Raw genomic sequence first — 230,686 nt, forward strand, 5'->3', positions numbered from 1 at the left:
CACTTATGATTTTTAGAATCTTCGGTCAAACGTAACTCTCTAAATATCAGGAATGACGGAGTGTGAATCATGAAAATCTTTGTAGGGTTAGGAAACCCGGGTAAGCAATATGAAAAAACACGGCATAATGTCGGGTTTGAAGTGATAGATGAGTTAGCTAAAAATTGGTCCATTTCACTTGACCAAGCCAAGCATAAAGGCATTTATGGTGTGGGAATGGTGCGGGGCGAGAAGGTCTTACTACTTAAGCCTTTAACCTACATGAATTTGTCGGGAGAATCCATATCGGCCGTCATGCAATTTTTCAAAGTGGACGTATCGGATGTTATCATCATTTATGATGATCTTGACTTACCGCCCGGAAAAGTACGGCTTCGTCAAAAAGGAAGTGCAGGCGGACATAATGGGATTAAATCAACCATTGCCCATTTAGGTACCCAGGACTTCAATCGAATTAGAATAGGGATTGGCCGTCCAGTCGGTCGTATTCCAGTGCCTGATTATGTCTTGGGCCGGTTTTCTAAAGAAGATTGGGATCATGTCGGGGCTACAATCGAAAAAAGTGCAGCCGCCTGTGAAACATGGCTAGAAAAACCATTTACTCAGGTCATGAACGAATATAACCAATAAGGTTAGAGTAGATATAAGATAAGGAGAAATTTCTTTCTGTTTCGCTGAATAAATCTCCCCTATTTTAGTACATACTAACGGTATTATTAAATAGGGGGTTATCGAATATGGCTCTCCATTATCGTTGCCGGCATTGCGGAACTAAATTAGGTTCACTTGAGCATGACGCATTGACCGCGGAGCAGTTGGGGTTTAATCAACTTACTGATGAAGACCGTCAAGAGATGATCGTTTATGATTCCGAAGGGGATATGCATGTGAAGGCAATATGTGAAGAATGTTATAATTCACTGCAAAATAACCCAGAATATTATGAAAGCGATTATATTATTCATTAGCGGGAGAGGGCTTTGGACAAAAATCCAAAGCATTTTTCCGTTCATTTTAGTATATATGGATTGAAAAATAGAGAATAGGTTTGATTCGGTTATAGAGAGAGTAAATACAATCAAAAGGATTTACGCATGATCAAGAGAGGAGGGACAGACTGTGGATGGATTACAACACTTGTTCTCTAAACAAGATGATGTTCATTCGTTAATAGCAGGCATAGACGAAGGATTAAAAGAACAAATGGTATCTGGCTTGACTGGTTCTTCAAGATCACTTCTGCTGGCATCTGTATATGAGAAGACGAACAGACCAATCTTAGTAGTGACCCATAACCTACTACAAGCTCAAAAGTTCCAGGAGGATTTATCGAGTTTTATCCCGGAAGATGAGCTATTTATATATCCAGCCAATGAATTAATTGCTGCAGACATGAGTGTGGCCAGTCCTGAATTACGGGCACAACGCGTAGAAGCATTGAATTTCTGGGCAAAAGGTAAGAAAGGAATTGTCATTGCACCGATTCCTGGTGTCCGCAGAATACTTCCTCCGAAAGATGTTTGGAAGAAGCATCAGCTTTCCTTTAAATTAGGTGAAGAAATCAATCTGGAATCCACATTGGGTAAATTCATCGCTATGGGGTACAATCGGGCTGAAATGGTGTCTACCCCTGGGGAATTCAGCATCCGGGGCGGTATCATCGATATCTATCCGATAACGGATCCGGACCCTATTCGGATTGAGTTATTCGATACGGAGATTGATTCTATTAGAACGTTCTCATCAGAAGATCAGCGCTCCATTAAAAAGCTTCAGACCGTAACAATCGGCCCGGTTAGCGAAGCTCTATTGGAAACAATTCATATTGAATCCATTATTTCGAAACTTGAAAGCGGATTAAGTAAGAGCTTGAAAAAGGTAAAAGATGAAAAAACGAAAGAACAATTGGTCCAAACCATCAGCTATGAACTTGAGCAGCTTAAGGACGGTAATAAGCCTGATCAAATCTACAAATACCTAAGTTTAGCATATGATAAACCAGCTAGTTTAATAGATTATCTTCCCGTAAATGGATTGGTGTTCCTGGATGAAATCAGTAGAATCCAAGAACTTAATGATTCTTTGGAAAAGGAAGAGGCAACATGGTATACAGACCTTATAAGTCGGGGGCAGATTATCCATGATATACAAATGGCCCATCCAATGCATGAATTAATTGCAAAATCAAATCGGCCGTTTGTGTACCTTTCTTTGTTTTTACGTCATGTGCCGCATACGAACCCTCAAAACATCCTTAATTTTTCCAGTAAGCAAATGCAGAATTTCCATGGACAGATGAATGTATTCAAGGCAGAACTGGAACGTTGGAAAAAAGGGAATTTTACGGTGATCATTCTTGGGCAAGATGAGGAACGAGTAAAAAAGCTCCATTCCATATTAGCAGATTATGATATCGAAGCGGCAGAACTCCTGGATGCAAACAGCATCCTTCCTGGAAAGGTGCAGATATTACGCGGCAGCCTTAATAGCGGTTTTGAATTGCCAATGCAGAAATTCAGCATTATTACGGAAACTGAATTGTTTAATAAGAAGACAAAAAAGTCGATTCGCAGGCAAAAACTATCAAATGCGGAACGGATCAAAAGTTATTCCGAGTTGAAAATCGGTGATTACGTCGTTCATGTCAATCACGGGATTGGTAAATACTTAGGAATTGAAACGCTAACGATAAACGGGGTACATAAGGACTATCTGCATATCAAGTACCAAGCGGATGACAAATTATATGTTCCTGTTGATCAAATTAACCTTGTTCAAAAGTATGTTGGTTCAGAAGGTAAAGAACCGAAGCTTTATAAGTTAGGCGGAACAGAATGGAAACGTGTAAAAAGTAAGGTTCAGTCTTCTGTGGAGAACATTGCAGATGATCTAATTAAACTCTATGCAGAACGAGAAGCAGCAAAAGGTTATGCCTTTTCCCCTGACGGCGATATGCAGCGGCAATTCGAAACTTCATTCGCCTATAATGAAACGGAAGATCAACTGCGATCCATTACCGAGATTAAAAAGGATATGGAACGTGAAAGGCCGATGGACCGTTTGCTATGTGGTGATGTGGGTTATGGAAAGACGGAGGTGGCCATTCGTGCCGCTTTTAAAGCAATCATGGATGGTAAGCAGGTCGCTTTCCTTGTTCCGACCACGATTCTTGCTCAACAGCACTATGAAACATTGAGGGAGAGATTCCAGGAGTATCCAATATTCATAGGGCTAATGAGTCGCTTCCGTACAAAAAAACAGCAAACGGAAACGATAAAGGGAATAAAAGCTGGCACAGTGGACATCGTTGTCGGCACACACAGAATTCTATCTAAGGATTTGGTATATCGTGATTTAGGCTTGCTGGTGATTGATGAGGAACAACGCTTCGGTGTAACTCACAAAGAAAAAATAAAACGATTGAAAACCAATGTCGATGTATTGACTTTGACTGCTACGCCTATTCCAAGGACTCTTCATATGTCGATGCTGGGTGTTCGTGATTTATCCGTCATAGAGACACCTCCGGAAAATCGTTTTCCAATCCAGACCTATGTAATGGAGTATAACGGGGGCTTGGTCAAAGAAGCAATCGAACGTGAGTTAGCGAGAGATGGACAGGTTTATTTTTTATATAATAGGGTAGATGATATAGCAAGAAAAGCAGAAGAAATTTCCATGTTAGTACCGGACGCCCGCGTTACCTTTGCTCACGGACAAATGTCCGAGCAGGAGCTAGAAGCCGTCATGTTTGGTTTTCTAGAGGGAGAATATGATGTTTTAGTAAGCACAACCATCATAGAGACCGGTGTGGATATTCCCAATGTTAATACGCTCATCGTTAATGAAGCAGATAGAATGGGCCTTTCCCAGCTTTATCAGCTACGGGGACGAGTTGGACGTTCAAATCGTGTGGCCTATGCATTCTTTACTTATAGAAAAGATAAAGTGTTGACTGAAGTTGCCGAAAAACGTCTCCAATCTATTAAGGAATTCACCGAACTAGGATCAGGATTCAAAATTGCCATGCGGGATCTATCCATCAGGGGAGCAGGAAATATATTAGGTGCTCAACAGCATGGATTCATCGATTCAGTTGGTTTTGATTTATATTCTCAAATGTTACAAGAGGCTGTTGAGGCAAAACGTTCGGATAAACCAATCGAAGAAAAGTCTACACTTGAAATTGATGTTGAAATTGATGCATACATCCCAGATGCCTACATAATAGACGGACATCAGAAAATAGAAATGTATAAACGATTCAGAGGCGTTGCTTCTCTAGAAGAAGTTGAGGAATTAAAAGAGGAGATGCTCGATCGATTTGGCGAGTACCCGGAAGAGGTTGCTTATCTATTTTTAATCGCTGAAATGAAGGTGTTTGCTAATACGGCTGGTATTGAGAGCATCAAACAGCTTAAACAGGAAATCACCATCCTCCTTAGGGAAGAAGTAAGCAGCATCGTGGACGGTCAAAAGGTCTTTGAGCTTGGCTCGAAATACGGCCGTATGGTTGGCTTCGGTATGGACGGTAATCGAATGAAACTTGTTCTGCACATAAAAGGTGTAGAACAAACCAAGTGGTTACCTATACTTTTCGAGATGACCAAAGGCCTCCAGTTCGTCAAAAAAGAAATACAAGCGACAAAAAATTAATGAGAAGATGGTTCTCTTGAAGAAGCCTTCTGGCACACTTATAAAAAATACATCAAAAAGAAATATTTTTTCAAAGTGTATAGAACTTACCATTAGAAAAATACTAAGTTCAATAGCTGGTGATGTTTTTGCTTTACAAAAGAGGATATATCAAATCAATTAGATGAAAGTGAGGCAACATTAGATGAAAGCAACTGGTATCGTTCGGCGAATTGATGATTTAGGTAGAGTTGTCATCCCAAAAGAAATTCGAAGGACTCTCCGCATCCGTGAAGGTGACCCATTAGAAATCTTCGTGGACAGAGATGGAGAAGTCATTCTAAAGAAATACTCCCCTATTAGTGAACTAGGTGATTTTGCAAGAGAATATGCAGAAGCAATATATGATAGCCTAGGAAATCCAGTTATGATATGTGATCGTGATACTTACATTGCTGTAGCGGGCGGGTCTAAAAAAGACTATTTAAATAAAAGCATCAGTGACTTGGTAGAAAAAATCATGGAGGAAAGAAATCCTGTCCTTGAATCACCGAATGGACAAATTTCCTTCGTGGATTCAAATGATGAAGAAGTTCAATCTTATGCAGCAGCTCCGATCATAGCCAGTGGTGACCCGATAGGTGCGGTTCTGATTTTCTCTAAAGATGGCGCATTAGGTGAAGTTGAACAGAAGTCGGTTGAAACAGCAGCTAGTTTCCTTGCAAGGCAAATGGAACAGTAAGTCAGGAAATGCAATTATATATATGGATGTGTAAAGGGCAGCGATCGCTGTCCTTTTTGTTCTTTTAAAAAAAGATCATAACAGGGAGTCCCATGAATAAATGGAGTCGTGCTTTTGCTGGAGGATCGTGTTAAGAGGAGGGGACCCTGTAAGTAAAATAACTTCTACAAATTGTGCTATAATAACAACCACATATAAGTGAAAAGGGGAAAAAGAATGGCTGAAAAGCCTTATAAAACTTCAAGGGACATCTTTCGAGGAGCCTTGATTTTAAGTGCTGCGGCCATTATCGTGAAAATTTTGAGTGCAGCCTATCGCATTCCATATCAAAATGTCGCCGGGGATATCGGGTTCTATATTTATCAACAGGTATATCCTTTTTACGGAGTGGCTTTGACACTCTCTACGCTTGGTTTTCCCGTTGTTATATCAAAACTCATTGCAGAACGGGGCTCTTCCGAAAATGACTACACGATAAAAGACATTCTGTCGACTGCTTTGGTTGTTTTAGGTTCCATCGGTTTATTGTTATTCGTGGCTCTATTTCTCGGAGCAGATTGGATTGCGGGGATCATGAGAGACCCAGAGTTATCAGGGCTTTTGAAAATCATCGCATTTTCCTATTTACTCATGCCGTTTTCATCCGTTTTAAGAGGATTCTTTCAAGGGAAAAATGATATGATTCCCACGGCTGGCTCCCAGGTCGCTGAACAAAGTATCCGGGTTGTAACCATCCTTGTATTATCGACACTGTTTGTGCATATGGGCTATTCTCTGTATGATGTCGGTAAGGGCGCGGTCTTCGGTTCGATTACGGGAGGGATATCGGGGCTTGTTCTGTTGTTTGCCTTCGTGCTTTTGAGACGGGAGTGGAAGCTGTTTAAGCCAATGGGTGTTAAGAGGCCCCACTTCATTCGTATTTCCAGGAGCTTAATCTTTCAAGGTTTCGCCTTTTGTGTGACCGGGCTTATACTCATCCTGTTTCAATTTGTGGATTCCTTGCACCTCTACTCGCTATTGAGAGGGTCCGGGATGGGTGAAGGAGAAGCCAAAGGGTGGAAAGGGGTCTATGACCGGGGACAACCTTTGCTTCAGTTGGGGACCGTCGTGGCGAACTCTTTTGCATTGGCGCTTGTCCCTGTTATCTCCGGGTTTGTCCGGGACCGTAATGATCAAGAAATTCTAGGAAAGGTTAGATTGGTGTTGCGTGTGAGTGCAACGATTGGATTGGCTGCCGCCGTGGGTTTGATGGCAACGATGAGACCGGTCAATTACATGTTGTTCACAGACTCAAAAGGTACAGTCACCTTAGCCATCTATTCCATATCGATATTATTTACGTCACTAATCATGGCAAAAGCTGCGGTGATACAATGTCTGGGTCATTCGGTAGCCCCGGTAATCATCACGCTAATCGGGGTAGGGAGCAAGTGGCTATTAGATCTTGCCCTTATCCCTCGCTATCACATTGCAGGGGCGGCATGTGCTACCGTTCTGGCTTTCTTTATCATGACGATTTTGTTTTATATAGTAGTAAAGGTACATATCAAAAAGCCTTTATTTGAAAAGAGGCACCTGCATATTATTTTAGGAAGTACGGCTTGCATGGGATTGGCAGTCCTGCTATTCAATGAAGCATTCCGCTGGGTGATGCCACCTGAAGAAAGTAGGATGCTTGCTACATTCCAAGCATTAGGCGGAGTGGGCATGGGAGCGGTGATCTTTTTATTCATGATCATCCGTACTGGGTTGTTCACGGAAGAGGAGCTTGCCTTGATACCAGCAGGGTTAAAAGTTAAACGGCTTATTAAAAAGAAGAATCGAGGTACTGAAAATGTTGACGAATGAGATAACGATTATAGGTCTTGGTGCGGGCGATTTAGACCAGCTCCCATATGGAATCTATAAGAAACTGACTCAAACAAAGGAATGCTTCGTCCGGACAATGGACCACCCGGTCATCACGGATTTGACGGCGCTAGGAACTAAGTTCCTTTCTTTTGATTCAATATATGAAAAACATGACCAGTTCGAAGCTGTATACGAGGAAATATCAGAGACGTTATTAAGCGAAGCCATGAATGGTCCTGTTCTATACGCTGTACCAGGCCACCCGATGGTTGCCGAGAAGACGGTCCAGCTCTTACTGGAGAAAGGACCGGACCGTGGAGTTGCCATCAAGCTTGAAGGTGGTCAAAGCTTCCTTGATCCTCTATTCCAGGCCGTGAAGATTGATCCGATTGAAGGATTTCAACTTCTGGATGGAACGGATCTTTCCCCGGACGACTTACATATCCGGCAACACATGATCATCGGGCAGGTATACGATGCCTTCAGTGCTTCTAACGTGAAATTGACGCTGATGGAGAAGCTTCCTGATGACTATACAGTGTATATCGTAACAGCGGCAGGAAGTAGCGAGGAAAAGGTTACCCAATGTGCGCTTTATGAGTTAGATCGGCAAATGGAACTGAGCAACCTAACGAGTGTTTATGTACCGCCCGTTAAAGAAGAGGCCTTGCAGTACCGGGAATTTTCCAAGCTTCGTCAAATCATTGCGCAGCTTAGAGGACCTGATGGATGTCCGTGGGATAAGAAACAAACACATGATAGCCTAAAAAAATATTTAATAGAAGAGGCTTATGAACTGATAGACTCAATCGATGAAGAAGATGATGAAGGAATGATTGGGGAATTGGGGGACGTGCTGCTACAAGTGATGCTTCACGCGCAAATTGGTGAAGATGAAGGCATGTTCACTATAGATGATATAATTGGCGGGATTTCGGCTAAAATGGTCCGGCGCCATCCTCATGTGTTCGGAGATGTAGAAGTGAGTGGCGAGGAAGACGTTTTAGTGAACTGGCAGAAAATCAAAGAAGAAGAAAACGGACAAGACGCAGACAGGGATGTCTCCCTTTTAGATGGTGTGGAGAAATCACTGCCAAACTTGCTTCGTGCCGAGGATTATCAGAAAAGGGCAGCGAAGGTCGGGTTCGACTGGGGAGAGGTTTCCGAAGCATGGAAAAAGGTTATAGAAGAAGTGCAAGAATTTGAAGACGAAATGAAGGATCCTAACCCAAATAAAGATCGGATAAAGTCCGAATTGGGCGACCTCTTTTTTGCGCTTGTCAATGTTTCACGCTATTATGACATACAAGCAGAAGAAGCTGTCCATAAGGCAAATCTTAAGTTTTATAAACGGTTTACATATATAGAAGAATGTATCAAAAAGGAGGAAAAGAATTTCTCTGATTATACACTGGAGGAATTGGATTCCTATTGGAATGAAGCCAAAGCAAAAGGACTTTAAATTATAAGGGGATGTAAACATGCCAATGAGATTAGATAAATTCCTTAAGGTATCAAGATTAATCAAGCGAAGGACCCTTGCGAAAGAAGTTGCGGATAAAGGTCGTATCACCATCAATGGGCAACAGGCAAAGGCGAGTTCAAATGTAAAAGAGGGTGACGAATTAACGGTGCGTTTTGGTCAAAAGTTGGTTACCGTCCGCGTAGAGAAAATCCAGGAAACGACGAAGAAAGAAGCAGCCGCCGAGATGTTTTCAATCATTAAGGAAGAAAAGCTGGCAGAAGAGTAGGGACAGGCTTGTTCTAATTCATCCCATCTGCACATACACTTGTACAAAATCAATGGTATTGTGAGGGATGGAAATGAGCCAATATATTGATCCAAATGCTGGTTATACAAAAGGAACGATTCAGGAACATGATGTCACGATGAAGGGCCGTCGTTTATTGGATATTACCGGGGTGAAACAAGTGGAAAGTTTCGATAACGAAGAGTTTCTGCTTGAAACATCCATGGGCTTCTTATCTATTCGTGGACAAAATTTACAAATGAAGAATCTAGATGTGGATAAAGGGATTGTTTCAATCAAGGGGAAGGTATTTGACCTCGTATACTTAGATGAACAATCTGGGGAGAAAGCTAAAGGCTTCTTTGGCAAATTGTTCAAATGACCCTGACGATTCAATTTTATACGTTGCTTGCGATGATTGGAATGGGCAGTTTGTTTGGCGCTGCCCTAGATACGTATAACCATTTCTTGAAGCGTTCAGAGAGGAATAATTGGATTGTTTTCCTCCATGACTTTCTTTTCTGGATCATTCAAGGCCTAGTCATTTTTTATGTCCTGTTTTTAGTGAATGAGGGTGAGCTACGCCTCTATTTATTTTTGGCCTTATTATGCGGATTTTCTGCCTACCAAGCTCTTTTTAAAGATTTGTATCTTCGATTATTGTCATTTGTCATTTCTTTGGTGGTCAAGCTGTTTAGATTTCTAACAGAACTGGTCCGCCTGGTACTATTTGAGCCAATTAAATGGATAATCATGACCATGTTTGTATTCATCATGGGGATAGGCAAGGGTGTCGGAACGCTTTTAAAAGGGATAGGTAAAGTGATTCTCTTTGTATTAAATATATTCTGGAAGCCTCTAAAATGGATATTTTTAAAAATGTGGAATTTATTTCCGGTTTTTGTTACAAAAAATGGCGAGAAGTTTTATAATAAAGGCAAAGGGATTTTATTGAAAATGAAGAATTCTATTAGTGAGACAATCCATAAATGGAGAAAAAGAAGAAAATGAGGAGTGATAGGACCATGAGCAGCCTCAAGAAAAGGAATGTAGCAAAAATCGAAAATCCTTATGTCGCTCAACAAGAGAAAAAGGTACAAACAGTCAAAAAAAAGAAACGTGGTTTAGTCCGCCGACTAACGCTATATTCCGTTTTCGCTGCTATCTTTTTGATTGTGGCTGTGTCCACTCTCGTTACGCAGAATATTGCCTTAGATGAAAAAGTACAGCAAAAGGAAGAACTAGAAGGAAAGTTAGCGAAAATGGAAAAGAAAGAGACACTTCTTAAAGAAGAGATCGTAAAACTGAATGATGAGGAGTACATCGCAAAGATCGCGAGAAGGGATTACTTCCTATCAGATAAGGGAGAAGTCATCTTCAACCTTCCAAAGGCGAAGGAAGATAGCGACTAATATTGACACTATTTTTTTACTTTAGCTATAATATAAGTGAAGAGATTTTTTAACATTTCTAAGGAGGAACATTTTTTTTATGTCAATCGAAGTAGGCAGCAAGTTACAAGGAAAAGTAACGGGCATTACTAATTTTGGTGCATTTGTAGAGTTAGCCGAGGGTTCTACGGGTCTTGTCCATATCAGTGAAGTAGCGGATAATTATGTCAAAGATATTAATGACCATTTGAAGGTTGGGGACATAGTTGAAGTGAAAGTCATCAATGTGGAAAAGGACGGTAAAATTGGCTTATCCATAAAAAAAGCAATAGACCGACCTGAAGGAGAGAGAAAACCTGCGTATACACCACGTCCGCGCCAGGGAAGAGGGAATGATAATCGTTCGAAAGACTCTCGTTCTAAAGGGAATGGTTTTCAACCTAAGGAAAACTTTGAGCAAAAAATGGCTAAATTCTTAAAAGATAGCGAAGACCGCTTAACGACACTCAAGCGAAGCACCGAAACAAAGCGTGGAGGGCGCGGAGGAAGACGCGGATAAACTTGCTGCTGAAATGGATTAGCAACTTTTCTGTTAATAATTCATAGTATGAATACAAATATAGATCATGGATAAAGGCAAGCCTACTAGGCTTGCCTTCTTTTAATATAGTGATAGGTTCAAAAAACTGATCTTAGCTATGGCAAAAAGACTTATGCCAACTAAAAAGCGCCTCGGTTTACTCTCCTAATGAAGAGGGAACCGAGGCGCTTTTTTTTATGGGATGACCCGTACGGGAATCGAACCCGTGTTACCGCCGTGAAAGGGCGGTGTCTTAACCGCTTGACCAACGGGCCAGAATTAGTAAAAAGATAGCGGCAGAGGGGATCGAACCCCCGACCTCACGGGTATGAACCGTACGCTCTAGCCAGCTGAGCTACGCCGCCATAATGATAAGTGCTACTGAAGCACAAGTTATATCTTACAGTCGTGCTAGAGGATTGTCAACAGAAAAAAGAAAAAATGTCACTTTCCAAATTTAACTTAAATATTCAGGGCATTTTCCACAAAAATAACCTAAAAACTTTGCTTTTCTTCAGAAATAAAAGAACGCCTGTTCCTCTATTTAAGAAAAGCGTTTAAAAACCTGTATACAAATGAACGTTCAAGAAGAATTTCGTCGAACGTTTTTTAGTACGACTTATAAAATTCTGACAAAAAAATAGAGATGTCCTCTATATAATAAAAATCAATAATACGAATGGGGTGTTGAAATGGAGAAAATCGAAAGACCTATGATGGAACCGCTTGGAGATGTTCAGTTAAAGGAAGCGAAGGATGGTGCGATCAATTGGATTCAGACGCTTCAGGCAAAAACGGATGACATATTTATAAAGAAGGGAATTTCATTAGCCATTATCGGTTTTTTATTAGGACGAGCCTTGATTCTTTCACAATTATCACCATTTGCCCTTCCGTTTTTCGCTGCTGTGTTTCTCATGCGTCGTGATCGAGCGCCACTTGCACTATTCGGTTTAATTGCAGGGGGGCTGACCATTCATTACTCCAATAGTTTAGTGATCTTTGCATCCGCGTTCCTGCTCCTTCTTTTTAATAAGATTAAGAGACCGGGAGTTGAAGGACAGTTCAAGACGATGTCGATGTATGTGTTCGCTTCACTCTTCCTGGTCAACCTGGCCCAGCAATATCTGGTCTTCCGAACGATTCAGCTATACGACATGATGATGATCGGGGTGGAGGCGGGACTCGCAATGATTCTTACCCTAATATTCATACAGTCCATCCCGCTGCTATCCATACGTAAAAAATCGCAATCATTAAGGACGGAGGAAATCGTCAGTATAATCATCCTGCTTGCATCAGTGATGACCGGGACAATAGGCTGGATGATTTATGATTTATCTCTCGACCATATATTTTCACGATATCTGGTCCTCCTATTCGGGCTGGCAGGAGGGGCCGCCATAGGCTCCACTGTCGGCGTCGTCACCGGTTTAATATTTAGCCTGGCAAGCATCGCGAGTCTCTATCAAATGAGCCTCCTTGCCTTTTCGGGCTTGCTTGGGGGATTACTGAAGGAGGGAAGAAAGGTCGGCGTTGCCGCAGGCCTATTAATTGCAACGCTATTAATAGGCCTGTACGGAGAAGGAACCAACAATATTATGGTCACATTATATGAATCGCTTATTGCCGTCTTATTATTCGTATTAACACCGTCATCCATCATAAATAAAATTGCCAAGCATATACCCGGAACCGCTGAAAATTCAGATGAACAGCAGCAGTATGCCCGGAAAGTGAGGGACGTGACCGCCCAAAGGGTAGAACAGTTCTCACATGTATTCGAGGCGCTTTCCAATAGTTTCTCACAAGTCGATGAAAGAGGAAGAGTGGAGGAGGATGAAAAAGAGTTTGATTACTTTTTAAGCAATGTTACTGAAAAGACCTGTCAGATCTGTTTTAAGAAGGATCAATGCTGGGCCAAGAACTTTAATACAACCTATGATGGAATGCAGGAAATTATGATTCAATTGAGTGAAAATGATGGACAGCTTCCCCAAAAAACGTCAAAGGAGTGGGATAAGTACTGTACGAGAGGTCCGCAGGTCGTAGGGGCGATAGCCCAGGAACTTAATTATTACGAAGCCAATCAAAAACTGAAAAGGCAGGTGAAAGAGAGTAGGAGACTAGTAGCTGATCAGTTACGGGGTGTATCAGCCGTAATGGAGGACTTCGCCAAGGAAATTCAAAGGGAAAGGAAAAATCATCATCTACATGAGGAATCTATAATGGAGGCCATTCAGGATTTTGGTCTAAATATTGGGTATGTGGAGATTTACAGCCTTGAACAGGGAGGTGTCGATATAGAAATGAGCGTCCCTTACTGTCAAGGAAGGGGGGAATGCGAGAAATTGATTGCTCCTATGCTTTCCGATATTTTAGGGGAAACGATTGTTGTTCATTCTGAGGAATGTGCCAAGTATCCACAAGGGCAATGTGAGGTGATATTCAGGTCGGCAAAAAAATTCACGGTTGAAACGGGTGTAGCACATGCTGCAAAGGGAGGAGGGCTTGTATCAGGGGATAGTTATACGACAATGGAAATTGGCGCCGGGAAATATGCGATTGCCATAAGCGACGGGATGGGCAATGGGGAGAGGGCTCATTATGAAAGCACGGAAACATTGAAGTTACTTCAGAAATTTTTACAATCCGGAATAGAAGAAAAGATAGCCATAAAATCTGTAAACTCCGTATTATCTCTGCGAACGACTGATGAAATATTTTCTACTCTTGACCTAGTAATGATTGACCTTCAAGATGCAAAGGCTAGATTTTTAAAAATCTGTTCCATACCAAGCTTTATTAAGAGGGGGGATAAAATCATTAAAATAGAATCCAGTAACCTGCCAATGGGCATTATTCAAGAAGTTGATGTAGATGTCGTATCCGAGGAACTGAGGGATGGCGATATATTGATCATGATGAGTGATGGAGTGTTCGATGGCCCATCTCATGTGGAAAACATTGAGTTTTGGCTTAAACGGAAAATCAAGGAAATGGAAACGGACGACCCACAGGAAATATCTGATCTAATCCTAGAAGAAGTCATACGGACAAAAGGAGTCATAGATGACGACATGACAGTGGTCACTTCGAAAATCAAGCATAATACACCGAAATGGGCATCGATTCCCGTTTCGGCCAAACGAAAAAAAGCCCAATAGAGGAGGAGTGCCTATAAAAACCATAAGGAGGAATCAATGTGCCAAGTTGGTACCTTTTCACCCGATATAACAAGTTCGCAGGAACTAAGATTTACATAGGCAACCAGTCATAGAATGTTGACTGGTTGCCTATGTATTTTATTGTATAAATTCCTCCCTTTTAGTCAAGTATGGTAACAGATTGAAAGGAAGGGAGAGCCAAACATGAAAGCAGGTACATTAAGACAGGTTTTGCTTATAACGGACGGCTGCTCGAATCACGGTGAGGAGCCTGCTTCAGTAGCTGCACTAGCAAGGGAGCAGGGCGTCACCATCAATGTCATAGGAGTATTGGAAAACGATGTAATAGATGAAAAGGGTCTGAAAGAGATCGAGAAAATTGCGGGTGCCGGGGGCGGTGTCAGCCAAATCGTTTATGCTCAACAATTATCACAAACCGTTCAAATGGTGACTCAAAAAGCCATGACGCAAACTATACAAGGAGTTATTAATCGTGAACTTCAACAAATATTAGGTGACTCTAGAACGATGGAAGATCTCCCGCCAGATAAAAGAGGAGAAGTGATGGAGGTGGTCGACGAGCTAGGAGAAACGAGCGAGCTTGAGGTGCTAATCCTTGTCGATACAAGTGCGAGTATGAAACATAAGCTTCCGACCGTGAAGGATTCCTTGTTAGACCTTTCCCTCAGTATGAATGCAAGAATGGGTGATAGCCGGTTTTCCGTCTTTGCATTTCCCGGGAAAAGGAATGATGTGGAAAAACTGCTTGATTGGACGCCGAACTTGGAAGCGTTGACGAAAATATTCTCCAAGCTTAGTACGGGAGGGCTCACACCAACAGGACCAGCAATACGGGAAGCACTTTCTTATTTCAATAAAAAACGTTCGTTGAGGGGATTGTTATCGAATGATGATGAACAATACTTTGAGGAATCTATGTAAGCTCCCCCCTGGAAGTATCATTACTGGAAAGTGGAATAAGAACCATTACACAATTATCAAGGAGTTGGGCTGCGGTGCTAACGGATTTGTTTATCTAGTAGAGAGCAAAAACCGTCATTATGCTCTGAAGCTCAGTGATAATGGGACATCGATCATTTCAGAGATGAATATTCTAAAATCCTTTTCCAAGGTCCAGGGGTCTACCCTTGGACCTTCATTTTTGGAAGCGGATGATTTTATGACCAAAGGAAAGCAACTCCCGTTTTATGTAATGGAGTATATTCACGGTCATGATTTCTTGTATTTCATTGAGAAGAAAGGGTTCTCGTGGATTGGGGTCTTGGCCCTTCAATTATTGACTAGTTTATCTGCCTTGCATGCAAATGGGTGGGTCTTTGGCGATCTAAAGCCAGAGAATTTGATCGTGACTTCCCAGGACTATAAAGTGCGATGTGTAGATGTCGGCGGAACGACCTTGATTGGGAGATCGGTGAAGGAATTCACCGAATTCTTCGATAGGGGATACTGGGGGTTGGGATCAAGAAAGGCTGACCTACAATATGATTTGTTCGCTGTTGCCATGATTATCATCAATTCGGCCTATCCAGCGCGTTTTCAGAAAAAAGGGGAAGGGTATAGTCAACTAACAGACGTGATTAAACAGAAAAAGGAATTGCAACCATATAGAAAGATGCTGGATAAAGCGCTTCTCGGGAAGTATGACTCCGCCTTACGGATGCGTGAGGACCTAGTTGTCTTACTTAGTGACCAGAAGCATTCAAAGAAAAAGACGTCGAGTCAAGGTACTACGAGACAAGCAAGAAGAAGCCAGAGGCAGCCAAAGAAAAAGAAGGGGGGATTTGTAGAGACTTTTTTAGTGGTGGCCGTCATCTCGATAATCTATGTTCTTTACATATATGAACAGTTGTTATGATATAGTTAATAAAGTGTAGAGGTGGAATCTTTGAAACCCATTACACTTTTTAAACGTAGAAACTAATACCTGTACATAAAGAAGGAAGATCCCATGTTAAAGGAAAAAGTTCTAAAGACCATTCATAGGAACCACTTGATTCAGGAAGGTTCGAAATTGCTCGTAGGTGTATCTGGAGGGCCTGACTCATTGGCACTTTTACATTTCCTTAAGGAAGCCCAACCTATTTTTCATTATGAGCTCATTGTTGCGAGTGTTGACCATATGTTTCGGGGCGACCAATCCCTTGCCGATTATCAGTATGTCAAACAAATGTGCGAACAGTGGGATATTGTTTTTGAAGGCAAAAGGATTGACGTGCCAGCATATATTGAAAAAACCGGTCAGAGTTCTCAATTGTCATCAAGAATGCTGCGTTTTGCTTTTTTTGAAGAAATGATGGATAAACATCAGGCAGATACGCTCGTTTTGGGACACCATGGCGATGATCAAGTCGAAACGATTCTCATGCGTTTGACCCGAGGGGCGACAGGTCAAGCGAGAGCAGGAATCTCCCTGAAAAGACCTTTCCATGGCGGTCAGCTAATCAGGCCTTTTCTGGAAGTTACCAAGGATGAAATCATCGAATACGTAACCATTCATCATCTTGAGCCTAGATACGACCCAAGTAATGAAAAGAATGATTACCTGAGAAATCGTTTCAGGCACGAAGTCCTTCCGTTCCTAAAGAAAGAAAATAGGCTTGTTCATGAACACTTCCAGCGCTTTAGTGAAGAGGTAATGGAAGATGAGAAGTTCTTACAGGATCTGGTCAGGAAAGAAATGTCCGAGATATGGCTTCAACAGGATAGGAAACATTCTGTAATTCGGATAGATAAGGTACTTGCGATGCCTAAACCTTTACAAAGAAGATCTATTCAACTAATATTAAACTATCTTTATTTGAAGAGACCTTCATCGCTTTCGGCATTACATATCGATCAACTTTTAGCTTTGTTTTTAAATCCTCAACCTTCAGCAGAACTGCATCTCCCGGAAGGCCTTATTGTAGAAAAATCCTATCAAACATGCATCTTTAGTTTTTTTCGCCAAGAAAGCCAAGAATATTCTATTATAGTACAAATTCCCGGTGAGACTATTCTTCCGAATGGATATAAAATTAAAGCACACTATATAAAAGATGAAATTCCCTATAGTAAAGGAAATGATTCTTTTATCCTCCCTGAATCGGCTGTTCGACTCCCATTGATTGCCCGCACAAGGCAGGAAGGCGATAGAATGGATGTTAAGGGATTGGGTGGAACGAAAAAGTTGAAGGGGATTTTTATCAATGAGAAAGTCCCGATGCTAGAAAGAAATGCATGGCCGATTATCATCGATCAAGCAGGGATGGTCATTTGGCTTCCCGGTTTAAAGAAATCGGATGTTGAGGCGGACCAGGTTTCTGATGAATCATCTTTAATCTACTTAGAATATAATAAAGCTTAATCTTCTTGGGGGGCAATTAATTACAATGACCATGCAAAATGACATTGAAAAAGTGTTAATATCTGAGGAAGAACTTCAACAGAAAATCAGAGAAGTGGGAGCACAGCTTGAGGCTGATTACAAAGATAAGTTCCCACTGGCTATCGGTGTTTTAAAAGGCGCTATGCCATTTATGTCAGATTTATTGAAACGTGTTGATACACACCTTGAAATGGACTTCATGGATGTTTCGAGCTATGGAAACTCCACTGTATCATCTGGTGAAGTGAAAATCATCAAAGACCTTGATACATCAGTAGAAGGCCGTGACGTACTAATCATTGAGGATATCATCGACAGTGGTTTAACTCTAAGCTATCTTGCAGAGCTCTTCCGCTACCGCAAAGCAAAATCCATTAAAATTGTTACATTGTTAGACAAACCAACAGGCAGGAAGGCTGACATTACTCCGGATTACGTTGGATTTATCGTCCCTGATGCATTTGTTGTAGGATATGGCCTGGATTATGCGGAAAGATATCGTAATCTCCCATACATCGGCATATTGAAACCTGAGATTTACACGAAATAATAGTATTCAGTTAAAAGAGATGGCCAGATAAAAACAGCGGTGTTAAATTATTGTAATTCATTAATTTTGTATGATAATATTTACTATAGTTTGTTTACCCGTGGGAGGAGGTAAGGGATGAATCGGATCTTCCGTAATACCATATTTTATTTACTGATATTTTTAGTCATCATTGGGATTGTGAGCATCTTTAACAATAACAATGAACCTCAGGAAAAATTGACCCAAGATCAATTCTATAAGCATTTGGAGAGTGGGGACGTCAAGTCATTAACGATGCAACCCGAAGGCAGTGTTTTTGAAATTACAGGGAAGCTGAAGGAATATGATGAAAACAAGTATTTTGTTGCATACGTTCCATTTAGTGAGTATGCACAGAGTCGCATTGGCGAAGCTGTAGAAAAACAAGGTACTGAAGTTGTTGATGTTTTACCTCCAAAACAAACAAGTGGCTGGGTTACATTCTTTACTTCGATCATTCCATTTGTAATCATTTTCATACTATTCTTCTTTTTACTTAACCAAGCACAAGGCGGCGGTGGCGGCCGAGTGATGAACTTCGGGAAAAGTAAGGCGAAGCTGTATAACGATGATAAGAAGAAAGTTCGTTTCAATGATGTTGCCGGGGCAGACGAAGAAAAGCAAGAGCTTGTAGAGGTCGTGGAATTCTTAAAAGACCCTCGCAAATTTGCTGAGCTTGGTGCCCGTATTCCTAAAGGGGTCCTATTGGTGGGTCCTCCAGGTACAGGTAAAACCTTACTTGCACGAGCGGTAGCTGGTGAAGCAGGCACGCCTTTCTTCTCAATCAGTGGATCTGATTTCGTAGAAATGTTCGTTGGTGTCGGTGCATCTCGTGTTCGTGACTTATTTGAAAATGCAAAGAAAAACGCACCATGTATCATCTTCATTGATGAAATCGATGCAGTAGGTCGTCAAAGGGGCGCAGGCCTTGGCGGCGGTCATGATGAACGTGAACAAACGTTGAACCAATTGCTTGTTGAAATGGACGGTTTCGGTGGAAATGAAGGCATTATCATCATCGCCGCAACAAACCGTGCAGATGTATTGGATCCAGCATTGCTACGACCTGGCCGCTTCGACCGTCAAATTACAGTTGGGCGCCCAGATGTAAAAGGCCGTGAAGAAGTATTGAAAGTTCATGCTCGTAACAAGCCTTTGGCAGAAAGCGTGGATTTAAAAGCAATCGCTCAACGTACACCTGGATTCTCGGGTGCCGATCTTGAAAACTTACTGAATGAGGCGGCTCTTGTTGCAGCCCGTCAAGATAAGAAAAAAATCGATATGTCCGATTTGGATGAAGCGTCGGATCGGGTAATTGCAGGTCCTGCAAAGAAAAATCGCGTGATATCGAAAAAAGAACGGAATATTGTTGCCTGGCATGAAGCGGGTCATACAATTATCGGTCTGGTCCTCGATGATGCAGAAGTGGTTCATAAAGTTACGATTGTCCCTCGTGGTCAAGCTGGTGGATATGCCGTCATGCTTCCGAAAGAAGACCGTTTCTTCATGACCGAGCCTGAACTAAAAGATAAGATCGTTGGTCTTTTAGGTGGTAGGGTAGCCGAAGAAGTTACTTTTGGTGAAGTGAGTACGGGTGCTCATAATGACTTCCAACGTGCGACAGGCATTGCCCGTAGTATGGTTATGGAATATGGAATGAGTAAACTTGGACCTCTTCAGTTTGGAAATTCACAAGGACAGGTGTTCTTGGGCCGCGACTTCAATAATGACCAAAACTATTCCGATGCAATCGCTTATGAGATTGATTTGGAAATACAACGCATCATTAGAGAAGCTTACGAAAGATGTAAGAAAATCCTTACTGAAAATCGTGAAAAACTTGATTTGGTTGCCAAGACCCTGCTAGAAGTGGAAACGCTGGATGCAGAACAAATCAAAGGGCTTTTCCAAGATGGTAAATTACCAGAACGGGATTATACAGCTCTTAATGGGAATTTGACTACTGATGAAAACGTAAAAGTTAACATCAATACGAAAAAGGAAAAAGAGGCTCTTTTAGATCCATTGGATAAAAGAGAACCTGAGGACCTTGAGATAACGGAGGAAGGATTGAATACACCTCCGATTGAAGAAGGTACACCTCAAGATAAGCCACTTTCTTTCCCAAAAGAAGATGACAATAAAAAGTTGTAAGTTGACTTGAAATCAAAAGGGTATTTCCTCCTCGGAAATACCCTTTTCTTTACACTATAAATATGAGAAAGCCTACAAAATTTTCAGCTGGCATATTTTTACCTTTTGAGAAGCGCGACTAATAGCATCGAAAATAACAGTATGGTATGATGTGGGAGAATAATTTAGCGGAGTGGTGAAAACAATGATTTTTGTACTAGATGTTGGGAATACGAATACTGTATTAGGCGTATACGATGAAGAAATACTGAAATATCATTGGCGAATTGAAACAAGCCGCAATAAAACAGAAGATGAGTATGGAATGGTCATAAAGTCTTTACTGCAACATGAAGGTCTCTCATTCGACCAATTTGACGGCATCATTATATCATCGGTTGTACCGCCTATAATGTTTGCGCTTGAACGCATGTGCAAAAAATACTTTGGAATCAAACCACTTATCGTTGGACCTGGTATTAAAACGGGATTGAATATAAAGTATGAAAACCCTCGCGAAGTGGGAGCGGACAGAATTGTGAATGCTGTAGCAGGCATACAGGAATTTGGAAGCCCTCTCATCATCGTCGATTTTGGAACCGCAACGACATATTGTTATATAAATGAGGAAAAGCAGTACATGGGGGGAGCAATCGCCCCAGGGATCGGAATTTCTACAGAAGCGCTTTACTCGAAAGCATCCAAGCTACCGAGAATTGAAATTAGCCGTCCAGACGGAATAATAGGTAAAAATACGGTTTCGGCCATGCAGTCAGGTATTTTATACGGGTATGTAGGCCAAGTCGAAGGAATCGTAAACCGCATGAAAGCACAAAGTAATTTAGAGCCGACAGTCATTGCCACTGGTGGATTGGCCACGTTGATTGCCAATGAATCCACAGTTATCGATGTTGTGGAGCCCTTCTTAACATTAAAAGGCCTACAGCTAATTTACAAAAGGAACCGAGAGCAAGTAAAGAAGTAAACCTAAAAAAACAGCATGGGAGGACATATAAATGAAAGATTATTTAATAAAGGCGTTAGGATATGAAGGTCAAGTGCGAGCGTATGCGGTCTCCACAACAGAAACTGTAGGGGAAGCGCAACGGAGGCATTATACCTGGCCGACAGCATCGGCTGCACTTGGGCGCGCTATGACTGCCGGAGTAATGATGGGTGCCATGTTGAAAGGTGAAGAAAAGCTTACGATTAAAATCGAGGGCGGAGGACCTATAGGCTCCATTCTTGTTGATAGTAATGCAAAGGGGGAAGTGCGTGGATATGTAACGAACCCACAAACTCACTTTGATTTAAATGAACAAGGAAAATTGGATGTCAGAAGAGCGGTTGGAACCGAGGGGTTATTAACCGTCGTGAAAGACATTGGTTTACGTGATAATTTTTCTGGGCAGGTTCCTCTAGTTTCGGGAGAATTAGGTGAAGACTTCACGTATTATTTTGCAACATCAGAGCAGGTACCTTCCTCGGTGGGAGTGGGCGTATTAGTGAATCCTGATAACTCGATTCTAGCCGCGGGTGGTTTCATCATCCAACTAATGCCCGGTACTTCTGACGAAACGATTACGAAAATCGAACAACGTCTAAGCACCATCGTTCCTGTTTCTAAAATGATTCAAAATGGTTTAACTCCGGAAGAAATCCTAACAGAACTATTAGGGGAAGGAAATGTACAGGTTCTAGAAAAAATAGATGTAGAATTCTCATGCCCATGTTCAAGGGAAAGGATTTCTAATGCCTTAATAAGCCTCGGGCAAGAGGAAATCAGGGATATCATCGAGACGGAAGGACAGGCAGAGGCCCAATGCCATTTCTGTAATGAGACATACCAATTTTCCAAAGAGGACCTTGAAGAACTAGAAAAGGAAACACAAAAATAAAAAAAGACGGGAGAAAAGGGTTTTGTCTAAACAAAAGCTTAGGGCAATCATTGCTGGTCTTGCCTTGTTGAACCTATTGACAATCCTAATCTTTGTCATCTGGCCATTCATCGCTTCCAAAATCACTTTAGGAGAGGAAACGGCAGCGAAGATTGGCTCTAAAGATATTTCCCGGGAAGCATGGATCAATGAACTTGAAAAACGATATGGTAAAGACGTGCTTGAGGAAATGGTTGATAAAGAAGTAGTGGGACAAGCAGCGAAAAAATACAAAGTGACCATATCCGAAGATGAAGTGGATCGGGAACTGAAGATGATGAAAACGATGTATGGAACTGCTGGTCAGAATCTAAGTAAAAGCAAAGCCCAATGGAAGCAGGAAATTCAATCGAATCTCCTGCTCGAGAAGCTGCTTACAAAGGATGTCACAGTTTCCGAAGCGACCATGGAGGACTATTATGAGAATAATAAGGACATCTATCGAATACCCACTACCTATCATATTTCTCAAATAACTACATCGACTAAGGCTCAAGCAGAGCAAATAATAAAAGAACTGAATAAAGGCGTTTCATTTCCTGTGTTAGCCATGGAGAAATCTCTTGATGAATTCACAGCAAATCAAGGGGGAGACATGGGGTATATATCGCAGGATAATGAACAAATCTCGAAAGCATATATTTCCGCTGCCGAAAAGTTAAAGGTGGGAAATTGGAGCCAACCGGTTGAGACGGATGAAGGATGGGCTGTTCTCTATTTACATGAGAAAATTGACGGTAGGCAATACTCGTATAAGGAAGTAAAAGAGCAAATACGCCGCCAAAAAGCCTTGGAACAAATCCAGGCGCCGGTATCCGGTAAGATTTTCTGGGATGAGTTTGATGTAGATTGGGTATATGGATCAGAAGATCAAAAGTAGGTAAAAGGATATAAAAGAAAATTTAGAAAATTGCAGATAAACATTGACAACGAACTAGTGAAACTGGTAACTTTAAATTAATAAAACCAATAAACATACTCGGTATTAATAAAAGGAGTGGAGAACATGGCACGTATAGTTAATTCAGTAACGGAATTAATCGGGCAAACGCCTATAGTAAAATTAAACAAGCTTCAAAACGAAAATAGTGCAGATATTTATTTGAAACTTGAATATTTTAACCCAGGGAGCAGCGTTAAAGACAGAATCGCTCTTGCTATGATCGAAGCCGCAGAAAAAAGTGGAGATCTTAAACAAGGCGATACGATCATTGAGCCTACAAGTGGTAACACTGGGATTGGCCTTGCGATGGTAGCTGCAGCAAAAGGGTATAAATCAATCCTTGTAATGCCTGAAACGATGAGCTTGGAACGTCGCAACTTGCTTCGTGCTTATGGAGCTGATTTAGTTCTAACGCCTGGACCTGAAGGAATGAAGGGTGCCATTGCTAAAGCGACTGAGTTATCTAAAGAACACGGATACTTCATTCCACAACAATTCGAAAATAAAGCGAACCCTGAAGTTCACCGTAATACTACCGGTCCAGAAATCATTGAAGCGTTTGGTGAAGATGGCCTGGATGCATTTATCGCAGGAATTGGAACGGGTGGTACGATTACTGGTGCAGGTGAAGTACTTCGTGAAAAATATCCTGATATTAAGATCTACGCTGTAGAGCCTGCCGATTCACCTGTATTGTCAGGAGGAAACCCTGGCCCACATAAAATTCAAGGGATCGGTGCAGGATTCGTTCCTAGCATTTTAAACACAGATCTTTATGATGAAGTTATTCAAGTAAACACGGATGAATCTTTTGAATACGCCCGTCGTGCTGCAAAAGAAGAAGGTATCCTAGGTGGTATTTCATCCGGTGGGGCTATCGCTGCCGCTGTTAAAGTTGCTGAGAAACTAGGAAAAGGCAAGAAAGTCCTTGTAATCATTCCAAGTAATGGTGAGCGTTACCTAAGTACACCTTTGTATAACTTTGAATAAGAGTAAAAGTTAACCGAGAAGCAAAGCACCTCTAGGGTGCTTTGCTTCTCTTTTTTGTGTAGTAATGAGGTTCTGGATTTTAAGGTGCTTGCGCTTTGCCTGGGTATATAGGTAAACTCATATATATACGTAGATTTTTTAATGAAGGAGAACGTCCTATGTCATTAGCTAGTACATCGAAGATCAAATGCGGTTCATTAGAATTGGATTACGGCAAAAAGACTTTAATTATGGGGATTTTAAATGTTACGCCTGATTCATTTTCCGATGGAGGAAAATATAATCGGGTAGATGCTGCATTAAGACATGCTGAGCAGATGGTTGAAGATGGTGCGGATATCTTGGACATCGGTGGTGAGTCGACCCGGCCTAATTATGAACGGATAACGGATGAGGAAGAGATAGAACGTGTCGTACCTATCATTGAAGCGATTTCCCGTACTTTTGAAATTCCTATCTCCGTTGATACGTACAAGTCCAAAGTTGCAGAAGCGGCATTGAAAGCAGGAGCGCACATCCTGAACGATATTTGGGGAGCAAAAGCAGATACACATATGGCAAAGGTAGCGGCTATGTACCAAGTTCCGATTATTTTAATGCACAACCGAGACAATATGGAGTACCAACAATTTATCCGTGATTCTTTGCAAGATCTATTCGAAAGCATTAGGATTGTGAAGAAAGAGGGAGTCTTGGATGAGAATATCATTCTAGATCCAGGTATCGGGTTTGCAAAAGATTTGACACTGAATTTGGAAATGATGAGGAATCTTGATAAGCTGGTATCATTAGGGTATCCAGTACTGCTCGCTACATCGAAAAAATCCATGATCGGACAAGTTCTTAATCTACCGGCACATGAACGTTTGGAAGGGACGGCAGCAACGATATGTCATGGGATTCTTCAGGGCTGCCAAATGGTCCGGGTGCATGATGTAAAGGAAATGGGACGTACAGCTAAAATGATGGATGCTCTTATAGGAAAAGGTGAGTTTAATGGATAAGATATTTGTGAATAAGATGGAATTCTACGGATACCATGGTGTATTTCCGGAAGAAACAAAGCTTGGCCAGCGATTTAGGGTGGATCTGACTGTAGAAGCGAATTTGGCCAATGCGGGCATGAGCGATAATCTCGAAGACTCCATTAATTATGGTGAATTATATGAAGTCTGTAAAGGTATCGTTGAAGGGGAACCGTACAAGCTGGTGGAAGCTGTTGCAGAAAGGATTGCATCGGAGTTACTCACCAAGTTTCCGAAGATCATGGTGTGTACAGTGAAGATATATAAACCAGACCCTCCTATAGCAGGACACTATGAATCGGTTGCCATAGAGATTGTAAGGGGACGCTAAAATGAAAAATATATCGTATCTATCAATTGGTTCGAACATGGGGGAGAGCTTCGATACATTTCAAAGGGCTTTCCAATTATTGAGTGAAGATCCACATATTAAACTTGTCTCTTGTTCATCATTATATGAAACGGACCCTGTCGGATATACTGACCAGGATTGTTTTTTGAATGCTGTCATTAAGGTGGAAACCGATTTAACACCAGAGGACTTATTGCGAGCATGCATGCAAGTTGAACAAGAATTAGGAAGAAAAAGGAATGTTAGATGGGGTCCTCGTACGTTAGACCTTGACATTTTGTTATATAATCATGAAAATGTTGAGACGGAGATTCTTTCAATCCCTCATCCTCGGATGCATGAAAGAGCATTTGTGATTATTCCTTTAATGGAATTGGAATCAGATATAATTCTTCCGAAAATGAATACATCCTTGAGCGACCTGCTTGAAAAGATTCCGGATAAAGAAGGAGTTCGATTATGGAAGCTGAAAAATGGGGAAGGCGTATTCGCGCTTTTCGAAAGTTAAAAGGTTTTACCCAAGAGGAGTTCGCAAAAGAGATGGGTGTTTCTGTTTCTTTGTTGGGTGAAGTTGAAAGAGGGAACCGAAATCCCACAGAGGAATTTTTACTAGAAGTGGTGGATGTTCTTAAAGTTTCAATTGAGGATCTGCAACCACTTGAGGATAAATGAAAGAGTGGTATAGGGGGTCACGATGTGTTAAAAATAGACGATATTGAAATGAAGAACCGGGTAGTTCTGGCTCCGATGGCGGGGGTATGTAATTCGGCTTTTCGTTTGACTGTCAAAGAGTTCGGTGCAGGATTGGTATGCGCAGAGATGGTAAGTGACAAGGGAATCGTTCTTCAAAATGCCAAAACGCTGAATATGCTTTATATAGATGAAAGAGAAAAACCGCTAAGCTTGCAAATCTTTGGTGGTGAAAAGAAAAATCTAGTTGAGGCAGCGAAGTTTGTAGATAAAAATACAACGGCAGACATCATTGATATCAACATGGGATGCCCTGTCCCGAAAATCACGAAATGTGATGCCGGTGCAAGATGGTTACTTGACCCAAATAAGATATATGAGATGGTTTCGGCAGTTGTGGATGCCGTAGATAAACCTGTTACTGTTAAAATGCGCATTGGCTGGGATGATGAACATGTATTTGCTGTTGAGAATGCCAAAGCGGTAGAACGTGCAGGGGGCAAGGCAATTTCCCTTCATGGCAGAACCCGGGTTCAATTGTATGAAGGGAAAGCTAATTGGGACATTATTCGAGAAGTGAAAAATTCCATTAACATTCCCTTGATTGGAAACGGTGATGTGGAAACCCCGCAAGATGCTGAAAGAATGCTAAAGGAAACTGGCGTTGATGGAGTCATGATTGGTCGGGCGGCCTTAGGGAACCCGTGGATGATATACAGGACAGTGAAGTATTTGGAAACTGGACAATTGATGGATGAGCCGACAGTCCGTGAAAAGATGGATGTATGCATTCTTCATATGGATCGTCTGATAGCGTTGAAAAATGAGCATGTTGCTGTCCGTGAAATGCGCAAGCATGCTGCCTGGTACCTTAAAGGTGTCAAAGGCAATGCAAAAGCACGTAAAGGTATTAATGAATGTGAGACTAGAGAAGATGTTACGCGACTTCTGTATGGACTCGTTGATGAATGTGAAGCGAGGGAACAAAACATCCAAATGGTTTGATGTTTGACATTACCTTCCTGTTTTTCTATAATACGTTTATCGAAAACTGCCAGTGAACCTGGCAGTTTTTATCTGTCCATATATTAGAATTTAAGATAAAAAGCTGTTGAAATCCTTTACTTTATGTAAGAATAAATAGGTATGCAATTAGAAAGTTCAAATAGTTATATGAGGCTTTGATTAATAGAGATGGAGATGATTTTCGTGAGTCATGAAGAATTGAATGACCAACTGCAGGTAAGACGCGACAAAATGCAGGCTATGATTGACAATGGACAAGACCCGTTCGGCAGTAGGTTCGAGCGTTCCCATACTTCGCAGGAGATTGTTGATGCATATGGTGCATTGGAAAAAGAAGAGTTAGAGGAGAAAGAAATAGAAGTTACCATTGCAGGTCGTGTCATGACCAAACGTGGTAAAGGGAAAGCTGGTTTTGCCAATATACAAGATATAAGTGGCCAAATCCAAATATACGTCCGCTTAGATAAGGTTGGAGAAGAGTCATACCAAATTTTCAATCAAACGGATCTTGGTGATATCGTGGGAATCACGGGTGTCATCTTTAAAACGAAAGTCGGCGAACTTTCCATTAAAGCTAAAGAATATGTGTTCCTTTCTAAAGCATTGCGCCCACTTCCCGATAAGTTCCACGGTTTGAAGGATGTAGAGGAGCGTTACCGGAAACGCTATGTTGACTTAATTACAAATGAAGAAAGTAAAAACACTTTAATCATGCGCAGTCGTATTGTGCAGGCTATGAGACGTTACTTAGACGATCAAGGATATTTGGAAGTGGAAACACCGCTATTGCACTCTGTAGCAGGTGGAGCGGCTGCACGCCCATTCCTGACTCACCATAATGCATTGGATATGCCCTTAAACTTAAGGATTGCCATTGAACTTCACTTGAAACGCCTGATTGTCGGCGGCTTAGAGAAAGTCTATGAAATCGGTAGAGTATTTAGGAATGAAGGGGTCTCCACTAGACATAACCCGGAATTCACACTTATTGAATTATACGAGGCGTACGCGGATTATAAGGATATCATGAGCTTGACAGAGAACTTGGTTGCCCATATTGCACAAGAGGTTCTTGGAACCACAACTATCCAGTACGGAGAATATGAGATCGATTTAAAACCAGAGTGGAAAAGACTCCATATGGTTGATGCTGTAAAAGAATATACTGGTGTAGACTTTTGGACTACTATGAGCAAAGAAGAAGCGCAACAACTTGCGAAGGAAAATGGGATTGAAGTGAAAGAGTCCATGGAATTTGGTCATATCGTTAACGAATTCTTCGAACAAAAAGTAGAAGATAAGTTAATCCAACCTACATTCATCTATGGACACCCAGTAGAAATTTCACCTTTAGCGAAGAAAAACCCAGAGGATGATCGATTTACTGATCGATTTGAATTGTTCATAGTGGGAAGAGAGCATGCGAATGCATTCACGGAATTAAACGATCCAATTGATCAACGCCAACGCTTTGAGGCACAATTGAAAGAGCGTGAGCAAGGAAATGACGAAGCTCATGAAATGGATGAGGACTTCTTGGAGGCTTTAGAATATGGTATGCCGCCAACCGGAGGATTGGGAATTGGGGTCGACCGTCTGGTTATGTTGCTGACGAATTCGCCTTCGATTCGTGATGTCCTGTTATTCCCGTTAATGAGACATCGTTAAGCCATAAGGAAAACCGGTGAATCAGAACCGATTTAGGAAGTGTGTATATGAGCAGCGACTCATGGCACACTGTTCTAAATCGGTTTTTTGTTTTTTGATTATAATTTTGTTAGGTTGTTAGGGTTTGATTTTTAGCTTTTAAATAAAAACTTTTGCTATTTCAAAAAAACTTTAAAAAAGGTATTGCGCAGTTTGCGTAATGATGTTATATTTATATCTGTTGTTACGAACGAGTTTCACACGGATTACAAACTTCGAAAAAGTTTTAAAAAGTTCTTGACTCTGAGTTAACAGGATGTTATAATAAATAAGCTGTCGTAAGGCGTTGCTCTTTGAAAACTGAACAAAACAAAGCGCCAACGTAAATTTTGAGTGAGCACACACTATAAAAAAGCAAAATGAGCAAGTCAAACATTTCTTCGGAGAGTTTGATCCTGGCTCAGGACGAACGCTGGCGGCGTGCCTAATACATGCAAGTCGAGCGAATCGATGGGAGCTTGCTCCCTGAGATTAGCGGCGGACGGGTGAGTAACACGTGGGCAACCTGCCTATAAGACTGGGATAACTTCGGGAAACCGGAGCTAATACCGGATATGTTCTTTTCTCGCATGAGAGAAGATGGAAAGACGGTTTCGGCTGTCACTTATAGATGGGCCCGCGGCGCATTAGCTAGTTGGTGAGGTAATGGCTCACCAAGGCGACGATGCGTAGCCGACCTGAGAGGGTGATCGGCCACACTGGGACTGAGACACGGCCCAGACTCCTACGGGAGGCAGCAGTAGGGAATCTTCCGCAATGGACGAAAGTCTGACGGAGCAACGCCGCGTGAACGAAGAAGGCCTTCGGGTCGTAAAGTTCTGTTGTTAGGGAAGAACAAGTACCAGAGTAACTGCTGGTACCTTGACGGTACCTAACCAGAAAGCCACGGCTAACTACGTGCCAGCAGCCGCGGTAATACGTAGGTGGCAAGCGTTGTCCGGAATTATTGGGCGTAAAGCGCGCGCAGGTGGTTCTTTAAGTCTGATGTGAAAGCCCACGGCTCAACCGTGGAGGGTCATTGGAAACTGGGGAACTTGAGTGCAGAAGAGGAAAGTGGAATTCCAAGTGTAGCGGTGAAATGCGTAGAGATTTGGAGGAACACCAGTGGCGAAGGCGACTTTCTGGTCTGTAACTGACACTGAGGCGCGAAAGCGTGGGGAGCAAACAGGATTAGATACCCTGGTAGTCCACGCCGTAAACGATGAGTGCTAAGTGTTAGAGGGTTTCCGCCCTTTAGTGCTGCAGCTAACGCATTAAGCACTCCGCCTGGGGAGTACGACCGCAAGGTTGAAACTCAAAGGAATTGACGGGGGCCCGCACAAGCGGTGGAGCATGTGGTTTAATTCGAAGCAACGCGAAGAACCTTACCAGGTCTTGACATCCTCTGACACTCCTAGAGATAGGACGTTCCCCTTCGGGGGACAGAGTGACAGGTGGTGCATGGTTGTCGTCAGCTCGTGTCGTGAGATGTTGGGTTAAGTCCCGCAACGAGCGCAACCCTTGATCTTAGTTGCCAGCATTCAGTTGGGCACTCTAAGGTGACTGCCGGTGACAAACCGGAGGAAGGTGGGGATGACGTCAAATCATCATGCCCCTTATGACCTGGGCTACACACGTGCTACAATGGATGGTACAAAGGGCTGCAAACCTGCGAAGGTAAGCGAATCCCATAAAGCCATTCTCAGTTCGGATTGTAGGCTGCAACTCGCCTGCATGAAGCCGGAATCGCTAGTAATCGCGGATCAGCATGCCGCGGTGAATACGTTCCCGGGCCTTGTACACACCGCCCGTCACACCACGAGAGTTTGTAACACCCGAAGTCGGTGAGGTAACCTTTATGGAGCCAGCCGCCTAAGGTGGGACAGATGATTGGGGTGAAGTCGTAACAAGGTAGCCGTATCGGAAGGTGCGGCTGGATCACCTCCTTTCTAAGGATAATACGAGAGCGCTTTTGTTTTGTTCAGTTTTGAATGAGTAATTCATTCAACTACGAAGGACTCATCACATCGTGATGACGATCTTTCTACATTGTTCCTTGAAAACTAGATAATAGATAGAAGGCAATTAATTTTTTTCAAAGCATCAGTAAGATCTTTTTAACGGTTAAGTTAGAAAGGGCGCACGGTGGATGCCTTGGCACTAGGAGCCGATGAAGGACGGGACTAACACCGATATGCTTCGGGGAGCTGTAAGTAAGCTTTGATCCGGAGATTTCCGAATGGGGAAACCCACTGTTCGTAATGGAACAGTATCTCTACCTGAATACATAGGGTATTGAAGGCAGACCCGGGGAACTGAAACATCTAAGTACCCGGAGGAAGAGAAAGCAATAGCGATTTCCTGAGTAGCGGCGAGCGAAACGGAATGTAGCCCAAACCAAGAGGCTTGCCTCTTGGGGTTGTAGGACACTCAATATGGAGTTACAAAGGAACGGGGTAAATGAAGTGACCTGGAAAGGTCCGTCAAAGAAGGTAAAAACCCTGTAGTTGAAACTTCGTTCCCTCCTGAGTGGATCCTGAGTACGGCGGGACACGAGAAATCCCGTCGGAAGCAGGGAGGACCATCTCCCAAGGCTAAATACTACCTAGTGACCGATAGTGAACCAGTACCGTGAGGGAAAGGTGAAAAGCACCCCGGAAGGGGAGTGAAATAGATCCTGAAACCGTGTGCCTACAAGTAGTCAAAGCCCGTTAATGGGTAATGGCGTGCCTTTTGTAGAATGAACCGGCGAGTTACGATTTCATGCGAGGTTAAGTTGATAAGACGGAGCCGCAGCGAAAGCGAGTCTGAATAGGGCGAATGAGTATGAGGTCGTAGACCCGAAACCAGGTGATCTACCCATGTCCAGGGTGAAGTTCAGGTAACACTGAATGGAGGCCCGAACCCACGCACGTTGAAAAGTGCGGGGATGAGGTGTGGGTAGCGGAGAAATTCCAATCGAACCTGGAGATAGCTGGTTCTCTCCGAAATAGCTTTAGGGCTAGCCTCAAGATGAGAGTATTGGAGGTAGAGCACTGATTGGACTAGGGGCCCCCAACGGGTTACCGAATTCAGTCAAACTCCGAATGCCAAATACTTATTCTTGGGAGTCAGACTGCGAGTGATAAGATCCGTAGTCGAAAGGGAAACAGCCCAGACCACCAGCTAAGGTCCCAAAGTATACGTTAAGTGGAAAAGGATGTGGAGTTGCTTAGACAACCAGGATGTTGGCTCAGAAGCAGCCACCATTTAAAGAGTGCGTAATAGCTCACTGGTCGAGTGACTCCGCGCCGAAAATGTACCGGGGCTAAACGTATCACCGAAGCTGTGGATTGACACCGTATGGTGTCGATGGTAGGAGAGCGTTCTAAGGGCGTTGAAGTCAGACCGTAAGGACTGGTGGAGCGCTTAGAAGTGAGAATGCCGGTATGAGTAGCGAAAGAAGGGTGAGAATCCCTTCCACCGAATGCCTAAGGTTTCCTGAGGAAGGCTCGTCCGCTCAGGGTTAGTCGGGACCTAAGCCGAGGCCGAAAGGCGTAGGCGATGGACAACAGGTTGATATTCCTGTACCACCTATACATCGTTTGAACGATGGGGGGACGCAGAAGGATAGGGTAAGCGCGCTGTTGGATATGCGCGTCCAAGCAGTTAGGCCGGAAACGAGGCAAATCCCGTTTCCATTAAGGCGGAGCTGTGATGGCGAGGGAAATATAGTACCGAAGTTCCTGATTCCACACTGCCAAGAAAAGCCTCTAGTGAGATGTAAGGTGCCCGTACCGCAAACCGACACAGGTAGGCGAGGAGAGAATCCTAAGGTGTGCGAGAGAACTCTCGTTAAGGAACTCGGCAAAATGACCCCGTAACTTCGGGAGAAGGGGTGCTTTTTAGGGTGAATAGCCCAGAAAAGCCGCAGTGAATAGGCCCAGGCGACTGTTTAGCAAAAACACAGGTCTCTGCGAAGCCGCAAGGCGAAGTATAGGGGCTGACACCTGCCCGGTGCTGGAAGGTTAAGGGGAGAGGTTAGCGCAAGCGAAGCTTTGAACCGAAGCCCCAGTAAACGGCGGCCGTAACTATAACGGTCCTAAGGTAGCGAAATTCCTTGTCGGGTAAGTTCCGACCCGCACGAAAGGTGTAACGATCTGGGCACTGTCTCAACGAGAGACTCGGTGAAATTATAGTACCTGTGAAGATGCAGGTTACCCGCGACAGGACGGAAAGACCCCGTGGAGCTTTACTGCAGCCTGATATTGAATTTTGTTACAGCTTGTACAGGATAGGTAGGAGCCTGAGAAGCCGGAGCGCTAGCTTCGGTGGAGGCGTTGGTGGGATACTACCCTGGCTGTATTGAAATTCTAACCCGCGCCCCTTATCGGGGTGGGAGACAGTGTCAGGTGGGCAGTTTGACTGGGGCGGTCGCCTCCTAAAGAGTAACGGAGGCGCCCAAAGGTTCCCTCAGAATGGTTGGAAATCATTCGCAGAGTGTAAAGGCACAAGGGAGCTTGACTGCGAGACCTACAAGTCGAGCAGGGACGAAAGTCGGGCTTAGTGATCCGGTGGTTCCGCATGGAAGGGCCATCGCTCAACGGATAAAAGCTACCCCGGGGATAACAGGCTTATCTCCCCCAAGAGTCCACATCGACGGGGAGGTTTGGCACCTCGATGTCGGCTCATCGCATCCTGGGGCTGTAGTCGGTCCCAAGGGTTGGGCTGTTCGCCCATTAAAGCGGTACGCGAGCTGGGTTCAGAACGTCGTGAGACAGTTCGGTCCCTATCCGTCGCGGGCGCAGGAAATTTGAGAGGAGCTGTCCTTAGTACGAGAGGACCGGGATGGACGCACCGCTGGTGTACCAGTTGTCTTGCCAAAGGCATAGCTGGGTAGCTACGTGCGGAAGGGATAAGTGCTGAAAGCATCTAAGCATGAAGCCCCCCTCAAGATGAGATTTCCCATGGCGCAAGCTAGTAAGATCCCTGAAAGATGATCAGGTTGATAGGTCAGAGGTGGAAGCGTGGCGACATGTGGAGCTGACTGATACTAATAGATCGAGGACTTAACCAACGCTTTAAAAAGATGAACACCTTCTGATATTATCTAGTTTTGAAGGAACAACGTTCCTGATATGTTTGGTGGCGATAGCGAAGAGGTCACACCCGTTCCCATTCCGAACACGGCAGTTAAGCTCTTCAGCGCCGATGGTAGTTGGGGGTTTCCCCCTGTGAGAGTAGGACGCCGCCAAGCATATACAATATGGAGGATTAGCTCAGCTGGGAGAGCATCTGCCTTACAAGCAGAGGGTCGGCGGTTCGATCCCGTCATCCTCCACCATTTTATATTACACCTGCCGGTGTAGCTCAACTGGTAGAGCAACTGACTTGTAATCAGTAGGTTGGGGGTTCAAGTCCTCTTGCCGGCACCATTTTCATCCAGGTTTTTCATATGTAAAGCATTTATAAATAGTATGAGCCATTAGCTCAGTTGGTAGAGCATCTGACTTTTAATCAGAGGGTCGAAGGTTCGAATCCTTCATGGCTCACCATTATATTATGCGGGTGTGGCGGAATTGGCAGACGCACCAGACTTAGGATCTGGCGCCGCAAGGCGTGGGGGTTCAAGTCCCTTCACCCGCATGTTTGCGAAAGTAGTTCAGTGGTAGAATACAACCTTGCCAAGGTTGGGGTCGCGGGTTCGAATCCCGTCTTTCGCTCCACTATTTATTTATGCCGGGGTGGCGGAACTGGCAGACGCACAGGACTTAAAATCCTGCGGTAGGTGACTACCGTACCGGTTCGATTCCGGTCCTCGGCACCATCTTAATATGCGCCCGTAGCTCAATTGGATAGAGCATCTGACTACGAATCAGAAGGTTGTAGGTTCGACTCCCGCCGGGCGCACCATTTTTCGGGAAGTAGCTCAGCTTGGTAGAGCACTTGGTTTGGGACCAAGGGGTCGCAGGTTCGAATCCTGTCTTCCCGACCATTGATTTTTTTTGGGGCCTTAGCTCAGCTGGGAGAGCGCCTGCCTTGCACGCAGGAGGTCAGCGGTTCGATCCCGCTAGGCTCCACCAAAAAAAGTATTGACAAGCTAATCACGATTTGTTATGATTATAAAGTTGTTACTTTAACTGCTATTATATTGCTCTTTGAAAACTGAACAAAACAAAGCGCCAACGTAAATTTTGAGTGAGCACACACTATAAAAAAGCAAAATGAGCAAGTCAAACATTTCTTCGGAGAGTTTGATCCTGGCTCAGGACGAACGCTGGCGGCGTGCCTAATACATGCAAGTCGAGCGAATCGATGGGAGCTTGCTCCCTGAGATTAGCGGCGGACGGGTGAGTAACACGTGGGCAACCTGCCTATAAGACTGGGATAACTTCGGGAAACCGGAGCTAATACCGGATATGTTCTTTTCTCGCATGAGAGAAGATGGAAAGACGGTTTCGGCTGTCACTTATAGATGGGCCCGCGGCGCATTAGCTAGTTGGTGAGGTAATGGCTCACCAAGGCGACGATGCGTAGCCGACCTGAGAGGGTGATCGGCCACACTGGGACTGAGACACGGCCCAGACTCCTACGGGAGGCAGCAGTAGGGAATCTTCCGCAATGGACGAAAGTCTGACGGAGCAACGCCGCGTGAACGAAGAAGGCCTTCGGGTCGTAAAGTTCTGTTGTTAGGGAAGAACAAGTACCAGAGTAACTGCTGGTACCTTGACGGTACCTAACCAGAAAGCCACGGCTAACTACGTGCCAGCAGCCGCGGTAATACGTAGGTGGCAAGCGTTGTCCGGAATTATTGGGCGTAAAGCGCGCGCAGGTGGTTCTTTAAGTCTGATGTGAAAGCCCACGGCTCAACCGTGGAGGGTCATTGGAAACTGGGGAACTTGAGTGCAGAAGAGGAAAGTGGAATTCCAAGTGTAGCGGTGAAATGCGTAGAGATTTGGAGGAACACCAGTGGCGAAGGCGACTTTCTGGTCTGTAACTGACACTGAGGCGCGAAAGCGTGGGGAGCAAACAGGATTAGATACCCTGGTAGTCCACGCCGTAAACGATGAGTGCTAAGTGTTAGAGGGTTTCCGCCCTTTAGTGCTGCAGCTAACGCATTAAGCACTCCGCCTGGGGAGTACGACCGCAAGGTTGAAACTCAAAGGAATTGACGGGGGCCCGCACAAGCGGTGGAGCATGTGGTTTAATTCGAAGCAACGCGAAGAACCTTACCAGGTCTTGACATCCTCTGACACTCCTAGAGATAGGACGTTCCCCTTCGGGGGACAGAGTGACAGGTGGTGCATGGTTGTCGTCAGCTCGTGTCGTGAGATGTTGGGTTAAGTCCCGCAACGAGCGCAACCCTTGATCTTAGTTGCCAGCATTCAGTTGGGCACTCTAAGGTGACTGCCGGTGACAAACCGGAGGAAGGTGGGGATGACGTCAAATCATCATGCCCCTTATGACCTGGGCTACACACGTGCTACAATGGATGGTACAAAGGGCTGCAAACCTGCGAAGGTAAGCGAATCCCATAAAGCCATTCTCAGTTCGGATTGTAGGCTGCAACTCGCCTGCATGAAGCCGGAATCGCTAGTAATCGCGGATCAGCATGCCGCGGTGAATACGTTCCCGGGCCTTGTACACACCGCCCGTCACACCACGAGAGTTTGTAACACCCGAAGTCGGTGAGGTAACCTTTATGGAGCCAGCCGCCTAAGGTGGGACAGATGATTGGGGTGAAGTCGTAACAAGGTAGCCGTATCGGAAGGTGCGGCTGGATCACCTCCTTTCTAAGGATAATACGAGAGCGCTTTTGTTTTGTTCAGTTTTGAATGAGTAATTCATTCAACTACGAAGGACTCATCACATCGTGATGACGATCTTTCTACATTGTTCCTTGAAAACTAGATAATAGATAGAAGGCAATTAATTTTTTTCAAAGCATCAGTAAGATCTTTTTAACGGTTAAGTTAGAAAGGGCGCACGGTGGATGCCTTGGCACTAGGAGCCGATGAAGGACGGGACTAACACCGATATGCTTCGGGGAGCTGTAAGTAAGCTTTGATCCGGAGATTTCCGAATGGGGAAACCCACTGTTCGTAATGGAACAGTATCTCTACCTGAATACATAGGGTATTGAAGGCAGACCCGGGGAACTGAAACATCTAAGTACCCGGAGGAAGAGAAAGCAATAGCGATTTCCTGAGTAGCGGCGAGCGAAACGGAATGTAGCCCAAACCAAGAGGCTTGCCTCTTGGGGTTGTAGGACACTCAATATGGAGTTACAAAGGAACGGGGTAAATGAAGTGACCTGGAAAGGTCCGTCAAAGAAGGTAAAAACCCTGTAGTTGAAACTTCGTTCCCTCCTGAGTGGATCCTGAGTACGGCGGGACACGAGAAATCCCGTCGGAAGCAGGGAGGACCATCTCCCAAGGCTAAATACTACCTAGTGACCGATAGTGAACCAGTACCGTGAGGGAAAGGTGAAAAGCACCCCGGAAGGGGAGTGAAATAGATCCTGAAACCGTGTGCCTACAAGTAGTCAAAGCCCGTTAATGGGTAATGGCGTGCCTTTTGTAGAATGAACCGGCGAGTTACGATTTCATGCGAGGTTAAGTTGATAAGACGGAGCCGCAGCGAAAGCGAGTCTGAATAGGGCGAATGAGTATGAGGTCGTAGACCCGAAACCAGGTGATCTACCCATGTCCAGGGTGAAGTTCAGGTAACACTGAATGGAGGCCCGAACCCACGCACGTTGAAAAGTGCGGGGATGAGGTGTGGGTAGCGGAGAAATTCCAATCGAACCTGGAGATAGCTGGTTCTCTCCGAAATAGCTTTAGGGCTAGCCTCAAGATGAGAGTATTGGAGGTAGAGCACTGATTGGACTAGGGGCCCCCAACGGGTTACCGAATTCAGTCAAACTCCGAATGCCAAATACTTATTCTTGGGAGTCAGACTGCGAGTGATAAGATCCGTAGTCGAAAGGGAAACAGCCCAGACCACCAGCTAAGGTCCCAAAGTATACGTTAAGTGGAAAAGGATGTGGAGTTGCTTAGACAACCAGGATGTTGGCTCAGAAGCAGCCACCATTTAAAGAGTGCGTAATAGCTCACTGGTCGAGTGACTCCGCGCCGAAAATGTACCGGGGCTAAACGTATCACCGAAGCTGTGGATTGACACCGTATGGTGTCGATGGTAGGAGAGCGTTCTAAGGGCGTTGAAGTCAGACCGTAAGGACTGGTGGAGCGCTTAGAAGTGAGAATGCCGGTATGAGTAGCGAAAGAAGGGTGAGAATCCCTTCCACCGAATGCCTAAGGTTTCCTGAGGAAGGCTCGTCCGCTCAGGGTTAGTCGGGACCTAAGCCGAGGCCGAAAGGCGTAGGCGATGGACAACAGGTTGATATTCCTGTACCACCTATACATCGTTTGAACGATGGGGGGACGCAGAAGGATAGGGTAAGCGCGCTGTTGGATATGCGCGTCCAAGCAGTTAGGCCGGAAACGAGGCAAATCCCGTTTCCATTAAGGCGGAGCTGTGATGGCGAGGGAAATATAGTACCGAAGTTCCTGATTCCACACTGCCAAGAAAAGCCTCTAGTGAGATGTAAGGTGCCCGTACCGCAAACCGACACAGGTAGGCGAGGAGAGAATCCTAAGGTGTGCGAGAGAACTCTCGTTAAGGAACTCGGCAAAATGACCCCGTAACTTCGGGAGAAGGGGTGCTTTTTAGGGTGAATAGCCCAGAAAAGCCGCAGTGAATAGGCCCAGGCGACTGTTTAGCAAAAACACAGGTCTCTGCGAAGCCGCAAGGCGAAGTATAGGGGCTGACACCTGCCCGGTGCTGGAAGGTTAAGGGGAGAGGTTAGCGCAAGCGAAGCTTTGAACCGAAGCCCCAGTAAACGGCGGCCGTAACTATAACGGTCCTAAGGTAGCGAAATTCCTTGTCGGGTAAGTTCCGACCCGCACGAAAGGTGTAACGATCTGGGCACTGTCTCAACGAGAGACTCGGTGAAATTATAGTACCTGTGAAGATGCAGGTTACCCGCGACAGGACGGAAAGACCCCGTGGAGCTTTACTGCAGCCTGATATTGAATTTTGTTACAGCTTGTACAGGATAGGTAGGAGCCTGAGAAGCCGGAGCGCTAGCTTCGGTGGAGGCGTTGGTGGGATACTACCCTGGCTGTATTGAAATTCTAACCCGCGCCCCTTATCGGGGTGGGAGACAGTGTCAGGTGGGCAGTTTGACTGGGGCGGTCGCCTCCTAAAGAGTAACGGAGGCGCCCAAAGGTTCCCTCAGAATGGTTGGAAATCATTCGCAGAGTGTAAAGGCACAAGGGAGCTTGACTGCGAGACCTACAAGTCGAGCAGGGACGAAAGTCGGGCTTAGTGATCCGGTGGTTCCGCATGGAAGGGCCATCGCTCAACGGATAAAAGCTACCCCGGGGATAACAGGCTTATCTCCCCCAAGAGTCCACATCGACGGGGAGGTTTGGCACCTCGATGTCGGCTCATCGCATCCTGGGGCTGTAGTCGGTCCCAAGGGTTGGGCTGTTCGCCCATTAAAGCGGTACGCGAGCTGGGTTCAGAACGTCGTGAGACAGTTCGGTCCCTATCCGTCGCGGGCGCAGGAAATTTGAGAGGAGCTGTCCTTAGTACGAGAGGACCGGGATGGACGCACCGCTGGTGTACCAGTTGTCTTGCCAAAGGCATAGCTGGGTAGCTACGTGCGGAAGGGATAAGTGCTGAAAGCATCTAAGCATGAAGCCCCCCTCAAGATGAGATTTCCCATGGCGCAAGCTAGTAAGATCCCTGAAAGATGATCAGGTTGATAGGTCAGAGGTGGAAGCGTGGCGACATGTGGAGCTGACTGATACTAATAGATCGAGGACTTAACCAACGCTTTAAAAAGATGAACACCTTCTGATATTATCTAGTTTTGAAGGAACAACGTTCCTGATATGTTTGGTGGCGATAGCGAAGAGGTCACACCCGTTCCCATTCCGAACACGGCAGTTAAGCTCTTCAGCGCCGATGGTAGTTGGGGGTTTCCCCCTGTGAGAGTAGGACGCCGCCAAGCCATTTTAAAGGTCAGCCATTAGGCTGGGCTTTTTTTGCGTTCTAAAAGTACGATTAAAGGATTAAGGGTGGTTTTGAATATATCCATTAGGGGTAATTATAAAGATATTTTAATTTTACCGTGTGCAATAGGTATGTAACTACATATAATTTGGAGAAAATAGGTAATGCAAAAAGAAGTTAGTGCGTTTTAATTTGCAATATGCATTTTTCCTTGTATAATAATAGTCAAATATAGTCAAAGTCAGATTGGAGGAGGTTGAGTGAGAAACATATCTGATATTATCGAAACTTATTTGAAGCAAGTGCTAGAAATAAGTCAGAAAGATATCCTAGAAATTAAAAGAAGTGAAATAGCAGATAAATTTCAGTGTGTTCCTTCTCAAATCAATTACGTAATTAATACCAGGTTTACAATCGAAAGAGGCTATGTTGTTGAGAGTAAGCGTGGCGGTGGCGGGTATATTCGGATTATGAAGGTGAAATCGCAGGATTACGTGCAACTCATCAACCAGTTATTATCCCTTATTGGTTCCAGAGTGCCTCAATCTATGGCGGAAGGGGTCATCGCTCGGCTGATGAGCGAGGAAGTCATTAATGAAAGGGAAGCTAAAATCATGATGAGTGTCATTGATAGATCCGTCATCTATATAGACCTACCTGATCGTGATGAATTAAGGGCGCGAATTTTATCAGCCATGCTTACAACTTTAAAATATAAATAAACTGGCAGAGGTGATGAATGAATGATTTGTCAAGAATGCCATCAAAGACCTGCGACTCTTCACTTTACCAAAATCATTAATGGAAAAAAGGCTGAAGTCATGATTTGTGAGAAATGTGCTCAGGAAAAAGGTGAGATGTTCATGGATGCGGGTGGGCATGGATTTTCAATAAATAATTTGTTAGCAGGATTGTTAAATATCGAGTCGAATATTCAACAGACAAAGGCTAATTCATTTCCTATGACAGAAGAAAAACGCTGTCCTCATTGTCATCGTTCATATAAGGAATTCGTCCATATTGGAAAGTTTGGATGTGCCGAGTGTTATAAAACGTTCAATGATCAGTTAAATCCGATTCTAAAGAGGGTTCATAGCGGAAATACTGCACACATTGGGAAAATCCCAAAAAGAATTGGTGGCGGTATTTACCTTCGAAAACAAATTTCTGACTTAAAAGAGAATTTAAAGGTACACATCGAACAGGAAGAGTTCGAGAAGGCGGCCGAAGTAAGAGATAAGGTTCGTTCCCTTGAAAAAAGGTATGAGGCACAGGAGGGGGGCGATGAATCATGAGTTTGGAGAAATTTATGGAGAACGCTTTGAGTTCCTGGATGAATCATGAAGGTCCAGAAATGGATATTGTATTAAGTTCACGAATTCGTTTAGCCAGAAATTTTAAAGACTTTACCTTTCCTACCGCCTTTTCCAATGAAGAGGCAAAAGAAATCATTGAATTAGTGAAGAAAAGAATTGAAGAGGAAGTTACCCAAGAGATTGGCAAGCTGGAACTTCTGGAAATTGATCAAATGCAGTCACTGGAAAAGAGAGTGCTTGTTGAAAAACATTTGATCAGCCCACATTTAGTGGAAGAATCGGCAAAAGGGGCATGCCTTCTTTCCGAGAATGAAGAAATAAGCATCATGGTTAACGAAGAGGACCATCTCCGAATCCAGTGCTTGATGTCAGGATTGCAACTTAAGGAAACCTTAAGACTCGCAAATGTTCTTGACGATTGGATTGAAGAATCCATAGACTATGCATATGATGAAGAAAGAGGATACTTAACTAGCTGTCCGACTAATGTGGGAACAGGATTGAGGGCCTCAGTCATGATGCATCTCCCGGGTCTTGTACTAACTCAGCAAATGAATCATATTATACCGGCCATTAATCAATTGGGACTGGTGGTTCGCGGGATTTATGGAGAGGGCAGTCAAGCTCTAGGAAACATCTTTCAAATCTCCAACCAGATCACTCTCGGAAAATCCGAGAAGGATATCGTGGAGGATCTAACGAGTGTAGTTCAGCAGATCATTGCCCAGGAAAGGTCAGCCAGAGATGCATTAGTGAAGACCTCTCACATACAATTAGAGGATAGGGTTTTCCGATCCTATGGTATATTATCAAATGCCCGAATCATTGGGACCAAGGAAGCAGCTACCTGTATCTCCGATGTTAGGTTAGGGATAGATATAGGATATATAAAAAACATTTCAAAAAGCATCCTAAATGAGTTAATGATTCTGACTCAGCCAGGCTTTTTACAAAAATACGCAGGTGGACCTTTAAGGACACATGAAAGGGATATCCGTCGAGCAGCTCTTATACGAGAACACTTGGATTTCACAGAATCCTCCTTCTCATAGAAAAGTCAATCGATCATCTGCTATACATGTTAAAGCGAAGCATCTGCAAGATTTTATGCAGAGTCAAAAGCTTTATTCAAAACGAAAATTCTAAAGGAGGAATTCCCTATGATGTTTGGTCGTTTTACTGAAAGAGCCCAGAAAGTATTAGCATTAGCCCAAGAAGAAGCTATCCGGTTAGGTCATAATAATATTGGTACGGAGCACATCCTTTTAGGTTTAGTTCGCGAGGGAGACGGTATTGCAGCCAAAGCATTATACGCTCTCGGATTAGGTGCGGAAAAGATCCAGAAAGAAGTGGAAAACTTAATCGGCCGTGGCCAGGACAAAGCCCAAACGATTCATTATACGCCAAGAGCGAAGAAAGTCATTGAACTATCCATGGATGAAGCAAGGAAATTAGGTCATTCATATGTAGGCACAGAACATGTACTCCTTGGACTTATTCGAGAAGGAGAAGGTGTAGCAGCCCGTGTGTTAAATAACCTTGGCGTCAGTTTAAATAAAGCAAGACAGCAAGTATTACAACTATTAGGTAGCAATGAGTCAGGTGGACATCAAGGTTCAACCGCCTCTAATGCAAGCACTCCAACCCTTGATAGTCTTGCTCGTGATTTAACGGCCATCGCTCGTGAAGACAGCTTGGACCCTGTCATTGGTAGAGGCAAGGAAATTCAGCGTGTCATCGAAGTGTTGAGCAGACGCACAAAGAATAACCCTGTATTAATTGGTGAGCCAGGGGTGGGTAAAACTGCTATTGCTGAAGGCCTAGCACAGCAAATCATCAATAATGAGGTTCCTGAAATCCTACGTGATAAACGTGTCATGACACTTGATATGGGGACGGTCGTAGCGGGGACGAAATACCGTGGTGAATTCGAGGATCGATTAAAGAAAGTGATGGACGAAATCCGTCAAGCAGGAAATATCATCTTGTTTATTGATGAATTGCATACATTGATTGGTGCTGGTGGGGCGGAAGGTGCCATCGATGCATCTAATATCCTTAAGCCATCATTGGCCCGTGGTGAACTGCAATGTATCGGTGCAACCACATTGGATGAGTACCGTAAATATATCGAAAAGGATGCTGCACTCGAACGCCGCTTCCAACCCATCCAAGTGGATGAACCAACAACAGAAGAGTCCATTCAAATTCTTAAAGGGTTACGTGACCGGTATGAAGCCCATCACCGTGTATCAATCACTGATGAGGCTATCGATGCGGCTGTTAAGTTATCTGATCGATATATTTCCGACCGTTTCCTTCCGGATAAAGCAATCGATTTAATTGATGAAGCAGGTTCGAAAGTCCGGTTGCGTTCATATACTACACCTCCAAACTTAAAAGAACTTGAAGTGAAATTAGATGAAGTCCGGAAAGAAAAGGACGCTTCCGTTCAAAGCCAGGAGTTTGAAAAAGCTGCATCGCTTCGTGATACGGAGCAACGCTTAAGAGAACAATTGGAAGAAACAAAGAAAACGTGGAAAGAGAAACAAGGGCAAGAAAATAGTGAAGTGACGGTGGAAGACATCGCACATGTCGTATCCAGCTGGACTGGAGTCCCGGTTACTAAATTGGCACAAACGGAGTCAGATAAACTTCTAAATATGGAATCTATTCTCCATGATCGTGTAATTGGTCAGGAAGAGGCTGTTATAGCCGTTTCCAAAGCAGTACGACGTGCAAGAGCGGGGCTGAAGGATCCTAAACGTCCAATCGGCTCATTCATCTTCCTAGGGCCAACAGGAGTCGGTAAAACGGAACTTGGTCGTGCATTGGCTGAATCCATGTTCGGTGATGAAGATGCCATGATCCGTATCGACATGTCGGAATATATGGAGAAACATTCAACTTCACGCCTAGTTGGTTCTCCTCCAGGCTATGTGGGATATGAGGAGGGCGGACAACTGACTGAAAAAGTACGTAGAAAGCCATACTCCGTCGTTCTACTTGATGAAATTGAAAAGGCACATCCAGATGTATTCAACATTCTTCTACAGGTCCTTGAAGACGGAAGATTGACGGATTCAAAAGGCCGTACTGTGGATTTCAGGAACACGATTCTGATTATGACATCGAATGTCGGAGCTTCTGCATTGAAGACTGATAAGTATGTAGGCTTCAATATTCAGGACACTGGTCAAGACTACAAAAATATGAAAGGGAAAGTGATGGAAGAATTAAAACGTGCCTTCCGTCCAGAATTCCTGAATCGTATTGATGAGACGATCGTCTTCCATTCATTAGAAAAGGATCATTTGAAACAAATCGTTACGTTGATGTCCAATCAGCTCATCTCCCGTTTGAAGGAACAGGAAATTTTCTTAGAGCTTACAGATGCAGCTAGAGAAAAAGTAGCATCTGAAGGATACGATCCGGAATATGGGGCACGTCCAATTCGCAGGGCACTACAAAAACATGTCGAAGATTACCTATCTGAAGAACTGCTCAAAGGAAATGTGCAAAAAGGGCAAACGGTCGTGATGGATGTCGTGGACAATAAATTTGCGATCAGAAATGGCGATCCCGTCAACATAAGTGAATAAAGTCATTCTTTAACTTCGAGGTACACTCAGATTTCTCAGCAGTGTACCTCTGTTTTTATTCATGACGAAATTGTACCTAGAGGAACTACTCTATAAGATGAATCGAATAGAGAGTAAAAATAAATTTCTTAATAACTTTAAATAAGAAGGATTAAATAAAACCAATATATAATATCTTTTACATGAGTATTATGAGAAAGAGGAGTTACTATGGCAGCAAAAAAGAAAACGAAATTCATGTGTCAATCTTGTGGGTATGAGTCAGCAAAATGGATGGGAAAATGCCCTGGATGCGGGGAATGGAACAAGATGGTTGAAGAGACGGAGATTGTTAAGCCAGCTCGAAAGGGAGCATTTACCCATTCAGAAGTGAGGGGATCTGCAGAGCGTGAGAAGGCGACACCCATCACAACCATTCAGTCGGACAAAGAACCACGCATTACGACGGATTTGGCAGAATTGAATCGTGCACTTGGCGGTGGTATTGTCCAAGGATCACTTGTATTGATCGGCGGAGACCCGGGGATAGGCAAATCAACACTCCTTTTGCAAGTGTCTGCACAATTAGCTCATAAACAGAAGAAAGTATTATATATTTCTGGGGAAGAATCCATCAAACAAACGAAGTTAAGAGCGGATCGGTTAGGAGCGATGTCGGAGAACTTATTGGTGTATGCCGAGACCGATATGGACTATATCCAGCAGGCCATCCAAGAGGTAAAGCCAGACCTGGTCATCATTGATTCCATTCAAACCGTGTACCATTCGGAAGTGACTTCAGCCCCGGGAAGCGTTTCCCAAGTGAGGGAATGTACATCTTCTTTAATGCGCATTGCCAAGACCAATGGAATTGCCATTTTTATCGTGGGACATGTTACAAAAGAAGGGGCGATTGCCGGACCTCGTCTGCTTGAACATATGGTGGATACCGTTTTATATTTTGAGGGAGAAAGACACCATACATATCGGATAATCCGTGCAGTCAAGAATCGATTCGGTTCGACAAATGAAATGGGCATTTTTGAGATGAAGGAACATGGTTTGGAAGAAGTGGCGAATCCATCGGAAATCTTCCTTGAGGAGCGTTCCCAAGGTGCTTCAGGATCGACCGTTGTCGCCTCGATGGAGGGGACAAGACCAGTACTTGTCGAAATACAAGCCCTGATATCACCGACTAGTTTCGGAAACCCAAGGAGAATGGCCACTGGAATTGACCATAACCGAGTTTCACTTTTAATGGCAGTTTTAGAAAAGAGAGTCGGTTTGCTCCTGCAAAACCAAGATGCGTACCTAAAAGTCGCGGGGGGCGTTAAATTGGATGAACCAGCCATAGATCTGGCAGTTGCCATTAGTATTGCATCAAGTTTCCGTGACAAGTCCACGAATCCAGCTGATTGCATTATTGGTGAAGTGGGGTTGACGGGGGAAGTTAGAAGGGTCTCCCGGATTGAACAACGAGTTCAGGAGGCAGCGAAGCTCGGATTTGAACGGGTCATCATCCCAGCCAATAATATAGGTGGCTGGACTGCTCCAAAAGGCATCAAAATCATTGGGGTTTCATCAGTTTCTGAGGCGCTTCACCATACGCTAGGGGGTTAAGGATGACAGAGAAAAAAGGGTATGAGAAAACAAAGTTGGAGATTTTGCAAATTGTGGCCCCAGGCACACCTCTTCGAGAAGGAATTGAAAATGTATTAAGGGCGAATACGGGTGGATTGATTGTTGTGGGGTACAACGAAAAGGTACGAGCGATTGTGGATGGTGGTTTCCAAATTAACTGTGCCTGTACCCCAAGTACATTATATGAGTTGGCAAAAATGGATGGAGCCATCATTTTGAACGAGAAGGCCGACAAAATCATTTTTGCCAATGCACAATTGGTCCCGGATAATAGTGCGCCATCTACAGAGACCGGCATGAGGCATCGAACAGCGGAAAGGGTAGCGAGGGAGACGAAATCATTAGTGATTGCCATTTCTCAGCGGAGGACTGTTATCACCCTATACCAGGGGAATTTTCGATATGCCCTTAAAGATATAGGAGTCATCCTCGCGAAAGCCAATCTGGCCATCCAGACCCTGGAAAAGTATAAGGTCGTGCTACAGCAGAGCATTTCGGTATTGGGAGCCCTCGAATTCGAGGAAATAGTAACGTACGAGGATCTTTTGCAAGTGTTCCACCGGTACGTGATGGTTCTTCGAATCAAAGCGGAGTTACTGACATACCTCAATGAACTGGGTACAGAAGGTAGGCTGATTCGCCTGCAGATGAATGAGATATTAGCAGATATCGAAACAGAAGGAAAATGGCTTATCAAAGATTACTCGTCCAATAAGGAAGATAATCCGGAGGAAACCATTCTTCGCCTTCAGGAACTTGCCATGCAGGAAAAGCTAGATGAGAGCATCCTGCTGAAGATACTGGGGTACCAGGGTCATATTCATGTAGATGCCCCTGTCCATGCCAGGGGGTACCGAATCCTTCATAAAATCCCCCGATTACCAGGTCTGATCATCGATAATCTAGTGAAACAATTTGATTGCTTTAAAGAAATCAATAAGGCGACGGTTGAGCAACTTGATGAAGTGGAAGGAATTGGGGAAGTTCGTGCGAATAAAATTAGAGAGGGTCTTCGGATATTAAAAAATCAACTTGTCACTAATCGAAGGATGTAAAGCGATCCACCACTTTCTAAATTTTCCTATTTTAGCTTGAAATTGAATAGTGTTTATTTTTGACACCCAAAACCCAGGATGCTAGGCTAAAATTACGATAAAGAGAAGGGACAATATGGATACATCACAGGAGTCCTTCAGGGAATTTCTTGATATATAGTGAAAACGAATTTTCAATGGTTTCATTTTTTTTGGATTGGTCAATAATGAGAAGAGGGAGGTGAAAGGGAATGTTAAAACGCATTATACAGGCATGTTTCTTAATAATTGGTGGGACACTTGGTATGCTACTTATTCCTGAATTATTAAGTGTTGTCCATGCAGATGATATTGCTTTATTAAACAATCCTTATGTTAGTGTACTGTTGGGTGCTATTATCTTTTATCTTATTACTTTTTGGGCAGTAGATCATGTGGTCTATTTTATGAAGTGGTCAGAAGAACAACTGGTTAAGTTTCCAATTACCGATATAATTTTTGGAAGTGTGGGCCTTTTAGTTGGCCTGCTTGCGGCGTTTTTAGTAGGGTCAGCCTTCAGTGCGATTCGAGTCCCCATTTTAAATACAGTCGTGCCTATTATTCTTACGCTTTTATTTGGATACCTTGGATTTCAGGTCGGTTTTAAAAAGCGTGATGAACTGCTGAATCTTTTCTCCAAAAACAATAAGAAAAAAGCCTCTGACGGGGAAATGGCCGAAGAGGATGAGGAAGGCTACAGCAAACGGTTGAAGATCCTCGATACAAGCGTTATCATTGATGGGAGAATTGCGGATATTTGTCAGACCGGCTTCCTCGAAGGAACCATTGTGATACCTCAGTTTGTATTAAATGAGCTTCAACACATTGCGGATTCCTCTGATGCCTTGAAAAGAAACCGGGGTCGAAGGGGCTTGGATATCCTGAATAGGATTCAAAGAGACCTTCCGATTAAAGTGGAGATGTACGAAGGGGATTTCGAAGACATCCAGGAAGTCGATAGTAAATTAGTGAAGCTTGCCAAGATTTCAGGTGGCATGGTGGTCACTAATGATTTCAATTTAAATAAAGTATGCGAGTTCCAAAATGTAGCGGTCCTCAATATAAATGACTTAGCGAACGCCGTAAAACCCGTCGTACTACCCGGGGAAGAAATGAATGTACAGGTGATTAAGGATGGGAAAGAGCAAAATCAAGGTGTTGCCTATTTGGATGATGGGACGATGATCGTTGTCGAAGGCGGACGCGATTATATTGGAAAACGTATTGATGTCCTTGTGACAAGCGTTCTTCAAACATCAGCGGGTCGGATGATCTTTGCTAAACCTAAACTATTAGAAAAAGCATTATAAAGAAGAGTAGGAGAAACCGTTATGTTTTATGAAGTAGTGATACCTGCAGCCGGACAAGGAAAGAGAATGAAGGCCGGCAAGAACAAGCTTTTTATTGAACTATCGGGTACCCCGATCATTGTCTACACCCTTCGTGTCTTTGAAGAGGATCCAAACTGCCGGGGTATTTTCCTTTCGATAAACCCAACAGAAGAGGATTACTTCAAGGAAATGGTGGCTTCCTTCGGATTTAAGAAGGTCAAGAAACTCGTTGAAGGTGGTAAGGAACGTCAACAGAGCGTCCATAATGCATTGAAGTATGTGAGGGAAGAGATAATTCTAGTCCATGACGGGGCACGTCCTTTTATCGACCAAGAGCAAATTAGTGAATTAACGTCCGCAGCCAGTCTCCATGGTGGAGCCATCATTGCAGTCCCCGTAAAGGATACGATTAAAAAAGCAAATGACAGGTCAGTCACGGAAACAGTGGAACGATCAAGCTTGTGGGCGGTACAGACACCACAAGCTTTTCGTGCATCCATATTAATTAACGCCCATGAAAAAGCGGAAGCGGAGTCGTATTTAGGTACGGATGATTCAAGCTTGCTAGAACGGATCGATGAACAGGTAGTCATTATTGAAGGCAATTATGATAATATTAAGATTACGACTCAGGAAGATTTATATTTTGCGGACGCGATTTTACATAAACAACAACTTGAAAAGTGAAGATAGGGGAGAATGAGATGTTTCGAATTGGCCAGGGATATGACGTACATCAGCTAGTTGAAGGTAGGCCTTTAATAATTGGAGGGATAACAATCCCGCATGAGAAAGGGTTACTTGGGCATTCAGATGCTGATGTATTGCTACATACGGTTGCAGATGCTTGTTTGGGTGCAATTGGTGCAGGTGATATCGGCAAGCATTTTCCGGATACCGATCCGGAATTTAAGGATGCTGATTCCGCTAAGTTATTGCAGTATATTTGGGCAATCGTCAAAAAAGAAGGTTATGAGTTGGGTAATGCAGACTGTACAATTATTGCCCAAAGCCCTAAAATGGCGCCGTATATTGAAGAAATGCGTGTAAGGATAGCAGAGCTTTTAGATGCTTCAGTGGATCAAATCAATGTGAAGGCGACTACGACCGAGAAACTTGGATTCACGGGCAGAAGCGAGGGAATCGCAGCACAGGCTGTTGTCTTGTTGGTTAAAACTAACTGATTGTCGTTTAGGTGGAAACCTTTATTCCCTTGAGGTTAAATGGTAAAATAGAACGAAGAAAAGAGAGACTGGGAGGTCTATATATATCATGAACAGCGATATTCGAGTTCGCTATGCACCAAGTCCGACTGGACATTTACATATAGGAAATGCGAGGACTGCTTTATTTAATTATCTGTATGCACGTCATAATGGTGGAAAATTCATTATCCGCATTGAAGATACTGACAAAAAAAGAAATATAGAGGGCGGCGAAGAAAGCCAACTGAAGTATTTAAAATGGCTTGGAATGGATTGGGATGAAGGCGTTGATATTGGCGGGGAGTTCGCACCGTATCGTCAATCAGAGCGGAACGACATTTATCAAGGGTTGTACCAAGAGCTTCTTGACAAAGGGTTGGCTTATAAATGCTATTGTACGGAAGAAGAGCTTGAAGCAGAACGTGAAGGACAGGTTGAAAGGAACGAAACACCCAAGTATTCCGGTAAGTGTCGTCATTTAACAGCGGAAGATCAAGCAAAACTAGAGGCTGAAGGCAGAAAACCGAGTATTCGATTCGCCGTTCCTTCGGGCAGAGTCCTTACTTTCAAAGATATGGTTAAGGATGATGTTTCATTTGAGACGGATGGCTTTGGCGATTTTGTCATTATCAAAAAAGATGGAATCCCGACGTATAACTTTGCGGTAGCGGTCGATGACCACCTAATGAAGATTTCGCATGTACTTCGCGGTGATGACCATATTTCTAATACACCTAAGCAATTAATGATTTATGAAGCATTCGGGTGGGAGCCTCCTGTGTTCGGACACATGACGTTGATCGTCAATGAAAGCCGGAAAAAATTAAGTAAGCGTGATGAATCAATTATCCAATTCATCGAACAATATGAAGAGTTGGGTTACTTGCCTGAAGCTTTATTCAACTTCATTGCTTTACTTGGATGGTCACCAGGCGGCGAGGAAGAGATCTTCCCTAAGGAAGAGTTCATTAAACTTTTCGAAGCGGACCGTCTATCTAAATCACCGGCCCTATTCGATAAGCAAAAACTCACTTGGATGAATAATCAGTATGTGAAGCAATTGGATGAGGAACGTGCAGTGCAATTGTCCATCCCTCACCTAGTGAAGGCCGGCAAGATTTCTGAAACACGTTCTCCGGAAGAAGAAGAGTGGGTGCGTGGTCTAGTTTCTCTTTATCAAGAACAGATGAGTTATGGGGCGGAAATCGTTGAACTTTCCGAACTATTCTTCAAAGATGATCTTGAATATGAGCCTGAAGCGAAAGAAGTCCTAGCGGAGGAACAAGTACCTGAAGTCATGGAAGCCTTCCTTAAAGAAATAGAAGGGCTTGAGGAATTTAAAGCTGACGAAATCAAGAAATCGATCAAAGCGGTACAAAAAAGCACAGGACATAAGGGTAAAAAGTTATTCATGCCAATCCGTGCGGCGGTGACTGGTCAAACTCATGGTCCTGACCTACCAAAAGCGATTTCCCTACTGGGCAAAGAAAAAATTAAACAACGCATTCTAAGTATTTAATATTAACAATTAGACAAAAATGTAATATAGTAATTAATAATCTTACAAAAGAACGCGTAGATAGGGAGAAGTAAGTAAACGAAGCTTATTAGAGAGAACCATAACCTGCTGAAAATGGTTCAAGCCTCTCGTTTTCCGAAATGCACCCTTGAGTCCTTTGCTGAACTAACCTCTAGTAGGCATAGGCGGAATGTCCTCCGTTACAGGATAAAAGTTGGGAATGGAACAAGTTGGCCTTTGGTCCTGCTATTCATTCCAAACAGAGTGGAACCGCGCTTCAAAGCGTCTCTGTCTATTTGGACAGAGGCGCTTTTTTATATGCTTTAAAATAAGGGATGACTAAAAGGATATAGCATAGGGGGGAATCATCATGTTAAAGATGTTTAAAGAGGATATTGAAGTGGTTTTTGAACAGGATCCTGCAGCGCGTAGCTATTTAGAAGTTATTTTAACGTATGCAGGGTTGCATGCAATATGGAGTCATCGGATGGCTCATGTACTATACAAGAAAAAGTTCTTTTTCCTGGCCAGAAGTGTATCACAAATCAGTCGGTTTTTTACCGGGGTTGAGATTCACCCCGGGGCTACAATAGGTCGTCGTTTCTTCATCGATCATGGGATGGGGATTGTCATTGGCGAGACATGCGAGATTGGTGACAATGTCTCTGTCTTTCAAGGAGTGACACTTGGAGGGACGGGAAAGGAAAAAGGCAAACGTCATCCTACGATAAAAGATAACGTATTGATTGCCACGGGAGCCAAAGTGCTTGGCTCGATTACCGTCGGTGAAAATTCCAAAATTGGTGCAGGCTCGGTCGTTTTAAAGGAAGTGCCCGCTAATTCAACCGTTGTCGGCATTCCTGGGAAAGTCGTCATTCAAGATGGCATAAAAATCAAGAAAGATTTTAATCATTCAGATCTTCCTGATCCAATTGCTGACCGTCTAAAGGAAATGGATAGGGAAATTCATGCTTTGAAAACAGAGTTAGCAAAATGGAAGCAGGAAGAAAGGAGTTTATAAAAATGGCAATAAAAATATATAACACAGCGACTAGACAGAAGGAAACCTTCGTACCGATGGAAGAAGGAAAAGTGAAAATGTATGTATGCGGGCCTACAGTCTATAACTACATTCATATTGGGAATGCTAGGCCAGCAATCGTATTCGATACCGTGAGAAGATACTTGGAGTATAGAGGATACGATGTGCATTTCGTTTCGAATTTCACGGATGTTGATGATAAGCTAATTCGAGCTGCCAAAGAACTAGGGGAGGATGTCCCAACCATCTCAGAGCGTTTTATTCAAGCGTATTTTGAAGATGTTTCTGCTCTAGGTTGCAAAAAAGCGGATGAACATCCAACCGTAATGGAAAACATGGATACAATCATTGAATTCATTTCGACGTTGATTGAAAAAGGTTATGCGTATGAATCTGAAGGGGATGTGTATTTTCGCACTCGTAAATTCGATGGGTATGGGAAGTTGTCTCATCAGTCCATTGATGAACTGCGGGTCGGAGCTCGTATTGAAGTCGGCGAGAAGAAGCAGGATGCGCTTGACTTTGCCCTCTGGAAAGCGGCGAAGGCTGGCGAAATTTCTTGGGAAAGCCCATGGGGGATGGGGCGCCCCGGCTGGCATATAGAATGCTCAGCGATGGTTAAGAAGTACCTTGGTGATACGATTGATATCCATGCAGGCGGTCAGGATTTAGCTTTTCCCCATCATGAAAATGAAATTGCACAATCCGAGGCGTTAACGGGAAAATCCTTTGCGAATTATTGGATGCACAATGGATACATCAATATTGATAATGAAAAAATGTCGAAGTCATTAGGCAATTTTATTCTTGTTCATGACATCATACAGAAGTATGACCCACAAGTATTGCGTTTCTTCATGTTATCCGTACATTATCGTCATCCAATCAATTATAGTGAAGAAGTGCTTGAAAATGTAACGGCTGCTCTCGATCGCTTGAAAACATCCTATCAAAACCTGAAACATCGCCTTCAAGTAAGCGATGGGTTAACAGAAAATAATGATGTATGGTTGCAGAAAATCGATGAACTACACGAACAATTCATTAAGGAAATGGACGATGATTTCAATACGGCGAACGCGATATCCATTCTTTTTGAACTGTCTAAGCAAGCGAATTATTACTTGATGGAGAAGAATACTAACCAGGAAGTCATTAAAGCTTTTCTTGGTAAATTCCAAAATCTACTCTCCGTCCTGGGCTTTTCCCTTGAAGAGGAAGAGGGATTATTGGACGAGGAAATCGAGAGTTTAATTCAACAAAGGATTCAAGCTAGGAAAGACCGTAACTTTGGGTTGTCTGATGAGATTCGTGATCGTCTAAAGAACATGAACATTATATTAGAGGATACCCCTCAAGGTACAAGATGGAAAAGAGGGTAACAGATGCTTCAATATGATAATAAGGTAGACGAAAAAATGTTAAATAGTCTTGCTCTAGCCTATATGGGAGATGCCGTATACGAAACCTACATACGGCATCACCTTATTCAAAACGGGGCAGTTAAGCCTAATCTGCTTCATAAAAAAGCGACATCTTTTGTATCGGCTAAAGCGCAGAGCAAAATCATTCACTTTTTTCTAGAGTCAGGTTGGTTATCAGAAGAAGAGACCGCTGTCGTCCGTAGAGGTCGTAATGCGAAGTCCGGGTCGGTTCCGAAGAATACAGATGTGCAAACGTATCGGTATAGCACTGCCTTTGAGGCGCTTATGGGCTTTCTGTATTTATCCGGCCGAATAGAAAGAATGGAAGACCTTGTTGAAAAATCAATTCAATTCATTGAAGAAGAAAAGGGGAAATAACCCATGAGTGAAGAATTTATCATTGGAAGAAACCCCGTCTTGGAAGCACTTCGCTCCGAACGGGATATTAATAAAATTTGGATATCAGAGGGCTCACAGAAAGGGTCCATGCTTCCGCTAATCGGACTTGCAAAAGAAAAAAAGGTATTCGTACAAATCGTACCTAAGAAAAAAATAGACCAAATGGTAGAAGGTATCCATCAAGGAGTCGTAGCGCAAGTCGCAGCTTACGATTATGTAGAGTTGGACGATTTATTTGCCAAAGCGGCTGAACGGGATGAGGCTCCCTTCTTCATGATTCTGGATGAAGTAGAAGATCCACATAATCTAGGGTCAATCATGAGAACAGCGGATGCGGTCGGAGCTCACGGAATCATCATTCCAAAGCGTAGAGCAGTTGGTTTAACGGCAACGGTTGCGAAAGCATCGACAGGGGCCATTGAGTATATTCCGGTTGCACGGGTCACGAATTTGGCAAGAGCAGTCGAAGAGTTAAAAGAACGCGGTGTCTGGATTGTGGGTACCGATGCGAAAGGTAGCGATGATTACCGGAACATGGACGGGAATATGCCTATTGGCCTTGTTATTGGAAGTGAAGGCAAGGGAATGGCACGGTTAATGAAAGAAAAATGTGATTTTCTAATTCGTCTTCCTATGGCCGGGAAAGTAACATCATTAAATGCATCGGTGGCAGCAGGTTTATTGATGTATGAGGTCTACAGAAAAAGAAACCCTCTAGGGCAATAATGAGATGAATATTCTGTTAGTGGACGGTTACAACATTATTGGAGCCTGGCCGGAACTGAGAGAATTGAAAGAAAGAGACCTTGCTGCAGCAAGAGACAGACTGATAGAAATGATGGCGGAATATCAGGCGTTTACTGGGTCCCGGGTCATTGTCGTATTCGATGCCCAATATGTCCAGGGAATAGCCCGTATTTTCAAGAATCATAAAGTCGACGTAATTTTCACGAAAGAAAATGAAACAGCCGATGAGAGAATAGAAAAGATGGCAATTGAACTGAATAATATCAAAACGCAGATTCAAGTGGCTACTTCAGATTTTACGGAGCAATGGGTCATCTTTGGCCAAGGGGCCCTAAGGAAATCTGCCCGTGAACTGCTAATGGATATGGAGGAAATTCAGGGAGAAATTAAAAAAGATGTCCAAAAAACAGCGGCGATAAAACCTACGGCTAAAATCCCTTTAAGTGAAGAAGTAGCTGAAATATTCGAAAAATGGCGTCGGGGGAAAATTTGAACCATTGACGGGTATTTTTTACCTGCTGTATAATATTTCTATCTGAGTCAGGTCAGGGGGATATAATTTGGGTCTCAATTTCGGTATGAAACTGAACGAAAAGTATCTGCAGTTCGATGATGAAGAATTAATTGAGTTAGTACACACTGGAGACAGTGAAGCACTGGATTATCTGATTCAAAAGTATCGTAATTTTGTAAGAGCGAAGGCAAGGACATATTTTTTAATAGGTGCAGATAAGGAAGACATCGTTCAAGAAGGCATGATTGGTTTGTATAAGGCTGTCCGTGATTTTAAAGGCGATAAGCTTTCTTCTTTTAAAGCATTTGCCGAATTATGTATTACGAGACAGATCATTACCGCTATTAAAACAGCAACACGTCAAAAGCATATTCCGCTCAATTCCTATGTTTCCCTGGACAAGCCCATTTATGATGAGGAGTCCGACCGTACTCTCATGGATATTATATCGGGTACGAAGGTATTAGACCCAGAAGAACTGATTATCAATAAAGAAGAGTTTGACGATATCGAATTGAAAATGGCCGAGCTGCTGAGCGATTTGGAAAGAAAGGTATTAGCCCTTTATTTAGATGGGCAAACCTATCAGGAAATCTCAGAAGAGTTGAATCGTCATGTGAAGTCGATCGATAATGCCCTCCAGAGGGTGAAAAGAAAGCTCGAGCGTTATCTGGAAGTAAGGGAGATCAGTTTATAGTCCCTCCGCCTTTTCCGCTTTATTTCATCTGACACTAACTCCACTTGGATGATGCATTCACTTATGGTAGACATAGGCTGATAGAGTTGACATGGACTTAGGTGGCCTCACCTTGTTATTGACAATAAAAGCCAGCCGTGATAAGGTTTTATGGAAATAGTAGATAGGATAGGTGTATCAATTGCAAAAGAAAATCACACTAGCTTGCACCGATTGTGGTTCAAGAAATTATAATTATGAAAGCAATAAGTCAAACAACGCTGAACGACTAGAATTAAAGAAATTTTGCAGTACCTGTAATTCACATACGAATCATAGGGAAACAAAATAACCGTTTTATAAATAGATTGACAGAAGCAGTCTAATGCTTGGAGGATACATTCATGAAACGCTTAACCGAATTTTTCAGCGGAGTCACTCGTGAAATGCGTAAAGTAAGCTGGCCAAAACGTAAAGAATTAACCAAATATACAATCGTTGTAGTGACGACTGTGTTGTTTATGGCTTTATTCTTTTTAGTGGTCGATATGGGCATTTCCGAATTAATTCGCTTAGTTATTGAATAAGAGATTCGAAAATAAGGTATAATAGTGATAGAATAATATGTGTCAGCAGAAAAGCCCGGAAACGGGTTTTTTAATTTGTCTTTTTTAAGAAAAAGTTCAAACTCTAGCATTGCTGTTATTCTTTAGACAAGTCGGGATAGTGCAGGATGTTAATTTTGGCTAGATCGTTAGAAAATAAAGTTTCATAAAGAAAATGATTGATTGCAGGGAGGGAAGGACGTCACAGTCCTAAAACATGGAAAAGAATTGGTATGTAGTTCACACCTATTCAGGTTATGAAAACAAGGTAAAGGCCAATCTGGAGAAGCGTGTTGAAACAATGGGGATGGAAGATAGAATCTTCCGCGTAGTAGTTCCTGAGGAAGAAGAAACCGAAGTCAAAGATGGCAAAACGAAAGTAACGAAGAAAAAGGTTTTCCCAGGATATGTACTGGTAGAAATTATCATGACCGATGATTCTTGGTATGTAGTCCGCAATACACCTGGTGTAACAGGTTTCGTAGGTTCATCAGGAGCGGGATCTAAACCGACAGCACTGCTTGATGAAGAAATAGAAGTTGTCCTTAAACGCATGGGTGTTGACGAAAGTAAATTTGACATCGACTTTGAAGTCGGCGACACTGTTCAAGTGAAAGAAGGACCATTTGCAACATTTGCTGGGCCTATCGAAGAACTTGATACAGATAAAGGAAAAGTCCGAGTTCTTGTTAATATGTTCGGCCGCGATACGCCGGTAGAACTAGACTTTAATCAAGTGGAAAAATTATAAACGGAAAAAAACTTGAAAAAGCCTTTTGGAAGTGGTAAAATTTCAAAGGTCAGTATGTTTCAAATTTTTAGGCCTCAACGATACAAGTATTCTTTATTAACATATAAAGAATTCAAGATGAGTGGGAGGGTATATCCCTATTACCACATCACGGACTTATAAGGAGGTGTGTCTCGTGGCTAAAAAAGTAATTAAAATGGTTAAATTGCAAATTCCTGCTGGTAAAGCGAATCCTGCACCGCCGGTTGGTCCTGCATTAGGTCAAGCTGGTGTAAACATCATGGGATTCTGTAAGGAGTTCAACGCTCGTACAGCAGACCAAGCTGGTCTAATTATTCCTGTTGAAATCACGGTATTTGAAGACCGTTCATTTACATTCATTACAAAAACTCCACCCGCTGCAGTACTACTTAAGAAAGCAGCAGGTATCGAGTCTGGTTCTGGTGAACCTAACCGTAAAAAAGTTGCTACAGTCAAGCGTGATCAAGTGCGCGAGATTGCTGAAACTAAAATGCCTGACCTAAACGCTGCAAACGTTGAAGCTGCAATGCGTATGGTTGAAGGTACTGCTCGCAGCATGGGTATTGTCATCGAAGACTAATCCATGTAATTGTTATTTGTTTCTACGGGGTTGCGATTGATACTCGCAACCTTTATTCGTGGGAGGTAATTCCGTTAAAACCACAATTTAGGAGGATTTATATCATGGCTAAAAAAGGTAAAAAGTATCTTGAAGCAGCTAAGCTTGTTGAAGTTTCAAAAGCATACGCTGTAACTGAAGCGATTGAAGTTGTTAAAAAAGCAAACTTCACAAAATTCGATGCGACTGTTGAAGTTGCTTTCCGTTTGGGTGTAGACCCTAAGAAAGCTGACCAACAAATTCGTGGAGCAGTTGTGCTTCCGAACGGAACTGGTAAAACTCAACGCGTATTAGTATTCGCAAAAGGCGAAAAAGCAAAAGAAGCTGAAGCTGCTGGTGCTGACTTCGTTGGCGAATCTGACTACATCAACAAAATCCAACAAGGATGGTTCGAATTCGACGTAATCGTTGCGACTCCTGACATGATGGGTGAAGTTGGTAAACTTGGTCGCGTATTAGGACCTAAAGGCTTAATGCCAAACCCTAAAACTGGAACAGTTACATTTGATGTAACGAAAGCTGTTAATGAGATCAAAGCAGGTAAAGTTGAATACCGCGTAGATAAAGCTGGTAACGTCCATGCTCCAATCGGTAAAGTATCTTTCGAAGATGCTAAACTAGTGGAAAACTTCACTACTATCTTTGATACATTAATGAAAGTTAAACCTGCGGCTGCTAAAGGAACTTACATGAAGAATATTTCTGTAACGACTACAATGGGCCCTGGTGTGAAAGTTGATTCTTCTTCTTTCAATAAATAATTTGACATTCCAAAACTATTGTTGTTATAATATGTTTTGTTGTGATAAATGAATATCATTTGTACCGAAGACAGTAGGTGCTCCACAAGAGCTTAATTCCCTGCCGAGGTAATTCGATAAAAATAGTCGTTGACTATGACCTTTGAAATTACTGCCTTCATGTCTGTATTAGAGATGAAGGCTTTTTCTTTGAAACGGTATAAATGTTTTCAAGCAAATCTACAGGAGGTGTAAGGATGAACGCAATTATTGAACAAAAGCAAACTATCGTTGCTGAGATTACTGGTAAATTAACAGCTAGCAAATCCACAGTTGTTGTTGACTACCGTGGATTGACTGTTGCTGAATTAACAGAACTTCGTAAGCAACTTCGTGATGCTGGCGTTGAGTTCAAGGTTTACAAAAACTCTTTAACTCGTCGTGCTGCTGAAAGTGCTGAACTTAGCTCTTTAAACGAATCTTTAACAGGACCAAACGCAATTGCATTCTCAAATGAAGATGTTATTGCGCCAGCTAAAATCCTTAACGATTTTGCGAAAAAACATGAAGCGTTAGAAATCAAAGCTGGAGTTATCGAAGGAAACGTAGCATCTGCTGAAGACATTAAAGCTCTTGCAGAACTACCTTCACGCGAAGGCCTACTTTCAATGTTGCTAAGTGTGCTACAAGCACCTATGCGCGGTCTTGCTCTTGCTACAAAAGCAGTTGCAGAACAAAAAGAAGAACAAGGCGCGTAAGCTAACCGCTTATCTTGCCTATTGATTCAAAAAAAAACCAACCATTTCGAGGAGGAAATAACAATGACTAAAGATCAAATCATTGAAGCAGTTAAAAACATGACTGTTTTAGAATTAAACGACCTTGTAAAAGCAATCGAAGAAGAATTTGGCGTAACTGCTGCTGCACCTGTAGCTGTAGCTGCTGCTGGTGGCGCTGCTGCTGAAGAAAAAACTGAGTTTGATGTAGTTCTTACATCTGCTGGAGATTCAAAAATCAAAGTTATCAAAGCTGTTCGTGAAGCAACTGGTCTTGGACTTAAAGAAGCGAAAGAAGTTGTTGATAACACTCCAAAAGCAATCAAAGAAGGCGTTTCTAAAGAGGAAGCTGAAGAACTTAAAGCTAAACTTGAAGAAGTTGGAGCTGGCGTTGAAGTTAAGTAATCTTGCATAAACAAAAAGCTCGCTATCACTGGCGAGCTTTTTTCTCTTCATTTTTAAAGAAAAATGGTAGACGATTTAGTAAAGATGTACAAACTTTATGACAGGTAAGTATCCATTCTTCATATCTCTTCTCTCGTTAAATCTTCAATATTCCTTTCTGATAGGGGGAGATGACTCTGACAGAGCATTACTACTCACAAAAACCGGATGTCGAAAGCAATCCTAAATTTTGGGATTTTGTATTAAAAGGACGCACATTCCACTTTAAAAGTGATAATGGTGTTTTTTCAAAAAAAGAAGTTGATTTTGGTTCTCGTCTTTTGATAGAATCCTTCAATCTTAATAAAGCTGTAAAAGGGAATATTCTTGATGTTGGTTGCGGTTATGGCCCCATTGGAATATCAATTGCTGCGGCTTATCCCGAAAGAACGGTAGAAATGATAGATATAAATAGCCGGGCAGTTGAATTATCGAAGGAAAATGCCGCTACAAACGGAATCGCTAATGTTAAAGTGTACGAAAGCGACCGTTTTGAAAAGGTAGGATCTAAACAATTCGCTGCAATTCTTACGAACCCTCCCATTCGCGCAGGTAAAAGTGTAGTCCACGAAATTCTAGAAGAAAGTTATCGAAGTTTGGTGACTGGTGGAGAACTATGGGTTGTCATTCAAAAAAAGCAAGGCGCTCCTTCCGCCATGGATAAACTAGAGCTGTTATTTGGTAATGTCGAAGTGGCTGTAAAGAAAAAAGGCTACTACATACTATTATCCAAAAAAGTTTGACTCTAAATTTTCGCTATGTTAGTATTATAAAATGCATATATATAATTCCGTTACTATGCAATTTTTATACCATTGGTGTATAACCAATGGATAATATGGGAAAAATATATAAATAATAGTTCGTTTTATGAGAAATAGTGGTTTTTAAAATAAAAACCATTTTCTTTTTGTCTATGGATTAGATTGCTTTTTTCCGTGGCAAATAGATCCTTATAACGCTTGATTTAAGGGGTGAATCAGTTGACAGGTCAACTTGTTCAGTATGGACGACACCGCCAACGTAGAAGTTATGCAAGAATCAGTGAGGTTTTGGATCTTCCGAATCTGATTGAAATTCAAACGGCTTCTTATCAATGGTTTTTAGATGTAGGTTTAAAAGAAATGTTCCAGGACATTTCTCCTATTGAGGATTTTACAGGTAATTTGTCATTAGAATTCATCGATTACAGCCTTGCTGAACCGAAGTATTCTGTTGAAGAAACAAAAGAACGCGATGTTACGTATTCTGCACCACTTCGTGTGAAAGTGCGCCTTGTTAACAAAGAAACAGGGGAAGTAAAAGACCAGGATGTATTCATGGGTGACTTCCCACTTATGACTGAAACGGGCACGTTTGTCATCAATGGTGCTGAACGTGTAATCGTATCCCAATTAGTACGCTCACCGAGTGTTTACTATAATGGGAAAATGGATAAGAACGGTAAGCTAGGTTTCTCTGCGACCGTTATTCCTAACCGTGGTGCATGGCTTGAATATGAGACAGATGCCAAGGATGTAGTTTATGTTCGAATCGACCGCACTAGGAAATTACCTATCACGGTATTGATGCGTGCATTGGGCTTTGGAACTGATCAAGAGATCATTGATTTAATCGGTGATAATGAGTATCTTCGCAACACTCTTGAAAAAGACAACACGGAGAGTGTAGAAAAAGCATTGCTAGAAATCTATGAACGTCTTCGCCCGGGTGAACCACCTACAGTCGATAACGCGAAAAGTCTACTAGTATCCCGCTTTTTCGATCCAAAACGTTATGATCTAGCTAACGTAGGTCGCTATAAAATCAACAAAAAACTGCATATCAAGAATCGTCTATTCGGACAAAAGATCGCCGAGACTTTAATCGATCCTGAAACAGGGGAAATCATTGTTGAAAAGGGTACTTTGCTTGATAGAAGGACACTTGATAAAATTCTGCCTCATCTTGAAGCAGGAATCGGTTTTAAAACGTTCCACCCGTCTGGTGGCGTAGTAGAAGAAGAAACCCTTCTTCAACCAATCAAAGTCTTTGCTCCAAATGACGCTGAAGGCGAAAAAGTGATCAATATCATTGGTAATGCGTATGTAACCGATCAGGTTAAAAACATTACTCCAGCTGATATCATCTCTTCTATTAGCTATTTCTTTAACTTGCTTCATGGCGTGGGAATTACAGATGATATTGACCATCTAGGAAATCGTCGTCTGCGTTCCGTTGGTGAATTGCTGCAAAACCAATTCAGAATTGGTTTATCTCGTATGGAGCGTGTCGTGCGTGAAAGAATGTCTATTCAAGACACGAATACGATCACTCCACAGCAATTGATTAACATTCGTCCTGTTATAGCATCCATTAAAGAATTCTTTGGTAGCTCACAGCTTTCACAATTTATGGACCAAACGAACCCATTGGCCGAATTGACGCATAAACGTCGTCTATCTGCATTGGGACCTGGTGGTTTGACTCGTGAGCGTGCTGGTTTCGAAGTACGTGACGTTCATTACTCCCACTATGGCCGTATGTGTCCGATTGAAACGCCTGAGGGACCAAATATTGGATTGATTAACTCCCTATCAAGTTTTGCAAAGGTTAACCCTTATGGATTCATTGAAACACCATACCGACGTGTTGACCATGAGACAGGGAAAATTACGAGCAAAATCGATTACTTAACGGCTGATGAAGAAGATAACTACGTAGTTGCCCAAGCGAATGTTCGTCTATCCGATGATGGAACATTCCTTGATGATATGGTTGTTGCACGTTTCCGCGGTGAAAATACCGTTGTTCCGCGTGACCGCGTAGATTATATGGACGTATCGCCTAAACAAGTCGTATCTGCAGCGACAGCATGTATTCCTTTCTTGGAAAATGATGACTCCAACCGTGCCCTAATGGGAGCGAACATGCAACGTCAAGCAGTACCTTTATTACAACCAGAGGCACCAAGAGTTGGAACAGGTATGGAATATGTTTCAGCGAAAGACTCTGGGGCAGCTGTCATCTGTAAACACCCTGGTATCGTCGAACACGTGGAATCACGTGAAGTATGGGTACGCCGGGTAAGTGAGGTTGACGGTCAACAAGTAAAAGGAAACCTTGATAAATACCGTTTATTAAAATTCATTCGTTCTAACCAAGGAACGTGTTATAACCAACGTCCTATCGTTAGTGTTGGTGACAATGTTGTCAAAGGTGAAATTCTTGCCGATGGTCCTTCAATGGAAAAAGGTGAATTAGCACTTGGACGAAATGTATTAGTTGCCTTCATGACTTGGGATGGATACAACTATGAAGATGCCATCATCATGAGTGAACGTCTAGTTAAAGATGATGTGTACACTTCCATCCATATTGAAGAATATGAATCTGAGTCTCGCGATACGAAATTGGGACCTGAAGAAATCACTCGTGATATTCCGAACGTCGGAGAAGATGCGCTTCGCAACCTTGATGAGCGTGGAATAATCCGTGTCGGTGCTGAAGTAAAAGACGGTGACCTTCTAGTAGGTAAAGTAACTCCTAAAGGGGTAACGGAACTAACGGCGGAAGAACGTCTCTTACATGCAATCTTTGGTGAAAAAGCGCGCGAAGTACGGGATACATCATTGCGTGTTCCCCACGGCGGCGGCGGAATCGTCCTCGATGTTAAAGTGTTTAACAGAGAAGATGGCGACGAGCTACCACCTGGTGTAAATCAACTTGCACGTGTATATATCGTTCAAAAACGTAAAATACATGAAGGCGATAAAATGGCCGGACGTCATGGTAACAAAGGTGTAATCTCAAGGATCCTTCCTGAAGAAGATATGCCTTACATGCCTGATGGAACACCGGTTGACATCATGTTAAACCCACTGGGTGTACCTTCCCGTATGAATATCGGTCAGGTACTTGAGCTTCACTTAGGTATGGCAGCCCGTGCACTAGGCATTCACGTAGCATCACCGGTATTTGATGGAGCTACTGAGGAAGACGTTTGGAGTACGATTGAAGAAGCTGGTATGTCACGTGATGCAAAAACGGTACTTTACGATGGCCGTTCAGGTGAAGCGTTCGATAACCGTGTGTCTGTTGGTGTCATGTACATGATTAAACTTGCACATATGGTTGATGATAAACTTCATGCTCGTTCAACTGGACCTTACTCCCTTGTTACGCAACAACCACTTGGTGGTAAAGCGCAATTCGGTGGACAACGTTTTGGTGAGATGGAAGTATGGGCACTTGAAGCATATGGAGCTGCTTATACATTACAAGAAATCCTTACCGTTAAATCAGATGATGTCGTGGGCCGTGTGAAAACATACGAAGCGATTGTCAAAGGCGAAAATGTCCCTGAGCCTGGTGTCCCTGAGTCATTCAAAGTATTGATTAAGGAACTTCAAAGCTTAGGATTAGATGTTAAAATCATGAATGCTGAAGACCGCGAAATTGAAATGCGTGATTTAGAAGATGAAGAAGACCCTAATCAGTCAGACAAATTAAGCCTAGATGCAGAAACAAAAGATATGGTTGCTACTGAAGCAGGAGCACCATCAAAAGAGTAAATAATTTAAATAAATCAATCTATATATTATCAGCTCTGACTGGCAGCAAGGTTTTTCTTTAAAGATCCTGCTGCCTTGTCGGAGTCTTATTGATTCAATCACCCATCATCCGGTTTAGATTGCCCGAATGAATGAAGGCAATCAGGGTAAAACCTGGAGATTAAAAGGGAGGTAGGCCCCTTGTTAGATGTTAATAATTTTGAGTATATGAAAATTGGTCTTGCTTCACCAGACAAGATTCGTTCTTGGTCTCATGGGGAAGTTAAAAAACCAGAAACAATCAACTATCGTACGTTAAAACCAGAAAAAGACGGTTTATTCTGTGAGAGAATTTTCGGACCTCAAAAGGACTGGGAATGTCACTGTGGTAAATATAAACGTGTTCGTTATAAAGGCGTAGTTTGTGACCGTTGTGGGGTTGAAGTCACGCGTGCTAAAGTCCGTCGTGAACGAATGGGTCATATTGAGCTGGCAGCACCAGTTTCACATATTTGGTATTTCAAAGGAATTCCGAGTCGTATGGGTCTTGTCCTGGATATGTCTCCACGGGCATTAGAAGAAGTTATTTACTTCGCATCTTATGTGGTAACTGAAACTGGCGATACAACTTTAGAAAAGAAACAACTTCTTTCTGAAAAAGAATATCGTACATACCGTGAAAAATACGGTAAGAAGTTCCAAGCTGCAATGGGTGCGGAAGCTATTAAAAAACTTTTACAAGACATTGATACGGAAAAAGAAGTAGAAACGTTGAAAGAAGAGCTTAAGACAGCTCAAGGACAACGTAGAACTCGTGCAATCAAACGCTTGGAAGTATTAGAAGCCTTCCGTAATTCTGGTAACGAGCCTTCATGGATGATTCTTGATGTGCTTCCAGTTATACCACCAGAACTTCGTCCAATGGTTCAATTAGATGGCGGTCGTTTTGCGACATCTGACTTAAATGATCTATATCGTCGTGTTATTAACCGTAACAATCGTTTGAAAAGATTGCTTGATCTTGGCGCTCCAAGCATTATCGTCCAAAATGAAAAGCGTATGCTTCAAGAAGCCGTTGACGCTTTAATCGATAATGGACGTCGTGGTCGCCCAGTAACTGGTCCGGGTAACCGCCCATTGAAATCTTTATCACACATGTTAAAAGGTAAACAAGGTCGTTTCCGTCAGAACCTTCTTGGTAAACGTGTCGATTACTCTGGTCGTTCTGTAATCGTAGTTGGTCCTAACCTGAAAATGTACCAATGTGGTCTGCCGAAAGAGATGGCGATTGAATTATTCAAACCATTCGTTATGAAGGAACTCGTTCAAAGAGGATTAGCTCATAACATCAAATCTGCAAAACGAAAAATTGAACGACTATCTCCTGAGATTTGGGATGTACTTGAAGAAGTCATTAGGGAGCATCCAGTATTACTTAACCGTGCACCAACTCTTCATAGACTTGGTATTCAAGCGTTTGAGCCAACATTGGTTGAAGGCCGTGCAATTCGTTTGCATCCGTTAGTATGTACAGCATATAACGCTGACTTTGATGGTGACCAAATGGCCGTCCACGTTCCTTTATCTTCTGAAGCTCAAGCTGAAGCACGTATGCTAATGCTTGCTGCCCAGAACATCTTGAATCCTAAAGATGGAAAACCAGTCGTTACTCCTTCTCAAGATATGGTATTAGGTAACTACTACCTAACATTAGAAAGAGAAGGCGCTATCGGTGAAGGTATGATCTTTAAAGATACTAGTGAAGCGTTGCTTGCATACCAAAATGGTTATGTTCACTTACATTCTCGTTGCGCAGTGCATGCATCATCACTGAATAATGAAACGTTCACGGAAGAACAAAACAGCCAGCTTCTAATCACTACCGTTGGTAAATTGGTCTTTAATGAAATTTTGCCAAAATCATTCCCATATATTAACGAACCTACACGTTATAACTTGGAAACTAAAACTCCAGAGAAATATTTCGTGGAAAAAGGCGCTAATATCCCTGAATTGATTAAAGCACAACCAGCTATTGATCCATTCAAGAAGAAAATTCTTGGTAATATCATTGCGGAAGTGTTTAAACGTTTCAAAATCACCGAAACATCTAAAATGCTTGACCGGATGAAAAATCTTGGATTCAAATATTCGACAAAAGCAGGTATCACTGTTGGTGTAGCTGATATTGTTGTATTAAAAGAAAAACAAGAAATCATTACGGAAGCTCAAACAAAAGTGGATAACGTCCTAAAACAATTTAGACGTGGTCTAATTACCGAAGATGAGCGTTATGATCGCGTCATTTCGATCTGGAGCGCAGCAAAAGATACTATTCAGTCTAAACTGATGAAATCTCTTGACCGACGCAATCCGATCTTCATGATGAGTGACTCCGGTGCCCGTGGTAATGCTTCCAACTTCACGCAGCTTGCGGGTATGCGTGGACTGATGGCCAACCCGGCTGGACGTATCATCGAATTACCGATCAAATCAAGTTTCCGTGAAGGTTTAACAGTGTTAGAGTACTTTATCTCTACACATGGTGCTCGTAAAGGTCTTGCCGATACAGCCCTTAAAACTGCCGATTCTGGTTACCTTACACGTCGTCTAGTAGACGTAGCCCAAGATGTTATCATCCGTGATGATGACTGTGGAACAGACCGCGGCTTGAAAATTTCTGCCTTGAGAGAGGGAACAGAAATAATCGAGCATCTTGAAGAACGTTTAATTGGCCGATATGCAAGAAAAGCCATTAGACATCCAGAAACAGATGAAGTAATTGTGGCTGAAAATGACCTTATCACTGAGGATCTAGCAGCTTATATTGCATCACTAGGTATTGAAACTGCATGGATTCGCTCTGCCTTTACATGTAACACCAGTCATGGTGTATGTAAGAAATGTTACGGACGTAACTTGGCTACCGGTCAGGAAGTTGAAGTGGGAGAAGCAGTTGGTATCATTGCTGCCCAATCAATCGGTGAACCTGGTACTCAGTTAACAATGCGTACATTCCATACAGGTGGGGTTGCCGGAGACGATATTACTCAAGGTTTACCTCGTATCCAAGAAATATTTGAAGCGAGAAACCCTAAAGGTCAAGCAGTTATTTCTGAAATTGAGGGAACTATCGTTTCAATCAATGAAATCCGCGATAAACAACAAGAAATCGTGGTCCAAGGTGCGGTTGAATCACGTACTTATACAGCGCCATACACAGCGCGTTTAAGAGTGTCTGTTGATACTTTCGTTCGTCGAGGCGAGGAGTTAACAGAGGGTTCTATCGATCCTAAAGAATTGTTGAAAGTTACGGATGTTCTTACTGTTCAGGAATACCTACTTCATGAAGTACAGAAAGTATACCGGATGCAAGGGGTAGAAATCGGCGATAAACATATCGAGGTTATGGTTAGACAAATGATGCGTAAAGTTCGTGTTCTTGACGCAGGGGAAACTGAAGTTCTTCCAGGTACGCTATTGGATGTTAACCAGTTCACCGTGGCAAACACAAACGCATTGCTAACCAGCAAGCTACCTGCTACAGGTCGTCCTGTATTACTAGGAATTACAAAAGCATCACTTGAAACGGATTCCTTCTTGTCTGCAGCATCATTCCAAGAAACAACTAGAGTATTGACTGATGCAGCAATTAAAGGAAAACGCGACGAATTGCTTGGACTGAAAGAAAATGTTATCATCGGTAAACTTGTTCCAGCTGGAACAGGTATGCCTCGCTACAGAAAAGCTAACCCTGTTGTCGTAGAGAATCCTGAGACAGTATCGGTTGACTAAAGGATAATTAGACCCAGCTCATATAAATACTGAAGAACTTGATCCCCCTAACGATATTGGGGGATTGAGGTTCGGATTAAATGAGCTGGTTTCTTTTTATTAATAAAGAGTAATCAGTAAAAAATTAGTTATGATAGAACCAATTTGGTAGACTTAAAAACCTATAGAATGATTTAACTGGAAAACCTTTTGCTTAAATAATTTTTTGAAACAAGTTGACAGCATCTGACTAAAAATGATACTATAGCAAAGGTGCTCCTATGTTACCCTGTAACTTTGGAGGATATGGACCATGTCTTATGAAAAAGTAATACAGGCAAAGTCAGTGGTTATAGGAACGAAACAAACAGTTAGAGCTTTGAAGAACAATTTAATTCAAGAAGTTATCATCGCTGATGATGCAGATATATACTTGACTGGGCGTGTTGTTGAGACCGCTAAACTAGTGGATGTTCCTATCACATATGTTGATTCGATGAAAATGCTTGGAAAAGCATGTGGTATTGATGTCGGAGCAGCAACTGTTGCCATTAAAAAGTAAAAATGTTTTTGCAATACTATTTGCAAGGACTTTGTTTTTACCCATTTATGAACCACCTGGATGTGTGGTACTAGACATGAAATTGCGAAGGGAGGAAAAATGTAATGCCTACTATTAATCAATTAGTGCGTAAAGGACGCGAGTCTAAAGAGGTTAAATCTAACTCTCCAGCACTTAACAAAGGCTACAACAGCTTTAAGAAAGCACAAACTAACGTATCATCTCCGCAAAAACGTGGTGTTTGTACTCGTGTGGGAACTATGACACCGAAAAAACCAAACTCCGCTTTACGTAAATATGCGCGTGTACGTTTAACTAACGGTATCGAGGTAACAGCTTATATCCCAGGTATCGGTCACAACTTACAAGAACACAGCGTGGTACTAATCCGCGGTGGACGTGTAAAGGATTTACCAGGGGTACGTTACCATATCGTACGTGGTGCTCTTGATACAGCAGGAGTTAACAATCGTATGCAAAGCCGTTCTAAATACGGTACTAAGCGTCCGAAAGCAGCAAAAAAATAATCCGAGAAAGGAGGAAATATAATGCCTCGTAAAGGACCCGTAACAAAAAGAGATGTATTACCAGATCCAATTTATAAATCTAAACTTGTGACTCGCTTAATCAACAAATTAATGGTTGATGGACAAAGAGGAAAATCACAAAAAATACTTTACTCTGCATTTGAGTTAATTAAAGAACGTACTGGCAATGAGCCAATCGAAGTGTTTGATCAAGCACTTAAAAACATCATGCCTGTATTAGAAGTAAAAGCACGCCGTGTGGGTGGAGCTAACTACCAAGTACCAGTTGAGGTACGTCCAGACCGTAAATCAACTCTAGGTCTTCGTTGGTTAGTAAACTACTCTCGCCTTCGTGGAGAAAAAACGATGGAAGAGCGTTTAGCTTTCGAAATCATGGATGCTGCAAACAACACTGGAGCAGCTGTTAAGAAACGTGAAGATACGCACAAAATGGCAGAAGCTAACAAAGCATTTGCTCACTATCGCTGGTAAGATCAATAACAATAAAATCCTTATAATAGGAAGGAGAAAGACAAATGGCAAGAGAGTTCTCCTTAGCAAATACTCGTAATATCGGTATCATGGCACATATTGATGCTGGTAAAACGACTACAACAGAACGCGTTCTTTACTATACTGGTAAAATCCACAAAATTGGTGAAACACACGAAGGTGCTTCACAAATGGACTGGATGGAGCAAGAACAAGAACGTGGAATCACGATCACATCCGCTGCAACAACTGCACAGTGGAAAGGTCACCGCGTAAACATCATTGATACACCGGGACACGTAGACTTCACAGTTGAAGTTGAACGTTCTTTACGTGTACTTGATGGAGCTGTAGCTGTACTTGATGCCCAATCAGGTGTTGAGCCTCAAACTGAAACAGTTTGGCGCCAAGCTACAACATACGGTGTACCACGTGTCGTATTCGTTAACAAAATGGACAAAATCGGTGCGGATTTCCTTTATTCAGTAGGAACTATCCACGATCGTTTGCAAGCAAACGCTCATCCGGTCCAATTACCAATTGGTGCTGAAGATAATTTTTCCGCTATCATTGACTTAATTGAAATGAAAGCTCATTTCTATTCAAATGATTTAGGAACTGATATCACTGTTGGTGAAATTCCTGCAGAACACCTTGAATTAGCTGAAGAGTACCGTGAGAAATTAATCGAAGCGGTCGCTGAAGTTAATGAAGACTTAATGGAAAAATACCTTGGTGGCGAAGAAATCAGCATTGCTGAATTAAAAGCTGCTATCCGTACTGCAACCGTTAATGTTGAATTCTTCCCAGTTATCTGTGGTTCAGCGTTCAAAAATAAAGGTGTTCAATTAATGCTTGATAACGTTATTGACTTCCTTCCATCTCCATTAGACGTACCTGCAATCAAAGGTACTCTTCCGGATACTGAAGAAGAAGTAGAACGTCACTCAGATGATTCTGAACCGTTCTCTGCTTTAGCGTTTAAAGTTATGACAGACCCTTATGTTGGTAAACTTACATTCTTCCGTGTGTACTCTGGTACATTAGAATCTGGATCATATGTAATCAACTCAACAAAAGGTAAACGTGAACGTATTGGACGTATCCTTCAAATGCATGCAAACAGCCGTGAAGAGATTTCTACAGTATATGCTGGGGATATCGCTGCAGCTGTTGGTTTGAAAGATACGACTACTGGTGATACACTATGTGATGATAAGGATCAAGTTATCCTTGAATCAATGGTATTCCCAGAACCAGTTATCTCACTTTCTGTTGAACCAAAATCGAAAGCAGACCAAGACAAAATGTCTCAAGCTTTACAAAAGCTTCAAGACGAAGATCCAACATTCCGTGCGCATACTGACCAAGAAACTGGTCAAACAATTATCGCTGGTATGGGTGAACTTCACTTGGACATCCTTGTTGACCGTATGCGTCGTGAATTCAGAGTGGAAGCTAACGTAGGTGCTCCTCAAGTTGCTTACCGTGAAACTTTCCGTGGTTCAGCTAAAGTTGAAGGTAAATTCGTTCGTCAATCTGGTGGACGTGGACAATTCGGACACGTTTGGATTGAATTTGGACCAAACGAAGAAGGTAAAGGATTCGAATTTGAAAATGCTATCGTCGGTGGTGTAGTACCTCGTGAGTATATTCCTGCAGTACAAGCTGGATTAGTTGATTCACTTGACCGTGGAGTACTTGCTGGTTACCCATTAGTTGATATTAAAGCAAAATTATTCGACGGATCTTACCATGACGTTGACTCCAATGAAATGGCATTTAAAATCGCTGCATCAATGGCGCTTAAAAATGCTGCTTCAAAATGTAAGCCGGTTATCCTTGAACCTATCATGAAAGTGGAAGTTGTAATCCCTGAAGATTACCTAGGCGATATCATGGGAGATATTACATCTCGTCGTGGACGCGTAGAAGGTTTGGAAGCTCGCGGAAACACTCAAATGGTTAAAGCGATGGTTCCACTATCCGAAATGTTCGGTTATGCAACTTCATTACGTTCAAACACTCAAGGACGCGGAACATTCTCTATGCACTTCGATCACTATGAAGAAGTACCTAAGAGCATTTCTGAAGAAATCATCAAAAAAAATAAAGGTGAATAATTGATTTTCATCTCTTATTAAAGTATAACTACTTATGTAAGCTGTGTTGGAAGAATTTATCTTCTTTCACAGCCCTTATATACTTAAACTATTTTTATATTTTTAAGGAGGAATTCCTAATGGGAAAAGCTAAATATGATCGTTCAAAACCGCATGTTAACGTTGGAACAATTGGACACGTTGACCATGGTAAAACAACTCTAACTGCTGCAATCACTACTGTACTTGCTAAAGCTGGTGGAGCAGAAGCACGCGCGTATGACCAAATTGATGGTGCGCCAGAAGAAAGAGAACGTGGTATCACAATCTCTACTGCACACGTTGAGTACGAAACAGCTACTCGTCACTATGCACACGTTGACTGCCCAGGACATGCTGACTATGTTAAAAACATGATCACTGGTGCTGCACAAATGGATGGTGGTATCTTAGTAGTTTCTGCTGCTGATGGCCCAATGCCTCAAACTCGTGAGCACATCCTTCTTTCTAAACAAGTTGGTGTTCCTTTCCTAGTTGTATTCATGAACAAATGCGACATGGTTGATGACGAAGAACTTCTTGAATTAGTAGAAATGGAAATTCGTGATCTTCTTTCTGAATACGATTTCCCTGGCGATGACGTTCCAGTTATCAAAGGTTCTGCTCTTAAAGCTCTTGAAGGAGATGCTGCTTGGGAAGAAAAAATTCATGAATTAATGGCTGCTGTTGACGAGTACATTCCAGAACCAACTCGTGACACTGACAAACCATTCATGATGCCAGTTGAGGATGTATTCTCAATCACTGGTCGTGGAACAGTTGCTACAGGACGTGTTGAACGTGGACAAGTTAAAGTCGGTGACGTTGTAGACATCATCGGTTTCAACGACGAAGCAAAACCAACAACTGTAACTGGTGTTGAAATGTTCCGTAAACTTCTTGATTATGCTGAAGCTGGTGACAACATCGGAGCTCTACTTCGTGGTGTTGCTCGTGAAGATATCCAACGTGGACAAGTACTTGCTAAGCCAAATACAATCACTCCACACAGCAAATTCAAAGCTGAAGTTTATGTTCTTTCTAAAGAAGAAGGTGGACGTCATACTCCATTCTTCACAAACTACCGTCCGCAGTTCTACTTCCGTACAACTGACGTAACTGGTATTTGTAACCTTCCTGAAGGCGTAGAAATGGTTATGCCTGGAGATAACATTGAAATGTCAGTAGAACTTATCGCTCCTATCGCTATCGAAGAAGGTACTAAATTCTCTATCCGTGAGGGTGGACGTACTGTAGGCGCTGGTGTAGTTGCTACAATCCAAGAATAATCGATTCTAAATCGAATATTGGAAGGGACGCCTTCCGGAAGAAGCAGATGGGACGCCGTCTGCTTCTTTTTTTTGCCTTTAGGATTATAATAGAAGAAACTGGTTAGAAATAGAGATATAGAATCTACTTGTAAATCCTAAAGATTGTATGTATAATAATAAAAGTGTGTTGCACAAGAAAGATTTAAGTTTAACTTGCATTTAACTTGTGTGTTATGTATAATAGACAATGTTGGTCTTTGACTGCGATGATATGGAAGGTTGCTGACACACCCGGCCGCTTTGCCATGGCGAGTGTGTGGGAAATTTCCATTGAGAAGGTCTATTTTATAAAATAGGCGAAAAGGAGGGAAAATTATGGCAAAACAAAAAATTCGTATTCGTTTGAAAGCATATGATCACAGAATCCTTGATCAATCTGCTGAGAAAATTGTTGAAACTGCAAAACGTTCTGGTGCGACTGTTGCTGGTCCAATTCCATTGCCAACTGAAAGATCTATCTATACGGTCCTTCGTGCGGTTCATAAATACAAAGACTCTCGCGAACAATTCGAAATGCGTACGCATAAACGTCTAATCGATATCGTTAATCCAACTCCGCAAACAGTTGATTCATTGATGCGTTTAGATTTACCGTCAGGCGTTGACATCGAAATTAAATTATAATTTATATAATATGAACAATTACTCTAGGAGGTGTGACTTATGACCAAAGGAATCTTAGGAAGAAAAATCGGTATGACTCAAGTTTTTGCTGAAAATGGCGAACTTATCCCGGTAACAGTAATCGAAGCTGCTAACAATGTAGTACTTCAAAAGAAAACTGTTGAAACTGACGGTTATGAAGCAATTCAAGTTGGTTTTGAAAACAAACGCGAAAAGCTTTCTAACAAACCTGAAAAGGGACACGTTGAAAAAGCAAATACTACTCCTAAGCGCTTCATTCGCGAATTCCGCGGAACGGATCTTGCTTCATACGAGATCGGTCAAGAAGTCAATGTTAGTATTTTCGCTGAAGGCGATTTAGTAGATGTAATAGGAATTTCAAAAGGTAAAGGTTTCCAAGGTGCTATTAAACGCCACGGACAATCTCGCGGACCGATGACTCATGGTTCTCGTTACCACCGTCGCCCAGGTTCAATGGGTCCTGTTGCTCCAAACCGCGTATTCAAAGGTAAACTATTACCAGGACGTATGGGTGGGGAACAAGTTACTGTTCAAAACTTAGCTATCGTTAAAGTTGATGTTGAACGTAATCTACTATTGGTCAAAGGTAATGTACCTGGTGCTAGAAAAGCGCTGATCAAAGTTAAAACTGCTGTTAAAGCAAAGTAATTTCTGAGAAAGGAGGAGCAATAGAATGCCAAAAGTTACATTGTTCAACCAAACAGGTTCACAAGTTGGCGACATCGAGCTAAACGAATCCATCTTTGGTATCGAACCTAATAATCATGTATTATTTGAAGCAATCATCATGCAACGAGCTTCCTTACGTCAAGGAACTCATAAAGTTAAAAACCGTTCTGAAGTTGCAGGCGGTGGACGTAAACCTTGGAAACAAAAAGGAACTGGACGTGCGCGTCAAGGTTCTATCCGTTCTCCACAATGGCGTGGCGGTGGTATCGTTTTTGGACCAACTCCAAGATCATACTCTTACAAGTTGCCTAAAAAGGTACGTCGCTTAGCTATTAAATCTGCATTGTCTGCAAAGGCATTGGAAGAAAACATCTTAGTACTTGAAAGCTTGTCTTTCGAAGCTCCAAAAACGAAAGAATTTGTAGCTGTACTAAAAAATCTTTCTGTAGATACTAAAACGTTGATCGTTACTGACGGTTTAGATGAGAAGGTTGCTCTTTCTGCACGTAACATCCCAGGTGTTACTGTGGTTGAAGCTGTTGGTCTTAATGTTCTTGATGTTGTTTCACACAACAAATTGATCTTGACTAAATCAGCTGTCGAAAAAGTAGAGGAGGTGCTTGCATAATGGATGCACGCGATATCATTAAGCGCCCCGTAATCACAGAAGCTTCTTCAGACGCTATGGCTGAAAAGAAGTATACTTTTGAAGTTGATGTTAGAGCTAACAAAACTCAAGTTAAAGATGCGGTTCAAGAAGTTTTCGGCGTAAAAGTTGAAAAGGTAAATATCATGAACTACAAAGGTAAATTCAAACGCATGGGCAAACATGCAGGCTATACTAACAAGCGCCGTAAAGCTATTGTTAAATTAACTGCTGACAGCAAAGAAATCGAGCTATTCGAAGCTTAATTCATTAGAGAAGGAGGGAAATACAAATGGCGATTAAGAAGTATAAACCTACCTCTAACGGTCGACGTAATATGACAACTTCGGATTTTGCTGAGATTACTACAGACAAACCCGAAAAATCATTACTTGCTCCTTTACACAATAAAGGCGGCCGTAATAACCAAGGTAAGTTAACAGTTCGTCATCAAGGTGGCGGCCACAAGCGTCAATACCGTATCATCGATTTCAAACGGAATAAAGATGGTATACCAGGACGCGTTGCTACTATTGAGTACGATCCAAATCGTTCTGCAAACATTGCATTAATTAATTACGTTGATGGAGAAAAACGTTATATCCTAGCTCCTAAAAACCTAGAAGTAGGTTTGGAAGTTATGTCTGGCCCAGAAGCCGATATTAAAGTGGGTAACGCACTTCCTCTAATTAACATCCCAGTTGGTACAGTAATTCATAACATCGAATTAAAACCAGGAAAAGGTGGACAATTAGTCCGTTCTGCAGGTACATCTGCACAAGTACTTGGTAAAGAAGGTCGTTATGTTCTTGTACGTTTAAATTCTGGTGAGGTTCGTATGATTCTTGCTACTTGCCGTGCTACAATCGGTCAAGTTGGTAACGAACAACATGAACTTATCAACATTGGTAAAGCTGGTCGTAATCGTTGGTTAGGTAAACGCCCAACTGTACGTGGATCAGTAATGAACCCGAATGATCACCCACACGGTGGTGGTGAAGGTAAAGCACCAATCGGACGTAAATCACCAATGTCTCCTTGGGGTAAACCAACTCTTGGATTCAAAACACGTAAGAAGAAAAATAAATCCGATAAATTTATCGTTCGTCGTCGTAAAAAATAACGGGGTTGAGCTACGGTTCATTAATCGGACCGTAGAACGATCACGAAGGGAGGTACTCGCATGGGTCGTAGCTTAAAAAAAGGGCCTTTTGTTGATGATCATTTATTGGTAAAAGTTGAAAAATTAAATGAAGCAGACAAGAAACAGGTAGTAAAAACTTGGTCTCGTCGCTCAACAATCTTCCCGCAATTCATCGGACATACAATCGCTGTTTATGACGGTCGTAAGCATGTGCCGGTTTATGTAACAGAAGACATGGTAGGTCACAAACTAGGCGAATTCGCGCCTACACGCACTTATAAAGGTCACGCAAGTGATGACAAGAAAACAAGACGTTAATGAGAGGAGGGCATCTCATGCAAGCAAAAGCTGTCGCTAGAACAGTTCGTATTGCTCCTCGTAAAGTGCGTTTAGTCGCAGACTTAATTCGAGGAAAACAAGTAGGTGAAGCAGTAGCGATTCTTCGCTTAACACCAAAATCTGCTTCTCCAGTCGTAGAAAAAATTCTGAAATCTGCTATCGCAAATGCAGAACATAACTACGAAATGGATATCAATAACCTAGTCGTTTCAGAGGCATACGTTAACGAAGGACCAACATTAAAACGTTTCCGTCCTCGCGCTCAAGGTCGTGCGAGTGCAATTAACAAACGTACTAGTCATATTACAATCGTTGTATCAGAAAAGAAGGAGGGGTAATCTGTGGGTCAAAAGGTAAATCCAGTCGGTATGCGTATCGGGATCATCCGTGATTGGGAATCCAAATGGTACGCTGATAAAGACTACGCAGTTCTTTTGCATGAAGACCTTAGAGTTCGTGAGTATATCGCGAAACGTCTAAGTGATGCTTCTGTATCCAAGGTTGAAATCGAACGTGCAGCTAACCGCATCAATGTATCAGTTCATACTGCTAAACCAGGTATGGTTATCGGTAAGGGCGGCACTGAAGTTGAAGCACTTCGTAAAGCATTAAACCAATTAACTGGCAAAAGAGTTCACATCAATATCATCGAAATCAAAAGAGCAGATCTTGATGCGAAATTGGTTGCTGAGAACATCGCTCGTCAATTAGAAAATCGTGTTTCATTCCGTCGTGCTCAAAAACAAGCTATTCAACGTACAATGCGTTCAGGCGCTAAAGGAATCAAAACTCAAGTTTCTGGTCGTCTTGGCGGTGCAGATATTGCTCGTGCTGAACACTACAGCGAGGGAACAGTTCCACTTCACACACTTCGTGCTGACATAGATTATGCTCATGCTGAAGCAGATACTACTTACGGGAAGCTAGGCGTGAAAGTTTGGATCTACCGTGGAGAAGTTCTTCCTACTAAGAAGAAATCTGAGGAAGGAGGAAAATAATATGTTATTGCCAAAACGCGTAAAATACCGTCGTGAACATCGCGGTAAGATGAGAGGGATGGCTAAAGGCGGACGTGAAGTTCATTTCGGAGAATTTGGACTTCAAGCTCAAGAAGCTTCCTGGATCACTAACCGTCAAATCGAAGCAGCTCGTGTAGCGATGACTCGTTACATGAAGCGTGGAGGTAAAGTTTGGATCAAGATCTTCCCAAGCAAACCTTACACTGCTAAGCCGCTTGAAGTACGGATGGGTTCCGGTAAAGGTGCTCCTGAAGGTTGGGTAGCAGTCGTTAAACCGGGCAAAGTATTGTTTGAAATCTCTGGTGTATCTGAAGAGGTGGCAAGAGAAGCATTGCGCCTTGCAGCACACAAACTTCCAATCAAATGTAAGTTTGTAAAAAGAGAGGAAATTGGTGGTGAAACAAATGAAAGCTAATGAAATCAAAGATCTAACCACTGCTGAAATTGAACAAAAACTAAAATCTCTTAAAGAAGAACTATTTAATCTTCGTTTCCAGTTAGCTACTGGACAACTTGAAAATACAGCTCGCATCCGTGAAGTTCGCAAATCGATCGCTCGTATGAAAACAGTTGTTCGTCAAAGAGAGATCGGTGTCACTAATCGATAATGAATGGAGGTTTGCATAATGAGCGAACGCAACCAACGCAAAGTCTACACTGGCCGCGTAGTATCCGACAAAATGGATAAAACCGTAACAGTCGTTGTAGAAACCTATAAAAAGCATTCTTTATACGGTAAACGCGTAAAATACTCTAAAAAGTTAAAAGCTCATGACGAGCTGAATGAAGCTAAAGCAGGCGATGTAGTACGTATCATGGAAACTCGTCCACTTTCAGCTACAAAACGTTTCCGTCTTCTAGAAGTAGTAGAAAAATCAGTAATCATTTAATTTTGTTCGGATTAAGTTAATTCCGAAGGGAGGTACCGTACATGATTCAACAAGAATCTCGTTTAAAAGTCGCTGACAATTCAGGTGCACGTGAAGTTCTAGCTATTAAAGTACTAGGTGGTTCTGGACGTAAATATGCTAATATCGGCGATGTTATAGTTTGTACCGTTAAACAAGCAACACCTGGAGGCGTTGTTAAAAAAGGTGAAGTCGTTAAGGCTGTTGTTGTTCGTACAAAACGTGGTATGCGTCGTCCTGACGGTTCTTACATTCGTTTCGATGAGAACGCATGTGTAATTATCCGTGACGATAAGAGCCCACGTGGAACTCGTATTTTTGGACCTGTTGCTCGTGAATTACGTGATAACAGTTTCATGAAGATCGTTTCTCTAGCTCCAGAAGTTTTATAATAGTTAAATTTCGTAAAGCCTTTCAAGGAGGTGCCAAGCTAATGCATGTTAAAAAAGGTGACAAAGTCGTAGTCATCTCTGGTAAGGACAAAGGCAAACAAGGAACAATTCTTGAAGCATATCCGAAACAAAATCGTGTGCTTGTTGAAGGAATTAATATTGTGAAAAAGCACTCTAAGCCATCTCAAGTTAATCCACAAGGTGGAATTATCAGCCGAGAAGCTGCTATTCACGCATCCAATGTAATGCCTCTTGATCCGAAAACAGGTAAACCGACTCGTGTTGGATATAAGATTGAAAACGGCAAGAAAGTACGCGTAGCTAAAATATCAGGTGAATCTTTAGATAAATAAGTCATAAATGAAGGGAGGTACACGAAGCAATGAGCCGCCTTAAAGAAAAATATAACAGCGAAATTACACCATCATTAATGGGTAAATTCAACTATCAATCAGTAATGCAAGTACCAACTATTGAAAAGATCGTTATTAACATGGGTGTTGGTGACGCAGTATCTAACTCAAAAGCTTTAGATACAGCAGTTGAAGAATTAACACTTATCGCTGGTCAAAAACCAGTAATAACTAAAGCTAAAAAATCAATCGCAGGATTCCGTTTGCGTGAAGGTATGCCTATCGGAGCGAAGGTTACACTACGTGGAGAACGTATGTATCAATTCCTTGATAAGCTAGTATCTGTATCTTTACCACGTGTACGTGATTTCCGCGGCGTTTCAAAGAAATCTTTTGACGGACGTGGGAACTATACATTAGGTATTAAAGAACAACTTATCTTCCCTGAGATTGATTACGATAAAGTGAGCAAAGTTCGTGGTATGGATATCGTTATCGTAACGACTGCCAACACTGACGAAGAAGCTCGTGAACTACTTACTCAAGTTGGAATGCCGTTCCAAAAGTAATCTCTAAATAAAGGGAGGCGAAATCGTGGCTAAAAAGTCTATGATCGTAAAGCAAAAACGCGAACAAAAGTTTAAAGTACAAGAATATACACGTTGCGAACGTTGCGGCCGTCCACATTCTGTAATACGTAAATTTAAACTATGTCGTATTTGTTTCCGCGAACTTGCACATAAAGGACAAATTCCTGGCGTTAAAAAAGCTAGCTGGTAAAACCCGAGTTTGGGAAGGAGGTAAAATAAAATGGTCATGACAGATCCTATTGCAGATATGCTTACTCGCATCCGTAATGCGAATATGGTTCGTCACGAAAAGCTAGAAGTTCCTGCTTCAAAGATCAAAAAGGAAATTGCTGAGATCTTAAAGCGTGAGGGCTTCGTACGTGACTTTGAATTAATCGAAGACAACAAACAAGGTATCATCCGTATCTTCTTAAAATACGGTGCAAACAACGAACGTGTTATCACTGGTCTTAAACGTATCAGCAAACCTGGTTTGCGTGTATATGCAAAAACTGGAGAGGTACCACGCGTTCTAAACGGTTTAGGTATCGCAATTGTTTCTACTTCTCACGGAGTTTTAACAGACAAGGAAGCTCGCTCTAAACAAGTTGGCGGAGAAGTTTTAGCATACGTTTGGTAATACATTTTCACAAGAATGGAGGTGCACAATATGTCTCGTATAGGTAAAAAACCTGTTGAAATCCCTGCAGGCGTAACAGTTACTGTAAACGGAAGTGAAGTAACTGTTAAAGGCCCTAAAGGTGAATTAACTAGATCATTTAATCCTGATCTTACAATCGTTGTTGAAGAGAACGTGGTAACTGTTACACGCCCGTCTGACGAGAAAGCTCACCGTTCTTTACACGGTACTACTCGCGCTCTTATCGCTAACATGATTGAAGGAGTTTCAAAAGGATTCGAAAAGTCACTAGAACTTATTGGGGTTGGGTACCGTGCTCAAAAGCAAGGTACTAAGCTTATCCTTAACGTAGGATATTCTCACCCTGTAGAAATAGAACCAGAAGCAGGCGTTGAAGTCGAAGTTCCTTCTAATACAAAAGTAATCGTTAAAGGTGCTAGTAAAGAACGTGTAGGTGCTCTTGCAGCTAACATTCGTGATACTCGCCCACCTGAACCGTATAAAGGTAAAGGTATCCGTTACGTTGGCGAATTCGTTCGTCGTAAAGAAGGTAAAACTGGTAAGTAATGCTGCTTAAGTAAACGAAAGGAGTGACGTAAATGATTACGAAGCTTGATAAAAATGCTACTCGTCAGAAACGCCATGCACGTGTACGTGCAAAGATTTCTGGAACGGAAGCTCGTCCTCGTTTAAATGTGTTCCGTTCAAACAAACACATTTACGCACAATTGATTGACGATGCAAAAGGCGTAACATTAGCAAGTGCTTCAACTCTTGATAAAGAGATTAGCATTGAAGCTGGTAGCAACGCTGAAGCAGCTCAAAAAGTTGGCGAACTTATTGCGAAACGTGCTATTGAAAAGGGTTTAAAAGCTGTGGTATTTGACCGCGGTGGTTACCTCTTCCATGGTCGTGTTAAAGCATTAGCTGACGCTGCTCGTGAAAACGGCTTAGAATTTTAATGGATAAGGAGGGACATATACAGATGCGTAGCATTGATCCTAATAAATTAGAACTTGAAGAACGCGTAGTTACCGTAAACCGTGTAGCTAAAGTTGTTAAAGGCGGACGTCGTTTCCGTTTCACTGCACTAGTTGTTGTAGGTGATAAAAACGGTCATGTTGGATTTGGTACTGGTAAAGCTCAAGAAGTTCCGGATGCAATCCGTAAAGCTATTGAGGATGCTAAGAAAAATCTAATTACTGTACCAATGGTAGGAACTACAATTCCTCACCTTGTGAATGGTCACTTTGGCGCTGGTCACATTCTTTTGAAACCAGCTTCTGAAGGTACAGGAGTTATTGCTGGTGGTCCTGTTCGTGCGGTCCTTGAATTAGGCGGAATTAGTGATATCTTGTCTAAATCATTAGGTACTAACACACCTATTAATATGGTTCGTGCAACAATCGAAGGATTGAAGCAATTAAAACGTGCTGAGGACGTAGCTAAGTTACGTGGTAAATCAGTACAAGAACTGTTAGGATAAGGAGGGAAATCGTATAATGGCTAATAAATTAGAAATTACCCTCACTCGCAGCTTGATCGGTCGTCCTGAAGATCAACGTGTTACAGTTAACACTTTGGGTTTACACAAAATGCATCAAACGGTTGTTCAAGATGACAACCCTGCGATTCGTGGTATGATTACCAAAGTATCTCATCTTGTTACTGTAAAAGAACAATAAAATAATTTTTAACTTAACAAGGAGGTGCCAACATGAAACTTCATGAGTTAAAATCTGCAGAAGGTTCTCGTAAAGAACGTAAACGTAAAGGTCGCGGTATTGGATCTGGTAACGGTAAAACAGCAGGTAAAGGACACAAAGGACAAAACGCTCGCTCTGGCGGCGGTGTACGCCTTGGATTTGAAGGGGGTCAAACTCCTCTATTCAGACGTTTGCCTAAACGTGGATTTACCAACGTTAACCGTAAAGACTATGCTATCGTAAATCTTGATACGTTAAATCTTTTCGAAGACGGTACTGAAGTAACTCCAGCTCTTTTACTTGAGACTGGTATCGTAAGTAAAGAAAAAGCAGGAATCAAGATTCTTGCTAAAGGAAACATTGAGAAAAAGCTTACTGTTAAAGCTCACAAATTCTCTTCTACTGCAAAAGAAGCTATCGAAGCTGCTGGCGGTAACACAGAGGTGATCTAATGTTTCGCACGATCTCCAATTTTATGCGCGTGGGTGAAATAAGAAATAAGATAATTTTTACCCTTCTCATGTTAATCGTCTATCGCATCGGTACATTTATTCCTGTACCGCATGTGAATGCCGGTTTTCTTGCTGAACAGGACCAAATGAGCGTCATCGGTCTTTTAAATACCTTTGGCGGCGGAGCACTGCAAAACTTCTCTATTTTGGCGATGGGGATCATGCCGTATATCACGGCATCAATCATCGTACAGCTATTACAGATGGACGTTGTTCCAAAGTTCACTGAATGGTCGAAACAAGGGGAGGCAGGGCGCCGTAAATTGGCTCAATTTACACGTTACTTCACTATTGTCCTTGGATTTATCCAAGCTTTGGGTATGTCTTATGGATTTAACAATATGTCGGGTGGCTCGTTAATTGAATCTCCTGGGGTTGCAACATACTTGCTTATTGCGACTGTCTTAACGGCAGGAACAGCTTTTCTTTTGTGGTTAGGAGAGTTGATTACTGCTAAAGGTGTCGGTAATGGGATTTCCATTATTATCTTTGCTGGTATTGTATCTAGTTTGCCTAATACGGCCAACCAAATCTATGCACAGCAGTTTGAAAATGCTGGGGACCAACTATTCTTACGAATTGTAACCATTATCCTTATCATAGTAGCAGTATTAGCAATCGTGGTTGCTGTAATCTTCATTCAGCAAGCATTACGTAAGATTCCAATCCAATATGCCAAACGTGCTGCGGTGGGTCGTACGCAAATGGGTGGTCAATCTACCCATTTACCATTGAAAGTAAATGCTGCGGGTGTTATCCCGGTAATCTTCGCAACTGCATTTATTATCACTCCAACAACGATCGCCTCTTTCTTCGGGAAGAATAGCGTGACTACTTGGATTTCAACAAACCTTGATTATACTAAGCCAATTGGCATGATCATATATGTTGCTCTTATTATTGCCTTCTCATATTTTTATGCGTTCATTCAGGTTAATCCTGAGCAAATGTCTGAAAATCTGAAAAAGCAAGGTGGCTATGTGCCAGGGATTCGTCCAGGTAAGAGTACACAAGAATATTTAACTAGTGTTTTATATCGCTTAACGTTCGTTGGCTCTTTATTCTTAGCAGCCATTGCCGTTTTACCGGTATTCTTCATAAAGCTTGCTGATCTTCCACAATCTGCTCAGATTGGCGGAACTAGTTTGCTAATCGTAGTCGGGGTTGCCCTTGATACGATGAAACAGCTAGAAGCACAACTAGTGAAGAGACACTATAAAGGCTTTATAAAGTAATGAGTTCTGGGAACGATATGTTCCCTTTACCCATTATAGAGTTTGAGGGGGAAGAACATTGAATCTAGTTTTAATGGGGCTACCGGGTGCTGGTAAAGGTACTCAAGCCGAAAAAATCGTAGAAAAATATAACATCCCTCATATTTCTACTGGAGATATGTTCCGAACAGCTATCAAAGATGGAACAGAATTAGGTCTAAAGGCTAAATCATTCATGGATAAGGGCGAATTGGTTCCTGATGAAGTAACCATCGGCATTGTTCGTGAGCGTTTAAGCAAGGAAGATTGCTTAAAAGGATTTCTACTTGATGGTTTCCCACGTACTGTGGCACAAGCAGAAGCTCTTGAAAACATTCTTGCTGATTTAGATCGAAAAATTAATTTTGTAATTAATATCAATGTTGATAAAAGCATCTTAATGGAAAGATTGACAGGTCGTCGCATTTGCAAATCTTGCGGTTCGACATATCACCTTGTTTTCAATCCTCCAACAAAAGAAGATGTATGTGACCGTTGCGGCGGAGACTTATATCAACGTGCTGACGATAATGAAGAAACGGTTCAAAATCGCTTAGATGTGAATTTGAAACAAACTAAGCCACTTCTTGATTTCTACGGAGAAAAAGGGTACTTGGTCGACATTAATGGACAGCAAGATATTAATAAGGTATTTGAAAACATTGATGTGCTACTTGATCCATTGCAAAAATAATCATTCTTGATAATTTATGAAATCCTGCCATTTTAAAACTTCCTGTTTAAATATGGTGCATTCCTTTCATACAAAGGGTATAATGGATTTCGCAACGGCATTTACACATTTATCGATCAGGTTCTTGCACTTGGTATTCCCTGAATTGGGCGATTACGTTTTAAGTAATCTTCATGGACATATCCGGTCGGCAAAATTGTTGAAGAAATGCAACGACTCTAGTAGATTTCCTAAAGAGTCGTGATAAAGAGGGTAGAAAGTAGCTATGCCAGGCGTGCGCCTTTCAAACATCTCCCATGCTATTCAAGCCTATGTCGAGACTAATTGCTTCTCTTTTTTTGAGAGTATGTCGGTCACGGAATCGGTCAAGACTTACATGAGGACCCATAAAATCCTCATTTCGGTCCAGCTGATAAGGTCCTCAGTTAAAGCCTGGTTCTACAAAAATGGTGAATACTTGATGCAGAATTGTAAGACTTTTGAGGATAATTGGACTGGAGTAAAGTTGACGGAAAGATGTGTACCTGTAATAGGTTCACGCATAGAGAAGGGAGAATCACTTTAATGGCGAAAGACGATGTAATTGAAGTAGAAGGCACAGTACAAGAGACTTTGCCAAATGCAATGTTTAAGGTAGAATTAGAAAATGGTCATACTGTTTTAGCTCATGTATCCGGTAAAATTCGTATGCACTTTATTCGCATTTTGCCTGGAGATAAAGTTACGGTTGAGCTTTCCCCGTATGATCTAACTCGCGGCAGAATCACATACCGGTTTAAATAATTCCGGTTACGCTCCGATCTGTATAAGGAGGTTAGATAGCAATGAAAGTCAGACCATCAGTCAAACCAATCTGCGAAAAGTGTAAAGTTATCCGCAGAAAAGGTAAAGTTATGGTTATTTGCGAAAACCCTAAACATAAACAAAAACAAGGCTAAATAGAAGGAGGTGCACTCAAGCATGGCACGTATTGCTGGAGTAGATATTCCCCGTGACAAACGAATTGTTATCTCATTAACATATATATATGGTATTGGAAAACAAACAGCGATTAAAATTCTTGCAGAAGCTGGTATCTCTGAAGAAACTCGCGTTCGTGATTTAACGGAAGACGAATTAAACAAAATTCGTGATATCATTGACAAGTTAAAAGTAGAAGGCGATCTACGTCGTGAAATTTCCCTTAACATCAAACGTTTAATGGAAATCGGTTCATACCGTGGTTTACGTCACCGTCGTGGTCTTCCTGTTCGTGGACAAAACACAAAAAACAATGCACGTACGCGTAAAGGACCTCGTCGTACAGTAGCTAACAAGAAAAAATAATTAGTAAAGGAGGTTACTTTTCATGGCACGCAAAACTAATACACGTAAACGTCGTGTGAAAAAGAATATAGAAACTGGTATTGCACATATTCGTTCAACATTCAACAACACTATCGTTACTATCACTGATGCACATGGTAATGCTATTTCTTGGTCAAGTGCTGGAGCATTAGGATTCCGTGGATCTCGTAAATCTACTCCTTTCGCTGCACAAATGGCTGCAGAAACTGCTGCTAAAACATCTATTGAACATGGTATGAAAACTCTTGAAGTTACAGTTAAAGGACCAGGTGCAGGACGTGAAGCTGCTATTCGTGCACTTCAAGCTGCTGGACTAGAAGTAACTGCAATTAAAGATGTAACTCCAGTACCACATAACGGATGTCGTCCGCCAAAACGTCGCCGTGTTTAATTTTTCTGTATAGATTTTGTATTCCTGTCAATAATGGGATATAATACTGAGTTTGCGTTCTTACAGAAGATTAATTTTTCAGTTGTTGCGCACAGCGGGAACGTATACATGGGGAATTTCGGTTAAGTGACAAGCTTACTTACCGGGGTTTTGACGTTTTGAAGGAGGGTTTGTTGATGATCGAAATAGAAAAACCAAAAATCGAAACGGTTGAAATCAACGACGATGCCAAATTCGGTAAATTCGTCGTAGAGCCACTAGAGCGTGGGTATGGTACAACATTGGGTAACTCCTTACGTCGTATCCTATTATCCTCACTCCCAGGTGCTGCTGTCACAGCTATACAAATTGATGGAGTGCTACATGAGTTCTCAACTATTGAAGGCGTCGTAGAAGATGTAACTTCAATCATCCTTAATGTGAAAAAGCTAGCTCTAAAGATTTATTCCGATGAGGAAAAGACGCTAGAAATTGACGTTTCGGGTGAAGGAGTCATTACGGCTGCTGATATCACTCATGATAGTGATGTAGAAATTCTTAACCCGGATTTATATATTGCTACAATCGGTAAAAACGGTCATATGCGTATGCGCTTATCTGCACGTCGCGGCCGCGGCTACACTCCTGCTGTTCAAAACAAGAGAGAAGATCAACCTATTGGTGTAATTCCAATTGATGCTCTTTACACTCCAGTTTCACGCGTAGCTTTCCAAGTGGAAAATACACGTGTAGGACAGTTGTCTAACTTTGACAAGTTAACGTTCGATGTTTGGACTGATGGCAGTACGGGTCCGCAAGAAGCGGTAGCACTTGGAGCTAAGATTTTAACAGAGCATTTAAATATCTTTGTTGGGTTAACTGATGAAGCTCAAAATGCAGAAATCATGGTTGAAAAAGAAGAAGACCAAAAAGAGAAAGTTCTTGAGATGACTATCGAAGAATTGGATCTTTCTGTTCGCTCTTATAATTGCTTGAAACGTGCTGGAATCAATACCGTTCAAGAGCTTGCTCATAAAACGGAAGAAGATATGATGAAAGTTCGTAATCTAGGTCGTAAATCACTTGAAGAAGTGAAAGCGAAACTAGAAGAATTAGGCTTAGGTCTTCGTAAAGACGACTGATAACATGGCGGAATCATCCATTATGTTGTGAGCCTTGTACTAGACACACAATATAGAACTTCAACAAAGGAGGGAATCTCTAATGGGTTACAGAAAGTTAGGACGCACTAGCGCACAACGTAAAGCATTACTTCGTGATTTAGCTACGGATCTTATTATCCATGAGCGCATCGAAACTACTGAAGCACGTGCTAAAGAATTACGTTCTGTAGTAGATAAAATGATCACTCTTGGTAAACGTGGTGACTTGCATGCACGCCGTCAAGCTGCATCTTTCATCCGTAACGAAATCGCTGACGCTGAGAAAGGCACTGATGCCCTTCAAAAGCTATTCAGTGACGTTGCTCCACGTTATGAAGAACGTCAAGGCGGATACACTCGTATCATGAAAGTTGGTCCACGCCGCGGTGACGGTGCACCAGTCGTGGTTATTGAATTAGTTTAATAACAACGATGAAAAAGGGCAGGACAAAGGAATATACTCACTTGTTCTTTGCCCTTTTTCTTTTTTTATTTTTAATTCTGTATGTTAGAAATTCGCATTGAGTGTTACGATGGCTGGCGAAACCTTATATATAAGGGAGCCTTCACGTCTAGCTCAAGCATCCCTTCCCGCTTTTGATAAGCGATTCAATAAGATAACCTGTTTTTCGTAACAGGACTGCTCTAAGCTGCTCTTAATTTACCGAAAATTCTTTCGGTGGAAGGGGTGCAGCGTTTTTTTATATGTTCAGAAATAAATATAGCTAGTTCATTGATGTTTTTATTATTGAGCCGAGTTAGTAAGATGAGTGCAGTCGAGGATGAGGAGGGCCACATGAGTAAGAAGCTGGTTTCTTTAAATAATATTATATTCAAATATGAGGGGCAGTCTCGAAACGCCTTAGATGATGTTTCTTTTGATATTTATCAAGGGGAGTGGCTTGCAATTGTTGGTCATAACGGTTCCGGCAAGTCGACTTTAGCGAAATTGTTGAATGGACTTCAGTTCGCCCACTCAGGTGCAATTTTGATTAATGATCAAACATTGACAGAAGAAACAGTTTGGGACGTACGAAAAAAGATTGGTATGGTTTTTCAAAATCCCGATAATCAGTTTGTAGGCACTACAGTTCAGGATGATGTGGCTTTTGGTTTAGAAAACGCCGGTGTTTCTCAGCAGGTTATGGTGGAGCGTGTTCATGGTGCACTAAATAAGGTTAAAATGAATGCCTTTCTTAATCAAGAGCCGCACCATCTATCCGGCGGTCAAAAGCAGAGAGTGGCTATAGCCGGTGTTATTGCCTTGCAACCAGATATAATCATTTTAGATGAGGCAACTTCCATGCTTGACCCAAGAGGCCGTGAAGAAGTGCTTGAAACGGTTAGACAATTAAAGCAGGAAAATGAGATTACCGTCATATCCATTACCCATGACCTTGAGGAAGCTGCGAAAGCTGACAGGATGATAGTCATGAATCAAGGCCGGTTATTCCGTGAAGGGACTCCAGAGGACATCTTTAAACTAGAGGATGAATTGATTGCGCTTGGACTGGATATACCTTTTTCGGTGAAACTAAGCAAAGAACTGCAGAAAAATGGCATCCGTGTCGTGAATGGGCATTTGACAGAGGAAGAGTTGGTGAAGGATTTATGCGAATTACACTCGATGATGTAGAGTACCGCTACCAGGTGAATACTCCATTTGAACATTTGGCCCTTCATGATGTCAATATATCGATGGAATCGGGGACGTATACAGCAATCATCGGTCATACGGGTTCAGGTAAATCCACGCTACTGCAGCATCTAAATGCTCTCCTGAAACCGACTAAGGGGCAGGTCATCATTGGCGACCGTACGATAGAAGCTGGAAGAAAAGAAAAGCTTTTGAGACCAATTAGAAAAAAAGTAGGGATAGTCTTTCAGTTTCCCGAACATCAACTTTTTGATGAAACGGTCGAGAAGGATATATGTTTTGGGCCGATGAATTTTGGAGTCTCTGAAGCAGAGGCTAAAGAACTGGCCAAAAAGGCCATCGTTCAGGTAGGCCTTAGTGAAGATATCCTTGATAAGTCTCCTTTCGATTTATCCGGTGGACAAATGCGTCGAGTGGCGATTGCTGGTGTCTTAGCGATGGAACCTGAAGTATTAGTATTAGATGAGCCGACGGCTGGGCTTGACCCGCGTGGTAGGAAAGAAATCATGGATATGTTCTATCAATTGCATAAAGTGAGAGGCTTATCGACTATATTGGTGACCCATAGTATGGAAGATGCCGCTAAGTACGCGGACGATATCATCATTATGCATCAGGGGACCGTTTTTCGGAAAGGAACGCCTCAAGAGATCTTTTCTCAACCGGAACAATTGATTGAGTTGGGATTAGATGTGCCGGACACGGTTCGCTTTCAACTTAAACTTCAGAAAGAGTTGGGTGTTCGCTTTGATCATCCCTGTCTCAACATCGAGGATTTGGCGATAGAAATCGATAAAGCCATGAAACGGGGGAACCGCTGATGCTTGATAAAATGATTATCGGGCGATATGTCCCTGCTGACTCTGTGGTGCATAAAATGGATCCGAGGGCAAAGCTATTGCTGGTGTTCCTTTTTGTCTGCGTGATTTTTTTGGCGAATAATGTAGTTTCTTACGCCCTTCTTGCAGCATTCACAGTATTGCTGATTGCCTTATCAAAGATTCCGCTTCGTTATCTTTATAATGGTTTAAAACCTATTCTATTCTTAATCATCTTCACCTTCCTTCTCCATATCTTTTTTACGAAGGAAGGGGAATTACTCTACGAATTTGGGTGGATAGAGATATACGAAGGCGGTTTAATTCAGGGCTTATTCATATCTGTAAGATTCACGTTATTGATATTGGTTACGTCGCTCCTAACTTTGACAACTACCCCTATCTCCATAACGGATGGAATGGAGGAACTTTTAGGACCTCTTAAGAAGTGGAAAATGCCCGTTCATGAGTTGGCATTGATGATGTCGATTGCCCTTCGGTTTATCCCGACACTTATGGAAGAAACGGACAAGATCATGAAGGCACAAACAGCAAGAGGGGTGGATTTCTCTTCAGGTCCCATTAAGGATCGAGTTAAATCCATTGTGCCATTACTGGTCCCTTTGTTTGTCAGTTCCTTCAAACGGGCGGAAGAGTTAGCAACTGCCATGGAATCCAGGGGATACCGTGGCGGGGAGGGCCGTACGAAATACCGGCAATTAAATTGGAAAATCAGTGATAGCCTGTTAATGGTATCAATGGCTGTACTTACAGTCATGTTATTCATATTACGTTCATAAGAGGTAAGAGTAAATGCCAAAGTATAAATGTGTAATCGCCTATGATGGTACGGAATTTGCTGGTTATCAGGTACAGCCAGAGAAAAGAACGATACAACGTGAATTCGAGGCGGTATTAGCCCAAATCCACAAGGGGACAGTTGTCAAAGTGACTGCTTCGGGAAGGACAGATTCAGGGGTTCATGCCAAGGGGCAGGTTCTTCACTTCGATTCGCCTCTTGTCTTTCCTACGGATAATTGGGTGAAGGCATTCAGTGCCCTTCTTCCAGATGATATCATTGTGTTGGAAGTTGAGGTCGTTCCTGATGATTTCCATGCACGATTCCACACAACAGGCAAGGAATACCGGTATATCATTGACCGCTCTACCCTAAGAAATCCATTTCAGCGCAATTACGCCTATCATTACCCTTATCCAATAGATGAGGGTGCAATGACCGAAGCCATTTCGTATTTAGTGGGAACCCATGATTTTACAAGTTTTTGTTCGGCGAAGACGGAAGTGGTGGATAAAGTAAGGACCATTCAGGAGATTGATTTCCAAGAGACTGATGGATTTTTAGTTTTTCGCTTCGTTGGAGAAGGATTCTTGTATAATATGGTTCGTATCTTGGTCGGAACGCTGCTTGAAGTCGGCAGCGGGAAAATAGCACCTCGGGAAATGATAGATATTTTGAACAAAAAGGATCGCAGCTTCGCAGGTAAAACAGCACCCGGACATGGATTGTATTTATGGAAAGTATTTTACAAATAATTTTTTTCGTGCCAAACCAAGTTTTTTACAAGTAATGAAAAGACTTGAATCCGTGAATGGCGCTATGGTTATGGCCTAACGTCATGTAGAATCTTTTCGTGGAGTGATCGATTCTTTTTTTAAGACAACTTATCCTAGTGTAACATTCGCTTGACAATGAAACTGGGAGAAGTTAATATAATATGGTATGTATTTTAATCCCACGATAAGCCCCGGAAGTTTATTGTGATTGAAAATAAATATAAAAAATTAAAAGTTTTTTAGGAGGTTAACCATGCGTACGACATTTATGGCGAAAGCTAATGAAGTAGAACGTAAATGGTATGTGATTGACGCTGAAGGCAAAACTTTAGGTCGCCTTTCTACTGAAGTAGCATCCATCTTACGTGGTAAACATAAACCAACTTTTACACCGAACATCGACACTGGTGATCATGTAATCTTAATCAATGTAGAAAAAATCCACTTGACTGGTAAAAAATTGACTGACAAAATTTATTACCGTCACACTATGCACCCAGGCGGTCTTAAAACTAGAACTGCTCTTGAGATGCGTACAAACTACCCTGAGAGAATGCTTGAACTTGCTATCAAAGGTATGCTTCCAAAGAATTCTCTTGGTCGTCAAATCTACAAAAAATTACACGTATACGCTGGAGCTGAGCACCCACACGCTGCTCAACAACCAGAAGTTTACGAATTACGCGGATAATTACTAAGGAGGTTACTATCTTGGCACAAGTTCAATATTATGGTACTGGTCGCCGTAAGAGCTCAGTAGCTCGTGTACGTTTAGTACCAGGCGAAGGTCGCATCGTTATCAACGGTCGTGACATTAATGAATATATTCCTTTCGCAGCATTACGTGAAGTTGTAAACCAACCACTAGTTGCTACAGAAACTACTGGAAATTACGACGTTCTTGTAAACGTTAGCGGTGGTGGATACACTGGACAAGCTGGAGCAATCCGTCACGGTATCGCTCGTGCATTGCTTCATGTAGACCCAGAATTCCGTCCAGCTCTTAAAACTGCTGGATTACTAACACGTGACCCACGTATGAAAGAACGTAAAAAATACGGTCTTAAAGGCGCACGTCGTGCACCTCAGTTCTCAAAACGTTAATCGTTTGGAACTTCAAAAAGCTCCAGCCACTCTTATGTGGCTGGAGCTTTTTTTGTTATCTTGCCGACTAAGGATTACTCTCATTAAATATTTCCAAAGGAATCAATGAATCGTTCAGGGTGTTACGTCAAAAACTAATGGCATCATGGGAAATAATTTGGGAAATGGGGTCTGACCCCGGAGGTGAATGGATGAGTGTGGTTATAGGTTTGCAGGAGATGCAACGAGAACGGCAGTTGAAGTTTGAACGTAGGTTACTTAGGGAGCTATCAATCGAGGATATGAGGGGGAGGATAAAACGTTACTTTGGAGAGGAATACCAGGACGTTCTGGAAGAGGGGTATTTTGATGTGGCTATAGAGGCGTATTTATTAGGGGCAAACTATAGCAAGTTTGGGTATTATGGAGAGTCGGAAGATGATGTGAGGGCTCGGTGCAGAAGGGAAGAAAAGTTTTTGATCGATACTCTCTTCAATTTTATACTATATTGGCGTGAAGTAACGGTAAGCAATGCTATTGATGAAGGGGTATTTTATTGCTGTGAAGGGTTTGTAGGAGAATGGTGGAAGGATGGGTTTAAGACGGGTGAAAAGCGTTATAAGATGAAGCTTCATTAAGCTGAAGGAGATCCCTGAAAAGTATCAGTTCTTTTTCCGTGGGTTGTCCCATATTTTATAGATAAAGGGACTTGTGGGAGGAGAACGGTGATGCGTAGAAAACTGAAATATACAGGGATCTCTATCGGATTGTTTGTCCTTTTTTTGATTGTGACTTTCAAATTCGTTGAAGATGATTCTTGGGAGTCTTGGAACCTTCCGTTGACGGGTAAGGTCATCATTCTGGATGCGGGTCATGGGGGGATGGACGGAGGGGCGAATGTTCAGGATGTAATGGAAAAAGAAATTGCGCTTTCGGTTACGCTAAAGGTAAGGGACTATTTGCAGGAACAAGGTGCCCTTGTTATGTTGACACGGGAAAAAGATGTGGATTTGGCAACGGAAGATACAAAAGGGATCCGTAAACGAAAACAGGAAGATCTCAGGAACCGGGTTGAAATGATCAATGATTCGGAAGCGGACTTATTTTTAACCATCCACCTGAACGCATTTCCATCTGCCTCCTCAAAAGGGGCTCAAACTTTTTATACAAACCGGTTCGAGGAAAATAAACAGGTGGCCAAGTTTATCCAGACCGAAATTATAAGAAACTTAGAAAATACAACACGGGATGCAAAAACGATCAACCATGTATATTTGATGAATTATGCCAAGAAACCTGGGGCGTTGGTGGAGATTGGGTTCCTCTCTAATACCGAGGAGCGCGAAAGGTTAATGAGTGATAAATACCAAGAGAAGATTGCAAGTTCGATATATATGGGTATTCTGCGGTATTTCACTGAGGAGAAGCTATCGGAACCGGATTGACACCTTGTAAGGTCTTGGTGGGTGTACAAGGCCTTTTTGTTATGGTGAAAAAGGGGTTAACCCCCTGGTGCAGATAATAAGCTTTATTTCCGGATTATGTTATACTACAATTGGGAAAAGAAAACGAATACAAAGGGGTGCTCGACTTGTTAACTGAAGAGAAAGTACTAAATTTATTAAAGGATCTTAAGGACCCTTTTCTACATAAAAGCCTTGAAGAAACAAATGGAATTTTAGAAATAAAAATAAAGCCTGAGAAAAGTCATGTGAGCGTTAAGCTTGCTATCGCAAAGACAGGAACTGCCGAGCAAATGGAAATGCAAACAGAAGTTGTCGGTCTCTTGAAAGGGAACGGGGCGGATTCGGTAGGAATACGTTTCGCAGAACTATCGGAAGAAGAATTGGCTAAACATCGTGACAGTATGCCTGAGGAAGAGAAAGACTTAGGGTTGCTTGGACCAAATAACAAAACACAATTCATCGCCATCGCAAGTGGTAAAGGTGGAGTGGGTAAATCCACGATTTCGGTTAACTTAGCCACATCCCTTGCTCGTCTTGGTAAAAAGGTTGGACTGGTTGATGCTGATATATATGGGTTCAGTGTACCGGATATGATGGGGATCACAAAAAGACCCGTCGTACGCGGGGAGAGAATCATCCCTGTCGAGCGTTTTGGCGTTCAGGTTATTTCGATGGGCTTCTTTGTGGAAGATAACGCGCCTATTATATGGAGAGGGCCAATGCTCGGGAAAATGTTAAACAGTTTCTTTAATGAAGTGGAATGGGGCGAATTGGATTATTTGGTACTGGATTTACCACCTGGTACAGGAGATGTCGCATTAGATGTTCATACGATGCTTCCTTCATGTAAAGAAATCATCGTCACAACTCCACATCCGACTGCGGCTTTTGTGGCAGCAAGGGCAGGAGCCATGGCCATTAAAACCGAACATGAGGTTATCGGTGTAATCGAAAATATGTCTTATTTCGAAAGCAAGACCACTGGTGAGAAGGAATTCGTATTTGGTAAAGGTGGAGGGGCGAAGCTTGCAGAAGAACTTCGTACAGAGGTCTTAGGACAACTACCTCTTCAACAACCAGATTGGAATGAAGAAGATTTCGCACCTTCTATATATGCGGCTGACCATAGATTAGGTAAGATTTATGAAGATATTGCGAATAAAGTCATTGAAAAATTGAAATAAAAATAAAGGCTACTTCCCATCGTATTTGGAAGTAGCCTTTATTTTTTTATTCCTTTGACTTATCCTCGGTTTTGGATTTCTCCGCCTTTTCTGTAGCCTTAGTAGCGGCCTTGTCTAAGCTTTCTTGCATTTTAGCTTGAACGAGAGGGCCTTCCATCGTCTCGATGATCGTCTTCTTATATACGGCTCTCATTTCTTTCGTTTTCAGTAACTTGTTCATTTCTTTTTCTAAATCGGGTTCTTGTAAGACCTCTATTAGCATTCCTCGATACTGTGGGTCTTTCATCAAGTCTTTTAATAGCCTTTTGTGTTCTTCTTTTAGAGCTTTGGCGTAGGCTGCGGTGAATTCAGGATCTTTAAAGGCCTTTTTCCAGAACTCCTTTCCTTTATCAGAGGTAACAGTCTCTTCAATGGATTTTTTTATGATATCCGAGTTCATAATAAGTTCAGTTTTTGTTTTATCATCAGCAATGGTATCCTGGATGGCTTTTTTTCCCTCATCTGTTTTCAAGATATCGACGACCATCTTCTTTGTTTCTTCATAATCCATTTTTCCTTCACTCGTTCCATTCTGCGAACAGCCCGTACAAAAGAACAAGAATGAAGCAAGGAACAAAGTAAACCCCATTTTCATACGTAGAGCCCCCCTCTTTAATCTTCCATACTGTTAATATGGTTTCTTTGCAGGATATTATCCATTGGTATAATAAGTGGATTTTTCCAAATATGGTTGGTACAATTAATGAAAGAAATAGAAATGTATGGAGGAAAAGGATGAACAGCCGTAATTTAGTTCGATTGTTTATGACAACATTACTTATAGGTGGAGTAACGGGCGGAGTTGTGGGATTTATAGCCCGGTGGAGTGAGTTTGAATCGTATTTCACATCGTTAGAAATTACATCCATACTTTCAACGTTTGTTTGGTTGTTTGGAGTGGGATTGATTTTCAGTGTAATAAGCCAAGCTGGCTTTTTTGCTTATTTAACGATACATCGTTTCGGTCTGGGAATTTTTAAAAGTGTGTACTTGTGGAATGCGGTGCAAATTGTACTGATTATCTTTGTTTTATTTGATTTAGTCTATTTACGGTATATTAAGTTTGAATCCGGTGAGGGGCTTGGCTCATATATCTCATCAGCTGTGGTAGTACTGTTGATCGGGTTGGTGACGGCCTATTTTAAAATGAAGCAAACGAATAGACAAGCTTTTATTCCTGCATTGTTCTTCATGGTGGTGGCGACAGTATTGGAGTGGGTGCCAGTCTTAAGGACCAATGATGACGGATGGCTCTATTTTATGTTGTTTCCCCTGCTTGTCTGTAATGCCTATCAATTAATGATTTTAAACAAATTGATCAATCAATCCCAAAAGGAGTTGGCAGGCAAAAAAGCGAGGATGCAAGTCCCTAAGAAGAATTTTAATACTGATGGAATAGGAGGTAAGTAAAATCGCTGAAAGCGGAGATGCTTGCCGACATAAAAAAACCTGACTATCCTATGGTCAGGTTTTTTATGTTCTTAAATTGTGCTTAGTCGATTACTTAATTTCCTCACTTCTTGCTGAAGAATTAGAAATCATCTCTGAAACATTAACAAAGTTCAGGTCTTTTGCACGAAGTTCCTTTATTAAATCAGGCAATGCCTTATTCGTTTGTTTTGCAGAATCCGAGGCATGCAATAAGATGATATCCCCTTTATGGGCTTTGTTAACATTTTGGACGATCTGTTCAACGCCTGGATTGGTCCAATCTTTTGAATCTATGCTCCAATGGACCACGGTATAACCGAAATTCTCACTGATTTTAAGAAGTCGCTTATCGAAGTGACCGGTGGGCGCACGTAAAAGCTCGATATTTTTAACATTTAGCTTTTTGAATACTTCCTGCGCTTTGGAAATATCCCGGATGATTTCCTGATCTTTGAGATCGGAGTAATCTTTATAGTCATAACCTAGGATTCCTATTTCATATCCTTCTTTTTCAATGGTGGCTACCATGTCTGGGTGGCGCTCAGCCCAAGAACCTGAAAGAAAAAAGGTGGCCGATTTAATTTTTTCCCTCTTTAACGTTTCTAATATAGGAGCGGCTTTCTCATCCCCCCAGCCAATATTGAATGTGATAGCAATATTCTTATCCCCTTTATAAACGGCTTTTGGCCCATCCTCTGTAGAGAAAACAGGGGCATGTATGATATTTTGCACGAAAAGAAACCAAGCGGTGAATAAAGCCGTAAGTATAATTAACGAATACTGTTTAATGTTTTTTGCCTGAAGCACCATGAAGAATTTCATTCACCCATCCCCTTGTCCAAATGCTCTTGTCACATATTTATGCGCGCATTGTAGAGATATGCAAAAAAATATAATATGAAACTTTATATAAACGGGGAGAGTGGGGAAAGATGGTTTGTGGAGGTGTTAGATATATGCTGGGTCTTCTAATCAATGAAAAGGAAAAGGAGGAATTGATGTATCTCCTTAAAAGAGAGATGGATGAAATTTTATTCGATTTACAGGATGGGAGGATTGACCATGTAGTGAAAAGGGCTATCAATGAGAAGTATAAGATCCTATTCAATCTGTTTAAAAGAATGGGGACGGAAAGAGAATGTCTAGCGTATGTGAGAGAAAAACAAAACACAGAAAAAAATCAAGAATAATATTTTGAAAATCTATTGACTATTAATTTATTCGCTGGTATATTATAAAAGTTGCTGCAAGACATTAGCTTTTAAAAAGAGTTTAAAAAACTTTTTAATAAAAGTTATTGACGAAACAGTAACAACATGATAAGATATTAAAGTCGCTGAAACAGAGTGACACAAATTGCTCTTTGAAAACTGAACAAAACAAAGCGCCAACGTAAATTTTGAGTGAGCACACACTATAAAAAAGCAAAATGAGCAAGTCAAACATTTCTTCGGAGAGTTTGATCCTGGCTCAGGACGAACGCTGGCGGCGTGCCTAATACATGCAAGTCGAGCGAATCGATGGGAGCTTGCTCCCTGAGATTAGCGGCGGACGGGTGAGTAACACGTGGGCAACCTGCCTATAAGACTGGGATAACTTCGGGAAACCGGAGCTAATACCGGATATGTTCTTTTCTCGCATGAGAGAAGATGGAAAGACGGTTTCGGCTGTCACTTATAGATGGGCCCGCGGCGCATTAGCTAGTTGGTGAGGTAATGGCTCACCAAGGCGACGATGCGTAGCCGACCTGAGAGGGTGATCGGCCACACTGGGACTGAGACACGGCCCAGACTCCTACGGGAGGCAGCAGTAGGGAATCTTCCGCAATGGACGAAAGTCTGACGGAGCAACGCCGCGTGAACGAAGAAGGCCTTCGGGTCGTAAAGTTCTGTTGTTAGGGAAGAACAAGTACCAGAGTAACTGCTGGTACCTTGACGGTACCTAACCAGAAAGCCACGGCTAACTACGTGCCAGCAGCCGCGGTAATACGTAGGTGGCAAGCGTTGTCCGGAATTATTGGGCGTAAAGCGCGCGCAGGTGGTTCTTTAAGTCTGATGTGAAAGCCCACGGCTCAACCGTGGAGGGTCATTGGAAACTGGGGAACTTGAGTGCAGAAGAGGAAAGTGGAATTCCAAGTGTAGCGGTGAAATGCGTAGAGATTTGGAGGAACACCAGTGGCGAAGGCGACTTTCTGGTCTGTAACTGACACTGAGGCGCGAAAGCGTGGGGAGCAAACAGGATTAGATACCCTGGTAGTCCACGCCGTAAACGATGAGTGCTAAGTGTTAGAGGGTTTCCGCCCTTTAGTGCTGCAGCTAACGCATTAAGCACTCCGCCTGGGGAGTACGACCGCAAGGTTGAAACTCAAAGGAATTGACGGGGGCCCGCACAAGCGGTGGAGCATGTGGTTTAATTCGAAGCAACGCGAAGAACCTTACCAGGTCTTGACATCCTCTGACACTCCTAGAGATAGGACGTTCCCCTTCGGGGGACAGAGTGACAGGTGGTGCATGGTTGTCGTCAGCTCGTGTCGTGAGATGTTGGGTTAAGTCCCGCAACGAGCGCAACCCTTGATCTTAGTTGCCAGCATTCAGTTGGGCACTCTAAGGTGACTGCCGGTGACAAACCGGAGGAAGGTGGGGATGACGTCAAATCATCATGCCCCTTATGACCTGGGCTACACACGTGCTACAATGGATGGTACAAAGGGCTGCAAACCTGCGAAGGTAAGCGAATCCCATAAAGCCATTCTCAGTTCGGATTGTAGGCTGCAACTCGCCTGCATGAAGCCGGAATCGCTAGTAATCGCGGATCAGCATGCCGCGGTGAATACGTTCCCGGGCCTTGTACACACCGCCCGTCACACCACGAGAGTTTGTAACACCCGAAGTCGGTGAGGTAACCTTTATGGAGCCAGCCGCCTAAGGTGGGACAGATGATTGGGGTGAAGTCGTAACAAGGTAGCCGTATCGGAAGGTGCGGCTGGATCACCTCCTTTCTAAGGATAATACGAGAGCGCTTTTGTTTTGTTCAGTTTTGAATGAGTAATTCATTCAACCACGAAGGACTCATCACATCGTGATGACGATCTTTCTACATTGTTCCTTGAAAACTAGATAATAGATAGAAGGCAATTAATTTTTTTCAAAGCATCAGTAAGATCTTTTTAACGGTTAAGTTAGAAAGGGCGCACGGTGGATGCCTTGGCACTAGGAGCCGATGAAGGACGGGACTAACACCGATATGCTTCGGGGAGCTGTAAGTAAGCTTTGATCCGGAGATTTCCGAATGGGGAAACCCACTGTTCGTAATGGAACAGTATCTCTACCTGAATACATAGGGTATTGAAGGCAGACCCGGGGAACTGAAACATCTAAGTACCCGGAGGAAGAGAAAGCAATAGCGATTTCCTGAGTAGCGGCGAGCGAAACGGAATGTAGCCCAAACCAAGAGGCTTGCCTCTTGGGGTTGTAGGACACTCAATATGGAGTTACAAAGGAACGGGGTAAATGAAGTGACCTGGAAAGGTCCGTCAAAGAAGGTAAAAACCCTGTAGTTGAAACTTCGTTCCCTCCTGAGTGGATCCTGAGTACGGCGGGACACGAGAAATCCCGTCGGAAGCAGGGAGGACCATCTCCCAAGGCTAAATACTACCTAGTGACCGATAGTGAACCAGTACCGTGAGGGAAAGGTGAAAAGCACCCCGGAAGGGGAGTGAAATAGATCCTGAAACCGTGTGCCTACAAGTAGTCAAAGCCCGTTAATGGGTAATGGCGTGCCTTTTGTAGAATGAACCGGCGAGTTACGATTTCATGCGAGGTTAAGTTGATAAGACGGAGCCGCAGCGAAAGCGAGTCTGAATAGGGCGAATGAGTATGAGGTCGTAGACCCGAAACCAGGTGATCTACCCATGTCCAGGGTGAAGTTCAGGTAACACTGAATGGAGGCCCGAACCCACGCACGTTGAAAAGTGCGGGGATGAGGTGTGGGTAGCGGAGAAATTCCAATCGAACCTGGAGATAGCTGGTTCTCTCCGAAATAGCTTTAGGGCTAGCCTCAAGATGAGAGTATTGGAGGTAGAGCACTGATTGGACTAGGGGCCCCCAACGGGTTACCGAATTCAGTCAAACTCCGAATGCCAAATACTTATTCTTGGGAGTCAGACTGCGAGTGATAAGATCCGTAGTCGAAAGGGAAACAGCCCAGACCACCAGCTAAGGTCCCAAAGTATACGTTAAGTGGAAAAGGATGTGGAGTTGCTTAGACAACCAGGATGTTGGCTCAGAAGCAGCCACCATTTAAAGAGTGCGTAATAGCTCACTGGTCGAGTGACTCCGCGCCGAAAATGTACCGGGGCTAAACGTATCACCGAAGCTGTGGATTGACACCGTATGGTGTCGATGGTAGGAGAGCGTTCTAAGGGCGTTGAAGTCAGACCGTAAGGACTGGTGGAGCGCTTAGAAGTGAGAATGCCGGTATGAGTAGCGAAAGAAGGGTGAGAATCCCTTCCACCGAATGCCTAAGGTTTCCTGAGGAAGGCTCGTCCGCTCAGGGTTAGTCGGGACCTAAGCCGAGGCCGAAAGGCGTAGGCGATGGACAACAGGTTGATATTCCTGTACCACCTATACATCGTTTGAACGATGGGGGGACGCAGAAGGATAGGGTAAGCGCGCTGTTGGATATGCGCGTCCAAGCAGTTAGGCCGGAAACGAGGCAAATCCCGTTTCCATTAAGGCGGAGCTGTGATGGCGAGGGAAATATAGTACCGAAGTTCCTGATTCCACACTGCCAAGAAAAGCCTCTAGTGAGATGTAAGGTGCCCGTACCGCAAACCGACACAGGTAGGCGAGGAGAGAATCCTAAGGTGTGCGAGAGAACTCTCGTTAAGGAACTCGGCAAAATGACCCCGTAACTTCGGGAGAAGGGGTGCTTTTTAGGGTGAATAGCCCAGAAAAGCCGCAGTGAATAGGCCCAGGCGACTGTTTAGCAAAAACACAGGTCTCTGCGAAGCCGCAAGGCGAAGTATAGGGGCTGACACCTGCCCGGTGCTGGAAGGTTAAGGGGAGAGGTTAGCGCAAGCGAAGCTTTGAACCGAAGCCCCAGTAAACGGCGGCCGTAACTATAACGGTCCTAAGGTAGCGAAATTCCTTGTCGGGTAAGTTCCGACCCGCACGAAAGGTGTAACGATCTGGGCACTGTCTCAACGAGAGACTCGGTGAAATTATAGTACCTGTGAAGATGCAGGTTACCCGCGACAGGACGGAAAGACCCCGTGGAGCTTTACTGCAGCCTGATATTGAATTTTGTTACAGCTTGTACAGGATAGGTAGGAGCCTGAGAAGCCGGAGCGCTAGCTTCGGTGGAGGCGTTGGTGGGATACTACCCTGGCTGTATTGAAATTCTAACCCGCGCCCCTTATCGGGGTGGGAGACAGTGTCAGGTGGGCAGTTTGACTGGGGCGGTCGCCTCCTAAAGAGTAACGGAGGCGCCCAAAGGTTCCCTCAGAATGGTTGGAAATCATTCGCAGAGTGTAAAGGCACAAGGGAGCTTGACTGCGAGACCTACAAGTCGAGCAGGGACGAAAGTCGGGCTTAGTGATCCGGTGGTTCCGCATGGAAGGGCCATCGCTCAACGGATAAAAGCTACCCCGGGGATAACAGGCTTATCTCCCCCAAGAGTCCACATCGACGGGGAGGTTTGGCACCTCGATGTCGGCTCATCGCATCCTGGGGCTGTAGTCGGTCCCAAGGGTTGGGCTGTTCGCCCATTAAAGCGGTACGCGAGCTGGGTTCAGAACGTCGTGAGACAGTTCGGTCCCTATCCGTCGCGGGCGCAGGAAATTTGAGAGGAGCTGTCCTTAGTACGAGAGGACCGGGATGGACGCACCGCTGGTGTACCAGTTGTCTTGCCAAAGGCATAGCTGGGTAGCTACGTGCGGAAGGGATAAGTGCTGAAAGCATCTAAGCATGAAGCCCCCCTCAAGATGAGATTTCCCATGGCGCAAGCTAGTAAGATCCCTGAAAGATGATCAGGTTGATAGGTCAGAGGTGGAAGCGTGGCGACATGTGGAGCTGACTGATACTAATAGATCGAGGACTTAACCAACGCTTTAAAAAGATGAACACCTTCTGATATTATCTAGTTTTGAAGGAACAACGTTCCTGATATGTTTGGTGGCGATAGCGAAGAGGTCACACCCGTTCCCATTCCGAACACGGCAGTTAAGCTCTTCAGCGCCGATGGTAGTTGGGGGTTTCCCCCTGTGAGAGTAGGACGCCGCCAAGCAGATGATTTATATCTTCTAAGAGTTTTAGGAAACATTATATTATTCCGCAGTAGCTCAGTGGTAGAGCATTCGGCTGTTAACCGAACGGTCGTAGGTTCGAGTCCTACCTGCGGAGCCATATGCTTCCATAGCTCAGTAGGTAGAGCACTTCCATGGTAAGGAAGAGGTCAGCGGTTCGAATCCGCTTGGGAGCTTCCCAAACTACCTTTTAAAATTTTTTTACGGCCCGTTGGTCAAGCGGTTAAGACACCGCCCTTTCACGGCGGTAACACGGGTTCGATTCCCGTACGGGTCACCATTTTTAATTCACTTTTTGGAGGATTAGCTCAGCTGGGAGAGCATCTGCCTTACAAGCAGAGGGTCGGCGGTTCGATCCCGTCATCCTCCACCATTTTTAATATTGATTTGCCGGTGTAGCTCAACTGGTAGAGCAACTGACTTGTAATCAGTAGGTTGGGGGTTCAAGTCCTCTTGCCGGCACCATGTTTCACTTATATGTGGAGGGGTAGCGAAGTGGCTAAACGCGGCGGACTGTAAATCCGCTCCTTCGGGTTCGGCAGTTCGAATCTGCCCCCCTCCACCATCTTTTTTCAAAAAAATGTGGTTCAGTTATATACTTTCTTCTTTAGGGGAATATATAATTACCGCTTTTTATTTTGTTAACTATTAATTTACATATATTGGGCTATAGCCAAGCGGTAAGGCAACGGATTTTGATTCCGTCATGCGAAGGTTCGATCCCTTCTAGCCCAGCCATATGCGAAAGTAGTTCAGTGGTAGAATACAACCTTGCCAAGGTTGGGGTCGCGGGTTCGAATCCCGTCTTTCGCTTTATTTTAATTAGATTTTATACTTAGGGGCCTTAGCTCAGCTGGGAGAGCGCCTGCCTTGCACGCAGGAGGTCAGCGGTTCGATCCCGCTAGGCTCCACCATCTAACTACATACACCAACACTTACGCCTTAAACCTCTTCGGTTTAAGGCTTTTTTTTTTGAAAAACAACTTTCTATGGCTGTATCTTTATACATAAAAATGTCCGGTTGAACCATTCTCCTTAACAGTTATAAAATAACAGAAAGGGGGAATAGTATGTCTATTCAAAAAATTTCAGTTATCGGTCTTCCCATGGATCTTGGTCAAACAAGACGTGGGGTTGATATGGGGCCAAGTGCACTCCGTTGTGCAGGTGTTGTCGAACGAATCCAACAATTGCAGTTAGAAGTGGAAGATTTAGGAGACATCATAGTGGGGAGGCCCGGGACGTCTGAAGAGGCTGGCTCAAACTTGAAGAATCTATCACTTGTTTCTAAGGGGAATGCACAATTAGCAGCAAGGGTAGATGAAATTATTTGTAGTGGATCATTCCCTCTAGTTCTTGGGGGAGATCATTCGATAGCAATAGGAACACTTGCTGGGATTTCGAAGCATTATGAGAGTTTAGGGGTAATTTGGTATGATGCCCATGGAGATTTGAACACGGAGGAGACTTCTCCGTCAGGAAACATACATGGCATGCCACTCGCTGTCAGCATTGGACTCGGTCACCCTGATTTAGTTAATCTGCATGGGTATGCACAAAAGGTGAAACCAGAGAATATCGTCATTATTGGAGCCCGTTCCTTGGACGAAGGAGAAAAGGTACTAATACGTGATAAAGGCATCAAGGTCTATACGATGCATGAAATTGATAGGCTTGGTATGACGAAAGTGATGGAAGAATGCATTGAATACTTACGTGATAAAACGGATGGGGTTCATCTATCCCTAGATCTTGATGGGGTAGACCCTGCAGAGGCACCTGGAGTAGGAACACCAGTGCTTGGGGGGATAAGCTATCGGGAAAGTCATTTGGCCATGGAAATGCTTGCGGAGTCAGAGTTGATTACTTCAGCTGAGTTTGTAGAAGTAAACCCAGTACTAGACGAGCGTAATAAAACGGCGATCGTGGCGGTAGCCCTGATGGGTTCTCTATTTGGAGAAAAGCTATTATAACTTAACGCAATATATAAAAGAAACAGTAACCGGTTTTTTTATGGGTTACTGTTTTTCTATATGCTAGAATACAAAAGTATATGATTTAGATAATGTTGAACGAAGGTAACGTTATATGATTCCAAGGCAATCTCCCTCTTCACTTTACTGTTTGCTTTTTCGTTCCGCTTTGGGTCAATTGAAAATATTGATTCATCAGGGTATCAAGTTTGCTACTCACTTCGACCACTTCGTTATCTATCATAGAGGAACGGGAAGCTAAGATAATCATTTTCTGTCTATATCGCTCAATGTTATCTAGTATTTGTTCTGCAGTCATTATCAAGGTTCACTTCCTTTATTTTTACAATTTCTTACTATATATATCCTTGTTTTTTTCGTTTTAAACATAAAATGTAAAAGTTTGCTAAAATAAAAGTAATAAATTATGAAACCTTTTAGCTTGCGATTCGTAATAATCGTATAGCCGCATGAAGCGGGGGTAAAAAACAAAAATGGATGGACTTGTTAAAGAGAGAATAAACCAAGTGTTAAAGGGAGACCACAATGCATTTGGGGAAATAGTCGAAATTTATAAGGATAAAGTTTTTCAAATCTGTTTTAGAATGCTTGGAAACCGGCAGGAGGCTGAAGACCTGTCCCAAGAAGCTTTTGTAAGGGCCTTTGTGAACATTCGCAGTTTCAATATCAATATGAAGTTTTCAACATGGTTATATCGCATAGCGACGAACCTCTGTATCGACCGACTTCGTAAGAAAAAGCCGGATTACTATTTAGATGCGGAAGTCACTGGTACAGAGGGATTGAATATGTATTCTCAAATTGCATCGGACATGGCGATGCCAGAGGAAGAAGTAGAGTCGTTAGAGCTTCAGGAAACCATCCAGGTCGAAATTATGAAGTTGCCGGAAAAGTATCGTTCGGTCATCGTATTAAAATACATTGAGGAATTATCGTTAAAGGAAATCAGTGAGATTCTTGATTTGCCGGTAGGCACTGTCAAAACGAGAATACATCGTGGGCGAGAAGCTTTGCGTAAACAACTGCGCCATTTATAAAAAGAAGGTGAGAAAAATGAACTGCCACGAGGAAATCATTAATTATATGCATGATTATTTAGATGAGGACATTAAACCCGAGCATAAAGAAATTTTAAGGGACCATCTGCTTACATGTCCTGCATGCCGAGATTTTTTCAATGAAATGAAAAAAGCAGTTGCCCTTGTACAAAGCACTTCCCATATCAAGGCCCCGGATGATTTTACGGCAAGGGTAATGGCCCAATTGCCTAAGGAAAAGAAGGCTACGGGGGCAAAGAGATGGTTTAAGGCTCATCCGTTTATGACAGCCGCGGCGATGTTCGTTGTATTAATGACAGGATCGATCTTTTCCACTTATAATCAGGAGGAACATTTTTCCGTCTCCAAGCAACCTAACTTATTGGTAGAAGGGGAAACGGTCATTGTCCCTAGTGGGGAAACCATTGAAGGGAACGTTGTGGTTCAAAATGGGGACATACGCATAGAGGGCGAAGTAAAGGGGAATGTAACAGTCATTAATGGTCAGGAGTATATGGCCAAGGCAGGAAATGTAACCGGTGATATAGAAGTCATTGACCAAGCCTTTGAGTGGATGTGGTACAAAATAAAGGATATTGGAACATCTCTACTTCCTTCTACAAAAGAGGAAAGAGGTGGGGAATAATGAAGCTGAGCATAAGCATGGTTCTAATCAGAACGGTGCTTTTGTTCAGCTTTATATTGTATCCAGACAAAAATAGTGGTTACTAGCACTACTTCCCATATAAATTTCTGTACTAGTTTTAGAAGTATGATTTAAAAAATGGTATACTATTAAGGTTATTACATAACGATGGTTATTGTGTTTTTGGAGTATTACGGACTGGAGGAAACAACATGTCTATATCCAATTTGAATGTTTGGGACTATGTAGTAAATTTCATTGATATTTTCCTTGTTTGGTTTGTGATATATAAATTGTTAACTATAATTCGAGGCACGAAAGCCATACAACTGCTAAAGGGAATTTTTGTAATTGTCATTGTGAAAAGCTTGAGCAATCTGTTTGGTTTCAATACACTCGGATGGTTAATGGAACAAGTCATGAACTGGGGTGTTCTGGCAATTCTCGTCATTTTCCAGCCTGAATTGAGAAGAGCACTTGAACAATTAGGACGAGGAAAGATCTTTTCAAGGGGCAGTGCTCCGGAAGAGAATCAACAAGAGCGTTTAGTAGAAGAAATTCTAAAGGCCTCTACGTATATGGCAAAAAGGCGTATTGGAGCCTTGATTACCATTGAAAAAGGAACGGCACTGGGTGATTACGTTGAAACGGGAATTCCTTTAAGGTCCTATATTTCTTCTGAACTGCTCATTAATATTTTCATTCCGAATACACCCCTCCATGATGGGGCTGTTATTTTACAGGATAATCAAGTCGCAGCAGCAGCTTGCTATCTGCCCTTATCGGAAAGTCCGTTCATTTCAAAAGAGCTGGGCACAAGGCATAGGGCTGCCATTGGAATGAGTGAAGTAACAGATAGTGTAACAATTGTTGTTTCTGAAGAAACGGGAGGTATCTCTGTCACCAAAAATGGGGAGCTATACCGCGATTTAAATCAGGAATCATTTAGAGCCATGCTAACAAGTGAACTGGTATTGCAGAATGTCAAAACAACTTCCTCGGGTATCTGGAATTGGAGGGGGAAGAAAAATGGATAAATTCACGAATAGCGCTTGGTTTATGAGAATTGTCGCTTTCGCCTTGGCTGCTCTATTATTTATATCCGTTAATTTCGAGATGGAGTCCGATAAAAAGTCCCTTGGATTGTCCACTGCGCCTGAGAATGGTACGGAAACCATTGAAAATGTTCCGGTTGAAGTGTACTATGATCGTGAAAATTTAGTGGTCAGCGGCGTACCTGAAACGGTGGATGTCACATTGAAGGGGGCAAAAAGCCTTCTGATCAACGCAAAAAGCCAACGGGATTTTAAAGTATATGTAGATCTTTCCGATCCCGAAATCTCGATGGGGGACCGAACTGTCACATTTAAAATAAGCGATTTAAATGAAAAGCTCGTGGCAACGATAGATCCGGAATATGCGGAAGTAAATGTTCAGGAACGGATGACGAAAGAGTTTAAGGTCGATGCAGAATATAACAGTTCATTACTGGAGGAAGGGTATACCGCTGGGCAGCCAACAGTAAATCCTGAAACCGTAAAAATTACGGGTGCCAAAGATGTAATTGAAAAAATATCCTATGTAAAGGCCAACCTTGAAATAAGGAAAGGGCTAAACGAATCGGTGAACGGGCAGGCAACGGTAAAAGCGCTAGACCGGGATTTGAATAAATTAGATGTCGCGATTGAGCCAGCTTCCGTGGCAGTTTCGTTAAAGGTCAGTATTCCTTCCAAAAAGGTATCAATCGTGCCAGAGCAAACTGGGAAGGCCAAGGCCGGAGTTCGTATCAAGAGTATTAGTGTCGACCCTACAGAGGTAACTCTATATGGACAAGAAGCATCATTGGATAAAATAAATGCATTAAATCTTCCAGTCAATATCTCGAAAGTAGATGGAGATACCGAATTGGAACTTAATCTTTCAAAACCTGAAAGTGTGCAGAAAATGTCCTTAAGTAAAGCTACGGTGAAGATTCGTACCGAAAAAGTGGATGTGGAAGATAAGGATACTGAAGAAGAGGCAGAAGAAGTAGTTGTCGAAGAAGAAAAAACGGTAGATAAGGTTGAACCGGAAACCACGGAATCCAAAACTTTCACCAACTTGAAAATAATCCCGGTAGGTAAACAGGATGATCAAGAAGTGGAATTGGATACGGATGTGATGAGCATTACATTGAATGGGAAAGCGGAAGATCTAAAAAAAATATCTAAAGACGACATTTCGCTCACGGTCGATGTAAGTAATTTAGATGAAGGTAAGCATGATGTTGAACTGGCAGTTAAAGTCCCCGCGGGAGTATCTTGGGAATTAGATTCTAAAAGAGTTGCAGTGTCAGTTTCCATGGCCCAAGAAGAGGAAGAAACGTAACCTGGCCTTAACATCATTTAATTTAGTAATGATTTGAAGAAGGAGCGATACAGATGGGTAAATATTTTGGAACAGATGGAGTTAGGGGAATAGCAAATACGGAGTTAACGCCGGAGTTGGCATTTAAACTAGGCCGTTTTGGCGGCTATGTCCTTACTAAGAATTCAGAAAAACCAAAGGTATTAATAGGGCGCGATACTCGTATTTCAGGGGAAATGTTAGAAGGTGCTCTTGTTGCCGGATTATTATCCATCGGCGCTGAAGTCATGCGACTGGGCATCATTTCGACACCGGGAGTGGCCTATCTGACAAAAGCCTTAAGTGCTGAAGCGGGTGTTATGATTTCAGCTTCTCATAATCCTGTAGCGGACAATGGAATTAAATTCTTTGGACCGGATGGCTTCAAGCTCTCAGATGAACAGGAAGCGGAAGTGGAAGCATTGCTTGATCTGGAGAATGATGAGTTACCGCGTCCTACGGGCGGAGACTTAGGCCATTTAAATGACTACTTCGAAGGCGGCCAAAAATATCTGCAATACTTAAAACAGTCGGTTGACGAAGACTTTACGGGCATACATGTTGCTCTTGATTGTGCTCACGGTGCGACATCTTCCTTGGCTATGCATCTATTTGCTGATTTAGATGCAGATATTTCGACAATGGGGGCATCACCGAATGGCTTGAACATCAATGATGGGGTCGGTTCTACCCACCCTGAGGCTCTGGCTGAATTCTTGAAGGAAAAAGGGGCAGATGTTGGACTTGCTTTCGATGGCGACGGCGACCGCATAATAGCTATTGATGAAAAAGGAAATATCGTAGATGGCGATCAAATCATGTATATCTGTGCGAAATACTTAAAAGAGAATAATCGATTGAAAAAAGGAACCGTGGTTTCTACGATCATGAGTAACCTTGGCTTTTACAAAGGGCTTGAGGAACATGGTATACATAGTGCTCAAACAGCAGTTGGCGATCGCTATGTAGTGGAAGAAATGCGTAAAGGTGGCTATAATCTTGGTGGAGAGCAATCCGGGCATATCATCTTCTTGGATTACAATACAACTGGGGACGGCTTATTAACGGGTTTACAGCTTGTGAACATCATGAGTGAGACGCAAAAACCTCTATCTGAGCTTGCGAGTGAGATGCAAAAATATCCGCAGACACTCATTAATGTTAAAGTAACTGACAAGCATGGGGTAACGGGGAATGAAAAAGTACAGGAAGTCATAAAAGAAGTGGAAGCGGAGATGGGTGGTAACGGCCGGATTCTGGTACGGCCATCTGGAACTGAACCGCTTGTCCGTGTTATGGCTGAAGCGCCTACTATTGAAGAATGTACGCGTTATGTAGACCGCATCGTAGCAACGGTAAGAGCAGAAATGGGACTAAACGAATAAACAACCTATGCATAAAGGGGAACGAAAATTTCCTTTTATGCATATTTTTATTAAGAATCATATTTTGTTTTAATGGTAGTAAAGAATTGACCTAGGTCCCATGTATAGGGTATGATTATCCTGATTTACAACTACTTTTACCATAAAATGGTTATAAGGGAAAAGGAGGCCAGGCAAGATAATAGGAAAACTAAAGCGCCTGAACTAAACTGGGTCGAGACGGGTTTAGTTGACGAGGAGGAGGAGTATCGAATGTTCGGCGGATACCTCCCGGCTGAAGTACACAGCCGTAATAATTCCAATTTTAAAACAGTGGGGCAACCGACTGCACAAAGAGTTGGAAATGTACAATGGGAAAAAGCCTTCGGGTATTTCCTTTATAAAAATATCAGAGATGAGGGGGCAGGGATGCCCTCGTGCATTCCTGTCCCTCTAATCAGTTGGAGGAACAGAAATTATGTGTGGAATTGTTGGATATATTGGTCTAAATGACGCGAAAGAAATCCTGTTAAAAGGTCTTGAAAAGTTAGAGTACCGTGGGTATGATTCTGCTGGTATAGCTGTGCAAAATAAGGAAGGCATCAAGGTCTTCAAGGAAAAGGGACGGATTGCAGACTTACGCGGTGTTGTGGATGAAGGGACTTCGGCGAATACAGGGATTGGACACACTCGCTGGGCCACTCATGGTGTACCTAGTCGTGATAATGCTCATCCTCACCAAAGTAACTCAGGTCGCCTGACATTAGTTCATAATGGGGTCATCGAAAACTATGCGATTTTAAAACGGGAATATTTGAAGGATGTTGCTTTTAAAAGCGACACTGATACGGAAGTCATCGTTCAGCTTATTGAGAAGTTCGTGAATGACGGCATGGAAGTGGAAGAGGCATTCCGTCACACGCTTACCCTTTTAGAAGGTTCGTATGCCCTTGCCCTATTGGATGCTGAAAACGAAGAAACGATTTTTGTTGCTAAAAATAAAAGCCCACTCCTAATCGGTGTTGGAAAAGACTTTAACGTTATCGCTTCTGATGCAATGGCTATGCTGCAAGTTACCGATCAATTCCTTGAATTAATGGATAAAGAAATGGTTATTGTCACAAAAGAAAAAGTGACAATTAAAAACCTTTCCAACGAAGAAGTATTTCGTGCTCCATTCACGGCGGAACTCGATGCCAGTGATATTGAAAAAGGTACGTATCCACATTATATGCTTAAAGAAATTGATGAGCAGCCTACTGTTATCCGTAAAATCATTCAATCTTACCAAAACGAAGAAGGTAAACTGGCGATTGATTACAATATTACAGAAGCAGTGAGCGAGGCAGACCGTATTTATATCGTGGCTTGTGGAACAAGCTACCATGCAGGCCTAATCGGTAAACAATTCATTGAAAAAATGGCTAAAATTCCGGTTGAAGTGCATGTAGCATCAGAGTTCACATACAATATGCCGATATTATCCGAAAAACCACTGTTCATCTTCATTTCGCAAAGTGGGGAAACGGCAGATAGCCGTGCAGTTTTAGTGGCCATCAAAGAGCTTGGCCATAAAGCATTGACCATCACAAATGTACCGGGCTCTACGCTGTCACGAGAAGCAGATTATACGCTCTTATTACATGCAGGTCCTGAAATTGCCGTGGCTTCTACGAAGGCCTATACGGCTCAAGTAGCGGTATTGGCGATATTAGCGAACGTAACTGGCCAGTTCCGTAACCTTGCATTCGATTTCGATCTTGTCAAAGAGCTTGGAATAGCTGCGACAGGCATGGAAGCTCTTTGCGATTCGAAAGAAGAGATGGAAGAGATTGCTCGTGAATACCTGTCTGTTACGCGTAATTGTTTCTTCATCGGTCGTTCCCTTGATTATTACGTGGGTCTTGAAGGTTCGCTTAAGCTGAAAGAAATCTCATACATCCAGGCAGAAGGGTTTGCCGGCGGTGAGCTTAAGCATGGAACGATTGCCCTAATCGAAGAAGGCACACCTGTTATCGCTCTTGCTACGCAAGCAGGAGTCAATCTAAGCATCCGTGGGAATGTCAAAGAAGTCGTCGCCCGTGGCGCTAATCCTTGCATCATTTCAATGAAAGGGTTGGAAGAAGAAGATGATCGTTTTGTCATCCCGGAAGTGAACGAACTATTAACACCTCTTATCTCTGTCATCCCGCTTCAACTCATTGCGTACTATGCTGCCCTACACCGGGAGTGTGACGTGGATAAACCACGTAATCTTGCGAAAAGTGTAACGGTTGAATAAGTAGAAATGATTTGTGCGTCATATCTATAAATGTTTATAAAAATTTATTTACCCATTTAGATACCATTATCTAAATGGGTTTTTTTTATGTCCGAAAGAAAGAGAATATCTAAATGGAAAAATAAAAACAGGGACATATATCAATTTTCCTTCCCACCACAATAGTGTGTGATACATAATATATGTCAAGTACCCTATAACATATAATGGTAAATCAATCGTTAGATAAGCAATATAAAAAACTTTTTGGCCTATTGAAGGGGGAGGAAGATGTTGGGTTTGATTGAGGTTTATATACAAGAGGTCACACGCAGGTTGCCTGAAAAAAAACGCAGGGATATTGCACTCGAGTTGCGGTCAACCATTGAAGAGATGCTTCCTGATGATTATAGTGAACTGGATGTGGAGGAGGTTCTGGGCGAATTGGGGAACCCAGCGACAGTGGCTAGTGGGTATCGGGCTCAGCCGATGCACCTGATCGGACCGCGTTATTATGATTTATATATTTCACTATTGAAAGTGGTTTTTCCCATAGCAGCGGGCATTGCACTCATTTCGCTGATTATCGATTCTTTTATGGGGTTTAGCCAAGATGAAGCGGTTATTCCTAAAGTGATTACCCTTATAGTCGAAGGCATATTGAGGGTCCTTGAAGTCGGCTTTCAAGTCTTCTTCTGGGTGACGATGGTCTTCGCGGTTCTGGAGCGAACGGATAAAGGAAAGGACCAAAGTCCACTATCGGCAAGCCTACAGAAATGGACCCCAAATGATTTGAGAAGTATCCCTTACATTCACAAGAAGAAAGAGATTACGAGGTTCAATGTATTCAGTGGACTGATGTGGACAGCGATTTGGACGACGGTATACTTTTATGCAAATCAATTTGTCGGGGTGTATGAAGGTGGAGATAGGATCGAACTCGTGATTCCGGTCTTCCAACAGGATATCCTACTTAACTATTGGCCGTTCATTCTTCTGGTGATCGCCATGGAAATCTGGTTAGCTTTTTATAAGAGTATCAAAAGGCAATGGACAAAAAAACTGGCAAATTTCAATTTGGTTCTTGAAATGATCACAACCATCGGATTCATTGTCATTGTAAGTAATCCGGATGTAATGAACCCTGAATTCCTTACATATATGGGGAGTTTATCCGATACAACGGCCATGCAGTTTCGAAATGCGATTGTAGGAGGCTCAATTACCATCTTCATTTTTGCCGCAGCATTAAATGTATTTGATGGATACCGCAAGTCTAGAATCCATTGATGACATGTATTCGATAATGGTTCCTACCAGCTGTTATCCAACCAGTTGCTCCAAACGGTTTAAACGGATAGCTACTTTTTAATCAGAATGGAATAGGAAGAACAAAAGCCACCCGACATAAGCAAAGTATCAATGTTGGATGGCCCTTGTCTTGTAAGATTATTGTTGGAGTTTTATTTTTGCGTCTTCATGCGATGAATATTCGCGATTGTACCACCATCCACACGTAAATCTATGCCAGTGATATAGGAAGCTGCATCGCTAAGCAAGAATTCCACAGCTGTTGCGATCTCGGATGCTTTTCCTTCACGGCGGAGTGGCGTGTGTTCGAGCATTGTTTTCATTTGCTCTTGTTGGGATGCTTCCTGACGCCCCATCGGCGTGTTAATGGTACCCGGAGAGATAGATGAGATACGTGCACCTTTTTCACCCCAAGCCCACGCTTGGTCTTCCACATATAAGACAACCCCCAATTTAGATAGGCTGTAAGCCGCACCTGAGTCGCCTTGTGTAAATTGCTCCATGGTCTCAATATAGTTTTCGGCTAAAGGCTGTTTTAAAATTTCCGTATAAGGACCTTGACGGGGCGCCATATAGGCACTCATCGAAGAGATACATACCGCAGCAGTACCTACTGTAGCAAGTGGAAGAAACGCATCTAGGACAATTCCGGTGCCAACAGAATTCACTTCTGTAATGCGTTTCGAATTGGCCATCGTCGGTGACAGCCCGGCTGTGTGAACCAATCCTTTTAATATCCCAAGTTCGGCAGATTTTTTAGCTAAAGTAGCAACATTTTCCTTTGATGTAATATCGACAGTTTGATAATGGACATCAGTTATACCTTTAGTCGCTAATTCCTCTTTTGTTTGGATTAAACGTTCTTCAGAAACATCTGCCAACAATATGGTTCCTTTTTTGCCAACCAGTTCTGCAGTGGCTTTACCCATACCACCGGAACCGCCTGTAATTACATAAACATGCTTATCCATTTCAATTCCCCCTAAACTTGATATAAACTTAGTGTAAACGGTTTTATAATAAAATAAGCAAGACATTTCCACTAAAAATGTCCAGAGGAGTGTCAAAAATGGAAACGGCAAAAGAATCGATAGTTGCCGCTTATTTACAGCTTTTATTTGAGAAAAGCTTTGAAGAGTTAGCTGTGAAAGAAATTGTTCAAAAGGCGGGCATTTCCCGATCCACATTTTATTTGCATTTTGCAGACAAATACGAACTGATGGATGAGGTGAGACGGAAGTTAAACGACCGGTTCTTGTCATTTTATGAGATGGATTACCAATGGGGTAAGCCAATCACCCTCCATTTATGTGAACATATTTTCAAATATCGCTCATTTTATGAACTCGAATTTGCAGAGGCGGGCGCTATTCAAAAATTATCAGATAAGCTTGCAGCACATTTACAAGAAGTGTTCCAGGATCCAGACTATGCCCTATTTGCGAGCTATGGCACCATCGGTTATTTGGGTAAGGAACGGGTACGCCATGAGTCCGGCTGTGGCAGCGGAAAAACTATTGAAAATCGGCCTGACAAACTGGACAAAAGTATTGGATGCAAAATTAGATGGAATAGAGCGGTAGCGGGAAGCTGTAGACCTGAAAAAGAGGGTAGGAACTGATGAAATCGATGGAAGGAACTAAACGCCCGAGGAGCAAAGATAAGAGACGAATCTTGTTTTAAAAGTGTGCAAGTACTTTTGTTTTGAAAAAGATTGCTTAAAGTATTTGCAATCCCTACCATTTGATGGTATGCTTAGGTTAATTATTCATGTTCGGTACTAAGGATACTAAAAGTACTACTTTTCGTTTCGATGATGACTTAGAGCAAGGATAGTAATACAATGTGCTTTGGCACTAGGAGGCAACAACAATGGAACAAGGTAAAGTGAAATGGTTTAACGCAGAAAAAGGATTTGGCTTCATCGAACGCGAAAACGGAGACGATGTATTCGTACATTTCTCAGCTATCCAAAGCGAAGGATTCAAATCTTTAGACGAAGGTCAAGAAGTTACTTTTGAAGTAGAACAAGGTCAACGCGGACCTCAAGCTTCTAACGTTCAAAAAGCATAATTTCTAAAAACAAAAAAGGCAGACCCTATTACTAGGGTCTGCCTTTTTTGTTTTATTCAATAATAAAAAACCCTGCTCAATGTTGAGTAGGGTAAATGGAATGAGTAAAGTAAATCGCTTAAAAAGGTCTACCTAGTATAACATAGTTTTTTCAGAAAAAAGAATTTGTAAATGAAGAGGTTGGACTGCGGGAACTTCTTTTTTTGAGTCAGGGACCATTATTCATACACATTCAAACACAGGTTTGAGTATAATGTGAAATGTGGTATATTATAATCAAACGTAGGTTTGAATGAATGGATGTGAGAAGATGGATGAGATGAAGGATATGTGTGAAGTTCATCTGCATGATCAAGAAAAGGTGAACCGTATCCAAAAGGAAATCGGTCAGGTAGATATCTCAAGTATGTCAAAGTTGTTTAAAGTAATCGGTGATGAAAACAGGGTGAAAATCTCGTATGCACTTTGTGAGGATGAAGAGTTATGTGTATGTGATTTGGCAAATATCATTGGGGCGTCAATGGCAACAACTTCTCATCATCTCCGTACTCTATATAAACATGCAATTGTGAAATACAGAAAAGAGGGAAAGTTAGCCTTTTACTCTTTAGACGATGATCATATAAAACAATTAATCCTTATAGCGATAGCACATCAGCGGGAGGTGAGGGTCAATGGCTGATTCCCAATTAAAGACTTATCGGATTCAAGGGCTGTCCTGTACGAACTGTGCAGCCAAATTTGAAAACAATGTCCGGGAACTTGAAGGTGTGAAGGAGGCAAAAATCAACTTCGGGGCTTCGAAGATTTCTATTTCAGGAAGTGCTTCGATTGAAGAAATTGAGAAGGCTGGAGCCTTTGATAACCTGAAAATTCGTACTGAACAAGAGCAGGTGACAATAAAAGAACCAATTTGGAAGCAAAAAGAAAACATTAAGGTTTTTCTTTCGGCTATCCTCCTTTTTATCAGTTGGATTTTGGAACATCAATATGGCGAGGGTAGTCTTTTGCCGGTTCTGGGTTATGCCACTTCCATTTTAGTTGGTGGATACTCCTTATTCATCAATGGGTTGAAAAATCTCGTAAGACTTCGTTTTGATATGCATACGCTAATGACGGTCGCAATTATTGGAGCGGCTATACTTGGCGAATGGGGCGAGGCAGCCACTGTCGTCATTCTATTTGCTATAAGTGAAGCGCTTGAAAAGTATTCGATGGATAAAGCTCGAAATTCCATTGAGTCCCTTATGAATATTGCCCCTAAAGAGGCACTGATCAGGAGGGGCCATCATGAAATGATGTTGGCTGTCGATGCAATCGAGGTGGGAGACACCATGATTGTCAAACCGGGCCAGAAGCTTGCGATGGACGGAAGGATCATAAAAGGTGCATCCACACTGAATCAGGCGGCCATTACTGGTGAATCGGTGCCACTATTTAAAACGGTCGAAGGAGAAGTGTTTGCTGGTACGTTGAACGGCGAAGGTCTTTTGGAAGTGGAAGTCACGAAAAGGGTTGAGGATACGACGATTGCAAAGATTATTCATCTTGTAGAAGAGGCACAAGCGGAAAAAGCCCCTTCCCAAGCGTTCGTTGATAAATTTGCAAAATTCTATACACCGGCAATCATGCTGATTGCTTTGGCACTTGCAACCATTCCACCAATGATGCTGGGCGGAGAATGGAGTGAATGGATTTATCGCGGATTGACTGTGTTAGTTGTCGGCTGTCCATGTGCCTTGGTCATATCCACACCCATTGCCATTGTTACAGCTATCGGAAATGCAGCGAAAAACGGTGTTCTGATTAAAGGTGGAATCCATCTGGAGGAAGCTGGAGCTTTGAAGGCGATTGCATTTGATAAAACGGGAACATTAACAAAGGGAATACCTGAAGTGACTATCTTTTCCGTAATAGTGGATGAAATGAGCGAACGGGATGCTTTGAAAATAGCGGCTGCTTTAGAAAGCCGCTCGCAACATCCATTGTCCACGGCCATTCTTCAGAAAGCGGATCTGCAGGATATAGACTATCGTTCTCTGATGGTAGATGATTTTTCTGCATTGACAGGCAAAGGGTTAAAAGGAACAATCAATCAGGCAGTCTATTATATTGGAAAACCACAACTCTTTGATGAAGTGGGGTTAACCATTTCTGAAAAGGCTCAACATCTGATCAATAACTATCAGAATGAAGGAAAGACAGTTATAGTTCTCGGTAATCAAACTAATATTCTAGCCCTAGTTGCCGTTGCGGATGAAATAAGAGAAAGCAGTAAGGAAGCTATCAGTAAATTACATGCTTTAGGGATTGAAAAAACAATCATGCTGACCGGTGATAATATCGGGACAGCGAATGTGATTGGAACAGCGGCGGGCGTTCATGAAATTCAAGCAGAATTATTACCGCAGGATAAGCTATTCTTCATCAAACAATGGAAACAGAAGTATAACCGAGTGGCCATGGTTGGCGATGGTGTTAATGATGCCCCTGCTTTAGCCGCTTCCACTGTAGGAATTGCAATGGGGGGAGCGGGTACGGATACGGCCCTTGAAACAGCCGATATCGCTCTAATGGGTGATGATTTATCGAAATTGCCCTACACCATCTCATTAAGCAGGAAGACATTACAAATCATTAAGCAGAACATTACGTTTTCATTAGCGATTAAATTATTGGCCTTATTGTTGATTGCACCGGGCTGGCTGACACTTTGGATGGCGATTTTTGCGGATATGGGTGCGACGTTACTCGTGACCTTGAATAGTCTGAGGTTGCTCAGAATAAAAGAATAATAGATAAAGGGCTTCTGGATTTCTTGAAGGGAATCCAGAAGCCCTTTGCTATATCTAAACGTTTCATGTGAAACTCTGGAAAAGTGCCTCCATTATTCTTTGGAATTGTTAGGCCACAATCCATCATTAAGAATTAGAACCACCAACGGATGTTAGTTCCCGGACTTTGTTATTTTAAGGGACATTAGGATATATTGAATGCATAGCCAGGTTAAAACTATGAACAGGATAGGTAGTATGCTACAATTTGGCTGACTTTTAAAGGAATGCATGCCATCGTTAGGTACGGTTGTTGAATAGATCAAAGGTATTAAAGGAAGGGATTTGAAAGATGGAATTACATCAAAAGGCAATATTAGTTGGAGTCAATCTGAACGGTCAAAAGGATTTTGAATATTCGATGGAGGAGCTCGCCAATTTAACCGAAGCCTGTGAGGTAGAAGTGGTTGGAACGATCACACAGAATCTACATCGTGTCACTTCCTCACATTTCATCGGTACAGGTAAAATTGAGGAAGTAAAGGCGCTAGTTGAATATAAAGAGGCAAATGTCGTTATCTTCAATGATCAATTATCCCCCTCACAACTTCGTAATTTGGAGCGGGATATGGATTGCAAGGTGATCGACCGTTCCATCTTGATCCTGGACATCTTCGCACAACGGGCGAAAACGAAGGAAGCACAGCTCCAGGTAGAAGTGGCAAAACTTCAATATATGCTTCCACGCCTTATCGGCTTAAGAGAATCGTTAGGTCGACAAAGTGGAGGAGTGGGAACGAACAAGGGTGCTGGGGAAAAGCAGCTTGAACTTGACCGTAGGCGGATTGAGGAAAACATCAGTGTTTTGAATAAGGAATTGGAGGAACTTGTAGCACACCGTCAAACACAGAGGAAACAACGGAAAAAGAATGCCATCCCTGTTGTGTCATTAGTCGGGTATACGAATGCCGGGAAATCATCCATCATGAACGCATTGATGGAGATGTTCCAACCGACATCCGAGAAGCAGGTACTCGAGAAGGATATGCTCTTCGCTACACTTGAGACGTCCGTTAGAAACATTCCCTTGCCAGATAACAAGGAGTTTTTACTCACAGATACAGTCGGGTTCGTGTCTAAACTACCACACCATCTGGTAAAGGCATTCCGGTCTACCCTTGAAGAAGTAGTGGAAGCAGATTTATTAATCCATGTTGTGGACTATTCCAATCCTAATTATGAACAACAGATAGAGATTACCGAAAAGACTTTACAAGATATTGGCATCAAAGAGATACCGACCATATTTGCTTATAATAAAGCGGATTTGACCGATATGGACATTCCAAAGGTTAACCGTGATTCCGTTTATATGGCGGCCAGAGAGAAGGTAGGCCTTAAGGAATTGATTGATCAGATCCGTAGCCATGTATTCATGGACTATATTCATTGTGAAATGCTGATTCCATATGACCAGGGAAAACTAGTATCTTACTTCAATGATAATGGCCATATAACGGAAACGGAATATGAGGAAAATGGGACCAAGCTAAAGCTTGAATGCAAGAAGACCGATTATGAAAAATATCATAACTACGTGATTGAAAAATCCTGATGTTTTTTCCAGGCACTGAACTGAATTTAAATAGAATGTTTTGAAAGATTTCCGTAACCATGAATCCACAAGTTATACATATATCGTTTAGTTGTGTATAACTTGTGGATAACTTTCAAAAAGCCTTGAAAAAGTTTTCAAGGTTTTTTTTTGTGGACAACCTGTTGATAAGTAGATTGTTTGATATTCCCTTACTAAGAACTTAGGAATGATGTCGAGAATGTAGCGAGAAGTGTAGGACGTTGACTTTTTTTATCAGTTTTTGTAAAGAAACATGACATAGTGCACATTAAGTTGTCCGCATTATTTTACACTTTGTATAATGTAACTCCCTATCTATCATTATAAAATAAAGAATATTCATTTAATTTTGAGATTCATGAATAAGTAGGGGGCTAATGGTGATTTTTTAAATGTAACCTGTAAGATAAAAATGACAGTGCTACAGCCATAAATCATCAAAAGTAGGGATAGGATATTGCTAGTTCATTGACTATAGGCAATTCCTCCTTTTTTATTTTCCACAATAATTTTTTGGAAGGAGAATAGTAGATGGATATGACAAGCTCGTTAAAAGACGATTTGAAGAGAAACTTTCAGGAGGCAGAGAGGGGCTTAACCCCAAGAGAGGCACTGGAAGAATCTAATCGATGTTTATACTGTTATGATGCTCCTTGTATCCAGGCCTGCCCCACAGGGATAGACATCCCGACCTTTATAAAAAAAATCGCATCAGGAAATCTAAAAGGGTCGGCCAAAACGATCATGACGGCTAATCCAGTCGGTGCCAGTTGTGCGCGGGTATGTCCGACAGAAGAGTTATGTGAAGGGGCATGTGTTCTAAATCATTCTACAAAGCCAATTCCTATTGGCGATCTCCAGCGTTATTCCACAGATTGGGCCATTCAAAATAAACAAGCTCTATTCAAGGCTGGCAAGAAGAATGGCAAAACGGTTGCCATTGTCGGCAGTGGTCCTGCGGGCTTGTCTGCAGCAAGGGAATTGGCCTTGCTTGGCTACAGCGTAACCATCTTCGAAGCAGAAAAGAACCCTGGCGGATTAAACACTTACGGAATAGTGTCTTTCCGATTACCTCAGCACATCTCCTATTGGGAAGTCGATCAAGTAAAGAACCTTGATGTCGAGATCCGAACGAATTCAAGGGTTGGGGTGGATATCTCTGCTAACCAACTGATTAAGGACTATGATGCCGTTGTTTTGGCAATTGGTATGTCAGATGTACCAAAGCTTGGGATTGAAGGGGAGGACTTGGCTGAAGTCTACGATGCAATCGATTTCGTAAAAGCAACGAAAACGGAGGATATCACCGATAAGTTCGTTGGGAAGAAGCTGATGGTCATTGGAGCTGGAAATACAGCAATCGATGCTGCAACCTGCTCGGTCCGTCTTGGTGCTGAAGAGGCTGGTATCATTTATCGTCGGACCCAGGCGGAAATGACGGCGTATGATTTTGAATATGAGTTTGCCAAACAGGAAGGTGTCCGATTCCATTGGCTGACGAATCCTTCAAGAATCGTTGCCGATGAAAAGGGCCAGGTAACAGGCATTGAATGTGTGAAGATGGAACTGAGTGAGGCAGGGGAAGATGGTCGCAGACGACCGGTTCCAATTGCAGGCTCTGAGTTCATCCTTCCGGCCGATGGTGTGATTCGTGCGATTGGTCAATCACGTTATGTTGGTCTACTTGAACAATTTAACATCGATCACGATGGAGGTGTCGTTACCTTAACTGGAGACTCCTATAAGACGTCGAATGAAAAAGTGTTCGCCTGTGGCGATGTCATATTTGGGAAGGGCCAAGGAGAGGCTATGGTCGTTTCCGCTGCCCAGCAAGGGAAAATGACAGCCTATGAAATTGACGGAGTGTTAATGAGCAAGACAGAAGATATAGCTTAATAAAACAATAACTAGGAGGCGTATCAATGGCTGATTTATCAATTAATCTTGCAGGTATCAAATCTCCTAACCCCTTTTGGCTTGCTTCGGCACCACCAACTAATTCGGGTTATCAAGTGCAGAGGGCTTTTGAAGCCGGATGGGGAGGAGCTGTTTGGAAGACGCTTGGGGATCCAATCCTAAATGTTTCTTCCCGCTTTGCAGCCGTTGGGTTTAACGGCCAAAGAGTTGCTGGATTCAATAATATTGAACTAATTACGGATCGACCTCTTGAAGTGAATCTTAAAGAGATATATGAAACGAAAAAGAAGTTTCCCAATCACGCAATCATAGCGTCCGTAATGGTCGAGCCACAACAGGAAAAGTGGCATGAAATTATCAAACGGATAGAGGATGTAGGCGTTGATGGTTACGAGCTGAATTTTGGATGTCCGCATGGCATGGCCGAAAGAGGGATGGGGGCTGCTTCAGGGCAGGTACCTGAACTGGTGGAAAAGCAAACATATTGGGCGAAGGAAGCGGCCTCGAAACCTGTCATCGTCAAGCTGACCCCAAATATTACGGACATCACGGTTACGGCAGAAGCAGCCGTAAGAGGCGGTGCGGATGCAATTAGTATGATCAATACGATCAATAGCCTTGCAGGGGTGGATATTCACTCCTGGAATACAATCCCCCATGTTGGCGGAAAAGGGGCCCATGGCGGGTACTGTGGTCCTGCAGTGAAGCCCATAGCCTTGAATATGGTGGCTGAATGCGCAAGGAACCCAGGGATTAATGTCCCGATATCCGGTATTGGGGGGATTTCTAACTGGCAGGATACGGTCGAGTTTTTATTGATGGGGTCGACTGGCGTACAGATTTGTACAGCCGCTATGCATCATGGTTTCCGGATCGTCGAAGACATGATTGATGGATTATCCAATTACCTTGATGAAAAAGGGATTGCTTCTGTAATGGACATTGTCGGTAAGTCCGTATCGCGCTACTCTGACTGGGGAAATCTGGATTTGAATTATAAAGTCGTGGCCCGCATCAATAATGATGTGTGCATCAACTGCAATAAATGCCATATAGCCTGTGAAGATACTTCCCACCAATGTATTGATATGTTAAAGGACACTTCAGGCAACTCATTTTTACGGGTGCGTGAAGAAGATTGCGTCGGCTGTAACCTTTGTTCAATCGTGTGTCCGGTCGATGGAGCGATTGACATGATTGAAATGGCCAGCGATCTAGCCCCTATGACTTGGAATGAGCGTCAAGGTTTGCTAGGCAACATCGGTAATGAACGTGTGGATTTCGTAAAATAATGGAGGGGTAAATTATGAAAAAAATTATTAAGAACGGCACTATAGCAACGGCTGCAGATACGTACCAAGCAGATATTTTGATTGAAAATGAAGTCATTACAATGATTGGTAAAGACCTATCAGCCGAGGGAGCTGAAATCATTGATGCCAAGGGCGCACTAATATTCCCAGGGGGTATAGACCCACATACCCATCTAGATATGCCGTTTGGTGGGACGACCACGAAGGACGATTATGAAACGGGAACGATTGCAGCCGCATATGGGGGCACGACGACTGTCATCGATTTCTGCTTAACGGAAAAGGGGGAGCCTTTAAAGAATGCCATTGAAACATGGCACAAGAAAGCGGACGGCAAAGCCGCCATCGATTATAGCTTTCATCTCATGATCAGTGAAATCAATGATGAAGTTCTGGCTGAACTGCCAAGCATCATTGATGAAGAAGGGATTTCTTCCTTTAAAGTGTTCATGGCATACAAAAATGTTTTTCAAGCAGATGATGCAACGCTTTATCGGACTTTGCTGCAGGCGAAAGAACTTGGTGCCCTTGTCATGGTCCACGCAGAAAATGGCGATGTCATCGATTATTTAACAAAGCAGGCACTCGCAAAGGGACAGACCGATCCAATTTATCATGCCTTAACTAGACCTCCTGAGCTTGAAGGAGAAGCGACCGGAAGAGCAGCGAAGTTGACGGAAATGGCGAATGGACAGCTTTACGTCGTTCATGTCACTTGCGAAGATGCGGTTGAGAAGATTACTGAAGCAAGAAATAAGGGCGTCGATATCTGGGGAGAAACATGTCCTCAATATCTGGTGCTGGATCAAAGCTATCTCGAAAAGCCCAATTTTGAAGGAGCCAAATACGTATGGTCGCCACCATTGAGGAAGAAGAAGGATCAGGATGTGCTATGGAATGCTTTAAAGACAGGCCAGCTGCAAACCATAGGCTCTGATCAGTGTTCCTTTGACTTTAAAGGACAAAAGGACTTGGGTCGGGACGACTTTACCAAGATTCCGAACGGTGGACCGACTATTGAAGACCGAATGAGTATCCTTTATTCAGAGGGAGTCAAAAAAGACCGCATCACCCTGAATCAGTTTGTCGATATTACTTCTACAAGAGTAGCCAAGTTGTTTGGTTTATTTCCACAAAAAGGAACGATTGCAGTTGGATCGGATGCCGACCTTGTTATCTTCGACCCGAAAGTGGAGCGGACCATTTCCGCTGAAACCCATCATATGGCTGTAGATTACAATGCTTTTGAAGGACTGGAAATTACAGGTGAACCCGTTTCTGTCTTATCTCGTGGTCAGTTCGTCATTCGTGATAAACAGTTTGTAGGGGAGGCTGGTAAAGGGCAGTTCTTGAAGCGGGCTAAGTATAATACGTCGCTTGAGTCGGTTTCAGAGAATAAGCTTCCGGTCTAAAGTTATCATGGATATTTAAAGCAAATTAAAGGGGGATTTTATGGATGAGCGAAAATAAGGATTATTTAAAGTCTCCCGATTTGCTGCCTATACCGCATAGAGAGAAGAACATTAGCGCAGTAGGATTTGGCTTCATCTGGGTGGGGATGGCTGTCGTATTGGCCGCCTTTGCCATTGGAGGGAATGGGGTCCAAAGCCTATCGCTTGGTTGGGTCGTACTTGCGACAGTAATCGCCTGCGTAGTTCTTGGCTTCTTGATGACAATGACAGGGGATATAGGCGTTGAACATGGAATTTCATTTCCTGTATACATGAGGGCGCCTTTCGGAACGATTGGCACTCATATCCCTTCACTTGTCAGGGCGTTTGTTGCCTCTTGCTGGTTTGGATTGAACACTTATTTCGGTGCTACTGCGATGAACGCTATCTTTGCCACTCTTTTTAACTTTAATAATTGGTTTATCTGCTTTTTGGTTTTTGCCATTTTGCAATTAGTCAATACAGCCATGGGAATCAAGTCAATCGAACGGTTTGCCGATTTGGCAGCCCCAGTTATCATCTTGATTTCCGGCTGGATGTATTTTACGCTTTCTGACCAAGCAGTCGCACAAGGTAGGGAAGTCTGGTCATGGATTGAGAGTCCGGCAACCGGAGGGGCGGCTGTAACAGCTTTCATGGTCGTCATCATGTCGAATATGGGGTTTTGGGGAACGTTGACCGCGGATATGCCGACACTTTCCCGTTTTATAGAGGCACCAAAAAATGAGAAGAACTGGTTCAAACGCAATAAAGGGCAGATTATAGGGAACGTTATTACCTATCCTATTACCCAAACCTTCATGGTTATTATCGGAGCCGTTTCTTACATGGCCGTTTCCAATTATGATCCTGTTGTTGCTATACAGGGGTCAGCCAGTGGCATTACCCTTGGTGTTCTATTACTAATGATCGTTTTTGCTCAGTGGTCAACGAATACTTCGGCTAATGTTATTCCGGCAGCAACCATCTTCTCGAATGTAATGGGACCAAGAATGCCGTTTTGGTCGGGAGTTGTGGTTGCGGGAATCATTGGAATCGTTGTTCAGCCATGGAGCCTTTTCGGTATCATCATTGAGGTTTTGTTAATTGTCGGTGGGATTTTAGCCTCCATTGTGGGTATTTTGGTGGCTGATTATTACTTTCTTCGTAAGCGCCGTGTCAATGTACCAGAACTATATGAAAGTGAAGGGCAATATAAGTATAAAAACGGTGTAAATTGGGCGGGAATCATTGCCTGGATCATTGGTGGAAGCGGGGCAACGATTTTTTCCAATTACTCATTTATAGTCGGTTTTATACTCGGAAGTGCAACCTATTATGTACTGGCTAAATATTGGTGGTTCAAGAAGTACGAACAGGCAGAGATTATAGATCCGAGCGATGAGAAATATTTAGGAATCTCCGTCGGCAAGGATTGGGATATCGGAAAGAGAATGGTTGACGAAGAAGAGGTACTGAATATGCCTTTAGGCGGGGAAAACGTTAAATAAGGAGGAGTGGGACATGTCTGAATACCAAGAGTATCGCTTAGAAAGGGAACAAATTGATTTTTTACTTGAACGAGGGTACAGAATCACCCGGGTTTCTGAAAACTTAAGTGGCGCTTTCCTTGATTTCGAATTGATTGAAGGAACGAAGCAGGAATGGAAGCAGTTGAATATCAAGACTCCAGAAGGCAGAAAATATTTCTCAACATTGCTTTTTAAAAAACTAAATTAAAAACATGTATCCCCTAAGGATGTAAAGCTGTTAAGCTGGCCTATTTTCAGTTGAATAGGTCATTTTTTATGTTCATTTATGAATAGATAGTAAGAATATGAAGAGGGAAACTACTAGGAATGAAATGCATAGCATGATTTCTACAAAAATAACTGAAAATTTTGTATAATTTTGACGTTAGTTATTATGTCCAGTATCTGGAGATTTACAGACAGTCCGTTTATAATAGGTTTTATAGCTATAAAAGGATGGTGGATGGATGAATACGTCGATTACAATTGAGGAAATTCTAACGCGCAGGCATTTTAACCGGACGGATGTGGTCGGAGGCGAAGGTGGGTTAAAACGCCAAGTCAAATGGGTCCACTGTTTGGAAGTCACCCAAATCAGTCACTTGTTAAATGGAAACGAACTAATTCTTACCACCGGTCTGGGGTGGAAGGATTCAGATAGTACATTCCTTTCTTTTTTAAATCAGCTCATTACATGTAATGCGGCAGGACTCTGTATAGAGATGGCTACCCATGCCATGGCCATTCCACAGAGTGCGATAGACCTTGCAGACGAGCAAGGCTTTCCCCTCATTTTATTTAATCAGGAAGTTCCTTTTGTTGAAATTACTCAGGACATTCATTCCTTAATCATTAATAAACAGTATCAGATGATCTCCAACCTAGAAACCTACTCACAGCAGTTGAATAAAAAACTCCTCGAAATTGACCATTATGAACCAATTCTAAAATTTCTTCATTCGTATTTAAATGTTCAGGTGATGTTTATTCCCAATGAGAATGATATAGCCTGTATTCCAAAAATAAAGAAAAAACTCATCCAGCAATTGTTAGCCGAAGTATATGAAAAGCAAAATTTAAGTAAATTCGTTCTGAAACAAAGGATTCGTGTCCTTGGTGAAAATTATGCGGAACTGGTCATTTATAGTAGTAATCGAGAATTGACCGACTTTGATTCCCTTATCTTGGATCGAACGGCTACGGCTTTAGCTCAATATCTATTACGTGAAATCTATTTAGAGGAAAAAAAGATATCTGAAGAGAGCAAATGGCTAACGAACTGGCTCGAAGGGGAATATAGTGATGAAGTCATCCGGGAGCAACTATCTTATATTGATCCGAAGATGCAATTGGAAGGCGGCATCGTATGCATTTGCAAACAACACTCAAGGTATAATAAAGGTTCTGCTAAACTAGAAGGGACTTATTTTAAAATCCTGTTTAGATCCGTTTTTGAACAATATGGATTTCAGATTTTCTCTATGGAAGTACACCAACATCTGGTCTTTATTTTAGGGGATAACCGTTCACCTGGAGATTGGAAAGAGAGAGTGATGGGGGCCCTGGATCGAATCAGAATGATGGATGCTACGGGTCGCAACCGAATGAATGTGCTTTCAATAGGGTTTGGGAAATATGTTCAAAAGTTAAGTGAAATTTACAAGAGTTATGAAACGGCACGTGAGACCTTGTTGCTTCAGGAAACATTAACTGAGGAAAGCAGAAGCTATTTTTATCAAGATTTACATATGTATCGAATGATTGCGCTCATTAACAAACATGGAAACTTGGAAGAAACCGTATATGAATATTTAGGTCCTGTCATTGAGTATGACAGACGAAATAACGGGGAGTTAATGCCAACCTTGAAAACGTATCTTGCCTGTAATGGATCTAAACAGGAGACATCCAAACAATTATTTATCGTAAGACAAACACTTTACCACCGCCTTGAAAAGTTAGAAAGGCTATTAGGTGCCAATTTCATGAAATCTGAACAACGACTCGGCATTGAGTTCATGATTTTTGCTTTAGATTATTTGAAACTTCGCAAGACGAAGGTAAACGGAAAAACAGCGGATGGGTTTGTGGAAAACTGAAATGTAAAAAGCAGATGATAATAGGGTGTCTTATGAGGCATCCTTTTTATTATGAATAAAAATTTCGTCGCAGGTAGGGGATAAGGTTCTATAAAAAATATGCTGACATCAAAGAGTTGGCCTTTACAGCTTTTGATGTCAGCGGCTTTTCTTATTATTCATCTTTTTTAGAAAGGCAGTGGTAACATTCCACGAGGTAGGATTCAGCCTGTTCCATAATTTGATCGCCGCATTCGGTGCATTGCTTGGGTGGAAGGGTCCGGAAGAATTCCATTGGATTTTTAGTTTGCATGATAGGTGGTACCTCCTTATTGTTTTTTTAATAGTTTTCGCTTTTAGAAAGGCAGTGGTCACATTCCATCAAGTAGGATTCAGCTTGTTCCACGATTTGCTCCCCGCATTCGGTGCATTGCTTGGGTGGAAGGGTTCTGAAGAACTCCATTGGATTTTTAGTTTGCATGATAGGTGGTACCTCCTTCTTGTTTTTTAATAGTTTTCGCTTTTAGAAAGGCAACGGTCACATTCCAACAAGTAGGATTCGGCTTGTTCCACGATTTGCTCCCCGCATTCGGTGCATTGCTTGGGTGGAAGGGTTCTGAAGAATTCCATTGGATTTTTAGTTTGCATATTTGTTCCTCCTTTTAGTTGTTTAGTAGTCTTCGCTTTTAGAAAGGCAACGGTCACATTCCATCAAGTAAGATTCAGCGTGTTCGACGATATGGTCGCCACACTCTGGACAATGTTTGGCAGGGATACTGTTGAAAAATTCAATGGATTTTTTAGTTTGCATGATGGTTTCCTCCTTTATTAAGGTCTTTTCTATTTTTAAGACTTATTCACTCTTCACGTTTAGAAAGGCAGCGATCGCATTCCATCAAGTAAGATTCTGTTCCATCAAAAAGGGTTTCACCACATTCGGTACATTGTGCTAATGATTGGTCTTTCATGTTTTCTAATTGACTCGTTTGCATGTCACACTCTCCTTTCTGTAGTACAGTTTTTAATATCTGTCTGTTGTTATAATACAGTATATACCCGATGGTTAAAAAAGTATAGGCATTTCACAGAAAATTTAAAAATATTTCCAAATTAGTATGGAGAATCCTATTGTAACAAGGGTTTTCTGTGATATATTTTATTATTTTTTTCTTTTTAACTAAACCTGATTACTACGTTTTCCTAAAAAGTGGGATTGATGGGATGGAGCGGCCAAGACTAAATAGATTAATTTATATAACAGAATAGTACAGGGGATTTTTGCTAGTACGGGGGTGAGATTCGAAGGGTTTTCTAAGATTTTAACTCATCGGTGGGGTTATTTTCGCAAAAGAATGGGAAATTGGTTTTAGTGTTTTAGTAAAGAGGTAACTTGTTAATAGCAATAAATAACAGGAGGTCACTTATGTCTAAAAAAGTTATGGTCATTATTAACCCATCCTCTGGAAAAGAAAAAGCAGGAGAAATTTTGCCCAATGTGGAAAAGGTGCTTGGAGATATTTATGAACAAGTAGTGGTTCGGAAAACGAAGGGCGAGGGTGATGCTTCGCGGTTTGCAAAAGAAGCATGTGAAGGGAAATATGATGCCGTAATTTCAATGGGGGGAGATGGTACGGTAAATGAGACGGTCAATGGTCTCGCGGAACAGGAGCATAGGCCCATATTAGGGATTATCCCACTCGGAACAGTGAATGACTTTGCAAGGGCACTTAATATACCGTTAGACCCTATCAAAGCAATGGAGATGTACACAAAATCTGCGGTTAAAGAAGCGGATATCGGTAAGATCAATAATCGCTATTTCATGAATGTATTGGCGGTCGGGGCCATTGCAGAGGCTACCTATAATGTGAGTGTGGAGCAGAAAACGCGTCTTGGCTCACTATCTTATTTTTTGGAAGGAGCAAAGACGTTAGTCAAGAAGACACCATTCCCTATAACTGTGGAACATGATCATGGAAGGTGGACCGGTGAGACTTATTTACTGTTTGCTACGATGACAAATTCTGTCGGTGGTTTTGAACAACTTGCACCAGAGGCGGAAGTGAATGACGGGAAGTTGCACATATTTATCATTAAGGATCTTTCTCTTCCACTCCTTGTAAAAATTATTCCAAGTTTATTAAGGGGAGAGATTAAGCATCACGATGAAATCGAATATATTCAGACCTCTAGGCTTCACGTTTCCACTTCGGAGGACCTTGGGGTTAACATTGATGGGGAGAAGGGCGTCCAAATGCCTTTTCAGGCAGCCGTATTGCATAAGCACCTGCGTTTATTCGTACCGGAGCATCCTGAATGAAGGGATGAATAGATTGCGCATACTAGAAAAGCTAAAAGCTGTTCGACCAATTTGGCCGTACGGCTTTTTTTTAGTATGTCTAACCTACATCATAAAAGGGATCCGTGAGGTATTTGTGCCAGGCCACTACTGCCTTTTGAACCTGTGGATCGTCGGGTCATGGATCATTTCCTTCTATATAAGGTTCGTTAGATGACCTCGTGCGATTTCAATCGATACTTTTGAGTAGTTGTTTATTCTTTGAAACGTTTCGGCGACCATCTTTTTAAGTTCATGGGCTTCTTTAACACATTTCTACTTTTGGCTTGCACTTTTCAGACATAGTACAAAAATCAAACATCTATTCTATGTCCGTAGTGCTTGCCCCTTCTATTTTCAAAAGTGTCCGTTCAATCATTTTTATTTCTTTAATCTATCTTGAGGGAGGAGGTCTTAGTGTCTAAAGGTTGCCCATTCAGAACATAGCGTATAGCCAGAAGAGGAAAGGGTTTCGGGCTTACGTATCATAGAGCTCAAAAGGTTTTAGTGAAAAAAATCGATAACTCATCATAATTCAAGGGAAGTATAGTTAATGAATGAACGGAGGGGGTATATTATGGTACGCTTATAGTTATGAAAATAGTTAAGAAAGGAAGTTGAATGTTCGTATGGAGTTTTTTCTTGTTATATTAGCGCTTCTTATCTTAATTGGAGCGTCTAATGTAATCAATCATTTTGTCCCTTTTGTACCGGTGCCGTTAATTCAAATAGCACTGGGTGTCGTAATAGCACTCTTACCTTTAGGTATACATATACAAATGGAAACAGAACTCTTTTTGCTTCTGTTTATAGCACCGCTTTTATTTAACGATGGTAAAAATGTGCCTCGTACAGCCTTATGGAAGTTGAGGACACCGATTCTCATGCTTGCTTTAGGCCTCGTGTTCGTCACCGTTTGGGCTGGAGGATATCTTATTAACTGGATGATTCCTTCTATCCCATTGCCTGCTGCATTTGCATTAGCGGCCATCCTTTCTCCTACGGATGTTGTCGCGGTCAGTGCTTTGGCTAGTAGGCTTAAGTTACCGAAAAGTATCATGCACCTTCTTGAAGGGGAAGGGTTAATGAATGATGCTTCAGGTCTGGTAGCCTTTAAATTCGCTGTTGCGGCTACTGTCACGGGGGTCTTCTCCCTGGTCGATGCAACATTTAGTTTTATTTTGATAGCTATTGGGGGATTTGTAGGTGGGGCTGTTTTGTCCTTCATTATTATCAGGCTACGTGTCATCATTCGCCGATTGGGTATGGAAGATGTAACGATGCATACGTTGATCCAAATCCTAACACCTTTTATCATTTTCCTCGTTGTGGAGCATTTCCACCTTTCAGGCATTTTAGCGGTTGTGGCAGGGGGAATTGTTCATGCCATAGAACGAGATCGAGAGTTATCACCAACAGTTGAATTGCAGGTCGTATCCAAGAGTACGTGGTCTGTCATTCTATATGTATTAAATGGTTTGGTATTCGTTCTATTAGGTCTGCAAATTCCTAGCGTGGCCAAGATCATATTCCAAGATCCAGCATTCCATAATGGACAAGTGATTCTCTATATTGTAGTCATTACTCTGTTCCTATTTATCCTAAGATACATCTGGATTACTGCCGCTTGGTCAATCGGTTGGATGACGTATAAATCCGGTGTCCAAAAACCGGACTTCATGGCGGCAGGAATCATTACCATTTCCGGAGTACGCGGAGCGGTTACACTAGCAGGGTCTTTTTCGATTCCCTATATATTAGCGGATGGCAGTCCATTTCCGGAGCGCTCGTTAATCATCTTCATTGCAGCGGGCGTCATATTACTTTCTTTGATCGTTGCAAGTGTCTTCCTTCCTATCGTGGCCCGAACAGAGGAAGAAGAAGTGGTGGATAAGCAGGCTGATAAGCTAAAATTGGCTACCATTCATGCACATCAATCGGCGATTAAAACTGTGGAGTCTCAAATGACGGATGAAAACCGGGAAGCGGCTATGTCCATTATTTCGAGATACCATACGAAAATCAATGCGCTTTCCTATGTTGAACAGGGCAAAAGTTCAAATACAATTGGAGAAGAAGAAAAAGAACTTCGCTTTAAAGCTCTTGAGGCGGAGAGGAAATTCCTGGACCAACTCATTAAAGAGGAGAAAGTAGATAGGGAATCCGCTTATATTTGCTTGGAATATATCCAACGTATGGAAGGGGCAGTCACTAATCGGATGAAATTCCGTTTTTACAGGTCCTTGACACTTTTCCGACGATCGATGTTAAAGGTGTTTAAACTATTCTTCCCGAATAAAAAAGAAATAAGAAGAATCAATTTGGAGAGACTAGAAAAGGTGAAAGACCTTAAGATCAGGATGTATAAAGTGGCTATCCAAGAGATACAAGCAGGCATTACACCTGAAAACCATGAGACATCTTCCATGATCATCGAAGAGTATAAATTACTTATTTTGAGATACAAAAGAGAAAATAAAGGGCGTAAACCTAGTAAAATGGTCAATTATGAACGAGAACTATTTTATAAGGCGATTCAGGCAGAACGTGACGACGTTCAGGAAATGTTTGAAAAAAGAAAAATACCAAGGGATGTTGCCAATAGAATCCGGCAGCAAATCAATTTACGCGAAGCACTTAGTATCAACGAAAACAGTCATTGACCATATTCAGGAAAAGGGGCTGTCTAATAAGTCCCTAAAATAAAACAGGTGGAGAAAAACGAGTTGTTTTTCTCCACCTGTTTTTCTATTTTTATAATTATTCATTGAAAGTAGCTGATGCAAGCCAGCTATCTTCAGTAAATTATGTGCCATGGCTACGATGCCAAACTCCGTTTGGACTTTCGTTAAGCCCCGAAGCGAAAAGCGACGGAACGACCTATTGCCCTTGATATGACCAAAAACACTCTCTACCTCGATTTTTCGTCGAGCGTAAATTTGTGCATTCGATTCAGACCAAAGGTTCACTTTTGCTTTCGCTTTTAGTTCTTCATAAACTGGATTAACATGCACTTGGCGATTTCCTGCCGCCTTTGTACATTGCGATTTTAATGGACAATCCGTACAATCCTCACATTCATAAATTTTAAAGTCACGTGTGAATCCATTTTTATCCGTACGGGTCGAGTAACGCTTAAATAAAACCTTACGGTTATTTGGACAGGTGTATTCATCCTTTTGTTCATCATATGCCCAGTTACTCGCATGACGAATATCTTTTTTATAGCTCCGTTTTTGTTCCGTTAAAAAAGTATTGTAAGGAATCAAAGCTTCAAATTCTTCCTCCAAAGAGTAGAGGTAGTTTTCTTCACTGCCATAGCCGGCATCTGCGATGACGTTTTTCGGGAATGGTAGCGATGTATTCTTCAGTGCCTCTATATGGGGCTTAAAACACCGTGTATCAGTTGGACGTTGATGTATCGTATAAAAAAGAATGAATTGATTTTCCGTTGCCATTTGAATATTATAACCAGGTTTTAGTTGTCCGTTATTCATATGATCATCTTTCATTCGCATAAATGTCGCATCCGTATCAGTTTTAGAATAACTATTTCGATCGCCAAATAGAGCGTTTTGTTGTTTATATTTTACTAATCGTGGACCTAAGTCTTCACGCACTAATTTCAATAGTTTCTTAACCGGACTGAGTTCCCGTCGTTTTTCTTTTCGTACCTGGACATCTTCTTCAAGCTGGATACCATTCGTTTCTTTTTCAACTTTTTTCACTAATGCTTTTTCTATTTGAGTTAGTTTTTCCTCTGCCGTTAAAAAGGACGTTTCGTCTTGAGCAGACAGTTCATGCCCTTCTTCATTTGTAATGGTCTGAATCTGTTGGTACGTTTCTTCAATTTTTTCTTGTAGCTTCGCCTCAAATTTGGTCGTCGCCTTTTTCCACACAAATGAATACTTGTTTGCACTTGCTTCAATTTTTGTTCCGTCTAGGAAATAGTTCTCCATTGTGATGTGCTTTTCTTCTATTAGTTGATGGATCATTTCTTCAAATAGCTTCGGAAGGAGCTTTTCCATTTGTTGTGTACGAAATCGATTAATCGTTCGATAATCCGGTTTCTGCAAGGCAGCCAGCCACATTGTTGGGATATTTTCTTCAACCAGTTTGGCGATTTCACGACAGGAATAGACTTTTTGAGAATAGGCATACAAAATGACTTTCGTCATCATTTTGGGATGGTAAGAGCTACGTCCGCCACCATTATAGTGCTCGAAAAAGACTTTATCTTCTACTGATTCAATCATTTGATCGATTACACGCGCGACGTGGTAAGCTGGAATCAGATCCTGAATATCAAAAATCACAGTTGTTTGTTGATTATCATAGGGAATAAAAGTAGGTGTGACATTTCGTTTTTGGGGAACGACAGTTTCCTCATGTATGCAGAGTGGTAGTAAAGTTTGTTCCATGTTATAATTTTCTGTAGTAATCTTTGGATTGCTCATAAAAAATCGTCCTTTCTAAATGTTGTCTGGTAACTTCATTTTACTAAAAAGGGCGATTTTTTTGTGCATAAATTTATAAAAAAAAGGGGTTGCCCTAAAAGTCATATTCCTGACTTTTGGGACAGCCCCTTTTCGTGCGCTTGGAGGAGTTTCAACCGTAGAGAAAAGGAAAAGATAAAACAAAGCTAGGGGGATATCGATAAGGAACATTCGCACACCATCTACTAAGTGATTGGAATTTGTCTGAAATGTTACAGCCGGTTCAAAAGTCCATGTTGAATTCGTGGCTGTTTTAATTTCCCTTCTGCCTTATGGTACACTTTGTTTATTGATAAGTATGCTAATAGAGGTGTGGAAATATGAAAACAGTTGTAGTCATTGGCGGAGGAATTACAGGGTTGTCGACCATGTATCATTTACAGAAGGTCGTGAAAGCGGATAACCTTCCCGCAAGATTAATCCTGATAGAAGGAAATGATACATTAGGCGGTAAAATCAATACGATTCATGACGGTGCTTTTAAGATGGAGGCGGGTGCGGATTCGATTGTTGCCAGAAAACAACATGTAAAACCATTTATCAAAGAATTGGGTCTTGAAGATGATGTGGTCTACAATGCCACAGGAACATCATTCATCCATACGGACGGGAAACTGAAGAAAATACCTGAAGACGCTCTATTCGGTATTCCGATGAGCCTGGAGTCCTTGGCAAAAACCGAACTCATTTCTCCACAGGGTAAGGTGGACGCATTAAGAGATTTTTACACAAAAAACGAGACGTTTACGAAGAATGATTCAATCGGTTTATTTCTGGAAAGCTTTCTGGGTAAGGAACTCGTTCAGAAGCAGATTTCTCCAGTTTTGTCTGGCGTTTATTCAGGTAAGTTAAATGACCTGACCATTGCCAAGACATTACCGGAGATGCTGAATTATAAAAATGAATATGGAAGCATCATCCGCGGCTTATCGGAGAATAAGGATAAATACAGGAGCAAGGGGAACAAAAAGTTCCTTTCGTTTAAGAATGGTTTATCGATGTTGGTTGAACGGTTGGAAGAACTTCTCGATTGTGTGGACATTTTGAAAGGGAATCCGGTTGATAGAATAAGGAAAAATGAAGAGCGCTATTCGGTTACCTTAGTAAATGGAGAAACCATCGAGACGGATTTCATTGTCTTAAGTACGCCGCATACGACTACGCAAAAACTATTGGGTGACACTGAACTGGACCAGGACTTTGCAGGATTGCTTAATAGTTCGATGATCAGTATATACCTCGGATTCGATATCCCCGACAGTACACTGCCTGATGGAACAGGATTCATTGTCGGAGAAAATAGTGATTTGATATGCAATGCCTGTACCTGGACAAGTAGAAAATGGGAGCATACTTCAGAAAATAGCCAGTTGCTAGTCCGGCTCTTTTATAAAAGCTCCAACCCTGATTATGATCGGTTACAGTCATTATCGAAGCAAGAATTAATACAAGTGGCATTAGGGGATATTAAAAAAAGCTTGGATATTTCTGAGTGTCCTGTATCAAGCGAAGTTACGAAGTGGCAGGACAACATGCCGAATTACCACATTCAACACCCTTACATTGTTCAATCCCTAGAGCAGAAAATGAAAGCGAACTATCCGAATGTACTTCTTGCAGGTTGCTCATATTATGGGGTAGGGATCCCTGATTGTATTACGGATGGAGAGAAAAGGGCCCAGGAGATTGCGGCCAGATTATGATGAAAAAGGACTGCCGAAAATGGCGGTCCTTTTATTATGCACATCTTTCGGCAGAATGGATTGGGCATCTAAACGGGTAAACTTTCATTAAACGATTGATTAAATACTGGTAAGGATACAAGAGTCAGCCTTCCTTTTTCCCAGTTGTTGGCGGACTATCTAGCCATCTCATCGTAACGGGATTTTTTCCTTGCATTACCGTTGAACTTTTACTTAATTCCTGTATAATAAAGACCGTTAAATTAAAATTGAATTAAACTTAAAGTTTACTAATACAAAACTTTATTGACTGTAAGTTTACTATTCCTAAACGGATTGAGGTAATACTATGCATATTGGCAAAAAGATTAAAAATCTCCGTTTAAAAAAAGGATTGACTCAGGAAGAGCTGGGAGAGAGAACGGATTTAAGTAAAGGGTATATCTCGCAGTTGGAAAGAGATTTAAGTTCACCTTCAATAGAGACTTTTTTTAATATCCTTGAAGTACTTGGCTGCACTCCAAAAGACTTCTTTGATGAAGAGGAGCAAGTTCAAAAGGTAGTGTATGAGGAAGAAACGCAAACCTTTTTCATTGATGAAGAGCGCGGTTATCAGATTCAGTGGCTTGTACCAGAATCCAATGAAAAAGAAATGGAACCGATTCGGCTGACACTTCAGGAAAAAGGGGAGTTCAAGCAGTTTGAACCCTCGTTGTCAGAAACCTTTGGATATGTATTGAGTGGCAGGGTGATTGTGAAGCTTGGTACACATACCTATTTTGTAAAAGCTGGGGAATCCATTTACTTTCATGCATCCGATGAACATCAAATCATCAATGATTTTGATGGAGCATCCGAATTACTGCTGGTGGTGACGGAATCATATTTATAGAATTTAGTGATTGCAAACGCTTGTCTATTTGAAAAGTAGAACATGCGGTTCAATGGAAAGAGGGAAGTCTCTATGGCAAATGAAAAGATTATACGGTTTGAAAATGTTACGAAGCAATTCGATGACGATACAGTTGTTCTGGAAAATGTCAGTTTTGAAATTGAAAGAGGGAAGTTTTATACACTACTGGGTCCATCGGGTTGTGGTAAGACGACCATCCTACGATTGATAGCAGGGTTCACGGAAGCTTCAAAAGGTGATATTTATTTTGAAGGTGAAAAAATCAACAATGTTCCGGCTAATAAACGTCAGGTCAACACGGTTTTTCAAGATTATGCCCTATTTCCACATTTGAATGTGTTTGAGAATGTGGCATTTGGACTTCGGATAAAAAAAATGAAGAACGCCGACGTCGAGGTTAAGGTGAAAGAAGCCCTAAGTTTCGTGAATTTGGATGGCTATGAAAAACGCGAAATCAGGGAGATGTCAGGCGGTCAGCGTCAGAGGGTAGCGATTGCACGGGCGATTGTGAATGAACCGGAAGTCATTCTTCTAGATGAACCATTATCAGCCCTGGATTTAAAACTGCGTACCGAAATGCAGTATGAATTGCGGGAATTGCAACAAAGACTTGGCATTACTTTTATCTTCGTCACTCATGACCAAGAAGAAGCGCTAGCGATGTCAGACGAAATTTTCGTCCTTAATAAAGGGAAAATCCAACAAAGCGGAACGCCTATTGATATTTATGATGAACCTCTGAATCGCTTTGTTGCCGACTTTATTGGCGAATCCAATATCGTAAAAGGAAAAATGATTGAAGATTACCTTGTCGAGTTTGTAGGGAGACAATTCGAATGTGTGGACCAAGGATTGAATCGTAATGAAGCCGTGGAAATTGTCATCCGACCTGAAGACTTAGAGATTACTTCAGTCGATCGAGGGAAACTGCAAGTTCGGGTGGACTCTCAGTTATTTCGTGGAGTGCACTATGAAATCAGCTGTTATGACCATGATGGAAATGAATGGCTAGTCCAGTCGACGAAAAAGGTGACCGTCGGGGATGAAATCGGTCTATATTTTGACCCAGAGGCCATACACGTCATGCGTTTGGGAGAAACAGAGGAAGAGTTCGATAAGCGTTTAGAAGCGTACCATGGTGGAGAAAGCCATGAAAAATAAGTTTTCTAGAAATATTTACTTTATCCCTTATATCTTATGGATTGCATTTTTCGTCATTGCGCCGATACTACTGGTTCTGTATTATTCCTTTTTCGATATCGAAGGCAATCTGTCGTTAATTAACTATCAAAAGTTCTTCACTCCCGTTTATTTGAAGATGACACTCAGTTCGTTTTGGTATGCCTTTTTAATTACAGCGATCTCGCTATTAGTAGCGTATCCAACAGCGTATCTTCTGACCAAGACCAAACACAAGCAACTTTGGCTGCTGCTGGTCATTGTGCCATCATGGATCAATCTGTTATTAAAAGCCTATGCGTTCCTTGGCATATTCGGCACATATGGCATGACGAATGCCTTTTTGGAAGCGATAGGAATCGGAAAACAACAGATACTCTTTACTGATTTCAGTTTCATATTCGTTTCCGTTTATATTTTTATTCCATTCATGATTTTACCAATATTCAATGCGTTGGACGAAATGAATCCGACTCTTGTAGATGCGGCTAATGATTTAGGCGCATCACGTTGGATGACTTTCCGACGCGTGATATTCCCGTTAACGATCGATGGCGTTAAAACCGGCTGCCAGGTTGTTTTCATCCCAGCCCTTTCACTGTTCATGCTGACAAGGCTAATTGCTGGAAATCGGGTCACTACGCTCGGAACTGCAATTGAACAGCATTTCTTGGTGACCCAGGATTGGGGAATGGGTTCTACCATTGCCGTCTTTTTAATCATTATTATGTTCCTGATTATGTTCGTAACGGGTAACCGAAAGCAGGGTGTGTAAATTGAGAAAAAAACTATCGCCGTTATCGAGGGTCTTCCTTGTCCTGATTTTTCTGGTACTCTATGCGCCGATTTTCTTTTTAGTCTTTTATTCGTTTAACAGCGGTGGAACGATGTATGACTTCGAGAGTTTCACGCTGGATTGGTATAAGGAGCTTTTCCAGGATACAAGGCTGTTGATCATTGTTTTAAATACGCTTGTGATTGCCTTATTGTCGGCGCTAATCGCCACGATTATCGGCGTCATCGGTGCCATTGGGATCCGTTCTTTTACAAACAGCCAAATGAGGAATTCATTCTTATCCCTGAATAACGTCCTGATTGTAAGTCCAGATGTCATTATTGGTGCTTCCTTTTTGATTCTTTTCACAATGGCTGGCATCAAGCTTGGGTTCTACTCGGTACTGCTATCACATATCGCTTTTAGCATTCCAATTGTTGTGTTACTGGTGCTTCCAAAGCTTCAAGAAATGAGCCCTACCTTGATTGATGCAGCCCGAGACTTAGGGGCGAGCCGATGGAATGTAATGTCGAAAGTCATTCTGCCTTATATTTCACCGGGTATTTTTGCCGGTTTCTTTATGGCATTGACTTATTCACTGGATGATTTTGCGGTTACGTTCTTTGTAACGGGTAATGGATTCTCTACTTTATCAGTGGAAATTTATTCATTGGCCCGCCGTGGGATTTCCTTGAATATTAATGCGTTATCGACCTTGCTATTCTTTGTCACACTAATATTGGTCGTTGTCTATTACTTTGTTACGCAGCGAGTCAAGCATACAGGAATGGGGGGGAAAAGATGAAGAAGATTGTCCAAATGTTCCTAGTCATTTCAATCACCTCTGCCTTGCTGTTGTATGTGACATCGAAGTTGAACTCATCGCAGGGATTTACAAGTAGCGATACACTGACCATTTATAATTGGGGAGACTATATCGATACGGATTTGATTGACCGATTCGAGGAAGAAACCGGGATCAAGGTCATTTACGAGACATTCGATTCGAATGAAGCAATGATGACAAAGATTGAACAGGGCGGTACCACCTATGACGTGGCTATTCCGTCCGAATATATGATTGATAAAATGCGTAAAGAAAATCTGTTGATTCCACTGGATCATTCCAAACTTCCAAATTTGAAAAACATCGATGAGCGATTTATCGATTTACCTTTCGACCCGGAAAACAAGTTTTCGGTCCCTTACTTCTGGGGTACCGTTGGGGTTGTTTATAATTCCAAGATGCTTGGGGGAAAAGAAATAACAAGCTGGGAAGACTTATGGGATAAAGATTTGAAAAATCAAATCCTTTTGACGGATGGTGCTCGTGAAATAATCGGCATGGGTCTAAACTCGTTGAATTATTCCCTAAATGATACGAATGAAAAACACCTTCAAGAAGCGAAAACGAAGCTTGATAGCCTTACTCCAAATGTAAAAGCGATTGTTGGAGATGAGAGCCGCATGCTCCTGGAAACGCAGGAAGCAGCTATTGGAATCGTCTGGTCAGGAGTGGCCTCCGAAATCATGGCGGAAAACGAAGCCCTTGAATATGTGGTGCCCAAAGAGGGATCGAACTTATGGTTCGATAATATGGTCATCCCAAAAACAACGAAAAACGTGAATGCGGCCCATCAGTTTATTAATTTCATGTTAGATCCCGAAGTGGCTGCACAGAATGCGGAATATGTAAGCTATTCCACTCCGAATAAAGCAGCCTTGAAGTATTTACCGGAAGAAGTAGTGAAGGATGAGAGGTTCTATCCATCTCCTGAACTGACTGATAAACTAGAAGTGTACGAAAACATCGGAAAGAAAAATCTGGCCCGTTATAACGACCTTTTTCTAGAATTTAAAATGCATCGCAAATAAATGGAAGCCTGGTTTGAGAAGGTGTTGTCCTCCTTCTCGGACCAGGCTTTTTTTTGCATAGTAGATAAGTCGCCCACTGGATAAGCCGGTTTCCTTTGATACTCTAAAATGTCGGTGGAGAAAAAATTATGTTAGTATAATCATTAAGAGCAGAGTGAAGAGGAATCTTAAGATATTCTTAATAATTTCCTGCTATTATAAAATGAAAAATCAAGGGAGAGAGAATATGAATTTATTGAAAAGCACGAAGACATATGTATGGGCAGGCGCCATATTAATTATCGCCGCCATCCTAATATATGCAATGGTAGTCTCTACTGATAAGACAGTCGCGAGCGTAGGCGGAGAGAAAATTAAAGAGGCAGAGCTACAAGATACACTTGTCAAAAATTATGGAGCAGAAACGGTCGATCAATTAATCACTGATAAAATCGTTGAATTAGAAGCAGATAAGGAAGGCATTAAAATTACAGAGAAAGAAATCCAAAAAGAAATCGATACCTTAGCTGAATCATACGGTGGAGAAGATGCTTTAAAAGAGCAATTGGAAGCGAGCGGTTCTTCCCTAGCGGCATTGAAACAAGACATCGTGGTTTATCTTCATACGAAAAAATTAGTTGAACCTAGGATTACTGTTACTGATGATGAAATCAGCGCGTATTTTGAAGAAAATAAAGATACGTTTGCCCAAGAAGAACAAGTGGAAGCTAGTCATATTTTAGTGGAAGACAAAAAGACAGCGGAAAAAGTAGAAAAAGAACTTGCTGCTGGCGGAGACTTTGCTGAGCTGGCAACCAAGTATTCCACTGATGCTGGAACGAAGGAAAAAGGCGGAAGCTTAGGATACTTCGGAAAAGGTAATATGGTTAAAGAATTTGAAGACGTTGCCTTCAACATGGACGTTAATAAAGTCAGTGACCCGGTCAAAACGGAGTATGGATACCATATCATAAAAGTTACGGGTAAAAAAGAAGCTAAAAAAGCGAATTTAGAAGATAGCAAGCCAGAAATCAAAGAAGCGCTTCTAAATAATAAATTACAAGAAGAATACACGGTTTGGTTAGCAGAAGTGAAGAAAGATTACGATATAACGAATAAATTCGAAGCAACGAAATAAGATACGAGGGAAAATGGTGCAAAATCGGTAACATACGATTTTGCACCATTTTTTGTTTATATACGATTTTGTGAGATGAAATCTGGCGATATTTCAATTGTTTTTAGTGGTTTTAGGGTGTTAAAATTAATCGATATGAAGAAAGGTTTACATAAAATGGACATGTTGACGGGCTATTTTACAAGGTATACGGAATGGGTGATGGAAGAAAGTTTCATGTGAAAATAATGTTAAAGCCTTTAAACCAATAGGAACTGTTTTAGAAAGAAGGGGAAGGCAAGTGAAGTCGTTAAGAAAGTTATTGCCCTATCTGAAGCCATATACGCTGTTTGCGATTTTAGCACCGTTATGTATGTGTATAGAGGTAGCGATGGATTTACTACAACCCACTATGATGCAGCATATCATTGATGAGGGAATAGCCAACCAAGACAATGTGTATGTGACCAAACTAGGCTTTTTGATGCTGGGAGCTGCAGTGATTGGACTGATAGGTGGATTGGGTTGTACTGTTTACAGCACGAAAGCCGCTGTTCATTTTGCTTCAGATGTACGTAGGGATGTTTTTTGGAAAACGGAACTTTTTTCTAGTAAGAATACTGATTCATTCGGGACAGGGAAGCTGATCACGATTGTGACAAATGATATTGCCTCTGTGCAGTCTTCTCTTATGATGACCTTACGGATATTTGTCCGGGGACCGCTCATGTTTATTGGAAGCGTCATTATCGTCTGGGTGACAGCACGTGAATTGTTTCCGATATTAGCGGTCGCTGTACCTGTTTTGATGGTCGCCATTATTTATTTTTCCTCACAGGCAGGTAAGTTATTTAAGCGGGTTCAAGAAGCCATGGATCATGTGAATACAAAACTCCAGGAGACACTGAGTGGCATCCGGGTCATTAAGGCATATGACCGCCAGGAATTTGAAAAGGAGAGTTTCAAGGAGTTTAATGATAAGCTGACGAAACGAAATGTAGCGGCAGAGCAGACCATTATGGCCTTAATGCCCATTTTGTTATTTGTTATCAATTTGGGTGTGGTGGCTGGTATGTGGATGGGTGCAATCAGGGTAGAAAACGGAACGATGCAGGTCGGTGTCATATTAGCTTTCATCAACTACTTGAATATCATCATGAACGGATTGATGTCGAGTAGTCACGTCTTGATGCAAATCACGCGCTCCTTTCCTTCGGCAGACCGGATTCAACAAGTGTTGGATACGGAAATTGATATTAATGAACCTTCCAAACCAGCATCTGTTCAGGCAAGGACGGGGGATGTGAAGTTTGAACGTGTGAATTACAGTTATAGCAAAAATGGTGAATATGTGATTAAAGATATTAGTTTCCATGCCCGAGGAGGACAAAAGATAGGTATTATCGGTTCAACAGGTAGTGGGAAGTCCACCCTCGTTAAGTTGATTCCGCGTTTATATGATCCTGATACCGGTACGATTACTATTGATGGCATCCCTTTACAGGATTATCCTCTAAAAAGCCTAAGGGGTGAGATTGGGTATATTCCTCAAAGGGCCTCGCTGTTTTCCGGAAGCATTGAAGAGAATCTACGGTTCGGAAAAGAGGAGGCGGGGACGGCAGATATGGAAGCAGCGACTCAATCCGCGGCCGCTCTTGATTTTGTTAAGGGCTTTGAGGGGGCATTCTCGTATAGGCTGACTCAGGGTGCCAACAATTTGTCAGGTGGGCAAAAGCAAAGGTTGTCCATTGCAAGGGCCTTTATCCGAAAACCTAGGATCTTGATCTTGGATGACTCGACGTCAGCGATAGATGCTCTATCGGAAGCAAAGGTCCTACAGGCGTTGAAGCGGGAATTTACCGATTCGACGGTGTTCATTGTTTCATCCAAGATATCTTCGATTATGGATGCCGATCAGATTCTTGTGATGGATGACGGAATGATTGAGGCGAAGGGTACTCATGAAGAACTACTCGCCAAAAGTCGTGTTTACCAGGATATTTATCGGACGCAAAGCGGAAGGGAGATAGCTCCCCATGAATAAGCAGATGAATCAACCTCCAGTATCAGATGTGATGGGGAAAGCCCGCGGACCAAGAGGATTTGGTGGTCCGGTCGTTCAAGCAAAGAATAAAAAACAGACAGTTAAAAGGATATGGAAGTATCTAGAGAAGCAGAAAGCGGGTTTGGTCATAGCGATTTTATTTGTGGTGCTCTCCACATTACTTGGTCTATCAGGACCTTATCTGATTGGAAGAATCATAGACCACTATATTATCCCGAAAGATATTACGGGTACGGTAAGAATGCTAGGGGTACTTGCAGCTGTCTATATCGGATCGTCTCTGTTCACCTGGATGCAGACAGCCATCATGATAAATGTATCGTTACGGACCATTCGAACGCTGCGTAAAGACTTATATAATAAATTTCACACGCTTTCCTTACGATTTTTTGATAACCGGGTTCATGGAGATTTGATGAGCCGGGTGACGAACGATATTGATCAATTGAACAATGCATTAAGTCAAAGTGTCATCCAAATTTTTAATTCGTTGCTCATGATTGCCGGTGTGACGATAGCGATGTTCTCCATGAATGCAATTTTAGCGGTGGTAACCCTACTGATTGTCCCGCTGATGATACTGACGACTAAAAAGATCATCAAATACAGCAGCAGTAACTTCATAAAAAGGCAACGTGACTTAGGGGAGTTAAATGGGTTCATCGAGGAATCCATTTCAGGAACGGAAGTCATCACTTTATTTGGAAAAGAAGAAAAGGTCTTCAGCCAGTTTTCCACCGTTAATGAGAGGCTTCGCCGTTCTTCAATGGCCGCTGATACAGTTTCCGGGTTCTTGGGGCCAATTAATAACTTCATTAACAACATCGGCTTAGCTATTGTCATCGGTGTCGGTGCTTTGATGGCCGTAAAGGGAACGGTCACGGTGGGACTCATTGCCGCTTTTGTGACCTACTCCCGGCAATTTTTCCGACCAATCAATCAATTGTCCAGTCTACTAAATACCTTTCAATCAGCCATTGCAGGAGCCGAACGTGTATTTGAAATCTTGGATGAAACGCCTGATATGAAGGATAAAAAGGGTGCAATACCCGTCGATGCCTTTAAGGGGGATGTAGAGTTTACAGATGTCCATTTTGGCTATTCCAAGGATCAACCGATTCTAAAGGGAATTAACTTTACGGCATCAGCCGGGCAGACCATTGCCCTTGTTGGTCCGACCGGATCGGGGAAAACGACGATTATTAATTTGCTATCCCGATTTTATGAAGTGGACCAGGGTCAAATCAACATGGATGGTCGAAACATACAAGACTATAAAATTAGTGATTTACGAAAGAAAATCGGCATTGTTCTCCAGGATACTTTTCTATTTTCGGGGACCATTTTAGAAAACATCCGATATGGCCGGTTAGATGCAACAGATTCTGAAGTGATTGAAGCGGCTAAGGTTGCTTCGGCACATGGCTTCATCAAACACTTGCCAGATCAGTATCAGACCCGGATCACAACAGGCGGTTTGAATTTAAGTCAAGGGCAAAAGCAGCTTTTGGCCATAGCCAGGGCCATCTTGGCGGATTCGGATGTGTTGATTTTAGATGAGGCGACATCGAGTATTGATACAAGGACGGAAATTGAAATCCAAAAAGGAGTGAACCGCTTGACGGAGGGGCGCACGAGCTTCGTCATCGCCCACCGATTGAAAACAATAGAAACCGCCGACAAGATTTTGGTTATAAAAGATGGTGAAATCATCGAAATGGGTACCCATCACGAACTTATGATGAGTCGAGGGTTTTATAAGGATTTGTACGATAGTCAATTCAATATTTAGTACGAAAAAAGAGCAGAGTTTTCTCTGCTCTTTCTTTATGTGTTAGAAGTTGGATGAGATGGATTTTTCATTTGATAGTTGGGATTTGGTGACCATTTCATCGCTATCTTTTTCGCCTTTTTTATTATCTTCCTTTTCCGTTTTCAGGGATTGTGCAGGAGTTTCCTTCAATTGCTTCCCAGCCACTACGACTTTAGAGCTAATGTCCTTCAATTCACTTGTTGCATCTTTCGCTGAACCGAGGGCGTTGGTGGAAATCTCTTTCACTTCCGATACTTTTCCTACGACTTCTTCATTAACGGTTTCATATAGGGTTTCAACGTCACTGATTGCCTCTTTGATCGTTTCGGTTGCACCCTTAACGCCGGATACCATTTGTTCCTTCACTTCACCGGGATTTTGTTTTACCTGTTCAATCATATTCATGGAATTGTCTTTTAAAAGAACTGCAGAACGTTTCATTTTATTTCTTGTGTTCGAGTCCAATAATGTTAAAGCACCGCCGACAATTCCTCCGATGATAATGCCTTTTAGTAGTTTGCTATTCGATTCGTTTTGATTGTTTGATTGAGTCATCTATACTTCCTCCTTTAAGAATGGTTAGTATGTTCTTACTTTCTTGTTTCCCTAATTTTCCATGATTTAAACGGATAACAATAAAACTGTCATCTAATTGACATATTAATCCAATTTATAGTAAGATGGCAAATAGTTAAGTGACTGAACTACTTTTTATGGGGTGAAGGGATGAGTGATAAACAAGTTACCGAATTGATTGATCGATACATGAAGGTTTCCTTTCATGTGAATAAGATGGGGGAGCTTCTCATTAAAGACGAGATTTGTGATGTACTGACAAATGAACAATATTATACTTTGCGTTTCATAAAACAACAGCAATTCTGTACCTCGACCGAGCTTAGTGAGGCTTTCCATGTCAATAAAAGCGCAGTCACATCGAACATTAAACGCCTTGAAGGCAAAGGCTTGATAGAGCGTGCACGTGACCTTGATGACCGAAGGGTGGTCCATTTGAGGCTTTCCGAAAAGGGAGAAACATTATTTCAGGAAATGGAGCAGAAAATTCATATAGTCGTAGAGACAATCATGGGGAATTTTAAATATGAAGAGATTGTTAGTTTCCTGGATACATATGAAAAGCTTTCATGGACTTTTGCCGAGATGAAGATGGGGATAAGGGAGGAAAGGTAAATGAGAGCAATTATAAAAGGAAAATGGGCAATCGTCATTATCTGGATTGCCATTACAGTTGGATTATTGTTCATAGCTCCTAATATGGCGGAACTCGTCAAGGAAAAGGGACAGTTGGATGTTCCGAAAGAGTATTCTTCCGGAATGGCGAATGAACTTTTGAAGCAAGTGCAAAATGAGGATGAATCGCAGTTGGCCCTGGTTTTTCATAGTGAAAAGAAGCTGACTGCAGATGAAAGGCAAGAGATTGAAAAGGGGATACAAAGGTTAGAAGTGAATAAAGGGGAACTGGGCATCAAAGAAATACTGACCCATTTTAAAGAACCATCCCTTAAAGAACAGTTGGTTTCGAAAGATCAATCCACGATACTGACCTCCATCACCATGACCAAGGGAGACCGTGAGGCAAAGGACGTCATTGACGCGCTTTATAAGGAATTGGATCAAATAGATGTTGATCATTATTACACGAGCAGTTGGATAATCGATGAAGATCTTAATACCAATTCCCAGGAAGGATTAAAAAAAACGGAGGGAATCACCGTCATCTTCATATTGGTGGTATTATTGGTGGTCTTCCGTTCGGTAGTGACGCCTCTCATTCCGATGATTACAGTAGGCTTCACCTATTTATGCTCCCAATCCATCGTTTCCTTTTTGGTGGACCGTTGGGATTTTCCCATCTCGTCCTATACCCAGATTTTCTTGGTCGGGATTTTGTTCGGGATCGGAACGGATTATTGCATTCTCTTGTTAAGTCGTTTTAAAGAGGAATTATCAGGACAGGAGTCATTGACGGAAGCCATTGTAGAAACGTATCGTACGGCTGGTAAAACGGTCTTCTTCAGCGGATTGACCGTGATGATCGGATTTGCGGCCATTGGCTTTTCCACGTTTAAGCTATATCAATCAGCGGCTGCCGTGGCCATCGGAGTCTTTATCCTGATGGTTGCCCTGTATACAATCGTTCCATTTTTCATGGCAGTGCTTGGCAAGAAGCTATTCTGGCCTTCAAAAGGCAAGCTTGAACATAGCGATAGTAAGTTGTGGGGCAGATTAGGAAACTTCTCCTTAAATCGTCCTTTGCTGGCCTTGCTTATCGTGGCGATTGTCTGTGTTCCCTTTTTATTGATGTATGAAGGGAAGATTTCTTATAACTCTCTTGAAGAGGCTGGGAATGATGTTCCCTCAATCATGGCCTTTAATATCATTGCCGACGAATTTGGTCCGGGACAATCCATGCCAACCCAGATCGTCATCCAGAATGATGAGCGGATGGATTCAGAGGATTATGTCGGGCTTGCGGAGAAGATCAGTGTGGAAATCACGAAGGTGGATGACGTCGATGTCGTCCGTTCTGTAACCCGTCCGACCGGTGAGCCTATAGAGGATTTGTTTGTCTCCAATCAGGCCAAAACGTTGGAAAAAGGAATCGGAGAAGGGAATCAAGGGATTGAACAGATTAGTGACGGATTAAAGACGGCAGGAAGTGAACTTTCAGAATCTGGTCCGCGTTTAAAGAAGGCGACAGACGGAATCGGAGGCCTGATCTCTGGAACCAATGAATTGAAAAACGGGGTAGGCCAGGTAGAGACCGCTTTAACGAGTATTGAAGCAGGTATCCGTGATGGCTCCTTAGGTACAGGGGACGTGAAAAAAGGACTGGAAGAGGTCAAGTCTAACCTTGAAAAGCTGGCTACAGGCAGTGGAAAGCTTTTGGAAGGCTACCAGCAGTCCACATCTGGATTGAATGAACTTAAAGGCGGGTACAAAGATATTCAGACAAATCTTAATGAGGTGTCGAAAAGTCTTACGGGGCTGAACGCATCCTTTGAAAAAATGGAAGCTAGTAATCCGGAGCTTCAGCAAGATGTGAACTACCAAACAATCAAACAAACGGTCCAGGGCGCACAGAGTGGGGTAGGGACGATGGCAGCTGGACTAGCGGAACTCAATAAGAATCTCGGCCTTGTATCTGGTGGCTTGAATACCGCGAATAAAAGCATGGCGGAAATCGTGAACGGACAAAAAGCCCTGGGGAAAGGTCTAACCCAGTTGATCACAGGCGTGGATACCTTGCAAAAAGGATTAACGACCATGGCCAATGGACAAAGCGAAGTCATTAAAAATCTATCCCAGTTTGAAGGGGGCCTAACAAGCTTAAGCAGTGGTCAGCAAGAGCTATTGAATGGCTTTTCCAGCATGGGTGGTCAGCTAAACCAATTGGAAGATGGTTTAAATAAAAGTGCCGATGGCCTGAATGAAGTCCATGATGGATTATCATCTGCACAGGGCTATTTATCCGGTCTTGCGAAGACGGATAAAACGGTCACAGGCATGTACATTCCAAAAGAGGTGTTGGAAAGCAAGGAATTTGGAGAATCACTGAATACCTATCTATCTGACGACGGCAAAGTGATGACACTTGATGTAATCTTCAAGACGAATCCATATTCCAACGAATCCATTGAACAAATTGATAGGATTGAGGATGCGGTCAAAAATGTAACGAAAGGAACAAAACTAGAAAATGCCAACATTGCTATCGGCGGAATTACAAGCACCCATCATGATTTGAGCATGATGTCAGAGGCTGATTTCTCTAAGACAGTGGTGTTGATGCTTTCAGGTATTGCAATCGTTCTATTCTTTATGTTTAGATCGTTGGTTATGCCAATCTATTTAATCGTGTCTCTTGTTTTGACATACTTCACGGCAGCGGCGATTACAGAATTGATATTCGTTAACATTCTGGGGTATGCGGGCATAGGCTGGGCCGTTCCATTCTTCGCTTTCGTTATCTTAATAGCACTCGGAATCGATTATAGTATTTTCTTGATGGATCGCTTTAATGAGTGGAAAGGTAAACCGGTAAAAGAAGCGATGTATTTATCGATGCGGAAAATGGGGACGGTCATTATCTCCGCGGCCGTGATCCTTGGTGGGACTTTCGCGGCCATGATGCCTGCAGGCGTTCTGTCACTCCTAGAGATTGCGACTTTAATATTGGTAGGCCTTGCTCTATACGCGTTCATCATATTGCCACTGTTTATCCCAGTGATGGTTGCAACGTTCGGAAAAGCTAACTGGTGGCCGTTTATGAATCAACAGCAATCTGAGAAATGATACAAAACGAAAGGCACCCCACCTGGGTGCCTTTCGTTTGTTTTCTTAGCATTAACTCGTTACATAAACATCTTTTGCTGCTTCTTCTTGTTGGCCGATATTATCATATCCATAACATACGGGAGCCCCATTGGAGGGGTCTATCATGATCCGTGCATCGATTTGAAAGACCTCTTTCAAGACTTCCGGTGTAATCGTCTCGGAAGGGGTTCCAACCTTCATGATTTTTCCATTCTTCATGGTGATGATTTCATCAGAAAAGCGGGCCGCATGATTGATGTCATGTAAAACCATGACGATGGTTCTATTTTGTTCTATGTTTAACCTTTCAACGATCCGTAGAACTTCCAATTGATGAGCCATATCAAGGTATGTCGTAGGTTCATCCAATAATAATATGCCCGTTTCCTGTGCTAATGCCATGGCAAGCCAAACCTTTTGACGCTGCCCACCGGATAGGTTGGCTATTTCCCTATCACGAAAAGGGAGGGTCTTGGTAATGTCCATGGCCCATTCAATCTTTTCTTTATCGTCTCTGGTTAATTTATTGACATTATTGCGGTGTGGATATCTACCATATGAAATAAGTTCCTCCACTTTCAATTGAGAAGGTGCGACAGGGTTTTGGGGAAGCAAGGCCATTAACTGGGCAATCCGCTTTGTATGAATGGACTGTAAATCCTGCCCCTGCAGATAAATGGTCCCGTTTTTTTGCTTAAGGATGCGCCCTATTGTTTTTAGTAAAGTGGATTTACCGCATCCATTCGGTCCAATGATGGTTGTGATCAGTCCTTCTTTTATTTCCAAATTTAAATCTTTGAACACTGTGAATTTTTCATAATTGGTTTCCAGATTTTCCATCTGCAGAATGCTCACGGGCCATCTCTCCTTTTATCTTTTTTCTTTTATTAATAAATAGAGAAAATAGGGAACACCGATAATGGAAATGACGATTCCTACTGGCAATTCAGCCGGTGCAAACACCGTCTTTGCGATATAGTCGGAAGCGATTACCAGGAAGGACCCAATCACCCCACACACAGGAAGCACATGTTTGTGGTGGATTCCTACAAGGTGTTTTGCAATGTGCGGGGACATCAACCCGATAAATCCGATGTTACCTGATACGGAAACACATGCACTCACTAAGCCGATACTGCTGAGCAAGAGAATCGAAGTTTCCTTTTCTACTGATATTCCGAGGCTTTTTATACTGGTCTGTTCCAATTGAAACAAATCCAATAAATAGGCCTTCCTCATAATGATGGGTATTAAGATTATTAGCCAAGGTAACATGGCGACGATGTATTTCCAATTGGCCGAGTAGATACTGCCTGAGATCCATACAGTGGCCATTTCAAAATCCGAAGATTTCATCTTCAAAGATATGTAGAGGGAAAGGGCCCCAAATGCCGAGCCAATCGCAATCCCGGTCAGTAAGAAACGACTCGTATCAAGGGATCCGTTTTTCCACGAAATAAGGAATATGATGAGGGCGGCTAAAATTCCACCAACCAATCCAAACAACGGAACGCTCATGATGGACAGCCAATCAGAACCTGCTCCAATATATTTACCTTGAAAGAAAAACATGAAGATGACGATGGCAGTTCCGGCCCCTGCATTTATTCCCAAGATGCCTGAATCCGCCAAACCGTTTCTCGTTACACCTTGAATGACAGCTCCTGCAATACCTAGTGCAAGTCCCACTAGACCGGCAATGACAATGCGGGGGAGCCTAAAATCAAAAATGACCAAATCGTAGTCTGCGACCGGGTTTATACGGAATAACGTCCGAACGACATCCATGACGGTCATATCAAAGGTACCGCTTACCAAGCTTAAATAGCTTGTCGCTATGATTAGGCAGATACCGACTGTCATTGTGATAACCAAGCGTTTCGATGATTGACTATACACTTTTTTCTCCTCCTTTCGTTCTTATTAAATATAGGAAGAAAGGGATGCCGATTAAGGAGGTGACCACTCCAATCGGCGTTTCGAATGGATAATTAACGAACCTACTGATTACATCGCATAATGCTAGGAAAATTCCACCGATTACACCAGCACAGGGAACGATCCATTTATAATCGATTCCTATTAAAAAGCGTGTGATGTGTGGGATGATCAACCCTATAAATCCAATCTTGCCGACGAGTGCTACTGCAATACCCGTTAGGCATACGACAGAGAGTAGGGAAACAAGCTTAACTAGTTTCGTACGTTGACCTAAGTTGATGGAGACTTCATCCCCCAGAGATAGAATGGTGATGGATTTGGAAATGAATAGAGCAAGGATGATGCCAATTGCCCCAATGGGGATCGAAAGTTTCAGGATGTCCGGATTGATCTGATGCAATCTTGCATTATACCAAAAACTAACACTCTGGGAAATTTGGAAGTAGGAGGCTATCGCAGCCGATATACTACTCAAAAATGTTCCGATTACCGTACCGATTATGGCTAGGCGTACCGGGGATAAACCATTATGTAGTAATGAACCAAAACCAAAAACTATGCCAGCCCCTAAGGCAGAACCCAGCATCGAAAAAAGAATCATATGGAAAGAAGACATGCCAGGAGCGAAAACCATGCAAAGAGTGATGACAAATGCAGAGCCATCGGTCACTCCCATGATTGAAGGGGATGCAAGATAGTTTCTTGTCATCCCCTGCATGAGTGCTCCTGATATGGCTAAAAATGCCCCAACAAGAAGGGCACCCAGAACCCTTGGCAATCGTGAAGTGATTATAATAGCATGATCGACGTTCTCTGGGTCATAATGCAAAAATGCATTCCATACTGTTATAAAGTCTATATTTTTTGCACCATAAAGAATGGACAAAATGGTTGTCAGAATAATTAAGACGGGTGCCATACATAGAATTATGATCGGTAATGAATTTATTTTTGCCATATCAATCAACGCACCTTACTGCCTATTTAGCTAAATTTTCCGATGCAGCTTTTAAGAAGGCTGTTTTACTCCAAGCTGTTCCACCTTGTGCAAGCGGATCAACAGAGTTCACAAACACCTTATCGTTTTTAACAGCCTCGATGCTCTTCCAAATGGAGTTGCTTTCCAATTCTTCTAAAGCTTTTGGTTTTTCAGCATTTTCGCTTTCTGAGAACTGTAGGAAGATATAGTCCGGGTTAATTTCAGCAAATTTCTCTAATGCAATCATTTCTTGCGCTTTGACTGGTTTAATTTCTTCAGGAACCGTTAATCCTAAATCAGCATATAACACTGGGTTGAAGTATACATCTTGAGGATAGAGGAATAGACTACCGTTTCTTACCCTCACAACCATTACCTTTTTATCCTTCAGGTTTTCGCCGACTTCCACTTTTGCTTTTTCAGCATCTTCTTTGTATTGAGAGATGATGGATTCGGCCTTGTCTTCCGTGCCGGACAGCTTGGCCATTAACCGTAAGTTGTCCTCCCAATCAGTAGAAATATGTGAGTAAGGAAATGTTGTAGCCACTTTATCTAATTTTTCCGTTACCGTACCGTCGGATTTGGATGTCCACATGATAGCATCTGGTTTAAGGCCAAGAATGGTTTCGTAGTTTGGCTGCATTTTCTCACCAATTGACTCTGCACCCTCAAGGTCTTTCGCCAAATATTCTGGAAGTTTTCCACCTACCGTTATAGCACCCACTGGTTTAACTCCTAATGCAGCGGCATCTTCCATTGACTCCAAACTTGCTGTCACTATTCTTTTAACTTCAGAAGGAATCGTATATTCCTTGCCAAGATAGGTTATCTTTTGTGTCTCTTGCTTCTTCGTTTCGGTCGCACTGCTTTTTTCAGAAGTATCTCCTGAACTGTTTTCAGCATTACCGCAAGCTCCAAGTCCAATACTAAAGACTGCCGCCATGCCAAGTACCATTAACTTTTTCTTCATGTTCTGACTCCCCTTATTCTAAAATATTTTTTTAAAAATGCGATACAAACAATATGTAGATGCTCTCTAGCGCAGTTAAAAATTTATTTCGATACCTGTCCAACTAGGAATCTAGTGAGTTAAACGAAGGTAACCAGTGATAACGATTATCATTATCATGCAATATACAATATATAGGTAATCCACAAAATTATCAATAGCATTTTTGTAAAAAAATAAAATATCATCATTAATTTTCTATGAAAAAGATATTCAGGAAAGGTGTGGTTGCAAATTTCACCATTGTTGATAAACTAAATGAGAAACATTATCATTTAGTGGGGAGTAAGTACTATCAATAAATGGGTTATGAAATACATGATAACTAGAAGTGAAGATTAATAGTCGAAAATTAAGTGATGGGAGGAATGAAAGAATATGGAGAAAGAAAAGGATAAGGCAGCAATGGTGGGTCACTCCAGGGAAGATGGAGAAGTAGTCTTGAAAGGGACGAGTCAATTCCTCATGAAATCTAGTAGGGAGGGACGGATGTACCAAATTTTCATCTATCGACCAAAAGAGGCACAGCCAGCAGGAGGATTTCCAGTCATATATGTGCTCGACGCCAATTCGGTGTTTGGAACCATTGTCGAGGCCATGCGTTTGCAGTCGAAGCGACCTGAAAAGACAGGGATCGTACCTGCCGTTATCGTCGGTATTGGATATCCGATAGACGGAGCATTTTCCACCGACCGTTATTATGACTTTACATTGCCCGTCGATTATTCAGAATTGCCAAAGAAACCTGATGGGGGGGATTGGCCTCCACATGGAGGGGCGGTGAACTTCTTGAATTTCATTGAAGAAGACCTCAAGCCCGAGATTATGAGTTCCATTAACATCAACCGGGGTAGACAAGCGCTTCTCGGTCATTCATTAGGTGGCTTGTTTACCCTGTATACCTTATTCAGTAATCCTCAAGCTTTTCAAACATATATCGCGGGTAGTCCCTCGATTCATTGGAATAAAAAGTGGTTTTCGGAAGAAGAGAATCATTTCCTGAGTCGATTGGGAAGGGATGATAGGGATATCTCCTTATTTGTAGGTGTGGGGGAATTCGAAAAAAATCACAAAAGTGGCATGAATGAAAATGCATTAGAACTCTCTAACCGTTTAAGAACTTCAACGAAAGGCCGGCTACATGTAAAGTTCACGGAGTTCGAGGAGGAAAATCACGTGTCTGTTTTACCTCCATTAATTAACAAGGGACTACGTTTTGCTTTAAGGGCAAATGGACCTGTGTAGGAATAGGTCTTTCTTAGCAAATCGATGAATACCCATTGACCGTGAAGATAGAAATGTATAACATTACCTGTAGAATTTAAATGATAATGATTATCATTATTGATAAAAGATAGAGGGAGAGCTGGTTAAAGTATTCTCTACCAAACGATTTTTGTAATGAAACTGAGAATCTGTTGCATGGTTGCACTAGATTCTTTTATTAAGAAAGGGAGAGTTAAGCATGTACTTTCAGGAATGTAAGGGGAAAGTGGCACTCGTAACGGGAGGAGCACAAGGGATTGGAGGTGCAGTCGTTCAGTCGTTAGCCAAGCTTGGTATCGTAGTAGCGGCGGTTGACTTCCAAACAGATAAATTACAGAAACACGTAGATGCCTTGAAGTCTGAAGGTTTAGAGGTATATGGGTTTTCAGCAGATGTAAGTGATAGTCCAGCCATCGACCGCATTGTTGATACGGTTGAGCGAGAGATTGGTCCAATAGAAATATTGGTGAATGTAGCCGGGGTTCTTAGCCCGGGGCTAATCGAGTCCTATAGTGATCAAGACTGGCAAAGGACTTTTGCCGTCAATTCCACTGGTGTCTTCAATGTCTCCCGTTCCGTGAGTAAACATATGATAAACAGGAAAAAAGGTTCGATTGTTACAGTGGGTTCCAATGCAGCGAGTGTCCCACGAATCAATTTAGCGGCCTATGCGGCATCCAAGGCAGCGGCCACCATGTTTACTAAGTGTCTAGGCTTGGAATTAGCTCAGCATAATATTCGTTGTAACATCGTTGCTCCTGGTTCGACCGCTACGGAAATGCAGTGGTCTTTATGGGAAGGTGATAATGGGGTAAAACCGGTCATCGATGGCATGCCTGAATTATATAAAGTAGGAATTCCACTGAAAAAAATTGCGGAACCTTCTAACATTGTCGATGCCATTCTTTTCTTCATATCCGACCAATCAAATCATATTACCATGAGTAATCTTTGTGTAGATGGTGGAGCTACATTAGGAGTCTAATAAGCTCGGAAGACCACTATAATATCTGACTATTCAATAACGAAGGGGTTATAGCACATGACTAAACATCCATATAATTCGACTGTATTGGAAAAACCGATGTTGGAAGATTACCAAGATGGCGACTTCTTTCTATCAAGCCCGAACCAAACCTTATTGGGAAAAGGTTCCTTGCTAACGGTTCCGGGAAATGAAGAAAAAGAGAATCAGATGGAGGATCTTGCTAACAGGGTTGCAGCAACGTTGGAGCGAGCAAAAAGGCTTGGACAGGATAATCCAATCGTCACCGGCGCCATACCGTTCGATTATAAGAAGCCCGCTAATCTGCATGTGCCAGAGACGATACATTCAACTGTACGTGTTCAAGAATATGGTCCTAGTAGAACAGTGGATACGGATTCAGTCCCTACATACCAAATTAAATCGGTTCCAGAGCCTGCCCAATATAAAGAAGGTGTCGAAGAAGGACTAGTACAGATAGCCAGTGGTCATCTGGACAAAATCGTCTTGGCTCGGTCCTTGCAACTTACATCTTCGATAAGTGTAAATATCAATGAGTTGCTTCATAACTTGGCAAGACAAAATACAAAGGGTTATACATTTGCCGTTGATTTGGGAGAGCAAGAAGATTCAAGCGTTTGCACCAAAACATTAATCGGCGCAAGCCCGGAACTACTAGTTTCAAGAACTGGCTTACACGTGGTGGCTAATCCGTTGGCAGGCTCCCGACCGCGAAGTGACGATCCAGTGGAAGATCAAAGACGTTCGAAGGAATTGCTTTCTTCTTCAAAAGATTTACATGAACATGCTGTCGTAGTAGAGGCAGTGGCGGAAGCACTTCGTCCATTTTTCAAGAAGATGGAAGTCCCCAAAAGCCCATCGGTAATAAGTACAGAGACAATGTGGCATCTATCGACAGAAGTGAAGGGGGAACTTGCGGATCCTGAAACTTCTTCTTTGGAGCTTGCCATCGCGCTTCACCCGACTCCTGCCGTATGCGGTTCGCCGTTTGAGCGGGCAAGGGAATCCATCTTGGAGATTGAACCTTTCGATCGGGGATATTTCACGGGAATGGTTGGATGGTGTGATGCAAATGGTGACGGTGAATGGATCGTCACGATTCGATGCGCAGAAGTGGAAGAAAAGGCGCTTCGTTTGTTTGCCGGAGCCGGCGTGGTCGGAGAATCTAAACCGGAAGAAGAACTTGCCGAAACTTCGGCTAAGTTTCAAACCATGCTTCGCGCAATGGGGATTGATACGGAATTATCAAAGTAATTGGCATGGAGGGGAAAGATGATGTTAGAAGGTTTTACTTCGTGGCCTAAGGATTTGGCTGATTTATATAGAAAAGAAGGTTGTTGGAAAGGGGAGACCTTTGGCGGCATACTACGTGACCGTGCCAAGGAGCATGGAGATCGGATTGCCATTACCGGGGGGGAAAGAAACCTGACTTATGCAGAGTTGGACGACCGTGCCGATCGGTTAGCGGTCGGCCTTCAAAAGTTAGGGATAAAGAAGAATGACAGGGTCGTCATCCAGCTTCCTAATGTCGTTGAGTTTTTTGAAGTCATTTTCGCCTTATTCAGGATCGGGGCTCTTCCTGTATATGCCCTTCCTTCCCATCGCAGCAATGAAATCGGGTATTTTTGCGAGTTCACTGAAGCCGTTGCTTACATCATTCCAGATAAACATGGTGGATTTGACTACAGAACACTTGCCCGAGGCGTTCAAAGTAAGAATGATAGCTTGTTGAATGTGATTGTGACAGGGGACGCAGAGGAGTTCACAAGTTTGGAAGGTTTATACGGAGAACCTGACGAATTGGTGGAAACAATCGTCCAGTCTAGTGATGTCGCTTTCCTACAGTTATCCGGCGGAAGTACGGGTTTATCAAAGTTAATTCCAAGAACACATGATGATTACATATACAGTTTAAGGTTAAGTGCTGAAATTTGCGGAATCAATCAAGATAGCATCTATCTAGCGGTGCTTCCTATCGCCCATAACTTTACGATGAGTTCTCCTGGCATCCTAGGCACATTATATGGTGGGGGACAGGTTGTCCTTTCACCTGGTCCTAGCCCTGATGAAGCATTTCCTCTCATTGAAAAACATGGTGCGACGATTACCGCACTCGTACCGCCCCTTGCATTGAGATGGCTTGAAGCCGTTTCATCCCGTAATGATGATTTATCAAGCCTTCAAGTGATGCAAGTTGGAGGAGCGAAGTTTAGCGCTGAGGCCGCCCGTCGAGTAGGCCCGGCCTTTCAGTGTAAATTACAGCAAGTATTCGGCATGGCGGAAGGACTAGTGAATTATACGAGGCTTGATGATTCAAATGAGCTCATCGTGAACACTCAAGGAAGTCCAATGTCAGAATTTGATGAAATTCGTGTGGTTGATGAAGAAGATAAGGAAGTTGCGCCCGGTGAAGTAGGGACATTATTGACAAGGGGGCCTTATACGATTTGCGGTTATTACAAGGCACCGGAACATAATGAGAAGGCCTTTACTAAAGATGGATTTTACCGTACGGGTGACTTGGTAAGCATAAATTCTTCAGGCTATTTAGTCGTTGAGGGCCGAGATAAGGATCAAATCAATCGAGGTGGCGAAAAAATTGCGGCAGAAGAAGTGGAAAACCATCTGCTGGCCCATGAAGCCGTTCATGATGCAGCCATTGTCTCGATGCCTGATGAATACCTTGGGGAGCGGTCATGCGCATTCGTGATACCAAGGGGGGAAACCCCTAAAGCCAGAGAGCTCAAACAGTTCTTGAAGGATAGGGGTCTGGCTACATTTAAAATTCCCGACCGAGTGGAATTCATCGAGACCTTTCCTAAAACGCCATTAGGAAAAGTAAGCAAAAAGGCACTTCGACAAATCATTTCTGACAAGCTAAATGAACGTAAAATAGCAACATTATTAAAATAAATTAGAAAAAGGAGTGATTTGATGGCTATTCCCGCTATCACACCATATGCAATGCCAGTTGAATCTGATTTACCAAAAAATAAGGTGGCATGGAAGGTGGAACCGAAGCGTTCGGTTCTTCTCATTCATGATATGCAACAATATTTTATCGATTTTTTCGAAAAAAATGATTCACCCATACCGGAACTATTGAAGAACATAACAACCATCAAGGATCGTTGTGTGGAATTAGGCATACCGGTAGTTTATACGGCGCAACCGGGAGATCAAAATCCTAAGGACCGTGCGCTCCTGACAGATTTTTGGGGAACGGGGCTCGATGATGACCCGAACCAGACAAGAATCGTGGGCGACGTTGCTCCGTCTGATGACGACATCATGCTGACTAAGTGGAGATACAGTGCATTCAAACGAACCAATCTTCTTGAATTAATGGAAGAACAGGGACGTGATCAACTTATTATTTGTGGAGTATATGCCCATATTGGATGCCTTTTAACGGCAAGCGAAGCGTTTATGCAAGATATACAACCATTCCTGGTGGCCGATGCGGTCGCTGATTTTTCGTTGGAAGAACATAAAATGGCCCTGAAATATGCCGCAGAGCGATGTGCGTTTACAACTTCAACGCTTCAGTTGCTTGATCAATTACAAGTTAGTGAACAATCATCACCTGCTAGTCAGGAAGGAGCCGATTGGACAATAGAGGAATTAAGGATGATGATTTTCGACCTTCTTGGCGAAGACCCTTCAGAAGGTCTTGAAGATCATGAGGATTTAATCGATAGAGGAATGGACTCCATTCGCATGATGAGCCTTGTGGAAATGTTGAGAGGAAAAGGGGCGGAAATCAATTTCATGCAAATGGCTGAGAAACCGACAATTGCTGATTGGTGGAACCTGCTATCTTCCCAGAAAGTTTTAGCTTGATCCGATGTGAAAAGGAGGTAAATGAGGTGAGTAATATGGAGAACCAAAAAACTCGCATGGCATTGTCCGGCGCACAGTCCGGCATATGGTTTGCGCAGCAACTAGAGCCGGATAACCCGATTTACAATACGGGTGAATACATAGAGATTAAAGGGAAAATGGAAGTAAGTAAGTTTGAAGCAGCGCTCATGCAGGCAGTAAGGGAGGCAGAAAGTTTACATATTCAATTTGGGGAGGACCAAAGCGGACCTTATCAAGTCCTGGTGGACTCCACTGAACTACCCTTTCAGTTCTTGGATGTAAGCGATCAAGATAATCCTGAAGAGAAGGCCTTGCAATGGATGAGAGAAGACCTGCTTCACCCCATTAACTTAAAAACGGACAGCCTTTACTCTCAAGCATTGTTTAAGGTTGGACCAGAACGGTATTTCTGGTATCAGCGGATTCATCATATAGTAATGGACGCCTTTGGATTTTCACTAATATCGCAGCGGGTCGCGAAGCTGTATACGGCACTTGTCCAAGGTCGACCATGTGAAGAGGCAGCCTTTAGTCCTTTCGTTAAGCTATTGGAGGAAGATGCTAGATACAGGGCGTCCGAGAAATTCGAAGCCGATCGTCAGTTTTGGCTGGAGCGCTTTGCTGATCAACCGGAAGTCATGAGCCTTGCTGAACGGGCTCCTAGGACATCTAACGGTTTTCTTAGCCAAACGGGTTATTTATCGACTGTTGCCACACAATCCTTTAAAAAAAATGCTCATAAATATTCGGGGACGTGGCATGAAGTGGCCATGGCTGTCACTGCTGTATATATTCATCGTCTGACGGGAACGGAAGACGTCATCCTCTCCCTGCCGATGATGGGGCGTTTAGGCTCTGCTTCAATCAATATTCCGAGTATGGTGATGAACTTACTTCCACTGCGTATAACCGTTCGACCGGATATGGCGTTGAAGGAAGTAGTGAAGCAAGTATCAAGCGAAGTGCGTCATATCCGCCGCCATCAAAACTATAGACATGAAGAACTTCGCCGTGACCTTAAGCTTCTTGGAGATAATCAAAGATTATTCGGTCCGCAAATCAATGTCATGCCTTTTGATTATGGATTGGACTTTGCGGGTAATCAAGCCATTACACATAAGCTGGCTACAGGCCCGGTCGATGACATATCGATAAACATATATGACAAGTCTGATGGAAATGGATTAAGAATCGATTTGGATGCTAACCCGGAAGTGTACGATTTGGAAGAGCTAGGCATTCACCATACCCGATTCTTAAGGTTGCTCGAGAAGGTGGCCACTGCAGAAGAGGTCCAGATGATCGGGGAACTTGAAGTGCTTTTACCAGAAGAACGTGAGAGGGTCATGCATCAGTGGAATCAAACCGCCGAGGAGATTCCGCCTGCCAACTTGCCAAGCCTGTTTGAAAAACAAGTAGCTAAAAGCCCATACCTAACAGCCCTGGTAGATGAAAAGACGGTCCTTAATTATGAGGAATTGAATAAGCGTGCCAATCAATTTGCCCATCTTTTATTGAAAAAAAATCTATGTCCGGAAAAATTCGTGGCGATTGCTTTACCACGCTCTGCGAACATGGTCGTGGTCATGTTGGGCGTATTAAAGACAGGGGCTGCATATTTACCAATCGATCCCGATTATCCCATTGACCGCATTGAATACATATTGAACGACGCGAAGCCTATTTGTCTAATAACAAACCGGGAAATTGCTTCAAAATTACCAAGTGGTGGCGAAACGGAACTCATCTTATTGGATGAGGCAGAGCATGCTCTTTCATCAGGAAAATATTCCGATGGAAATGTGGATGAGTCAAAGAGGAATGGAGCCATATCACCTCTTAACCCAGCTTATATGATCTATACATCCGGTTCCACAGGGAATCCGAAAGGTGTCGTCATTCAATCGGAAGGCTTGATTAATTTCCTTTCTTCCATGCAAAGCCAATTTTCCTTGAATCAAGAAGATAGGCTTCTGGCGGTCACCACCATCGCATTTGACATATCCGGTTTAGAAATGTACTTGCCACTTCTTAATGGAGCCAGCTGCGTCGTTGCAGCCAAGGAGAAGATACAAGAACCCAAGGCGTTGGCAGACATCATTACCGAACATGATATTACCATCATGCAGGCGACACCGACGCTTTGGCATGCCATGGTTTCCAATTATCCAGATGTAATCAAGGGGCTTAAGGTCCTTGTTGGTGGGGAGGCTCTTTCCATTAGTCTAGCCACAGCATTAAAGGATTTAGGGTGTGAAGTAACCAACTTATATGGTCCAACTGAAACGACGATATGGTCGACATCTAAAAAGCTGGATTCCAGTCAGACAGGCATGCCATCCATAGGATCACCCCTTTGGAATACACGGGTGTTTGTACTCGATGCAGGTTTACAACCAGTCCCTCCCGGAATCGTTGGCGAATTGTATATTGCAGGGAAAGGGCTAGCCCGGGGGTATCTAGGTCGCCCGGATTTAACAGCAGAGCGTTTTGTCGCCAACCCGAATGGTCCTAAGGGCAGCCGGATGTACCGTACAGGTGATTTGGTTCGTTGGAGAGTGGATGGTTCACTGGATTATATTAGTCGCGCTGACCATCAAATTAAAATACGTGGTTTCCGGATCGAGCTTGGAGAAATCGAGGCAAAGCTTGTCCAACATCCTGAGGTTTTACAAGCGGCCGTGATTGTTCGCGAGGAGATTCCTGGTGATAAACGAATTGTGGCTTATATTGTTCCTTCGCTGGATTCGACAGTGGATCCAGGGGAACTTCGCGCATTTATTGGCAGTAGTCTTCCGGATTATATGATTCCATCGGCAATCGTTGAGATGCAAGAGTTGCCGCTAACTCCAAATGGGAAGCTTAATCGTAAAGAATTGCCAGTGCCCGATCTCTACTCGCTGATTTCAGACCGAGCACCAAGAACACCGCAAGAGGAAATTCTGAGCGAGTTGTTTGCTGAAGTTCTAGGTCTATCTAGAGTAGGAATTGATGATAGCTTCTTTAATTTAGGTGGGCATTCACTCCTAGCATCAACTCTGATGGCACGAATACGCAATACATTCGGAGTGGAACTCGGCATAGGCAAGATTTTTGAGTCACCGACCGTGGCGGGTCTTGCAAAACAGCTCTCCAATGGAAAAAGTGCCCGATTGCCCGTGAAAAAAACGAGTAAGCCCAAAAAGATACCCCTTTCCTTTGCACAGAGGAGATTGTGGTTCCTACACAGTCTTGAAGGCCCTAGTCCAACCTATAATATTCCGTTGGTCATAGAATTATCAGGAAACCTTGATACGAATGCTCTCGAGGCAGCAATCAATGACCTGGTTGCTCATCATGATACGTTACGGACGATTTTTCCAGTAACGGAGGGGAATGCCCATCAAAGCATCATTGACCCTTCTGAGGCCCGGGTTGAATTGTTAATAACTAGAGTAAAAGCGGCGGACCTGGATGCGATTGCAGTCGCTACGCGTTATAGCTTTAATCTCGCTGTGGAGCCATCCATTTATGCTCAGCTTTTCTCAGTGGAACCGGATCAGCATGTGTTAGTTTTACTTTTACATCACATTGTAGCCGATGGATGGTCCCTTACCCCTCTTACGCGAGATTTGTCTGCGGCTTATAAAGCCAGAATTCTTGGAGAGATACCTAACTTGACTCCTCTTCCTGTCCATTATGCGGATTATGCGCTTTGGCAGGAAGAATTGTTGGGAAAAGAGAACGATGAAGCTAGCTTAGTGAAAGAACAGCTTGATTATTGGAAGGAGACACTGGCGAATCTTCCCGATCAGTTGGAGTTGCCTATGGATTTCCCTCGGCCTATCGAACCAAGCTATAAGGGGGATACATTGAAGTTTATGATTTCTCCTGTCCTGCATCGTAGATTAGTGGATGTGGCTCGTGAAAACGGAGTCAGCTTATTCATGGTATTGCAGGCGGGACTTGCGACCTTGCTTACTCGCCTTGGAGCGGGTACGGACATTCCGATTGGAAGTCCGATTGCAGGGCGAAGCGACGATGCTTTGAGCGAAATAGTCGGATTATTTATTAATACCCTGGTGCTCCGTACGGATACTTCTGGAGACCCAACTTTCCGTGAACTTCTTGAAAGGGTAAGGAACGTTGATTTACAGGCGTATGAACATCAAGACATGCCTTTTGAACGCTTGGTAGAAGAACTGAATCCACCACGTTCACGATCTAGGCATCCATTATTCCAAATCATGCTTGCCCTGCAGAATACGCCTGAGCCAAAGCTAGAGCTTCCGAGCATTCATTCCAACCTAGAGCTATATAGTGTGGGGACTTCCAAATTCGATATGACGATTGAGATTCGGGAAATGCATGATGACACAGGAAAACCGGATGGAATGAGCGGGTTTCTTGAATATAGTGCAGATCTATATAAACCTGAAACCATCGAAAGGATGCTTAATCGATTCGTACGAGTATTAGAGGGGGCTGTAATGGACCCGGACCAGGCAATCGGACGATTGGAAATATTGGAGCCAAAAGAACGTCAAGAAATTCTTGTTGATTGGAATCAGCATGGTGAAGAAATCCCTGATTCCTGTTTACCAGCTTTGTTTGAAGAACAAGTGAACAGGTATCCAGATAAAATCGCTGCTGTATATGAAGATGAATCCCTAACATATGAAGAGCTAAATCATAGGGCAAACCAGCTTGCCCGTCTGCTAATGGCTAAAGGGGTTGCATCGGAGCAATTTGTAGCATTGGCCACACCAAGATCATTGGATATGGTGGTTGGCATACTTGCTGTACTGAAGGCGGGGGCGGCTTATTTGCCTCTAGATCCTGAATATCCTATCGACAGATTGTCTTTCATGCTTCAGGATGCGAAGCCTAGCTACGTCCTTACAAGTTCCAGTGTGGTAACTAGCCTTCCAAATCTGCATGATATCCAACAAATTGTATTGGACGATCCTAGAACGTTAGTGGAAATGTCACGATATTCAACAGATAACCCACTAGATCGTGAACGGAAACAGCCTTTATCACCATTAAACGCAGCTTATATTATTTATACTTCAGGTTCAACGGGTGTACCAAAAGGGGTAGTCGTCCCCCATCAAAATGTAGTCCGGCTCTTTGGGTCGACAGAAGACTGGTACCAGTTCAATTCGGATGATGTTTGGACGATGTTCCACTCTTATGCTTTCGATTTTTCGGTATGGGAAATATGGGGGGCGCTTCTTCATGGCGGGAAGCTTATAGTTGTATCTCATTCAATCAGCCGGTCACCAGAAGAGTTTTTACAGCTCCTTGTGGATGAAGGAGTCACGGTTCTTAACCAGACCCCATCTGCCTTTTATCAATTAATGCAGGCGGATCGTAACAAGCCGGAACTTGGACAGAATCTAACGTTACGGTATGTGATTTATGGTGGGGAGGCACTTGAACTAAGCCGCTTGGAGGATTGGTATAGCCGTCATCCAGAAACTGCGCCACGATTGATTAATATGTATGGAATTACGGAAACGACCGTTCATGTAAGTTATCTGGAGCTTAACAGGGAAGTCACCGCCGTGAAGGCGAACAGTCTCATAGGCTGTGCCATACCGGATCTTGGGGTGTATATTTTGGATGCGAGCCTACAACCGATACCTGCAGGAGTAACTGGGGAGATGTATGTCTCTGGTTCAGGTTTGGCCCGCGGGTATCTTGGGCGCCATGGTTTGACGGCAGAGCGTTTTGTTGCTAATCCATTCGGTCCATCAGGAACCAGGATGTATCGGACCGGAGATTTAGCCAGATGGCGTGCTGATGGCTCATTGGACTATATGGGACGGGCCGATCACCAAATCAAGATTCGCGGTTTCCGTATCGAGCTGGGAGAAATTGAATCATTACTTGTCCAGTGTCCTTATCTGGAGCAAGTTGCCGTCATCGTTCGTGAAGATCACCCAGGTGATAAGAGATTGGTGGCTTATGCTGTGCCAGCGGCAAATGCTGTTTTCAATCCAGCCGAGTTACGTCGGTTTGTGGCAGCAAGCCTTCCAGATTACATGATTCCATCTGCATTTGTCCAAATGGCCGATTTGCCTTTGACGGCAAATGGAAAGTTGGATCGAAAGGCGTTGCCAGTACCCGATTTCGGTGCAGCCGTTTCAGGGCGTGGACCAAGGACCCCACAGGAAGAAATCTTATGTAAACTGTTCATGGAAATTCTTGATGTTCCACACGTTGGAATCGATGATGGATTCTTTGATCTGGGAGGGCATTCCCTGCTTGCCGTCCAGCTGATGAGTAAGATACGTGAAGCGCTTGGCGTTGAATTGAGCATCGGAAACTTATTTGAAGAGCCGACAGTAGCTGGCCTAGCAGAAAGGCTTGAAATGAGTTCGAGTCAGAGTGCTTTGGATGTCTTGTTGCCACTACGCAAAAGTGGCGAGGAACTTCCACTGTTCTGTATACACCCAGCGGGAGGATTGAGCTGGTGCTACGCCGGGCTAATGACGGCTCTTGGTCCAGATTACCCAATATATGGACTGCAAGCTCGGGGGATTTCTGAGCGTGAGCGCTATCCGGAAACACTGGTAGAGATGGCAGCAGATTATATCGAACATCTCCGCAAAATCCAGCCAAAAGGCCCTTATCGTTTATTGGGTTGGTCACTGGGTGGAAATGTCGTGCATGCCATGGCTACCCAACTGCAAAACGAAGGGGAAGAAGTCCAACTTGTGGCCATTCTGGATGCATTTCCAAGTCAATTTTTGCCGACTACTAATGCTCCTGGTGATGAGGAAGCATTGATCGCCCTGCTTGCCTTGGGTGGGTATGATCCTGATAGTTTAGGAGACAAGCCATTGGATGATGCTGGTGCCATAGAGATTCTGCACCAAGATGGAAGTGCATTAGCTAGTTTGGAAGAAAAGACAATCCTTAACCTGAAGGAAACCTATGTGAATTCTGTTCGTATCATGGGTGAATATGAACCAGGAGTGTTCAATGGTAATGTTTTGTTCTTTAAATCAACACTCATACCAGAATGGTTCCCTAGCCTTTCAACGGATACATGGAAACCATATATAAATGGATTGATTGAACAACATGATATTGAGTGCCGTCATAAGGATATGTGTCAACCTGAGCCACTTGCGGAAATCGGACAGGTGATTGCAAACAAGCTTTCAAATATGAAAAAAAATTACGCATTAATTAATGAAGGTGGAGATGAAGAATGACTAACCCTTTTGAGAACGAGAATGGTACGTATAAAGTATTGATAAATGAAGAAGGTCAGCATTCCCTCTGGCCTGCCTTTTTGGACATACCAGAAGGTTGGTCCACCATTTATGGAGAAGAAAGCAAAAAGAATTGCTTGGACTATATTAATGCCAACTGGACGGATCTTCAGCCTAAGAGCCTAAAGCTCGTATCGAGCCTTGATGGCGTAAAGTGAACGTGCGCATACACGAGAATCCTAAATTAGTCGTTTGCATGGTTTATGTGATTGCCATGTTCATGGTTTCGATGGACGGCACGATCGTCAATGTCATTCTTCCCGTCATCGGCCAGGAATTCAATGTCATCCCCTCAGCCACAAGCGGTATTAATATAGGCTACTTAGTAAGCCTCGCGGTCTTTCTCCCTATATCGGGGTGGCTTGGGGATCGATATGGTACCAAGAAAATTTTCCTATTGGCACTTGGGGTTTTCACACTCGCTTCCCTTCTATGCGGATTTGCGACAAACCTAGAGACCTTGACCTTATTTCGGGCCTTGCAGGGTGCAGGCGGTGGACTCCTTACTCCAGTAGGAATGGCAATCTTATTTAGGACATTTTCTCAGAAAGAACGAATGAAAGTGTCAAGGACCCTTGTCTTGCCCATTGCCTTTGCACCAGCCATTGGTCCGGTTGTCGGTGGTTTCTTTGCGGAACAGCTATCTTGGAGCTGGGCTTTTTATATCAACATTCCTTTTGGAATCATCGCTTTCCTTATCGGTTTGCTGTTCTTGAAGGAACATAAAGAGCCATCGGCCGGCAGGCTTGACCTGACAGGGTTTCTGTTATCAGCTGCCGGTTTGTCGATGGTCATGTATGCACTGAGTACCGGTCCTTCAAAGGGATGGAGTTATCCAGTCATTATGTATACGGGACTGATTGGCTTCATACTTGTCTGTTTGTTTGTATGGCGAGAATTACGGGTCAAGGAACCCATGCTGGATTTAAGCTTATTATCGGACAAATTGTTCCGTTCTCTTGGCCTTATTTCTCTATTATCGCAAGCAGCATTAATGGGAATGCTCTTTATATTCCCGTTAATGTATCAGAATGCCATGAACGCCTCTGCCCTGGATAGTGGATTGGCCACTTTTCCTGAGGCATTGGGGCTTATGGTAGCATCCAGGATGATTCCTTGGACTTTCAAGAAATTGAATGGCCAGCAGGTGATCTGCCTTGGGCTACTTGGGACGGCCTTAATCTTTGCCATCATCAGTATTGTTGGTCCGACAGCGAATCCTTGGTCTTTACGACTCTTATTATTTAGTGTCGGCATCTGCTTGGGACATGCAGTGATTGCTGTACAGTCTTCCATTTTCACGAATATTACTTCAGCATCGATGGGAAGGGCAACTACATTATTCAATGTCCAGAATCGATTCGGCTCAGCTGTTGGGGTAGCCGTACTAGCGAGTGTGTTGGGAGCCTTGGGGACAAGCGAGGTGGCAAGGAACGGAATAGAACAGAGTAACTTGGCATCCTATCAATATGCTCTCCTTGGCACATCAGTCTTTCTTGTTATAGGTCTTACTATCTCGTTAAGTCTGAAGAAAGAAGACTTTAAGAGCATCTTGCCAAGTCAGAAATCGACTGAAATTCCTAAGACAGAACCAGTCAGAATGAGTAAGTGACAAAATTCCAGATGGAGATGCTTGAAATAGAGGGTTGCTGTGATTCTAATCAGCGGCCCCTATTTATTTGTTTGAAGAGTATAAAAGGGGGGGCTAGATGTGATTGAACTATATAGTTGTAAATTGCCTACGAGCAGGGAAAATGCGGATATAGACAATTTGCTTGTTCATGTTTCAAAAGAAAGGCAGAGCCGATTGAAAAGGTTTGTGAAGACTGATGATGCATATCGTTCCCTGATTGGGGATTTGTTGGTGCGTTTCGCATTAAAAGAACGATACGGCTCGATGGATAGGGAACTGAGAATTCAAACGAATGAATATGGCAAGCCGTTTTTATGTGACTTTCCTTCCTTCCACTATAATATCTCCCACTCTGGTGAATATGTAGTGTGTGTGGTTCATGATGACGCAGTGGGTGTGGATATAGAATACATAGGACCATTTGATTTACCCCTCGCCAAAGAGCTTTTTACTAAAGAAGAGTATCAATACGTTTTGAATGATAGAGAAGTCGGCCTTGGTGCCTTTTATGACATCTGGACCTTGAAAGAGAGTTATGTGAAAGCGGTTGGTGAAGGCTTATCCATGCCATTACAGGGGTTTTCTATGAAAAAGTGTAGCAATGGATCCATCCAAATCACAGATATGGAAACAGAAAGACAGATTAGGGATTACATATGCAGACAGTACACAATAGACAATCACTACTGTTTATCTGTTTGCGCCCATCATGCCAATGCAGATCAATTTAGAAATGAACCGACATGTGTCACGTTTCAGGATGTATGCGAGAGTTTGAATGTTCCTTCCTGAATATGTACAGGGCGTTGGAAAACGGTGTTTAGATAGGGAAGAGATAAAAACAATGGCCTTTGGCCTAAGTCTGGTATAGACCCTATTACTGATGGAGGAATGAAATGTGAAACAAATTAATGTTGCCCAGGTTATAGAAGGGAGTAAGTTTAACTCTTTTCATTTAACTGTTTTACTATGGTGTATTTTTCTCATCCTTTTCGATGGATATGATCTAGTCGTTTATGGAGCCGTCATTCCAACCTTAAGTCAAGAATGGCGGACCGCACCGGGCATCTTGGGATTGATAGGGAGTTTGACGTTGGTAGGTGGTTTAATAGGCTCACTTATTTGCGGGATCGTAGCGGATAAAGTAGGGAGAAAGAAAGTAATCATAGCTTGTGTTGCTATTTTTGGCTCGTTTACTTTATTGACAGGTTTAGCAAAGGGACCGGTAGATTTTGCGATATACCGTTTTCTTGCAGGGCTTGGTTTGGGCGGCATTCCGCCGTTATTGGTGGTGCTCACCTCTGAATATTCTCCCAAGCCGATTAAGAATATGATGGTGGGTATCATGTTCAGCGGATATTCGATTGGCGGTATATTAGTCTCTCTTTTCGGAATGAAGGTCATTCCGGAGTTGGGATGGGAATGGATGTTTTTCATAGGGGCCATTCCCTTATTGGCCATTCCCTTTTTAATTAAATCTTTACCTGAATCCCTTTATTATTATGTGGAAAAGGGAGACTATGAAAAAGCGAAGGGAATAGTGGCTCGTTTAAATCCCTCTTATGTTCCCCATGATGCAGATCGATTTATCATGAATTTATCAACTTCCGGTGTTCCAGTGGTAAAGCTCTTCGAGAATCGCCGTGGAAGATCCACCATCATGTTTTGGATCGCATGCTTTATGGGATTGCTAATGGTATATGGATTGGGTACGTGGTTGCCTCAACTGATGATTAAAGCGGGCTATCCGTTGAATTCCAGCCTGCTGTTTCTTTGTTGCTTGAACATTGGAGCGATCGTCGGTTCGGTATGCGGGGGTTGGCTAGCAGATCGAATTGGCTCAAAACGAGTGTTGATCAGTTACTTCAGTATAGGCGCGGTTTGCTTGCTCCTCCTTGGTTTTAAACCAGGGTCATTCTTTCTATATGTTTTGGTGGCAATAGCAGGGGCTGCGACAATTGGATCGCAAAATTTAAACAATGCTTATATCTCCATGTTCTATCCGACACAGATAAAGTCGACAGCACTGGGGTGGGCATTAGGTATAGGTAGGTTTGGGGCTATAGTGGGACCAACAATCGGTGGGCTGTTAATCGAGTGGGAGTTGCCTATTTATATAAACTTCCTCAGCTTTTCGATTCCCGCTTTTATTGCTGCGATCTCCATTAGTCTTGTCCAAAATAAATATAATAGCACCATGAATCTTGAACTCTCTTCTCCCAAACGATATCAAAAGATTATTTGAATACTTTATTGATCGCGTCAAAGGAGGGATGGGATTTTGGCTGAGTATACTTGCCAAGTATGTGACAAGACATTCAAAAGCTATAATGCAGATGCTAAGTATTGCTCTCAATCGTGTAAGGGAAAGGCTTATATAAAATATCCAATAAGACATTGTGAATCATGTAATCGACCCTTTAAACCAAGAACTGCATCAAATAAATATTGTTCAATGGGATGCAGTCATAAAAGTAGGAAAAATCCGGTCATTATTCATAGCTAGACCAAGGACCATCAAAAAAAGAACCCAATTTGAACATTCAGATTGGGTTCTTTGCCTATATATTAAGACCTTATGAAAACGAAAGAACCTTTGGCTCTTGTACATCCACTATATTTTGGACCTCTGTGCCGTCAATCGTCTCTTTTTTCAACAGGACCTCTACAAGCTCTTCGTATTGTGAACGGTTTGATTCGATCAGTTTTTCCGTTTCTTGAATGGCCTGGGTGAAAAGGGCTTGCATTTTTTGTTCTTTCTCACCTTTATTGAATGTTAAGGTGAAGCCGTCTTGCAACATGCCCGTATCGACCATTTGTTCAAGCAAATGCTTTGCCTGTTGAACGTCTCCACCAACTCCGACACTATGTTCACCAAGAAACATTCTTTCTGCGACACCGCCTGCTAAAATCATTTTCACTTGATCTAGCAACTCACTTGCCGTAGCTAAATGAAGTTCTTTAGGAATCGGCGCCACATACCCAAGGGCCTCGCCACGAGGGATGATGGTCGCTTTTCGAACAGAACCCGGTTTAGTGAGGGCAGCAATCAGGGCATGTCCACTTTCATGAATGGCCACCCGCCGCTTTGTATCCATATCGCTCAACGTTCGGGAAGTAGCCCCTAGAATGGTCCGGTCAATCGCGTAATCAAGATCTTGTTTGCGAATCATTTCCTGATCATGACGTAGCGCATGACGAGAAGCTGTTTCAAACAAGGAACGTAAATCCGCCCCGGAGAACCCGGATGTACTCTCAGCTAATTCATCCAAGGAAGAAAGGACATCGGCCGCCAGTTTCTTCCCTTTTGTATGAATGGCAATGATTTCTTTTCTTCCGTTTGTATCAGGAATCGGCACCTGGAACGAGAAATCGATTCTGCCTGGACGAAGAAATGCCTCATCAAGCATGTCCTTTCTGTTTGTGGCTGCGACGAATAGAATGCCTTCGTTTGAATGGCCTCCGTCTAACTGGACAAGAAGTTCCGTCAAGGTTTTTTCAGCTTCTTCCCCACCATGGGCTTTCCGTTTACCGGCCAATGCGTCCACTTCGTCGATGAAAATGACAGCAGGTGATTGTTTCCGGGCATTTTGAAAAAGGCTACGCACACGAGCTGCCCCCACTCCAACGAACATTTCATTGAAGGCCGAACCGCTAGTCGAAAAGAAGTTGGCGCCCAATTCTTTTGCAATGGCCTGTGCCAATAATGTTTTCCCGGTTCCTGGAGGACCGTATAGTAAGATGCCTTGTGGAGGCTTGATTCCAATTTTAGCTGAACGCTCCGGTTCTTTTAGAGTGGTGAGGGTTTGCAGGATCTCTTGTTTGATTTCGGGTTGCAAACCACCTATATCGGCTAAGGTTATATCGGGAAGTGCTCTAGGTGTAGAGATATTTTGTTTCTTGCTTTTTACGCGTAAACCGCCTTTTGATTTCTTCTGTATAATAATTGCGGTTGTGACTAGTGCCGCCAGCAATCCGCCTAAAATCCATAATGCAGACTTATTTGTCGATGAAAATGAATAGCGAACGTTATAAGTTTCGACTAGTTTGTTGACCATTTGACTGTTCGGAGGGATGTTAGAGACATATTTACCTTCTGGTGTAGTGATATGAAGTGTTCCATTTCGCTTTTCTTCAATAGAGACGAGGGCACCATTTTGGGCCTGAATGGTCTTTTCAACGGACGAGAAAGGAACGACCATTTCTTTTGACTGAGTCACAACGTACCAAGATATAACACCAATTATCACAATGAACACCGTTATGAACGGCAGCAACTTCGAAACTAATTTTGAGTTCGAGTTCAATATTTCATCTCCTTTAAGAATATATATTCAGTATAAAATTTTTAAACGCGTTAACCATAGGTCATAAGTCCTAAAAATAAAGGTAAATACTTCCATGTTTTGATTTATGTGAGGGGTGCCGCTTTTCCCTAAGGACTGAGTCGGATAGTGGACATCCAGTTGTTAACCTGCATGATAGACTTTTTAAAAATGAAATGCTAAAGTGAAATGGTCTTAGTGATGAAAAAATATAAAGGTAGATGAGTTGAACATTTATGAATAAATTTATGAGGGATTATATGATTACGATGAAGGATATTGTTCGGGAAGGCGATCCAATTCTGCGTCAGGTGACTGATGAAGTTAGCCTGCCAATTTCTGACGAAGACCGAGAAACATTAGAATGCATGATGCAGTATTTAAAAAACAGCCAAGATCCTAAACTTCAAAAGAAGTACCACTTACGAGAAGGGGTAGGCTTGTCAGCCAACCAAATTGGCCTGAATAAACGAATGTTCGTTATGTATTTTCCAGATGAAAAAGGAAAGGTCTACGAATATGCTTTAGTGAATCCGAAAATTGTCAGCCATTCGGCATCCATGATTTACTTACCTCAAAGTGAAGGCTGCCTTTCTGTGGATCGTGATATCAAAGGATATGTGCCTCGTTATGAGCGGGTGAAAATTAAAGCATTGGACAGCAATGGAGAGAAAATCGAGATGCGATTGAAAGGATTTGCGGCGATTGTTTTTCAACATGAGCTGGACCATTTAAATGGAATGATGTTTTATGACCGAATCAATTCCGAGAATCCTTTCAAGCTTCCAGAAAATGTGGAAGTGAAGAGCTTATAATGGTAAAAAGGCAAAGCCCCCATGCTTTGCCTTTTTGCTTGTTTAAGGTTGTGACAGTGTTTGCTTTGCCAAATGCTTTTTTAAATCACTGAATATGGCCTTGCTCATATGCTGGTATCCTTCTGACGTAAGGTGAATGCCATCGTCACTGATTAAATGTTCCAGATCACCGGCAGACTTTATATAAGAACGCACATCGATCAATGGAACCTTCAAATCCTCGGCCAGTTTTTTTAACTGGCGGTTATACATGCCATGCCAATGTTCAATCCCACCGACTTGAGAGACAAAATGTCCGATGGATGGTCCGAATCGATCGGCAATCGACCGATAATATCTGGCGGGATCCAGTGGGGGAAGAGTTAAAAGAAAGGGTGTGACATGCTTGTCCTGAACTTGCTTGACGAGTTGAGTGATATTTTCAAGGTACCGTTCAATCGGAACGATAGGCTCATGGTCTCCTTCAGGATTCTTTGCGACTTCCTCCCAATGGAAATTACAATCGTTACCACCGACTTCTATCAATACGATATCGGGGTTTTCTGACATGACATCTTTCTGGACACGGCTAACTAGCAAGTCAGAATTGTCATTAAAGACCCCTTTATTCAAAACTTCAACGAATGGCAAGGACTCTGTCAACTTCGCTAAAGAGCTTGGGTAATTCTCTTTAATGATACGAAGCCGGCCTTTAACGTAGGAGATACCTCTTGTTAAACTATCTCCAAAACAGACAATTCTCAAAATTTTCACCTCGATCGGTTAATGTGTTACTTATCATTTTAGTGGCATAATTGTATTTCGGCAAACTAAAATTTTTCATTCTTGAAAGAATGTTGTTTTATTAAAAGGATACCCGATTTTCTTTAATGAAAACTTTAAAAAGCGCTGGAAATCCAGCGCTTAAACATTCAGTGTGACGGTTTTTCCTTTGGTGACGTTTCCACTCTTGCTTTTCCCATGAAGAAAACAACGATTGCTGCCAAACCAATAGGAATCAGGGCTAAAGTGAAGATTAATGATATCGAATCAGACATGGCATACACGATTTTATCCAGAATCATATCTGGAATTTGGGCCCGCGCATCTGACTGGAATAGCTGACGTGGATCCTGCGTAAGAACAGATGTTTCCGGCCCGCCTTGCATTCCTTTAAAGGCATCCGCCATCTTACTTGTGAAGGCGTTGTTCTGTATCGCCCCATAAATGGTAACGCCTAATGTCATCCCAAACGAACGGAGGAATGAATTGGTTGAGTTAGCAGACCCACGATACCTCGGTTCCAAGTTGTGGATGGAAGCGATCGGTAGAAGGGAGAATGAGAAGCCCATACCGAATCCAGTAAGAATCATATAACACGTTAGTAGTGTCCTGCTGGTTTCCGGGGTTAACGTTCCTAATAATAGCATTCCTGCAAAATAACAAACGACGGAAATCGTCATTAAGTTGCGGAAGCTGGTCTTGGAATTGAATATTCCCCCGATAGCACTACCGACAACGGACCCCAGCATCATTGGGGTTAGGATTAACCCTGCATTGGTAGCCGAACCTCCATAAACAGCCTGCACGAAAATCGGAATATATACAGTTAAAATGATGAACGTTCCGCCGTATAGGATTGCCAAGATCTGAGACGTTGCAAATAACCGCCTTTTAAATAACCATAATGAGATAATGGGATCTTTGGCCCTTTTTTCGAAAAAGAAAAATGAAACAAAAAACACGACAAAACTTGCAAACAAAGCAAGGATAGGAGATGAAGTCCATCCATACTCGCCACCAAGCTCGAGGGCGAACATTAAACTGACGACAGCGATAACGAGAGTCGCGGCCCCGCTATAATCGATTTTCTGTTCATGCGTATTGGCCTTTTCCTTGTAATAACGAAGAATGAAGAATAACGAGATGAAGCCGATTGGAACGTTGACGTAGAAAATCCAATGCCAGCTGGCATACTCCGTAATATAAGCTCCTAATAGAGGACCTAATACACTAGATGCCCCAAATACAGCCCCGAAAAGACCGGTAAGTTTCCCGCGTTTTTCAGGTGGGAAAATATCAAAGACGATGGTAAAGGCAATTGGCATCAAGGCACCTCCACCAATACCCTGAATGGCCCTGAAAATACTTAACTGGACAATGCTTTGAGCCATGCCGCATAGGGCAGACCCAATTAAAAAGACGACAAGCCCAAAAATGAAAAATCGCTTCCGACCGTACATATCGGAGAGTTTGCCGAATATCGGCATACTTGCCATCGTGGCGACCATATAGGCCGATGTCACCCAGACAAACTTATCGAACCCGCCTAAATCGGAAACAATCGTCCCCATGGCGGTTGCAACAATCGTATTATCCATTGCTGACATCAAAATTCCCAATAACAGTCCGGCAACTATAAACTTTTGATGTTTTGGTTGTTTCTCCAAAATGTTTTTTCCTCCCTTTTTATGAAACAATTCGTTTATTCATTTGCATGAATGAATGATAATCACTATTATGGAAACTAAATATTTATCTTGATTATCAAGATAAATTCAAGTGTAAAAGGGGTGGCATTTTATGTCAAGCGATAATGGGTTGAATTCAGACCTTTTAGAGAGTTTAACCCGGAGCCTGCAAAGGTACGGAATGAGGTCTGTATTGTTCCAACAGAATATGGCTCACAAAATAGGTGTGGCTCACACGGATTTAAAGACTGCTGAAATATTGAATGAAACGGGCCCTATTACAGCTGGAGAGCTGGCGAAGATTACAGGGTTGAGCACAGGCTCGGTCACGACGCTCATCGACCGTCTTGAAAAATCGGGCTATGTAAAAAGGGAAAGAGATCATATAGATGGTAGACGGGTAAAGATTGTCCCCATAGCATCAAGGCAAGAACAGATTAAATCACATTATCATTCACTATCTGCAGCCACAAAAGATCTTTGCACGTCCTATGAAGATAAAGAACTCACGATCATTCTTCGATTTATTGAAGATATTACGAAAATCATGGAAAAAGAAAATGAAATATTAATGAAAGAACGAAAAGAGTTCTTGAAATAAGTAATTATTTGTCCCCATAAGCTATTCACCAAATAAGGTTATAAAAGTATGGTCTACCTTGATAACTGAAATGTAAATTGGAACAAAATATATATTGATAATGATTCTCACTACTGCTAATATAAATCTAGAATTAATATATATTTTCAGGGGAGAGTTTAGAGTATGAAAACGAAAGCAACCTTAGCCGTTTTATTATCAACCAGCCTATTATTTGGGTGTTCGCAGAAAAATGAAGAAACCAAGCCTGCAGAGGTGGATGCTAAGGAGACAAGTGCGAGTGCGCTGGATGGTGTATCCAACGACTATCGGGAATTTGCGATAGGTGAAATAGAAGAGTTTGTAAAAGCGACGGAAGAATTCACGACGGCAGTAACGTCTGGAGACATTGAAAAAGCGAAGCAGTTATATGCACCGGCTCGCATGCATTATGAGCGCGCTGAACCTATCGCTGAAATTTTTGGAGATCTTGATCCTAAAATCGATGCGCGTGAGGGTGATGTTGAGGAAAAAGAGTGGGGCGGATACCACCGAATTGAGATGGGGTTATGGGAAGAAAACACAACAAAGGGTTATGAAGAGTATGCTGAACAATTAATGAAGGACGTTAATTTGTTGCGTGCTAAAGTGGAAACAGTAGAAGTAACACCTGATGTGTTAATCACTGGGGCCGTTGACTTACTTAATGAAGTGTCAACATCCAAGGTGACTGGAGAAGAAGACCGCTATTCTCATACGGATTTGTATGATTTCGTTGCAAATGTAGAGGGCGCTGAAAAAATATATGAATTATTGACACCTGCCCTTAAGGAAAAAGACGAGGCGCTTACAACTGAAATCAAAGAGCGTTTTGCCGGAGTTTACAGCTTGCTTGAAAAACATAAAGATGGTGATGGATACGTTTCTTATACGGATTTAACAAAATCCGAGGTTAAATCATTAAGCCAGGCTATCGACGCTTTAGCTGAGCCACTTTCGCAAATAGGAATTGTAATGGAGGAGTCTTAATTGAAAGAACAAATATCAAATGACGAAACTTCACTTTTTTCCAAAAAGGTAAGCCGTCGTGATATGTTGAAAACAGCTGGCATCGGTGGGGTTGGAGTTGTAATAGGCGCATCGGGCCTAGGCGGGATGCTAGCTCTATCTGACTCAAAGGCAAAGGGACAAACGAATGATACTGTCCCTTTCTATGGGCCTCATCAAGCGGGAATCACTACAGAAGCTCAGGATAATCTTTATTTTGCTTCGTTAGAAGTGACATCCGAAAAAAGGTCAGACTTAATTCAATTATTTAAAGATTGGACAGCAGCGGCGGCCCAGATGACATCTGGCAAATCGGTAGGCGAAGCTTCCTCGAACAGGAGCATGCCACCAAAAGATACAGGGGAAGTAGAAGAATTATCCCCCTCTAACTTGACGATCACCTTTGGAGTAGGTCCTAGTCTATTTACGAAGAATGGGAAAGACCGCTTTGGCTTGAAGTCTAAACAACCTGCCGAATTGAAAGATCTTCCTTCATTTTCTTTAGATGCCTTAGAAGAATCATGGAGTGGAGGGGACATTTGCATTCAAGCCTGCGCAGACGATCTCCAGGTTGCGTTTCATGCCGTCCGGAATCTGGTGAGGATCGGTAGAGGAAAGACGATAATCCATTGGGCTCAAACAGGTTTTCAACGTACGAAAAAGGCTGATTCTCAAAAAACGACGCCTCGTAATTTGTTTGGTTTTAAAGATGGAACCGTGAATCCGGATACGAAGAAAAGCAGTGAGATGAACCAACATGTCTGGGTAAAGCCGGGGGATGGCCCTTCTTGGCTTGCAGGCGGTAGCTATATGGTCGTCCGCCGAATTCAAATGTACATTGAAGTGTGGGATCGGACCACGTTGAAAGAGCAGGAAAATACATTTGGTCGTCATCGTGACAGCGGTGCCCCATTAGGGATGAAGAATGAATTCGATACGGTTGATGAACATGTTAAGGATGAAAACGGAAATCGGGTCATTCCTGAAAACTCCCATATGATCCTATCCCGTGGTGATGGAACAGCTAAGATTCTGCGACGTCCCTATTCATATGCTGATGGAATGGATCCTAAGACTGGAAGCTTCAATGCGGGGCTTCTGTTTATTTGTTTCCAACGAAGCCCAAGTAAACAATTTATCCCGATGCAAGAACGTCTTTCAAAGAATGATAAGTTAAATGAATATATCATCCACCGGGGGAGCGCTATATTTGCTTGCTTGCCGGGTGTAAAAAAAGGTGGCTATATCGGGGAGTCCCTTTTCGGATGAATTTAGTAAAATGAGAGACCATAAAATCGCCAGCATGGATGGGAATCCGGGTTGGCGGTTTTTATCATAAAAGGGGAGTTTGTCATGTCTGTTTTTAAATGGAGAACGGGATTGTTCGTTTTATTAACTAGTTTCATATTTTTAATGTCTGCTATACCAGGTGTTTCAGCCGGGGAAAATCACGATCAGCTTTTCGTATATATTGGAGACAGCCTAATGAAAGTGAAGTCTGGAGATCTTGAATCGGTTTCCAGTAATCTCTCTCTTTTTGAAAAGGACTGGAATGTGATAAAAACGGACAGTGAGGATGCCAAAAAAGTTGACGATTCATTACTGTCTTTGAAAAACGCTGTGAATAATCAAGAAGACGCAGGAGAAATGAAAAAGAAGTTATCCGCTTTATCAAGTGCCCTTGTTCAGTATGATACGGCAGAAAATCCGGTTGATAAAACCGATTATAAAGATCGCCTAGAAGCGTTACTTCCATTAATCGATGATTTAGATGCGACGATTAGCGAAGAGGACTTCAGCAAAGCTAAAAGTCAGTATCAAAACCTCCTCAATCAATGGAATAATGCGGAACTTGTAGTACGGGAGGAAAGTGTTGCTTCGTACGGTAAGATGGAAACCTATATGGCCTTTGTTCGGATAGCCATCACGCAGGATCCTCCAGATCCAGAAAAGGCACGAACTAATCTTGACGAACTGAAAGGGCTAATTCAAGGCTTTCTGGAAGGCAAGGTAGAAAAAGAAGACCAGCAGACTTATACGTTGAGCGATGTAACAGACCTTCTACAAAGTAGTGTTAAGGATATGGAAGGAAACGATATCAATTCGGCAATTGACCAGTTGAATGAAGTATTAATGATTTGGCCAAATGTCGAAGGAGAAGTTTCTACGAGGGACAGTAAGCTGTACAGTGACATGGAGACTAAGGTACCAACCGCCATTAGCTTACTGCAATCGAAGAAGATACAAGCAAAGGAAGCGAAAGAAATCGTTTCCGATTTACATGCACGACTACTTCCTTTAATTGATGATACGAGCTATACGACATGGGATGCGGCCTTGATTCTTTTACGTGAGGGACTGGAAGCTCTCCTTATCGTGGCAACACTGTTGTCCTTCCTAAAGAAAATTGGACAGGCAGACAAACAAAAGTGGATTTGGTCTGGCGTCGGGGCTGGCTTGGCAGCAAGTGCAATCCTTGCCGTTATTATCAATATTGTATTTTCACAGATTACCGCTGCCTCAAGCCGGGAGTATATTGAAGGAATCACGGGCATAATCGCAGTGCTAATGATGCTGACCATCGGAATGTGGCTTCATAGTAAATCGAACATCCATGCATGGAACCGTTATATCGGCAAGCAAATGGACCATGCTATTGCAACAGGCAGTATCTTGTCTTTTGCGTTAATTAGTTTCCTATCGATTTTCCGAGAAGGAGCGGAGACGATCATCTTTTATACCGGAATGGCTCCGTATATGGAACTGAAACAGCTATTGACCGGGATATTGATTGCCTGCTTGATATTGATGGTCATTGGTTTCGTCATGCTCCGTTACAGCGTTAAGCTACCGATGACGGTCTTTTTCAAAGTGGCGACGATCTTCATCTATGCATTGGCATTTAAGATTCTTGGTGTCTCCATCCATGCACTTCAAGTTTCTCAAGTGATTAAGACGCATACACTTCACACGTTCCCGTTCATTGAATGGATCGGCCTTTATCCGACAGTGGAAACGATAGTACCTCAAATGGTATTGTTACTCCTGATTATAGTGGCTGCGATTTGGGTTAAAAAGAATAATTCTGCAGTTGCATAAAAAAGCAGGCCTGACATTAATCATGTCAGGCCTCCCTTTTTAATGAAGAGAACGGCGATAAGTATATTGTTTCCATTGATAAAGGATGAAGCAACCAATGCAGAATCCAAGGATGGCAATAAATGAGGCCATCCCGACCATTACGGTTAGCACATAGCCGATAACGTTGAAGCCCAGTAAGAAGGAGAGTAAGCCGAAACCTAGGCAAACCACTGCAATAACCTGGTTAAACTGTTGCTGTGCAGGATCTTCAGGAATGTATTTAGAGGGGTCCTTCTTCAGAAAGAGCTTTGCAAGGCGCATAACCGGATTAAAATGTAAAAGAAGACCAGATAGCCCCGCTACTAAAGGTATGGCCAGTATCCATTTTTGATCGGTTGCTAAAGCGAGGACTACGCTTAAAAATATGACCCACTGATTTGTTCGGACTAGAGGACGCGGAATGGGATGGATTTTATCTGACAAATTAAAAACCAACCTTTCTGATGAGTTTTATATTATTTTATCTGTTTATACATGATTTGGGAAGGGGAATTTTTTAGTTTATAATTATTTTAATTTAGTATTGATTATTATAAGAGAGGTAGTATAATACTAATATGAAATAAAAAGGAGGACGGTATGATGGTAGCAAAAGTTTGTGAAACATGCGGTACACCAATAAAAAGATTAAAACACTCTTCTTTATGCCAATGCGGTCCCAAAATACTGAGTAATCCATTCTCAACAAAAACAAAAAAATAATCGATTATCATAAAAATATAGTAAACCGGCTATTGGCATGATAGTCGGTTTTTTTGTCTATATAGAAGGGTATAGGTAAATGCCTTTCTATATTTATTAGGTAATCCATAATAAATATTTTTCAAAAGAATAGAAATGTTGTAGGATTAGAGAATAGGTGAAAATGTCACGGTAGGATATGGAGTAGTCCTCCAGAAGGCCAAAACCATCACGTGACGGTTGGGAGGGGTTATATTGGGAACGAGACATTGAAAATCGGTGAGCTGGCAAGCATGGCAAATGTTACGAAGCGAACGGTGGACTATTACACGAATAAGGGTCTGCTAAAAGCAGAACGTTCCGCCTCTAACTACCGCTATTACTCAGTTGAGGAACTTGAGCGATTGCGCCTTATTGAGAAATATAAAAGAAAAAACTTTTCTTTGGAAGAGATAAAAGAACTTGTAAAACCAAATGCGAAGCCCCTTACTGAAATCGAGGAAACGGGACTTCAACTAAAAAGTAAAATGGATGGCTTGAATGAGGAATTGCGGGAAGTGATTAGCCTGATTGAAAAGGATGGAAAAAATGAACTTCTTCTAAAAAAACAGGTTTCTCATGAAAGCATTGCGTTGATTCAATCATTATTAGTGTTGTTAATTTAAAGAAAATTATCCCGATAGTTTATTGCACGAAGGTGCATATTACTCTTAAGGGCATTTCACTAAATGGTTTAGGATACGACATTCATATTTCGTTTGACATAATAGAAATCACCATTTATACAGGAGGTGCTTGGGACTGAACTATTGATTCTTTTCATATAACTAGGATAAGGAATCGGTGGGAAACCCGAACATATTGGAGATATTTATAAAATTATTAGCAGTAGCTGTATTAATAGCATTAACCGCATTTTTTGTTGCCTCGGAATTTGCAATCGTTAAAGTCAGAAGTTCCCGCATCAATCAATTGATTGAAGAGGGAAATAAAAGTGCACTGGCAGCAAAAAAAGTGATTTCACATATCGATGAGTATTTATCTGCATGTCAACTGGGGATAACAGTCACTGCATTAGGATTGGGTTGGTTGGGTGAACCCACAGTGGAGGCTATTCTTGAACCCCTATTCCATAGATGGGGTGTCGAGGAATCGTTAAGTCACATTCTTTCTTTCGTGATTGCTTTTGCGTCCGTTACATTCTTACACGTTGTTATTGGTGAACTTGCGCCAAAAACGGTTGCAATTCAAAAGGCTGAGGAAATAACGTTACTGTTCTCTAAGCCATTGATTCTTTTTTACCGCATATTATACCCATTCATCTGGGTATTGAATGGTTCGGCACGTGTCCTTACAGGCATGTTTGGATTAAAGCCGGCTTCCGAGACTGAAATGGCTCACTCGGAAGAAGAACTGCGGATTATCTTATCGGAAAGCTACAAAAGTGGTGAGATCAATCAATCGGAATATAAATATGTAAATCAAATTTTTGAATTTGATGAGCGTAATGCCAATGAAATCATGGTTCCGAGAACGGAAATGACTGTTATTGAAATAGGAATGCCACTATTGGAAGTTGTGGAGCTCATTCAAGAAGAACAGTATACACGTTACCCTGTCATAGATGGTGATAAGGATAATGTAGTGGGAATGGTCAATATTAAACGTCTTTATACAGCGACCATCACCGAGAAGAATGTTTCGGAATTGACGGTGGATAGTTTCGTTACACCCGTGATACGGGTTCTGGAAACTATTCCTATCCATGACTTGCTTCTGAAAATGCAGAAGGAACGGATTCATATGGCTGTTTTGACTGATGAGTATGGTGGTACAGCTGGTCTAGTTACGGTGGAAGATATACTTGAAGAAATCGTCGGGGAAATCCGTGATGAATTTGACCAGGATGAACGACCACTTATCCAAAAAGTAGATGAGGGACATTATGTTTTTGATGCAAAGACGTTAATTGAAGATGTTAATGATACCCTTGCCATCCAATTACCTGAAGATGATATAGATACTTTGGGAGGATGGTTCCTGACAGGTAGATTTGAAATTGCCGTTGGTGACCAAATTGAATTTGAAGGATATAATTTTACCGTCACAGAGATGGATGGCCATCATGTTTTATATGTTGAAGTAAAAAAAATCAAATAATCATAGGTGGAAAATCGGGCGTGTGTAGCGTCCGGTTTTTTTGTTTGGGTTAGAAGATGGTATCCCAGTAAAAATGCCGGATTTTAGGATAGTTCAAAGGTAGGATTCTGGTTGAAATGGCCATTCAAATGTTGGAAAAGTGACGCTCAAGGTATCTATTTACTGTATAAGAATGATAAAATAGGGAGTGGACATTAAATCTTGCTGCATAACCAAATGCAAGTTAAATAGGATGGAATGTAAGGGATAGGCTCATATATTTGGAGTGGTAAATAATATTCGCTTACTATAAATAATGAAAAAAGGCGGGTGGGTAAAATGGGTTTTAAGAGAAAACAAATGCTGGGATTCGGTTTAATCCTGCTTTTTTTAGCTATACTCCTTTCTTTTATGGTGTTTACACTCAATAATCTAAAAGGCAGTATGACTGAAATCGTGGAGGACCGTTATTATAAAGTTTCTGCCGCGATGGAAATACGCCAGTTGTTTACACAGTCAGACCGTGAAATTTTATTTGCGGCAAATGAGGCCAACAAGGCAGAAAGAGCGGAAAGCCTTAAAGTCATCAATGAAAACCACAGCCTGATTGAGTCGCAAATCGCTGAATTGTCGGGTACGTTAAATAAAGCGAAGGCAAGGCAATTATTGAAAGAGTTTGAAACACAATATGCCACATACTCTATAACCGAGGCACAAATCATCCAAAACATACAATCGAAAAACCCAACGACGGACATTAGCAGACTAATGGATGATCAAAGGGATAAGCGGACAAAGGTTATCAGTACGATGGGTGCTTTTAAAAATTATCAAGAAAGTGTTATGAATGATACGTTAAGTAATGCGAAGCAAACCTATGAAGATATGATTAATTTCACTATTTTCGCAGTCATCCTTAGTATTCTAGTCATTTCCTTGACTGTCGCATGGATGATACGCAGCACATCAAAAGATTTGCAATCCATTACGAAGGTCATCAACAATATTGATTTTAAAAATTTATCGGTTGTACCGAGAATTCCTATTCGCACAAATGATGAAATAGGCGATATCGCTCGTTCCTTCAATGAAATGGCCGTATCACTTGAAACGTATAATCGTAAGGAAAAAGAGTTCACTGAGAAAATTAGCGAGCGCAACTGGATACAAACCCGAGTTGCTGATATTGCGACCATGTACCAACGCATTGTTGATGTAGAAGTGCTTGCTGACAGGTTCATCACCAGACTTGCACCGATGATGGGGGCGTCTCTTGGGGCGTTTTATATCAGACGCGGTGAAGGGGAAAATATGCGTTTTGTAAAAATCTCCAGTTTCGCAGGCGATGGTGAAGGTGCGGGAAGACGTGAATTCCGTATGGGGGAAGGCTTGATTGGCCAATGCGCCCTTGAAAGAAAAATAGAATTCATTGAGAAGATTCCCGAAGACTTCCACTTGGTTACAACAGGGTTAGGTGAAGTAAACCCTAAAAGTATCGTTATTGCTCCCGTCATTTTTGAGGATGAAGTGGTAGCTATGGTCGAATTGGCAAGCTTGGAGAATTACTCTAAATTGCAGAAACATTTCTTGACTCAAGTCTTGGACACTTTGGGGATTACAATCAACAATGTCGAAGGCCGAATGGAAATTGAACGCCTATTGAAAGAGTCACAAGCACAGACTGAAGAGCTACAAGCTCAATCAGAAGAATTGCAATCCCAGTCAGAAGAAATGCAGGCCCAATCAGAGGAACTGCAGACACAGGCTGAGGAATTGCGGATGATTAACGAGCAATTAGAAGAGAGAAACCGTGAAACGGAAGACAAATCAAAAGAGCTTCAAATTGCCAAACTAAATCTTGAAAAACAAGCAGAAGAATTAAAACTAAGTTCAAAATACAAATCCGAATTCATGGCCAATATGTCCCATGAATTACGGACACCGCTTAATAGCATCTTGATTCTGTCGGAAATGCTATCTGACACGAATGACAGTAAATTGAATGAGGAACAGAAGGAATTCGCCCGTGTCATTAATTCGTCCGGTCAGGATTTATTAACGCTCATCAATGACATACTGGACTTATCAAAAGTCGAGGTTGGGAAGCTTGAAGTTGTCTTTGAGGAAATGAATATGAGTGAGTTACCGGAATTGTTACATCGAAACTTCGATCACGTAGCGAAGAAGAAGAATATCGATTTCATCGTTAGAAAAGATAAGGATGTACCTGATATTTTCTTCACTGATGAACAGCGGTTCCAACAAATTCTTAAAAACCTGTTGTCCAATGCTTTTAAATTCACCGAAAAAGGTTCAGTCTCTGTTCAGATTAAAAAGGCTGACGAAGAAAAAGTCGCACAATGGATTCAAACGAAAGGTGCGAGCAATTGGGTTGAAATCAATGTGAAGGACACGGGCATTGGAATTTCGAAAGAAAAGCAAAAATTAATATTCGAAGCGTTCCAACAAGGCGATGGAGCGACGATGAGGAAATATGGCGGTACCGGACTTGGACTTTCCATATGCCGCGAGTTTGCTAAATTACTAGGCGGATGGGTTATAGTGGATAGCCAAGAGGGTGAAGGCAGTACGTTCACCTTCTTCATTCCAAGCATGCCAGAAGGCTTTAAAAACATGGGAGAAGCGATTGCTGCTTCCCCGGAAGTGGCAGCGGCCAGCCATGAAGGAACTCCCGCTAGCGTAGTGGACGAGAAACCGGATGTGGTGATACTTGATGATGATTCACAAGAGAACGCTAATCCTTTCCGCGGCAAGTCGGTCTTGGTAGTGGACGATGATCGCCGTAATATCTTTGCTTTGACAAACGCTCTGAAAAATGAGGGCATGGAAATCCTTACAGCGGAAAATGGCTATGAATGTTTGGAAATCCTTGATAAAGGAAAGAGTATAGATGCCATATTAATGGATATCATGATGCCAGGCATGGATGGTTATGAAACAATGACTAGAATCCGTGAACAAAATGAGTTTGATAATCTCCCAATCATTGCCTTAACCGCTAAGGCGATGAAAGGTGACAGGGAAAAATGTATAAGAGCCGGTGCATCTGACTATGTAAGTAAACCATTGAAATTGGAACAGTTACTGTCTGTTCTTCGCGTATGGCTAACGAATTAATAGTACGGGTAAGGAAGGTTTTAATGGAATGAAGGATACACTATCGATTGAAGAACGAGAAAATATAGAGATTGAGTTGCTCTTGCAAGCCGTTTATTCAGTCTCTGGCTTTGATTTCAGAAAGTACATGCGATCTTCCATACAACGGAGAGTCGAAAATCGGATGAGATTAGAGCATATAAGAAGAGCGAGTGGAATGATTGAAAAGGTTTTATATGAAAAAGGATTTGTTGAAAAACTTCTGAATGACTTTTCAATAAATGTTACGGAAATGTTTCGTGATCCTGACTTCTTTAAAGCTTTTCGAACGAACCTTGTTCCACTGCTTAAGGAACTTCCTGAAATCCGTATCTGGCATGCTGGTTGTTCAACTGGTGAGGAAGCCTTTTCGATGGCGATCATGCTAAAAGAAGAAGGGCTCTACGAAAAAGCGAAAATCTATGCAACCGACATGAATGAAACGGTAATAGAACATGCTCAAAAGGGAATTTTACCCCTCAATCGCATGCAGTCTTATACAAAGAATTATCTACAAGCAGGCGGTAAACGGGAATTTTCGGAGTATTATACGACGGACTATCAAAATGCTTATCTTGATCCAAACCTGCTTAAAAATGTTGTGTTTTTCCAACATAATCTCGTGACGGATGGTTCATTCAATGAATTTCATATCATCATGTGCCGGAATGTAATGATTTACTTTACCGGAGAGTTACAGACTTATGTAAATCAATTATTTTATGACAGTCTTTGTAAGGACGGCTTTCTTGCGGTTGGCAGTAAGGAATCCATTCGTACTTCTTCTTTTTCAGAAGTGTATAAGGACTTTGATGCAAGAGAGAAGATTTATAGGAAATTATAAAAAAAGGAGTTCGCTAAAACCTGGCGAGCTCCTTTTTTCGTTATCAAAGTTTAATTTTTTGAATGTAACTATATTTTAAGTTTAGGTGTCTGAAAAAACGGGTACATTTAATTAGTTAGGTCTGTGCTTTTTTGCCACAGATATTCTTATTTTTAAAAAGTAGCATAAGTAAGATATAATATAGTTCGGAATTCTTTTTTCAGGAAAGCCTTGCATTATATAGTACATGATAAAAGATAAAAGTGCCGCTCGATATAAGCCAAAAGGGGAATAAAGCAATGACGATTTTAATCGTAGATGATAACCAGGTTAATCTCTTCGTTATAGAGAAAATTCTTAAGCGAGCTGGCTATACGGATTTTCTATCATTGAAGTCAGCGCATGAAATGTTTGACTACCTACAAGTGGACAATCCTCAGCCAATCAAGACTTCTGTTGATATTATACTACTTGATATTATGATGCCTGAAATTGATGGAATAGAGGCTTGTAGAAGACTCCAAAACATACCACACCTAAAAGACATACCGGTGATTTTTGTAACGGCACTTGAAGATTCAAACAAAGTGGCCGAGGCTCTGGATGTTGGTGGAATCGATTATATTATGAAGCCTATTAACAAAATTGATTTATTAGCCAGAATCCGTGTAGGGTTAAGGCTTAAATATGAAAAAGACTGGCATAAAATGCAGGAAGAAAAAATACGGAATGAATTAGACCTTTCGATGCAAGTGCAAAGCAGTCTATTGAGTGAGCCGGTGGTAGATAATCACTTAACAATAAAAGCATCTTACCTCCCTGCAAATAAATTAGCCGGAGATATGTACTATTGGCACCGGATTGATGAAAAACGGTACGGAATCATTATACTTGATATGATGGGCCATGGAATATCGGCTTCACTTGTTTGTATGTTTATTTCCTCTGTTCTAAGGGATGCCATCCGAAAACACACGGATCCCGTTGCGGTGATAAACGAAATGAATCATTGGATGAGTGTCCTTAATAAAAAGGAAAACCCGATTCATTATTATTTCACTGCCATTTATATGGTGATTGATACAGAACATAAAACTCTGGAATATGTAAATGCAGGTCATCCACCGGGTTTTGCCTTGATGGATGATGGGGAAGTGTTGTCCCTTTCAAAGGGGACATGTCCTGTTGGTTTCTTCACGGAGATGAAAGTGGAGAAAACGATTGTTCATTATGAAGATAGAATTCAAATTCTTGTATTTACCGATGGAGTCATGGAGGCAATCGATAGGGAAGGAACGGATGGACTGGATGAAATAAAAGAAGTCGTTTCACGGGATTGGTTGGATTGCGAGGGAAATGCTCCGATTGATCTGGTCATGCCTGCTGAACTCCATCTCGACCAACCTGATGATATGTGTGTGGTCGTAATCCAAGCTACTTGATAAAGAAAGAGGCTGCAGAATAATCTGCAGCCTCTTCTGTTTATAGGTGGGGGTTTACTTGTCGTGATCGTAAGGCATGTAATTGTGGTTTCTAAAACCTTATCTATGGGAATCTTTTACCTTGCCGATTCCTTCTTGGACATTACCTTTTAATTTATCAAGTTTTCCTTCAGCTTGTAAGTGAGGATCATTCTTAGCGTTTCCGACTTGGTCTTTTGTTTCACCTTTTGCTTTATTGACAGTACCTTTTATCTTGTCTGATAATCCGCTCATTATGAGTTACCTCCTTGTTTTTGTCTACTTTACTTATACCCGTGGGATATTTGAGTAAACCATAATGAGAGAAAAATCTTAAGAAGCGATCGTAATATCTTTGCTGTGTTTCTTAATGAAATGATAAGCACGCTCCACGATTAATTCTTTATCATAATCAAGCGAAGCAACATGAAAGGAGTTAGTAAGGGAGATCAACTCCTTGCTATGAGAACTGACGGAATTATATATTCGGTCCGAACATTGAGATGGGACAACATGATCTTCGGGAGAATGGAAGATGAGGGCAGGGCAGCTGATGTCCTCGAGTTGTTCATTCGTATGTTCCATAATAGTAAGCAACTGATTAATAGCTGTGATAGGTACGCGATCATAAGTGATTTCTGTAGTATCTTTGTCTTTAATGTCAGGAGCCCCTTCTGTAATGAAACGCGGAGCAGTTTGGTTGCGATAGGTTTCATATTCAGGGACTTGAAGGGCAGCATTGATTGTCATTATTCCATCACAAGCTACTTTTGTTGCCAAATCCAAAACAAGGGCACCACCCATAGATTGCCCCATTGCGAACACATGCGTACAGGTTTGCTTTAGCTTTTTATAGGCAGTCTCGATATCCTTGATCCACTCTTGGTAAGGAATCGTTTCCATTTCAAACTCATGTGTTCCGTGACCCTGTAAGCGAGGTGAGTAGACGGTGTAACCTTTGGCGGCCAAACTTTTACCTAAATACCCTACGCTTTGTGGGGTTCCGTTGAAGCCATGGCAAATGAGGATTCCGATAGAGTTCCCGGGATAGAAGAATGATTCTGCTCCTGGTATAACCTTTGCAACTGTCATGTGACCATCTCCTTTACTATTCTTATCGTTCGTTTACTTGATATAAAAAATGACTATTCCGATTATATTACTTGGTTAAATGATAACATAAGAAAATTCACCAAGTCAATATTAGTTGGTACCTTTCATAGGGTGATGTCAGGAGATGCCAAGAATCGGCTGAATCTGAGTGTTAAAGGAGTTTAGGGCTCATAGAGAGTTGCCTTCCTTCTATATATAGTACTAATCAAAATCTCTTGTAGATCTCTTTGGAATCAGCAGAGGAAAAGGGGATGCACAAGCTTCTAAGGAATTTATAAAATACCCGTTGACTTTTATGAAAAAAAGGATTAATATAAATAAGCACTAAGAAAACAAACGCAAAACTTCATCGCTTATAGCTGAATGGCTAGAAGAAATGACACAATAAAAACTATTGACTTCTTATAAAGAAAATGATAAGATGAAATGGTCGCTGAAAAACACAGCGATTAAAAATAAGTTAAAAACTTCGTAGAAGTTGACAACTAATCGATAGTGTGTTATGATGAATAAACAAGTTGTTCTAACGAACAACGAGATAAATTGCTCTTTGAAAACTGAACAAAACAAAGCGCCAACGTAAATTTTGAGTGAGCACACACTATAAAAAAGCAAAATGAGCAAGTCAAACACTTCTTCGGAGAGTTTGATCCTGGCTCAGGACGAACGCTGGCGGCGTGCCTAATACATGCAAGTCGAGCGAATCGATGGGAGCTTGCTCCCTGAGATTAGCGGCGGACGGGTGAGTAACACGTGGGCAACCTGCCTATAAGACTGGGATAACTTCGGGAAACCGGAGCTAATACCGGATATGTTCTTTTCTCGCATGAGAGAAGATGGAAAGACGGTTTCGGCTGTCACTTATAGATGGGCCCGCGGCGCATTAGCTAGTTGGTGAGGTAATGGCTCACCAAGGCGACGATGCGTAGCCGACCTGAGAGGGTGATCGGCCACACTGGGACTGAGACACGGCCCAGACTCCTACGGGAGGCAGCAGTAGGGAATCTTCCGCAATGGACGAAAGTCTGACGGAGCAACGCCGCGTGAACGAAGAAGGCCTTCGGGTCGTAAAGTTCTGTTGTTAGGGAAGAACAAGTACCAGAGTAACTGCTGGTACCTTGACGGTACCTAACCAGAAAGCCACGGCTAACTACGTGCCAGCAGCCGCGGTAATACGTAGGTGGCAAGCGTTGTCCGGAATTATTGGGCGTAAAGCGCGCGCAGGTGGTTCTTTAAGTCTGATGTGAAAGCCCACGGCTCAACCGTGGAGGGTCATTGGAAACTGGGGAACTTGAGTGCAGAAGAGGAAAGTGGAATTCCAAGTGTAGCGGTGAAATGCGTAGAGATTTGGAGGAACACCAGTGGCGAAGGCGACTTTCTGGTCTGTAACTGACACTGAGGCGCGAAAGCGTGGGGAGCAAACAGGATTAGATACCCTGGTAGTCCACGCCGTAAACGATGAGTGCTAAGTGTTAGAGGGTTTCCGCCCTTTAGTGCTGCAGCTAACGCATTAAGCACTCCGCCTGGGGAGTACGACCGCAAGGTTGAAACTCAAAGGAATTGACGGGGGCCCGCACAAGCGGTGGAGCATGTGGTTTAATTCGAAGCAACGCGAAGAACCTTACCAGGTCTTGACATCCTCTGACACTCCTAGAGATAGGACGTTCCCCTTCGGGGGACAGAGTGACAGGTGGTGCATGGTTGTCGTCAGCTCGTGTCGTGAGATGTTGGGTTAAGTCCCGCAACGAGCGCAACCCTTGATCTTAGTTGCCAGCATTCAGTTGGGCACTCTAAGGTGACTGCCGGTGACAAACCGGAGGAAGGTGGGGATGACGTCAAATCATCATGCCCCTTATGACCTGGGCTACACACGTGCTACAATGGATGGTACAAAGGGCTGCAAACCTGCGAAGGTAAGCGAATCCCATAAAGCCATTCTCAGTTCGGATTGTAGGCTGCAACTCGCCTGCATGAAGCCGGAATCGCTAGTAATCGCGGATCAGCATGCCGCGGTGAATACGTTCCCGGGCCTTGTACACACCGCCCGTCACACCACGAGAGTTTGTAACACCCGAAGTCGGTGAGGTAACCTTTATGGAGCCAGCCGCCTAAGGTGGGACAGATGATTGGGGTGAAGTCGTAACAAGGTAGCCGTATCGGAAGGTGCGGCTGGATCACCTCCTTTCTAAGGATAATACGAGAGCGCTTTTGTTTTGTTCAGTTTTGAATGAGTAATTCATTCAACTACGAAGGACTCATCACATCGTGATGACGATCTTTCTACATTGTTCCTTGAAAACTAGATAATAGATAGAAGGCAATTAATTTTTTTCAAAGCATCAGTAAGATCTTTTTAACGGTTAAGTTAGAAAGGGCGCACGGTGGATGCCTTGGCACTAGGAGCCGATGAAGGACGGGACTAACACCGATATGCTTCGGGGAGCTGTAAGTAAGCTTTGATCCGGAGATTTCCGAATGGGGAAACCCACTGTTCGTAATGGAACAGTATCTCTACCTGAATACATAGGGTATTGAAGGCAGACCCGGGGAACTGAAACATCTAAGTACCCGGAGGAAGAGAAAGCAATAGCGATTTCCTGAGTAGCGGCGAGCGAAACGGAATGTAGCCCAAACCAAGAGGCTTGCCTCTTGGGGTTGTAGGACACTCAATATGGAGTTACAAAGGAACGGGGTAAATGAAGTGACCTGGAAAGGTCCGTCAAAGAAGGTAAAAACCCTGTAGTTGAAACTTCGTTCCCTCCTGAGTGGATCCTGAGTACGGCGGGACACGAGAAATCCCGTCGGAAGCAGGGAGGACCATCTCCCAAGGCTAAATACTACCTAGTGACCGATAGTGAACCAGTACCGTGAGGGAAAGGTGAAAAGCACCCCGGAAGGGGAGTGAAATAGATCCTGAAACCGTGTGCCTACAAGTAGTCAAAGCCCGTTAATGGGTAATGGCGTGCCTTTTGTAGAATGAACCGGCGAGTTACGATTTCATGCGAGGTTAAGTTGATAAGACGGAGCCGCAGCGAAAGCGAGTCTGAATAGGGCGAATGAGTATGAGGTCGTAGACCCGAAACCAGGTGATCTACCCATGTCCAGGGTGAAGTTCAGGTAACACTGAATGGAGGCCCGAACCCACGCACGTTGAAAAGTGCGGGGATGAGGTGTGGGTAGCGGAGAAATTCCAATCGAACCTGGAGATAGCTGGTTCTCTCCGAAATAGCTTTAGGGCTAGCCTCAAGATGAGAGTATTGGAGGTAGAGCACTGATTGGACTAGGGGCCCCCAACGGGTTACCGAATTCAGTCAAACTCCGAATGCCAAATACTTATTCTTGGGAGTCAGACTGCGAGTGATAAGATCCGTAGTCGAAAGGGAAACAGCCCAGACCACCAGCTAAGGTCCCAAAGTATACGTTAAGTGGAAAAGGATGTGGAGTTGCTTAGACAACCAGGATGTTGGCTCAGAAGCAGCCACCATTTAAAGAGTGCGTAATAGCTCACTGGTCGAGTGACTCCGCGCCGAAAATGTACCGGGGCTAAACGTATCACCGAAGCTGTGGATTGACACCGTATGGTGTCGATGGTAGGAGAGCGTTCTAAGGGCGTTGAAGTCAGACCGTAAGGACTGGTGGAGCGCTTAGAAGTGAGAATGCCGGTATGAGTAGCGAAAGAAGGGTGAGAATCCCTTCCACCGAATGCCTAAGGTTTCCTGAGGAAGGCTCGTCCGCTCAGGGTTAGTCGGGACCTAAGCCGAGGCCGAAAGGCGTAGGCGATGGACAACAGGTTGATATTCCTGTACCACCTATACATCGTTTGAACGATGGGGGGACGCAGAAGGATAGGGTAAGCGCGCTGTTGGATATGCGCGTCCAAGCAGTTAGGCCGGAAACGAGGCAAATCCCGTTTCCATTAAGGCGGAGCTGTGATGGCGAGGGAAATATAGTACCGAAGTTCCTGATTCCACACTGCCAAGAAAAGCCTCTAGTGAGATGTAAGGTGCCCGTACCGCAAACCGACACAGGTAGGCGAGGAGAGAATCCTAAGGTGTGCGAGAGAACTCTCGTTAAGGAACTCGGCAAAATGACCCCGTAACTTCGGGAGAAGGGGTGCTTTTTAGGGTGAATAGCCCAGAAAAGCCGCAGTGAATAGGCCCAGGCGACTGTTTAGCAAAAACACAGGTCTCTGCGAAGCCGCAAGGCGAAGTATAGGGGCTGACACCTGCCCGGTGCTGGAAGGTTAAGGGGAGAGGTTAGCGCAAGCGAAGCTTTGAACCGAAGCCCCAGTAAACGGCGGCCGTAACTATAACGGTCCTAAGGTAGCGAAATTCCTTGTCGGGTAAGTTCCGACCCGCACGAAAGGTGTAACGATCTGGGCACTGTCTCAACGAGAGACTCGGTGAAATTATAGTACCTGTGAAGATGCAGGTTACCCGCGACAGGACGGAAAGACCCCGTGGAGCTTTACTGCAGCCTGATATTGAATTTTGTTACAGCTTGTACAGGATAGGTAGGAGCCTGAGAAGCCGGAGCGCTAGCTTCGGTGGAGGCGTTGGTGGGATACTACCCTGGCTGTATTGAAATTCTAACCCGCGCCCCTTATCGGGGTGGGAGACAGTGTCAGGTGGGCAGTTTGACTGGGGCGGTCGCCTCCTAAAGAGTAACGGAGGCGCCCAAAGGTTCCCTCAGAATGGTTGGAAATCATTCGCAGAGTGTAAAGGCACAAGGGAGCTTGACTGCGAGACCTACAAGTCGAGCAGGGACGAAAGTCGGGCTTAGTGATCCGGTGGTTCCGCATGGAAGGGCCATCGCTCAACGGATAAAAGCTACCCCGGGGATAACAGGCTTATCTCCCCCAAGAGTCCACATCGACGGGGAGGTTTGGCACCTCGATGTCGGCTCATCGCATCCTGGGGCTGTAGTCGGTCCCAAGGGTTGGGCTGTTCGCCCATTAAAGCGGTACGCGAGCTGGGTTCAGAACGTCGTGAGACAGTTCGGTCCCTATCCGTCGCGGGCGCAGGAAATTTGAGAGGAGCTGTCCTTAGTACGAGAGGACCGGGATGGACGCACCGCTGGTGTACCAGTTGTCTTGCCAAAGGCATAGCTGGGTAGCTACGTGCGGAAGGGATAAGTGCTGAAAGCATCTAAGCATGAAGCCCCCCTCAAGATGAGATTTCCCATGGCGCAAGCTAGTAAGATCCCTGAAAGATGATCAGGTTGATAGGTCAGAGGTGGAAGCGTGGCGACATGTGGAGCTGACTGATACTAATAGATCGAGGACTTAACCAACGCTTTAAAAAGATGAACACCTTCTGATATTATCTAGTTTTGAAGGAACAACGTTCCTGATATGTTTGGTGGCGATAGCGAAGAGGTCACACCCGTTCCCATTCCGAACACGGCAGTTAAGCTCTTCAGCGCCGATGGTAGTTGGGGGTTTCCCCCTGTGAGAGTAGGACGCCGCCAAGCCATTTCAAAGGTCAGCCATTAGGCTTGGCCTTTTTTGTGTTCAAAAGAAGATTTTTTCATATGGATGACTAGGCTCAGCTTTTTGCAGCATAAACTAATCCATTTACTGGACTTGATGATCATTGAAGCAGAATGAAAAATGAGACGGATAGATTGAGATTAAAAAAGAAATAGATAATGAATTGCATTAAGAGTAAGAAAAAGCAATGAAATTAAAGAGGAAAGCATCAGTGTAGGCTCGTGGATATTTGCATATCAAAAACAATTAATAGCTCCCTATATAGTATGTTTTTTAAAATTCTGGAGTGGAGTGGTATCTATTGGAGTATGGTTGGGTCTTAATTCTTTGATTTACAAGTTAAACGAAGACTTTTTTAGTCTCTTTCTTCTATATAATCTGATTCTCAAAAGAAAAAGAAAAATATAACTGAAATCGGTTGACTTTAAAGTGAAAAAGGCTTAATATAAATAAGCACTAAGAAAACAAACGCAAAACTTCATCGCTTATAGCTGAATGGCTAGAAGAAATGACACAATAAAAACTATTGACTTCTTATAAAGAAAATGATAAGATGAAATGGTCGCTGAAAAACACAGCGATTAAAAATAAGTTAAAAACTTCGTAGAAGTTGACAACTAATCGATAGTGTGTTATGATGAATAAACAAGTTGTTCTAACGAACAACGAGATAAATTGCTCTTTGAAAACTGAACAAAACAAAGCGCCAACGTAAATTTTGAGTGAGCACACACTATAAAAAAGCAAAATGAGCAAGTCAAACACTTCTTCGGAGAGTTTGATCCTGGCTCAGGACGAACGCTGGCGGCGTGCCTAATACATGCAAGTCGAGCGAATCGATGGGAGCTTGCTCCCTGAGATTAGCGGCGGACGGGTGAGTAACACGTGGGCAACCTGCCTATAAGACTGGGATAACTTCGGGAAACCGGAGCTAATACCGGATATGTTCTTTTCTCGCATGAGAGAAGATGGAAAGACGGTTTCGGCTGTCACTTATAGATGGGCCCGCGGCGCATTAGCTAGTTGGTGAGGTAATGGCTCACCAAGGCGACGATGCGTAGCCGACCTGAGAGGGTGATCGGCCACACTGGGACTGAGACACGGCCCAGACTCCTACGGGAGGCAGCAGTAGGGAATCTTCCGCAATGGACGAAAGTCTGACGGAGCAACGCCGCGTGAACGAAGAAGGCCTTCGGGTCGTAAAGTTCTGTTGTTAGGGAAGAACAAGTACCAGAGTAACTGCTGGTACCTTGACGGTACCTAACCAGAAAGCCACGGCTAACTACGTGCCAGCAGCCGCGGTAATACGTAGGTGGCAAGCGTTGTCCGGAATTATTGGGCGTAAAGCGCGCGCAGGTGGTTCTTTAAGTCTGATGTGAAAGCCCACGGCTCAACCGTGGAGGGTCATTGGAAACTGGGGAACTTGAGTGCAGAAGAGGAAAGTGGAATTCCAAGTGTAGCGGTGAAATGCGTAGAGATTTGGAGGAACACCAGTGGCGAAGGCGACTTTCTGGTCTGTAACTGACACTGAGGCGCGAAAGCGTGGGGAGCAAACAGGATTAGATACCCTGGTAGTCCACGCCGTAAACGATGAGTGCTAAGTGTTAGAGGGTTTCCGCCCTTTAGTGCTGCAGCTAACGCATTAAGCACTCCGCCTGGGGAGTACGACCGCAAGGTTGAAACTCAAAGGAATTGACGGGGGCCCGCACAAGCGGTGGAGCATGTGGTTTAATTCGAAGCAACGCGAAGAACCTTACCAGGTCTTGACATCCTCTGACACTCCTAGAGATAGGACGTTCCCCTTCGGGGGACAGAGTGACAGGTGGTGCATGGTTGTCGTCAGCTCGTGTCGTGAGATGTTGGGTTAAGTCCCGCAACGAGCGCAACCCTTGATCTTAGTTGCCAGCATTCAGTTGGGCACTCTAAGGTGACTGCCGGTGACAAACCGGAGGAAGGTGGGGATGACGTCAAATCATCATGCCCCTTATGACCTGGGCTACACACGTGCTACAATGGATGGTACAAAGGGCTGCAAACCTGCGAAGGTAAGCGAATCCCATAAAGCCATTCTCAGTTCGGATTGTAGGCTGCAACTCGCCTGCATGAAGCCGGAATCGCTAGTAATCGCGGATCAGCATGCCGCGGTGAATACGTTCCCGGGCCTTGTACACACCGCCCGTCACACCACGAGAGTTTGTAACACCCGAAGTCGGTGAGGTAACCTTTATGGAGCCAGCCGCCTAAGGTGGGACAGATGATTGGGGTGAAGTCGTAACAAGGTAGCCGTATCGGAAGGTGCGGCTGGATCACCTCCTTTCTAAGGATAATACGAGAGCGCTTTTGTTTTGTTCAGTTTTGAATGAGTAATTCATTCAACTACGAAGGACTCATCACATCGTGATGACGATCTTTCTACATTGTTCCTTGAAAACTAGATAATAGATAGAAGGCAATTAATTTTTTTCAAAGCATCAGTAAGATCTTTTTAACGGTTAAGTTAGAAAGGGCGCACGGTGGATGCCTTGGCACTAGGAGCCGATGAAGGACGGGACTAACACCGATATGCTTCGGGGAGCTGTAAGTAAGCTTTGATCCGGAGATTTCCGAATGGGGAAACCCACTGTTCGTAATGGAACAGTATCTCTACCTGAATACATAGGGTATTGAAGGCAGACCCGGGGAACTGAAACATCTAAGTACCCGGAGGAAGAGAAAGCAATAGCGATTTCCTGAGTAGCGGCGAGCGAAACGGAATGTAGCCCAAACCAAGAGGCTTGCCTCTTGGGGTTGTAGGACACTCAATATGGAGTTACAAAGGAACGGGGTAAATGAAGTGACCTGGAAAGGTCCGTCAAAGAAGGTAAAAACCCTGTAGTTGAAACTTCGTTCCCTCCTGAGTGGATCCTGAGTACGGCGGGACACGAGAAATCCCGTCGGAAGCAGGGAGGACCATCTCCCAAGGCTAAATACTACCTAGTGACCGATAGTGAACCAGTACCGTGAGGGAAAGGTGAAAAGCACCCCGGAAGGGGAGTGAAATAGATCCTGAAACCGTGTGCCTACAAGTAGTCAAAGCCCGTTAATGGGTAATGGCGTGCCTTTTGTAGAATGAACCGGCGAGTTACGATTTCATGCGAGGTTAAGTTGATAAGACGGAGCCGCAGCGAAAGCGAGTCTGAATAGGGCGAATGAGTATGAGGTCGTAGACCCGAAACCAGGTGATCTACCCATGTCCAGGGTGAAGTTCAGGTAACACTGAATGGAGGCCCGAACCCACGCACGTTGAAAAGTGCGGGGATGAGGTGTGGGTAGCGGAGAAATTCCAATCGAACCTGGAGATAGCTGGTTCTCTCCGAAATAGCTTTAGGGCTAGCCTCAAGATGAGAGTATTGGAGGTAGAGCACTGATTGGACTAGGGGCCCCCAACGGGTTACCGAATTCAGTCAAACTCCGAATGCCAAATACTTATTCTTGGGAGTCAGACTGCGAGTGATAAGATCCGTAGTCGAAAGGGAAACAGCCCAGACCACCAGCTAAGGTCCCAAAGTATACGTTAAGTGGAAAAGGATGTGGAGTTGCTTAGACAACCAGGATGTTGGCTCAGAAGCAGCCACCATTTAAAGAGTGCGTAATAGCTCACTGGTCGAGTGACTCCGCGCCGAAAATGTACCGGGGCTAAACGTATCACCGAAGCTGTGGATTGACACCGTATGGTGTCGATGGTAGGAGAGCGTTCTAAGGGCGTTGAAGTCAGACCGTAAGGACTGGTGGAGCGCTTAGAAGTGAGAATGCCGGTATGAGTAGCGAAAGAAGGGTGAGAATCCCTTCCACCGAATGCCTAAGGTTTCCTGAGGAAGGCTCGTCCGCTCAGGGTTAGTCGGGACCTAAGCCGAGGCCGAAAGGCGTAGGCGATGGACAACAGGTTGATATTCCTGTACCACCTATACATCGTTTGAACGATGGGGGGACGCAGAAGGATAGGGTAAGCGCGCTGTTGGATATGCGCGTCCAAGCAGTTAGGCCGGAAACGAGGCAAATCCCGTTTCCATTAAGGCGGAGCTGTGATGGCGAGGGAAATATAGTACCGAAGTTCCTGATTCCACACTGCCAAGAAAAGCCTCTAGTGAGATGTAAGGTGCCCGTACCGCAAACCGACACAGGTAGGCGAGGAGAGAATCCTAAGGTGTGCGAGAGAACTCTCGTTAAGGAACTCGGCAAAATGACCCCGTAACTTCGGGAGAAGGGGTGCTTTTTAGGGTGAATAGCCCAGAAAAGCCGCAGTGAATAGGCCCAGGCGACTGTTTAGCAAAAACACAGGTCTCTGCGAAGCCGCAAGGCGAAGTATAGGGGCTGACACCTGCCCGGTGCTGGAAGGTTAAGGGGAGAGGTTAGCGCAAGCGAAGCTTTGAACCGAAGCCCCAGTAAACGGCGGCCGTAACTATAACGGTCCTAAGGTAGCGAAATTCCTTGTCGGGTAAGTTCCGACCCGCACGAAAGGTGTAACGATCTGGGCACTGTCTCAACGAGAGACTCGGTGAAATTATAGTACCTGTGAAGATGCAGGTTACCCGCGACAGGACGGAAAGACCCCGTGGAGCTTTACTGCAGCCTGATATTGAATTTTGTTACAGCTTGTACAGGATAGGTAGGAGCCTGAGAAGCCGGAGCGCTAGCTTCGGTGGAGGCGTTGGTGGGATACTACCCTGGCTGTATTGAAATTCTAACCCGCGCCCCTTATCGGGGTGGGAGACAGTGTCAGGTGGGCAGTTTGACTGGGGCGGTCGCCTCCTAAAGAGTAACGGAGGCGCCCAAAGGTTCCCTCAGAATGGTTGGAAATCATTCGCAGAGTGTAAAGGCACAAGGGAGCTTGACTGCGAGACCTACAAGTCGAGCAGGGACGAAAGTCGGGCTTAGTGATCCGGTGGTTCCGCATGGAAGGGCCATCGCTCAACGGATAAAAGCTACCCCGGGGATAACAGGCTTATCTCCCCCAAGAGTCCACATCGACGGGGAGGTTTGGCACCTCGATGTCGGCTCATCGCATCCTGGGGCTGTAGTCGGTCCCAAGGGTTGGGCTGTTCGCCCATTAAAGCGGTACGCGAGCTGGGTTCAGAACGTCGTGAGACAGTTCGGTCCCTATCCGTCGCGGGCGCAGGAAATTTGAGAGGAGCTGTCCTTAGTACGAGAGGACCGGGATGGACGCACCGCTGGTGTACCAGTTGTCTTGCCAAAGGCATAGCTGGGTAGCTACGTGCGGAAGGGATAAGTGCTGAAAGCATCTAAGCATGAAGCCCCCCTCAAGATGAGATTTCCCATGGCGCAAGCTAGTAAGATCCCTGAAAGATGATCAGGTTGATAGGTCAGAGGTGGAAGCGTGGCGACATGTGGAGCTGACTGATACTAATAGATCGAGGACTTAACCAACGCTTTAAAAAGATGAACACCTTCTGATATTATCTAGTTTTGAAGGAACAACGTTCCTGATATGTTTGGTGGCGATAGCGAAGAGGTCACACCCGTTCCCATTCCGAACACGGCAGTTAAGCTCTTCAGCGCCGATGGTAGTTGGGGGTTTCCCCCTGTGAGAGTAGGACGCCGCCAAGCCATTTCAAGGTCAGCCACTAGGCTGGCCTTTTTTGTGTTCTCAATAAAAATGGAACATGGGTTACTTTTGTAGAGGGAAAGAGCTTTACCTATAAATAAAGAATTAACTTCATATCTTATATAAGGTGGAGGGGACTTCCAAAGTTTTATCCCTTTCTACACACTCATATATTAAAAAAACCTTATTCTCATATTTAAAGTGCTGTGTTTTTTATAAACGATGGTCTATATTACGTAACAAATTAAATATTATCTGTACCCCTTATACTGCGGGTTATTTTTTATTAATGAAGGTAGACTCAATAATGAAAGTAATGAGCATATAAACAGTAATTTATAACGCTCTATTCAACATGATATTAATTATAGATTTCAAAGACCTAACTCAAAATCTTCATGATTGGAATTTAAGATTAAAATAATGAATTGAGAGGAGCTGCGCGTAATAGTCAATAAAACTGGCTATTAGATCAGCTCCTTTTAGATTTTCTAAAAAAAGATCAACTCCAGGACTTATAACTTTAAAGCCCCTGCTAGTTCTATAAGAAGCAGAAAAGAAAATATTAAACAGTTGCTCGAACTATATAACAAGAAAATGTTATAGGTAAGCCATCTTTTGTGGCATTTTGCTCGAAAATCTTAGATACTTCATACAAGTTTTTTTCTTTTATAGTTTCATAAATGGAAGGGTGTTGACCGAAACAACGTAATTTTAAAACATCCAATGGGGAGTGAATATACTCTGTACTATTTATTGCTTCAATCTTAGAATGAGAGAACTTACTAATATCAATTCTATGATTAATGAGATTTAAGATTGGAGTTCCTATTGAAGAATCAAAGAGGTTAGGAAATAAAAGGGGTAATTCTTTATTTGTCTCATCTCCAGGATGGAGACCAATTACTTTGCCACCACTTTTTATAACTTTCTTAAGGTATGGATATGCGGATGTAGGACCTTTCCTTATGTATGCACAATCAAATTCATCAATTTCAAAAGGCAATCCATTTTTTATATTTCCTAAAACAAAAGATACATTTGGTTTTTTATCTTTTAGCCTAACTTGTAAGAACTTTTCTGTTACATCAAACCCAATTATTTCTTTTGCTCCCGAGCCACATTCATTTGTTAGCTCGCCGTGTCCACATCCAACATCCAATACTTTCCTTCCAACTGTGATTTTAGTTACTTCTTTATCAAATATTGATTCTCCGTTAGGCTCTGTAAGTGTAGAATTCCAAGAATATATGTATTTACCCTGAATGTCACTAAGTTGTTTATACCATTCTATCGAATGTGGCTGCACCCATTCTGTAAAAGTTGTAGGGTCTGTTAATTGCATATACAATCCCCCTTAATAGATCTAAAATAATTATTATTCTTTAAGTTAATAAAAAGTCCTCCTTCCTCAACTAAACTGCCTCGTTAGTTTAAGCGTAACATTTCACAAACAATATTCCCTTACGAAAATCAACCCTTATCTTTAACACAGCCTATAACATAATACGAACCGTTTGTTATTAATTTCACCGTATCATGTAAATGGGTAACGCCCTCTGACTGTTTTGAGAGTTATATTTGAGTTAGAAGTAACTTAAATTCGTTTAATAAGTTAAGCTGTATAATCAGAGTGTAAGGATATTAAGCATTCACATTAGGAGAACTGGTTTCATTTACGCCCCTGGTGCAGCTCTCTATCATAAGTTCAATAAGGGTATTCTCCATTAACCTTAGATATGGACCTTTAATATTAATATAGACTCATGTCAGCTTACTTGTTTCATAATTGTGATATTAGAATGATTTCTGCAAGAGTAACAAGAGTGGTGTGTAATATCTGATAAGGCTCTATATAGAAATTATTTTCTCCTTATTTAAAAGGCTATCCCTTTATGGTAGAAAGTAATAATTGTCCTTGATTAACATTGAAAGCTTATTGTGTATAAATGAAGAGTGGAGGGATAATCCTTCCCTTAAAGAGTACCGTCAGTGGTACTTGTTATCCAATGGAGGAGGAACATTATTATCCTAATAAATTATAATAAGGTATTTCACTTAAATGTGTTGACTTTGAAACTGAAAAGGATTAATATAAATAAGCACTAAGAAAACAAACGCAAAACTTCATTGCTTATAGCTGAATGGCTAGAAGAAATGACGCAATAAAAACTATTGACTTCTTATAAAGAAAATGATAAGATGAAATGGTCGCTGAAAAACACAGCGATTAAAAAAAGTTAAAAACTTCGTAGAAGTTGACAACTAATCGATAGTGTGTTATGATGAATAAACAAGTTGTTCTAACGAACAACGAGATAAATTGCTCTTTGAAAACTGAACAAAACAAAGCGCCAACGTAAATTTTGAGTGAGCACACACTATAAAAAAGCAAAATGAGCAAGTCAAACACTTCTTCGGAGAGTTTGATCCTGGCTCAGGACGAACGCTGGCGGCGTGCCTAATACATGCAAGTCGAGCGAATCGATGGGAGCTTGCTCCCTGAGATTAGCGGCGGACGGGTGAGTAACACGTGGGCAACCTGCCTATAAGACTGGGATAACTTCGGGAAACCGGAGCTAATACCGGATATGTTCTTTTCTCGCATGAGAGAAGATGGAAAGACGGTTTCGGCTGTCACTTATAGATGGGCCCGCGGCGCATTAGCTAGTTGGTGAGGTAATGGCTCACCAAGGCGACGATGCGTAGCCGACCTGAGAGGGTGATCGGCCACACTGGGACTGAGACACGGCCCAGACTCCTACGGGAGGCAGCAGTAGGGAATCTTCCGCAATGGACGAAAGTCTGACGGAGCAACGCCGCGTGAACGAAGAAGGCCTTCGGGTCGTAAAGTTCTGTTGTTAGGGAAGAACAAGTACCAGAGTAACTGCTGGTACCTTGACGGTACCTAACCAGAAAGCCACGGCTAACTACGTGCCAGCAGCCGCGGTAATACGTAGGTGGCAAGCGTTGTCCGGAATTATTGGGCGTAAAGCGCGCGCAGGTGGTTCTTTAAGTCTGATGTGAAAGCCCACGGCTCAACCGTGGAGGGTCATTGGAAACTGGGGAACTTGAGTGCAGAAGAGGAAAGTGGAATTCCAAGTGTAGCGGTGAAATGCGTAGAGATTTGGAGGAACACCAGTGGCGAAGGCGACTTTCTGGTCTGTAACTGACACTGAGGCGCGAAAGCGTGGGGAGCAAACAGGATTAGATACCCTGGTAGTCCACGCCGTAAACGATGAGTGCTAAGTGTTAGAGGGTTTCCGCCCTTTAGTGCTGCAGCTAACGCATTAAGCACTCCGCCTGGGGAGTACGACCGCAAGGTTGAAACTCAAAGGAATTGACGGGGGCCCGCACAAGCGGTGGAGCATGTGGTTTAATTCGAAGCAACGCGAAGAACCTTACCAGGTCTTGACATCCTCTGACACTCCTAGAGATAGGACGTTCCCCTTCGGGGGACAGAGTGACAGGTGGTGCATGGTTGTCGTCAGCTCGTGTCGTGAGATGTTGGGTTAAGTCCCGCAACGAGCGCAACCCTTGATCTTAGTTGCCAGCATTCAGTTGGGCACTCTAAGGTGACTGCCGGTGACAAACCGGAGGAAGGTGGGGATGACGTCAAATCATCATGCCCCTTATGACCTGGGCTACACACGTGCTACAATGGATGGTACAAAGGGCTGCAAACCTGCGAAGGTAAGCGAATCCCATAAAGCCATTCTCAGTTCGGATTGTAGGCTGCAACTCGCCTGCATGAAGCCGGAATCGCTAGTAATCGCGGATCAGCATGCCGCGGTGAATACGTTCCCGGGCCTTGTACACACCGCCCGTCACACCACGAGAGTTTGTAACACCCGAAGTCGGTGAGGTAACCTTTATGGAGCCAGCCGCCTAAGGTGGGACAGATGATTGGGGTGAAGTCGTAACAAGGTAGCCGTATCGGAAGGTGCGGCTGGATCACCTCCTTTCTAAGGATAATACGAGAGCGCTTTTGTTTTGTTCAGTTTTGAATGAGTAATTCATTCAACTACGAAGGACTCATCACATCGTGATGACGATCTTTCTACATTGTTCCTTGAAAACTAGATAATAGATAGAAGGCAATTAATTTTTTTCAAAGCATCAGTAAGATCTTTTTAACGGTTAAGTTAGAAAGGGCGCACGGTGGATGCCTTGGCACTAGGAGCCGATGAAGGACGGGACTAACACCGATATGCTTCGGGGAGCTGTAAGTAAGCTTTGATCCGGAGATTTCCGAATGGGGAAACCCACTGTTCGTAATGGAACAGTATCTCTACCTGAATACATAGGGTATTGAAGGCAGACCCGGGGAACTGAAACATCTAAGTACCCGGAGGAAGAGAAAGCAATAGCGATTTCCTGAGTAGCGGCGAGCGAAACGGAATGTAGCCCAAACCAAGAGGCTTGCCTCTTGGGGTTGTAGGACACTCAATATGGAGTTACAAAGGAACGGGGTAAATGAAGTGACCTGGAAAGGTCCGTCAAAGAAGGTAAAAACCCTGTAGTTGAAACTTCGTTCCCTCCTGAGTGGATCCTGAGTACGGCGGGACACGAGAAATCCCGTCGGAAGCAGGGAGGACCATCTCCCAAGGCTAAATACTACCTAGTGACCGATAGTGAACCAGTACCGTGAGGGAAAGGTGAAAAGCACCCCGGAAGGGGAGTGAAATAGATCCTGAAACCGTGTGCCTACAAGTAGTCAAAGCCCGTTAATGGGTAATGGCGTGCCTTTTGTAGAATGAACCGGCGAGTTACGATTTCATGCGAGGTTAAGTTGATAAGACGGAGCCGCAGCGAAAGCGAGTCTGAATAGGGCGAATGAGTATGAGGTCGTAGACCCGAAACCAGGTGATCTACCCATGTCCAGGGTGAAGTTCAGGTAACACTGAATGGAGGCCCGAACCCACGCACGTTGAAAAGTGCGGGGATGAGGTGTGGGTAGCGGAGAAATTCCAATCGAACCTGGAGATAGCTGGTTCTCTCCGAAATAGCTTTAGGGCTAGCCTCAAGATGAGAGTATTGGAGGTAGAGCACTGATTGGACTAGGGGCCCCCAACGGGTTACCGAATTCAGTCAAACTCCGAATGCCAAATACTTATTCTTGGGAGTCAGACTGCGAGTGATAAGATCCGTAGTCGAAAGGGAAACAGCCCAGACCACCAGCTAAGGTCCCAAAGTATACGTTAAGTGGAAAAGGATGTGGAGTTGCTTAGACAACCAGGATGTTGGCTCAGAAGCAGCCACCATTTAAAGAGTGCGTAATAGCTCACTGGTCGAGTGACTCCGCGCCGAAAATGTACCGGGGCTAAACGTATCACCGAAGCTGTGGATTGACACCGTATGGTGTCGATGGTAGGAGAGCGTTCTAAGGGCGTTGAAGTCAGACCGTAAGGACTGGTGGAGCGCTTAGAAGTGAGAATGCCGGTATGAGTAGCGAAAGAAGGGTGAGAATCCCTTCCACCGAATGCCTAAGGTTTCCTGAGGAAGGCTCGTCCGCTCAGGGTTAGTCGGGACCTAAGCCGAGGCCGAAAGGCGTAGGCGATGGACAACAGGTTGATATTCCTGTACCACCTATACATCGTTTGAACGATGGGGGGACGCAGAAGGATAGGGTAAGCGCGCTGTTGGATATGCGCGTCCAAGCAGTTAGGCCGGAAACGAGGCAAATCCCGTTTCCATTAAGGCGGAGCTGTGATGGCGAGGGAAATATAGTACCGAAGTTCCTGATTCCACACTGCCAAGAAAAGCCTCTAGTGAGATGTAAGGTGCCCGTACCGCAAACCGACACAGGTAGGCGAGGAGAGAATCCTAAGGTGTGCGAGAGAACTCTCGTTAAGGAACTCGGCAAAATGACCCCGTAACTTCGGGAGAAGGGGTGCTTTTTAGGGTGAATAGCCCAGAAAAGCCGCAGTGAATAGGCCCAGGCGACTGTTTAGCAAAAACACAGGTCTCTGCGAAGCCGCAAGGCGAAGTATAGGGGCTGACACCTGCCCGGTGCTGGAAGGTTAAGGGGAGAGGTTAGCGCAAGCGAAGCTTTGAACCGAAGCCCCAGTAAACGGCGGCCGTAACTATAACGGTCCTAAGGTAGCGAAATTCCTTGTCGGGTAAGTTCCGACCCGCACGAAAGGTGTAACGATCTGGGCACTGTCTCAACGAGAGACTCGGTGAAATTATAGTACCTGTGAAGATGCAGGTTACCCGCGACAGGACGGAAAGACCCCGTGGAGCTTTACTGCAGCCTGATATTGAATTTTGTTACAGCTTGTACAGGATAGGTAGGAGCCTGAGAAGCCGGAGCGCTAGCTTCGGTGGAGGCGTTGGTGGGATACTACCCTGGCTGTATTGAAATTCTAACCCGCGCCCCTTATCGGGGTGGGAGACAGTGTCAGGTGGGCAGTTTGACTGGGGCGGTCGCCTCCTAAAGAGTAACGGAGGCGCCCAAAGGTTCCCTCAGAATGGTTGGAAATCATTCGCAGAGTGTAAAGGCACAAGGGAGCTTGACTGCGAGACCTACAAGTCGAGCAGGGACGAAAGTCGGGCTTAGTGATCCGGTGGTTCCGCATGGAAGGGCCATCGCTCAACGGATAAAAGCTACCCCGGGGATAACAGGCTTATCTCCCCCAAGAGTCCACATCGACGGGGAGGTTTGGCACCTCGATGTCGGCTCATCGCATCCTGGGGCTGTAGTCGGTCCCAAGGGTTGGGCTGTTCGCCCATTAAAGCGGTACGCGAGCTGGGTTCAGAACGTCGTGAGACAGTTCGGTCCCTATCCGTCGCGGGCGCAGGAAATTTGAGAGGAGCTGTCCTTAGTACGAGAGGACCGGGATGGACGCACCGCTGGTGTACCAGTTGTCTTGCCAAAGGCATAGCTGGGTAGCTACGTGCGGAAGGGATAAGTGCTGAAAGCATCTAAGCATGAAGCCCCCCTCAAGATGAGATTTCCCATGGCGCAAGCTAGTAAGATCCCTGAAAGATGATCAGGTTGATAGGTCAGAGGTGGAAGCGTGGCGACATGTGGAGCTGACTGATACTAATAGATCGAGGACTTAACCAACGCTTTAAAAAGATGAACACCTTCTGATATTATCTAGTTTTGAAGGAACAACGTTCCTGATATGTTTGGTGGCGATAGCGAAGAGGTCACACCCGTTCCCATTCCGAACACGGCAGTTAAGCTCTTCAGCGCCGATGGTAGTTGGGGGTTTCCCCCTGTGAGAGTAGGACGCCGCCAAGCCATTTCAAGGTCAGCCACTAGGCTGGCCTTTTTTGTGTTGATTTTCCAAGACGTGAAAGATACATTTGAAAAATGAGAGTATTGCTGCAATATGATGATATCTCCTACCATTCTTTTTTAGCATGCGCATCCGGGCTTCTCACAGACGTTAGGAGATTAGGGGGCAGAATTCTTCGTTTCTATAAGGAAATATGTTAAACTTAACTTAGTTCTGAAACTGTCATTGGGGGAATAGCCTATGGATACCTCTGCTAAAGATGAAATGATTTCTTCATTTGCTGGATGGTTGGAAGACCAAGGGAAATCAGCTAATACGATTAAAACGTATACAGGTGTTCTTTCTCAGTTTTGTGAACAGACACAAAAGGTACTAAGGGAAATTAATTCTGAGGATGTTCAAATGTATCTTGATTATTTAGAAAATTGCAAGAAAAGTCCAGGGACAATAGAAAAGCATTATAATGCTTTGAATGTCTTCTTTAAATTTTTAGCGAAGCCACAAATTATGCTTTCTGTTGAGCGTAAGGTAAAGGAATCTAAAAATGAAGCACCTGAGTCACTAAGCATCAAAGATCAAGAAGCTCTTTTGAAGGATATAGAGGCAGAAGGAAATTCTAGGAATGTCGCCATTGTTTATCTTTTGTTACATACTGGCATTCGTGTTTCGGAGCTATGTGATTTAAATGGAAGTGATGTTATCATGGAGGGCAATCGGAATTATATTCTTGTCCGGAATGCAAAAGGTGAAATTGACAGAACCGTTCCGCTAACAGATTTAGCAGTGCAGTATGTGAGAACCTATCTCTGTTCACTGAAGGAAAAAGCAGACCCATTGTTTATCTCAAGCTATAATCAAAGAATCACGCCGAGGTCGGTACAATACATTTTAAAAAAATACAATGTACACCCACATAAATTACGTCATACATTTTGCCAGAGACTAGTGGATAATGGTATTGATATACAAACTGTTTCCAAGCTAGCAGGCCATAAGGACTTAAACGTGACGAAGCGTTACTTAAAAGAAAAATCATTGAACCTGGAAAACGCAATAGATCAAACCTTTACTAAAAACTAAATGTTCAATAAATCTTAAGGGAACGGGGAAACTCGTTTCTTTTTTTTGTTTTCACTGCCTTCTCCCTTTTACCCAATTTCATGATTGCTTCGTATACGACCGGAACGATAAGTAAGGTAAGCAATGTAAAGCTCACTAGTCCATCCATTACGGTAATGCCAACTCCTTGTGAAATAAGGTCGCTTCCTTCTGTGCCAATTGCGAGAGGAATCAATGCGCTAATCGTGGACAAGGCTGTCATCAAGATCGGACGGGTTGACCCAGCTTCGTGAGTCGAGAGGCCGTTTTCTTCGTTTTTAAGTACACGATCGACCAATACGATGGCGTTGGTTACCATAATCCCCATTATCGGTATTACTGAAGAAGAAGCCAAAAACGTACTAAAAAAGGAACAATTCCTTGGTCTCTTAAACGTAAGCCCGTAATCAAATAACGCATATAAAACGCCAGGCACCTTCGGTACGATAAACGTATCAATCAAAGGAGGTGCCATCCTTATGTCCACAAACAAATTAACCATTGTTCCAGTAAAACTCGATCCTTTTCCAACTGAAACTACTTCGTTTCATTCTTCTGAATACACTGCTGTACTAGGCTGTGTTATTAAAACAGCTGAAGCTGAAATAACTTTCTTCAATGGCGTAGATGAGCACATTATCCAAACCATTATGAAGGAGCTGAAAAGTCGATGAAGCATGATTTTACGAGTGTGCAAAACATCTATATTATTTTGGGAAAGACTAATAACATTTGGTAATTGACTATAGGATGAATTTTTTGATTGGGTTGATCACTCGCCTTTCTTCGGAAAAAATGCCATACATTCGCACTCATCGGGTCCTTATTTTGTATATGTTTTATTTTTGCTACGAATCGTAACAATGAAGTAAATAAATGTAGGTAGACGATTGCCTGTAAATTTGTTGATAATATAATTTGGAGGTATGAAAAAAATGATTAATATGAATATTAAAGCATTGCGTATACAGCATCAACTTACACAAGAAGAAGTAGCAGAACGTTTAAATGTGTCTCGACAGGTGATAGCCAAATGGGAAAAAGGGGACTCTACACCCGATATCCAATATTGTATGGAGCTCGCGAAGCTTTACAATGTTACATTAGATAATCTTGTTCGTTTTAAACAACAAGAAAATGGCTTCGGTGTACCACCGAAAGGAAAGCATTTTTTTGGTACAGCCACACTAGGTGAACGAGGACAAATTGTTATACCTAAAAAAGCACGGGAACTGTTTCAATTAAATCCAGGGGATACGCTAATTATCTTGGGGGATGAAGAGCGTGGTCTTGCGATTGTACCTGAACAAATGTTGAGTAGCTTTTTCAATATGGTAAACCAAAATTTTAAACAGGAGGAAGATAAATGAACAACGCTATTACAATCAACTCCCTAACGAAAACATATGGTACTAAAAATGCTGTTGACCACGTCTCTTTTTCAATTCAAGAAACGGAATTATTTGGCCTTCTTGGTGTTAATGGTGCAGGAAAAACGACATTGATTAAAATGCTTTCGTGTCTAACAAAGCCTTCGAGCGGAGATGCAACATTGTTAGGGAAAAGTATTATAAATGAGCCAGAGCAAGTACGTACTGCGATTGCGGTATCCCCACAAGAGACGGCGATTGCACCCAATCTAACGGTACGTGAAAATTTAGAGTTAATGGCTGGAGTACACGGCTTTAATAAAGAGAAAACAAGGATAATAATTGATGAAATGATTGCTCAGTTTTCATTGCAGCCTTTTGAAAAGCAACGCAGCAAAACATTATCAGGTGGTTGGCAACGCAAATTGAGCATCGCTATGGCTTTAATTAGTGAGCCGCGGATTTTATTTTTAGATGAGCCGACACTTGGATTAGATATTATCGGACGCCGTGAACTTTGGGCTTTAATAAAAAAACTGAAGGAAAAAACAACCATTATATTAACGACGCATTATTTAGAGGAAGCAGAGGCATTGTCTGACCGTATTTGCATTATGAAAGACGGGCAAATTAAAGCAATTGGTTCGGCTCAAGAGCTTATTGAAAAGGCTAACACAGTGAGCTTTGAGGATGCATTTGTGTATTTTGTAACGGAAGGTGATATCCAATGAGAATGCTCGTATTTGCAAACAGAACGACAAAGGAAATTTTAAGGGACCCACTATCACTCTTTTTTGGAATCGGCTTCCCGGTTGTGTTATTACTGCTGTTATCCGCAATTAATCGTAGCATTCCAGTTGATCTTTTTAATGTTTATTCACTAACTCCTGGTATCGCGGTATTTGGTCTATCCTTTATGGCTCTCTTTGCCGCACAAGTTTTATCGAAAGACCGAGCAAGCTCATTTTTAACAAGGCTTTTCACAACACCTATGACATCAACAGATTTTATTATGGGCTATTCTTTACCTTTACTAATGATGTCGATTGTACAGGGAATTTTTTGTTATATTGTTGCGATGTTTATGGGGTTAGCCATCTCTCTTTCTATGATTGTGGCACTAGCTTTACTCATTCCAACATCAATTATTTTTATAGGGATTGGGCTATTATGTGGAACGCTGTTAAGTGAAAGAGCAGCTGTAGGTATTTGTGGAGCACTACTGACCAATTTATCTGCATGGCTTTCGGGCGCATGGATTGACTTAAACCTGATTGGTGGCCTATTCAAAGACGTTGCATTTATTTTACCATTTGTTCATGCAGTCGAAATGGGAAAAGCTGCTCTTACTGGTGAATACGGTGATATTTCCCCTCATATCTGGTGGGTGCTTGGTTATGCCATCATCATATCGGTAGTAGCAATTGCAATGTTTAAAAAGAAAATGCAGGCAGAATAATTATAATAAAGAAAGCAAAGAACCCAGAAAAATTAATTTTCGGGTTTGTTTAGCACTTTCCTCCATGACAAACTGCCTCACTTTTTACATGGTATCTTAAAATTTACTTAAGAAAACCCCGCTCAAGCTTAAAGCAGTAATGAATGGAAGCAAAACCCATTATTAATGAATTTTTTGATTGGGTTGATTGCTCGCCTTTCTTCGGTATCAGTACCTGGTGAAGTTAATAACGGAATTACCTAATGTACCGTTTTATGAACATCTTAAACAGCTTTTTTTTGCTTATTATATCTATACCATCCAAATAACAAACCAAGTATAGCTGTTATTACACCATATTTAAGCAAGATAATTATGTATTCCATGGTAGACAAATAGGATGTTTCAGTCACATCAAAACTCACTCGTGTAACTTGTTCATACCTTACAAATAAAATTCCTATACCTATTCCCATAAAAAAAACTATATATAGCGCTTTTTCTAAGTATTTTTACCATTTTAATATCCCCTTATAACGTTCATATACTAACTATTCAATTAGGAATGGAAAAACACCTTTTTTTAGCTACTTGCAAGGTAAACATTAATTATGAGGAAATAAACCCAGATAACATAATCCCCATAAGCATAAGTATGTTGCCAATTTTCTTATTGAATTGGTTAGATTCAATCATAGAGGGGTTAATGAAGGGCGACGATCCTTTATTGAATCAGTTACCTGGACCTGACTGTTCAGCGTATGTACTTGACCCTAAAGCGGAGATTGACCTGACGATAGATAAACTCTTAAGGAGGAAGTCGGGGGATGGAGCAGGATATAGGACTGGTAAAGATACAGAGGCTTTAGAGGTGATTAGAGAGGTCTTTTTAAAAAAAGACCAAATGGTGTCATCTTGGAAGGTTTTTTGCTTTATCTGGAAAAGGACGAGACCAGAAGTACCCTTTGTTCCAAGCTCATCATATTAATGAAAGATCATTTGCATATACACTCATGACGTTTTGGAAGGGGCTGCCGCCTCTTTTTTTATTTTTTATACGTCTTTCTTCATATTAATAATTTAATTGCTTCAACTATTCATGATTGAGTTTTAAAAGGAGGAAAAAAGGAAAAAGTAAAGGGAAGCGTAGCTATTCATTAAACGGGGGGGAACAGGATATGAGATGGAAAAAAGGAATGCTGATCTATAACGAATGTGCAGGAAATAGTAAGGTGGAAAAGGCATTAGAGGAATGTCTCCCTATTCTGACACCCCAAATTGATGAATTTCTTATTCTTCAGACCAAGGAAAAGGGTGATGCTGACAAGTTTTGTTCGGAATATGGAGAAGGTATGGACGTAGTATTCGTTCTGGGAGGAGATGGAACGGTGCATGAATGTGTGAATGGTCTTTCTCCACTCGAACATCGACCGCTTTTGGGAATATTACCTGGAGGGACGTGCAATGATTTCTCCAGAACCTTGGAAATACCTCAAAATATCCGTCGTGCGGCGGAAACTATAGTGAACGGAAATGTCCGTATGATCGATGTGGGGAAGGCGGACGATCATTACCTTTTGAATTTTTGGGGTATTGGACTGATTACCGATACGTCAAACAATATAGATGAACAAGAAAAAAGTAAATTCGGGAAGATTGGTTATTTTTTAAGTGCAATTAGAACGATAGGCGATCAAGAACCGTTTCCTTTTAGAGTCGAATATGATGAAACGTGTGTCGAAGGAAAAGCTGTCATGATTTTAGTCTTGAATGGTAATTTTATCGGAACGAATTCAATGCCTTTTTCAATGGTCCAGCCAGACGATGGGCTGTTTGATATCGTCATCGTGAAAGAATCGAGCCTAAGTGTATTTAGGGAGATCTTAGCCATGAAGAGTTCGTTGACTGAAAGTGTCAGCTCAGAGTCAGGTGTCATGTATGTCCAGGCAAGAAAATTGAAGGTGGAAACCGAATTACCTCTCGAAGTCGATATGGATGGAGAGATTTATAATCAGACGCCTACACAGATAGAAGTTCTGAAACATCATCTTGCTTTTTTGTCTCCTAGCTCAGGAGTATAACAGAATCAGACGCATTAAGAGTATATATTTATATTTATTCCTCCTTATTTCTGCATTTGTTTACAAAATAAGATAAAATATAAAATGATATTTCATTTTTTGCAGGAGGAACATACATGATATACCAGGTCCGATTGTTAAAGGGTATTTTTGAACCGCAAAGAAGCCGTTACCAATTGCAAAATGCGGAAGCGGTCACACGACTTTTCTGGAAATTAATAGGATTATATTTTCTTAGTGTCTTAGTTTTTTCAGTAAGTGGATATTTTGGAATTGGTTCAGAATCATTTTCTAAAAATATTACGAAGATGGATGTAAGTGAATTTGAAACGGGAAAGTTACTGATTGTAATTGGAAATATGATTGCAGGATTGTTTTATCCTTCTATTTATATCTGTTTAGCTTCTTTATTCTTTTGGGTAGTATTGGATATCCCATACATAAAAACCGTGATTGTTCAAATGATTACGTTTAGTTTGCTCTTACTGGAGAAGGTTTTGTTAATTCCCCTTTTTGTTTTGATGGATATTGGGCATGATGCCAACCCCTTTTCACTTGGAGTCATCAGCCAGTACTTCATTCGAAGCGATTACTTTATTCATTTTTTTAGTGAAATCACCATTTTTCAAATTTTAATCATTTCTTTACAATATTATTATTTGAAGGTATATACGGAACGAAGCAAGGCCTTTGTCTTATCAATGATCATTCTATTTTATATTGCCTCGTGGTTTGCTAAAGCATTTTTAGCATATCTACAAGTTGGCGTATTCGTATAAGGCGGTGAGAAAAATGAAAAAGTGGAAATTAGCAGCCCTATCAGTAGCATCTTTGGCCTTGATATCGGGTAATATTTACTTGATTGAAAAAAAAGACAGTAAAGTGGAACGGACCGTTTTTACCGAAAGATGGACACAAGTTAAGAAAGATACTATAACTGAAACATTTCAAACAAAGGGAATCTTTAAACCGGCAGAAGAATATGATGTTTATTTTGATGCTAAAAACAATGATTTTCAGAAATTCCTGGTTCACGAAGGGGACGAGGTAACGGCTGGAACATCCCTGTTTGAATACACTACAACCGAACTGGATGCACTAAAAGATAATTTGGAAGCGGAAAAGGCCGCAACCGAAGGAGAAATCGTCGGAATTGATGAGTACATAAATAAGTTGAAAGCTTATCAAAGTGGTCTGGCCCTGGATTCAAACAAAACGGTTATCGATGAGACAGTAGAAAAGAACCTAAATATAGACATCACCACTTCTTCCTCAGACTTAATTAAAAGTAATATTGAGCAGGAGATGTACAAGCAGGAACTTGAAAAAAGTAGCTTGAAGGAAAAAGTGGTCATGCTAGAAGCACAATTAAGCTCAATTGAGATGCAAACCAATGCCGTGGAGACGACAAGTGAAGCGGATGGTGTCGTGAAGAAGATCAATAAAAATTTAACGAATCCGATTATTTCAATTGCTTCGACAGAAATGGCCATCGAAGGTTCCTTCTCTGAAGAAGAGTTAAAGAAGGCAGAGGTAGGGATGGAGATAAAAGCTAGTTCTCCTGATTTGAAAAAGAGATTGGGCGGAACCATCAGCCGTATACATCCTTATCCCAAAGAAGAGCCAACCCTAAAGGATGAAAATCGCTATACATTCGAAGCGGAAATTGTAACGGAAGCAGAGAATAAGGAAGCGCTATTAGACGGTTCAAAGGTCGACCTTACCGTTATAACGAATGTGAAGACGGGAGTCCCGACTGTTCCAACAGAAGCGATACATGAACGGAAGCAGCCGCATGTCTATAAAATGACCAATAAGGGGCATTTGAACCGACAATACTTTACAAAAGGGGCTCAAGCAAAAGGGAAGCAAGAGATGCTTAAAGGTCCAGCAGTGGGAGATGTCATCCTTTTAGAACCGAAAAAGGTAGTGAAGAACCACTCTTACTTCATTACCCCGCTCAAATTGGACAAGGTTCACTCTGCAACTTTTAAGAAACTATCCAAAAGGGAAAAAGTTAGATACATTTTACTAGGATTTTTGGAAAAATAATTTTCAGTTAAATCAAAAATGGCCATAATTTTTTTACTGTTAAAACTAATTACCTATTTAAACAATAAGTGTAAACCCACGTAGCACTTAATATTCTGAATCCACCACTGTACTTTCTAGTGTGGGAAAGAAAATATATTTACAGATTAATATTTTTAGTATAATATTTTAATATAAGTTAGCTCGCTTAATCTTATAAAAAAGAACGGGGGAACCAATTTTGCGGATTATATTCGCTAGGGGTGAATTCAGAGATGAAAGGGCCATTGTGTTTCCGATTCCTAACCCGACAGCTAACCCCGTAAGCGTCTTCGAGGGAACATGTGTGAATAACACGCCAATAGGGAAAATGACACGTAGGGTGTCTTTTTTTTAAGCGTAAGGATAGAAGTTTTTCAATATACAGAAAAATTTTTCTCTTTTTATTAGTATCTTGTTTCCCTTACCGAGACAAATGTTTTTACATCAAAGACTATATGGAAGGTGAGGAAATTAAATGAAGAAATTCAAACTGAGTTTAGCAAGCCAAATATTCATTGGTTTAATTCTAGGAATTATCGTAGGTGCTATATTTTATGGAAGTGAGACGGCACAAAGCTATCTACAACCATTAGGTGATATCTTCCTACGTATGATTAAAATGATTGTCGTTCCAATTATCGTTTCTAGCCTTATTGTTGCAGTTGCAGGCGTGGGCGATATTAAATCAGTAGGGAAATTAGGTGCCAAGTCACTATCCTACTTTATAGTAGTAACACTAGTTGCAATAGGCGTAGGTTTATTATCTGCCAATATTATTCAGCCTGGCGCGGGCGTAAATATGGGTGAGCTTGAACAAACGGATATTTCCACTTATGTTGACACAGCAGAAACTAAGCAACACGAATCCTTTATAGATACAATCGTTCATATTGTCCCATCTAATCCGATTAAAGCAATGGTAGAAGGCGATATGCTTGCAATCATTTTCTTCTCAGTCTTGTTTGGACTAAGCATTGCAGCTATCGGTGAAAAAGGAGTACCAGTATTCCGTTTCTTCCAAGGTGCGGCGGAAGGTATGTTCAATCTAACCAATATGGTTATGAAATTTGCTCCGATTGGGGTATTTGCACTAATCGGTGTGACAATCTCTAAATTCGGTTTATCATCACTAATCCCATTAGGAAAGTTAGCCCTTTCCGTATACGGAACGATGATTTTCTTCGTAGTTGTCATCCTGGGGCTCATTGCAAAATTTGTAGGCTTCAGTATCTTTAAGTTAATTGCCATTTTGAAAGAAGAATTGATCTTAGCATTTTCCACAGCAAGTTCAGAAGCGGTTCTTCCAAGAATCATGGAGAAGATGGAGAAAGCCGGTTGTCCAAAACATATCACCTCTTTTGTTATTCCGACTGGTTACTCATTCAACCTAGATGGTTCCACATTATACCAAGCTTTAGCAGCCATCTTCATTGCTCAAATGTACGGCATACATCTAAGTGCTTATGAGCAAATAACGCTAATGTTAGTGTTGATGATTACCTCTAAAGGAATTGCCGGTGTACCGGGCGTATCCTTCGTTGTACTTTTAGCAACATTAGGTACGGTGGGCATCCCAATTGAAGGACTTGCCTTCATAGCAGGTATTGACCGTATCCTTGATATGGGTCGTACTGTAGTAAACGTTATTGGTAACTCTTTAGCAGCCATCGTTATTTCCAAGTGGGAAGGTCAATTCAACCCTCCTGCCGAAAAAGGAAAACTCGAACAGGCTTCTTAATATAAGTCAAAACTCCAGGGTGATTGCACTCTGGAGTTTTTTTGTATTCAGATGAAAGTCGAAAACAACTTATTGATGGACGATCCAGAAATGGGAGTCAGGGGAAAAGTTCATAGCCATAACGCTTTCATTAAATGAATCTTGGTGAATGGTTTCCAAAACAGTCAGTTGGGCTTCTTCTAGGCAATCAAGGACTTCCTGCTGACTCGGGATATGGAGATAGGCCTCTTCTTGGTGAGACTTTCCCTTTGTGAAGATATCACCGAACTCATATAGCCGTTCATCCTGTTTACTATCACACCAAATCATTTCTTCCTGTTCCCAAAAATTAAGATACCTTTCATTACTGTCGCGAATCGGTGTGGTGAATAGGAAACGGCCTCCTGGTCTAAGTATGCGTTTGATTTCTTTCAAAGCGAGAATGCGGTTTTTTCGTTGAGGGATTTTCATTAAACCATGAAAGGAAAAGAGTGCATGGTCGAATGACGAGTCGTTGAAAGGGATTTCCGTGGCATTCCCAAGAAAGAATGGAATCTCCATATTTTCATCTTGTGAAAACTTCCGGGCTTCTTGAATCTTGGAGGGTGAAGGGTCCAGTCCGGTTATATGATGAAACCCATTCTTGTATAGAGCAAAGGTCGTCCTCCCTGTACTGCATCCAATATCAAGGATGGAGTCGGCTTGATGAAAGTATTTATCGAATGCAAATTTTTCGAGTTCCCAAAGACCCCAATTTTTTGATGAATCGGCGACAGCGTCTTCCTGCAAGTGATTGATGAAATCGTCTTTTTCTATTTTATCAATCATTCATCCTCCAAGCCTTTATTTTTACTATAATATGGAAATTACTGCCTGTCTAGTTTCTTATTTTTACTACTATTTTATATACACTTCGTGAATATTAAAAAGTTTGATAAAATAGAACTATTGATGAAAGGCTCGGAGGGAATATAATCATGAAAAATGAAGGTAATGACATCTTATATATGCATATGCAGGCTTCCGAAAGATTTGTCCTTTTTAATGGCCTTAATTTTCGAGAATTCTCCTATTCCTTACCGCATAGCTTGAATTCCATCTTATTATTGAAACATCAATATGATGGTGGGGAGTACGATTTGAATGTCTTGCTGGAGAGCGTGTCATCTGAGAATGTTTATAAGCTACTTAAAGAGGATGTTCGTGCATATGGGGATTTCTGTTGGGTCGATTTTAAGGAAGCAGATTGTCTAGAAGAACTGGACGGCAGGGAATTAGCGGAACTCTTATATGTGGGGCATACCAAAAATCACTTAGAACCCCCTTTCTTTCACAAACTGAATAATCAATTTGTCTATCTGGCCCAAGATGATGGATGGTTTAATAAAATTTACTTTCGTTCGATTTCAACGTACTATAAGATGCTGGGAAATTTACTTCCGTTAAAGCTTGAACCATTGAAAGTGGAAAGAACATGGTTAGGAATGAGGAAGAAAAAAGAATTGCCGGCAATTCCTTTGGATATTATTTCTTCTCTGGCTCCAATATTGGCAGAAGGTATAGTTTTTTCTTTTAGACATGTGAAGATTACAAGGACCAAAATCGAGATCCCAGCATGGATCGTGGGAGATTATTTGAACATGGATGAGATGCATGATGATTTCTTAGATAGAAAAGAACAAGGACCTGATGCCTTCATTACTTTTCATCGTAAAGAAAAGGTTTGGGAGAGCGTTATCAACACGACGCTATATAAATAACTTCTTTAGCTAATTAAGGGTTTGGGTCGTAGGACTTGCAACTAGGTGCATAAACTTCTAATTATAGCTATAGAAGGGGGAACTTTCACTTTTCCCGTTTTAGTGTAAAGTGTTACAATGGAACATGGTTAAAAGAATATTGGAGGGTAATAACTCATGAAAACTAAACTTGGTTTGCTTTATGGTGGGAAATCTGCGGAACATGATGTTTCTTTGCAGACAGCTTTAGCAGTCATTAAAGCTCTCGACTTAGCAAAGTTTGACATATATCCGATTTACATAACAAAAGAAGGTTCTTGGGTAAATGGTCCAAAGTTGACTGGTCCGGCAAAATCCGTCGAGGAATTGGCTTTATCATCCGATAAATTGACTTCTCCTTTGTCATTGCAAGCCCATTTAACTGATGAAAATAGTGGGTCCACGGGGTATGATGTCATTTTCCCTCTTCTACATGGACCGAATGGCGAAGATGGAACAGTACAGGGGATGCTTGAGCTGTTGAATCTTCCTTATGTGGGAAATGGGGTACTGGCCTCATCCGCAGGGATGGATAAGGTCATCATGAAAAATATTTTTGCACAGGCGGGATTACCGCAAGTTAACTATACATGGTTCATCCGCTCGGAATGGGAGAGTAACACAGAACGGTCCATTGAGAAGGTGGAAGAAGTATGTGGGTACCCTTGTTTTGTAAAACCGGCTAATTTAGGCTCAAGCGTAGGAGTCAGCAAATGTAATAATGCTAATGAGTTGAAGAAGGCAGTCGCAGAAGCATTTCAATTCGATCGGAAAATCATCGTTGAAGAAGGAGTCATCGCCCGTGAAGTGGAGTTTGGCGTGATCGGGAATGATACCCCATCTTGTTCTGTGGCAGGAGAAATCATTCCTAAGACAGACTTTGACTTCTATGATTATTCAGCTAAATACGTCGACGGAAATTCAGCGATGGCCATACCTGCCGAAATAGAGGAAAGTCAATACAAAGCTTTATCTCAAATGGCAATCACAGCCTTCAAGTCATTGGACTGTTCCGGACTCGTCCGGGCCGATTTCTTTTTGACGAAAGATGGAAAGGTCTATATCAATGAAGTGAATACGATGCCTGGCTTTACGCCATTCAGCATGTTTCCGCTATTATGGAAGCACACGGGTCTTGAATATCCACAATTAATAGAAGAACTTGTGAAGCTTGCTTTAGAGCGCTATGAAGAAAAACAACAAATTAAATATACAGTGTAAGCGGTAATGTAAAGTGGGTTCCTGTATTTCAATTATACGCAGGACTTACTCTAGCAAGCAGGAATCGGTTCTCCATGCCGATTGCTGCTTAGTTTGGTTGTAAAGAAAATGGAAGATTTAGTTTGATGAACGAAGGAGGAACGAAAGTGATAAAGAGAACGTTGAGACAAATATCTGAGATGGTAAATGGATTGAACGATAGTAAGGTATTTGAACCCATTGAAATTCATGGTGTAACCATCGATTCAAGAGCGGTTACGAAAGGATGCTTGTTCGTTCCGTTAAAGGGAGAGCAAGTCGATGGCCATCAATATGTCAGAAGTGCCATTGCGCAGGGAGCATCCGCTTCTTTTTGGCAGCAGGATATTCCGAATCCACCTACTGATTTACCAATCATCCTTGTGGAAAATACTGAAAAGGCATTACAGCAATTGGCACGCGCTTATCGGGACCAATTGAATATTAAAGTCATTGGAATAACGGGGAGCAATGGTAAAACCACTACGAAAGATATGACGGCTGCCCTGCTGGCCACTACCTATAAAGTCCATAAGACGAATGGTAACTTCAATAATCATCTTGGATTACCACTTACTATCCTATCCATGGATGAGGAAACAGAAGCAGCCGTTTTAGAAATGGGCATGAGTAGTCGTGGGGAAATCGAATTTTTATCCAAGCTAGCAAAACCAGATGTAGCCATTATTACAAATATAGGCGAATCGCATTTGTTGGATTTAGGCTCGCGAGAAGAAATCGCCAATGCGAAGCTAGAAATCGTGGAGGGATTGCCACAGGGCGGAACGCTTATTTACCATGGTGACGAACCTTTGCTGGAAAGCCGGATTCAAAAGCAATTCCCCCATTTACGTGTCCTATCCTTCGGACGTACGGAGCGGAATGACTTGTTCCCATTGACGATTACCCAAGAGGCAGACAGTACCTCGTTTACACTTGGTGGAGAGAATCAAGGTGACTATCAAATCCCGGTTTTGGGTCAGCATAACGTGCTCAATGCATTGGCTGCCATTCTTGCCGCAAAAGAACTGAATATAGGTAACGAATCCATCCATAAGGGCTTAGAAGCCATTCGCCTTACAAACATGAGGATGGAGATGGTCGAAGGCATAAATGGGCAGAAAATCATTAATGATGCTTACAATGCCAGCCCCACTTCCGTCAAGGCAGCAATTGAGCTGATTGAAGGTCTATCCGGTTTTAGGAATAAAATCCTTGTACTTGGAGATATGTTGGAGTTAGGAGCAAGCGAAAAAGATTTCCACTTGAGAATAGGTGAACTGATAGCGGTTGATCAAATTGATAAGGTCTTTACATATGGACCGCTTGCCGATTATATTGCTAAGGGTGCACGTAAAACATTTGCAGCTGAGAATGTTCAATCTTTTCAAGATAAACAACAATTAATAGAAGCGCTACAGACTTCTACTGATGCCCATGATTTAATTTTGGTCAAAGCTTCAAGAGGCATGAAGTTAGAAGAAGTCGTAAAAGCCTTGCAAAAATGATGAGAAATAGAAAAAGAGCCGATTTCATTATGAAATCGGCTCTTTCTCTATTGGAGGCTTAAAACAAGGTACCAGCAATGATGCAGATATCATCATTGATTTCGGAATGCTTCATCCTGGAGAGTAATAATTCATGAAGAAGATCTGATGTATCTAAGTGGACATTATCTATAAACTCCTGTTCAATCTTATCGAATCTATGAATGGTATGGTTACTGGGAGACTCAGAAAGTCCATCGGTATATATAACGAAACGACTCCCAGCTTCATAGTGAATGGACCCTTTTTCTATAGGCATATCTGGTACAAGACCTATAGGCATCGAGCCATTACTTAAAATTTGCAATTCATTATTGCAAGGGGAATACATCATTGCAGGAGGATGCCCATTGTTAACATATTCAATAATTCGAGCGGCCGTATCCACAAAAGCAATGAAGGCCGTAAAGTATGGGGCATTCGTATTTTCCTTTTGATACTCCTGGAACAGATGGCCCATATGCTTGTTCAGTTCTTTCGTAATGAAGGTGGGGTCTTTTACACGCTTGATAAGCCCAGGCATTAAAGAGCGGATAGACATGCTGATGAGTGCGGCTTGAATTCCTTTTCCACAAACATCGATGATGATGAACCCGTATTTCCCGTCCTCGACCTCCTGCCAGTAAAATAAATCCCCCGACAGCTCACTTGATGGCTGGAAAAGCCCCTGGATTTCGATATCTTTCTTTTGTATGGATGTAGGAAGGACAAGCTGTTGAAAGTTTTGAGCTACACGCAAGTTTTGCTTAACTTTAAGTCCGATATTTACTAGTTCCTGTTCCTTCATCTTCGTTGAGTATAACTGCATGCTAATATTCTGAAGAGCTTTCAATTTCAGCTTAATCTCCACTGGGTCTGCAGGGAAGGCCATCGACTCATAAATCGTTTTTTTGGGTAAGGTCTGTGGATCCTTTAACTTTTTTGAACGCTTATATATGAATAGTATGGGTATCTCATAAGACTCGGCTAAAGCAAACAAGGCGGTTTGTTGGGAGGAGTCTCTCGAAAGGTATAAAGGTAGGATGAATAAGGATTGCAATAAGTCCGTCTTATTTCGAAACAGATGTTGTTGTCCTACCGGGTCTTCTAAAAAAATGACTTTCTTGTCTAGTGTTTGTAATACAAGGCTAAAGTCTCTACATTCTGGGATATCCAACGTATATATATTCATATAACCCCCTGATATTTGTTAGGTTGTGCATATGCAGGACTATTATACTATACAAAGACACATTTCATGCTTTTTTTGCACAAGAATTCATAATATTGTTGATATTACTGCGGGTTTTTTGGGTTATAATGTAAAATATGGTAGGTATAAAGTCTTATGAGGGGAAGGGGAAATACAGTTGAGTGGGTGTCCATTTACATCATTATTTAGTTTGAAAAATAAGGAATCATTGAAGAAACAAGAGAAGCATCCTACAGTCCCCATTAAAATAGGATCTACTCCGACTCGTGCACCTATATTCTCGGAAATTGAAAAGGGAAAGAATGCTCTTCAGCTTATGTTTGTGAATTTGGAAGAACAGGATATTACGACACTTATGAGTCTAAAGCCTATTATGGAAAAGAACGTTGAAAAGATAGTGGACGCTTTTTATGCTCGCATTTCGGAAATTCCCAACCTAACCATGATCATTCAGGAACATTCCACTATTCATAGGTTAAAGCAGACATTAGAGAAATATATTCTGGATATGGTTTCGGGGGACGTCGGGGAGAAGTACGTGGTACGACGTAAGGTTATTGGTAGTGTGCATAACCGGATAGGTCTTTTCCCAGAGTGGTATATCGGTGCCTTTACCATCATTCAGCATGAGGTCCTGCAGATGCTGACCCGTGAGTGTGATAGTTGGCAAGAAGCCCAGGATTATTATTACTCATTTCAAAAGCTTTGTTCATTCGATATGCAAATTGCGATCCAGACATATATAAAGTCTTATACATCCTCCATGATGAAGCTAAATGAGATTGAGGAGCTTCAATACCGTTTGAACGATTCTTCATCCATATTGGCATCCAGTGCGAAACAAACCATGGCTTCGCTAGCCGAACGGGATACTCGGGTCCAAAGCATGCTCGAAGATATTGATGAAATTAATACTGGGTCAAAAGCGATGATCCATCATGTTGAAGCAGGAAAAGGCAATGTCTCGAAGGCTTTGAAGAAAGTCGATGATGTCGTGGACTTAATCGAAAAAGTTAAGAACTTAACAGAGGAACTGAATGAGGACTCCTTACATATTGGGCAAGTGGTACAGACGATACGCACCCTATCTAATCAAACCAATATTCTATCGCTAAATGCAGGGATTGAAGCAGCTCGAGCAGGCCAACACGGAAAAGGTTTCTCTATAGTCGCACAAGAAGTTAGAAACCTTGCCCGCAAAACCGAGCTATCACTTGATTCCATTCAACAACAGGTGGCATCAGTCCAGAAGACGGTGATGAAATTTGATGAGAGTTTTCAAAGTATCGTGGATGAAGCGAGATTCTTTAGACATGTAAATAAAGAAATCATAGATATCCTGGATGATTCGGTAAGAAGCGTGAAAGAGAGCGACGGGAAAATCAGTCATTTGGGCGGAGAAATTGGAGAATTTAGATCAACGTTTGAGGAACTCACATCGGCTTCTTCCCAAATATCAGAGATGGCTGAGCAATTGAGTTCGTTGAATATTGAACTATCGCAGAAGTTCAAGGGTTAATGGATACTAAATTAAAGAGGTGACCTATGATGAAAGGGTACCTGGAATTTGAAGGGAAAACGTATGCATCAACGTATGAAATGACACAAGTTCTTTTAGAACAGGCGAATGAAAAGATTATTCGAATTGACTTGGGGGAATTGCCAAACAGTCCCGAGGAAAGGCTTTCGATAAAGTTGTGGCTGTTGCAAATCGATCGATGCGTGGAAGAAAATACTTTAGAAACAAAAGCAATAATAGGTTCAGTCTGGAGCCAGTTTTACCGATTAGAACATCAGGAAGATTATATTCATCCATATCTTTCAAAAACTTTGGAGCAGATTCAAAATGCCAATAAAAAAAATCCAGGTTAGACAGTTGAATGTGAAAACGCTCGCCCAGACTGTAAATGAAATCATGCAGGAATTTGAAATGTTTAAGGTAAAGGATAGCTCTGAATTTTTGTTCTTTAATGTGAAATTAGTGATTTGGGAACTTTTATCGAACATTATACAACATGAAGGTCAGGATAAAGCAGATCTAGAGATTGAGGAAGAAGCCTTCGAGCGAATCTCCATAAAAATTCATTCATTTGCTGGAGGGTTTAATTGGGAGAGCTATAGGAAGATGGAATGCCCCGATGTGAGTAATGAAGGGGGCAGGGGCTTATACTTGATCCAGCAATTATGTGAGTTTTCCTTTGATGATGCAGGAAAAAGAGCTACAGCGGTATTTAATGTGAAAGAGGTGGTGGGCGCGCATGCTTCATGTCCATATTGATCAAAATACGTTTAATGTGCATATCTTAAGTGATATTCATTATGAGAACTCGTCCTATCTTGAAAGGCTATTGAATACCTTCCAGGTTCCGGATAATATAGATCGCCTTCAAATCGATTTATCACAAGTGAAATTTATTGATAGCACCGGCATTAGTTTCCTCGTTAAATGGTTATATCCATTATCCGCAAACTTGGAAATAGAAATGACGGGTGCAACGAAGCCTGTGAAAAAGATATTGTCCATTTGTAAAATCGAACAATTCGTTTTATTGGTCTAAATGGGAAGGAGTTCGGGTACCATATGGGTACCCGGATTTTTTTTATTTCGGAATCGGTTGGGCATCGTTCCTTATTTCACTTCTAGGAGAAAAACCCGATGAATGGGTATCAAGACTATTGTTTTTGGGGGAAATGGATATTTGACATGTCGGCTTCCCGCCGTATTCTTTATAAGTAACGATGGATACGAAAATATCCTTTATTGCAATAACAGTTTGAAAATGGTAATATGAAGTATGAGTTTAAATGTCTTATCATTGATGAATAATTAATTAGATTAATCAGGTTGAGGCAACATATTGTTTCTTCTTTCATGTTTTTCATGAGGTTTTTTGAGATTATTTTAGATTAAATAGGCCGCGCGTCTGGTCATATATAAAAGCTGCGTACCACAGTGGCTTTAGTAGCTAATAGGGAAATAAGCTGCATTTAGCGTCTTTCCACTTCTGCACATCCTCAACGCACCGGGCCTGTTTTGTATAAGAATCTTGGCGCTCGTCAAGTTTTATTCAGACAGACTTTTAAGTCTGTGGAATAATAGGTGCAGCAGCCCTCACCTGAAATAAAACGGTGAATAACCGTTTATGCTACTTTTAATTTTCCATTTTGAATTTAATTTTGGTTACATGCACTTTTAAAAAGATGGGCGTATGTTAAAAATAAGTCTACACGTGCGCAATGCATTAAATGCCAGTGAAACGCAAGTACTGGTATATTTCCTTTTTAAAAAATCATATTGAGTTCATTAGAGCTAAAAGGTAGATATTCTTTTAGGTGATAATGATAAACTTTTTCATAAGAATAAAGTAGAACATCTGTCATGATGATGAGGATTTGAACTAATCAATTCGTGCATTGAATGCACGTGTAAATTTACGATATAAAAAGGAGTACGAAAACATTGACATTGTTTAGCGAATTAGGTTTAGATAGAACGTCTATGAAATCAATAGAAAAAATGGGATTTGAAGAAGCGAGTCCGATTCAAGCCCAAACGATTCCTCTAGCACTTGAAGGTAAAGATATTATTGGTCAAGCGCAAACGGGAACAGGTAAAACAGCAGCATTCGGTATTCCATTGATGGAAAACATCGATATTGCCAACGAAAATGTGCAAGGGATTGTTATTGCACCTACTCGTGAGCTTGCCATTCAAGTTTCTGAAGAACTTTTCAAACTTGGTTACGGAAAGCGCGCTCGTGTATTAGCAGTGTACGGAGGACAAGACATCGACCGTCAAATCCGTGCCTTAAAGAAAAAACCACATATCATCGTTGGTACACCTGGTCGTCTGTTAGATCATATCAAACGTAAAAACATCAAATTAGGTGGAGTTCACACTGTAGTCCTTGATGAAGCGGATGAAATGCTTAACATGGGATTCATTGAGGATATCGAGTCTATCCTTTCAACGGTTCCTGATGAAAGACAAACATTGCTTTTCTCAGCTACAATGCCTGACCCAATCCGTAAAATTGCAGAACGTTTCATGCATGAACCAGTTCTTGTTCGTGTAAAAGCGAAAGAGATGACTGTTGACCGCATCGAACAATACTACTTGGAATTAAGAGAAAGTGAAAAATTCGATACATTAGCACGTCTTTTCGATA

The 230,686-nt window shown here is 42.5% G+C and carries 192 protein-coding genes, 20 tRNA genes, 18 rRNA genes, 1 riboswitch and 2 other annotated features (1 of these 233 running past the window's edge); of the genes, 203 read left to right on the plus strand and 27 right to left on the minus strand.

Features of this window, described 5'->3' with window-relative positions; genetic code table 11:
• Window positions 1-69 precede the first annotated feature (69 nt).
• The 11 genes from pth to AC503W_RS00355 all read left to right on the plus strand — a co-directional run bounded on the left by pth (window position 70) and on the right by AC503W_RS00355 (window position 10,929).
• On the plus strand, window positions 70-630 hold the full coding sequence (pth, locus tag AC503W_RS00305) for an aminoacyl-tRNA hydrolase (protein ID WP_402875912.1): 561 nt from the start codon (window positions 70-72) through the stop codon (window positions 628-630).
• Window positions 631-737: 107 nt separating this feature from the next.
• Entirely contained in the window at window positions 738-968 is a 231-nt protein-coding gene (gene fin / locus AC503W_RS00310) for an anti-sigma-F factor Fin (protein ID WP_402875914.1), read from the plus strand.
• 151 nt (window positions 969-1,119) lie between these two features.
• Window positions 1,120-4,656, plus strand: a complete 3,537-nt coding sequence (mfd, locus tag AC503W_RS00315) for a transcription-repair coupling factor (protein ID WP_494915665.1) — start codon at window positions 1,120-1,122, stop codon at window positions 4,654-4,656.
• A gap of 184 nt (window positions 4,657-4,840) precedes the next feature.
• The gene (gene spoVT / locus AC503W_RS00320; protein ID WP_402875918.1) at window positions 4,841-5,377 is read left to right on the plus strand and encodes a stage V sporulation protein T; all 537 of its coding nucleotides are present in this window, start codon (window positions 4,841-4,843) and stop codon (window positions 5,375-5,377) included.
• A gap of 216 nt (window positions 5,378-5,593) precedes the next feature.
• Complete coding sequence (locus AC503W_RS00325) at window positions 5,594-7,225, plus strand: putative polysaccharide biosynthesis protein (RefSeq protein WP_427689064.1); 1,632 nt, start codon at window positions 5,594-5,596, stop codon at window positions 7,223-7,225.
• Entirely contained in the window at window positions 7,212-8,690 is a 1,479-nt protein-coding gene (gene yabN, locus AC503W_RS00330; RefSeq protein WP_402875922.1) for a bifunctional methyltransferase/pyrophosphohydrolase YabN, read from the plus strand. Before AC503W_RS00325 ends, yabN begins: the two co-directional genes overlap by 14 nt.
• A 25-nt stretch (window positions 8,691-8,715) precedes the next feature.
• Complete coding sequence (locus AC503W_RS00335) at window positions 8,716-8,979, plus strand: RNA-binding S4 domain-containing protein (protein WP_402875960.1); 264 nt, start codon at window positions 8,716-8,718, stop codon at window positions 8,977-8,979.
• Window positions 8,980-9,052: 73 nt separating this feature from the next.
• Complete coding sequence (gene yabP / locus AC503W_RS00340) at window positions 9,053-9,361, plus strand: sporulation protein YabP (protein ID WP_402875924.1); 309 nt, start codon at window positions 9,053-9,055, stop codon at window positions 9,359-9,361.
• Window positions 9,358-9,990 carry a spore cortex biosynthesis protein YabQ gene (gene yabQ / locus AC503W_RS00345; RefSeq protein WP_427689066.1) on the plus strand — a complete coding sequence of 211 codons (633 nt, stop codon included), beginning with the start codon at window positions 9,358-9,360 and terminating at the stop codon, window positions 9,988-9,990. Before yabP ends, yabQ begins: the two co-directional genes overlap by 4 nt.
• A gap of 14 nt (window positions 9,991-10,004) precedes the next feature.
• Complete coding sequence (locus AC503W_RS00350) at window positions 10,005-10,391, plus strand: FtsB family cell division protein (protein ID WP_402991778.1); 387 nt, start codon at window positions 10,005-10,007, stop codon at window positions 10,389-10,391.
• Between the two features lie 79 nt (window positions 10,392-10,470).
• Complete coding sequence (locus AC503W_RS00355) at window positions 10,471-10,929, plus strand: S1 domain-containing RNA-binding protein (protein ID WP_402875930.1); 459 nt, start codon at window positions 10,471-10,473, stop codon at window positions 10,927-10,929.
• Between the two features lie 224 nt (window positions 10,930-11,153).
• Here AC503W_RS00355 and AC503W_RS00360 read toward each other — a convergent pair.
• Window positions 11,154-11,225, minus strand: a tRNA-Glu gene (locus AC503W_RS00360).
• Window positions 11,226-11,241: 16 nt separating this feature from the next.
• Window positions 11,242-11,315: transfer RNA gene (locus AC503W_RS00365), tRNA-Met, on the minus strand.
• Between the two features lie 327 nt (window positions 11,316-11,642).
• Between AC503W_RS00365 and spoIIE the strand changes: the two genes are divergently transcribed.
• The 100 genes from spoIIE (at window position 11,643) to AC503W_RS00865 (ending at window position 95,851) form a co-directional block, all read left to right on the plus strand.
• Window positions 11,643-14,117 carry a stage II sporulation protein E gene (spoIIE, locus tag AC503W_RS00370; protein ID WP_402875932.1) on the plus strand — a complete coding sequence of 825 codons (2,475 nt, stop codon included), beginning with the start codon at window positions 11,643-11,645 and terminating at the stop codon, window positions 14,115-14,117.
• Between the two features lie 204 nt (window positions 14,118-14,321).
• Window positions 14,322-15,059: a VWA domain-containing protein gene (locus tag AC503W_RS00375; RefSeq protein ID WP_402875934.1), complete on the plus strand. Its 738-nt coding sequence runs from the start codon at window positions 14,322-14,324 to the stop codon at window positions 15,057-15,059.
• Complete coding sequence (gene prkT / locus AC503W_RS00380) at window positions 15,025-15,993, plus strand: serine/threonine protein kinase PrkT (RefSeq protein WP_427689069.1); 969 nt, start codon at window positions 15,025-15,027, stop codon at window positions 15,991-15,993. Before AC503W_RS00375 ends, prkT begins: the two co-directional genes overlap by 35 nt.
• A 93-nt stretch (window positions 15,994-16,086) precedes the next feature.
• Window positions 16,087-17,481 carry a tRNA lysidine(34) synthetase TilS gene (tilS, locus tag AC503W_RS00385; RefSeq protein ID WP_427689071.1) on the plus strand — a complete coding sequence of 465 codons (1,395 nt, stop codon included), beginning with the start codon at window positions 16,087-16,089 and terminating at the stop codon, window positions 17,479-17,481.
• A gap of 31 nt (window positions 17,482-17,512) precedes the next feature.
• Window positions 17,513-18,052, plus strand: a complete 540-nt coding sequence (gene hpt, locus AC503W_RS00390) for a hypoxanthine phosphoribosyltransferase (RefSeq protein WP_402875962.1) — start codon at window positions 17,513-17,515, stop codon at window positions 18,050-18,052.
• Window positions 18,053-18,169: 117 nt separating this feature from the next.
• Window positions 18,170-20,227, plus strand: a complete 2,058-nt coding sequence (gene ftsH, locus AC503W_RS00395) for an ATP-dependent zinc metalloprotease FtsH (RefSeq protein WP_402875938.1) — start codon at window positions 18,170-18,172, stop codon at window positions 20,225-20,227.
• Between the two features lie 184 nt (window positions 20,228-20,411).
• Window positions 20,412-21,191, plus strand: a complete 780-nt coding sequence (locus AC503W_RS00400; protein ID WP_402875963.1) for a type III pantothenate kinase — start codon at window positions 20,412-20,414, stop codon at window positions 21,189-21,191.
• Window positions 21,192-21,222: 31 nt separating this feature from the next.
• On the plus strand, window positions 21,223-22,104 hold the full coding sequence (gene hslO, locus AC503W_RS00405) for an Hsp33 family molecular chaperone HslO (RefSeq protein WP_402875940.1): 882 nt from the start codon (window positions 21,223-21,225) through the stop codon (window positions 22,102-22,104).
• A gap of 22 nt (window positions 22,105-22,126) precedes the next feature.
• Window positions 22,127-23,023, plus strand: coding sequence for a peptidyl-prolyl cis-trans isomerase (locus tag AC503W_RS00410; protein ID WP_402875944.1), 897 nt, complete (start codon window positions 22,127-22,129; stop codon window positions 23,021-23,023).
• Window positions 23,024-23,149: 126 nt separating this feature from the next.
• Window positions 23,150-24,076: a cysteine synthase A gene (cysK, locus tag AC503W_RS00415; RefSeq protein ID WP_402875947.1), complete on the plus strand. Its 927-nt coding sequence runs from the start codon at window positions 23,150-23,152 to the stop codon at window positions 24,074-24,076.
• 158 nt (window positions 24,077-24,234) lie between these two features.
• The gene (gene folP / locus AC503W_RS00420) at window positions 24,235-25,080 is read left to right on the plus strand and encodes a dihydropteroate synthase (RefSeq protein ID WP_402875949.1); all 846 of its coding nucleotides are present in this window, start codon (window positions 24,235-24,237) and stop codon (window positions 25,078-25,080) included.
• Window positions 25,073-25,432, plus strand: a complete 360-nt coding sequence (gene folB / locus AC503W_RS00425) for a dihydroneopterin aldolase (RefSeq protein WP_402959612.1) — start codon at window positions 25,073-25,075, stop codon at window positions 25,430-25,432. The genes folP and folB overlap by 8 nt, the downstream gene beginning before the upstream one ends.
• Window position 25,433: 1 nt before the next feature.
• Window positions 25,434-25,961, plus strand: a complete 528-nt coding sequence (folK, locus tag AC503W_RS00430) for a 2-amino-4-hydroxy-6-hydroxymethyldihydropteridine diphosphokinase (RefSeq protein ID WP_402959614.1) — start codon at window positions 25,434-25,436, stop codon at window positions 25,959-25,961.
• Entirely contained in the window at window positions 25,913-26,125 is a 213-nt protein-coding gene (locus AC503W_RS00435) for a helix-turn-helix domain-containing protein (RefSeq protein WP_402875955.1), read from the plus strand. The genes folK and AC503W_RS00435 overlap by 49 nt, the downstream gene beginning before the upstream one ends.
• Before the next feature lie 24 nt (window positions 26,126-26,149).
• Window positions 26,150-27,148, plus strand: a complete 999-nt coding sequence (gene dusB / locus AC503W_RS00440; protein ID WP_494915674.1) for a tRNA dihydrouridine synthase DusB — start codon at window positions 26,150-26,152, stop codon at window positions 27,146-27,148.
• Between the two features lie 195 nt (window positions 27,149-27,343).
• Window positions 27,344-28,837, plus strand: coding sequence for a lysine--tRNA ligase (gene lysS, locus AC503W_RS00445; protein ID WP_402875958.1), 1,494 nt, complete (start codon window positions 27,344-27,346; stop codon window positions 28,835-28,837).
• A 416-nt stretch (window positions 28,838-29,253) separates the two neighbouring features.
• A 16S ribosomal RNA gene (locus tag AC503W_RS00450) occupies window positions 29,254-30,804 on the plus strand.
• 173 nt (window positions 30,805-30,977) lie between these two features.
• Window positions 30,978-33,911 (plus strand): 23S ribosomal RNA (locus AC503W_RS00455).
• A gap of 64 nt (window positions 33,912-33,975) precedes the next feature.
• Window positions 33,976-34,091, plus strand: a 5S ribosomal RNA gene (gene rrf / locus AC503W_RS00460).
• A gap of 11 nt (window positions 34,092-34,102) precedes the next feature.
• Window positions 34,103-34,178: transfer RNA gene (locus AC503W_RS00465), tRNA-Val, on the plus strand.
• A gap of 15 nt (window positions 34,179-34,193) precedes the next feature.
• Window positions 34,194-34,269 (plus strand) — tRNA-Thr (locus AC503W_RS00470).
• 44 nt (window positions 34,270-34,313) lie between these two features.
• Window positions 34,314-34,389, plus strand: a tRNA-Lys gene (locus AC503W_RS00475).
• A 9-nt stretch (window positions 34,390-34,398) separates the two neighbouring features.
• Window positions 34,399-34,480: transfer RNA gene (locus AC503W_RS00480), tRNA-Leu, on the plus strand.
• Window positions 34,481-34,485: 5 nt separating this feature from the next.
• Window positions 34,486-34,560, plus strand: a tRNA-Gly gene (locus tag AC503W_RS00485).
• A gap of 12 nt (window positions 34,561-34,572) precedes the next feature.
• Window positions 34,573-34,661: transfer RNA gene (locus AC503W_RS00490), tRNA-Leu, on the plus strand.
• Window positions 34,662-34,670: 9 nt separating this feature from the next.
• Window positions 34,671-34,747, plus strand: a tRNA-Arg gene (locus AC503W_RS00495).
• Between the two features lie 5 nt (window positions 34,748-34,752).
• Window positions 34,753-34,829: transfer RNA gene (locus AC503W_RS00500), tRNA-Pro, on the plus strand.
• A gap of 12 nt (window positions 34,830-34,841) precedes the next feature.
• A tRNA-Ala gene (locus AC503W_RS00505) sits at window positions 34,842-34,917 on the plus strand.
• A 159-nt stretch (window positions 34,918-35,076) separates the two neighbouring features.
• A 16S ribosomal RNA gene (locus tag AC503W_RS00510) occupies window positions 35,077-36,627 on the plus strand.
• Between the two features lie 173 nt (window positions 36,628-36,800).
• Window positions 36,801-39,734 (plus strand): 23S ribosomal RNA (locus tag AC503W_RS00515).
• 64 nt (window positions 39,735-39,798) lie between these two features.
• Window positions 39,799-39,914, plus strand: a 5S ribosomal RNA gene (gene rrf / locus AC503W_RS00520).
• The 16S, 23S and 5S rRNA genes sit together here with 9 tRNA genes alongside, the layout of an rRNA operon.
• Window positions 39,915-40,176: 262 nt before the next feature.
• Entirely contained in the window at window positions 40,177-40,638 is a 462-nt protein-coding gene (locus AC503W_RS00525; protein WP_402875761.1) for a CtsR family transcriptional regulator, read from the plus strand.
• Window positions 40,639-40,659: 21 nt separating this feature from the next.
• Window positions 40,660-41,211: a protein-arginine kinase activator protein McsA gene (mcsA, locus tag AC503W_RS00530; protein ID WP_427689044.1), complete on the plus strand. Its 552-nt coding sequence runs from the start codon at window positions 40,660-40,662 to the stop codon at window positions 41,209-41,211.
• Window positions 41,208-42,284: a protein-arginine kinase McsB gene (gene mcsB, locus AC503W_RS00535; protein ID WP_402875757.1), complete on the plus strand. Its 1,077-nt coding sequence runs from the start codon at window positions 41,208-41,210 to the stop codon at window positions 42,282-42,284. The genes mcsA and mcsB overlap by 4 nt, the downstream gene beginning before the upstream one ends.
• Before the next feature lie 108 nt (window positions 42,285-42,392).
• The gene (gene clpC, locus AC503W_RS00540; protein ID WP_402875756.1) at window positions 42,393-44,834 is read left to right on the plus strand and encodes an ATP-dependent protease ATP-binding subunit ClpC; all 2,442 of its coding nucleotides are present in this window, start codon (window positions 42,393-42,395) and stop codon (window positions 44,832-44,834) included.
• A gap of 210 nt (window positions 44,835-45,044) precedes the next feature.
• Window positions 45,045-46,433, plus strand: a complete 1,389-nt coding sequence (gene radA, locus AC503W_RS00545; protein ID WP_403125376.1) for a DNA repair protein RadA — start codon at window positions 45,045-45,047, stop codon at window positions 46,431-46,433.
• Between the two features lie 2 nt (window positions 46,434-46,435).
• Window positions 46,436-47,509: a DNA integrity scanning diadenylate cyclase DisA gene (gene disA / locus AC503W_RS00550; protein ID WP_402875752.1), complete on the plus strand. Its 1,074-nt coding sequence runs from the start codon at window positions 46,436-46,438 to the stop codon at window positions 47,507-47,509.
• 230 nt (window positions 47,510-47,739) lie between these two features.
• Window positions 47,740-48,837, plus strand: coding sequence for a PIN/TRAM domain-containing protein (locus AC503W_RS00555; protein ID WP_402875750.1), 1,098 nt, complete (start codon window positions 47,740-47,742; stop codon window positions 48,835-48,837).
• Between the two features lie 21 nt (window positions 48,838-48,858).
• Entirely contained in the window at window positions 48,859-49,545 is a 687-nt protein-coding gene (gene ispD / locus AC503W_RS00560) for a 2-C-methyl-D-erythritol 4-phosphate cytidylyltransferase (protein ID WP_427689047.1), read from the plus strand.
• A 17-nt stretch (window positions 49,546-49,562) separates the two neighbouring features.
• Window positions 49,563-50,042 (plus strand): 2-C-methyl-D-erythritol 2,4-cyclodiphosphate synthase, encoded by a 480-nt coding sequence (ispF, locus tag AC503W_RS00565; protein ID WP_402875747.1) that lies wholly within the window; start codon window positions 49,563-49,565, stop codon window positions 50,040-50,042.
• Between the two features lie 88 nt (window positions 50,043-50,130).
• The gene (gene gltX / locus AC503W_RS00570; RefSeq protein ID WP_402875745.1) at window positions 50,131-51,582 is read left to right on the plus strand and encodes a glutamate--tRNA ligase; all 1,452 of its coding nucleotides are present in this window, start codon (window positions 50,131-50,133) and stop codon (window positions 51,580-51,582) included.
• A 48-nt stretch (window positions 51,583-51,630) separates the two neighbouring features.
• Window positions 51,631-51,875: a binding site (T-box leader), on the plus strand.
• Between the two features lie 77 nt (window positions 51,876-51,952).
• Window positions 51,953-52,603, plus strand: a complete 651-nt coding sequence (cysE, locus tag AC503W_RS00575) for a serine O-acetyltransferase (protein WP_402875743.1) — start codon at window positions 51,953-51,955, stop codon at window positions 52,601-52,603.
• Window positions 52,604-52,605: 2 nt separating this feature from the next.
• Window positions 52,606-54,006, plus strand: coding sequence for a cysteine--tRNA ligase (gene cysS / locus AC503W_RS00580; protein ID WP_427689049.1), 1,401 nt, complete (start codon window positions 52,606-52,608; stop codon window positions 54,004-54,006).
• Window positions 54,007-54,009: 3 nt separating this feature from the next.
• Window positions 54,010-54,426, plus strand: a complete 417-nt coding sequence (locus tag AC503W_RS00585) for a Mini-ribonuclease 3 (RefSeq protein ID WP_402875740.1) — start codon at window positions 54,010-54,012, stop codon at window positions 54,424-54,426.
• 3 nt (window positions 54,427-54,429) lie between these two features.
• On the plus strand, window positions 54,430-55,173 hold the full coding sequence (rlmB, locus tag AC503W_RS00590) for a 23S rRNA (guanosine(2251)-2'-O)-methyltransferase RlmB (protein ID WP_402875738.1): 744 nt from the start codon (window positions 54,430-54,432) through the stop codon (window positions 55,171-55,173).
• Window positions 55,174-55,177: 4 nt separating this feature from the next.
• Window positions 55,178-55,687 carry an NYN domain-containing protein gene (locus AC503W_RS00595; protein WP_494915679.1) on the plus strand — a complete coding sequence of 170 codons (510 nt, stop codon included), beginning with the start codon at window positions 55,178-55,180 and terminating at the stop codon, window positions 55,685-55,687.
• Between the two features lie 85 nt (window positions 55,688-55,772).
• A complete protein-coding gene (sigH, locus tag AC503W_RS00600) occupies window positions 55,773-56,405 on the plus strand; it encodes an RNA polymerase sporulation sigma factor SigH (RefSeq protein WP_402875764.1) in 633 nt (210 codons plus the stop codon).
• A 181-nt stretch (window positions 56,406-56,586) separates the two neighbouring features.
• The gene (rpmG, locus tag AC503W_RS00605; protein WP_402875733.1) at window positions 56,587-56,736 is read left to right on the plus strand and encodes a 50S ribosomal protein L33; all 150 of its coding nucleotides are present in this window, start codon (window positions 56,587-56,589) and stop codon (window positions 56,734-56,736) included.
• Window positions 56,737-56,788: 52 nt separating this feature from the next.
• Window positions 56,789-56,971: a preprotein translocase subunit SecE gene (gene secE, locus AC503W_RS00610; RefSeq protein ID WP_402875732.1), complete on the plus strand. Its 183-nt coding sequence runs from the start codon at window positions 56,789-56,791 to the stop codon at window positions 56,969-56,971.
• A 235-nt stretch (window positions 56,972-57,206) separates the two neighbouring features.
• Window positions 57,207-57,740 (plus strand): transcription termination/antitermination protein NusG, encoded by a 534-nt coding sequence (gene nusG, locus AC503W_RS00615; protein ID WP_402875730.1) that lies wholly within the window; start codon window positions 57,207-57,209, stop codon window positions 57,738-57,740.
• Between the two features lie 175 nt (window positions 57,741-57,915).
• Window positions 57,916-58,341, plus strand: coding sequence for a 50S ribosomal protein L11 (gene rplK, locus AC503W_RS00620; RefSeq protein ID WP_402875728.1), 426 nt, complete (start codon window positions 57,916-57,918; stop codon window positions 58,339-58,341).
• Window positions 58,342-58,445: 104 nt separating this feature from the next.
• Window positions 58,446-59,141 (plus strand): 50S ribosomal protein L1, encoded by a 696-nt coding sequence (gene rplA, locus AC503W_RS00625; RefSeq protein ID WP_402875727.1) that lies wholly within the window; start codon window positions 58,446-58,448, stop codon window positions 59,139-59,141.
• 46 nt (window positions 59,142-59,187) lie between these two features.
• Window positions 59,188-59,338: a sequence feature (ribosomal protein L10 leader region), on the plus strand.
• Window positions 59,339-59,377: 39 nt separating this feature from the next.
• Window positions 59,378-59,878 (plus strand): 50S ribosomal protein L10, encoded by a 501-nt coding sequence (gene rplJ, locus AC503W_RS00630; protein WP_402875726.1) that lies wholly within the window; start codon window positions 59,378-59,380, stop codon window positions 59,876-59,878.
• A 63-nt stretch (window positions 59,879-59,941) separates the two neighbouring features.
• Window positions 59,942-60,301, plus strand: coding sequence for a 50S ribosomal protein L7/L12 (gene rplL, locus AC503W_RS00635; RefSeq protein ID WP_402875724.1), 360 nt, complete (start codon window positions 59,942-59,944; stop codon window positions 60,299-60,301).
• 176 nt (window positions 60,302-60,477) lie between these two features.
• Window positions 60,478-61,083: a class I SAM-dependent methyltransferase gene (locus AC503W_RS00640; protein ID WP_402875762.1), complete on the plus strand. Its 606-nt coding sequence runs from the start codon at window positions 60,478-60,480 to the stop codon at window positions 61,081-61,083.
• A 240-nt stretch (window positions 61,084-61,323) separates the two neighbouring features.
• A complete protein-coding gene (gene rpoB, locus AC503W_RS00645; protein WP_402875722.1) occupies window positions 61,324-64,893 on the plus strand; it encodes a DNA-directed RNA polymerase subunit beta in 3,570 nt (1,189 codons plus the stop codon).
• Window positions 64,894-65,073: 180 nt separating this feature from the next.
• Window positions 65,074-68,667, plus strand: a complete 3,594-nt coding sequence (rpoC, locus tag AC503W_RS00650; protein ID WP_402875721.1) for a DNA-directed RNA polymerase subunit beta' — start codon at window positions 65,074-65,076, stop codon at window positions 68,665-68,667.
• A 292-nt stretch (window positions 68,668-68,959) separates the two neighbouring features.
• Window positions 68,960-69,208 carry a 50S ribosomal protein L7ae-like protein gene (locus AC503W_RS00655; RefSeq protein ID WP_402875719.1) on the plus strand — a complete coding sequence of 83 codons (249 nt, stop codon included), beginning with the start codon at window positions 68,960-68,962 and terminating at the stop codon, window positions 69,206-69,208.
• A 104-nt stretch (window positions 69,209-69,312) separates the two neighbouring features.
• Window positions 69,313-69,735 (plus strand): 30S ribosomal protein S12, encoded by a 423-nt coding sequence (rpsL, locus tag AC503W_RS00660; protein WP_402875717.1) that lies wholly within the window; start codon window positions 69,313-69,315, stop codon window positions 69,733-69,735.
• Between the two features lie 21 nt (window positions 69,736-69,756).
• The gene (gene rpsG / locus AC503W_RS00665; RefSeq protein WP_402875716.1) at window positions 69,757-70,227 is read left to right on the plus strand and encodes a 30S ribosomal protein S7; all 471 of its coding nucleotides are present in this window, start codon (window positions 69,757-69,759) and stop codon (window positions 70,225-70,227) included.
• Window positions 70,228-70,271: 44 nt separating this feature from the next.
• Window positions 70,272-72,350, plus strand: a complete 2,079-nt coding sequence (gene fusA / locus AC503W_RS00670; protein WP_402875714.1) for an elongation factor G — start codon at window positions 70,272-70,274, stop codon at window positions 72,348-72,350.
• 119 nt (window positions 72,351-72,469) lie between these two features.
• On the plus strand, window positions 72,470-73,657 hold the full coding sequence (tuf, locus tag AC503W_RS00675) for an elongation factor Tu (RefSeq protein ID WP_402875712.1): 1,188 nt from the start codon (window positions 72,470-72,472) through the stop codon (window positions 73,655-73,657).
• A 357-nt stretch (window positions 73,658-74,014) separates the two neighbouring features.
• Window positions 74,015-74,323, plus strand: a complete 309-nt coding sequence (rpsJ, locus tag AC503W_RS00680) for a 30S ribosomal protein S10 (RefSeq protein ID WP_402875709.1) — start codon at window positions 74,015-74,017, stop codon at window positions 74,321-74,323.
• Between the two features lie 39 nt (window positions 74,324-74,362).
• Window positions 74,363-74,992, plus strand: a complete 630-nt coding sequence (gene rplC, locus AC503W_RS00685; RefSeq protein WP_402875708.1) for a 50S ribosomal protein L3 — start codon at window positions 74,363-74,365, stop codon at window positions 74,990-74,992.
• Between the two features lie 25 nt (window positions 74,993-75,017).
• Window positions 75,018-75,641: a 50S ribosomal protein L4 gene (rplD, locus tag AC503W_RS00690; protein ID WP_285769165.1), complete on the plus strand. Its 624-nt coding sequence runs from the start codon at window positions 75,018-75,020 to the stop codon at window positions 75,639-75,641.
• Window positions 75,641-75,925, plus strand: a complete 285-nt coding sequence (gene rplW, locus AC503W_RS00695) for a 50S ribosomal protein L23 (RefSeq protein WP_402875704.1) — start codon at window positions 75,641-75,643, stop codon at window positions 75,923-75,925. Before rplD ends, rplW begins: the two co-directional genes overlap by 1 nt.
• A gap of 26 nt (window positions 75,926-75,951) precedes the next feature.
• Window positions 75,952-76,782 carry a 50S ribosomal protein L2 gene (gene rplB / locus AC503W_RS00700; RefSeq protein WP_402875702.1) on the plus strand — a complete coding sequence of 277 codons (831 nt, stop codon included), beginning with the start codon at window positions 75,952-75,954 and terminating at the stop codon, window positions 76,780-76,782.
• A gap of 60 nt (window positions 76,783-76,842) precedes the next feature.
• A complete protein-coding gene (gene rpsS / locus AC503W_RS00705) occupies window positions 76,843-77,121 on the plus strand; it encodes a 30S ribosomal protein S19 (RefSeq protein WP_034305018.1) in 279 nt (92 codons plus the stop codon).
• A 17-nt stretch (window positions 77,122-77,138) separates the two neighbouring features.
• On the plus strand, window positions 77,139-77,480 hold the full coding sequence (gene rplV / locus AC503W_RS00710) for a 50S ribosomal protein L22 (RefSeq protein WP_061440384.1): 342 nt from the start codon (window positions 77,139-77,141) through the stop codon (window positions 77,478-77,480).
• A gap of 3 nt (window positions 77,481-77,483) precedes the next feature.
• Window positions 77,484-78,140, plus strand: coding sequence for a 30S ribosomal protein S3 (rpsC, locus tag AC503W_RS00715; RefSeq protein ID WP_402875700.1), 657 nt, complete (start codon window positions 77,484-77,486; stop codon window positions 78,138-78,140).
• A 1-nt stretch (window position 78,141) separates the two neighbouring features.
• The gene (gene rplP, locus AC503W_RS00720) at window positions 78,142-78,576 is read left to right on the plus strand and encodes a 50S ribosomal protein L16 (RefSeq protein ID WP_402875698.1); all 435 of its coding nucleotides are present in this window, start codon (window positions 78,142-78,144) and stop codon (window positions 78,574-78,576) included.
• Window positions 78,566-78,769, plus strand: coding sequence for a 50S ribosomal protein L29 (gene rpmC / locus AC503W_RS00725; protein ID WP_034305010.1), 204 nt, complete (start codon window positions 78,566-78,568; stop codon window positions 78,767-78,769). Before rplP ends, rpmC begins: the two co-directional genes overlap by 11 nt.
• A gap of 18 nt (window positions 78,770-78,787) precedes the next feature.
• Window positions 78,788-79,051, plus strand: a complete 264-nt coding sequence (gene rpsQ, locus AC503W_RS00730) for a 30S ribosomal protein S17 (protein ID WP_402875696.1) — start codon at window positions 78,788-78,790, stop codon at window positions 79,049-79,051.
• A 41-nt stretch (window positions 79,052-79,092) separates the two neighbouring features.
• On the plus strand, window positions 79,093-79,461 hold the full coding sequence (gene rplN, locus AC503W_RS00735; RefSeq protein WP_402875694.1) for a 50S ribosomal protein L14: 369 nt from the start codon (window positions 79,093-79,095) through the stop codon (window positions 79,459-79,461).
• Between the two features lie 41 nt (window positions 79,462-79,502).
• Entirely contained in the window at window positions 79,503-79,814 is a 312-nt protein-coding gene (gene rplX / locus AC503W_RS00740; protein WP_402875692.1) for a 50S ribosomal protein L24, read from the plus strand.
• Window positions 79,815-79,843: 29 nt separating this feature from the next.
• Window positions 79,844-80,383, plus strand: a complete 540-nt coding sequence (rplE, locus tag AC503W_RS00745; protein ID WP_402875691.1) for a 50S ribosomal protein L5 — start codon at window positions 79,844-79,846, stop codon at window positions 80,381-80,383.
• 25 nt (window positions 80,384-80,408) lie between these two features.
• A complete protein-coding gene (locus AC503W_RS00750) occupies window positions 80,409-80,594 on the plus strand; it encodes a type Z 30S ribosomal protein S14 (protein WP_402875689.1) in 186 nt (61 codons plus the stop codon).
• A gap of 30 nt (window positions 80,595-80,624) precedes the next feature.
• A complete protein-coding gene (gene rpsH / locus AC503W_RS00755; protein ID WP_285769160.1) occupies window positions 80,625-81,023 on the plus strand; it encodes a 30S ribosomal protein S8 in 399 nt (132 codons plus the stop codon).
• A 30-nt stretch (window positions 81,024-81,053) separates the two neighbouring features.
• Window positions 81,054-81,590, plus strand: a complete 537-nt coding sequence (rplF, locus tag AC503W_RS00760) for a 50S ribosomal protein L6 (RefSeq protein ID WP_402875686.1) — start codon at window positions 81,054-81,056, stop codon at window positions 81,588-81,590.
• Between the two features lie 32 nt (window positions 81,591-81,622).
• The gene (gene rplR / locus AC503W_RS00765; protein WP_402875684.1) at window positions 81,623-81,985 is read left to right on the plus strand and encodes a 50S ribosomal protein L18; all 363 of its coding nucleotides are present in this window, start codon (window positions 81,623-81,625) and stop codon (window positions 81,983-81,985) included.
• Between the two features lie 23 nt (window positions 81,986-82,008).
• Window positions 82,009-82,509 carry a 30S ribosomal protein S5 gene (gene rpsE / locus AC503W_RS00770; RefSeq protein WP_402875683.1) on the plus strand — a complete coding sequence of 167 codons (501 nt, stop codon included), beginning with the start codon at window positions 82,009-82,011 and terminating at the stop codon, window positions 82,507-82,509.
• Window positions 82,510-82,525: 16 nt separating this feature from the next.
• Window positions 82,526-82,708 (plus strand): 50S ribosomal protein L30, encoded by a 183-nt coding sequence (rpmD, locus tag AC503W_RS00775; RefSeq protein WP_402875681.1) that lies wholly within the window; start codon window positions 82,526-82,528, stop codon window positions 82,706-82,708.
• Between the two features lie 32 nt (window positions 82,709-82,740).
• Window positions 82,741-83,181, plus strand: coding sequence for a 50S ribosomal protein L15 (gene rplO, locus AC503W_RS00780; RefSeq protein WP_402875679.1), 441 nt, complete (start codon window positions 82,741-82,743; stop codon window positions 83,179-83,181).
• Window positions 83,181-84,476 carry a preprotein translocase subunit SecY gene (secY, locus tag AC503W_RS00785; RefSeq protein ID WP_402875677.1) on the plus strand — a complete coding sequence of 432 codons (1,296 nt, stop codon included), beginning with the start codon at window positions 83,181-83,183 and terminating at the stop codon, window positions 84,474-84,476. The genes rplO and secY overlap by 1 nt, the downstream gene beginning before the upstream one ends.
• 58 nt (window positions 84,477-84,534) lie before the next feature.
• Entirely contained in the window at window positions 84,535-85,188 is a 654-nt protein-coding gene (locus tag AC503W_RS00790; RefSeq protein ID WP_494915691.1) for an adenylate kinase, read from the plus strand.
• Window positions 85,189-85,752: 564 nt separating this feature from the next.
• Complete coding sequence (gene infA, locus AC503W_RS00795) at window positions 85,753-85,971, plus strand: translation initiation factor IF-1 (RefSeq protein ID WP_028390440.1); 219 nt, start codon at window positions 85,753-85,755, stop codon at window positions 85,969-85,971.
• A gap of 41 nt (window positions 85,972-86,012) precedes the next feature.
• The gene (rpmJ, locus tag AC503W_RS00800; protein WP_003156543.1) at window positions 86,013-86,126 is read left to right on the plus strand and encodes a 50S ribosomal protein L36; all 114 of its coding nucleotides are present in this window, start codon (window positions 86,013-86,015) and stop codon (window positions 86,124-86,126) included.
• A 22-nt stretch (window positions 86,127-86,148) separates the two neighbouring features.
• Entirely contained in the window at window positions 86,149-86,514 is a 366-nt protein-coding gene (gene rpsM / locus AC503W_RS00805; RefSeq protein WP_063235804.1) for a 30S ribosomal protein S13, read from the plus strand.
• A gap of 22 nt (window positions 86,515-86,536) precedes the next feature.
• Window positions 86,537-86,926 (plus strand): 30S ribosomal protein S11, encoded by a 390-nt coding sequence (rpsK, locus tag AC503W_RS00810; RefSeq protein WP_040372575.1) that lies wholly within the window; start codon window positions 86,537-86,539, stop codon window positions 86,924-86,926.
• Window positions 86,927-87,102: 176 nt separating this feature from the next.
• A complete protein-coding gene (locus AC503W_RS00815) occupies window positions 87,103-88,047 on the plus strand; it encodes a DNA-directed RNA polymerase subunit alpha (protein ID WP_402875674.1) in 945 nt (314 codons plus the stop codon).
• Window positions 88,048-88,129: 82 nt separating this feature from the next.
• Complete coding sequence (gene rplQ / locus AC503W_RS00820; protein WP_061440393.1) at window positions 88,130-88,492, plus strand: 50S ribosomal protein L17; 363 nt, start codon at window positions 88,130-88,132, stop codon at window positions 88,490-88,492.
• A 372-nt stretch (window positions 88,493-88,864) separates the two neighbouring features.
• Window positions 88,865-89,704: an energy-coupling factor ABC transporter ATP-binding protein gene (locus AC503W_RS00825; RefSeq protein WP_402875672.1), complete on the plus strand. Its 840-nt coding sequence runs from the start codon at window positions 88,865-88,867 to the stop codon at window positions 89,702-89,704.
• On the plus strand, window positions 89,680-90,546 hold the full coding sequence (locus tag AC503W_RS00830; protein ID WP_402875671.1) for an energy-coupling factor ABC transporter ATP-binding protein: 867 nt from the start codon (window positions 89,680-89,682) through the stop codon (window positions 90,544-90,546). Before AC503W_RS00825 ends, AC503W_RS00830 begins: the two co-directional genes overlap by 25 nt.
• A complete protein-coding gene (gene cbiQ / locus AC503W_RS00835; RefSeq protein ID WP_402875670.1) occupies window positions 90,546-91,343 on the plus strand; it encodes a cobalt ECF transporter T component CbiQ in 798 nt (265 codons plus the stop codon). Before AC503W_RS00830 ends, cbiQ begins: the two co-directional genes overlap by 1 nt.
• Before the next feature lie 13 nt (window positions 91,344-91,356).
• Window positions 91,357-92,097 carry a tRNA pseudouridine(38-40) synthase TruA gene (gene truA / locus AC503W_RS00840; protein WP_402875669.1) on the plus strand — a complete coding sequence of 247 codons (741 nt, stop codon included), beginning with the start codon at window positions 91,357-91,359 and terminating at the stop codon, window positions 92,095-92,097.
• A 274-nt stretch (window positions 92,098-92,371) separates the two neighbouring features.
• The gene (gene rplM, locus AC503W_RS00845) at window positions 92,372-92,809 is read left to right on the plus strand and encodes a 50S ribosomal protein L13 (protein WP_034304960.1); all 438 of its coding nucleotides are present in this window, start codon (window positions 92,372-92,374) and stop codon (window positions 92,807-92,809) included.
• A gap of 20 nt (window positions 92,810-92,829) precedes the next feature.
• Window positions 92,830-93,222 carry a 30S ribosomal protein S9 gene (rpsI, locus tag AC503W_RS00850; RefSeq protein ID WP_402875668.1) on the plus strand — a complete coding sequence of 131 codons (393 nt, stop codon included), beginning with the start codon at window positions 92,830-92,832 and terminating at the stop codon, window positions 93,220-93,222.
• Between the two features lie 191 nt (window positions 93,223-93,413).
• The gene (locus AC503W_RS00855; protein ID WP_402875667.1) at window positions 93,414-93,839 is read left to right on the plus strand and encodes a DUF2521 family protein; all 426 of its coding nucleotides are present in this window, start codon (window positions 93,414-93,416) and stop codon (window positions 93,837-93,839) included.
• A 90-nt stretch (window positions 93,840-93,929) separates the two neighbouring features.
• On the plus strand, window positions 93,930-94,646 hold the full coding sequence (gene cwlD, locus AC503W_RS00860; RefSeq protein ID WP_427651745.1) for an N-acetylmuramoyl-L-alanine amidase CwlD: 717 nt from the start codon (window positions 93,930-93,932) through the stop codon (window positions 94,644-94,646).
• A 146-nt stretch (window positions 94,647-94,792) separates the two neighbouring features.
• Window positions 94,793-95,851, plus strand: a complete 1,059-nt coding sequence (locus AC503W_RS00865) for an iron-sulfur carrier protein/transcriptional regulator SalA (protein WP_402875664.1) — start codon at window positions 94,793-94,795, stop codon at window positions 95,849-95,851.
• Between the two features lie 46 nt (window positions 95,852-95,897).
• Here AC503W_RS00865 and gerD read toward each other — a convergent pair whose 3' ends face one another.
• Window positions 95,898-96,485: a spore germination lipoprotein GerD gene (gerD, locus tag AC503W_RS00870; protein WP_402959569.1), complete on the minus strand. Its 588-nt coding sequence runs from the start codon at window positions 96,483-96,485 to the stop codon at window positions 95,898-95,900.
• Window positions 96,486-96,625: 140 nt separating this feature from the next.
• On the opposite strand from gerD, the gene AC503W_RS00875 reads away from it, so the two are divergent.
• Window positions 96,626-97,300 (plus strand): KinB-signaling pathway activation protein, encoded by a 675-nt coding sequence (locus AC503W_RS00875; RefSeq protein ID WP_402875660.1) that lies wholly within the window; start codon window positions 96,626-96,628, stop codon window positions 97,298-97,300.
• 90 nt (window positions 97,301-97,390) lie between these two features.
• Here AC503W_RS00875 and pdaB read toward each other — a convergent pair whose 3' ends face one another.
• Window positions 97,391-98,143 carry a polysaccharide deacetylase family sporulation protein PdaB gene (gene pdaB, locus AC503W_RS00880; RefSeq protein WP_402875658.1) on the minus strand — a complete coding sequence of 251 codons (753 nt, stop codon included), beginning with the start codon at window positions 98,141-98,143 and terminating at the stop codon, window positions 97,391-97,393.
• 134 nt (window positions 98,144-98,277) lie between these two features.
• Here pdaB and AC503W_RS00885 point away from each other — a divergent pair, with 134 nt between their 5' ends.
• The 14 genes from AC503W_RS00885 (at window position 98,278) to rocF (ending at window position 105,598) form a co-directional block, all read left to right on the plus strand.
• Window positions 98,278-98,511: a hypothetical protein gene (locus AC503W_RS00885; RefSeq protein WP_427689055.1), complete on the plus strand. Its 234-nt coding sequence runs from the start codon at window positions 98,278-98,280 to the stop codon at window positions 98,509-98,511.
• Between the two features lie 257 nt (window positions 98,512-98,768).
• Window positions 98,769-100,319 (plus strand): 16S ribosomal RNA (locus AC503W_RS00890).
• A 173-nt stretch (window positions 100,320-100,492) separates the two neighbouring features.
• Window positions 100,493-103,426 (plus strand): 23S ribosomal RNA (locus AC503W_RS00895).
• A 64-nt stretch (window positions 103,427-103,490) separates the two neighbouring features.
• Window positions 103,491-103,606, plus strand: a 5S ribosomal RNA gene (gene rrf, locus AC503W_RS00900).
• Between the two features lie 44 nt (window positions 103,607-103,650).
• A tRNA-Asn gene (locus AC503W_RS00905) sits at window positions 103,651-103,725 on the plus strand.
• Window positions 103,726-103,728: 3 nt separating this feature from the next.
• A tRNA-Thr gene (locus AC503W_RS00910) sits at window positions 103,729-103,801 on the plus strand.
• Between the two features lie 29 nt (window positions 103,802-103,830).
• Window positions 103,831-103,905: transfer RNA gene (locus tag AC503W_RS00915), tRNA-Glu, on the plus strand.
• Between the two features lie 17 nt (window positions 103,906-103,922).
• Window positions 103,923-103,998 (plus strand) — tRNA-Val (locus AC503W_RS00920).
• 16 nt (window positions 103,999-104,014) lie between these two features.
• Window positions 104,015-104,090 (plus strand) — tRNA-Thr (locus AC503W_RS00925).
• Between the two features lie 16 nt (window positions 104,091-104,106).
• Window positions 104,107-104,190, plus strand: a tRNA-Tyr gene (locus AC503W_RS00930).
• A gap of 98 nt (window positions 104,191-104,288) precedes the next feature.
• Window positions 104,289-104,363: transfer RNA gene (locus AC503W_RS00935), tRNA-Gln, on the plus strand.
• 3 nt (window positions 104,364-104,366) lie between these two features.
• Window positions 104,367-104,438: transfer RNA gene (locus AC503W_RS00940), tRNA-Gly, on the plus strand.
• Between the two features lie 25 nt (window positions 104,439-104,463).
• Window positions 104,464-104,539: transfer RNA gene (locus tag AC503W_RS00945), tRNA-Ala, on the plus strand.
• A 156-nt stretch (window positions 104,540-104,695) separates the two neighbouring features.
• Window positions 104,696-105,598, plus strand: coding sequence for an arginase (gene rocF, locus AC503W_RS00950; protein ID WP_402876116.1), 903 nt, complete (start codon window positions 104,696-104,698; stop codon window positions 105,596-105,598).
• Between the two features lie 139 nt (window positions 105,599-105,737).
• Here rocF and AC503W_RS00955 read toward each other — a convergent pair whose 3' ends face one another.
• Window positions 105,738-105,917: an aspartyl-phosphate phosphatase Spo0E family protein gene (locus AC503W_RS00955; RefSeq protein ID WP_402876114.1), complete on the minus strand. Its 180-nt coding sequence runs from the start codon at window positions 105,915-105,917 to the stop codon at window positions 105,738-105,740.
• Window positions 105,918-106,092: 175 nt separating this feature from the next.
• Between AC503W_RS00955 and sigW the strand changes: the two genes are divergently transcribed.
• The 7 genes from sigW to AC503W_RS00990 all read left to right on the plus strand — a co-directional run bounded on the left by sigW (window position 106,093) and on the right by AC503W_RS00990 (window position 114,601).
• Window positions 106,093-106,656, plus strand: a complete 564-nt coding sequence (sigW, locus tag AC503W_RS00960; RefSeq protein WP_402876112.1) for an RNA polymerase sigma factor SigW — start codon at window positions 106,093-106,095, stop codon at window positions 106,654-106,656.
• Window positions 106,657-106,672: 16 nt separating this feature from the next.
• Window positions 106,673-107,302 carry a zf-HC2 domain-containing protein gene (locus AC503W_RS00965; RefSeq protein WP_427688906.1) on the plus strand — a complete coding sequence of 210 codons (630 nt, stop codon included), beginning with the start codon at window positions 106,673-106,675 and terminating at the stop codon, window positions 107,300-107,302.
• Window positions 107,303-107,514: 212 nt separating this feature from the next.
• On the plus strand, window positions 107,515-108,339 hold the full coding sequence (cdaA, locus tag AC503W_RS00970) for a diadenylate cyclase CdaA (protein WP_402876108.1): 825 nt from the start codon (window positions 107,515-107,517) through the stop codon (window positions 108,337-108,339).
• Window positions 108,332-109,669: a CdaR family protein gene (locus AC503W_RS00975; RefSeq protein ID WP_427592091.1), complete on the plus strand. Its 1,338-nt coding sequence runs from the start codon at window positions 108,332-108,334 to the stop codon at window positions 109,667-109,669. The genes cdaA and AC503W_RS00975 overlap by 8 nt, the downstream gene beginning before the upstream one ends.
• A 53-nt stretch (window positions 109,670-109,722) precedes the next feature.
• Entirely contained in the window at window positions 109,723-111,072 is a 1,350-nt protein-coding gene (gene glmM / locus AC503W_RS00980) for a phosphoglucosamine mutase (RefSeq protein ID WP_402876104.1), read from the plus strand.
• A 457-nt stretch (window positions 111,073-111,529) separates the two neighbouring features.
• Window positions 111,530-113,332: a glutamine--fructose-6-phosphate transaminase (isomerizing) gene (gene glmS / locus AC503W_RS00985; RefSeq protein WP_402876101.1), complete on the plus strand. Its 1,803-nt coding sequence runs from the start codon at window positions 111,530-111,532 to the stop codon at window positions 113,330-113,332.
• Window positions 113,333-113,605: 273 nt separating this feature from the next.
• Window positions 113,606-114,601 carry an HAAS signaling domain-containing protein gene (locus AC503W_RS00990; RefSeq protein WP_427688910.1) on the plus strand — a complete coding sequence of 332 codons (996 nt, stop codon included), beginning with the start codon at window positions 113,606-113,608 and terminating at the stop codon, window positions 114,599-114,601.
• Window positions 114,602-114,774: 173 nt separating this feature from the next.
• Here AC503W_RS00990 and AC503W_RS00995 read toward each other — a convergent pair whose 3' ends face one another.
• Window positions 114,775-115,593, minus strand: a complete 819-nt coding sequence (locus AC503W_RS00995) for an SDR family oxidoreductase (protein WP_427688902.1) — start codon at window positions 115,591-115,593, stop codon at window positions 114,775-114,777.
• 98 nt (window positions 115,594-115,691) lie between these two features.
• On the opposite strand from AC503W_RS00995, the gene AC503W_RS01000 reads away from it, so the two are divergent.
• The 11 genes from AC503W_RS01000 to AC503W_RS01050 all read left to right on the plus strand — a co-directional run bounded on the left by AC503W_RS01000 (window position 115,692) and on the right by AC503W_RS01050 (window position 129,396).
• Window positions 115,692-116,243 carry a TetR/AcrR family transcriptional regulator gene (locus AC503W_RS01000; RefSeq protein ID WP_427688900.1) on the plus strand — a complete coding sequence of 184 codons (552 nt, stop codon included), beginning with the start codon at window positions 115,692-115,694 and terminating at the stop codon, window positions 116,241-116,243.
• A 251-nt stretch (window positions 116,244-116,494) separates the two neighbouring features.
• Window positions 116,495-116,695 carry a cold-shock protein gene (locus tag AC503W_RS01005; RefSeq protein ID WP_034304915.1) on the plus strand — a complete coding sequence of 67 codons (201 nt, stop codon included), beginning with the start codon at window positions 116,495-116,497 and terminating at the stop codon, window positions 116,693-116,695.
• A gap of 319 nt (window positions 116,696-117,014) precedes the next feature.
• Window positions 117,015-117,377: an ArsR/SmtB family transcription factor gene (locus tag AC503W_RS01010; protein WP_402875647.1), complete on the plus strand. Its 363-nt coding sequence runs from the start codon at window positions 117,015-117,017 to the stop codon at window positions 117,375-117,377.
• Complete coding sequence (locus tag AC503W_RS01015; protein ID WP_427688898.1) at window positions 117,370-119,490, plus strand: heavy metal translocating P-type ATPase; 2,121 nt, start codon at window positions 117,370-117,372, stop codon at window positions 119,488-119,490. Before AC503W_RS01010 ends, AC503W_RS01015 begins: the two co-directional genes overlap by 8 nt.
• Before the next feature lie 331 nt (window positions 119,491-119,821).
• Window positions 119,822-121,084: a GTPase HflX gene (gene hflX / locus AC503W_RS01020; protein WP_403125198.1), complete on the plus strand. Its 1,263-nt coding sequence runs from the start codon at window positions 119,822-119,824 to the stop codon at window positions 121,082-121,084.
• A 558-nt stretch (window positions 121,085-121,642) separates the two neighbouring features.
• Window positions 121,643-123,001 (plus strand): NAD(P)-dependent oxidoreductase, encoded by a 1,359-nt coding sequence (locus AC503W_RS01025; protein ID WP_402875649.1) that lies wholly within the window; start codon window positions 121,643-121,645, stop codon window positions 122,999-123,001.
• Between the two features lie 26 nt (window positions 123,002-123,027).
• The gene (preA, locus tag AC503W_RS01030) at window positions 123,028-124,314 is read left to right on the plus strand and encodes an NAD-dependent dihydropyrimidine dehydrogenase subunit PreA (protein ID WP_402875559.1); all 1,287 of its coding nucleotides are present in this window, start codon (window positions 123,028-123,030) and stop codon (window positions 124,312-124,314) included.
• Between the two features lie 14 nt (window positions 124,315-124,328).
• Window positions 124,329-125,747 carry a dihydropyrimidinase gene (hydA, locus tag AC503W_RS01035; protein WP_402875561.1) on the plus strand — a complete coding sequence of 473 codons (1,419 nt, stop codon included), beginning with the start codon at window positions 124,329-124,331 and terminating at the stop codon, window positions 125,745-125,747.
• Between the two features lie 44 nt (window positions 125,748-125,791).
• On the plus strand, window positions 125,792-127,276 hold the full coding sequence (locus AC503W_RS01040) for an NCS1 family transporter (RefSeq protein ID WP_402875563.1): 1,485 nt from the start codon (window positions 125,792-125,794) through the stop codon (window positions 127,274-127,276).
• Window positions 127,277-127,289: 13 nt separating this feature from the next.
• A complete protein-coding gene (locus tag AC503W_RS01045) occupies window positions 127,290-127,505 on the plus strand; it encodes a hypothetical protein (RefSeq protein WP_402875565.1) in 216 nt (71 codons plus the stop codon).
• 259 nt (window positions 127,506-127,764) lie between these two features.
• Window positions 127,765-129,396, plus strand: coding sequence for a PucR family transcriptional regulator (locus tag AC503W_RS01050; protein ID WP_427688896.1), 1,632 nt, complete (start codon window positions 127,765-127,767; stop codon window positions 129,394-129,396).
• Window positions 129,397-129,550: 154 nt separating this feature from the next.
• Here the strand turns inward: AC503W_RS01050 and yhfH (AC503W_RS01055) are convergent, their stop codons facing one another.
• The 5 genes from yhfH (AC503W_RS01055) to yhfH (AC503W_RS01075) are packed head-to-tail and all read right to left on the minus strand — an operon-like array spanning window position 129,551 to window position 130,367.
• The gene (gene yhfH / locus AC503W_RS01055) at window positions 129,551-129,688 is read right to left on the minus strand and encodes a protein YhfH (RefSeq protein ID WP_427688894.1); all 138 of its coding nucleotides are present in this window, start codon (window positions 129,686-129,688) and stop codon (window positions 129,551-129,553) included.
• Window positions 129,689-129,715: 27 nt separating this feature from the next.
• Window positions 129,716-129,856 carry a protein YhfH gene (yhfH, locus tag AC503W_RS01060; RefSeq protein WP_402959255.1) on the minus strand — a complete coding sequence of 47 codons (141 nt, stop codon included), beginning with the start codon at window positions 129,854-129,856 and terminating at the stop codon, window positions 129,716-129,718.
• 26 nt (window positions 129,857-129,882) lie between these two features.
• Window positions 129,883-130,023: a protein YhfH gene (gene yhfH / locus AC503W_RS01065; RefSeq protein ID WP_402959253.1), complete on the minus strand. Its 141-nt coding sequence runs from the start codon at window positions 130,021-130,023 to the stop codon at window positions 129,883-129,885.
• 22 nt (window positions 130,024-130,045) lie between these two features.
• A complete protein-coding gene (gene yhfH, locus AC503W_RS01070) occupies window positions 130,046-130,186 on the minus strand; it encodes a protein YhfH (RefSeq protein WP_403125202.1) in 141 nt (46 codons plus the stop codon).
• Window positions 130,187-130,232: 46 nt separating this feature from the next.
• Entirely contained in the window at window positions 130,233-130,367 is a 135-nt protein-coding gene (gene yhfH, locus AC503W_RS01075; RefSeq protein ID WP_402875574.1) for a protein YhfH, read from the minus strand.
• Window positions 130,368-130,798: 431 nt separating this feature from the next.
• On the opposite strand from yhfH (AC503W_RS01075), the gene AC503W_RS01080 reads away from it, so the two are divergent.
• Entirely contained in the window at window positions 130,799-131,695 is an 897-nt protein-coding gene (locus tag AC503W_RS01080; protein WP_427592086.1) for a diacylglycerol/lipid kinase family protein, read from the plus strand.
• Between the two features lie 647 nt (window positions 131,696-132,342).
• The gene (locus AC503W_RS01085; protein ID WP_402875650.1) at window positions 132,343-134,376 is read left to right on the plus strand and encodes a Na+/H+ antiporter; all 2,034 of its coding nucleotides are present in this window, start codon (window positions 132,343-132,345) and stop codon (window positions 134,374-134,376) included.
• 6 nt (window positions 134,377-134,382) lie between these two features.
• Here AC503W_RS01085 and AC503W_RS01090 read toward each other — a convergent pair whose 3' ends face one another.
• A complete protein-coding gene (locus tag AC503W_RS01090) occupies window positions 134,383-136,134 on the minus strand; it encodes an IS1182 family transposase (protein WP_494917240.1) in 1,752 nt (583 codons plus the stop codon).
• A gap of 395 nt (window positions 136,135-136,529) precedes the next feature.
• Here AC503W_RS01090 and AC503W_RS01095 point away from each other — a divergent pair, with 395 nt between their 5' ends.
• The 9 genes from AC503W_RS01095 to AC503W_RS01135 all read left to right on the plus strand — a co-directional run bounded on the left by AC503W_RS01095 (window position 136,530) and on the right by AC503W_RS01135 (window position 147,586).
• Window positions 136,530-137,912 (plus strand): protoporphyrinogen oxidase, encoded by a 1,383-nt coding sequence (locus AC503W_RS01095; protein ID WP_402991377.1) that lies wholly within the window; start codon window positions 136,530-136,532, stop codon window positions 137,910-137,912.
• A 328-nt stretch (window positions 137,913-138,240) separates the two neighbouring features.
• Window positions 138,241-138,783 carry a helix-turn-helix domain-containing protein gene (locus AC503W_RS01100; protein ID WP_402875580.1) on the plus strand — a complete coding sequence of 181 codons (543 nt, stop codon included), beginning with the start codon at window positions 138,241-138,243 and terminating at the stop codon, window positions 138,781-138,783.
• Window positions 138,784-138,855: 72 nt separating this feature from the next.
• Window positions 138,856-139,965, plus strand: coding sequence for an ABC transporter ATP-binding protein (locus AC503W_RS01105; protein ID WP_427688891.1), 1,110 nt, complete (start codon window positions 138,856-138,858; stop codon window positions 139,963-139,965).
• Window positions 139,955-140,758: an ABC transporter permease gene (locus tag AC503W_RS01110; RefSeq protein WP_402875586.1), complete on the plus strand. Its 804-nt coding sequence runs from the start codon at window positions 139,955-139,957 to the stop codon at window positions 140,756-140,758. Before AC503W_RS01105 ends, AC503W_RS01110 begins: the two co-directional genes overlap by 11 nt.
• Window position 140,759: 1 nt before the next feature.
• Window positions 140,760-141,563 (plus strand): ABC transporter permease, encoded by an 804-nt coding sequence (locus AC503W_RS01115; protein WP_402875588.1) that lies wholly within the window; start codon window positions 140,760-140,762, stop codon window positions 141,561-141,563.
• Window positions 141,560-142,633, plus strand: a complete 1,074-nt coding sequence (locus AC503W_RS01120) for an ABC transporter substrate-binding protein (protein ID WP_402875589.1) — start codon at window positions 141,560-141,562, stop codon at window positions 142,631-142,633. The genes AC503W_RS01115 and AC503W_RS01120 overlap by 4 nt, the downstream gene beginning before the upstream one ends.
• 226 nt (window positions 142,634-142,859) lie before the next feature.
• On the plus strand, window positions 142,860-143,750 hold the full coding sequence (locus AC503W_RS01125) for a peptidylprolyl isomerase (RefSeq protein ID WP_402875590.1): 891 nt from the start codon (window positions 142,860-142,862) through the stop codon (window positions 143,748-143,750).
• Window positions 143,751-144,030: 280 nt separating this feature from the next.
• On the plus strand, window positions 144,031-145,773 hold the full coding sequence (locus tag AC503W_RS01130) for an ABC transporter ATP-binding protein (protein ID WP_427688889.1): 1,743 nt from the start codon (window positions 144,031-144,033) through the stop codon (window positions 145,771-145,773).
• Between the two features lie 31 nt (window positions 145,774-145,804).
• Window positions 145,805-147,586, plus strand: a complete 1,782-nt coding sequence (locus AC503W_RS01135) for an ABC transporter ATP-binding protein (protein WP_402991442.1) — start codon at window positions 145,805-145,807, stop codon at window positions 147,584-147,586.
• 42 nt (window positions 147,587-147,628) lie between these two features.
• On the opposite strand, the gene AC503W_RS01140 is transcribed toward AC503W_RS01135, so the two are convergent.
• The gene (locus AC503W_RS01140) at window positions 147,629-148,162 is read right to left on the minus strand and encodes a YtxH domain-containing protein (RefSeq protein WP_402875593.1); all 534 of its coding nucleotides are present in this window, start codon (window positions 148,160-148,162) and stop codon (window positions 147,629-147,631) included.
• Between the two features lie 171 nt (window positions 148,163-148,333).
• Here AC503W_RS01140 and AC503W_RS01145 point away from each other — a divergent pair, with 171 nt between their 5' ends.
• Both AC503W_RS01145 and AC503W_RS01150 read left to right on the plus strand, forming a co-directional pair.
• Window positions 148,334-148,798 (plus strand): MarR family winged helix-turn-helix transcriptional regulator, encoded by a 465-nt coding sequence (locus AC503W_RS01145; protein WP_402875595.1) that lies wholly within the window; start codon window positions 148,334-148,336, stop codon window positions 148,796-148,798.
• Window positions 148,799-151,924 (plus strand): MMPL family transporter, encoded by a 3,126-nt coding sequence (locus AC503W_RS01150; RefSeq protein WP_402991387.1) that lies wholly within the window; start codon window positions 148,799-148,801, stop codon window positions 151,922-151,924. It begins immediately after the preceding gene.
• Window positions 151,925-151,975: 51 nt separating this feature from the next.
• On the opposite strand, the gene AC503W_RS01155 is transcribed toward AC503W_RS01150, so the two are convergent.
• Genes AC503W_RS01155 through AC503W_RS01170 form a run of 4 tightly spaced genes read right to left on the minus strand, consistent with a single transcriptional unit; the run spans window position 151,976 to window position 155,835 of the window.
• A complete protein-coding gene (locus tag AC503W_RS01155) occupies window positions 151,976-152,800 on the minus strand; it encodes an ABC transporter ATP-binding protein (protein WP_402991390.1) in 825 nt (274 codons plus the stop codon).
• A 15-nt stretch (window positions 152,801-152,815) separates the two neighbouring features.
• The gene (locus AC503W_RS01160; RefSeq protein WP_402991445.1) at window positions 152,816-153,808 is read right to left on the minus strand and encodes a FecCD family ABC transporter permease; all 993 of its coding nucleotides are present in this window, start codon (window positions 153,806-153,808) and stop codon (window positions 152,816-152,818) included.
• A gap of 28 nt (window positions 153,809-153,836) precedes the next feature.
• A complete protein-coding gene (locus AC503W_RS01165) occupies window positions 153,837-154,844 on the minus strand; it encodes a FecCD family ABC transporter permease (protein ID WP_402959245.1) in 1,008 nt (335 codons plus the stop codon).
• A gap of 22 nt (window positions 154,845-154,866) precedes the next feature.
• Entirely contained in the window at window positions 154,867-155,835 is a 969-nt protein-coding gene (locus AC503W_RS01170) for an iron-hydroxamate ABC transporter substrate-binding protein (protein ID WP_402991393.1), read from the minus strand.
• Between the two features lie 417 nt (window positions 155,836-156,252).
• Between AC503W_RS01170 and AC503W_RS01175 the strand changes: the two genes are divergently transcribed.
• The 10 genes from AC503W_RS01175 (at window position 156,253) to AC503W_RS01220 (ending at window position 173,156) form a co-directional block, all read left to right on the plus strand.
• Window positions 156,253-157,119, plus strand: coding sequence for an alpha/beta hydrolase (locus AC503W_RS01175; RefSeq protein WP_402991396.1), 867 nt, complete (start codon window positions 156,253-156,255; stop codon window positions 157,117-157,119).
• Window positions 157,120-157,339: 220 nt separating this feature from the next.
• Window positions 157,340-158,125 carry a 2,3-dihydro-2,3-dihydroxybenzoate dehydrogenase gene (locus AC503W_RS01180; RefSeq protein ID WP_402991399.1) on the plus strand — a complete coding sequence of 262 codons (786 nt, stop codon included), beginning with the start codon at window positions 157,340-157,342 and terminating at the stop codon, window positions 158,123-158,125.
• 57 nt (window positions 158,126-158,182) lie between these two features.
• Entirely contained in the window at window positions 158,183-159,400 is a 1,218-nt protein-coding gene (gene dhbC / locus AC503W_RS01185) for an isochorismate synthase DhbC (RefSeq protein WP_402991402.1), read from the plus strand.
• A gap of 21 nt (window positions 159,401-159,421) precedes the next feature.
• The gene (locus AC503W_RS01190) at window positions 159,422-161,059 is read left to right on the plus strand and encodes a (2,3-dihydroxybenzoyl)adenylate synthase (RefSeq protein ID WP_402875609.1); all 1,638 of its coding nucleotides are present in this window, start codon (window positions 159,422-159,424) and stop codon (window positions 161,057-161,059) included.
• 21 nt (window positions 161,060-161,080) lie between these two features.
• Complete coding sequence (locus AC503W_RS01195) at window positions 161,081-161,989, plus strand: isochorismatase family protein (RefSeq protein ID WP_494915715.1); 909 nt, start codon at window positions 161,081-161,083, stop codon at window positions 161,987-161,989.
• Between the two features lie 35 nt (window positions 161,990-162,024).
• Window positions 162,025-169,218 carry an amino acid adenylation domain-containing protein gene (locus AC503W_RS01200; protein ID WP_494915717.1) on the plus strand — a complete coding sequence of 2,398 codons (7,194 nt, stop codon included), beginning with the start codon at window positions 162,025-162,027 and terminating at the stop codon, window positions 169,216-169,218.
• The gene (locus AC503W_RS01205; protein ID WP_402875615.1) at window positions 169,215-169,436 is read left to right on the plus strand and encodes an MbtH family protein; all 222 of its coding nucleotides are present in this window, start codon (window positions 169,215-169,217) and stop codon (window positions 169,434-169,436) included. The genes AC503W_RS01200 and AC503W_RS01205 overlap by 4 nt, the downstream gene beginning before the upstream one ends.
• Window positions 169,437-169,438: 2 nt before the next feature.
• Window positions 169,439-170,890 (plus strand): MDR family MFS transporter, encoded by a 1,452-nt coding sequence (locus AC503W_RS01210; RefSeq protein WP_494915719.1) that lies wholly within the window; start codon window positions 169,439-169,441, stop codon window positions 170,888-170,890.
• A gap of 99 nt (window positions 170,891-170,989) precedes the next feature.
• The gene (locus AC503W_RS01215; protein ID WP_494915721.1) at window positions 170,990-171,703 is read left to right on the plus strand and encodes a 4'-phosphopantetheinyl transferase family protein; all 714 of its coding nucleotides are present in this window, start codon (window positions 170,990-170,992) and stop codon (window positions 171,701-171,703) included.
• A gap of 106 nt (window positions 171,704-171,809) precedes the next feature.
• On the plus strand, window positions 171,810-173,156 hold the full coding sequence (locus AC503W_RS01220; RefSeq protein WP_494915722.1) for an MFS transporter: 1,347 nt from the start codon (window positions 171,810-171,812) through the stop codon (window positions 173,154-173,156).
• 331 nt (window positions 173,157-173,487) lie between these two features.
• On the opposite strand, the gene AC503W_RS01225 is transcribed toward AC503W_RS01220, so the two are convergent.
• A complete protein-coding gene (locus tag AC503W_RS01225) occupies window positions 173,488-175,218 on the minus strand; it encodes an AAA family ATPase (protein WP_494915724.1) in 1,731 nt (576 codons plus the stop codon).
• A gap of 254 nt (window positions 175,219-175,472) precedes the next feature.
• Between AC503W_RS01225 and def the strand changes: the two genes are divergently transcribed.
• Window positions 175,473-176,051 (plus strand): peptide deformylase, encoded by a 579-nt coding sequence (def, locus tag AC503W_RS01230; RefSeq protein ID WP_402875621.1) that lies wholly within the window; start codon window positions 175,473-175,475, stop codon window positions 176,049-176,051.
• A gap of 42 nt (window positions 176,052-176,093) precedes the next feature.
• On the opposite strand, the gene AC503W_RS01235 is transcribed toward def, so the two are convergent.
• On the minus strand, window positions 176,094-176,795 hold the full coding sequence (locus tag AC503W_RS01235; protein WP_407406346.1) for an SGNH/GDSL hydrolase family protein: 702 nt from the start codon (window positions 176,793-176,795) through the stop codon (window positions 176,094-176,096).
• Between the two features lie 167 nt (window positions 176,796-176,962).
• Window positions 176,963-178,480 (minus strand): MDR family MFS transporter, encoded by a 1,518-nt coding sequence (locus tag AC503W_RS01240; RefSeq protein ID WP_402959230.1) that lies wholly within the window; start codon window positions 178,478-178,480, stop codon window positions 176,963-176,965.
• A gap of 133 nt (window positions 178,481-178,613) precedes the next feature.
• Here AC503W_RS01240 and AC503W_RS01245 point away from each other — a divergent pair, with 133 nt between their 5' ends.
• The 4 genes from AC503W_RS01245 (at window position 178,614) to AC503W_RS01260 (ending at window position 183,227) form a co-directional block, all read left to right on the plus strand.
• Window positions 178,614-179,102 (plus strand): MarR family winged helix-turn-helix transcriptional regulator, encoded by a 489-nt coding sequence (locus tag AC503W_RS01245; protein ID WP_402991422.1) that lies wholly within the window; start codon window positions 178,614-178,616, stop codon window positions 179,100-179,102.
• Window positions 179,103-179,267: 165 nt separating this feature from the next.
• On the plus strand, window positions 179,268-180,110 hold the full coding sequence (gene efeO, locus AC503W_RS01250) for an iron uptake system protein EfeO (protein ID WP_402875627.1): 843 nt from the start codon (window positions 179,268-179,270) through the stop codon (window positions 180,108-180,110).
• The gene (gene efeB / locus AC503W_RS01255; protein WP_402991425.1) at window positions 180,111-181,397 is read left to right on the plus strand and encodes an iron uptake transporter deferrochelatase/peroxidase subunit; all 1,287 of its coding nucleotides are present in this window, start codon (window positions 180,111-180,113) and stop codon (window positions 181,395-181,397) included.
• An 84-nt stretch (window positions 181,398-181,481) separates the two neighbouring features.
• On the plus strand, window positions 181,482-183,227 hold the full coding sequence (locus tag AC503W_RS01260; protein WP_494915727.1) for an FTR1 family iron permease: 1,746 nt from the start codon (window positions 181,482-181,484) through the stop codon (window positions 183,225-183,227).
• 39 nt (window positions 183,228-183,266) lie between these two features.
• On the opposite strand, the gene AC503W_RS01265 is transcribed toward AC503W_RS01260, so the two are convergent.
• Window positions 183,267-183,692 carry a DUF4395 domain-containing protein gene (locus tag AC503W_RS01265; RefSeq protein ID WP_494915728.1) on the minus strand — a complete coding sequence of 142 codons (426 nt, stop codon included), beginning with the start codon at window positions 183,690-183,692 and terminating at the stop codon, window positions 183,267-183,269.
• A gap of 491 nt (window positions 183,693-184,183) precedes the next feature.
• Between AC503W_RS01265 and AC503W_RS01270 the strand changes: the two genes are divergently transcribed.
• The 5 genes from AC503W_RS01270 (at window position 184,184) to AC503W_RS01290 (ending at window position 191,510) form a co-directional block, all read left to right on the plus strand.
• Complete coding sequence (locus AC503W_RS01270) at window positions 184,184-184,615, plus strand: MerR family transcriptional regulator (RefSeq protein ID WP_402959220.1); 432 nt, start codon at window positions 184,184-184,186, stop codon at window positions 184,613-184,615.
• Window positions 184,616-184,811: 196 nt separating this feature from the next.
• Window positions 184,812-186,110, plus strand: a complete 1,299-nt coding sequence (locus AC503W_RS01275; RefSeq protein WP_402875637.1) for a hemolysin family protein — start codon at window positions 184,812-184,814, stop codon at window positions 186,108-186,110.
• Window positions 186,111-186,428: 318 nt separating this feature from the next.
• Window positions 186,429-189,227: a response regulator gene (locus AC503W_RS01280; RefSeq protein WP_402959218.1), complete on the plus strand. Its 2,799-nt coding sequence runs from the start codon at window positions 186,429-186,431 to the stop codon at window positions 189,225-189,227.
• Window positions 189,228-189,255: 28 nt separating this feature from the next.
• Window positions 189,256-190,089 carry a CheR family methyltransferase gene (locus AC503W_RS01285; protein ID WP_402875640.1) on the plus strand — a complete coding sequence of 278 codons (834 nt, stop codon included), beginning with the start codon at window positions 189,256-189,258 and terminating at the stop codon, window positions 190,087-190,089.
• Between the two features lie 278 nt (window positions 190,090-190,367).
• Window positions 190,368-191,510, plus strand: coding sequence for a PP2C family protein-serine/threonine phosphatase (locus tag AC503W_RS01290; protein WP_402959216.1), 1,143 nt, complete (start codon window positions 190,368-190,370; stop codon window positions 191,508-191,510).
• Between the two features lie 99 nt (window positions 191,511-191,609).
• Here the strand turns inward: AC503W_RS01290 and AC503W_RS01295 are convergent, their stop codons facing one another.
• Complete coding sequence (locus AC503W_RS01295) at window positions 191,610-191,783, minus strand: CsbD family protein (RefSeq protein ID WP_402875643.1); 174 nt, start codon at window positions 191,781-191,783, stop codon at window positions 191,610-191,612.
• A gap of 78 nt (window positions 191,784-191,861) precedes the next feature.
• On the minus strand, window positions 191,862-192,620 hold the full coding sequence (locus AC503W_RS01300) for an alpha/beta hydrolase (RefSeq protein WP_494915732.1): 759 nt from the start codon (window positions 192,618-192,620) through the stop codon (window positions 191,862-191,864).
• A gap of 655 nt (window positions 192,621-193,275) precedes the next feature.
• Between AC503W_RS01300 and AC503W_RS01305 the strand changes: the two genes are divergently transcribed.
• The 6 genes from AC503W_RS01305 to rrf (AC503W_RS01330) all read left to right on the plus strand — a co-directional run bounded on the left by AC503W_RS01305 (window position 193,276) and on the right by rrf (AC503W_RS01330) (window position 203,736).
• Window positions 193,276-194,826: ribosomal RNA gene (locus tag AC503W_RS01305) — 16S ribosomal RNA — on the plus strand.
• 173 nt (window positions 194,827-194,999) lie between these two features.
• Window positions 195,000-197,933: ribosomal RNA gene (locus AC503W_RS01310) — 23S ribosomal RNA — on the plus strand.
• 64 nt (window positions 197,934-197,997) lie between these two features.
• Window positions 197,998-198,113: ribosomal RNA gene (gene rrf / locus AC503W_RS01315) — 5S ribosomal RNA — on the plus strand.
• 785 nt (window positions 198,114-198,898) lie between these two features.
• Window positions 198,899-200,449: ribosomal RNA gene (locus AC503W_RS01320) — 16S ribosomal RNA — on the plus strand.
• Between the two features lie 173 nt (window positions 200,450-200,622).
• Window positions 200,623-203,556 (plus strand): 23S ribosomal RNA (locus AC503W_RS01325).
• A gap of 64 nt (window positions 203,557-203,620) precedes the next feature.
• Window positions 203,621-203,736 (plus strand): 5S ribosomal RNA (gene rrf, locus AC503W_RS01330).
• 563 nt (window positions 203,737-204,299) lie between these two features.
• Here the strand turns inward: rrf (AC503W_RS01330) and AC503W_RS01335 are convergent.
• Window positions 204,300-205,079, minus strand: a complete 780-nt coding sequence (locus AC503W_RS01335; RefSeq protein ID WP_494915734.1) for a methyltransferase domain-containing protein — start codon at window positions 205,077-205,079, stop codon at window positions 204,300-204,302.
• 1,069 nt (window positions 205,080-206,148) lie between these two features.
• On the opposite strand from AC503W_RS01335, the gene AC503W_RS01340 reads away from it, so the two are divergent.
• The 4 genes from AC503W_RS01340 (at window position 206,149) to AC503W_RS01355 (ending at window position 212,064) form a co-directional block, all read left to right on the plus strand.
• Window positions 206,149-207,699 (plus strand): 16S ribosomal RNA (locus AC503W_RS01340).
• 173 nt (window positions 207,700-207,872) lie between these two features.
• A 23S ribosomal RNA gene (locus AC503W_RS01345) occupies window positions 207,873-210,806 on the plus strand.
• A gap of 64 nt (window positions 210,807-210,870) precedes the next feature.
• Window positions 210,871-210,986: ribosomal RNA gene (rrf, locus tag AC503W_RS01350) — 5S ribosomal RNA — on the plus strand.
• Window positions 210,987-211,224: 238 nt separating this feature from the next.
• Window positions 211,225-212,064, plus strand: a complete 840-nt coding sequence (locus tag AC503W_RS01355) for a tyrosine-type recombinase/integrase (RefSeq protein ID WP_494915736.1) — start codon at window positions 211,225-211,227, stop codon at window positions 212,062-212,064.
• Between the two features lie 4 nt (window positions 212,065-212,068).
• Here the strand turns inward: AC503W_RS01355 and AC503W_RS01360 are convergent, their stop codons facing one another.
• The gene (locus tag AC503W_RS01360) at window positions 212,069-212,545 is read right to left on the minus strand and encodes an efflux RND transporter permease subunit (RefSeq protein WP_494915738.1); all 477 of its coding nucleotides are present in this window, start codon (window positions 212,543-212,545) and stop codon (window positions 212,069-212,071) included.
• 16 nt (window positions 212,546-212,561) lie between these two features.
• Between AC503W_RS01360 and AC503W_RS01365 the strand changes: the two genes are divergently transcribed.
• From AC503W_RS01365 to AC503W_RS01400, 8 genes are all read left to right on the plus strand, one after another.
• Window positions 212,562-212,756 carry a hypothetical protein gene (locus tag AC503W_RS01365; protein WP_402876025.1) on the plus strand — a complete coding sequence of 65 codons (195 nt, stop codon included), beginning with the start codon at window positions 212,562-212,564 and terminating at the stop codon, window positions 212,754-212,756.
• 261 nt (window positions 212,757-213,017) lie between these two features.
• Entirely contained in the window at window positions 213,018-213,452 is a 435-nt protein-coding gene (locus AC503W_RS01370; protein WP_427592201.1) for a helix-turn-helix domain-containing protein, read from the plus strand.
• Window positions 213,449-214,183: an ABC transporter ATP-binding protein gene (locus AC503W_RS01375; RefSeq protein WP_494915741.1), complete on the plus strand. Its 735-nt coding sequence runs from the start codon at window positions 213,449-213,451 to the stop codon at window positions 214,181-214,183. Before AC503W_RS01370 ends, AC503W_RS01375 begins: the two co-directional genes overlap by 4 nt.
• Window positions 214,180-214,911: an ABC transporter permease gene (locus AC503W_RS01380; protein WP_494915743.1), complete on the plus strand. Its 732-nt coding sequence runs from the start codon at window positions 214,180-214,182 to the stop codon at window positions 214,909-214,911. Before AC503W_RS01375 ends, AC503W_RS01380 begins: the two co-directional genes overlap by 4 nt.
• Before the next feature lie 1,157 nt (window positions 214,912-216,068).
• Window positions 216,069-216,971 carry a diacylglycerol/lipid kinase family protein gene (locus tag AC503W_RS01385; protein ID WP_402876018.1) on the plus strand — a complete coding sequence of 301 codons (903 nt, stop codon included), beginning with the start codon at window positions 216,069-216,071 and terminating at the stop codon, window positions 216,969-216,971.
• Window positions 216,972-217,087: 116 nt separating this feature from the next.
• A complete protein-coding gene (locus AC503W_RS01390) occupies window positions 217,088-217,750 on the plus strand; it encodes a hypothetical protein (protein ID WP_494915746.1) in 663 nt (220 codons plus the stop codon).
• A gap of 13 nt (window positions 217,751-217,763) precedes the next feature.
• Complete coding sequence (locus AC503W_RS01395; RefSeq protein WP_494915748.1) at window positions 217,764-219,023, plus strand: efflux RND transporter periplasmic adaptor subunit; 1,260 nt, start codon at window positions 217,764-217,766, stop codon at window positions 219,021-219,023.
• 174 nt (window positions 219,024-219,197) lie between these two features.
• Window positions 219,198-219,346: riboswitch (cyclic di-AMP (ydaO/yuaA leader) on the plus strand.
• Window positions 219,347-219,519: 173 nt separating this feature from the next.
• Window positions 219,520-220,782 (plus strand): cation:dicarboxylate symporter family transporter, encoded by a 1,263-nt coding sequence (locus AC503W_RS01400; RefSeq protein ID WP_402876012.1) that lies wholly within the window; start codon window positions 219,520-219,522, stop codon window positions 220,780-220,782.
• A 69-nt stretch (window positions 220,783-220,851) separates the two neighbouring features.
• Here AC503W_RS01400 and AC503W_RS01405 read toward each other — a convergent pair whose 3' ends face one another.
• Window positions 220,852-221,589, minus strand: coding sequence for a class I SAM-dependent methyltransferase (locus AC503W_RS01405; RefSeq protein ID WP_494915751.1), 738 nt, complete (start codon window positions 221,587-221,589; stop codon window positions 220,852-220,854).
• A 149-nt stretch (window positions 221,590-221,738) separates the two neighbouring features.
• On the opposite strand from AC503W_RS01405, the gene AC503W_RS01410 reads away from it, so the two are divergent.
• From AC503W_RS01410 to AC503W_RS01420, 3 genes are all read left to right on the plus strand, one after another.
• Window positions 221,739-222,521 (plus strand): hypothetical protein, encoded by a 783-nt coding sequence (locus AC503W_RS01410; RefSeq protein WP_402876009.1) that lies wholly within the window; start codon window positions 221,739-221,741, stop codon window positions 222,519-222,521.
• A 156-nt stretch (window positions 222,522-222,677) separates the two neighbouring features.
• Complete coding sequence (locus AC503W_RS01415; RefSeq protein WP_402876007.1) at window positions 222,678-223,760, plus strand: D-alanine--D-alanine ligase; 1,083 nt, start codon at window positions 222,678-222,680, stop codon at window positions 223,758-223,760.
• Between the two features lie 146 nt (window positions 223,761-223,906).
• Window positions 223,907-225,286 carry a UDP-N-acetylmuramoyl-tripeptide--D-alanyl-D-alanine ligase gene (locus tag AC503W_RS01420; RefSeq protein WP_402876005.1) on the plus strand — a complete coding sequence of 460 codons (1,380 nt, stop codon included), beginning with the start codon at window positions 223,907-223,909 and terminating at the stop codon, window positions 225,284-225,286.
• A 58-nt stretch (window positions 225,287-225,344) separates the two neighbouring features.
• Here the strand turns inward: AC503W_RS01420 and AC503W_RS01425 are convergent, their stop codons facing one another.
• Window positions 225,345-226,496: a PP2C family protein-serine/threonine phosphatase gene (locus AC503W_RS01425; protein WP_402959817.1), complete on the minus strand. Its 1,152-nt coding sequence runs from the start codon at window positions 226,494-226,496 to the stop codon at window positions 225,345-225,347.
• Window positions 226,497-226,674: 178 nt separating this feature from the next.
• Between AC503W_RS01425 and AC503W_RS01430 the strand changes: the two genes are divergently transcribed.
• From AC503W_RS01430 to cshA, 5 genes are all read left to right on the plus strand, one after another.
• Window positions 226,675-228,036, plus strand: coding sequence for a protoglobin domain-containing protein (locus AC503W_RS01430; protein ID WP_407406208.1), 1,362 nt, complete (start codon window positions 226,675-226,677; stop codon window positions 228,034-228,036).
• A gap of 26 nt (window positions 228,037-228,062) precedes the next feature.
• Window positions 228,063-228,389, plus strand: coding sequence for a hypothetical protein (locus AC503W_RS01435; protein WP_402959813.1), 327 nt, complete (start codon window positions 228,063-228,065; stop codon window positions 228,387-228,389).
• Window positions 228,364-228,795, plus strand: coding sequence for an ATP-binding protein (locus tag AC503W_RS01440; protein ID WP_494915755.1), 432 nt, complete (start codon window positions 228,364-228,366; stop codon window positions 228,793-228,795). Before AC503W_RS01435 ends, AC503W_RS01440 begins: the two co-directional genes overlap by 26 nt.
• Window positions 228,776-229,075, plus strand: coding sequence for an STAS domain-containing protein (locus tag AC503W_RS01445; protein ID WP_402959809.1), 300 nt, complete (start codon window positions 228,776-228,778; stop codon window positions 229,073-229,075). The genes AC503W_RS01440 and AC503W_RS01445 overlap by 20 nt, the downstream gene beginning before the upstream one ends.
• A 902-nt stretch (window positions 229,076-229,977) precedes the next feature.
• A protein-coding gene (gene cshA, locus AC503W_RS01450) for a degradosome RNA helicase CshA (RefSeq protein ID WP_402875995.1) crosses the window boundary here: on the plus strand, window positions 229,978-230,686 show its 5' end (the start). 782 nt of this gene lie beyond the right edge of the window; the window shows 709 of its 1,491 coding nt (coding positions 1-709); it begins with the start codon at window positions 229,978-229,980; its stop codon lies off the right edge, out of view.

Source organism: Peribacillus suis (genome assembly GCF_059384845.1).

Bases quoted from the DNA above. Each gene is read 5' to 3' on its own strand.
- yhfH (WP_402959255.1), bottom strand. From the start codon at position 129,856: ATGCAAACTAAAAATCCAATGGAGTTCTTCAGAACCCTTCCACCCAAG.
- AC503W_RS01100 (WP_402875580.1), top strand. From the start codon at position 138,241: ATGCATATTGGCAAAAAGATTAAAAATCTCCGTTTAAAAAAAGGATTG.
- AC503W_RS01175 (WP_402991396.1), top strand. From the start codon at position 156,253: ATGGAGAAAGAAAAGGATAAGGCAGCAATGGTGGGTCACTCCAGGGAA.
- AC503W_RS01040 (WP_402875563.1), top strand. From the start codon at position 125,792: ATGAGCGAAAATAAGGATTATTTAAAGTCTCCCGATTTGCTGCCTATA.
- rpmD (WP_402875681.1), top strand. From the start codon at position 82,526: ATGGCTAATAAATTAGAAATTACCCTCACTCGCAGCTTGATCGGTCGT.
- ispF (WP_402875747.1), top strand. From the start codon at position 49,563: ATGTTTCGAATTGGCCAGGGATATGACGTACATCAGCTAGTTGAAGGT.
- spoVT (WP_402875918.1), top strand. From the start codon at position 4,841: ATGAAAGCAACTGGTATCGTTCGGCGAATTGATGATTTAGGTAGAGTT.
- AC503W_RS01260 (WP_494915727.1), top strand. From the start codon at position 181,482: ATGTCTGTTTTTAAATGGAGAACGGGATTGTTCGTTTTATTAACTAGT.
- AC503W_RS00335 (WP_402875960.1), top strand. From the start codon at position 8,716: ATGAGATTAGATAAATTCCTTAAGGTATCAAGATTAATCAAGCGAAGG.
- rplX (WP_402875692.1), top strand. From the start codon at position 79,503: ATGCATGTTAAAAAAGGTGACAAAGTCGTAGTCATCTCTGGTAAGGAC.
- AC503W_RS01410 (WP_402876009.1), top strand. From the start codon at position 221,739: ATGAAAAATGAAGGTAATGACATCTTATATATGCATATGCAGGCTTCC.
- cdaA (WP_402876108.1), top strand. From the start codon at position 107,515: ATGTCTATATCCAATTTGAATGTTTGGGACTATGTAGTAAATTTCATT.
- preA (WP_402875559.1), top strand. From the start codon at position 123,028: ATGGCTGATTTATCAATTAATCTTGCAGGTATCAAATCTCCTAACCCC.
- rplF (WP_402875686.1), top strand. From the start codon at position 81,054: ATGTCTCGTATAGGTAAAAAACCTGTTGAAATCCCTGCAGGCGTAACA.
- pth (WP_402875912.1), top strand. From the start codon at position 70: ATGAAAATCTTTGTAGGGTTAGGAAACCCGGGTAAGCAATATGAAAAA.
- fin (WP_402875914.1), top strand. From the start codon at position 738: ATGGCTCTCCATTATCGTTGCCGGCATTGCGGAACTAAATTAGGTTCA.
- AC503W_RS00350 (WP_402991778.1), top strand. From the start codon at position 10,005: ATGAGCAGCCTCAAGAAAAGGAATGTAGCAAAAATCGAAAATCCTTAT.
- AC503W_RS01445 (WP_402959809.1), top strand. From the start codon at position 228,776: ATGCTTCATGTCCATATTGATCAAAATACGTTTAATGTGCATATCTTA.
- infA (WP_028390440.1), top strand. From the start codon at position 85,753: ATGGCGAAAGACGATGTAATTGAAGTAGAAGGCACAGTACAAGAGACT.
- rplC (WP_402875708.1), top strand. From the start codon at position 74,363: ATGACCAAAGGAATCTTAGGAAGAAAAATCGGTATGACTCAAGTTTTT.
- AC503W_RS01335 (WP_494915734.1), bottom strand. From the start codon at position 205,079: ATGCAATTAACAGACCCTACAACTTTTACAGAATGGGTGCAGCCACAT.
- AC503W_RS00585 (WP_402875740.1), top strand. From the start codon at position 54,010: ATGCTTCAATATGATAATAAGGTAGACGAAAAAATGTTAAATAGTCTT.
- AC503W_RS01370 (WP_427592201.1), top strand. From the start codon at position 213,018: ATGATTAATATGAATATTAAAGCATTGCGTATACAGCATCAACTTACA.
- AC503W_RS01280 (WP_402959218.1), top strand. From the start codon at position 186,429: ATGGGTTTTAAGAGAAAACAAATGCTGGGATTCGGTTTAATCCTGCTT.
- AC503W_RS01010 (WP_402875647.1), top strand. From the start codon at position 117,015: ATGAAGGATATGTGTGAAGTTCATCTGCATGATCAAGAAAAGGTGAAC.
- hslO (WP_402875940.1), top strand. From the start codon at position 21,223: ATGAAAGATTATTTAATAAAGGCGTTAGGATATGAAGGTCAAGTGCGA.
- AC503W_RS01285 (WP_402875640.1), top strand. From the start codon at position 189,256: ATGAAGGATACACTATCGATTGAAGAACGAGAAAATATAGAGATTGAG.
- AC503W_RS00975 (WP_427592091.1), top strand. From the start codon at position 108,332: ATGGATAAATTCACGAATAGCGCTTGGTTTATGAGAATTGTCGCTTTC.
- cysE (WP_402875743.1), top strand. From the start codon at position 51,953: ATGTTAAAGATGTTTAAAGAGGATATTGAAGTGGTTTTTGAACAGGAT.
- AC503W_RS01395 (WP_494915748.1), top strand. From the start codon at position 217,764: ATGAAAAAGTGGAAATTAGCAGCCCTATCAGTAGCATCTTTGGCCTTG.
- hpt (WP_402875962.1), top strand. From the start codon at position 17,513: ATGCAAAATGACATTGAAAAAGTGTTAATATCTGAGGAAGAACTTCAA.
- AC503W_RS01120 (WP_402875589.1), top strand. From the start codon at position 141,560: ATGAAGAAGATTGTCCAAATGTTCCTAGTCATTTCAATCACCTCTGCC.
- gerD (WP_402959569.1), bottom strand. From the start codon at position 96,485: ATGAAAATGGGGTTTACTTTGTTCCTTGCTTCATTCTTGTTCTTTTGT.
- rplA (WP_402875727.1), top strand. From the start codon at position 58,446: ATGGCTAAAAAAGGTAAAAAGTATCTTGAAGCAGCTAAGCTTGTTGAA.
- rpsG (WP_402875716.1), top strand. From the start codon at position 69,757: ATGCCTCGTAAAGGACCCGTAACAAAAAGAGATGTATTACCAGATCCA.
- folB (WP_402959612.1), top strand. From the start codon at position 25,073: ATGGATAAGATATTTGTGAATAAGATGGAATTCTACGGATACCATGGT.
- rpmJ (WP_003156543.1), top strand. From the start codon at position 86,013: ATGAAAGTCAGACCATCAGTCAAACCAATCTGCGAAAAGTGTAAAGTT.
- rplD (WP_285769165.1), top strand. From the start codon at position 75,018: ATGCCAAAAGTTACATTGTTCAACCAAACAGGTTCACAAGTTGGCGAC.
- yhfH (WP_403125202.1), bottom strand. From the start codon at position 130,186: ATGCAAACTAAAAAATCCATTGAATTTTTCAACAGTATCCCTGCCAAA.
- rplB (WP_402875702.1), top strand. From the start codon at position 75,952: ATGGCGATTAAGAAGTATAAACCTACCTCTAACGGTCGACGTAATATG.
- AC503W_RS01400 (WP_402876012.1), top strand. From the start codon at position 219,520: ATGAAGAAATTCAAACTGAGTTTAGCAAGCCAAATATTCATTGGTTTA.
- AC503W_RS01045 (WP_402875565.1), top strand. From the start codon at position 127,290: ATGTCTGAATACCAAGAGTATCGCTTAGAAAGGGAACAAATTGATTTT.
- rpsS (WP_034305018.1), top strand. From the start codon at position 76,843: ATGGGTCGTAGCTTAAAAAAAGGGCCTTTTGTTGATGATCATTTATTG.
- yhfH (WP_402875574.1), bottom strand. From the start codon at position 130,367: ATGCAAACGAGTCAATTAGAAAACATGAAAGACCAATCATTAGCACAA.
- folP (WP_402875949.1), top strand. From the start codon at position 24,235: ATGTCATTAGCTAGTACATCGAAGATCAAATGCGGTTCATTAGAATTG.
- AC503W_RS01085 (WP_402875650.1), top strand. From the start codon at position 132,343: ATGGAGTTTTTTCTTGTTATATTAGCGCTTCTTATCTTAATTGGAGCG.
- AC503W_RS01425 (WP_402959817.1), bottom strand. From the start codon at position 226,496: ATGAATATATATACGTTGGATATCCCAGAATGTAGAGACTTTAGCCTT.
- truA (WP_402875669.1), top strand. From the start codon at position 91,357: ATGCCAAAGTATAAATGTGTAATCGCCTATGATGGTACGGAATTTGCT.
- AC503W_RS01150 (WP_402991387.1), top strand. From the start codon at position 148,799: ATGAGAGCAATTATAAAAGGAAAATGGGCAATCGTCATTATCTGGATT.
- lysS (WP_402875958.1), top strand. From the start codon at position 27,344: ATGATTTTCGTGAGTCATGAAGAATTGAATGACCAACTGCAGGTAAGA.
- prkT (WP_427689069.1), top strand. From the start codon at position 15,025: ATGATGATGAACAATACTTTGAGGAATCTATGTAAGCTCCCCCCTGGA.
- AC503W_RS01435 (WP_402959813.1), top strand. From the start codon at position 228,063: ATGATGAAAGGGTACCTGGAATTTGAAGGGAAAACGTATGCATCAACG.
- AC503W_RS00325 (WP_427689064.1), top strand. From the start codon at position 5,594: ATGGCTGAAAAGCCTTATAAAACTTCAAGGGACATCTTTCGAGGAGCC.
- mcsB (WP_402875757.1), top strand. From the start codon at position 41,208: ATGAGTTTGGAGAAATTTATGGAGAACGCTTTGAGTTCCTGGATGAAT.
- glmM (WP_402876104.1), top strand. From the start codon at position 109,723: ATGGGTAAATATTTTGGAACAGATGGAGTTAGGGGAATAGCAAATACG.
- rpsL (WP_402875717.1), top strand. From the start codon at position 69,313: ATGCCTACTATTAATCAATTAGTGCGTAAAGGACGCGAGTCTAAAGAG.
- rpsK (WP_040372575.1), top strand. From the start codon at position 86,537: ATGGCACGCAAAACTAATACACGTAAACGTCGTGTGAAAAAGAATATA.
- tilS (WP_427689071.1), top strand. From the start codon at position 16,087: ATGTTAAAGGAAAAAGTTCTAAAGACCATTCATAGGAACCACTTGATT.
- ispD (WP_427689047.1), top strand. From the start codon at position 48,859: ATGTTTTATGAAGTAGTGATACCTGCAGCCGGACAAGGAAAGAGAATG.
- AC503W_RS00855 (WP_402875667.1), top strand. From the start codon at position 93,414: ATGAGTGTGGTTATAGGTTTGCAGGAGATGCAACGAGAACGGCAGTTG.
- def (WP_402875621.1), top strand. From the start codon at position 175,473: ATGAATAAATTTATGAGGGATTATATGATTACGATGAAGGATATTGTT.
- AC503W_RS00375 (WP_402875934.1), top strand. From the start codon at position 14,322: ATGAAAGCAGGTACATTAAGACAGGTTTTGCTTATAACGGACGGCTGC.
- cysK (WP_402875947.1), top strand. From the start codon at position 23,150: ATGGCACGTATAGTTAATTCAGTAACGGAATTAATCGGGCAAACGCCT.
- AC503W_RS00815 (WP_402875674.1), top strand. From the start codon at position 87,103: ATGATCGAAATAGAAAAACCAAAAATCGAAACGGTTGAAATCAACGAC.
- AC503W_RS00400 (WP_402875963.1), top strand. From the start codon at position 20,412: ATGATTTTTGTACTAGATGTTGGGAATACGAATACTGTATTAGGCGTA.
- AC503W_RS01165 (WP_402959245.1), bottom strand. From the start codon at position 154,844: ATGGCAAAAATAAATTCATTACCGATCATAATTCTATGTATGGCACCC.
- AC503W_RS01095 (WP_402991377.1), top strand. From the start codon at position 136,530: ATGAAAACAGTTGTAGTCATTGGCGGAGGAATTACAGGGTTGTCGACC.
- rplM (WP_034304960.1), top strand. From the start codon at position 92,372: ATGCGTACGACATTTATGGCGAAAGCTAATGAAGTAGAACGTAAATGG.
- secE (WP_402875732.1), top strand. From the start codon at position 56,789: ATGAAACGCTTAACCGAATTTTTCAGCGGAGTCACTCGTGAAATGCGT.
- hydA (WP_402875561.1), top strand. From the start codon at position 124,329: ATGAAAAAAATTATTAAGAACGGCACTATAGCAACGGCTGCAGATACG.
- ftsH (WP_402875938.1), top strand. From the start codon at position 18,170: ATGAATCGGATCTTCCGTAATACCATATTTTATTTACTGATATTTTTA.
- rplL (WP_402875724.1), top strand. From the start codon at position 59,942: ATGACTAAAGATCAAATCATTGAAGCAGTTAAAAACATGACTGTTTTA.
- rplE (WP_402875691.1), top strand. From the start codon at position 79,844: ATGAGCCGCCTTAAAGAAAAATATAACAGCGAAATTACACCATCATTA.
- rplW (WP_402875704.1), top strand. From the start codon at position 75,641: ATGGATGCACGCGATATCATTAAGCGCCCCGTAATCACAGAAGCTTCT.
- rpmC (WP_034305010.1), top strand. From the start codon at position 78,566: ATGAAAGCTAATGAAATCAAAGATCTAACCACTGCTGAAATTGAACAA.
- rplP (WP_402875698.1), top strand. From the start codon at position 78,142: ATGTTATTGCCAAAACGCGTAAAATACCGTCGTGAACATCGCGGTAAG.
- AC503W_RS01145 (WP_402875595.1), top strand. From the start codon at position 148,334: ATGAGTGATAAACAAGTTACCGAATTGATTGATCGATACATGAAGGTT.
- AC503W_RS01375 (WP_494915741.1), top strand. From the start codon at position 213,449: ATGAACAACGCTATTACAATCAACTCCCTAACGAAAACATATGGTACT.
- AC503W_RS01080 (WP_427592086.1), top strand. From the start codon at position 130,799: ATGTCTAAAAAAGTTATGGTCATTATTAACCCATCCTCTGGAAAAGAA.
- AC503W_RS01200 (WP_494915717.1), top strand. From the start codon at position 162,025: ATGGAGAACCAAAAAACTCGCATGGCATTGTCCGGCGCACAGTCCGGC.
- cbiQ (WP_402875670.1), top strand. From the start codon at position 90,546: ATGCTTGATAAAATGATTATCGGGCGATATGTCCCTGCTGACTCTGTG.
- rlmB (WP_402875738.1), top strand. From the start codon at position 54,430: ATGAGTGAAGAATTTATCATTGGAAGAAACCCCGTCTTGGAAGCACTT.
- AC503W_RS01005 (WP_034304915.1), top strand. From the start codon at position 116,495: ATGGAACAAGGTAAAGTGAAATGGTTTAACGCAGAAAAAGGATTTGGC.
- AC503W_RS01245 (WP_402991422.1), top strand. From the start codon at position 178,614: ATGTCAAGCGATAATGGGTTGAATTCAGACCTTTTAGAGAGTTTAACC.
- AC503W_RS01160 (WP_402991445.1), bottom strand. From the start codon at position 153,808: ATGACAGTCGGTATCTGCCTAATCATAGCGACAAGCTATTTAAGCTTG.
- AC503W_RS01365 (WP_402876025.1), top strand. From the start codon at position 212,562: ATGTCCACAAACAAATTAACCATTGTTCCAGTAAAACTCGATCCTTTT.
- folK (WP_402959614.1), top strand. From the start codon at position 25,434: ATGAAAAATATATCGTATCTATCAATTGGTTCGAACATGGGGGAGAGC.
- fusA (WP_402875714.1), top strand. From the start codon at position 70,272: ATGGCAAGAGAGTTCTCCTTAGCAAATACTCGTAATATCGGTATCATG.
- disA (WP_402875752.1), top strand. From the start codon at position 46,436: ATGACAGAGAAAAAAGGGTATGAGAAAACAAAGTTGGAGATTTTGCAA.
- AC503W_RS01300 (WP_494915732.1), bottom strand. From the start codon at position 192,620: ATGACAGTTGCAAAGGTTATACCAGGAGCAGAATCATTCTTCTATCCC.
- AC503W_RS01105 (WP_427688891.1), top strand. From the start codon at position 138,856: ATGGCAAATGAAAAGATTATACGGTTTGAAAATGTTACGAAGCAATTC.
- AC503W_RS01125 (WP_402875590.1), top strand. From the start codon at position 142,860: ATGAATTTATTGAAAAGCACGAAGACATATGTATGGGCAGGCGCCATA.
- AC503W_RS01355 (WP_494915736.1), top strand. From the start codon at position 211,225: ATGGATACCTCTGCTAAAGATGAAATGATTTCTTCATTTGCTGGATGG.
- dhbC (WP_402991402.1), top strand. From the start codon at position 158,183: ATGACTAAACATCCATATAATTCGACTGTATTGGAAAAACCGATGTTG.
- glmS (WP_402876101.1), top strand. From the start codon at position 111,530: ATGTGTGGAATTGTTGGATATATTGGTCTAAATGACGCGAAAGAAATC.
- AC503W_RS01385 (WP_402876018.1), top strand. From the start codon at position 216,069: ATGAGATGGAAAAAAGGAATGCTGATCTATAACGAATGTGCAGGAAAT.
- yabP (WP_402875924.1), top strand. From the start codon at position 9,053: ATGAGCCAATATATTGATCCAAATGCTGGTTATACAAAAGGAACGATT.
- nusG (WP_402875730.1), top strand. From the start codon at position 57,207: ATGGAAAAGAATTGGTATGTAGTTCACACCTATTCAGGTTATGAAAAC.
- rplR (WP_402875684.1), top strand. From the start codon at position 81,623: ATGATTACGAAGCTTGATAAAAATGCTACTCGTCAGAAACGCCATGCA.
- AC503W_RS00965 (WP_427688906.1), top strand. From the start codon at position 106,673: ATGAACTGCCACGAGGAAATCATTAATTATATGCATGATTATTTAGAT.
- AC503W_RS00555 (WP_402875750.1), top strand. From the start codon at position 47,740: ATGTTAAAACGCATTATACAGGCATGTTTCTTAATAATTGGTGGGACA.
- AC503W_RS01295 (WP_402875643.1), bottom strand. From the start codon at position 191,783: ATGAGCGGATTATCAGACAAGATAAAAGGTACTGTCAATAAAGCAAAA.
- rpsE (WP_402875683.1), top strand. From the start codon at position 82,009: ATGCGTAGCATTGATCCTAATAAATTAGAACTTGAAGAACGCGTAGTT.
- rpsM (WP_063235804.1), top strand. From the start codon at position 86,149: ATGGCACGTATTGCTGGAGTAGATATTCCCCGTGACAAACGAATTGTT.
- AC503W_RS01090 (WP_494917240.1), bottom strand. From the start codon at position 136,134: ATGGAACAAACTTTACTACCACTCTGCATACATGAGGAAACTGTCGTT.
- AC503W_RS00435 (WP_402875955.1), top strand. From the start codon at position 25,913: ATGGAAGCTGAAAAATGGGGAAGGCGTATTCGCGCTTTTCGAAAGTTA.
- AC503W_RS00355 (WP_402875930.1), top strand. From the start codon at position 10,471: ATGTCAATCGAAGTAGGCAGCAAGTTACAAGGAAAAGTAACGGGCATT.
- yhfH (WP_402959253.1), bottom strand. From the start codon at position 130,023: ATGCAAACTAAAAATCCAATGGAATTCTTCAGAACCCTTCCACCCAAG.
- AC503W_RS00955 (WP_402876114.1), bottom strand. From the start codon at position 105,917: ATGACTGCAGAACAAATACTAGATAACATTGAGCGATATAGACAGAAA.
- AC503W_RS01405 (WP_494915751.1), bottom strand. From the start codon at position 221,589: ATGATTGATAAAATAGAAAAAGACGATTTCATCAATCACTTGCAGGAA.
- AC503W_RS01390 (WP_494915746.1), top strand. From the start codon at position 217,088: ATGATATACCAGGTCCGATTGTTAAAGGGTATTTTTGAACCGCAAAGA.
- AC503W_RS00830 (WP_402875671.1), top strand. From the start codon at position 89,680: ATGCGAATTACACTCGATGATGTAGAGTACCGCTACCAGGTGAATACT.
- clpC (WP_402875756.1), top strand. From the start codon at position 42,393: ATGATGTTTGGTCGTTTTACTGAAAGAGCCCAGAAAGTATTAGCATTA.
- AC503W_RS01000 (WP_427688900.1), top strand. From the start codon at position 115,692: ATGGAAACGGCAAAAGAATCGATAGTTGCCGCTTATTTACAGCTTTTA.
- yhfH (WP_427688894.1), bottom strand. From the start codon at position 129,688: ATGCAAACTAAAAATCCAATGGAATTCTTCCGGACCCTTCCACCCAAG.
- AC503W_RS01415 (WP_402876007.1), top strand. From the start codon at position 222,678: ATGAAAACTAAACTTGGTTTGCTTTATGGTGGGAAATCTGCGGAACAT.
- AC503W_RS01015 (WP_427688898.1), top strand. From the start codon at position 117,370: ATGGCTGATTCCCAATTAAAGACTTATCGGATTCAAGGGCTGTCCTGT.
- AC503W_RS01190 (WP_402875609.1), top strand. From the start codon at position 159,422: ATGTTAGAAGGTTTTACTTCGTGGCCTAAGGATTTGGCTGATTTATAT.
- sigW (WP_402876112.1), top strand. From the start codon at position 106,093: ATGGATGGACTTGTTAAAGAGAGAATAAACCAAGTGTTAAAGGGAGAC.
- AC503W_RS00825 (WP_402875672.1), top strand. From the start codon at position 88,865: ATGAGTAAGAAGCTGGTTTCTTTAAATAATATTATATTCAAATATGAG.
- mcsA (WP_427689044.1), top strand. From the start codon at position 40,660: ATGATTTGTCAAGAATGCCATCAAAGACCTGCGACTCTTCACTTTACC.
- tuf (WP_402875712.1), top strand. From the start codon at position 72,470: ATGGGAAAAGCTAAATATGATCGTTCAAAACCGCATGTTAACGTTGGA.
- AC503W_RS01050 (WP_427688896.1), top strand. From the start codon at position 127,765: ATGAATACGTCGATTACAATTGAGGAAATTCTAACGCGCAGGCATTTT.
- rpsJ (WP_402875709.1), top strand. From the start codon at position 74,015: ATGGCAAAACAAAAAATTCGTATTCGTTTGAAAGCATATGATCACAGA.
- pdaB (WP_402875658.1), bottom strand. From the start codon at position 98,143: ATGAAATTCTTCATGGTGCTTCAGGCAAAAAACATTAAACAGTATTCG.
- AC503W_RS01440 (WP_494915755.1), top strand. From the start codon at position 228,364: ATGCCAATAAAAAAAATCCAGGTTAGACAGTTGAATGTGAAAACGCTC.
- spoIIE (WP_402875932.1), top strand. From the start codon at position 11,643: ATGGAGAAAATCGAAAGACCTATGATGGAACCGCTTGGAGATGTTCAG.
- rplQ (WP_061440393.1), top strand. From the start codon at position 88,130: ATGGGTTACAGAAAGTTAGGACGCACTAGCGCACAACGTAAAGCATTA.
- rplO (WP_402875679.1), top strand. From the start codon at position 82,741: ATGAAACTTCATGAGTTAAAATCTGCAGAAGGTTCTCGTAAAGAACGT.
- cwlD (WP_427651745.1), top strand. From the start codon at position 93,930: ATGCGTAGAAAACTGAAATATACAGGGATCTCTATCGGATTGTTTGTC.
- AC503W_RS01380 (WP_494915743.1), top strand. From the start codon at position 214,180: ATGAGAATGCTCGTATTTGCAAACAGAACGACAAAGGAAATTTTAAGG.
- rpsQ (WP_402875696.1), top strand. From the start codon at position 78,788: ATGAGCGAACGCAACCAACGCAAAGTCTACACTGGCCGCGTAGTATCC.
- AC503W_RS00655 (WP_402875719.1), top strand. From the start codon at position 68,960: ATGTCTTATGAAAAAGTAATACAGGCAAAGTCAGTGGTTATAGGAACG.
- gltX (WP_402875745.1), top strand. From the start codon at position 50,131: ATGAACAGCGATATTCGAGTTCGCTATGCACCAAGTCCGACTGGACAT.
- secY (WP_402875677.1), top strand. From the start codon at position 83,181: ATGTTTCGCACGATCTCCAATTTTATGCGCGTGGGTGAAATAAGAAAT.
- rplN (WP_402875694.1), top strand. From the start codon at position 79,093: ATGATTCAACAAGAATCTCGTTTAAAAGTCGCTGACAATTCAGGTGCA.
- rpsH (WP_285769160.1), top strand. From the start codon at position 80,625: ATGGTCATGACAGATCCTATTGCAGATATGCTTACTCGCATCCGTAAT.
- AC503W_RS01135 (WP_402991442.1), top strand. From the start codon at position 145,805: ATGGGGAAAGCCCGCGGACCAAGAGGATTTGGTGGTCCGGTCGTTCAA.
- sigH (WP_402875764.1), top strand. From the start codon at position 55,773: ATGAAACTGAACGAAAAGTATCTGCAGTTCGATGATGAAGAATTAATT.
- rplV (WP_061440384.1), top strand. From the start codon at position 77,139: ATGCAAGCAAAAGCTGTCGCTAGAACAGTTCGTATTGCTCCTCGTAAA.
- AC503W_RS00875 (WP_402875660.1), top strand. From the start codon at position 96,626: ATGAACAGCCGTAATTTAGTTCGATTGTTTATGACAACATTACTTATA.
- hflX (WP_403125198.1), top strand. From the start codon at position 119,822: ATGGAATTACATCAAAAGGCAATATTAGTTGGAGTCAATCTGAACGGT.
- yabQ (WP_427689066.1), top strand. From the start codon at position 9,358: ATGACCCTGACGATTCAATTTTATACGTTGCTTGCGATGATTGGAATG.
- AC503W_RS01290 (WP_402959216.1), top strand. From the start codon at position 190,368: ATGACGATTTTAATCGTAGATGATAACCAGGTTAATCTCTTCGTTATA.
- AC503W_RS01195 (WP_494915715.1), top strand. From the start codon at position 161,081: ATGGCTATTCCCGCTATCACACCATATGCAATGCCAGTTGAATCTGAT.
- AC503W_RS01140 (WP_402875593.1), bottom strand. From the start codon at position 148,162: ATGACTCAATCAAACAATCAAAACGAATCGAATAGCAAACTACTAAAA.
- AC503W_RS01170 (WP_402991393.1), bottom strand. From the start codon at position 155,835: ATGAAGAAAAAGTTAATGGTACTTGGCATGGCGGCAGTCTTTAGTATT.
- AC503W_RS00885 (WP_427689055.1), top strand. From the start codon at position 98,278: ATGCTGGGTCTTCTAATCAATGAAAAGGAAAAGGAGGAATTGATGTAT.
- cysS (WP_427689049.1), top strand. From the start codon at position 52,606: ATGGCAATAAAAATATATAACACAGCGACTAGACAGAAGGAAACCTTC.
- AC503W_RS00995 (WP_427688902.1), bottom strand. From the start codon at position 115,593: ATGGATAAGCATGTTTATGTAATTACAGGCGGTTCCGGTGGTATGGGT.
- radA (WP_403125376.1), top strand. From the start codon at position 45,045: ATGGCAGCAAAAAAGAAAACGAAATTCATGTGTCAATCTTGTGGGTAT.
- AC503W_RS00595 (WP_494915679.1), top strand. From the start codon at position 55,178: ATGAATATTCTGTTAGTGGACGGTTACAACATTATTGGAGCCTGGCCG.
- yabN (WP_402875922.1), top strand. From the start codon at position 7,212: ATGTTGACGAATGAGATAACGATTATAGGTCTTGGTGCGGGCGATTTA.
- rocF (WP_402876116.1), top strand. From the start codon at position 104,696: ATGTCTATTCAAAAAATTTCAGTTATCGGTCTTCCCATGGATCTTGGT.
- rplJ (WP_402875726.1), top strand. From the start codon at position 59,378: ATGAACGCAATTATTGAACAAAAGCAAACTATCGTTGCTGAGATTACT.
- AC503W_RS01025 (WP_402875649.1), top strand. From the start codon at position 121,643: ATGACAAGCTCGTTAAAAGACGATTTGAAGAGAAACTTTCAGGAGGCA.
- AC503W_RS01205 (WP_402875615.1), top strand. From the start codon at position 169,215: ATGACTAACCCTTTTGAGAACGAGAATGGTACGTATAAAGTATTGATA.
- AC503W_RS01180 (WP_402991399.1), top strand. From the start codon at position 157,340: ATGTACTTTCAGGAATGTAAGGGGAAAGTGGCACTCGTAACGGGAGGA.
- AC503W_RS01110 (WP_402875586.1), top strand. From the start codon at position 139,955: ATGAAAAATAAGTTTTCTAGAAATATTTACTTTATCCCTTATATCTTA.
- efeO (WP_402875627.1), top strand. From the start codon at position 179,268: ATGAAAACGAAAGCAACCTTAGCCGTTTTATTATCAACCAGCCTATTA.